At 71.2% G+C, this 230686-nt stretch carries 202 protein-coding genes and 7 pseudogenes (1 of these 209 running past the window's edge); 94 read left to right on the top strand and 115 right to left on the bottom strand.

Annotated elements, in window-relative coordinates; genetic code table 11:
* The 3 genes from ACWZEH_RS22920 to ACWZEH_RS22910 form a co-directional block, all read left to right on the top strand.
* On the top strand, positions 1-851 hold the 3' portion of the coding sequence (locus tag ACWZEH_RS22920; RefSeq protein WP_456192990.1) for a transglutaminase family protein. 13 nt of this gene lie to the left of the window's left edge; the window shows 851 of its 864 coding nt (coding positions 14-864); its start codon lies off the left edge, out of view; its stop codon occupies positions 849-851.
* A 91-nt stretch (positions 852-942) separates the two neighbouring features.
* Entirely contained in the window at positions 943-1416 is a 474-nt protein-coding gene (locus ACWZEH_RS22915; RefSeq protein WP_456192989.1) for a MarR family winged helix-turn-helix transcriptional regulator, read from the top strand.
* Positions 1417-1717: 301 nt separating this feature from the next.
* Entirely contained in the window at positions 1718-3352 is a 1635-nt protein-coding gene (locus tag ACWZEH_RS22910) for an MFS transporter (RefSeq protein ID WP_456192988.1), read from the top strand.
* Positions 3353-3626: 274 nt separating this feature from the next.
* Here the strand turns inward: ACWZEH_RS22910 and ACWZEH_RS22905 are convergent, their stop codons facing one another.
* The 3 genes from ACWZEH_RS22905 to mshB form a co-directional block, all read right to left on the bottom strand.
* The gene (locus tag ACWZEH_RS22905; RefSeq protein ID WP_456192987.1) at positions 3627-5960 is read right to left on the bottom strand and encodes a peptidoglycan binding domain-containing protein; all 2334 of its coding nucleotides are present in this window, start codon (positions 5958-5960) and stop codon (positions 3627-3629) included.
* 196 nt (positions 5961-6156) lie between these two features.
* Positions 6157-6585 (bottom strand): DUF6113 family protein, encoded by a 429-nt coding sequence (locus tag ACWZEH_RS22900; protein WP_456192986.1) that lies wholly within the window; start codon positions 6583-6585, stop codon positions 6157-6159.
* On the bottom strand, positions 6582-7484 hold the full coding sequence (gene mshB, locus ACWZEH_RS22895) for an N-acetyl-1-D-myo-inositol-2-amino-2-deoxy-alpha-D-glucopyranoside deacetylase (RefSeq protein WP_456192985.1): 903 nt from the start codon (positions 7482-7484) through the stop codon (positions 6582-6584). Before mshB ends, ACWZEH_RS22900 begins: the two co-directional genes overlap by 4 nt.
* Positions 7485-7876: 392 nt before the next feature.
* Between mshB and ACWZEH_RS22890 the strand changes: the two genes are divergently transcribed.
* Positions 7877-8014, top strand: coding sequence for a hypothetical protein (locus ACWZEH_RS22890; RefSeq protein WP_456192984.1), 138 nt, complete (start codon positions 7877-7879; stop codon positions 8012-8014).
* Positions 8015-8138: 124 nt separating this feature from the next.
* Here the strand turns inward: ACWZEH_RS22890 and ACWZEH_RS22885 are convergent, their stop codons facing one another.
* Entirely contained in the window at positions 8139-9341 is a 1203-nt protein-coding gene (locus ACWZEH_RS22885) for a VanZ family protein (RefSeq protein ID WP_456192983.1), read from the bottom strand.
* A gap of 236 nt (positions 9342-9577) precedes the next feature.
* Positions 9578-10020 (bottom strand): annotated as a pseudogene (locus ACWZEH_RS22880) (transposase); the annotation flags it as partial.
* A gap of 504 nt (positions 10021-10524) precedes the next feature.
* On the opposite strand from ACWZEH_RS22880, the gene ACWZEH_RS22875 reads away from it, so the two are divergent.
* Positions 10525-11703: a Cmx/CmrA family chloramphenicol efflux MFS transporter gene (locus ACWZEH_RS22875; RefSeq protein WP_456192982.1), complete on the top strand. Its 1179-nt coding sequence runs from the start codon at positions 10525-10527 to the stop codon at positions 11701-11703.
* 680 nt (positions 11704-12383) lie between these two features.
* Here the strand turns inward: ACWZEH_RS22875 and ACWZEH_RS22870 are convergent.
* Positions 12384-12860: an ATP-binding protein gene (locus tag ACWZEH_RS22870; RefSeq protein ID WP_384055778.1), complete on the bottom strand. Its 477-nt coding sequence runs from the start codon at positions 12858-12860 to the stop codon at positions 12384-12386.
* 155 nt (positions 12861-13015) lie between these two features.
* On the opposite strand from ACWZEH_RS22870, the gene ACWZEH_RS22865 reads away from it, so the two are divergent.
* The 3 genes from ACWZEH_RS22865 (at position 13016) to ACWZEH_RS22855 (ending at position 15369) form a co-directional block, all read left to right on the top strand.
* Positions 13016-13900, top strand: a complete 885-nt coding sequence (locus ACWZEH_RS22865) for a helix-turn-helix domain-containing protein (RefSeq protein ID WP_456192981.1) — start codon at positions 13016-13018, stop codon at positions 13898-13900.
* Entirely contained in the window at positions 13897-14106 is a 210-nt protein-coding gene (locus tag ACWZEH_RS22860) for a DUF397 domain-containing protein (RefSeq protein ID WP_456192980.1), read from the top strand. Before ACWZEH_RS22865 ends, ACWZEH_RS22860 begins: the two co-directional genes overlap by 4 nt.
* A 282-nt stretch (positions 14107-14388) precedes the next feature.
* Entirely contained in the window at positions 14389-15369 is a 981-nt protein-coding gene (locus ACWZEH_RS22855) for a zinc-binding dehydrogenase (RefSeq protein WP_456192979.1), read from the top strand.
* A 169-nt stretch (positions 15370-15538) separates the two neighbouring features.
* On the opposite strand, the gene ACWZEH_RS22850 is transcribed toward ACWZEH_RS22855, so the two are convergent.
* The 3 genes from ACWZEH_RS22850 to ACWZEH_RS22840 form a co-directional block, all read right to left on the bottom strand.
* Complete coding sequence (locus tag ACWZEH_RS22850) at positions 15539-16954, bottom strand: amidase (RefSeq protein ID WP_456192978.1); 1416 nt, start codon at positions 16952-16954, stop codon at positions 15539-15541.
* Positions 16955-17001: 47 nt separating this feature from the next.
* The gene (locus ACWZEH_RS22845) at positions 17002-17493 is read right to left on the bottom strand and encodes a hypothetical protein (protein WP_456192977.1); all 492 of its coding nucleotides are present in this window, start codon (positions 17491-17493) and stop codon (positions 17002-17004) included.
* An 86-nt stretch (positions 17494-17579) separates the two neighbouring features.
* Positions 17580-17774 carry a hypothetical protein gene (locus ACWZEH_RS22840; RefSeq protein ID WP_042172665.1) on the bottom strand — a complete coding sequence of 65 codons (195 nt, stop codon included), beginning with the start codon at positions 17772-17774 and terminating at the stop codon, positions 17580-17582.
* Between the two features lie 178 nt (positions 17775-17952).
* Between ACWZEH_RS22840 and ACWZEH_RS22835 the strand changes: the two genes are divergently transcribed.
* From ACWZEH_RS22835 to ACWZEH_RS22825, 3 genes are all read left to right on the top strand, one after another.
* Entirely contained in the window at positions 17953-20106 is a 2154-nt protein-coding gene (locus ACWZEH_RS22835; RefSeq protein ID WP_456192976.1) for a S9 family peptidase, read from the top strand.
* Between the two features lie 453 nt (positions 20107-20559).
* On the top strand, positions 20560-21531 hold the full coding sequence (locus ACWZEH_RS22830) for an ATP-binding cassette domain-containing protein (RefSeq protein ID WP_456192975.1): 972 nt from the start codon (positions 20560-20562) through the stop codon (positions 21529-21531).
* Positions 21528-22319, top strand: coding sequence for an ABC transporter permease (locus ACWZEH_RS22825; RefSeq protein ID WP_456192974.1), 792 nt, complete (start codon positions 21528-21530; stop codon positions 22317-22319). Before ACWZEH_RS22830 ends, ACWZEH_RS22825 begins: the two co-directional genes overlap by 4 nt.
* Here the strand turns inward: ACWZEH_RS22825 and ACWZEH_RS22820 are convergent.
* A complete protein-coding gene (locus tag ACWZEH_RS22820; RefSeq protein ID WP_456192973.1) occupies positions 22300-25485 on the bottom strand; it encodes an ATP-binding protein in 3186 nt (1061 codons plus the stop codon). The two genes, ACWZEH_RS22825 and ACWZEH_RS22820, sit on opposite strands and share 20 nt — an antisense overlap.
* A gap of 579 nt (positions 25486-26064) precedes the next feature.
* Between ACWZEH_RS22820 and ACWZEH_RS22815 the strand changes: the two genes are divergently transcribed.
* Positions 26065-27729, top strand: a complete 1665-nt coding sequence (locus ACWZEH_RS22815) for an ABC-F family ATP-binding cassette domain-containing protein (protein WP_456192972.1) — start codon at positions 26065-26067, stop codon at positions 27727-27729.
* A gap of 137 nt (positions 27730-27866) precedes the next feature.
* Here ACWZEH_RS22815 and ACWZEH_RS22810 read toward each other — a convergent pair whose 3' ends face one another.
* From ACWZEH_RS22810 to ACWZEH_RS22755, 12 genes are all read right to left on the bottom strand, one after another.
* Positions 27867-28922 carry an ABC transporter ATP-binding protein gene (locus ACWZEH_RS22810; RefSeq protein WP_456192971.1) on the bottom strand — a complete coding sequence of 352 codons (1056 nt, stop codon included), beginning with the start codon at positions 28920-28922 and terminating at the stop codon, positions 27867-27869.
* Positions 28915-29889: an ABC transporter ATP-binding protein gene (locus tag ACWZEH_RS22805; protein ID WP_456192970.1), complete on the bottom strand. Its 975-nt coding sequence runs from the start codon at positions 29887-29889 to the stop codon at positions 28915-28917. The genes ACWZEH_RS22810 and ACWZEH_RS22805 overlap by 8 nt, the downstream gene beginning before the upstream one ends.
* A gap of 9 nt (positions 29890-29898) precedes the next feature.
* Complete coding sequence (locus tag ACWZEH_RS22800) at positions 29899-30879, bottom strand: ABC transporter permease (protein ID WP_456192969.1); 981 nt, start codon at positions 30877-30879, stop codon at positions 29899-29901.
* On the bottom strand, positions 30872-31795 hold the full coding sequence (locus ACWZEH_RS22795; protein WP_456192968.1) for an ABC transporter permease: 924 nt from the start codon (positions 31793-31795) through the stop codon (positions 30872-30874). Before ACWZEH_RS22795 ends, ACWZEH_RS22800 begins: the two co-directional genes overlap by 8 nt.
* Positions 31796-31801: 6 nt before the next feature.
* Positions 31802-33436 carry a peptide ABC transporter substrate-binding protein gene (locus ACWZEH_RS22790; RefSeq protein WP_456192967.1) on the bottom strand — a complete coding sequence of 545 codons (1635 nt, stop codon included), beginning with the start codon at positions 33434-33436 and terminating at the stop codon, positions 31802-31804.
* 276 nt (positions 33437-33712) lie between these two features.
* Positions 33713-34861 carry an ABC transporter ATP-binding protein gene (locus ACWZEH_RS22785; RefSeq protein ID WP_456192966.1) on the bottom strand — a complete coding sequence of 383 codons (1149 nt, stop codon included), beginning with the start codon at positions 34859-34861 and terminating at the stop codon, positions 33713-33715.
* Between the two features lie 27 nt (positions 34862-34888).
* Entirely contained in the window at positions 34889-35950 is a 1062-nt protein-coding gene (locus ACWZEH_RS22780; protein WP_456192965.1) for an ABC transporter ATP-binding protein, read from the bottom strand.
* 10 nt (positions 35951-35960) lie between these two features.
* A complete protein-coding gene (locus tag ACWZEH_RS22775) occupies positions 35961-36938 on the bottom strand; it encodes an ABC transporter permease (RefSeq protein ID WP_456192964.1) in 978 nt (325 codons plus the stop codon).
* A gap of 116 nt (positions 36939-37054) precedes the next feature.
* Positions 37055-38857: an ABC transporter substrate-binding protein gene (locus ACWZEH_RS22770; RefSeq protein WP_456192963.1), complete on the bottom strand. Its 1803-nt coding sequence runs from the start codon at positions 38855-38857 to the stop codon at positions 37055-37057.
* Between the two features lie 109 nt (positions 38858-38966).
* On the bottom strand, positions 38967-39998 hold the full coding sequence (locus tag ACWZEH_RS22765) for an ABC transporter permease (RefSeq protein ID WP_456192962.1): 1032 nt from the start codon (positions 39996-39998) through the stop codon (positions 38967-38969).
* A 1002-nt stretch (positions 39999-41000) separates the two neighbouring features.
* The gene (typA, locus tag ACWZEH_RS22760) at positions 41001-42908 is read right to left on the bottom strand and encodes a translational GTPase TypA (RefSeq protein WP_456192961.1); all 1908 of its coding nucleotides are present in this window, start codon (positions 42906-42908) and stop codon (positions 41001-41003) included.
* Between the two features lie 177 nt (positions 42909-43085).
* Positions 43086-45494, bottom strand: coding sequence for an ABC transporter family substrate-binding protein (locus tag ACWZEH_RS22755; RefSeq protein ID WP_456192960.1), 2409 nt, complete (start codon positions 45492-45494; stop codon positions 43086-43088).
* 300 nt (positions 45495-45794) lie between these two features.
* Here ACWZEH_RS22755 and ACWZEH_RS22750 point away from each other — a divergent pair, with 300 nt between their 5' ends.
* From ACWZEH_RS22750 to ACWZEH_RS22735, 4 genes are all read left to right on the top strand, one after another.
* A complete protein-coding gene (locus tag ACWZEH_RS22750; RefSeq protein ID WP_456192959.1) occupies positions 45795-46088 on the top strand; it encodes a hypothetical protein in 294 nt (97 codons plus the stop codon).
* 69 nt (positions 46089-46157) lie between these two features.
* Complete coding sequence (locus ACWZEH_RS22745; protein WP_456192958.1) at positions 46158-46994, top strand: hypothetical protein; 837 nt, start codon at positions 46158-46160, stop codon at positions 46992-46994.
* 20 nt (positions 46995-47014) lie between these two features.
* A complete protein-coding gene (locus tag ACWZEH_RS22740) occupies positions 47015-48955 on the top strand; it encodes a fumarate reductase/succinate dehydrogenase flavoprotein subunit (protein ID WP_456192957.1) in 1941 nt (646 codons plus the stop codon).
* Positions 48952-49728, top strand: coding sequence for a succinate dehydrogenase/fumarate reductase iron-sulfur subunit (locus ACWZEH_RS22735; RefSeq protein ID WP_456192956.1), 777 nt, complete (start codon positions 48952-48954; stop codon positions 49726-49728). Before ACWZEH_RS22740 ends, ACWZEH_RS22735 begins: the two co-directional genes overlap by 4 nt.
* Before the next feature lie 147 nt (positions 49729-49875).
* Here ACWZEH_RS22735 and ACWZEH_RS22730 read toward each other — a convergent pair whose 3' ends face one another.
* From ACWZEH_RS22730 to ACWZEH_RS22650, 17 genes are all read right to left on the bottom strand, one after another.
* Positions 49876-50790, bottom strand: coding sequence for a class I SAM-dependent methyltransferase (locus ACWZEH_RS22730; protein ID WP_456192955.1), 915 nt, complete (start codon positions 50788-50790; stop codon positions 49876-49878).
* A 116-nt stretch (positions 50791-50906) separates the two neighbouring features.
* Positions 50907-52028 (bottom strand): glycoside hydrolase family 18 protein, encoded by a 1122-nt coding sequence (locus ACWZEH_RS22725; RefSeq protein ID WP_456192954.1) that lies wholly within the window; start codon positions 52026-52028, stop codon positions 50907-50909.
* Positions 52029-52114: 86 nt separating this feature from the next.
* Entirely contained in the window at positions 52115-52699 is a 585-nt protein-coding gene (locus ACWZEH_RS22720; protein ID WP_456192953.1) for a GNAT family N-acetyltransferase, read from the bottom strand.
* A gap of 37 nt (positions 52700-52736) precedes the next feature.
* Entirely contained in the window at positions 52737-55451 is a 2715-nt protein-coding gene (locus ACWZEH_RS22715; protein WP_456192952.1) for a SpoIIE family protein phosphatase, read from the bottom strand.
* Between the two features lie 290 nt (positions 55452-55741).
* Complete coding sequence (locus ACWZEH_RS22710; protein WP_456192951.1) at positions 55742-56164, bottom strand: ATP-binding protein; 423 nt, start codon at positions 56162-56164, stop codon at positions 55742-55744.
* A 195-nt stretch (positions 56165-56359) separates the two neighbouring features.
* Positions 56360-56776, bottom strand: coding sequence for a (deoxy)nucleoside triphosphate pyrophosphohydrolase (locus ACWZEH_RS22705; protein ID WP_456192950.1), 417 nt, complete (start codon positions 56774-56776; stop codon positions 56360-56362).
* 96 nt (positions 56777-56872) lie between these two features.
* A complete protein-coding gene (locus ACWZEH_RS22700) occupies positions 56873-57061 on the bottom strand; it encodes an SPOR domain-containing protein (protein ID WP_456192949.1) in 189 nt (62 codons plus the stop codon).
* Between the two features lie 378 nt (positions 57062-57439).
* The gene (locus tag ACWZEH_RS22695; protein ID WP_456192948.1) at positions 57440-58192 is read right to left on the bottom strand and encodes a GntR family transcriptional regulator; all 753 of its coding nucleotides are present in this window, start codon (positions 58190-58192) and stop codon (positions 57440-57442) included.
* A gap of 147 nt (positions 58193-58339) precedes the next feature.
* Positions 58340-59545, bottom strand: coding sequence for a DUF4190 domain-containing protein (locus tag ACWZEH_RS22690; protein ID WP_456192947.1), 1206 nt, complete (start codon positions 59543-59545; stop codon positions 58340-58342).
* Positions 59546-59833: 288 nt separating this feature from the next.
* Positions 59834-61414, bottom strand: a complete 1581-nt coding sequence (locus ACWZEH_RS22685) for a S8 family peptidase (protein ID WP_456192946.1) — start codon at positions 61412-61414, stop codon at positions 59834-59836.
* A gap of 330 nt (positions 61415-61744) precedes the next feature.
* Positions 61745-62140 (bottom strand): MBL fold metallo-hydrolase, encoded by a 396-nt coding sequence (locus ACWZEH_RS22680; RefSeq protein WP_456192945.1) that lies wholly within the window; start codon positions 62138-62140, stop codon positions 61745-61747.
* 256 nt (positions 62141-62396) lie between these two features.
* On the bottom strand, positions 62397-63440 hold the full coding sequence (locus ACWZEH_RS22675) for an SPFH domain-containing protein (RefSeq protein WP_456192944.1): 1044 nt from the start codon (positions 63438-63440) through the stop codon (positions 62397-62399).
* Positions 63441-63444: 4 nt separating this feature from the next.
* On the bottom strand, positions 63445-63876 hold the full coding sequence (locus tag ACWZEH_RS22670; protein ID WP_456192943.1) for an NfeD family protein: 432 nt from the start codon (positions 63874-63876) through the stop codon (positions 63445-63447).
* Positions 63877-64154: 278 nt separating this feature from the next.
* Positions 64155-65135, bottom strand: a complete 981-nt coding sequence (locus ACWZEH_RS22665; RefSeq protein WP_456192942.1) for a TIGR03557 family F420-dependent LLM class oxidoreductase — start codon at positions 65133-65135, stop codon at positions 64155-64157.
* Positions 65136-65288: 153 nt separating this feature from the next.
* Positions 65289-65648: a hypothetical protein gene (locus tag ACWZEH_RS22660; protein ID WP_456192941.1), complete on the bottom strand. Its 360-nt coding sequence runs from the start codon at positions 65646-65648 to the stop codon at positions 65289-65291.
* A gap of 200 nt (positions 65649-65848) precedes the next feature.
* A complete protein-coding gene (locus tag ACWZEH_RS22655) occupies positions 65849-66547 on the bottom strand; it encodes a potassium channel family protein (RefSeq protein ID WP_456192940.1) in 699 nt (232 codons plus the stop codon).
* Positions 66548-67178: 631 nt separating this feature from the next.
* A complete protein-coding gene (locus ACWZEH_RS22650; RefSeq protein ID WP_456192939.1) occupies positions 67179-68906 on the bottom strand; it encodes a PP2C family protein-serine/threonine phosphatase in 1728 nt (575 codons plus the stop codon).
* Positions 68907-69510: 604 nt separating this feature from the next.
* On the opposite strand from ACWZEH_RS22650, the gene ACWZEH_RS22645 reads away from it, so the two are divergent.
* Positions 69511-69762: a hypothetical protein gene (locus ACWZEH_RS22645; protein ID WP_073946283.1), complete on the top strand. Its 252-nt coding sequence runs from the start codon at positions 69511-69513 to the stop codon at positions 69760-69762.
* Entirely contained in the window at positions 69762-70154 is a 393-nt protein-coding gene (locus ACWZEH_RS22640; protein WP_384016235.1) for a PIN domain-containing protein, read from the top strand. The genes ACWZEH_RS22645 and ACWZEH_RS22640 overlap by 1 nt, the downstream gene beginning before the upstream one ends.
* Positions 70155-70393: 239 nt before the next feature.
* Here the strand turns inward: ACWZEH_RS22640 and ACWZEH_RS22635 are convergent.
* Positions 70394-70818 (bottom strand): annotated as a pseudogene (locus ACWZEH_RS22635) (C-terminal helicase domain-containing protein); the annotation flags it as partial.
* Positions 70819-71301: 483 nt separating this feature from the next.
* Between ACWZEH_RS22635 and ACWZEH_RS22630 the strand changes: the two are divergent.
* The 5 genes from ACWZEH_RS22630 to ACWZEH_RS22610 all read left to right on the top strand — a co-directional run bounded on the left by ACWZEH_RS22630 (position 71302) and on the right by ACWZEH_RS22610 (position 73597).
* Positions 71302-71571, top strand: coding sequence for a type II toxin-antitoxin system Phd/YefM family antitoxin (locus tag ACWZEH_RS22630; protein ID WP_456192938.1), 270 nt, complete (start codon positions 71302-71304; stop codon positions 71569-71571).
* Positions 71564-71827 (top strand): type II toxin-antitoxin system RelE family toxin, encoded by a 264-nt coding sequence (locus ACWZEH_RS22625; protein WP_456192937.1) that lies wholly within the window; start codon positions 71564-71566, stop codon positions 71825-71827. The genes ACWZEH_RS22630 and ACWZEH_RS22625 overlap by 8 nt, the downstream gene beginning before the upstream one ends.
* A gap of 290 nt (positions 71828-72117) precedes the next feature.
* Positions 72118-72483 carry a CPCC family cysteine-rich protein gene (locus ACWZEH_RS22620; RefSeq protein ID WP_456192936.1) on the top strand — a complete coding sequence of 122 codons (366 nt, stop codon included), beginning with the start codon at positions 72118-72120 and terminating at the stop codon, positions 72481-72483.
* 230 nt (positions 72484-72713) lie between these two features.
* Positions 72714-72899, top strand: a complete 186-nt coding sequence (locus ACWZEH_RS22615; protein WP_456192935.1) for a hypothetical protein — start codon at positions 72714-72716, stop codon at positions 72897-72899.
* Positions 72900-73015: 116 nt separating this feature from the next.
* Positions 73016-73597 carry a Uma2 family endonuclease gene (locus ACWZEH_RS22610; protein WP_277328134.1) on the top strand — a complete coding sequence of 194 codons (582 nt, stop codon included), beginning with the start codon at positions 73016-73018 and terminating at the stop codon, positions 73595-73597.
* Positions 73598-73704: 107 nt separating this feature from the next.
* Here the strand turns inward: ACWZEH_RS22610 and ychF are convergent, their stop codons facing one another.
* A complete protein-coding gene (ychF, locus tag ACWZEH_RS22605; RefSeq protein WP_456192934.1) occupies positions 73705-74793 on the bottom strand; it encodes a redox-regulated ATPase YchF in 1089 nt (362 codons plus the stop codon).
* A 181-nt stretch (positions 74794-74974) separates the two neighbouring features.
* On the opposite strand from ychF, the gene ACWZEH_RS22600 reads away from it, so the two are divergent.
* Positions 74975-75592, top strand: a complete 618-nt coding sequence (locus ACWZEH_RS22600) for a DUF6542 domain-containing protein (protein WP_456192933.1) — start codon at positions 74975-74977, stop codon at positions 75590-75592.
* A 69-nt stretch (positions 75593-75661) separates the two neighbouring features.
* On the opposite strand, the gene ppgK is transcribed toward ACWZEH_RS22600, so the two are convergent.
* Together ppgK and ACWZEH_RS22590 are read right to left on the bottom strand one after the other, a co-directional pair.
* Positions 75662-76408 carry a polyphosphate--glucose phosphotransferase gene (gene ppgK / locus ACWZEH_RS22595; protein WP_456192932.1) on the bottom strand — a complete coding sequence of 249 codons (747 nt, stop codon included), beginning with the start codon at positions 76406-76408 and terminating at the stop codon, positions 75662-75664.
* 156 nt (positions 76409-76564) lie between these two features.
* Positions 76565-77587 carry a 4-hydroxy-3-methylbut-2-enyl diphosphate reductase gene (locus ACWZEH_RS22590; protein WP_456192931.1) on the bottom strand — a complete coding sequence of 341 codons (1023 nt, stop codon included), beginning with the start codon at positions 77585-77587 and terminating at the stop codon, positions 76565-76567.
* A 213-nt stretch (positions 77588-77800) separates the two neighbouring features.
* Here ACWZEH_RS22590 and xseA point away from each other — a divergent pair, with 213 nt between their 5' ends.
* Positions 77801-79009 carry an exodeoxyribonuclease VII large subunit gene (gene xseA / locus ACWZEH_RS22585; protein WP_456192930.1) on the top strand — a complete coding sequence of 403 codons (1209 nt, stop codon included), beginning with the start codon at positions 77801-77803 and terminating at the stop codon, positions 79007-79009.
* A 9-nt stretch (positions 79010-79018) separates the two neighbouring features.
* A complete protein-coding gene (locus ACWZEH_RS22580) occupies positions 79019-79321 on the top strand; it encodes an exodeoxyribonuclease VII small subunit (protein ID WP_456192929.1) in 303 nt (100 codons plus the stop codon).
* A gap of 44 nt (positions 79322-79365) precedes the next feature.
* Here the strand turns inward: ACWZEH_RS22580 and ACWZEH_RS22575 are convergent, their stop codons facing one another.
* Positions 79366-79578 carry a DUF4287 domain-containing protein gene (locus tag ACWZEH_RS22575; RefSeq protein ID WP_456192928.1) on the bottom strand — a complete coding sequence of 71 codons (213 nt, stop codon included), beginning with the start codon at positions 79576-79578 and terminating at the stop codon, positions 79366-79368.
* A 253-nt stretch (positions 79579-79831) separates the two neighbouring features.
* Between ACWZEH_RS22575 and ACWZEH_RS22570 the strand changes: the two genes are divergently transcribed.
* Positions 79832-80422 carry a malonic semialdehyde reductase gene (locus ACWZEH_RS22570; protein WP_456192927.1) on the top strand — a complete coding sequence of 197 codons (591 nt, stop codon included), beginning with the start codon at positions 79832-79834 and terminating at the stop codon, positions 80420-80422.
* Positions 80423-80506: 84 nt separating this feature from the next.
* Here ACWZEH_RS22570 and ACWZEH_RS22565 read toward each other — a convergent pair whose 3' ends face one another.
* A complete protein-coding gene (locus tag ACWZEH_RS22565) occupies positions 80507-81034 on the bottom strand; it encodes a DUF4245 domain-containing protein (protein ID WP_456192926.1) in 528 nt (175 codons plus the stop codon).
* A 125-nt stretch (positions 81035-81159) separates the two neighbouring features.
* On the opposite strand from ACWZEH_RS22565, the gene glpX reads away from it, so the two are divergent.
* Positions 81160-82194 (top strand): class II fructose-bisphosphatase, encoded by a 1035-nt coding sequence (gene glpX, locus ACWZEH_RS22560; protein ID WP_456192925.1) that lies wholly within the window; start codon positions 81160-81162, stop codon positions 82192-82194.
* 374 nt (positions 82195-82568) lie between these two features.
* On the opposite strand, the gene ACWZEH_RS22555 is transcribed toward glpX, so the two are convergent.
* Together ACWZEH_RS22555 and ACWZEH_RS22550 are read right to left on the bottom strand one after the other, a co-directional pair.
* A complete protein-coding gene (locus tag ACWZEH_RS22555; RefSeq protein WP_456192924.1) occupies positions 82569-82946 on the bottom strand; it encodes a WhiB family transcriptional regulator in 378 nt (125 codons plus the stop codon).
* Positions 82947-83111: 165 nt separating this feature from the next.
* Complete coding sequence (locus ACWZEH_RS22550) at positions 83112-83816, bottom strand: DUF1707 SHOCT-like domain-containing protein (RefSeq protein ID WP_456192923.1); 705 nt, start codon at positions 83814-83816, stop codon at positions 83112-83114.
* Positions 83817-84066: 250 nt separating this feature from the next.
* Here ACWZEH_RS22550 and ACWZEH_RS22545 point away from each other — a divergent pair, with 250 nt between their 5' ends.
* From ACWZEH_RS22545 to ACWZEH_RS22525, 5 genes are all read left to right on the top strand, one after another.
* A complete protein-coding gene (locus tag ACWZEH_RS22545) occupies positions 84067-85734 on the top strand; it encodes a fumarate hydratase (protein WP_456192922.1) in 1668 nt (555 codons plus the stop codon).
* Positions 85735-86122: 388 nt separating this feature from the next.
* Positions 86123-87091, top strand: coding sequence for a M28 family metallopeptidase (locus ACWZEH_RS22540; protein WP_456192921.1), 969 nt, complete (start codon positions 86123-86125; stop codon positions 87089-87091).
* Between the two features lie 281 nt (positions 87092-87372).
* Positions 87373-88776 (top strand): class II fumarate hydratase, encoded by a 1404-nt coding sequence (locus ACWZEH_RS22535; RefSeq protein ID WP_456192920.1) that lies wholly within the window; start codon positions 87373-87375, stop codon positions 88774-88776.
* A 194-nt stretch (positions 88777-88970) separates the two neighbouring features.
* Positions 88971-89648 (top strand): cytidylyl-2-hydroxypropylphosphonate hydrolase, encoded by a 678-nt coding sequence (gene fomD / locus ACWZEH_RS22530; RefSeq protein ID WP_456192919.1) that lies wholly within the window; start codon positions 88971-88973, stop codon positions 89646-89648.
* Positions 89649-89978: 330 nt separating this feature from the next.
* Positions 89979-92144 carry a SpoIIE family protein phosphatase gene (locus ACWZEH_RS22525; RefSeq protein WP_456192918.1) on the top strand — a complete coding sequence of 722 codons (2166 nt, stop codon included), beginning with the start codon at positions 89979-89981 and terminating at the stop codon, positions 92142-92144.
* Between the two features lie 100 nt (positions 92145-92244).
* Here ACWZEH_RS22525 and ACWZEH_RS22520 read toward each other — a convergent pair whose 3' ends face one another.
* Positions 92245-94536 (bottom strand): transglycosylase domain-containing protein, encoded by a 2292-nt coding sequence (locus ACWZEH_RS22520; protein WP_456192917.1) that lies wholly within the window; start codon positions 94534-94536, stop codon positions 92245-92247.
* Between the two features lie 291 nt (positions 94537-94827).
* On the opposite strand from ACWZEH_RS22520, the gene ACWZEH_RS22515 reads away from it, so the two are divergent.
* The 6 genes from ACWZEH_RS22515 to ACWZEH_RS22490 all read left to right on the top strand — a co-directional run bounded on the left by ACWZEH_RS22515 (position 94828) and on the right by ACWZEH_RS22490 (position 100882).
* Positions 94828-95784 carry an SPFH domain-containing protein gene (locus ACWZEH_RS22515; RefSeq protein ID WP_456192916.1) on the top strand — a complete coding sequence of 319 codons (957 nt, stop codon included), beginning with the start codon at positions 94828-94830 and terminating at the stop codon, positions 95782-95784.
* A complete protein-coding gene (locus ACWZEH_RS22510) occupies positions 95781-96089 on the top strand; it encodes a type II toxin-antitoxin system antitoxin (protein ID WP_456192915.1) in 309 nt (102 codons plus the stop codon). The genes ACWZEH_RS22515 and ACWZEH_RS22510 overlap by 4 nt, the downstream gene beginning before the upstream one ends.
* Before the next feature lie 463 nt (positions 96090-96552).
* Complete coding sequence (locus ACWZEH_RS22505) at positions 96553-97077, top strand: PadR family transcriptional regulator (RefSeq protein ID WP_384015689.1); 525 nt, start codon at positions 96553-96555, stop codon at positions 97075-97077.
* Positions 97074-97763 (top strand): ABC transporter ATP-binding protein, encoded by a 690-nt coding sequence (locus ACWZEH_RS22500; RefSeq protein WP_456192914.1) that lies wholly within the window; start codon positions 97074-97076, stop codon positions 97761-97763. The genes ACWZEH_RS22505 and ACWZEH_RS22500 overlap by 4 nt, the downstream gene beginning before the upstream one ends.
* 98 nt (positions 97764-97861) lie before the next feature.
* The gene (locus ACWZEH_RS22495) at positions 97862-100180 is read left to right on the top strand and encodes an ABC transporter permease (protein WP_456199781.1); all 2319 of its coding nucleotides are present in this window, start codon (positions 97862-97864) and stop codon (positions 100178-100180) included.
* Between the two features lie 105 nt (positions 100181-100285).
* Positions 100286-100882, top strand: a complete 597-nt coding sequence (locus ACWZEH_RS22490) for an alkyl hydroperoxide reductase (RefSeq protein WP_456192913.1) — start codon at positions 100286-100288, stop codon at positions 100880-100882.
* A 46-nt stretch (positions 100883-100928) separates the two neighbouring features.
* Here the strand turns inward: ACWZEH_RS22490 and ACWZEH_RS22485 are convergent, their stop codons facing one another.
* The 4 genes from ACWZEH_RS22485 to ACWZEH_RS22470 all read right to left on the bottom strand — a co-directional run bounded on the left by ACWZEH_RS22485 (position 100929) and on the right by ACWZEH_RS22470 (position 106136).
* The gene (locus tag ACWZEH_RS22485; RefSeq protein WP_456192912.1) at positions 100929-102395 is read right to left on the bottom strand and encodes an AI-2E family transporter; all 1467 of its coding nucleotides are present in this window, start codon (positions 102393-102395) and stop codon (positions 100929-100931) included.
* A gap of 141 nt (positions 102396-102536) precedes the next feature.
* Positions 102537-103253: an aggregation-promoting factor C-terminal-like domain-containing protein gene (locus ACWZEH_RS22480; RefSeq protein ID WP_456192911.1), complete on the bottom strand. Its 717-nt coding sequence runs from the start codon at positions 103251-103253 to the stop codon at positions 102537-102539.
* A 440-nt stretch (positions 103254-103693) separates the two neighbouring features.
* Positions 103694-105019 carry a PhoH family protein gene (locus tag ACWZEH_RS22475; protein WP_456192910.1) on the bottom strand — a complete coding sequence of 442 codons (1326 nt, stop codon included), beginning with the start codon at positions 105017-105019 and terminating at the stop codon, positions 103694-103696.
* Positions 105020-105362: 343 nt separating this feature from the next.
* Positions 105363-106136, bottom strand: a complete 774-nt coding sequence (locus ACWZEH_RS22470; protein ID WP_456192909.1) for an isoprenyl transferase — start codon at positions 106134-106136, stop codon at positions 105363-105365.
* A 349-nt stretch (positions 106137-106485) separates the two neighbouring features.
* On the opposite strand from ACWZEH_RS22470, the gene ACWZEH_RS22465 reads away from it, so the two are divergent.
* Entirely contained in the window at positions 106486-106644 is a 159-nt protein-coding gene (locus ACWZEH_RS22465) for a hypothetical protein (protein WP_456192908.1), read from the top strand.
* A gap of 265 nt (positions 106645-106909) precedes the next feature.
* On the opposite strand, the gene ACWZEH_RS22460 is transcribed toward ACWZEH_RS22465, so the two are convergent.
* From ACWZEH_RS22460 to ACWZEH_RS22425, 8 genes are all read right to left on the bottom strand, one after another.
* Positions 106910-107692 (bottom strand): class I SAM-dependent methyltransferase, encoded by a 783-nt coding sequence (locus ACWZEH_RS22460; protein ID WP_456192907.1) that lies wholly within the window; start codon positions 107690-107692, stop codon positions 106910-106912.
* Between the two features lie 203 nt (positions 107693-107895).
* On the bottom strand, positions 107896-108783 hold the full coding sequence (locus ACWZEH_RS22455; RefSeq protein WP_456192906.1) for an LLM class flavin-dependent oxidoreductase: 888 nt from the start codon (positions 108781-108783) through the stop codon (positions 107896-107898).
* Between the two features lie 10 nt (positions 108784-108793).
* Positions 108794-109453, bottom strand: a complete 660-nt coding sequence (locus ACWZEH_RS22450) for a hypothetical protein (RefSeq protein WP_456199779.1) — start codon at positions 109451-109453, stop codon at positions 108794-108796.
* Between the two features lie 2 nt (positions 109454-109455).
* Positions 109456-110097: a hypothetical protein gene (locus ACWZEH_RS22445; RefSeq protein WP_456192905.1), complete on the bottom strand. Its 642-nt coding sequence runs from the start codon at positions 110095-110097 to the stop codon at positions 109456-109458.
* A gap of 95 nt (positions 110098-110192) precedes the next feature.
* On the bottom strand, positions 110193-111551 hold the full coding sequence (locus ACWZEH_RS22440; protein ID WP_456192904.1) for a hypothetical protein: 1359 nt from the start codon (positions 111549-111551) through the stop codon (positions 110193-110195).
* Positions 111548-111865 carry a hypothetical protein gene (locus ACWZEH_RS22435; protein ID WP_456192903.1) on the bottom strand — a complete coding sequence of 106 codons (318 nt, stop codon included), beginning with the start codon at positions 111863-111865 and terminating at the stop codon, positions 111548-111550. The genes ACWZEH_RS22440 and ACWZEH_RS22435 overlap by 4 nt, the downstream gene beginning before the upstream one ends.
* 106 nt (positions 111866-111971) lie before the next feature.
* Positions 111972-112967, bottom strand: a complete 996-nt coding sequence (locus ACWZEH_RS22430; protein WP_456199778.1) for a hypothetical protein — start codon at positions 112965-112967, stop codon at positions 111972-111974.
* A 26-nt stretch (positions 112968-112993) separates the two neighbouring features.
* Positions 112994-113704 carry a hypothetical protein gene (locus tag ACWZEH_RS22425; RefSeq protein ID WP_456192902.1) on the bottom strand — a complete coding sequence of 237 codons (711 nt, stop codon included), beginning with the start codon at positions 113702-113704 and terminating at the stop codon, positions 112994-112996.
* Positions 113705-113966: 262 nt separating this feature from the next.
* Here ACWZEH_RS22425 and ACWZEH_RS22420 point away from each other — a divergent pair, with 262 nt between their 5' ends.
* Together ACWZEH_RS22420 and ACWZEH_RS22415 are read left to right on the top strand one after the other, a co-directional pair.
* Entirely contained in the window at positions 113967-115511 is a 1545-nt protein-coding gene (locus ACWZEH_RS22420; RefSeq protein WP_456192901.1) for an alpha-1,2-mannosidase, read from the top strand.
* Positions 115512-115576: 65 nt separating this feature from the next.
* Entirely contained in the window at positions 115577-115993 is a 417-nt protein-coding gene (locus ACWZEH_RS22415; protein ID WP_456192900.1) for a DUF192 domain-containing protein, read from the top strand.
* 51 nt (positions 115994-116044) lie between these two features.
* Here ACWZEH_RS22415 and ACWZEH_RS22410 read toward each other — a convergent pair whose 3' ends face one another.
* On the bottom strand, positions 116045-116566 hold the full coding sequence (locus ACWZEH_RS22410; RefSeq protein WP_456192899.1) for an ATP-binding protein: 522 nt from the start codon (positions 116564-116566) through the stop codon (positions 116045-116047).
* Between the two features lie 290 nt (positions 116567-116856).
* Here ACWZEH_RS22410 and ACWZEH_RS22405 point away from each other — a divergent pair, with 290 nt between their 5' ends.
* Together ACWZEH_RS22405 and ACWZEH_RS22400 are read left to right on the top strand one after the other, a co-directional pair.
* The gene (locus ACWZEH_RS22405) at positions 116857-117708 is read left to right on the top strand and encodes a helix-turn-helix domain-containing protein (RefSeq protein WP_456192898.1); all 852 of its coding nucleotides are present in this window, start codon (positions 116857-116859) and stop codon (positions 117706-117708) included.
* Between the two features lie 12 nt (positions 117709-117720).
* Positions 117721-117912, top strand: a complete 192-nt coding sequence (locus tag ACWZEH_RS22400) for a hypothetical protein (RefSeq protein ID WP_456192897.1) — start codon at positions 117721-117723, stop codon at positions 117910-117912.
* Between the two features lie 174 nt (positions 117913-118086).
* Here ACWZEH_RS22400 and ACWZEH_RS22395 read toward each other — a convergent pair whose 3' ends face one another.
* The 7 genes and pseudogenes from ACWZEH_RS22395 to ACWZEH_RS22365 all read right to left on the bottom strand — a co-directional run bounded on the left by ACWZEH_RS22395 (position 118087) and on the right by ACWZEH_RS22365 (position 124556).
* The gene (locus ACWZEH_RS22395) at positions 118087-119022 is read right to left on the bottom strand and encodes a hypothetical protein (RefSeq protein WP_456199776.1); all 936 of its coding nucleotides are present in this window, start codon (positions 119020-119022) and stop codon (positions 118087-118089) included.
* A 92-nt stretch (positions 119023-119114) separates the two neighbouring features.
* Positions 119115-119786, bottom strand: coding sequence for a hypothetical protein (locus ACWZEH_RS22390; protein ID WP_456199774.1), 672 nt, complete (start codon positions 119784-119786; stop codon positions 119115-119117).
* 884 nt (positions 119787-120670) lie between these two features.
* Positions 120671-121180: a hypothetical protein gene (locus tag ACWZEH_RS22385; RefSeq protein ID WP_456192896.1), complete on the bottom strand. Its 510-nt coding sequence runs from the start codon at positions 121178-121180 to the stop codon at positions 120671-120673.
* A gap of 152 nt (positions 121181-121332) precedes the next feature.
* On the bottom strand, positions 121333-122070 hold the full coding sequence (locus ACWZEH_RS22380; RefSeq protein ID WP_456192895.1) for a hypothetical protein: 738 nt from the start codon (positions 122068-122070) through the stop codon (positions 121333-121335).
* A gap of 48 nt (positions 122071-122118) precedes the next feature.
* A pseudogene (locus tag ACWZEH_RS22375) lies at positions 122119-122772 on the bottom strand (RHS repeat-associated core domain-containing protein); the annotation flags it as partial.
* 35 nt (positions 122773-122807) lie between these two features.
* Positions 122808-122975, bottom strand: a pseudogene (locus tag ACWZEH_RS22370) (DUF6531 domain-containing protein); the annotation flags it as partial.
* Between the two features lie 405 nt (positions 122976-123380).
* Positions 123381-124556 carry an amidinotransferase gene (locus ACWZEH_RS22365; protein ID WP_456199772.1) on the bottom strand — a complete coding sequence of 392 codons (1176 nt, stop codon included), beginning with the start codon at positions 124554-124556 and terminating at the stop codon, positions 123381-123383.
* A 652-nt stretch (positions 124557-125208) separates the two neighbouring features.
* Here ACWZEH_RS22365 and ACWZEH_RS22360 point away from each other — a divergent pair.
* Positions 125209-125802, top strand: coding sequence for a hypothetical protein (locus ACWZEH_RS22360; protein ID WP_456192894.1), 594 nt, complete (start codon positions 125209-125211; stop codon positions 125800-125802).
* 321 nt (positions 125803-126123) lie between these two features.
* Here the strand turns inward: ACWZEH_RS22360 and ACWZEH_RS22355 are convergent, their stop codons facing one another.
* The 14 genes from ACWZEH_RS22355 to ACWZEH_RS22290 all read right to left on the bottom strand — a co-directional run bounded on the left by ACWZEH_RS22355 (position 126124) and on the right by ACWZEH_RS22290 (position 137985).
* Positions 126124-126771 (bottom strand): OmpA family protein, encoded by a 648-nt coding sequence (locus tag ACWZEH_RS22355; RefSeq protein ID WP_456192893.1) that lies wholly within the window; start codon positions 126769-126771, stop codon positions 126124-126126.
* 8 nt (positions 126772-126779) lie between these two features.
* Entirely contained in the window at positions 126780-127361 is a 582-nt protein-coding gene (locus tag ACWZEH_RS22350) for a hypothetical protein (RefSeq protein ID WP_456192892.1), read from the bottom strand.
* Positions 127362-127395: 34 nt separating this feature from the next.
* Positions 127396-128004 (bottom strand): pilus assembly protein TadG-related protein, encoded by a 609-nt coding sequence (locus ACWZEH_RS22345; RefSeq protein WP_456192891.1) that lies wholly within the window; start codon positions 128002-128004, stop codon positions 127396-127398.
* Positions 128001-128198 (bottom strand): Flp family type IVb pilin, encoded by a 198-nt coding sequence (locus ACWZEH_RS22340; RefSeq protein ID WP_055596557.1) that lies wholly within the window; start codon positions 128196-128198, stop codon positions 128001-128003. Before ACWZEH_RS22340 ends, ACWZEH_RS22345 begins: the two co-directional genes overlap by 4 nt.
* 160 nt (positions 128199-128358) lie before the next feature.
* Entirely contained in the window at positions 128359-129288 is a 930-nt protein-coding gene (locus ACWZEH_RS22335; RefSeq protein ID WP_456192890.1) for a response regulator, read from the bottom strand.
* Positions 129285-130766, bottom strand: coding sequence for a sensor histidine kinase (locus tag ACWZEH_RS22330; RefSeq protein ID WP_456199770.1), 1482 nt, complete (start codon positions 130764-130766; stop codon positions 129285-129287). Before ACWZEH_RS22330 ends, ACWZEH_RS22335 begins: the two co-directional genes overlap by 4 nt.
* 33 nt (positions 130767-130799) lie before the next feature.
* On the bottom strand, positions 130800-131687 hold the full coding sequence (locus tag ACWZEH_RS22325) for a DUF5936 domain-containing protein (RefSeq protein ID WP_456192889.1): 888 nt from the start codon (positions 131685-131687) through the stop codon (positions 130800-130802).
* A gap of 19 nt (positions 131688-131706) precedes the next feature.
* Positions 131707-132651 carry a type II secretion system F family protein gene (locus ACWZEH_RS22320; protein WP_456192888.1) on the bottom strand — a complete coding sequence of 315 codons (945 nt, stop codon included), beginning with the start codon at positions 132649-132651 and terminating at the stop codon, positions 131707-131709.
* A 10-nt stretch (positions 132652-132661) separates the two neighbouring features.
* The gene (locus tag ACWZEH_RS22315) at positions 132662-133999 is read right to left on the bottom strand and encodes a TadA family conjugal transfer-associated ATPase (protein WP_456192887.1); all 1338 of its coding nucleotides are present in this window, start codon (positions 133997-133999) and stop codon (positions 132662-132664) included.
* A 109-nt stretch (positions 134000-134108) separates the two neighbouring features.
* Positions 134109-134429, bottom strand: coding sequence for a TadE/TadG family type IV pilus assembly protein (locus ACWZEH_RS22310; RefSeq protein WP_456192886.1), 321 nt, complete (start codon positions 134427-134429; stop codon positions 134109-134111).
* 90 nt (positions 134430-134519) lie between these two features.
* Positions 134520-134852 carry a pilus assembly protein gene (locus ACWZEH_RS22305; protein ID WP_456199769.1) on the bottom strand — a complete coding sequence of 111 codons (333 nt, stop codon included), beginning with the start codon at positions 134850-134852 and terminating at the stop codon, positions 134520-134522.
* Positions 134853-134980: 128 nt separating this feature from the next.
* Complete coding sequence (locus ACWZEH_RS22300; protein ID WP_456192885.1) at positions 134981-136249, bottom strand: CpaE/TadZ family protein; 1269 nt, start codon at positions 136247-136249, stop codon at positions 134981-134983.
* A gap of 9 nt (positions 136250-136258) precedes the next feature.
* Entirely contained in the window at positions 136259-136966 is a 708-nt protein-coding gene (gene cpaB, locus ACWZEH_RS22295; RefSeq protein ID WP_456192884.1) for a Flp pilus assembly protein CpaB, read from the bottom strand.
* Positions 136967-137091: 125 nt separating this feature from the next.
* Complete coding sequence (locus tag ACWZEH_RS22290; protein WP_456192883.1) at positions 137092-137985, bottom strand: hypothetical protein; 894 nt, start codon at positions 137983-137985, stop codon at positions 137092-137094.
* A gap of 470 nt (positions 137986-138455) precedes the next feature.
* Here ACWZEH_RS22290 and ACWZEH_RS22285 point away from each other — a divergent pair, with 470 nt between their 5' ends.
* A complete protein-coding gene (locus ACWZEH_RS22285) occupies positions 138456-140228 on the top strand; it encodes a chitinase (protein WP_456192882.1) in 1773 nt (590 codons plus the stop codon).
* Positions 140229-140328: 100 nt separating this feature from the next.
* Here ACWZEH_RS22285 and ACWZEH_RS22280 read toward each other — a convergent pair whose 3' ends face one another.
* The 3 genes from ACWZEH_RS22280 to ACWZEH_RS22270 all read right to left on the bottom strand — a co-directional run bounded on the left by ACWZEH_RS22280 (position 140329) and on the right by ACWZEH_RS22270 (position 142273).
* On the bottom strand, positions 140329-141111 hold the full coding sequence (locus ACWZEH_RS22280) for a DUF899 family protein (RefSeq protein WP_456192881.1): 783 nt from the start codon (positions 141109-141111) through the stop codon (positions 140329-140331).
* A gap of 86 nt (positions 141112-141197) precedes the next feature.
* Positions 141198-141371, bottom strand: a complete 174-nt coding sequence (locus ACWZEH_RS22275) for a hypothetical protein (RefSeq protein WP_456192880.1) — start codon at positions 141369-141371, stop codon at positions 141198-141200.
* The gene (locus ACWZEH_RS22270) at positions 141371-142273 is read right to left on the bottom strand and encodes a helix-turn-helix transcriptional regulator (protein ID WP_456192879.1); all 903 of its coding nucleotides are present in this window, start codon (positions 142271-142273) and stop codon (positions 141371-141373) included. The genes ACWZEH_RS22275 and ACWZEH_RS22270 overlap by 1 nt, the downstream gene beginning before the upstream one ends.
* Before the next feature lie 78 nt (positions 142274-142351).
* On the opposite strand from ACWZEH_RS22270, the gene ACWZEH_RS22265 reads away from it, so the two are divergent.
* The gene (locus ACWZEH_RS22265) at positions 142352-143116 is read left to right on the top strand and encodes an SDR family oxidoreductase (protein ID WP_456192878.1); all 765 of its coding nucleotides are present in this window, start codon (positions 142352-142354) and stop codon (positions 143114-143116) included.
* A gap of 122 nt (positions 143117-143238) precedes the next feature.
* The gene (locus ACWZEH_RS22260) at positions 143239-143448 is read left to right on the top strand and encodes a tautomerase family protein (protein WP_456192877.1); all 210 of its coding nucleotides are present in this window, start codon (positions 143239-143241) and stop codon (positions 143446-143448) included.
* Positions 143449-143483: 35 nt separating this feature from the next.
* On the opposite strand, the gene ACWZEH_RS22255 is transcribed toward ACWZEH_RS22260, so the two are convergent.
* On the bottom strand, positions 143484-144812 hold the full coding sequence (locus ACWZEH_RS22255; protein ID WP_456199767.1) for an Nramp family divalent metal transporter: 1329 nt from the start codon (positions 144810-144812) through the stop codon (positions 143484-143486).
* 189 nt (positions 144813-145001) lie between these two features.
* Between ACWZEH_RS22255 and ACWZEH_RS22250 the strand changes: the two genes are divergently transcribed.
* A complete protein-coding gene (locus tag ACWZEH_RS22250) occupies positions 145002-146339 on the top strand; it encodes a M14 family metallopeptidase (RefSeq protein WP_456192876.1) in 1338 nt (445 codons plus the stop codon).
* Positions 146340-146363: 24 nt separating this feature from the next.
* Here the strand turns inward: ACWZEH_RS22250 and ACWZEH_RS22245 are convergent, their stop codons facing one another.
* The 5 genes from ACWZEH_RS22245 to ACWZEH_RS22225 form a co-directional block, all read right to left on the bottom strand.
* Positions 146364-147101 (bottom strand): hypothetical protein, encoded by a 738-nt coding sequence (locus ACWZEH_RS22245; RefSeq protein WP_456192875.1) that lies wholly within the window; start codon positions 147099-147101, stop codon positions 146364-146366.
* Positions 147102-147235: 134 nt separating this feature from the next.
* Positions 147236-148723: a GntP family permease gene (locus ACWZEH_RS22240; RefSeq protein WP_456192873.1), complete on the bottom strand. Its 1488-nt coding sequence runs from the start codon at positions 148721-148723 to the stop codon at positions 147236-147238.
* Positions 148724-148890: 167 nt separating this feature from the next.
* A complete protein-coding gene (locus ACWZEH_RS22235; RefSeq protein ID WP_456192872.1) occupies positions 148891-149310 on the bottom strand; it encodes a RidA family protein in 420 nt (139 codons plus the stop codon).
* 31 nt (positions 149311-149341) lie between these two features.
* Complete coding sequence (locus ACWZEH_RS22230; protein ID WP_456192871.1) at positions 149342-150100, bottom strand: IclR family transcriptional regulator; 759 nt, start codon at positions 150098-150100, stop codon at positions 149342-149344.
* A complete protein-coding gene (locus ACWZEH_RS22225; RefSeq protein ID WP_456199765.1) occupies positions 150097-151215 on the bottom strand; it encodes a sugar kinase in 1119 nt (372 codons plus the stop codon). Before ACWZEH_RS22225 ends, ACWZEH_RS22230 begins: the two co-directional genes overlap by 4 nt.
* A gap of 315 nt (positions 151216-151530) precedes the next feature.
* Here ACWZEH_RS22225 and ACWZEH_RS22220 point away from each other — a divergent pair, with 315 nt between their 5' ends.
* The 10 genes and pseudogenes from ACWZEH_RS22220 (at position 151531) to ACWZEH_RS22175 (ending at position 161970) form a co-directional block, all read left to right on the top strand.
* On the top strand, positions 151531-152808 hold the full coding sequence (locus ACWZEH_RS22220) for an amino acid deaminase (RefSeq protein ID WP_456192870.1): 1278 nt from the start codon (positions 151531-151533) through the stop codon (positions 152806-152808).
* 11 nt (positions 152809-152819) lie between these two features.
* Positions 152820-154430, top strand: a complete 1611-nt coding sequence (locus ACWZEH_RS22215) for an N-acyl-D-amino-acid deacylase family protein (protein ID WP_456192869.1) — start codon at positions 152820-152822, stop codon at positions 154428-154430.
* Positions 154431-154764: 334 nt separating this feature from the next.
* Positions 154765-155976, top strand: a complete 1212-nt coding sequence (locus ACWZEH_RS22210) for a pyridoxal phosphate-dependent aminotransferase (protein WP_456192868.1) — start codon at positions 154765-154767, stop codon at positions 155974-155976.
* Between the two features lie 95 nt (positions 155977-156071).
* Complete coding sequence (locus ACWZEH_RS22205) at positions 156072-156494, top strand: SCO4983 family protein (protein WP_456192867.1); 423 nt, start codon at positions 156072-156074, stop codon at positions 156492-156494.
* A 139-nt stretch (positions 156495-156633) separates the two neighbouring features.
* A pseudogene (locus ACWZEH_RS22200) lies at positions 156634-156891 on the top strand (type II toxin-antitoxin system RelE/ParE family toxin); the annotation flags it as partial.
* 136 nt (positions 156892-157027) lie between these two features.
* The gene (locus ACWZEH_RS22195) at positions 157028-157369 is read left to right on the top strand and encodes a helix-turn-helix domain-containing protein (RefSeq protein WP_456192866.1); all 342 of its coding nucleotides are present in this window, start codon (positions 157028-157030) and stop codon (positions 157367-157369) included.
* A gap of 153 nt (positions 157370-157522) precedes the next feature.
* On the top strand, positions 157523-158617 hold the full coding sequence (locus ACWZEH_RS22190) for a hypothetical protein (protein WP_456192865.1): 1095 nt from the start codon (positions 157523-157525) through the stop codon (positions 158615-158617).
* Positions 158614-159789, top strand: coding sequence for a toxic anion resistance protein (locus tag ACWZEH_RS22185; protein WP_456192864.1), 1176 nt, complete (start codon positions 158614-158616; stop codon positions 159787-159789). The genes ACWZEH_RS22190 and ACWZEH_RS22185 overlap by 4 nt, the downstream gene beginning before the upstream one ends.
* Positions 159786-161381 carry a vWA domain-containing protein gene (locus tag ACWZEH_RS22180; protein WP_456192863.1) on the top strand — a complete coding sequence of 532 codons (1596 nt, stop codon included), beginning with the start codon at positions 159786-159788 and terminating at the stop codon, positions 161379-161381. The genes ACWZEH_RS22185 and ACWZEH_RS22180 overlap by 4 nt, the downstream gene beginning before the upstream one ends.
* Positions 161382-161385: 4 nt before the next feature.
* Positions 161386-161970, top strand: a complete 585-nt coding sequence (locus ACWZEH_RS22175; RefSeq protein ID WP_456199763.1) for a hypothetical protein — start codon at positions 161386-161388, stop codon at positions 161968-161970.
* Positions 161971-162219: 249 nt separating this feature from the next.
* On the opposite strand, the gene ACWZEH_RS22170 is transcribed toward ACWZEH_RS22175, so the two are convergent.
* The gene (locus ACWZEH_RS22170; RefSeq protein WP_456192862.1) at positions 162220-164040 is read right to left on the bottom strand and encodes a phosphoenolpyruvate carboxykinase (GTP); all 1821 of its coding nucleotides are present in this window, start codon (positions 164038-164040) and stop codon (positions 162220-162222) included.
* 364 nt (positions 164041-164404) lie between these two features.
* On the opposite strand from ACWZEH_RS22170, the gene trhA reads away from it, so the two are divergent.
* Both trhA and ACWZEH_RS22160 read left to right on the top strand, forming a co-directional pair.
* Entirely contained in the window at positions 164405-165163 is a 759-nt protein-coding gene (gene trhA, locus ACWZEH_RS22165) for a PAQR family membrane homeostasis protein TrhA (RefSeq protein WP_456192861.1), read from the top strand.
* 81 nt (positions 165164-165244) lie between these two features.
* Positions 165245-165976, top strand: a complete 732-nt coding sequence (locus ACWZEH_RS22160; protein ID WP_456192860.1) for a Mut7-C RNAse domain-containing protein — start codon at positions 165245-165247, stop codon at positions 165974-165976.
* Positions 165977-165995: 19 nt separating this feature from the next.
* On the opposite strand, the gene ACWZEH_RS22155 is transcribed toward ACWZEH_RS22160, so the two are convergent.
* Complete coding sequence (locus tag ACWZEH_RS22155; RefSeq protein WP_456192859.1) at positions 165996-168038, bottom strand: thioredoxin domain-containing protein; 2043 nt, start codon at positions 168036-168038, stop codon at positions 165996-165998.
* Between the two features lie 282 nt (positions 168039-168320).
* Here ACWZEH_RS22155 and ACWZEH_RS22150 point away from each other — a divergent pair, with 282 nt between their 5' ends.
* The gene (locus ACWZEH_RS22150; protein WP_456192858.1) at positions 168321-171539 is read left to right on the top strand and encodes a tetratricopeptide repeat protein; all 3219 of its coding nucleotides are present in this window, start codon (positions 168321-168323) and stop codon (positions 171537-171539) included.
* A 358-nt stretch (positions 171540-171897) separates the two neighbouring features.
* Here the strand turns inward: ACWZEH_RS22150 and ACWZEH_RS22145 are convergent, their stop codons facing one another.
* Positions 171898-172155, bottom strand: coding sequence for a hypothetical protein (locus ACWZEH_RS22145; RefSeq protein WP_456192857.1), 258 nt, complete (start codon positions 172153-172155; stop codon positions 171898-171900).
* The gene (gene mca, locus ACWZEH_RS22140; RefSeq protein WP_456192856.1) at positions 172148-173029 is read right to left on the bottom strand and encodes a mycothiol conjugate amidase Mca; all 882 of its coding nucleotides are present in this window, start codon (positions 173027-173029) and stop codon (positions 172148-172150) included. The genes ACWZEH_RS22145 and mca overlap by 8 nt, the downstream gene beginning before the upstream one ends.
* Before the next feature lie 227 nt (positions 173030-173256).
* Here mca and ACWZEH_RS22135 point away from each other — a divergent pair, with 227 nt between their 5' ends.
* Both ACWZEH_RS22135 and greA read left to right on the top strand, forming a co-directional pair.
* The gene (locus tag ACWZEH_RS22135; RefSeq protein WP_456192855.1) at positions 173257-173655 is read left to right on the top strand and encodes a DUF4307 domain-containing protein; all 399 of its coding nucleotides are present in this window, start codon (positions 173257-173259) and stop codon (positions 173653-173655) included.
* A gap of 182 nt (positions 173656-173837) precedes the next feature.
* Positions 173838-174335, top strand: coding sequence for a transcription elongation factor GreA (gene greA / locus ACWZEH_RS22130; RefSeq protein WP_456192854.1), 498 nt, complete (start codon positions 173838-173840; stop codon positions 174333-174335).
* A 163-nt stretch (positions 174336-174498) separates the two neighbouring features.
* Here greA and ilvA read toward each other — a convergent pair whose 3' ends face one another.
* Complete coding sequence (gene ilvA / locus ACWZEH_RS22125; RefSeq protein ID WP_456192853.1) at positions 174499-175728, bottom strand: threonine ammonia-lyase; 1230 nt, start codon at positions 175726-175728, stop codon at positions 174499-174501.
* Positions 175729-175889: 161 nt separating this feature from the next.
* Between ilvA and ACWZEH_RS22120 the strand changes: the two genes are divergently transcribed.
* Entirely contained in the window at positions 175890-176396 is a 507-nt protein-coding gene (locus ACWZEH_RS22120) for a MarR family winged helix-turn-helix transcriptional regulator (RefSeq protein ID WP_456199761.1), read from the top strand.
* A 399-nt stretch (positions 176397-176795) separates the two neighbouring features.
* Here the strand turns inward: ACWZEH_RS22120 and ACWZEH_RS22115 are convergent, their stop codons facing one another.
* Positions 176796-177953, bottom strand: coding sequence for a cystathionine gamma-synthase (locus ACWZEH_RS22115; RefSeq protein WP_456192852.1), 1158 nt, complete (start codon positions 177951-177953; stop codon positions 176796-176798).
* Between the two features lie 106 nt (positions 177954-178059).
* On the opposite strand from ACWZEH_RS22115, the gene ACWZEH_RS22110 reads away from it, so the two are divergent.
* Positions 178060-179181, top strand: coding sequence for a hypothetical protein (locus ACWZEH_RS22110; RefSeq protein ID WP_456192851.1), 1122 nt, complete (start codon positions 178060-178062; stop codon positions 179179-179181).
* Between the two features lie 105 nt (positions 179182-179286).
* Here the strand turns inward: ACWZEH_RS22110 and ACWZEH_RS22105 are convergent, their stop codons facing one another.
* Positions 179287-180327, bottom strand: a complete 1041-nt coding sequence (locus ACWZEH_RS22105; RefSeq protein WP_456192850.1) for an NAD(P)-dependent alcohol dehydrogenase — start codon at positions 180325-180327, stop codon at positions 179287-179289.
* 173 nt (positions 180328-180500) lie between these two features.
* Here ACWZEH_RS22105 and ACWZEH_RS22100 point away from each other — a divergent pair, with 173 nt between their 5' ends.
* Positions 180501-181445: a helix-turn-helix domain-containing protein gene (locus ACWZEH_RS22100; RefSeq protein ID WP_456192849.1), complete on the top strand. Its 945-nt coding sequence runs from the start codon at positions 180501-180503 to the stop codon at positions 181443-181445.
* Positions 181446-181568: 123 nt separating this feature from the next.
* On the opposite strand, the gene ACWZEH_RS22095 is transcribed toward ACWZEH_RS22100, so the two are convergent.
* Positions 181569-184865, bottom strand: coding sequence for a S8 family peptidase (locus tag ACWZEH_RS22095; protein WP_456199759.1), 3297 nt, complete (start codon positions 184863-184865; stop codon positions 181569-181571).
* Positions 184866-185345: 480 nt separating this feature from the next.
* Between ACWZEH_RS22095 and ACWZEH_RS22090 the strand changes: the two genes are divergently transcribed.
* The 5 genes from ACWZEH_RS22090 to ACWZEH_RS22070 all read left to right on the top strand — a co-directional run bounded on the left by ACWZEH_RS22090 (position 185346) and on the right by ACWZEH_RS22070 (position 192844).
* On the top strand, positions 185346-185849 hold the full coding sequence (locus ACWZEH_RS22090; RefSeq protein WP_456192848.1) for a hypothetical protein: 504 nt from the start codon (positions 185346-185348) through the stop codon (positions 185847-185849).
* Positions 185819-187243, top strand: a complete 1425-nt coding sequence (locus ACWZEH_RS22085; protein ID WP_456192847.1) for a hypothetical protein — start codon at positions 185819-185821, stop codon at positions 187241-187243. The genes ACWZEH_RS22090 and ACWZEH_RS22085 overlap by 31 nt, the downstream gene beginning before the upstream one ends.
* Positions 187240-188688, top strand: a complete 1449-nt coding sequence (locus tag ACWZEH_RS22080; protein WP_456192846.1) for a vWA domain-containing protein — start codon at positions 187240-187242, stop codon at positions 188686-188688. The genes ACWZEH_RS22085 and ACWZEH_RS22080 overlap by 4 nt, the downstream gene beginning before the upstream one ends.
* Positions 188689-188753: 65 nt before the next feature.
* On the top strand, positions 188754-189875 hold the full coding sequence (locus ACWZEH_RS22075; RefSeq protein WP_456192845.1) for an ATP-binding protein: 1122 nt from the start codon (positions 188754-188756) through the stop codon (positions 189873-189875).
* The gene (locus ACWZEH_RS22070; RefSeq protein WP_456192844.1) at positions 189872-192844 is read left to right on the top strand and encodes a hypothetical protein; all 2973 of its coding nucleotides are present in this window, start codon (positions 189872-189874) and stop codon (positions 192842-192844) included. Before ACWZEH_RS22075 ends, ACWZEH_RS22070 begins: the two co-directional genes overlap by 4 nt.
* A 236-nt stretch (positions 192845-193080) precedes the next feature.
* Here ACWZEH_RS22070 and ACWZEH_RS22065 read toward each other — a convergent pair whose 3' ends face one another.
* The 4 genes from ACWZEH_RS22065 to ACWZEH_RS22050 all read right to left on the bottom strand — a co-directional run bounded on the left by ACWZEH_RS22065 (position 193081) and on the right by ACWZEH_RS22050 (position 197562).
* The gene (locus ACWZEH_RS22065) at positions 193081-193764 is read right to left on the bottom strand and encodes an ABC transporter ATP-binding protein (protein ID WP_456192843.1); all 684 of its coding nucleotides are present in this window, start codon (positions 193762-193764) and stop codon (positions 193081-193083) included.
* A gap of 118 nt (positions 193765-193882) precedes the next feature.
* A complete protein-coding gene (locus ACWZEH_RS22060) occupies positions 193883-195364 on the bottom strand; it encodes an ABC transporter permease (RefSeq protein ID WP_456192842.1) in 1482 nt (493 codons plus the stop codon).
* Positions 195365-195536: 172 nt separating this feature from the next.
* Complete coding sequence (locus ACWZEH_RS22055; RefSeq protein ID WP_456192841.1) at positions 195537-196793, bottom strand: L,D-transpeptidase; 1257 nt, start codon at positions 196791-196793, stop codon at positions 195537-195539.
* Between the two features lie 355 nt (positions 196794-197148).
* Positions 197149-197562, bottom strand: a complete 414-nt coding sequence (locus tag ACWZEH_RS22050) for a hypothetical protein (protein WP_456192840.1) — start codon at positions 197560-197562, stop codon at positions 197149-197151.
* 108 nt (positions 197563-197670) lie between these two features.
* Here ACWZEH_RS22050 and ACWZEH_RS22045 point away from each other — a divergent pair, with 108 nt between their 5' ends.
* On the top strand, positions 197671-198009 hold the full coding sequence (locus ACWZEH_RS22045; protein WP_456192839.1) for an LAETG motif-containing sortase-dependent surface protein: 339 nt from the start codon (positions 197671-197673) through the stop codon (positions 198007-198009).
* Positions 198010-198069: 60 nt separating this feature from the next.
* Here the strand turns inward: ACWZEH_RS22045 and hutH are convergent, their stop codons facing one another.
* The 3 genes from hutH to ACWZEH_RS22030 form a co-directional block, all read right to left on the bottom strand.
* Positions 198070-199725 (bottom strand): histidine ammonia-lyase, encoded by a 1656-nt coding sequence (hutH, locus tag ACWZEH_RS22040; RefSeq protein WP_456192838.1) that lies wholly within the window; start codon positions 199723-199725, stop codon positions 198070-198072.
* Positions 199726-199817: 92 nt separating this feature from the next.
* A complete protein-coding gene (locus ACWZEH_RS22035) occupies positions 199818-200969 on the bottom strand; it encodes a GGDEF domain-containing protein (RefSeq protein WP_456192837.1) in 1152 nt (383 codons plus the stop codon).
* Between the two features lie 90 nt (positions 200970-201059).
* Positions 201060-201860, bottom strand: coding sequence for an enoyl-CoA hydratase/isomerase family protein (locus ACWZEH_RS22030; RefSeq protein WP_456192836.1), 801 nt, complete (start codon positions 201858-201860; stop codon positions 201060-201062).
* 212 nt (positions 201861-202072) lie between these two features.
* On the opposite strand from ACWZEH_RS22030, the gene ACWZEH_RS22025 reads away from it, so the two are divergent.
* The gene (locus ACWZEH_RS22025; RefSeq protein WP_456192835.1) at positions 202073-202825 is read left to right on the top strand and encodes a hypothetical protein; all 753 of its coding nucleotides are present in this window, start codon (positions 202073-202075) and stop codon (positions 202823-202825) included.
* 56 nt (positions 202826-202881) lie between these two features.
* Here the strand turns inward: ACWZEH_RS22025 and ACWZEH_RS22020 are convergent, their stop codons facing one another.
* On the bottom strand, positions 202882-204051 hold the full coding sequence (locus tag ACWZEH_RS22020) for an adenylate/guanylate cyclase domain-containing protein (protein ID WP_456192834.1): 1170 nt from the start codon (positions 204049-204051) through the stop codon (positions 202882-202884).
* 357 nt (positions 204052-204408) lie between these two features.
* Positions 204409-205317, bottom strand: coding sequence for a biotin--[acetyl-CoA-carboxylase] ligase (locus ACWZEH_RS22015; RefSeq protein ID WP_456192833.1), 909 nt, complete (start codon positions 205315-205317; stop codon positions 204409-204411).
* 264 nt (positions 205318-205581) lie between these two features.
* Here ACWZEH_RS22015 and ACWZEH_RS22010 point away from each other — a divergent pair, with 264 nt between their 5' ends.
* The 4 genes from ACWZEH_RS22010 to ACWZEH_RS21995 all read left to right on the top strand — a co-directional run bounded on the left by ACWZEH_RS22010 (position 205582) and on the right by ACWZEH_RS21995 (position 208384).
* On the top strand, positions 205582-207186 hold the full coding sequence (locus tag ACWZEH_RS22010) for an acyl-CoA carboxylase subunit beta (RefSeq protein ID WP_456192832.1): 1605 nt from the start codon (positions 205582-205584) through the stop codon (positions 207184-207186).
* 16 nt (positions 207187-207202) lie between these two features.
* Positions 207203-207412: an acyl-CoA carboxylase epsilon subunit gene (locus ACWZEH_RS22005; protein WP_456192831.1), complete on the top strand. Its 210-nt coding sequence runs from the start codon at positions 207203-207205 to the stop codon at positions 207410-207412.
* Between the two features lie 138 nt (positions 207413-207550).
* Complete coding sequence (gene mmpB, locus ACWZEH_RS22000) at positions 207551-207679, top strand: morphogenic membrane protein MmpB (protein ID WP_456192830.1); 129 nt, start codon at positions 207551-207553, stop codon at positions 207677-207679.
* A gap of 78 nt (positions 207680-207757) precedes the next feature.
* On the top strand, positions 207758-208384 hold the full coding sequence (locus ACWZEH_RS21995) for a Maf family protein (RefSeq protein WP_456192829.1): 627 nt from the start codon (positions 207758-207760) through the stop codon (positions 208382-208384).
* Here the strand turns inward: ACWZEH_RS21995 and ACWZEH_RS21990 are convergent.
* Positions 208353-208788: pseudogene (locus ACWZEH_RS21990) on the bottom strand (hypothetical protein). The gene ACWZEH_RS21995 and the pseudogene ACWZEH_RS21990 sit on opposite strands and share 32 nt — an antisense overlap.
* A 364-nt stretch (positions 208789-209152) precedes the next feature.
* Here ACWZEH_RS21990 and ACWZEH_RS21985 point away from each other — a divergent pair.
* Positions 209153-210925, top strand: a complete 1773-nt coding sequence (locus ACWZEH_RS21985; protein WP_456192828.1) for an acetyl/propionyl/methylcrotonyl-CoA carboxylase subunit alpha — start codon at positions 209153-209155, stop codon at positions 210923-210925.
* 74 nt (positions 210926-210999) lie between these two features.
* Here the strand turns inward: ACWZEH_RS21985 and ACWZEH_RS21980 are convergent, their stop codons facing one another.
* Together ACWZEH_RS21980 and ACWZEH_RS21975 are read right to left on the bottom strand one after the other, a co-directional pair.
* A complete protein-coding gene (locus ACWZEH_RS21980) occupies positions 211000-211962 on the bottom strand; it encodes a DeoR/GlpR family DNA-binding transcription regulator (protein WP_456192827.1) in 963 nt (320 codons plus the stop codon).
* A gap of 230 nt (positions 211963-212192) precedes the next feature.
* The gene (locus tag ACWZEH_RS21975) at positions 212193-213641 is read right to left on the bottom strand and encodes an NAD(P)H-quinone dehydrogenase (RefSeq protein ID WP_456192826.1); all 1449 of its coding nucleotides are present in this window, start codon (positions 213639-213641) and stop codon (positions 212193-212195) included.
* 110 nt (positions 213642-213751) lie between these two features.
* Between ACWZEH_RS21975 and ACWZEH_RS21970 the strand changes: the two genes are divergently transcribed.
* The 3 genes from ACWZEH_RS21970 to ACWZEH_RS21960 all read left to right on the top strand — a co-directional run bounded on the left by ACWZEH_RS21970 (position 213752) and on the right by ACWZEH_RS21960 (position 217005).
* The gene (locus ACWZEH_RS21970) at positions 213752-214240 is read left to right on the top strand and encodes a gamma-glutamylcyclotransferase family protein (RefSeq protein WP_456192825.1); all 489 of its coding nucleotides are present in this window, start codon (positions 213752-213754) and stop codon (positions 214238-214240) included.
* 169 nt (positions 214241-214409) lie between these two features.
* Positions 214410-215234, top strand: coding sequence for a purine-nucleoside phosphorylase (locus tag ACWZEH_RS21965; RefSeq protein WP_456192824.1), 825 nt, complete (start codon positions 214410-214412; stop codon positions 215232-215234).
* A 112-nt stretch (positions 215235-215346) separates the two neighbouring features.
* Entirely contained in the window at positions 215347-217005 is a 1659-nt protein-coding gene (locus ACWZEH_RS21960; protein WP_456192823.1) for a phospho-sugar mutase, read from the top strand.
* Positions 217006-217396: 391 nt separating this feature from the next.
* On the opposite strand, the gene ACWZEH_RS21955 is transcribed toward ACWZEH_RS21960, so the two are convergent.
* Positions 217397-218191: a PH domain-containing protein gene (locus tag ACWZEH_RS21955; RefSeq protein ID WP_456192822.1), complete on the bottom strand. Its 795-nt coding sequence runs from the start codon at positions 218189-218191 to the stop codon at positions 217397-217399.
* Positions 218192-218336: 145 nt separating this feature from the next.
* Here ACWZEH_RS21955 and deoC point away from each other — a divergent pair, with 145 nt between their 5' ends.
* From deoC to ACWZEH_RS21925, 6 genes and pseudogenes are all read left to right on the top strand, one after another.
* Entirely contained in the window at positions 218337-219335 is a 999-nt protein-coding gene (gene deoC, locus ACWZEH_RS21950; protein WP_456192821.1) for a deoxyribose-phosphate aldolase, read from the top strand.
* A 5-nt stretch (positions 219336-219340) separates the two neighbouring features.
* On the top strand, positions 219341-220888 hold the full coding sequence (locus tag ACWZEH_RS21945) for an aldehyde dehydrogenase family protein (protein WP_456192820.1): 1548 nt from the start codon (positions 219341-219343) through the stop codon (positions 220886-220888).
* Positions 220878-221825: an aldehyde dehydrogenase family protein gene (locus ACWZEH_RS21940; RefSeq protein ID WP_456192819.1), complete on the top strand. Its 948-nt coding sequence runs from the start codon at positions 220878-220880 to the stop codon at positions 221823-221825. The genes ACWZEH_RS21945 and ACWZEH_RS21940 overlap by 11 nt, the downstream gene beginning before the upstream one ends.
* A 550-nt stretch (positions 221826-222375) precedes the next feature.
* The gene (locus ACWZEH_RS21935) at positions 222376-222555 is read left to right on the top strand and encodes a hypothetical protein (protein ID WP_456192818.1); all 180 of its coding nucleotides are present in this window, start codon (positions 222376-222378) and stop codon (positions 222553-222555) included.
* 61 nt (positions 222556-222616) lie between these two features.
* Entirely contained in the window at positions 222617-223153 is a 537-nt protein-coding gene (locus tag ACWZEH_RS21930) for a DUF6879 family protein (protein ID WP_456192817.1), read from the top strand.
* Positions 223150-223479, top strand: a pseudogene (locus tag ACWZEH_RS21925) (helix-turn-helix domain-containing protein); the annotation flags it as partial. The gene ACWZEH_RS21930 and the pseudogene ACWZEH_RS21925, both read left to right, overlap by 4 nt.
* Before the next feature lie 136 nt (positions 223480-223615).
* Here ACWZEH_RS21925 and ACWZEH_RS21920 read toward each other — a convergent pair.
* Positions 223616-224014: a hypothetical protein gene (locus ACWZEH_RS21920; protein WP_456192816.1), complete on the bottom strand. Its 399-nt coding sequence runs from the start codon at positions 224012-224014 to the stop codon at positions 223616-223618.
* Between the two features lie 142 nt (positions 224015-224156).
* On the opposite strand from ACWZEH_RS21920, the gene ACWZEH_RS21915 reads away from it, so the two are divergent.
* Complete coding sequence (locus ACWZEH_RS21915; protein ID WP_456192815.1) at positions 224157-224831, top strand: uridine kinase; 675 nt, start codon at positions 224157-224159, stop codon at positions 224829-224831.
* A gap of 222 nt (positions 224832-225053) precedes the next feature.
* On the opposite strand, the gene ACWZEH_RS21910 is transcribed toward ACWZEH_RS21915, so the two are convergent.
* Positions 225054-225806: a SigE family RNA polymerase sigma factor gene (locus tag ACWZEH_RS21910; protein WP_456192814.1), complete on the bottom strand. Its 753-nt coding sequence runs from the start codon at positions 225804-225806 to the stop codon at positions 225054-225056.
* A gap of 271 nt (positions 225807-226077) precedes the next feature.
* Here ACWZEH_RS21910 and afsQ1 point away from each other — a divergent pair, with 271 nt between their 5' ends.
* The 5 genes from afsQ1 (at position 226078) to ACWZEH_RS21885 (ending at position 230168) form a co-directional block, all read left to right on the top strand.
* Positions 226078-226755 carry a two-component system response regulator AfsQ1 gene (afsQ1, locus tag ACWZEH_RS21905; RefSeq protein WP_042165460.1) on the top strand — a complete coding sequence of 226 codons (678 nt, stop codon included), beginning with the start codon at positions 226078-226080 and terminating at the stop codon, positions 226753-226755.
* Positions 226752-228503, top strand: coding sequence for an ATP-binding protein (locus ACWZEH_RS21900; protein ID WP_456192813.1), 1752 nt, complete (start codon positions 226752-226754; stop codon positions 228501-228503). The genes afsQ1 and ACWZEH_RS21900 overlap by 4 nt, the downstream gene beginning before the upstream one ends.
* A gap of 29 nt (positions 228504-228532) precedes the next feature.
* Positions 228533-229147 carry a hypothetical protein gene (locus ACWZEH_RS21895; RefSeq protein WP_456199758.1) on the top strand — a complete coding sequence of 205 codons (615 nt, stop codon included), beginning with the start codon at positions 228533-228535 and terminating at the stop codon, positions 229145-229147.
* A 183-nt stretch (positions 229148-229330) separates the two neighbouring features.
* Positions 229331-229912: a VanZ family protein gene (locus ACWZEH_RS21890; protein ID WP_456192812.1), complete on the top strand. Its 582-nt coding sequence runs from the start codon at positions 229331-229333 to the stop codon at positions 229910-229912.
* Between the two features lie 52 nt (positions 229913-229964).
* Positions 229965-230168 carry a PspC domain-containing protein gene (locus ACWZEH_RS21885; protein ID WP_456192810.1) on the top strand — a complete coding sequence of 68 codons (204 nt, stop codon included), beginning with the start codon at positions 229965-229967 and terminating at the stop codon, positions 230166-230168.
* A 120-nt stretch (positions 230169-230288) separates the two neighbouring features.
* On the opposite strand, the gene ACWZEH_RS21880 is transcribed toward ACWZEH_RS21885, so the two are convergent.
* The gene (locus ACWZEH_RS21880) at positions 230289-230621 is read right to left on the bottom strand and encodes an ATP-binding protein (RefSeq protein WP_456192809.1); all 333 of its coding nucleotides are present in this window, start codon (positions 230619-230621) and stop codon (positions 230289-230291) included.
* Positions 230622-230686 lie beyond the last annotated feature (65 nt).

Genomic DNA, 230686 nt, shown 5'->3' with positions numbered 1-230686 from the left:
ATCCCCCGCCCCCGGAACGCTCCGCCGAACTGCGGCGGCGGTTCACCGAGGAGGCCCGGTCCGAGCGGCCGGATCTCGCCACGCTGTGCCTGCTGGTCGGCGCGGAGGCGGACGGCACGCTGGACGAGGCGGGCATCGACGCCGCCCAGATCGAGCTGGACGCGCTGGCGGGCCGTCTCCCCCACCGGCCCGGCGCCCCGCGCGCGTGGGCGTCGGCGCTGCGGGAGCTGCTGGGCGAGCGGTGCGGCTTCCACGGCACCCCGGGCGACTACCAGCGTCTGGAGTCGTCGCTGCTGCACGAGGTGCTGCGGCGCCGGCGCGGGCTGCCGATCCTGCTGTCGGTGGTGTGGCTGGAGGTCGCCCGGCGGGCGGGGGCACCGGTGTACGGGGTCGGCCTGCCCGGCCACTTCGTGGTCGGCCTTGGGGAGGGTGGCGCGAAGGCGGAGCAGCAGGTGTTCGTCGATCCCTTCGAGGGCGGCCGGGTGCTGACCGGGGCGGACACGGAGCTGCTGGTCGCCGGGGCGACGGGGGCGCGGCTGGACCCGTCGATGCTGACGCCGGCCGATCCGCTGGAGGTCGTGCTGCGCGTCCTGAACAACATCCGGGCGTGGGCCGAGGCCCGCCCGGAGCGGTCGGACGTGTCGCTGTGGGCGCTGGACCTGTCCCTGCTGCTCCCCTCACGGCCGGCGGAGCTGCGCTACGAACGGGCCCGGTTGCTGGTGCGGCGCGGCGATCTCCTCGCCGGCGCGGAGGAGCTGGAGACGTACGCCGACGTGGTGGCCGCGATGGACGAGCCGACGGCGGACCGGATCCGCGGCGAGGCCCGAGCGGCACGGGCGCTGCTCAACTGAGGCCCGCCCCGTGAGCCCCGTGAGCCGTGCCCAAAGGACCCGCCTCACACCTCGCTTGACATAGATATGACCGGATACCTAATATCCACGGGTGTCCACCGGCCATGCCTCCGAACAGCGCGTCGCGCACGTGAGCTCCGAGCTCGCGGCGTGCCTCCCCGTGCTGCACCGGGCCCTGGACCGGCGGGTGGCCGGCGAGTACCCGCACCCGAAGCCGCCCGAGGGGCAGCTCGCGCTGCTGCGCTTCGTCGCGCAGAACGAGGGCACCACGGTCCGCGAGGCGGCCGAGGCCCTGCTGATGAAGCCGAACAACGTCAGCGCGCTGGTCTCCCAGCTCACCGAGCGGGGCGACCTGGAGCGCCGGCAGGACGACGTCGACAGGCGGATCGCCCACCTCCACCTCACGGACGTCTCGCGGCAGCGGATCGCCGAGGTCGCCGCTCTCGAGGAGAGCCACCTCGGCCGGGCGATGCTGTCCCTCACCGACGGTGAACTGGACGCGCTCGGTTCCGCCCTCGGCGCGCTGAAGGCGCTGGCCCGGCAGCTCCACTCCGCGGCCCTCTGACGACGGCGTCACCGCCTCGCGCGGCGCACGCGTTCGCGCGCGTCCCGCGATGAAGCGGTGAGGCGCCCGTCCGTCCTCCGGCGCGTCCGCCCGCCCCCTCGCCGCCCCTCCCCCTTTTCCGAAGCAGTCCTCCCCGGACAGCCCTGTGTACGGCCCCGTGCGCCCCGCCCCGCCCTGCCCTGTCCTGTCCTGCCCTGTCCTGGGCCGGCCGACCGGCCGGGCGCTCCGGTCCTGCTCTCGAACCGCGGCCCTTCGCCGTGCGGTTCGTTCGTCCCCCTTCGAGAAAGAAACGGCTCTCCTCATGGCGTCCACTCCCGTGGATCACTCCGCCCCCGACACGGCCGCCCGGTCGAGGCTCGAGCGGCTTCGGGCCAATCCCTGGCTCGCGCTGTTCGCCGTGTCGTTCGGTCTGCTCATGGTGCAGCTCGACGGCTCCGTCGTCGCCATCGCCAACCCGGCGATCGGCAGGGACCTCGAGGCCGACACGGCCGAGCTGCAGTGGGTCACCAACTCCTACCTGATCGCGCTCGCCGCCTCGATGATCCTCGGCGGCAAGCTCGGCGACCGGTTCGGCCGGCGTTTCCACTACCTCGTCGGCATCGGCGGGTTCGTCGTCACCTCGGTCGCCATCGGCCTGGCCGGCAGCATCGAGGGCGTCATCGTCTTCCGTGCCCTGCAGGGTCTGGCGGGCGGCATCCTGATGCCCAACACCCTGGGCATCCTGCGCGCCGTCTTCCCGCCGAGGAAGTTCACCCTCGCGGTGGGTGTCTGGGGCATGGTCTCGGCCGTGTCGACCTCGCTGGGCCCGATCGTCGGCGGTCTGCTCGTCGAGCACGTCGGCTGGGAGTCGGTCTTCTACCTGAACGTGCCGATCGGCGTCATCGCGCTGCTGTTCAGCGCGGCCGTCCTCGCCGAGTCGAAGAACCCCACCGGTCACCAGCGCTTCGACCTCCCCGGCGTCGTCCTGCTGGCCGCGGGTCTGGTCGCGCTCGTCTTCGGCATCGTGAAGGGCGAGACGTGGGGCTGGACCTCGGCCGGGACCCTCGGCTCCATCGTCCTGGGCCTGGCGCTGCTGGTCGTCTTCGGCTGGTACGAGACCCGGCAGGAACACCCGCTGCTGCCGATGCGCCTGTTCCGCGACCGGTCGCTGACCACCAGCTCGGTCATGACCCTGCTGAACTTCTTCGTGCTGCTCGGCGGCATCTTCTTCATCATGCTGTACCTGCAGAACGTGCGCGGGTACACGCCGGTCGAGGCCGGTGTCAGCACGCTGCCGCTGTCGCTCGCCTCACTGTTCGCCTCTCCGGTCGGCTCCCAGCTGACCACCCGCTTCGGCCCTCGCGTCACGATTCCGCTGGGCCTGGTCCTCTCGGGCGCCGCCATGTTCGGCATGCTCTCCTGGAGCCTCGACTCGTCCTACGCCACGATGTGGCCGCCGTTCGTCGCACTGGGTCTCGGCGTCGGCATCGTGCTGCCCGCCACCGCCGCAGCGATCATCGGCAACGCGCCCGTCCAGGACGGCGGTGTGGCCTCCGGCCTGCAGTCCACCATGCTGCAGATCGGTGGTGCGCTCGGCACGTCGGTGCTGGTCACCGTCATCGCGGGCAAGGTCGGTTCCTCGCTGTTCGGTGAGCTGACCGCCGCGGGGGTCCCGACGGGCCTGGCGCGCGGTCTGGAGCAGGCCGAGGACGCCGTCACGATGGGCATCGCCCCGGTCTCCGGCGACATGCCGGCACAGATCAGGGCCGCGGTCGTCGAGGGCAGCGGCCAGGCGTTCGTCAACGGCCTGCACTCCGCCGTCACCGTCACCGGCGTCCTGTGCCTCGTCGGTGCCGTGGTCGCCGTCATCGGCATCAAGGGCCGCGCCGAGGAGATGAGGGACATGCGTGCCCGGTCGGCGAACGACGAGGAGCCCGTGGCGGCCGTCGCCCACTGAGCGCACCACGGCCCCGTCGTTGCCCGCCCTCGCGCGGGCAACGACGGGGCTGCCAGGACCCGGTCCGGCCCCGACGGCGCCGTTCTCGCAGGGCCGCGCGCACCCCGGGCAGGTACCGCCGGGCCGCGCGGGCTTCGCGTTCCGCCTCACGGCCCGGGGCCGGATCCGCCTGCTCCCGGCGGTGCGGAAACACCTGAGCCCCGCACGACGGGTGTCGTACGGGGCTCGGCCGGCGGATCGGGGCCGGTCCGGCTTCAGCCGGACCGGCCCGGCCTCAGCTGGGATCGGTCTCGATCACGGCGACGCGGTCGCTGGTGCTCTGGAGCGCCGGGCGCAGGGCGCCGATCACGTCCTCGACGGTGACGGGGGTCTTCTCCCCGTTGCCGCGGGTGATGAGCACGCCGTCGAAGACGTCCCCGTAGAGCTCCTGGAGCGCCTTCCGGTCGTAGAACTCGACCAGTTTGCCGTCCTGCGCCTTGACGCCGAGGAACTTCCACAGCGAGTTCTCCGGGCTGAAGGCGATGCTCTGCCCGGTGTCGGTCTGGACCGTGACCAGGCCGGACATCGCGGGCTCGGCGAACTCCTTCATCATCCGGTCGACCTCGGCCTTGGACACCGTGGGTTCCCGGGTGGTCGTCGGCACCGTCACCGCGGACGAGGAGCCGGTCTCGACCTGGGTCCGGTACGCCTCCTCGACCGCCGCGGCCGACTTGTCGGCGTCGATCCCCGCACCGGGCTTGCCGTAGACGGCGACGGCCCTGCCGGACTCGAACCTGATCGTGCCGTCGTTGCCGGAGCCGCCCGCCGACTCCAGGGCGGCCTGCAGCTTCTCCTCGTCGACGGGGATGACGGGGTCGACGACACGGCTGTTGCCGAAGAGCGAGCCGATGACGGAGACCGGGTTGTAGTCGCTCCGGGCCGCCGCGCCGACGGTCTCGGCGGTGTCGAACTGCAGTCCGGCGTTGTCCGGCTCGAGTTCGACGGTCCTGTCCCCGACGGTCAGCTCGAGCGGCTTGTCCAGCCGGTCGGCGAGGGCCTGGTCGAGCGTCTTCACGGCCTCGTCGTGGGTGCCGCCGCCGATGTCCACGCCGAGCACGGTGGTGCCCTTGGGCACGGCGGAGTGGTTCATCAGCAGGCCGGCGCCGTAGGCGACACCGGTGAGCAGGAGCACGCCGCCGACGAGCAGGGGGAGCTTGCGGCGGCCCTTCTTCTTCGGCGCCTTCGAGGAGGTCGCCGGGGGCGGGGTGACCGGGTCGGGCAGCCTGGGCGGCGTGTGCGTGCCGGGGCCGCCGAAGGGGTCGTGCGCGTCGAAGGAGGCGCTCGCCGGGACGACCGGGACACCGCTGGCGGCGGTCTGCCCGGAGACGTTGTCGAGGCGGGCTCCGTAGCCCGGGGTGCCCTGTTCGGGGGCGGGGAGCTGCGGGGTGAGGCTCGCGGTGTCGTCGCTCAGCCCACCACCGGGGTGGGGGCCGCCATGGGCACCGCGCGGACCACCCGGACCGGCAGCACCACCCGGACCGGCAGGACCACCCGGACCGGCAGGACCACCCGGACCGGCAGGACCAGCGGGACCGTCCTGACCGCCGTACGGCGACTGACCGGGGTGACCGGGCCCGCCCGCCTGGCCGGGCTGCCCCGCCTGGCCGTTCCGCGCTCCGAGGTCGTCGTCCGTGAAGAACGGCGTGCCGTCGAGGCGCGGCTCGCCGCCACCGTTCCCGCCCGCGTCCGGGCGCTGGTCGCCCGGACGCGTACCGCCGTTGCCGAGCGGGTTGCCGGCCAGCGCCTCGGTCACGTCGAAGGAACCGGTGCCGCCGCCGTGCCCGGGGGCGACCGGCCCACCGGTCGCGCCGGAGAGCCCGGAGCCGTTGCCGCCCGCGGGTGCGGAACCGTTCGTGCCGCCGGGACCACCGGGACCACCCGGGCCGCCGGGCCGGGAGTTGCCGCCCGTCACGCTCATGCCGCCGCCCACACCGGGCGGACGTCCGCCCGGACGCGCACCGCCGCCGGGAGCACCGGGCGGGCCCGAAGGCCCCGCGCCGAGCGCCCTCGGGCCGCCCGCGGGACCCGAACCGCCCGCCGGGCCCGCCCCGTTGCCGGAGCCGCCGCCCGCGGCACCCTTGCCCGGACCGGACCTGCGGGGCGCGAACCACTCGCTGGTCGGCTTGTCCGGCGGGGCCGCCTGCTGAGGCACGGACGGCTGCGGCGCGGCCCGCGGGCCGCCCGGAGCGGGAGACTCGGCGGCCCCGGGGCCGGTTCCGTTGCCGGCGCCCGGCGCCCGGGGGGAACCCGGCGCCGGTGCCTGGGCGTTGGCCCCGCCACGGTCCCGGTCCGCACCCTGGGTGTCGGTGCCGTCCGTGCCTTCGCCGTCCGTGACGGTCTTGCGCACGACGACCGGCGGAATGGGCCGGGAACCGGGGATGTTGATCCGGATTCTGGTCGTCAGCGTGGTCTCGGTCTTGCGGTCGTCCGGACGCTGCTCGGCAGGCCGGCCCGCGGCCGCCGCCTCACCCGGAACCGCCGGAATCCCGTAGGGCGGGGTGCCCGACGGATATGCGGCTCCGCCGCGCCCGTTGGGCCCGTTGGACGGAGTGTCAGTTTCACGACTCAAGGCAGGTTCTCCTGGTTGGCTCCGCCGCCCGTCACGATCTCACGGTGGGGGTCTCCCCCAACCCGGCCGGAGCCGGGAGTTCGGGGAGGCTCAACGGCGCGCGCACCACCATACTGGCCACATCCGGCCGGTATCTCCGGACCGTGGCGGAAATCCGCACCGGACCCCCGCGCGCGCACCGCTGCGAAGGGGTGCGTCACTTCCCAAGTCGGGCGGGAGCGCCGTCCGGTTGCCGCCCCGGGGCGAGGGTGGCACACATCACAGCGACGGCGATGCCGCCGAGCAGGAAGAGGTAGGAACCGGCTCCCGCGGCGAACAGGAAGTCGCCTTCCGGCCGGCTGACGGTGAGCAGGAGGGCCGCGAGCACCCAGCCGCCGGCGGCCGACGCGGCTCCGGCCCGGCTGCGCAGCGCGAGCGCTCCGCCCAGGCAGAGTCCGGCCTCAGCGGCGAGGGCGAGCAGCAGCCCGCCCGGGAACCACGCGGGCTGCACCAGCGCCCCGGCCACCCCGACCACGGCACCGAGCAGGAACAGCCCCACGCAGACCGCGATTCGCCCGAAGGAGGGCAGCCGCAGCGGCTGGGCCAGCGCCGACACCGGCGTGTCCCCGTTCGTCCGGCCGCTCACGAGGCCTCCCCCGTCCCAAAGGCCGTACCGCCCCCTGTGCTGTCCCCGACCCCGGCGAACAGGTCGCTCTCCCGGCCGAGGGCCCGCGCACCGCGCACCAACTCGTAGTACTCGGTGGTGAACAGCGGCTGGGCGAGTTCGTTGGAGAGCACGAAGTAGGGCGCGTACGGCTCGGCCACGGTGATCTGGGTGGCGTGGGCGCGCATCGCGGCGGCCTTGGCGGCGGCGTACGCGGTGCCGTCGATCTCGGTGGTGACCAGTTCGTCGTCGACGACTCCGGGGACGTCACCGACCTCGCCCGCCTTGTCGAACGGCAGCCCGGGCAGTGCGTCGTCCAGCCGCGCGAAGGCGGCCTCGGCGACGGAGCGTGGCACCCGGTTCCAGTAGACCTTGGGGATGTCCCAGCCGTCCCGGGCGGCGAGTTCGACCGCGCGCATGGCGACGCGGTGCGCCTGGATGTGGTCGGGGTGCCCGTAGCCGCCGTTCTCGTCGTACGTGACGAGCACCTGGGGCCGGACCTCGAGGACGACCTCGGCGAGGAGGCCGGCGGCCTGGTCGACGTCGGCCTGCCAGAAGCAGCCGGGGTCGTCGTTGTCGGGCAGGCCCGTCATCCCGGAGTCGCTGTAGCGCCCGGCGCCGCCGAGCAGCCGGAAGTCCTCGACACCGAGGGCGCGCATCGCCCCGGTCAGCTCCCCCATCCGGTGCTGCCCGAGAGCGGCACCGGACAGGTGGGCCAGCTCGGGCGGGATGACCTCGCCCCGCTCACCGAGCGTGCAGGTGACCAGCGTCACCCGCGCGCCCTCGGCGGCGTAGCGGGCCATGGTGGCCCCGTTGTTGATCGACTCGTCGTCCGGGTGGGCGTGCACCAGCAGCAGCCGCCGAGCGGGCAGTTCCGTCATGGGACCAGCCTACGAGGCGCCCGGCCGGGGCGGGGGCACGGCGTTGTCCCACCCCGCCTTTAGGTTGCGTTCCATGACTTCGAACAGCTCCGGCGCGGCGTCCCGGCTCGACCCGTACCGGGCGCTCCTGGACCGGGGGAACGCCTCACCGGCCCGCGCCCGCAGGGCCGTCCGGGACCTCCTCCTGTTCCCGGAGGGCGGGGAGGCGCTGGGGCTGGCCGCCCGGTTCGCGCGGACGGCGGAGTACGACTCACAGGCCCTGCTGCGGTTGTGGCCGACGGCCGCCGATCCGGACGGCTTCTGCGCACACCTGCCCGCCCCCGCCGCCCCCCGCCGCCGCCGTCTGCAAGGACCTGGTCGGCCGCCGCATCCTCACCGACCAGGGCGCCGCGGTGGGCACCTTCCAGGACATCGACACCGACACCGACACCGGAGCGGTCCTGACCGTGCACGGCGTCAACGACCACCACCCCGGTGCCGCGCTGACCGGCATCGGCTCCTACGCCCTCGTCATCACCACGAGGTCCTGACTCGCCACCAATCCCGAAGCGCCGGGCCTACGGGCGCTGCCCGGACAGAGCCGGGCTCCCTCGTCTTCTGGATGTCCGCTGGGAGGCGCGCCCTGCTTCCGACGGCCAGCGGCCGGAGCGGCGGTCAGTGATCGGCGTCGGGAACGCGGAGATCGGAAGAGCGCGCCCCTGCGGCCTCTCGCGGGGGCGGGACTGGGGATTGACGGGGGTTGCGGAGGGCTGTGTTGACGGTGGAGGTCCACCGTTCGTACCAGGTTCCCTGGTCCCGACGCAGCAGGACTGTCAGTCCTGGGCCGCCCCAAATGAGGACAGCTGCGAGCAGGGTGAGGTGCGGAAGCAGTCGACCGGCGAGTTCGGGGAGCTCGAGCGACGCGGTGTGGTGGGTCAGGGCGGTCCAGGCCAGGGCGAGGGGGCAGTACACGATCCAGGCGCGCAGGGTGAGGCGCAGCGGACCTGCTCGGGTGCCGTCGGGCTGGGTGAGGTGCAGGAGCACGGCCCGTTTGCCGGGGGTGGTCGCGAAGACGGCCGGCAGCAGCCAGAACCAGACCAGCCCGAGGACGGCGCCGATCGGCAGCGCGTAGTGCCGACCGGTATGCCAGGAGGTGGCGACGGCGAGCAGACCGGTGGCCAGTGTCCAGACGATGAGCCAGCCGGCCAGGTCGGTGAGGAAGGCGAAGAGCCGTCGGGTGAGGGTGACGCGCCCTGCGTAGCGGTGGCGTTCACGGTCGGGGTCGTTGACGGGCAGCAGGCGGATGAGAGGGCCGGCGGCGATCCACCCCAGGGCCGCGCCGGCGGTGTTGAGGATGAGGTCGTCCACATTGAACTGCCGGTAGGGGCAGGCGTAGACGAACCACAGACCGGTGTACTGGGTGGTTTCGAAGAACAGGGAGGTGACGAAAGCCGCGGACGCCGCACGGATCAGCCGCTGCCGCAGGTAGTAACGGAGATAGATGCCCAGCGGCAGGAGCAGCACGGCGTTGAGCAGCGTGGTCCAGATAGGGGTGAGATGTACCAGCGCGCCGGGTGACCAGTTGCCGCCACCCGCAGAGGAGATCGTGGCGTGGAAGGCGAAGGGCTCCAACTGCGGTTCTGCGGCGTAGTGGACGGAGGTGCAGTGTTCGTCTGCGCGGGCGGGCAGCGGCATCACCGTCTGCAGCAGCGCGGCGAGCAGGTAGAAAACGAAGCTGTAGAACACGAGAACCGGCCAGCCCCCTGCCCGGCCGCGCCTGCGGTACCCGCGGACTGCGGCCGGCCCCAGGATCACCGCGGCGACGAGCGGGAACAAGGTGATCGCGGCCTCGACGGGCAACAGGTAGGTGCGGAACACGGCATGCGCTTTCTGCGGCTGACGGACGACCGGCTCCGCCGCGGACTGCGGGAAGCAGGTGGCACGGCGAAACGGCCGGCCCGAACGGGCAGGCCAGGCCCGGAGGACTCGATGTGCGTGCCGGATGCCAGAGTAGGGCCCGCGCAGACCGTCGACACGCACAACCACAGGAACGTATGCGCCGGATGACCCGTCCCGACCATGCGCGGAAGCAGTGTGGCGTCGAAGCCCAGGACCAGGCCGGGCACTTCGCGCCCACCGGTTTTCGCCGCCGGTACGCCGCAGCGGGTCCCGGATGCCTGCAGCCGAGCCACTTCCCGTGCCTGAGCCCGGGCTGAGCGCAGGCGGTCCGGTACGCGTTCGCCGACGACGGCCGGCAGCCGCCGGGCCGTCGGCGTCGAGGCGACCGGGCCGAAGACGGCCGGCTCGGCCCGCAGCATCGCCACGTCCGCGAGGCAGTCCCCGCCCAGTGCGACCGCCAGGACGACGTCCAGGAGGACCTCGCCGGGACCGTGGGCAGCCCGCTGCTTACGCCACGGGGCGAGCGCGGCGGATACTGCCTGATCAGGGCCGGTCTTGCGGACCGTCTCCACCAGCAGTACGGACCCGGCCGGGAGACCACCCCGCGGCCGCCGCCCTCGACACGGACATGCGGATACGGCCCGATACGCTTCTTCACCTGGGAAGTGCTTCTTTCCTCGCAGCCAACAGGACCCTCGGCAAGTCCTGTCGTTGCAGGTCAGGAGTACTTCTCATGTTCCTGACCAAGCCTCGAACAGCCCGCTTCGTGAAAGCGCAAGGTCAAGGAGGCGGAGACGCCGGTTCCTCGCGCACTCCTCTTCCGTCTCGCTTGCCGGGCCCGCACCAGCCGGCAGTACTGGCGCGTCCCGGCTTCGTCAGGGCTGCCTCCCCCTCCCCGGCACCTCCCGGATCAGGTTGATGACACAGCCCGGTGCCGGTGAAACGAGGTGCTTCGGCGAGCGTCGGTCAGGTAGCGTGCGAGCCATGTCGAGTCCTGAGTCGGACGAGGTGGGGGCTTTCGGTCACGCCGTCAGCCCCCTGAACCACTGAGCTCGTAGCTCTGCCGTCGCGCCGCATTCCGTGGTGGGACGGCTGTGCCCTTGGGGCTGGCCGCGGTGACGAGATGACCTTCTCGTGCCTCTCCTCACCTCGGAGCCACTCGATGCCTCTCCCGCTGTACCTGCTTGCCATGGCGGTCTTCGCCATGGGCACCTCGGAGTTCATGCTCGCCGGTCTCCTGCCGGACATCGCCTCGGACCTCGACGTCACCGTCGGGACAGCAGGCATGCTCACCCCGGCCTTCGCGATCGGCATGGTCGTCGGCGCCCCTCTCGTGGCCGTGCTTGCCCGCGACTGGCCCAGGCGCTCCAGCCTTCTCGGCTTCATCCTCGCTTTCGCGTCAGCCCACGCCGTGGGCGCCCTCACCACGAGCTTCCCGGTCCTGTTCGCCACCCGGATCGTCGCCGCGCTCGCGAACGCAGGGTTCCTTGCGGTCGCTCTGACGGCTGCCGCCACGCTGGTCTCTCCCGACAGGAAGGGACGCGCGCTGGCCGTGCTGCTGTCAGGTACCACGGTGGCCGTGATCGCCGGTGTCCCCGGCGGGTCGGTACTCGGCACACTGCTCGGCTGGCGGTCCACGTTCTGGGCCGTCGCCGCACTCTGCCTGCCCGCGGCTCTCGGCGTCCTGAAGGGGATCCCCACGGGACGTGGGCGGGAAGAGATGGCCGGCGGGCCGGTCCTGCGAGCGGAGCTCGCCCAGCTCACAAGGCCGCCGTTGATTCTGGTGATGCTGCTCGGCGCGCTGGTGAACGCGGCGACCTTCGCAAGCTTCACCTTCCTCGCCCCCGTCGTGACCGACACCGCCGGACTGGGCGAGCTGTGGATCCCTGTCGTTCTGGTGCTCTTCGGTGCCGGTTCCTTCGCCGGGGTCACCGTCGCCGGCCGGCTGTCCGACCGGCGTCCCGGTGTGGTCATCGCAGTCGGTGGTCCACTGCTGCTCATCGGCTGGCCGGCCCTGGCGGTGCTGGCCGACGAGCCGGTCGCCCTGCTCATCCTCGTGTTCGTGCAGGGTGCGCTGTCGTTCGCGCTGGGCAGCACGCTGATCACGCGGGTCCTCTACGAGGCCGCGGGAGCTCCCACCATGGCCGGCTCGTATGCGACGGCGGCACTCAACGTCGGCGCCGTCGTCGGGCCCCTCGTCGCCGCGACCACCCTCAGCACCACGGCCGGGAACCTCGGGCCGCTGTGGGCAAGCGGACTGCTCGTCGCGATCACACTGCTCACCGCGCTCCGCTTCCGCGCCGTGGTCGCGGTCAGCCGAACCGCCGAGGTGGTCCGATGACGCACTCGAACGTCCCCTTGACCATCGAGGGACACCGAAGACTCAAGGCCGGACGCATCCCCGACGGCGACGGACGGCGAGCCCACGGACGTGACTTCGAACGGGCCAGGGCCGCCCAGCGCGCGAAGACCGCCGGCACCAAGGGCGGGTACGTCCACCCGCACTCCGCCGTCGACGGGTTCTCCCGCCTGGCCCCTACCGAGTTGCTTTCCCGACGAGAAGGCCGCCACCACCGTGGCGTTCTTCAGCCGTGCCCGCGCGTTCCTCGCCGCCCACGGCATCCACCGGATCGTGCGCATGGCCACCGACAACGGCGCCACCTACCGCACCCCGGTCTTCATGAGCTCTCCGGCCCCGTGGGCCTCCCGCCGCCCACGTCATGGCCGCAACACAACTAGGCGGCTTCCCCGCACTCGGTTCGGCAGTCCCGGCAGCGGTCGGGGCCCGGGACGGGGGCGCGGAAGCCTCGGTCGCAGCCGTCGCAGTTGCGGACCTCGGTCTCCGCCGGCGCGGGGTCGACCGGTGCGCGGAAGTGTGGGTCCTGCGTTGGGCCGAGCCTCGGGCCTGGCGGGCCCCGAAATCCAGCCGGACCGGGGATGTTCACCCTCCCGAGTGAGCGCGGGCCACGGGCGGGAGGGGTGGGGTTCGGTGGGGGTTCTTTCCCCCACGTTCTTTGTCCTTCAGTCGTCAGCGCCACCGGAACCGGCGGGGCCGTGTTCCGGTGGCGCAAGGCTCAACTCCGCCCACACGGTTTTCCGCGGGAACCTCCCCTCCACCACCCCCCAGCGGTCGGCCAGCGCCTCCACGAGCAGCAGCCCACGGCCCGACTCGTCCCCCGCGGCGGGCTCCTGCCGCGCGGGCAGCCGGTCGGCCCGCGTGTCGGTGACCTCGATGCGGAGCGTGGAGCCGACGACGTACAGCGTGAGGCGGAAGCTGCGGCCGGGCAGCCGGCCGTGCGTGGCGGCGTTGGCCGCCAGCTCCGCCACCACATGGCTCGCCGCCTCGTGGGGCAGGCCCCAGCTCCGGAGCGCGTCCACCGCGAGCAGACGGCCCAGCCGGGCCCCGCGCGGGGTGGACGACAACAGCATGGTGGTGTGGCGGACTTCGTGGCCGGGTCGGGTGTCCGTCCCGGTGATCTCCCGAGTTTTCTGATTCACGTCACTCAGCGTGGCCGACCGGACGTACCGTGGAGAGTAATCGCGCTGCTGCGTACGGTGACCGTCCAGGGCTTGTCCGGCCCTGTCCGAAGTGTCGAAACGGCCCCCGCCGGCACCGCGTGACGGTACGGCGCGACACAGCGGAGGAGCACGACATGTCGGTGGACGGCGAGGCGGTACGGGTCACGACCGAGGCGGACCGGACGGACGAACCGGGGTGGGAGGTCGACCCCGACGACGACTGGGCGCTCGCGGCAGTCGCCACCGTGGGTCGGCAGTTGAGGCTCCGCCGGGAGGCGGCGGGCATGCGGGTCGGCGAGTTCGCGGTGGCGGTGGGTTACGGCGCCGATCTGGTCTACAAGATCGAGAGCGGCAAGCGCATCCCCCGGCCCGAGTACCTGGACACGGCGGACGAGGTGTTCAACGCCGGTGGCCTCATCGCGGCGATGAAGGAGGACGTGAGGAAGGTCCGGTATCCGAAGAAGGTGCGGGATCTGGCGCAGTTGGAGGCGCGAGCGGTTGAGCTTCAGCTGTACGACCCGCTTCACATCCACGGTCTGTTGCAGACCCCGGAGTGCGCGCGTGCGCTTCTGTCGATGCGGCGTCCGGCTTACGCAGCCGACCAGGTGGAGCAGTTCATTGCAGCACGCGTGGCCCGCAAGGAAATCTTCGAACGGGACCCGGCACCTGAACTCAGCTTCGTGTTGGAGGAGTGGACACTTCGACGGCCGCTGGGGGGAAGAACCGTCCTGCGCAACCAGCTTGAGTACCTGCTTGAGGCGGGGCAGTTGCGTAACGTTGAGCTGCAAGTGATGCCGATGGACCGCGATGAGCACGCCAGTGTGGATGGCGGCATCGAGGTGCTCAAGTTCGAGGACGGTTCAGCGATCGGCCGCTCCCCAGCGGTGGCCAACGGACGGCCTGTTTCCGAGCTGAGGCAGCTCCGTATCCTGGAACTGCGGTATGGCATCATCCGGGCTCAGGCGCTCACACCACGTGAGTCGACGGTCTTCATCGAAGAACTGCTGGGGGAGACATGATCCGCAAGCCCTCGTCCGGGGACACCTCGGGCCTGGCGTGGTTCAAGAGCAGCTACAGCAGCGGCAGTGAGGGCGACTCATGCGTAGAGATCGCCATCCAGCCCGGCACCCTCCACGTCCGTGACTCCAAGGACGTGGAGGGCGGCCGACTGACCTTCTCCCCCGCCGCGTGGGCCGACTTCGTGCCGTACGCGGTCGAGGGCTGACGGGCCGTTCCTACTCGCTTGTCGCGGGCGATCAGGTCCTCGTAGCCGAACTTCTTGAACGGCCCGTTCCCGTCCTCGGGCTCGACGCGGGACGACAAGGGCTCGCCCAGCCGGCAGGCCGCCACGAAGTCGTCCAGGTGAACCGCCGCTGCTCGATGACGCTCCCGCCGCCGCGTGGAGAGCATCACCGCTGGGAGGCGCCCGTCGCGAAAGGCTTGACCTCAAGTGAAGTAGAGGTCGCAGAGTGGGGGTTCTTCTGCAGATCTACCGGAAGGAACGGTCATGCGCGCCGTCGTGCTGCACGAGTTCGGACCCGCTGAGAACCTCCGTTACGAGACCGTGCCCGATCCCGTACCGGGGCCGGGCGAGGTCCGCGTCTCGGTGAGGGCCGCGGGAGTCCACCAGATCGAGACGGCGATGCGCGAAGGGCTGGAGATCGGTCCGCCGCTTCCCGGACTTCCGGCGATCCTCGGGGGAGAGGTGGCCGGCGTCGTCGAGTCGGTCGGGCCGGATGTGGACGAGGCCTGGACCGGCGCCAAGGTGGTGACCGCACACGGCAGGCCGGGGGGCTACGCCGAGCTCGCCGTCGCCGGCGTCTCGTCCCTGCACCGGATTCCGGCCGGACTGGGGTACGAGGCCGCCGCCACCATGGTCGTCACCGGCACGACCACCATCGGCCTGCTCGACATCGCGGAACTCACCTCCGGCGACGTGGTCCTGGTCACCTCCGCGGCCGGCGGCATCGGCCGGCTGGTCGTCCAGTTCGCCCACCGCCTCGGCGCCACGGTCATCGGCGCGGCGGGCGGACCGGCCAAGACGGCGGCCGTGCGGGAGCTGGGAGCGGACATCGCCGTCGACTACAACCTGCCGGACTGGGCGGGCACCGTCCGCGACGCCTTGGGCGGGCGCGGCGTCACGGCCGTTCTGGACGGTGTCGAGGGCGACAAGGGACGGGCCGCCTTCGGGCTGCTGGCCGAGGGAGGGCGCTACATCACCATCGGCGCGGCCTCGCGGGAGGAGTTCCGCCCCGACGAGGCGGAACTGAAGGAGCGCGGCGTGCACTTCACCGACGCACTGGCCCTGCTGCTGGAGGGCCAGGACGCGCCCGCCGACGAGGCCCGCGCGCTCACGGCGGCCGCCGAGGGGAGTCTGGTGCCCGCCTTCCAGACCTTCCCCCTGTCACAGGCCGCCGCGGCGCACGCCGCCCTGCGGACGCGGGCGACGACAGGCAAGGTCGTCCTCGTCCCCGACGCCCACTGGTGAGAGACGGCCGGCGTCGGTCCAGCCGAAACAGTGGTCTCACGAAAACACCGGGCAACGTCGCCCGCCGGCCATGTCGTCAGGACCTGCCAACGGCGGTTCCACCACCCGCACACGGGCGGCCCCTCGCCGCTCCCGGCCGTTCACGTCCCCCACCTGCCCGGCGAGCCCGTCAGAGGTCCTGGACCCGCCGGAACGGCTGGTCGGCCTCCAGCTCGAAGGCGAGCTCCAGCAGCGTCCGTTCGGCGCCGGGGCGGCCGGAGAACATGACGCCGACGGGGAGGCCGTCCGGCGTCGTGCTCGTGGCCGGGACCGAGATCGACGGCGTTCCGACGACGTTGTTGACCGGGGTGAACGCCACGTACGCGACGATGCGGTCGATCAGGGTCGCGTAGGGGACCGTCGGGGCGAGGTGGCCGAGCGGGGGCGTGGTGTGGGCCAGGACCGGGGAGAGGACGAGGTCGAGTCCGCGGAACGCCGCCGCGTACGGCTCCCGCGTGCGCTTCAGCCTCCGCACCACGCCCGGCGTGCGCTGCCAGTTCCGCACGTACGTCTCGCGCAGGCCCCGGCTGAGGCCGTCCATGCGGCGCCGGTCGAAGTCCGGGCCGAGCGTCCTGCCGGTGACGCCGATCAGGAACGACAGCAGGCCCCAGTAGGTGAGGAAGTCCTCCGTGAAGCGCGGGTCGATCGACAACTGGACCGGCTGCACGGTGTGGCCGAGCCGCTCCAGCCGCTGTGCCGTCTGTGTGACGGCCGCCCGGGTCGCGGCGTCGGAGGGGACCCCGCTCGGCGAGTCCACCACGAGGCCGACGCGCAGCCGGCGCTCCGAGGGGCCCTCGACCAGGCCGACGGGCGGCAGCTTCGGGTTGCGCCAGTGCTGCTCGGCGGCGGCGAGGAACGCGGCGCTGTCCCGTACCGAGCGGCTCACGACGCCGTCGGTGACGACGTCGATCGGCAGTTGGCGGCCCTGCGTGTTCGGGATCATCCGGCCCCGGGTGGGCTTCAGTCCGACGAGTCCGCAGCAGGCGGCGGGGATCCGGATCGAGCCGCCGCCGTCGTTGGCGTGCGCGATCGGCACCGCCCCGGCGGCGACGAGCGCCGCGCTGCCGCCGGACGAGCCGCCCGCCGAGTGGCCCGTGTGCCACGGGTTGCGCACGGGCGCGGCGTCCTCGTACTCCGTGGTCGGACTGAACCCGAACTCGGGCAGCCTGGTCTTGCCGAGCACCGTGACGCCGGTGCTGACGAACTGCCGGGCGAACGGGGCGTGCCGACGCGCTTCCTTCGGCGCGAACGCGGCGCTGCCGTGTCCGGTGGGCAGCCCCCGGTAGTCGGTGTTGTCCTTGACGAAGGCCGGCACCCCGGTGAGGGCGCCGGCCGGCCCGGAGCCGTGGTCCGGGACGTCGACGTGCACCTGGACGGCGTGGAGCCGGGCGTCCACGGCCCTGACCCGCGCCGCGGCGTCGCGGGCGGCCTCGGCCGCGCTCACCTCTCCCCGCCGGATCGCCTCGGCGAGCCCGACGGCGTCGTGGTCGCCGAGGGCGTCGTCCCGGAAGGCGTGGACCCTGGTCCGTTCCTCGGAAGTCGTCATCGCCGGCTCCGCCCCTGAACGCGTGGATGCTGGCCCGCCATCATCTCTTACCGACGGGTAACGAGCGAGGGGCCGGCACGCACGAGTCGCTCCGCCGCCGTCCGCGACGCGCCACCACGGGTGAGACGCGCGATGCCGAACCACAGCAGCACGGCGGTGGCGAGCAGCACGAAGGCGGCGCAGTTCACCACGGTCGGGTTGACCCATCCCGGCACCAGGTCGTACTCCGCGTTGCACTTGTTGTGCAACGGGAACAGCCTCTGGGACTCATCGGGATGGGCCGAACGGTAGGCACTGTCGTACGTCTGGTGGTGGGCGTACGCGCACGTTTCGCCGATGTCGAGGCCGCCACTGAGCGCTCCCCGGAGCCAGGCCGCGGAGCCGACGAGCAGCGCGAGGGACCACAGGCGCGCCCACCACAGCGGGCGCTGCCACGATCCGTCGCGCAGGCCGACGGGGATGCGGTAGAGATTCCAGAGACTCCACAGCAGCCACACCACGAGGAGCCCGGTGACAGCGAGCAGCCCGGCTTCCTTCACACGCCCGTCCCAGGGTCCGTCCGGGCCCGCCTGGTGCGCCGACAGCCCGGCAAGAGCCCGGAGCCGGGCCGGGCGGGGCCGGCCGGTCAGAAGTTGATGCTGCCGATCATCCCCGCGATGTTGGTCGTCAGCTCGCTGATCGTGGGCGCGATCGTCGACGACGCCATGTAGAAGCCGAGGAGCATGCAGACGACCGCATGCCCCGCCTTGAGGCCCGACTTCTTGATCAGCAGGAAGACGATGATCGCCAGCAGCACTACCGCCGAAATCGAGAGTGCCACGGCGGCTCACCTCCAAGGATCCCAGGACGACAGGGGGGTAGGAATATGGGGGCAGATAAATCCGTACAGCAGCCAGCAGGTTCATACCCACTATGCGCCAACGATCATAACTATCCGTACGTGCGCATCGGTCGGCGCACGGCCGCACAAGGGGGCGCATGGCCAATATGGTCATGGCATGACCAAAGACGCTGACTCCTTCCCCCGACGGCACGCCCGCACCCAGCGCTTCACGCTCGGCGCGCCGCGTTCGTTCACCGTGTCACCCGACGGTTCCCGGGTGGTGTTCCTGCGCTCGGGTTCCGGTACGGACCGGGCGAATTCGCTGTGGGTGCTCGACCCCCGGGACGGCGGGGAACGCGTGGCGGCCGACCCGCACGCCCTGTTGGGCGGTGCCGCGGAGAACCTGTCGGCCCAGGAGCGGGCGCGGCGCGAACGCAGCCGCGAGGGAGGCGCCGGCATCGTCGGCTACGCCACCGACGCGCAGGTCGAGTTGGCCTCTTTCTCCTTGTCAGGGCGGCTTTTCGCGGCCGAGCTGCGGGCCGGGACGGCGCGTGAACTGCCCACTTCCACACCGGTGATCGACCCCCGGCCGTCACCCGACGGGCGTCACGTCGCGTACGTCGCGCAGGGCGCGCTGCGGGTCGTGGGCGCCGAGGGGACGGACGACCGCGCGCTGGCCGTCCCCGAGACGGAGAACGTCACCTACGGTCTGGCGGAGTTCGTCGCGGCCGAGGAGATGGGACGTTCACGGGGCTTCTGGTGGGCGCCCGACTCGGACCGGCTGCTGGTGGCGCGCGCGGACGACACGCCGGTGAGGCGGTGGTGGATCTCTGATCCGGCGCACCCGGGACGGGAACCGCAGCGGGTGGCGTACCCGGCGGCGGGCACCGCGAACGCGGAGGTGCGGCTGTTCGTGATCGGGCTGGACGGGACGCGCACGGAGGTCGTGTGGGACCGGGCGCGGTACCCGTACATGGCGCATGCGCACTGGTCAGCGGCGGGTGCGCCCCTGCTGCTCGTACAGGCGCGCGACCAGCGCAGTCAGCTGTTCCTGGCGGTGGACCCGGACACCGGGACGACCCGGATGGTGCACGCCGACGAAGATCCAATTTGGCTGGATCTTTTCGCGGGAGTGCCGTGCTGGAGTCCTTCGGGACAGCTGGTCCGGATCACGGACGAGGGGGGTGCACGACGACTCGCCGTCGGCGAACGCCCACTGACCGGACCGCAGTTGCACATCCGCGCGGTACTGGACGTGTCGGACGGCGACGTGCTGGTGTCGGCGTCGGCGGGAGCTGAGCCGGGTTCGAGGCCGGGGGCGGCGGACGGCGGCCCGGAGATCGGCGAGGTGCACGTCTACCGGGTGAACGAACTGGGCGTGGAGCGCGTCTCCCAGGAGCCCGGCGTGCACTCCGCGGTACGCGCCGGGGGCGTGACCGTACTCGTGTCCGCGACACCGGACCGGCCGGGGACGCGGGCGCGGGTTCTGCGTGACGGGAAACCGACGGCGACTGTCCGCTCGTACGCCGAAGACCCCGGTATGTCTCCCCGGGTGACGCTCATCCAGGGGGGCGCACGCAAAATTCCGTGCGCCGTGCTTATGCCAACGGACTACCACGGCGACACTCCCCTCCCCGTCCTCATGGACCCCTACGGCGGCCCGCACGGCCAGCGCGTGGTGGCCGCGCACAACCCCCATCTGACCTCGCAGTGGTTCGCCGACCAGGGCTTCGCGGTGATCGTCGCCGACGGCCGCGGCACCCCCGGCCACTCCCCCGCCTGGGAGAAGGCCGTCAAGGACGACATCGCCGCGATCACCCTCCAGGACCAGGTGGACGCGCTCCAGGCCCTCGCCTCCGACTTCCCGCTCGACCTGGACCGCGTCGCCGTCCGGGGCTGGTCCTTCGGCGGCTACCTGGCCGCCCTCGCGGCGCTGCGCCGGCCGGACGTCTTCCACGCGGCGGTGGTGGGCGCCCCGGTCACCGACCTGCGCCTGTACGACACCCACTACCAGGAGCGCTACCTCGGCCACCCGGACGAGCAGCCGGAGGTCTACCGCCGCAACTCGGTGATCGACGACGCGGGCCTGGTCGACGCCACCGCACCGCACCGCCCCATGATGATCATCCACGGGCTGGCGGACGACAACGTCGTGGTCGCCCACTCGCTGCGCCTGTCCTCGGCCCTCCTCGCGGCCGGCCGGCCCCACGAGGTGCTGCCCCTGTCCGGCGTCACGCACATGACCCCGCAGGAAGAGGTCGCCGAGAACCTGCTCCGCCTCCAACTGGACTTCCTCAGGCGCTCGCTGGGTCTGACGACGCACGGCTGACCACCACCACGGCCCGACCGTCACCACGGCCCGGGGCCGCCGGCGGAGCCCGACCGCCGGCGGCCCCGGGCCGTGGGACCACGGAGCAGCGCCCCCGCCGAGGAGGCCTTCCCGCCGTCGCAGCCGCGTCGAGGCCGCGAGGCCGCGAGGCCGCGTCCCGCGAGATGGTGTGAGCGGTCATGCGCCTCGCCCCCGGTACCCGGCTCGCGAGGATCTCCCCCGTCGGCGCGGCACACGAAGTGGCCCGCTCGGGCCCCAGGAGTGCCCCAGCCGGCCGAAGTCCCCGGCGTGACCTGCGGGTCCCGGTCCGTCGACCGGCTGCACCACCCGGCGGGACGCCATCGGCCGCAACCGGGGAGGCGGTAAAGCGGCCATACCCTCCGCCGCCCGGTTTCAGGGCGCTGAAAGCATCCTGAAACCGCGTTGAACGCGCCCTGCCGCAACCTCTGCGGCATGACGACAACAACATCGCACTCTCCCGCCATCGCGGCCAAGGGGCTGCGCAAGGCCTACGGGGACAGGACGGTCCTCGACGGCATCGACCTGGCGGTGCCGGCCGGGTCCGTGTTCGCGCTGCTCGGCCCGAACGGCGCCGGCAAGACCACCGCCGTGAAGATCCTCTCCACCCTCGTCACCGCGGACGCCGGCGAGCTGCGCGTCGGCGGCCACGACCTGGCCGCCGACCCGCAGGCCGTGCGTGCCGCGATCGGGGTGACCGGCCAGTTCTCCGCCGTCGACGGGCTGATCACCGGTGAGGAGAACATGCTCCTGATGGCGGACCTGCACCACCTGCCCAAACGCGAGGGACGGCGCATCGCAGCCGAACTGCTGGAGCGATTCGACCTGGTGGAGGCCGCGAGGAAGCCCGCCTCCACCTACTCCGGCGGCATGAAGCGCCGCCTCGACCTCGCCATGACCCTGGTCGGCGGCCCGCGCATCATCTTCCTCGACGAACCGACCACCGGCCTCGACCCGCGCTCCCGCCACAACATGTGGCAGATCATCCGCGAGTTGGTCTCCGACGGCGTCACCGTCCTCCTCACCACCCAGTACCTGGAGGAGGCCGACGAACTCGCCGACCGCATCGCGGTGCTGAACGACGGCAGGATCGCCGCCGAGGGCAGCGCCGACGAGCTGAAGCGGATCGTCCCCGGCGGCCACGTCCGGCTGCGCTTCACCGACCCGGACGCATACCGGTCCGCCGCCGTCGCGCTGCGCGGGACCGCACGGGACGACGAGTCGCTGTCCCTGCAGATCCCCAGCGACGGCAGCCAGCGCGAACTGCGCTCCGTCCTCGACCGGCTGGACGCGGCCGGCATCGAGGCGGACGAACTGACCGTGCACACCCCCGACCTCGACGACGTGTTCTTCGCCCTGACCGGCCCGGCCGACGTCACCGACCAGCCCGAGGAGAACGTCCGATGAGCACCCTCTCCCCCGCCGTCCGCGACTCGAACACGATGCTGCGCCGCAACCTGCTGCACGCGTGGCGCTACCCGTCCGCAACCCTGAACCTGCTGCTCACGCCGATCATGCTGCTGCTGCTCTTCGTCTACATCTTCGGCGACGTGATGAGCGCGGGCATCGGTGGCGGCGGCGCCGACCGCTCGGAGTACATCGCCTACATCGTCCCGGGCATTCTGATGATGACCATCGGCAGCACCGTGATCGGGGCCGCGGTGTACATCTCCATGGACATGAACGAGGGCCTCATCGCCCGCTTCCGCACGATGGCGGTCTACCGCGGCTCCGTGATCGTCGGGCACGTCGCCGGCAGCGTGCTGCAGTGCATCGCCAGCGTGGTCCTCGTCGGTGCCGTCGGCGTGGCCATCGGCTTCCGGTCCACCGACGCCACGGCCCTGGAGTGGCTGGCGGCGTTCGGACTGCTCACCATGTTCGCCCTGGCGCTCACCTGGATCGCGGTCGGCATGGGCATGGCCAGCCCGAACCCCGAGGCGGCCGGCAACAGCGCGATGCCGCTGATCCTCCTCCCGCTCGTCTCCAGCGCCTTCATCCCGGCCGACACGATGCCGGGCTGGTTCCGGCCCATCGCCGAGTACCAGCCCTTCACCCCGGCCATCGAGACCCTGCGGGGACTGCTGCTCGGCACCGGGATCGGCAACAACGGCTGGATCGCGATCGCCTGGTGCGTCGGCCTGTCCGCCCTCGGCCACCGCTGGACGACGGCGCTGTTCAACCGCGACCCGAAGTAACCGCCATGACGACGCGGGCCGCCTCCCGCAGCTCGTCCCGCTCCAGGGCGGCGAACTCCGACACCGCGTCGGCGTACGCCGCCCCGGCGGCCTTCCCGGCGGCCCCGACCGCCTTGCGGGCGCGGTCCGCCGACATCGTCGGCTGGTAGTCGCGCAGCACCCGCAGCCGTTCGGCCAGCGCCATCATCCGTACGGCCGAGGTGTCGCCGGAGGCGAGCCCCGCCATGCCGAGGGCGTGCAGCACCGTCCCGAACACAGGGAGATCCATGAGCGAGCCGGCCGGGCCGGAGAGCATGGCCCGCAGCCCCTGCCGCAGCCGGTCGACCGACTCCGCGACCAGCTCGAGACGGCCGGCATGCGCGTGTGCCGTCACCGCCACCGCCTGGACCTTCAGCGCCCACCGGTCGAGGAAGGGATCGCCGCTGTGCGCCGGGCCGGCCTCGGTCACCCCCTCCACGGCGCCGCGCCACAGGCCGAGCCCGACCTCCGTCAGTCCGCGGGCGAGAGCGATCTCGGCGCGGCCGCCGGGGTCGGCGCTGCCGGGGTCGCCCTTCTGCTGGATGCCGACCTCCTCCGCCTGCCGCAGCCAGTACTCGGCCTCGTCGGGGTCGCCGCGCTGCAGACAGGCGAGGACGAGGCCCCAGCGGACGCCGATGGTGTCGTGCTCGTCGCCGAGCCGCGGCAACACCTCGAGCGCCGCCTCGAGATGCTCGTACGCGGCCTCGCCCTGCTCCGTCTGCAAGCACAGCCGGCTCAGCCGGGTGTGACCCATGACCCGCAGGAACGGGTTGTCGACCGGTGCCAGCGCGCAGAGGGTCCGGCGGGCCGAGGCGAGCGCGCGGTCGATGTCGTGCTCCGACTCCCAGACGTAGGTGGCGACGTACTCGGCGACACCGGCGAGCAGCGGCTGTCCGCTGTCGCAGAGCTCCTGCAGCACGTCGTAGTCGGGAGGCAGCATCTCGGGTACCGCGCTCAGCACTGCCGCGACGGCGCGCAGCAGGGTGTCCGGCGGGGCCGGGGGGAGCCGCCGGAGGGTGACGAGCTGGCGTACGACGTGCGGGCCGTAGCCCATGAACAGGCTCACCGTGCACAACACCGCTGCGGCGCGGGCGACTTCGACGTATTCGGGCTCGGGGTGGTAGTGCGACAGCGGCGGGCCGGTGTCCTCCGCGAGGGCGACGAGGCGAAGGTAGTTGGAGTCCGTGGACCACAGGGCGGCGAGGGCGGCGGTGAGAGCGGCGATGGTGGGGCCGTCCGTGCGGACGAGGGCGTGCCGCAGGGCCTGCACGAGATTGTCCTGCTCGGCCCTGACCCGCTCCCTGGTGGCAACGAGGTCTCCGCCGTCCGGGCGAAGCCGGGAACCCGGGGAAGGCTGCGAGCCGAAGAGCCAGTCGTGGTGCGCGACCCCGAAGTCCCGCGCCCAGGCGAGGAAACGGCCGACGGCCTCCTCGTCCTCGCCCGCCTCCGCGCGCCGGGCCGCGCTGAACTCCCGTACGGTCTCCAGCATCCGGAACCGTACGCCGACCGGGGTGTCGACGACGGTCAGCAGCGACTGACCGGCCAGCTGCTCCAGCAGCGTCAGCGCGTCCTCGCCCAACACCCGCTCCGCCGTCTCGCCCAGGAAGCCTCCGGGGAAGACGGACAGAGTGCGCAGCGCGGCCCTGGCGTCCTCCGCGAGCAGGTTCCAGCTCCACTCCACGACCGCGTGCAGCGTGCGGTGGCGCTCCGGTGCGTCCCGCGCCCCGCCGCGAAGGAGTGCGAACCGGTCGCCGAGGCGCCGGGCGATCTCCGGCACCGAAAGGACCCGCACCCGCGCCGCGGCCAGCTCCACGGCGAGCGGCAGCCCGTCGAGGTGGCGGCACAGCCCGGCCACCGCGTCCGGCAGCAGCTCCACGCCGGGCCGGGCGGCCCGGGCCCGCTGCGTGAACAGCTCGGCCGAGGTCTCGGGCCCGAGCTCCGGCAGCGCGTACACCGCCTCCGAGGTGAGGCCGAGCGGAGCCCGGCTGGTGGCGAGCACCCTCAGGTCCTTCGAGGACGCGACCAGGGCCCGGACGAGGTCGGCGGCGCCCCGGACGACCTGCTCGCAGTTGTCGAGGACCAGCAGAGCGGGCCCGGAGCCGAGCGCGCCGAGGATGCCGGACACCAGGTCGGCCGGGGTGTGGCCGCTCATGGCGCCGGACCGTCCCTCGCCCGCGCCGAGCGCGGAGGCCACCTCCACGGCCACGTCCGCGTCCGCGGTGACGCCGGCGAGCGGCACGAAGTACACCACGCGCTGCTCGGCCCGGCGGCTGACGGCGTACGCGAGCCGGGTCTTGCCGAGGCCGCCGGGGCCGACGACGGTGACGGCGCGGAAGGCGCCCAGCAGCCGCTGCACCGCCGCGATGTCCTCGTCCCGTCCCAGCAGCGGGTTCGGTTCGTGCGGCACGCCGTGCCTGACCACGGGCGCCTCGCCGCGCAACAGCTCCTGCTGTACGGCCTTGAGTCCGGCGCCCGGATCCGTGCCGAGCGCCTCGCGCAGCTCCCGGCGGTACGCCTCGTACCGCGTCAGCGCGGCGGACGGGCCCGCCGTCGCCGCCTGGCCGCGCAGCAGCTCGGCGAGCACCTCCTCGTCGCGCGGATGCTCCGCGGCGGCCACGGCCAGCGGCCCGGCCGCCTCCGCGTGCCTCCCGAGCCGGGCGAGCGCGAGCGCCTTCGCCCGAACGAGCGTGCCGCGTACGGGGGCGCGCTCGGTGCGCAGCGCGGTTACGGGGTCGTCGGTGTCACCGGTCCCGTCAGGGGCGCCCTCCCACAGCGCGAGCCCGGCCTCGGCCGCGGCCAGCGATCCCGCGTGGTCCCCGGCCCTGGCCCGGTCCGCGCTCGCGGCGGCGTGCAGCAGCAGGGCGGAGCTGTCGACCCGGTCCTCGGCGAGGGTGAGCCGGTATCCGGTCGGCGTGCTCGCGAGGACGTCGGAGCCCAGCTGCGCCCGCGCCCTGGACACGAGGACCTGCACCGCCTTTCCCGGCCGCTCCGGCAGCTCCTCCGGCCACAGCCCTGCCACGAGCCGCTCGGTGCTGCAGCCCGTGCGCAGGTCGCCCGCGAGCAGTGCGAGGAGGCCGCGGAGCCGGGGCGCGGTGACCTCCTGCCCGCGATAGGCGACACTCGGCAGCAGGGTCAGGTCGATGGTCACCCGTGCAGATTAGCCAAGGCGGCGACCGCCGGAACTCCCACCGGGGCCTGACTCCCGCCGCGCGGACGGCCCTTGCGCGACGCGCGTCCACGGACGACCGTGGAATCCAGCCGCCGGCGGCACGGGTACCGACTCCCCCGAAGCCTCGTCCGCATCCGCCGCTCCGGAGGCTGGGTTCCGTTAACACGGAGGCAACTCCGGTGAATCGGTACCGATATACGGACACGCGAGGCTGCTGCGCGTACGGCCGTGCGGGTGCCGTGAACGGGCCGGGGCGCACCATGTCGCTCCGGCCCGTTGCCCTGCCCGGCCGCCCCGGCTGTACAGCCGCCCCGGTTGTCCCGGCCGCCCGGAAAACCGGAGGAACGGTGGCGGCGCCGCTGTTACCGTGGACGACATGGCACGAGGTATCTGGTCGCAGAAGGTTCGACTCCGCCGCTGACGGCGGCGCCTTCTCCCTGTTGACACAGCGCTCGCCGTTCCGGTTCCTGCCGGGCGGCCGCCTTCTGCTGTCCCCCGGCTCCCCTGCGAGCTGCGGAGCATCCGTTGAACCTCACCCCTGCGACCACCCCTGAAACCATGTTTCCGCCCGCCGCGGCGGGCGGCAGCGCGCACCTCCGTGCCGAGGGCGTCACCCTCACCCGCGGGTCGCGGCGTGTCCTGAACGACGTCACGGTCACCGTCTCCGCCCGGTCGCGGGTCGCCGTCGTCGGCGAGAACGGCCGGGGCAAGACGACCCTGCTGCACGTCCTGGCCGGGCTGCTCTCCCCCGACGAGGGCACCGTGCACCGGGCCGGCACCGTCGGCCTGGCCCGCCAGGAGCTGTCCGCGCGGGACGGCGAGACCGTCGGCACCCTGACCTCCGAGGCGCTGGCCCCGTCCCTCGCCGCCCTCCGCGCGCTGGACGGGGCGGCCCTCGCCATGGCCGAGGGCGACGACCCCGCCGCCGACGACCGCTACGCCGCCGCGCTCGACGCCGCCACCCGGCTCGACGCGTGGGACGCGGAGCGCCGCGTCGACGTCGCCCTCGAAGCCCTCGGCGCCTGCACCGACCGCGGCCGTCCGCTGGCGGCGCTGTCGGTCGGGCAGCGCTACCGGGTCCGGCTGGCCTGCCTGCTCGGCGCGCTCCACGACATCCTGCTGCTCGACGAGCCGACCAACCACCTCGACGCGAAAGGCCTGGACTTCCTGACCCGGCGCCTGCGCGAGCACTCCGGCGCCCTCGCCGTCGTCAGCCACGACCGGGCGCTGCTGCGGGACGTCGCGGACCGCTTCCTCGACCTCGACCCGGCCCGCGACGGGAAGCCGCGCCCGTACGCCGGCGGCTACGACGCATGGCAGGACGCCCGGCGCCGTGAGCGCGAACGCTGGGAGCAGGAGTACGAGGAGCAGCAGGCCGAGCACCGGAGGCTGAGGGACGCCGTGTCCAGGGCGCGCGACCGGCTCTCCACGGGTTGGCGCCCGGACAAGGGCACCGGCAAGCACCAGCGGCAGTCCCGCGCGCCGGGCGTGGTGCAGGCCCTGAACCGGCAGCAGGACGCCCTGGACGCGCACCGCGTCGACGTGCCGGAGCCGCCGTCCGCGCTGCGCTGGCCGGACCCGGGGGTGCGGCCGGGCGCGCCCCTGCTGCGGGCGCACGGCGTCGCGGTCGACGGACGGCTGGCCGGTCCTGTCGACCTCACCCTCGACGGCGGTGACCGGCTGCTCGTCACCGGACCGAACGGTGCCGGGAAGTCCACGCTGCTCGCCGTACTGGCCGGCGCGCTCGAGCCCACGCGGGGGTACGTGCGGGCGGCGAAGGGGGCGCGGGTCGTCCGCGTCACCCAGGAGACCGCCGCGCAGGACCCCGCGCTCACCGCCCGCGAGGTGCACGCCCGCCATGTCGGACGGCTGGTGGCGCGCGGCGCGCTCCGCGGCGCCGACGCCGTCCCGCTCGGGGCCCTCGGGCTGCTGGACTCCGAGGCGCTGCGCACGCCGGTCGGGCGGATGTCCCAGGGGCAGCAGCGGCGGCTCGACCTGGCGCTGGCGCTGGCCGGGCGGCCCGGCCTGGTCCTGCTCGACGAGCCGACCAACCACCTGTCGTCGGCACTCGTCGACGAGCTGACCGACGCGCTCCGCGCCACGAGCGCCGCCGTCGTCGTCGCGACCCACGACCGGCAACTGCTGCGCGACCTCGCAAACTGGCCACGACTGGAGGTGACCGCACTCCAGCACCGGAAGGAGGGGGAGGACGGGGAGGACTAGGCCTGTCCGGCGGATCAAGTCGGAGGCAACCGACGACAACGCCGCAGGCGAGCGTGCCGGACCCCGGGTCTTCGGCATGATCCGCCGGACAGGCCCCAGGGACCGGCTGACGGGGACGGCCGCGCCGGCCGTCCCCGTCAGCCGCCCGTCGGCGGCTCCCCCGGGGCCCCCGACGGCACCACCTGCTTCTCCTCCGCGAAGTGGCACGCCGAGTCGTGCGCCGCGGGACCGCCGGCCTGGCGGAAGACCTCGGGGACCGCCAGCAGCGGGACCTCCTGCGCGCAGAGCGCCCGGGCCTTCCAGCAGCGGGTGCGGAAGCGGCAGCCGGAGGGGATGTCGGTGGGGGAGGGGACGTCGCCGGTGAGGATGATCCGTTCGCGGTGCTCCCGTGCCTGTGGGTCCGGTACGGGGACGGCGGACAGGAGTGCCTGCGTGTACGGGTGGGTCGGGTGGTCGTAGATCTGGGTGTCGGTGCCGATCTCGACGATCCGGCCCAGGTACATCACGCCGACCCGGTCGGAGATGTGCCGGACGATCGACAGGTCGTGCGCGATGAAGACGAACGCCAGGTCGAACTCGCTCTGCAACCGGTCCATCAGGTTGATCACCTGGGCCTGGACGGACACGTCCAGCGCGGAGACCGGTTCGTCGGCGACGATCACCTCGGGGTTCAGTGCCAGGCCGCGCGCGATGCCGATGCGCTGGCGCTGCCCGCCGGAGAACTGGTGCGGATACCGGTTGATGTACTCCGGGTTGAGCCCGACCACGTCCAGCAGGTGCCGCACCCGCCCCCGCCGGTCGCCCTTCGGCGCCACCTCGGGGTGGATGTCGAAGGGCTCCCCGATGATGTCGCCCACCGTCATCCGGGGGTTGAGGGAGGTGTACGGGTCCTGGAACACCATCTGGATGTTGCGGCGGACGGCCTTCAGCGCCTTCCCCGACAGCCTGGTGATGTCCTCGCCCTTGTAGCGGATCGCGCCGGCCGTCGGTTTCTCCAGGTGGACCAGCATCTTCGCGACCGTGGACTTGCCGCACCCCGACTCGCCCACGATGCCCAGGGTTTCGCCCCGGCCGAGCGTGAAGTCGACCCCGTCGACGGCCTTCACGGCGCCGACCTGCTTGCGGATCAGGACGCCCCGGGTCAGCGGGTAGTGCTTGACCAGCCCGGAGACCTCCAGGATCGGCTCAGCCATCGAGGCACTCCCTCCAGAAGTGGCAGGCACTCCCCCGCGTTCCCGAGACCTCGTACAGCGGCGGCTCGTCGGTGCGGCAGACGCCTTGGGCCATCGGGCAGCGGGGGTGGAAGGCGCAGCCGGGCGGGATGTCCATGAGGTTGGGCGGCAGTCCCTTGATGGCGTAGAGCTCCCGGCCCTTCTGGTCGAGGCGCGGGATGGAGTCCAGCAGGCCCCGGGTGTACGGGTGGGCGGGGGCCTTGTAGATGTCGTGCACGGGGGCCGACTCGACGATCCGGCCCGCGTACATGACGGCGATCCGGTCGGCGACGTCGGCGACCACGCCGAGGTCGTGGGTGATGAGGATGAGCCCCATGCGGTACTCCCGCTGGAGTTCCGCGAGGAGTTCCATGACCTGGGCCTGGACGGTGACGTCGAGGGCGGTGGTCGGTTCGTCGGCGATGATCAGGGCCGGTTCCAGGGCCAGCGCCATGGCGATCATGATGCGCTGGCGCATGCCGCCGGAGAACTGGTGCGGGTACTGCCGCACCCGCTCCCGGGCGGCGGGGATGCGTACCCGGTCCATCAGTTCGACGGCCCTGGCCCGCGCGTCCTTCCTGGACATGCCCCGGTGGACGACGAACATCTCGCCGAGCTGGTCGCCCACGGAGATCACCGGGTTGAGCGAGGACAGCGCGTCCTGGAAGATCATCGCCATCTCGGCGCCCCGGACCCTGCGGCGCTGCTCCTCCTTGAGGCCGAGGAGGTCGCGGCCCCGGAAGACGACCTCGCCGCCGGTGATCCGGCCGGGCGGCATGTCGAGGATGCCCATGATCGCCTGTGCGGTCACCGACTTGCCCGAGCCGGACTCGCCGAGCACCGCGAGCGTCTCCCCCGCGTCGACGCCGTAGCTGACGCCGTTGACGGCCTTGGCGACGCCGTCCCGGGTGTGGAACTCCACGTGCAGGTCACGCACTTCGAGCAGCATGACGGCGGCTCACCTCAGCTTCGGGTCGAGGGCGTCGCGCACCGCGTCGCCGAGCATGATGAACGCCAGGACGGTGATCGCGAGGGCGCCGGAGGGCCACAGCAGCGCGTGCGGGGCGTTGCGGATGTAGGGCGAGGCCGCGGAGATGTCGATGCCCCAGGACACGCTGGGCGGCTTCAGGCCGACGCCGAGGTAGGACAGGGTCGCCTCCAGCGAGATGTACGTACCGAGCGCGATGGTCGCCACGACGATGACCGGGGCGACGGCGTTGGGGGCGATGTGCCGGAGCATCAGGCGGGAGTTGGAGGCGCCGAGGGCACGCGCGGCCTGGACGTAGTCGTTCTGCTTGGCGGTGATGACCGAGCCGCGGGCGATCCGGGACAGCTGCGGCCAGCCCAGCAGCACGATGAAGCCGATCACGGGCCAGACGGTGGTGCTGGTGATGACGGACAGCAGCACCAGGCCGCCGAGGACGACCGGGATGGCGAAGAAGACGTCGGTGATCCGGGACAGGACCGAGTCCCACAACCCGCCGAAGAAGCCGGCCAGCGTACCCAGGACGCTGCCGAGGACCGCGACGCCGAGCGTGGCGCAGACGCCGACGGTGACGGACGTACGGGCGCCGTAGACGGTACGGGTGTAGACGTCGCAGCCCTGCCCGTTGAAGCCGAAGGGGTGACCTGCCTGGGAGCCCTCCTGGGACTTGGCGAGGTCGCACTTGAGCGGGCTGCCGGAGGCGATCAGCGAGGGCCACAGGGAGATGACGACCAGGAAGAGGATCACCAGGGAGGAGACGATGAAGACGGGGTTGCGGCGCAGGTCGCGCCAGGCGTCGGACCACAGGGAGCGCGGTCTGCCCTGCGGGCCGGTGCCGTCGGGGCCGGCCGGGGCCCTCTCCAGGGTCTCGGCCTCGTCGACGCCCAGGTCCATGGTGCCGCCCATACCGGTCCCCGCGACGGCGCGGTCGGGGTCGAAGTGTGGCTCAGGCATAGCGGATCCTCGGGTCGAGAACAGCGTACAGAAGATCGACGACGAGGTTGGCGACCAGGAAGACCAGCACGAGGACGGTCACGAAGCCGACGACGGTCTGGGTGTTCTGCCGCAGGATGCCCTGGTAGATCTGGTACCCGACGCCGTGGATGTTGAAGATCCGCTCGGTGACGATCGCGCCGCCCATGAGGAAGCCGATGTCCGCGCCGATGAAGGTGACCACCGGGATGAGGGAGTTGCGCAGCAGGTGGCGGGTGATCACCCGGCGCCGGGGCAGCCCCTTGGCGATGGCGGTGCGGACGTAGTCGGAGCGCCGGTTCTCGGCGATGGAGGTGCGGGTCAGCCGGGTGACGTAGGCGAGGGAGACGGAGGCCAGCACCAGACCGGGCAGGAGCAGTTCGTCGAACGGGGCCTCGGAGGACACCGACGGCCTGATCCACCCCCACTTCACCCCCAGCAGCAGCTGCAGCAGCAGACCGGTGACGAAGGTGGGGACGGAGATCACGACGAGGGTGAGCAGCAGGACGCCGGTGTCGACGGGCCGCCCCCGGCGCAGTCCGGTGACCACGCCGAGGGCGATGCCGACGACGATCTCGAAGAGGATCGCGATGAGGGTGAGCCGGATGGTGACGGGGAACGCGGTCGCCATCAGCTCGGTGACCTCCTGGCCGTTGAACGCCGTGCCGAAGTCGCCGGTGAACAGGTTCCCCATGTAGGTCAGGTACTGCTGCCAGACGGGCTTGTCGAGGCCGAACTCCCTCTCCAGCTGGGCGGCCGTCGACGGGTCGCAGCGCCGCTCGCCGCAGAGCCCGGCGATGGGGTCGCCCATCACGTTCACCATCAGGAAGATCAGCAGCGTGGCCCCGATGAACACCGGGATCATCTGGAGCAGCCGCCGGACGACGTAGCGTCCCACGGCGGGTCAGCTCACCTTGATCTGGTCGTACACGGGGACGCTGAAGGGGTTGAGCTTCACGTCGGACAGCCGCTCGGACCAGCCCGCGCTGCCGTTCTGGTACCACAGCGGGATGGCGGCCATGTTGTCGCGGACGACCTCCTCGGCCTGCTGGAACAGGTCGATGGCCTTGGCGGTGTCGGTCTCCTGGTTGGCCTGGTCGACGAACTCGTCGAAGTCGTTGTTGGACCACTTGCCGTCGTTGGAGGAGGCGTTGGTGTAGTAGAGCGGCTGGAGGAAGTTCTGGATGAGCGGGTAGTCCATCTGCCAGCCGGCGCGGAAGGGGCCGCTCATCTTCTGCTGGGTGATCTGGTTGCGGAAGTCGGCGAAGGTGCCGACCGGGTTGCCGGTGCAGGCGCGCTCGTCGTCCAGCGCGTTGTTGACGGAGTTGCAGACGGCGTCGACCCAGTCCTTGTGGGAGCCGGTGTCGGCGTTGTAGGTGATGGTGACCCTGCCGCCGGGCAGGCCGCCGCCCTCCTCGATGAGCTGCTTCGCCTCGTCGGGTTTGTACTCGCACCCCTCACCGCACAGGCCCTCCTGGAAGCCGCCGTCCTCGCCGAGGACCGGGGAGGTCCAGTCGGTGGCGGGGGTGCGGGTCTTCGCGAAGATGGTGTCGGTGATCTGGTCGCGGTCGATCGCCATGGACAGGCCCTTGCGGACCTTCTCCGAGCCGGACCTGTTCCAGTTCTCGTCGTAGTGCGGGAAGGCCAGGGTCTGGATGATGCCGGCGGGGGTGTTGAGGTAGCGGTCGCCCAGGTCGCTCTCGACGTTCCTCAGCTGGGAGGCGGGGACGTCGTCGACGAGGTCGAGGTTGCCGGCGATGAGGTCGGTGTAGGCGGTGTTGTTGTCGGTGTAGACCTTGAGGTCGACACCGCCGTTCTGCGCCGCGTCGTCGCCGGGGTAGTCCCCCCACTTCCGCAGGGACATCTGCGAGCCCTTGGTGTACGCGTCCACGGCGTACGGACCGTTGCCGACCGGCTTGGCGACCCAGGCGTCGTGGTCGTCGAAGAAGGCCCGGGGCAGCGGGGCGAAGGCGGCGTAGCCGAGGGTGTCGGGGAAGGTCGAGAACTTCTGGGTGAGCTTGACGGTGAAGGTCAGTTCGTCGACGACCTCGAGCCCGGAGAGCGTGTCGGCGCTCTGCTCGCCGCCGTCCTCGGGGTGGGTCCGGTCGTAGCCCTCGATGTAGCCGAAGAAGTAGGCGTTGCGCTGGTTGTTCCGCAGGCTCGCGCCGTAGTTCCAGGCGTCCACGAAGGACTCGGCGGTGACCTTCTCGCCGTTGCTGAAGGTCCAGCCGTCCTTGACCTTGACGGTGAAGTTCTGCGAGTCCGTGGTCTCGATGGACTCGGCGAGCATGTCCTGGGCCTCGCCGGTCTCCGGGTGGTAGCGCTTGAGCCCCCGGAAGATCATGTCGAGGACCTTGCCGCCCTGCACCTCGTTGGTGTTGGCCGGCTCCAACGGGTTCTGCGGGTCCCCCCAGGAGGCGCTCAGCACCGCGCCGGCGTCCCCGCTGCCGCCCCCGCCGTTCCCGCCCCCGCAGGCCGTCGCCGTGAGGGCGGCCGCCACCGCGCAGACGATCCATTTGGCGTGCGTCGCTCCGCGCATGGAGTGCCTCCTCGTACGTGCGCCGTGGTGCGCCGATGCTTTACGCCAATATCGGCGTAAAGGGTGTGTCACGCACACGCGCGGCGCCCGTACGGGCACGACTCCGGTCGTATGCACCCGTCCGGCGGTGCACACGGGAGGAGAGATGACGGGGGATGACACGAGGCGGTGTCAGAAGGCGCGAGGCGGCGGGAGAAGACCGGCACCCGGCACCCTGTACGGGGTGCCGGGTGCTGTCGGCGGGTCGGGTCGCCACCCGTGGCGGCGGCCCGGACGTCAGGCCTTCTCGACGGCGGAGTCGGTGGAGTGGATGTCCTCCTCCAGGGCCGCGAGCGCCGGGTCCATGACGATGTCCTCGTCGCGGCCCACGATGGTGGGCTCCTCCGGGAAGTGGCAGGCGGTCAGGTGCCCCGGCCTGCTGCCGGAGATCTGGACCAGCGGCGGCTCCTCGGTCGCGCACTTGTCCTGCGCCTTCCAGCACCTCGTACGGAACCGGCAGCCGGAGGGCGGCGAGATCGGCGAGGGCACGTCGCCCTGCAGGCGGATGCGCTCCCGCTTGACCGCGTCGATGTCCACCTCGGGCACGGCCGACAGCAGCGCGTGCGTGTAGGGGTGCCGGGGCCGGTTGTAGAGCGAGTCGCGGTCCGCGACCTCCACGATCTTGCCCAGGTACATCACCGCGACGCGCTGCGAGAAGTGCCGCACGATCGCCAGGTCGTGGGCGATGAAGACGAACGCGATCCCCATCTCCCGCTGCACCTTCTGCAGCAGGTTGATCACCTGGGCCTGGATCGACACGTCGAGGGCCGAGACCGGCTCGTCGGCGACGATCAGCTTCGGCTCCAGGGCGACGGCCCGCGCGACACCGATGCGCTGGCGCTGGCCGCCGGAGAACTCGTGCGGGAAGCGGTTGTAGTGCTCCGGGTTGAGGCCGACGATCTCCAGGAGCTCCCGGACCCGCTTCTCGCGGCCGCCGGGCGGGTTGATGCCGTTGATCTCCATCGGGCCCGCGATGATCGTGCCCACGGTCTGGCGCGGGTTCAGCGCCGTGTACGGGTCCTGGAAGATCATCTGGATCTCGGACCTGATCGGCGCCAGCTTGGCCCGGCTCGCGTGGCTGATGTCCTGGCCCTTGTACGTGATGGTGCCCTCGGTGGGCTCGTACAGACGGGTCAGCAGCCGGCCGGTGGTCGACTTGCCGCAGCCGGACTCGCCGACGAGGCCGAGGCTCTCCCCGGGGAAGACCTCGAAGTCGACGCCGTCGACGGCCTTGACCGCGCCGACGGTACGCCGGATCGGGAAGCCGCCCTTGATCGGGAAGTGCTTCTTCAGGCCCTTGGCCTGAAGAAGCGGTGCGGTGTCGCCGTCCCGCTGCTGCGGGACCTCGTCGGCGACCGCCGTGGTCGTCTTGGTCGTGTCGCTCATGGTGATGCCCCAGTCGCCGGTTTCAGCTCAGCCCAGCCGGGGCTGAATCTTGTCGATGAACACCTGCTGCCGCTGTTCCACCGTCAGGTGGCAGGCTGCCGCGCGCCCCGGAGCGAGCTCAGGACGCTCGCCGGAGCAACGGCTGCCGGAAACCAGGTCGGTGAAGCCGCATCGCGGGTGGAACGCGCACCCCGTGGGCGGGTTGAGCAGCGACGGCGGCGATCCGGGAATCGGCATCAGCGGCTCGTCCACGTCGGAGGTGAGCCGCGGCATCGACCCCAGCAGACCCCAGGTGTACGGGTGCTGGGGATTCTTGAGCACCTCGCGCACCGTGCCGCGCTCGACGGCACGGCCGGCGTACATCACCAGGATGTCGTCGGCCATGTTGCCGACCACGCCCAGGTCGTGGGTGATCATGATGATCGCGGAGCCGAACTCCTGCTGGAGGTCCTTGAGCAGGTCGAGGATCTGCGCCTGCACCGTCACGTCGAGCGCCGTGGTCGGCTCGTCGGCGATGAGCAGGTCGGGGTCGCAGGAGAGCGACATGGCGATCATGGCGCGCTGGCGCATACCGCCGGAGAACTGGTGCGGGTAGTCGTCGACCCGCTGCTTCGGGTGCGGAATGCCGACCTTCTCCAGCAGGTCGACGGCGCGCTCCCGGGCGTCCTTCTTGGAGGCGCCGGTGTGCTTCATGAACGGCTCGGCGATCTGGCGGCCGACCGTGTAGTACGGCGACAGCGCGGTGAGCGCGTCCTGGAAGATCATCGCCATCTTCTTGCCGCGCAGCGTCTCCAGCTGCTTCTCACTGGCGTCGGTCAGCTCCTGACCGTCCAGCTTGATCGACCCCTCGATGGCGGTCTTCCTGCGGTTGTGCAGGCCCAGGACGGCCAGGTTGGTCACCGACTTGCCGGAGCCGGACTCGCCCACGATGCCGAGGGTGCTGCCGCGCTCCAGGCCGAAGGAGAGGCCGTCCACCGCCTTGACGATGCCGTCGTCGGTGGAGAAGTGGACCTTGAGGTCACGCACCGAGAGGAAGGCTTCCCCCGCGGCGGGGGCCGCGGCCTCGTCGGGCTTGGTCAGAGTGGTCACGGTGGTTCTCCTAGGACAGACGCACGCGCGGGTCGATGACGGCGTACAGGGCGTCCACGATCAGGTTGAAGAGGATGATGAGGGCCGCGCTGACCAGCATCACACCCATCAGCATCGGCAGGTCCTTGTTGATGACGGAGTCCAGTGCGAGCCGGCCGAGACCGGCCAGACCGAAGGTCTTCTCCGTCACCATGCCGCCCGCCAGGAGTGACGCCAGGTCGATGCCGAGGATGGTGATGATGGGGATGAGGGAGCCGCGCCAGGCGTAGCGCATGAAGACGTAGTTGCCCGACATGCCCTTGGCGCGGGCCGCCTTCACATGCTCTTCCTGGAGCTGCTCGATCATCGAGGAGCGGCTCATACGCGTGTAGTTGGCGGTGAAGATGGTCGCCATGACGACCCAGGGGATCAGCAGACCCATGAACCAGCCGCCGAGGTCCTCGGAGAACGGCACGTACTTCGGCTTGTCGAGCCAGCCGGTGCTGTAGACGAAGGCGAGCAGCACGAGCGGACCGAGGAAGTAGATCTGCAGCGAGCTGAGGACCAGCGAACCGCTGCTGAAGGTCTTGTCCAGCCAGGTGCCGCGGAACTTGGCGGCCAGCATGCCGGCGCCGAGACCGAGGATGAGGAAGACCACCAGGCCGCCGACGGTCAGCGAGAGGGTGAGCGGGAAACGATCCATGATCGTGTCCCAGACGTTCTGGTTGTTGGCGAAGGAGACGCCGAAGCAGGGGGCGTCGCAGTGGCCGACGGCGAAGTCCCGACCGGTGAAGATGCCGGTGAGGAAGATCCAGTACTGGACGGTGACCGGCTTGTCGAGGCCCAGGTTCTTGTGGATGATCTCCAGCGCGTCCGGGGTGCAGTTCTTGCCACAGGCCAGCAGGGCCGGGTCCTGCGGGATCGCGAAGAACATGAAGAACGTGAACGCACTGATCAACAGCAGAATCAGCGCCGCGCCGAATGTCCGGCGAATGAGGAATTGAAGCATGGCAGAAGGCTGCTCTCAGGACGGCGGCAATCGGATGGGCGGTCGGGACGAGATCCGGGCCCCGGTGGTGGGCGCTCCGCCGCGCGCCCACCACCGGTTTCCCTACGAGCCGGCTACTACTTCTTCAGGAAGATCCGGGTGACGTCCACGTAGCTCGAGTCCGAGCTGTAGCGGATGCCGCCGATGTTCGAGCCGAAGATCTGGAAGACCTTGGTGTAGTACATCGGGGCGGCCGGGTTGACCTCGTCCGAGATGTACTCGTTCAGCTCGGCCCAGGCCTTGGTGGCCTCTTCGGTGTCGGTGATCTTCTGGATGCGCGCGATCTCGGAGTTGACGTGGTCGTCGTTGATGTGCGCGTAGTTCGACGCACCGTCCTGGATCTGCGTGCCGTCGTACAGCGGCGGGAAGACGGTGTTCGCGGACGGCCAGTCCTGACCCCAACCGGTCATGTACAGGTCGAGACCGTTGTCGACCTTGCCGATCTGCTCGTACCAGGTGGCGGCGTCGATCTCCTTCTTCTGGATGTCGAGACCGATCTTCTCCAGCGCGTCGGCGATCAGCACGGACTGCTGCTGACGGACCGGGCTGTTGGCGTAGGCGTAGACGAGCTTCTTGCCCGCGAAGCCGCCTTCGTCGATCAGCTTCTTGGCGGCCGCGATGTCACCGTTGGGCTTCTTGGCACGGTTGAACGGGTCGTAGGACTCGTCGTAGCCCGGGGTGGTGGGCGACATCAGCGAGTTGGCGACCTCACCGCCGTAGGCGCCACCGTCGGCCTTGAAGACCGAGGAGGAGGGGATCGCCAGGGTGATCGCGTCACGGAGCTTCTTGTCCTTGACACGGTCCATGTTGAAGTTGAGCTGCCACACGTAGGGCGCGTAGCCCTGGATCGTGCGGTTGTCCATGACCTCCTTGTCGCCCACGACCTTCTGCAGCTGCGTGGTGGCGACCTGGCCCGTGAACATCATCGCGTTCTTGGCCTCGCCCTGGTCGGCGAGCAGGGTCTTGGTCTGGTCCTCGTCATCGTGGTTCATCGAGATGTCGAAGCCGTCGACGTACTGGTGACGCACCGAGTCGGACTTCGGGTCCCACTGGTCGTTCTTGACCAGCTTCATGGACTTGCCCGGCTTGAACTCGGCGATCTTGTACGGGCCCATGGAGACCGGGGCGGTGTCGTACTTCTCCTTGGTGTCCGACTCCTCCGACACAGTCGCGTAACCGGGCATGGTCAGCAGCTGCGGAAGGTCGGGCTGCGCGTCCTTGAAGTGGAAGACGACCGTCTTGTCGTCCGGCGTCTCCAGGACGTCGTCGGGCAGGTGCTTGCCGTCGAACGGACCCTTGTAGGCGTCGCGGTAGGTGGTACCGGCGCCGGACAGCCACTGCTGCAGGTAGGTCGGGCCGTCGGTGATGAAGGAGGAGTACAGACGCTCGATCGAGTGGCGGATGTCCGCCGAGTTGATCGGGTCGCCGTTCTCGTCCTTGAGGTCGTCCTTGAGGGTGTAGGTCCAGGTCTTGCCGTCGTCGGAGACCTTGCCCGCGTCGGTGGCGAGGTCGCCCACGACGGTCAGGTTGCCCTTGTCGTCCTCGGAGTACTGGGTCAGGCCGCGGTAGATCAGGCGGCTGAGCAGCTTGCCGTCCGAGACGTAGATCTGGCCCGGGTCCAGGTGCGAGAAGTCCGACTCCTGGTAGACGACCGCGGTGCCGCCGGGCTTGGCGCCGGGGACCTCGGGGGCCGGACCGGTCGACGCCTCGGCGTCACCGATCTGCACCGGCTTCGACTGGGCGGCGGCGTCCTCCTTCTGCTTGCTGGTGTCCTTGGACGAGCTGCCGCCGTCGCCCCCGCCGCACGCGGTGAGGGTCAGGGCGCCGGCCGCCACCGCGACAATCGCGGCCGTAGCGGTGCGGTTTCGGAAGATGCTCATGGAGTCGAATCCACCTGCCTGTGAGTAGTGAGCGTGGTTGTTGCTGGCCGGAAGCGGGCCGGATGGCACCGAAGCCGACCGGGGCAAGGGTGAGGAGTCCTCCCTGGACTCAGCGGCCCGTCTTGGGATCGAACGCGTCCCGCACCGAGTCACCGAGGAGGTTGAAGGCCACAATGAAGATCACCATGGCCACTCCGGGGAAGAGCATGTAGTACGGGTCCTGTTCGACGATGTCGGCCCCGATGGCGAACATGCGGCCCCAGTCCGGCGTGGGTTCGACGTATCCGACGCCCACGAAGGAGAGGAAGGCGATGCTGAGGATGAGGGACGGCAGTGCGAGGGTCGCCTGGACCAGCACCGGTGTGACGATGTTGGGCAGCAGTTCCTTGCGGATGATCCGCCAGGGCGAGGCCCCGGAGATGCGCGCCGCCTCGATGAACTCCCGGTCGCGCAGCGACAGCGTGGCCGCGCGGACGATCCGGGCCATGCTCATCCAGCCCAGGAACGAGAGCACGATGATGATCGCGCTGGCCCGCACGTAGGTGGGCGTCTCCTCGTCAGGAGCGACGAACACCGTGGTGATGACCGGCATCGCGGCGACGAAGAAGAGCTGGTTGGGCAGGGCCATGAAGAAGTCGGTCACCCGGCCGAGCCAGTAGTCGACCTTGCCGCCGAAATAGCCTCCGACGAGACCGATCAGCACACCGATGAGGGTGACCAGCAGCGCCGCGGTCAGCGCCGTGAACAGCGAGGTGCGAATGCCGTACAGCAGCTGCGTGAACACGTCGCGGCCCAGGCCCGGCTCGATGCCGAACCAGAACTCGCCGGTGATACCGCCGAAGGGCGCCGCCGGCATGGTGAACATGTCCAGGAGGTCCGGGTTCTCCTGCCCGTAGAGCGTGTACGGGTCCTTGCCGTACACCTTCGAGATCAGCGGCGCCGCTGCCGCGATCGCGAAGAAGAACAGGACGACGAAGGCGGAGACCACTCCGGTGCGGTCGCGCTTGAAGCGCGCCCACATCAGCTGCCCGGGGCTGCGGCCCTCGAGCTTCTTCGGCTCCTGGGCGTCGCCCTGCGGCCCGCTCTCTTTGTCCAAGACGGGAGGGGCCACAGCCCCCTCGATCTCGGTTGGACTCGTCATGATTCGTCCGTTTCACAGGTGTTGGAGGTCGTCGGCGGTACACAAGCGGTCCGACGGCCTTCGCACGGCGTACGTCATTGAAGCGCGCGACTGGATCAGCGACTGGAGGTGAACCCCACCGCCGGGGAACCCTGGTCCGCGGCCGGCTCCGGCCGGTCACGGACCGGACGGTCAAGGAAGTTCGCGACGCCGGATCGTTGCCTCGGCCGCGCAAGCGGGAACAGCACTGAACGTACCCACGGGGCCTACACCTGTCATCGGGGACGACGCGACCCATATGGCGCTTGTGGCACCTCGCATGGGTTCCTCCTCATGAATCCACTGGTTCACCGCAAAGGGGAGCACTCGACACGTCTTCGTCCACCGCCCGTCGCCGGTGTCGGAGATCATCAGGTGCCCCCTGGCTCGCGAGCCCGCGCCCTCGACGCGTGACCCGTTCGGCCGAGCTCTACGCGCCTAACTATCTGCCATGCGACAGAGCCGAACCACACCCACGAGGTCTCGGTTCGATCACAGCTGGGCCCTACATCTTCCAAAATCCGGACAAAGGGTTTCGGAAGAGATCCCTGCGAAACGGACTTGTTACACATCTATCGGGGCCAACCGTCCGCATAGCGGACAGCCGCTGGGGGAAAAGCCGTTGCGGGAGGCGCGATCGCCGTGCAGGATCCCTCACGGAGCTGACGCGCACTCAGCACGCCGGGCCGGCAGAGCCGTTGGCATCGGCCCCGGACCGTGACACTCCGGACGTGAACCGCGCCACGTCGGCCGCGACCGCGGTCCGCTTCGGGAGAAGGGTAGTGGGCATCGCCCGTTTCAGGAGCATCTCCCGGCCGGATCGAGGGTTATCCCTACCCTCCTCTTTTGCTCCACTTCGCCATGACATCGCGCGGTGACCTCGCACTGCGCGGGTGTATACGGCACCGGGCACCCCTGAGAGCAGGGGTGCCCGGTGTCGTACGGGCCCGCGCACGTGCGCGGGGCGGGGTGCCGGCCGGCGTGTCAGCCGTGCTTGGCGCGGCTCGCGGCGCGGGCGCGCTCGCGGCCGTCCAGGTTCACCTTGCGGATACGGACCGACTCCGGGGTCACCTCGACGCACTCGTCGTCGCGGCAGAACTCCAGGGACTGCTCCAGCGACAGCTTGCGCGGCGGGACGATCGCCTCGAACGAATCCGCCGAGGACGACCGCATGTTGGTGAGCTTCTTCTCCTTGGTGATGTTGACGTCCATGTCGTCGGCGCGGGAGTTCTCGCCGACGATCATGCCCTCGTACACCTCGGTGCCGGGGTCGACGAACAGCACGCCGCGCTCCTGCAGGTTGGTCATCGCGAACGCGGTGACCGCGCCGGAGCGGTCGGCGACCAGGGAGCCGTTGTTCCGGGTCTGCAGCGGCCCGAACCAGGGCTCGTGGCCCTCGTGGATGGAGTGCGCGATACCGGTGCCGCGGGTCTGCGTGAGGAACTCGGTACGGAAACCGATCAGACCGCGCGAGGGCACCACGAACTCCAGACGCACCCAGCCGGAGCCGTGGTTCGACATGTTGTCCATCCGGCCCTTGCGGACGCCCATCACCTGCGTGACCGCGCCCATGTGCTCCTCGGGCACGTCGATCGTCATGCGCTCGACGGGCTCGTGCACCTTGCCGTCGATCTCGCGGGTGACGACCTGCGGCTTGCCGACGGTCAGCTCGTAGCCCTCCCGGCGCATCTGCTCGACCAGGATCGCCAGTGCCAGCTCGCCGCGGCCCTGCACCTCCCAGGCGTCGGGACGGCCGGTCTCCAGGACGCGCAGCGACACGTTGCCGATGAGCTCGCGGTCCAGGCGGTCCTTGACCTGACGGGCGGTGACCTTGCGGTCCTTCACCGCCGCCTTCGCGTCGGCGCCCTTGCCGGTGCCGCCGCGGCCGACCAGCGGCGAGGTGTTGGTGCCGATGGTCATGGAGATCGCGGGCTCGTCCACCGTGATCAGCGGCAGCGGAACCGGGGTCTCCGGGTCGGCCAGGGTCTCGCCGATCATGATCTCCGGGATGCCGGCGACCGCGCAGATGTCACCGGGGCCGGCCTTCTCGGCGGGCTTGCGGGTGAGCGCCTCGGTCATCATCAGCTCGGAGATGCGCACGTTGGAGACGGTCCCGTCGCGCTTCATCCACGCGACGGTCTGCCCCTTCTTCAGCTCACCCTGGTGCACGCGCAGCAGCGCGATCCGGCCGAGGAAGTTGTCGGCGTCCAGGTTGGTGACGTGGGCCTGGAGCGGGGCACCCTCGTCGTAGGTGGGGGCCGGGATGTGCGACAGGATGGTGGAGAAGAACGGCTCGAGCGAGTCCGAGTCGGCCGGGACCGTGCCGTCCTCCGGCTTGGTCAGCGAGGCGACTCCGTCACGGCCGCAGGCGTAGACGATCGGGAACTCGATCTGCTCCTCGTCGGCGTCCAGGTCGAGGAAGAGGTCGTAGGTCTCGTTGACCACCTCGTCGATACGGGCGTCCGGACGGTCCGTCTTGTTGATGCAGAGGATGATCGGCAGCCGCTGCTGGAGCGCCTTGCGCAGCACGAAGCGGGTCTGCGGCAGCGGGCCCTCGGAGGCGTCGACGAGCAGCACGACACCGTCGACCATCGACAGACCGCGCTCGACCTCGCCACCGAAGTCGGCGTGGCCGGGGGTGTCGATGATGTTGATCGTGATCAGGTCCCCGCCGTCCTTGGGGTGGTACTTCACCGCCGTGTTCTTGGCGAGGATCGTGATGCCCTTCTCACGCTCCAGGTCGTTCGAGTCCATCATGCGGTCGTCGACCGAGTCGAGCTGGTGCGCGGCGAAGGCGCCGGCCTGCTTCAGCATGCCGTCGACGATGGTGGTCTTGCCGTGGTCGACGTGGGCGACGATGGCGACGTTGCGGATGTCGTGGCGCGTGGCCATAAAAGGCGTACTCCCGGAATGGTGAGGAATGCCCTGCGCAGACGGCTGCGGTGCGCGGGCCCTGCCGGGCTGGACACGCCGCGGCCACCCCCCATGGTACGGGCCTCCGGCACCGGGGGCTCGCCCTCCTCGTCCGGACCGGCCCCACGGACCGTTACGTGGGGTGATCAGGACTGATCAGGAATCCGGCTCCGACTCCGATTCCGGGTTCGAGTCCGGCTCCGGTTCCGACTCCGGATTCGGGTCCCGCTCCGAGGCGGAACCGGAGGCGAAGGGCTCGGGGGCCTTCCCCCACGGTGTCCCGGCCTGGCCTCGCGCTCCCTTCTTCAGGTACCCCATGTCCTCGTAGACCGGGGTGCGGAAACCGAACGCGCCGGCGTTGGCCAGGTCCTTGCGGGCGGCGGTGAGCTGGGGGCGCTGGTAGAGGGGGATCGAGCCGGCCGCCGCCCAGATACGGGCGTCCGCCTTGCGGAGCAGCTCGGCGCGCTTCGCGTCGTCGAGCGTCGCGAGGGCCTGGTCGAAGAGCTGGTCGACGTGGTCGGTGCCGACGCGGGTGTAGTTCTGCCCGACGTTCAGCGAACCGTCGGCGGCCGGGACCGGCTTGGCGTAGACGGGGCGGGCGTCGGTGGCGGGGTAGGCGGTCGCGGGCCAGGAGTAGAGGGCGAGGTCGTACTCACCGGAGGCGATGTGGTCCGTGAAATAGCTCTCGTCGTCGACCTTGGTGATCTCCGTGCGGATGCCGACCCGCTCCAGCATCTTGGCGATCCGGTCCGCCACGGTGCCGAGGACCTCCGAGCCGGGGCCGGAGGGGAGCACGAAGTCGAGCGTGAGCGCCTTGCCGTCCTTGGCGAGCGGGGCGTCCTCCGCCTGGGCGGGGGCGGCGGTGCCCAGGGGGGCGTAGGCGCCGGGGGCGCTGCCCCGCTTCAGCCGCGTGTTCCGGGTGCCGTCCTTGGCGAGGTGGTCGTCGTCGCCGTTGTTTCCGTCGTCCCCGGCGTCGCCCTCGTCGCCCTCGGCCTCCCCTTCGTCGTCCTCGCCGACGATGTACGTGCCGTCGTCAGTGCCGTTCGCGGAGTCCTTGTCCGTGTCCTTGCCCTTGTCCGTGTCCTCGTCCTCGTCCTTGCCGGAAGCCCCGTCGGACGATTCCGCCTTCCTGCCCTCCCCGCCGGCGGCCTGCTCGTCCTTCTTCTCCCCCTTCCTCACCGGACCGCCCGGTACCCAGCCGGCGTCCGCGAGCAGGGCCCGCGCCTCCTTGGCGTTCTGGTCGCCGAGGGCGCCGCTGCCGTCGGCGTAGGCGGCCTGCCCGGAGAGCGCGAGGTGGCTCCCGACGGGCTCGGCGGGCAGGCCGAGCGGCTTCAGAACCGCTTCCGCCAGGTCCCGCCGGTCCAGGGCACGGGCCACGGCGCGGCGGACCCGGTCGTCGGCGAGGGGACCCTCGGCTCCGTTGAGGGCGAGCTGGGTGTAGACGGGCTCCAGCGACTTGCGCACCTCGAAACCGCTGAGGGCCCGCTTCTCGCGCGCGAGCTCCGCGGCGGCCTCGCGCTGCTCCTCGCGGGCGGAGACCTCCTCGTCGGCCCGGGAGCGCGGGGCCCCGGCCACGGAGCGCCCGGCTCCGAACCCGGCGGCCTGGGGGCCCATCGGGGGTGTACCGCCCGCGGCCCCACTGTCCCGCGCGCTCGTACCCGCACTCCCGCTCGTGTCCTGCGGGCCGGCGGCGACGGAGATGCGGCGGGCGGCCGGGGCGTCGATCTCCGCCAGGTCCAGGGTTCCGTCGGTGAGCGCGGCGATCCGTTCGTCGCGGGGCACCTCGCGCAGCACGATCGTGGAGAGCCGGGCCGGCTCGCCCCACCAGCGGGCGTTGCGGGTGAGGGTGACCTCGTCGGCCTTGCGGTCGACCTTCTTCACCACGAACGGGCCGGCGGTGACCTTCAGCTTCGTGCGGGCCCCGTCGTTGAAGGAGTCCGGGGTGCCCATGACGTCCTTCGGGTACAGCGGCGCGAACAGCGACTTCCAGTCGGCGTAGGGGCGGCTGAAGGTGACCTTGACCTCCAGGTCGTCCTTGCCGCGCTGGATCTTCTCGATGCGGTCGTAGCCGGCGTTGCGGGCGGTCCAGTAGGCGGAGTCCTTGCCGGACAGGGCGCGCCACTGGGCGGCGAAGTCGGCGGCGCCGATCTCCCGGCCGTCGCTCCAGACGGCCTGCTGGTTGAGCTTGTAGAGGACGACCTGCTTGGGCTCGGTCTCGACGACCTCGGCGGACTCCAGGTAGTCGGGGTTGCGTGCCGGACGCCCCCGGCTGTCCATCCGGTACATCGACGGCAGCACGGCCTGGGCGACCCGGGTGGTGGCGGCGTCGGCGTCCGACTGGAAGGCGTTCAGGGTCTCCGGGACGGAGTCCACGCCCCAGCGCAGGGTGCCGCCGTCGGCGATCCGCGCGCGGTCCGCGCGGGCGATGTCCCCTCCGGCGAGGGGCCGGCCGGCCGGGTCGTCGCCGGAGCTGCATCCGGCCAGCACGGGCACCGCGAGCGCGCCCGCGGTGAGGAGGGCGACCGGGCGCGTGACCGCGCGCGGGCCGACGCCGTCGTGGGACATCTCTGGTTACCTCCGTGAAGCCGCGGGCATTATGATCACTTTTGGTGGTATTTGGATCTCATCTGATGTATGCGGCCACTGAAGAGGAAAGGGTTCGGCAACCAAGAGCGACACGGCGGCCACGGATCGGAAGGTCACCCGCACGGCGTACGACACCGCGCGGTGCACCCACGCGCCTCGGCCAATCGATGCACATCCCTTCACAGCGCAAGGTGTGACGCGCAACACTCTCAGGCGCACGAACGTCGCCGCCTTGGGCCTGAAGGACCCTGAAGGACCCGCGGGAAGTGAGGGCAAGTCATGTCCGTGCACGACGAACTGGCATCCGTCCAGCGCAGTCTCGACGACCTGATCCGGTCGGTGGGGCGCCTGGAGAAGCAGCTCGGCAGCGGCGGTCTGGAGATGCGCCGCGTCCGAGCCGACACCAACCACCTGCGCGAGAGCGTCGCGCTGCTCCGGGAGACGGCCGTCACCACGGCCGGCGTGCCGAAGCGGCCCGATCTCGTCACCATCTCCGACGCGCCGTACGACCCGTCCCTGTGGGTGGACACGGACGACGAGGGGCTCGGCGCGCGCGACCGCCGCGCTCCCTGATTCCCGTTCGCTTCCCCCGTCCACCTCGCAGGACCCGCCGCGCCCCCTGACCCCGACCGGAGCGGACAAGTGGCCACTGGTACGGAACCTCCCGCCACAGACCCCCAACCCCGACGTACCGGTGTGAGAACCGGTACCCGCGCCGCAATCGCCGCTCCGCACCTGCGGACCGACCGCTGGTGGCTGGCCCCGGCCGCCACCGCGGCCGGCCTGCTCGCCTTCGTCGTCTACTCGACCTGGCGGGCCCTGTCGAACGCGGACTACTACGCGGCGCCGTACGTCTCGCCGTTCTACTCCCCGTGCCTGGCCGAGAACTGCGAGCCGATGCGCGGCGGACCCAACTGGGAGCTCGTCGGCGGCTGGTGGGGCCTCTCACCGGCGATCATCATCCTGATCTTCCCGCTCGGCTTCCGCCTGACCTGCTACTACTACCGCAAGGCCTACTACCGGGGCTTCTGGGCGTCCCCGCCGGCCTGCGCGGTCGCCGAGCCGCACAAGAAGTACACCGGGGAGACCCGCTTCCCGCTGATCCTGCAGAACATCCACCGGTACTTCTTCTACGCGGCGCTCCTGGTCGCCCTGGTGCTGACCTACGACACCGTCCTCGCCTTCCGCGACGAGGACTACGCGTGGGGCCACATGGGGCTCGGCACCCTCGTCCTCCTGGTCAACATCGTGCTGATCTGGGCGTACACCCTCTCCTGCCACTCCTGCCGGCACATCGTCGGCGGCAAGCTCAAGCACTTCTCCCGGCATCCCGTGCGCTACCGGATGTGGCAGTGGGTGGGCCGGCTGAACGCCCGGCACATGCAGCTCGCCTGGGCGTCGCTGGTGAGCGTGGCGGTCGCCGACCTCTACGTCTACCTCGTCGCGTCCGGCGTCTTCGACGATCCGCGTTTCTTCTAGCTGAGTGGGGACTGCCTGATATGCCCGTGGTCGACCGGCAGGAATGGGACGTCGTCGTGGTCGGTGCGGGCGGCGCCGGGCTGCGCGCCGCCATCGAGGCACGCGAGCGGGGTGCCCGTACGGCGGTGATCTGCAAGTCGCTGTTCGGCAAGGCCCACACCGTGATGGCCGAGGGCGGGATCGCCGCCGCCATGGCCAACGTCAACACCGGCGACAACTGGAAGGTCCACTTCCGCGACACCCTGCGCGGCGGGAAGTTCCTCAACCAGTGGCGGATGGCCGAGCTGCACGCCCAGGAGGCGCCGCAGCGGGTGTGGGAACTGGAGACCTGGGGCGCGCTGTTCGACCGGACGGAGGACGGCCGGATCTCGCAGCGCAACTTCGGCGGCCACGAGTACCCGCGCCTCGCGCACGTCGGCGACCGCACCGGCCTGGAACTGATCCGCACCCTCCAGCAGAAGATCGTCGCCCTCCAGCAGGAGGACTTCCGGGAGACCGGGGACCACGAGTCCCGGCTGAAGGTCTTCCAGGAGTGCACGGTCACCCGCGTGCTCAAGGACGGCCGTCACGTCTGTGGCGTCTTCGGCTACGAGCGGGAGTCCGGGCGCTTCTTCGTCCTTCAGGCCCCCGCCGTGGTCCTCTCCACGGGCGGCATCGGCAAGTCCTTCAAGGTGACGTCGAACTCGTGGGAGTACACCGGCGACGGCCACGCGCTGGCGCTGCTGGCCGGGGCCCCGCTGCTCAACATGGAGTTCGTGCAGTTCCACCCCACGGGCATGGTCTGGCCGCCGTCGGTGAAGGGCATCCTGGTCACCGAGTCGGTGCGCGGCGACGGCGGGGTGCTGCGCAACTCCGACGGCAAGCGGTTCATGTTCGACTACGTGCCGGACGTCTTCAAGGAGAAGTACGCCGAGTCCGAGGAGGAGGGCGACCGCTGGTACGACGACCCGGACCACAACCGCCGTCCCCCCGAACTGCTCCCCCGCGACGAGGTCGCCCGCGCGATCAACGCCGAGGTGAAGGCGGGCCGAGGCTCCCCGCACGGCGGGGTCTTCCTGGACGTGTCCACCCGGATGCCGGCCGAGGTCATCAAGCGCCGGCTGCCGTCGATGCACCACCAGTTCAAGGAGCTGGCGGACGTCGACATCACGGCGGAGGCGATGGAGGTCGGGCCCACCTGCCACTACGTGATGGGCGGCATCGCCGTCGACTCGGACACGGCGGCGGCGCGCGGGGTGCCGGGGCTGTTCGCGGCCGGCGAGGTGGCCGGCGGCATGCACGGCTCCAACCGGCTGGGCGGCAACTCCCTCTCCGACCTGCTGGTGTTCGGGCGCCGGGCGGGCCTGCACGCGGCCGAGCACGCGGCGGCACAGGGGCGGGGGCAGGAGCGGCCCCGGGTGGACGACGTCCAGGTGGACGCCGCCGCCGCGGAGGCACTGCGGCCGTTCTCGGCGGAGAGCGAGGGACCGGACGAGGGTCCGCCGGAGAACCCGTACACCCTGCACCAGGAGCTCCAGCAGACGATGAACGACCTGGTGGGCATCATCCGCCGCGAGCACGAGATGGAGCAGGCCCTGGAGAAGCTCGCCGCGCTGCGGGTACGGGCCCGCCGGGCCGGGGTCGAGGGGCACCGGCAGTTCAACCCGGGCTGGCACCTCGCCCTGGACCTCAGGAACATGCTGCTGGTCAGCGAGTGCGTGGCCCGGGCGGCGCTGGAGCGCACCGAGTCGCGCGGCGGCCACACCCGTGAGGACCACGCGGCGATGGAGCGCGCCTGGCGCAACGTCAACCTGCTGTGCGCGCTCACCGACCCCACGGGCGGTCTCGCGGCCACCGACAGCGTGCGCGGCCAGATCACCCTGACCCGTGAGACCACCGAACCCATCCGCCCCGACCTGCTCGCCCTCTTCGAGAAGGAGGAGCTGGTCAAGTACCTCACCGAAGAGGAGCTGTACGAGTGAGCAGCTACGAGGCCCGCTTCAAGGTGTGGCGGGGGAACGTGCGGGGCGGCGGCCTGGAGGACTTCCGGGTGGAGGTGCACGACGGCGAGGTGGTCCTCGACATCGTCCACCGGCTGCAGGCCACCCAGGCCCCCGACCTCGCCGTCCGCTGGAACTGCAAGGCGGGCAAGTGCGGTTCGTGCTCGGCGGAGATCAACGGCCGCCCGCGGCTGCTGTGCATGACCCGGATGTCGGTGTTCGACCGGGAGGAGACGATCACCGTGACCCCGCTGCGCGCCTTCCCGGTGATCCGCGACCTGGTGACGGACGTCGGCTTCAACTACACGAAGGCCCGCGAGGTGCCCGCCTTCGTGCCGCCCGAGGGGCTCGGGCCCGGCGAGTACCGGATGACGCAGGAGGACGTGGACCGGTCGCAGGAGTTCCGCAAGTGCATCGAGTGCTTCCTGTGCCAGGACACCTGCCATGTCGTCCGCGACCACGAGGAGAACAAGCAGGCCTTCGCCGGACCGCGGTTCCTGATGCGGGTGGCGGAGCTGGACATGCATCCGCTGGACGCGGCCGACGCCTCGGGCCTGGACCGGGGGCGCGCGGCGCAGGACGAGCACGGGCTCGGCTACTGCAACATCACCAAGTGCTGCACAGAGGTGTGCCCCGAGGGCATCAAAATCACGGACAACGCGCTGATCCCGCTGAAGGAACGGGCGGTGGACCGCAAGTACGACCCGCTCGTCTGGCTCGGGAACAGGATCCGGCGCCGGTCGGCGCCGTCCTGACGCCGGGGGCTCCCGGCGCCCCCGGCACCCCGGGCGGGACCCGGGAGTCCGGGACCCGGGAGCCCGGAGGCCGGAGGGTCTGAGGCCCGGGAACCAGGAGGCCGGGGCCTCGGACTCTCGGGGACTCAGAGGCCCGGGGGCTCGGGGTCACGCCGCCCGCAGATAGCCGGAATGCGCCACCTGGCCGAGGAAGGCCAGCCGGGTGTCGGTGGCCATGTGCTTCTCGTATGCCTCCTTGATCCCCGGCCACTTCGGGTGCCCGAAGTCGTCCAGGACGACGATGCCGCCGGGCGCCACGATCCGCTCGGCCCACTCCAGGTCCGCGGCGACACCGGCGGCCGAGTGGTCGCCGTCGACGATGATCACACCGTAGGAGCGGTCGGAGACCAGGGCCCGTACCTCGGGGTCCTCGGAGAAGCCCTGCTGGATCCGGGCCGCCGCACCGGCGGCGCCCATCATGGCCAGGTTGGCGCGCACGGCCGCCTCACGCACCGGGGTGCCGGAGGCGTCGTCCGTCATGGAGGCACCGGGCTGGAGCTGCGTCCCCGCGAGCGGGTCGACGATGGTCAGCCTCGGATCGCGTCCGGCGCGCTCCATCATCCGGATCAGGCCCGCGCCGAACATGCCGTACAACGTGCCGATCTCGAGGATCTCGTCGTTCGGCGGATCGAGCAGGGGTACGGCGGCCAGCTTGCCGCAGATGTTCATGGTGCCGCCGGCGATCCGGCCGACGCCGAGTGCCTCCAGGGCGATGAGCAGCCGGAAGGCCTGGGCCACGTTGCGTTCCGCGCCCTCGCGGTCCCCGGTGACCAGGGTCAGCTCCTTGATGCTCCGTTCCAGGTGGGAGGCGGAGGGAAGCCGGGACGCGCCGCGCCCCGTCCCGTCGAAGAAGAGCTCCAGGGGACGCTGGCGGTTGCGCAGCGTTCTGAGCTCCTGCCGCAACGGTTCGCCCGCGGTGTCCGCGAGGGCCCGTCTGATCTGCCGCTGGACGCGCTGGTCGATCAGTTCGACGATCGGACGCAGGCCGCGCCGGGCGACCTTGCTGGTGAGGAGAGCTCGCATGGGTCGGTGATCCTCGCAAGGGTGGGAGGTGCCACCGACCGTAGGGGGCCGACCGGCCGCTCGCCTAGAACCCCGTCAGCGTGCCGCGAAGATCTCTCGACGGCGACGCCCCGCCGTCATGGAGTGTTCACCCAGCCTTCCCGGTACGCGGCCCAGTCGGCCTCCGTCGCCGCGAAGTCCACGTACAGGGCGACGCCGAAGTCCGGGCGGTCGGCGTCGGTGCGGGACAGCCCGAGCCGCACGCCGCGCACGGCCGCGGGGACGGTCTCGGCGTGGGCCCAGTGGCCGAACCGGTTCTCCTTGAAGAAGGGCAGGCCCATGAGGAGGTCCGTGCCGGGCGGGGTGACCTCCAGCGCGAGCGCGGTCTGCTGGGCGACGTATCCGCCGTAGGTGCCCTCCAGCGGCTGCATGGTGTCGTACGACATGACGGCGATCTGGTCGACGCGGCGCGCGACCTGCCCGAAGAACTCCTGCGACCACCATTTGGGGTGGCCGGTGACCGCGCCCCAGAAGGTGTGGAAGCCGGGGAGCGGGTCGATCTGGTGGGCGGCGACGGACAGCGGGACGCCGCGGGAGCCGGTCTCCTCGTGCAGGGCGTCGAGCAGCGTGAGGTAGTCGCCGTCTCCGGAATGCAGGGGCTCCAGGTCGAAGTGGACGCCGTCGTAGCCGGTGTCCAGGATCTCCCGGGTGGACCGGAGGATCGCGGCGCGGGACTCGGCGCGCTCCAGGTGCAGCGCCTCGGGGTGTTCGGGGGCGAGGATGTCGCCGAGCCAGGCCTGGACCCGGACGCCGGGTATCTCCCGGTGCACCGACTCGATCAGCCGGCGGGCGCGCGGGTACGCCGACTCCGGCAGGCTTCCGTCGTGCTCGAGCGGGCCCGAGTGGACGTACAGGTCGCGTATCCCGGTGCCGTCGAGCCGCTCGGCGAGGGCGGTGACGTCGGCGTCCTTCTTCCGCCCGTCGACCCAGGCGTGCCCGAGCCAGATGGCGTCACGGCCGCGGGTGTACGTCCCGTCGGCCGGGTCACCGGTGAAGTTGACCCGCAGCGCCGTCCCGGCGGCCGACAACGGCAGCAGCACCACGAGCACGACCGCGAGCGCTGCCCACGTGAGCCGGCGTCTCCGACGCCGGGGCGGCTTCCCCTGCCCCTGCCCGTGCCGGGTGATCTCCGCGTCGCCGGGTCCGGGCTCGACGGGCTCGTCCGGCCCGGTGGGCTCCGTACGCTCCGTGCGTGACATCGTGTGTCCCCTCCGCCGCCGGTCCCGTCCGGGCCCGCGGCTGATCCTGGGGAGGAGGACGAGGGCGGGGAAGCCTGTGGTTGCGGTCAGGCGGCGGTGGGCGCGTGGCGTACGTGCACGTGCCCGTCCCGGGGGAAGGCGGGCGGTGCGGCGGGGAGCACGGTGGTGAGCGTGGAACCGGCCTTCCCGGCGACGCGGCAGGAAGCCTCGTTGTCGACCTGGTGCAGCAGCTCCAGGCGGGTCAGGCCCTCGTGGGCGAAGGCCGTGGACGCCCAGCCGGTCAGCACCGCCAGAGCGCGGGGAGCCACGCCGCGGCCCCGCGCGGGCGCCCCGGTCCAGTAGCCCACCTCGGCGGAGCCCGACCCCCTGGCCGCGTACTTGAGGACGACGTTGCCGACGAGTCTCGCGGGGGTGCCGCGTGCTCCCGGCCCCGCCGGCGTCTCCTCCACGGCGAACGCGAGCCGGTCGCCCGCCTCCCAGCCACGCTGCTGCGCCGACACCCAGCGCGCCGCGCTCGCCCCGTCGCGCACGGCGTCACCCGTCCAGCGGCGCAACGCCTCGTCCCGGTACAGCTCGGCCAGGCCGGCCGAGTCCTTTGGGCTCCAGGGCCTCAGGGTCAGGGGACCCGCTGTCGGGCGTACCGGAGTGACCGGGGCCGAAGTCGGGTGCATACGGCGAGGGTACGCGAGGGCGTTCGGCGACCGGGTGTCAGAAGAGGCTCAGGAGGGCCTCTGCGGGGTCGGCGAGGGTGGTGTCGGCACCGGGGAGGGGGAGTTCGAACCAGACGGTCTTGCCGCGGGGGGTGCGGCGGGAGCCCCAGGCGGCGCTGAGCAGGCCGACCAGCTGGAGGCCGCGGCCGCCCTCGTCGGTGTCGCGGGCGCGACGGCGGCGCGGCTGGACCAGACCGGCGTCCCAGACCTCGCAGACCAGGGTGCGGTCGAGCAGGAGACGGAGCCTGATCTCGCCCTCGCCGTACCGCAGGGCGTTGGTGACCAGCTCGCTGACCAGGAGTTCCGTGGTGTCGACGAGGGGTTCCAGGTCCCAGGCGAGCAGCTGTGTACGAGCGTACTCGCGGGCGCGGCCCACGCTGCGGGGTTCGCGCGGCAGCGCCCAGTCGCCCACGGAGTCGGCGGGCAGTCCCTGGACACGTGCCATCAGCAGCGCGATGTCGTCCTCGCCGTGGTGGGTGTCGAGGGTGTTGAGGACGTGGTCGCAGACGTCCTCCAGGTTCCGGGTGTCGGCGCGCGGCGGCGCCGAGCCGTCGTGGTGGTCGTCGCCCGAGGGCCGGACGGGGTCGGTGAGCGCGCCCACGAAGGCCTGGAGCCCTTCGTCGAGGGGGTGGTCGCGGCTCTCGACCAGACCGTCCGTGTAGAGCGCGAGCAGGGCGCCCTCGGGCAGTTCGACCTCGACCTCCTCGAAGGGTTCCCCTCCGACGCCGAGCGGCAGGCCCGGCGGCACGTCCAGCATCAGCGCGGGCTCGCCGGGTTCGACCAGGACGGGCGGCAGGTGGCCCGCGTTGGCGAAGGTGCACCTCCTGGTCACCGAGTCGTACACGGCGTAGACGCACGTCGCCAGGTAGACCTCGGAAAGGTCGGCCTCCTGGGGGCGGCGGGCGGCCCGGGTGGCCTGCTGGACGCCTCCGGGGGCGCCGAGGCCACGGGCGATCTCGTCCAACTGGGAGAGGACCTCGGCGGGTTCGAGGTCGAGCTGGGCCAGGGTGCGGACCGCGGTGCGCAGTTCGCCCATCGCCACCGCGGCGCGCAGGCCCCTTCCCATCACGTCCCCGACGACCAGCGCGGTGCGGTGGCCGGGCAGTTCGATGACGTCGAACCAGTCGCCGCCGACCTCGCTGGGGCGGCTGGTGGCCGGGCTGCCGGGCAGGTACCGGCAGGCGATGTCGAGGCCGGACGCTTCCGGGTCGCCGGGCGGGAGCAGGGACCGCTGCAGTATCAGGGCGCGTTCGTGCTCGCGCCGGTAGAGGCGGGCGTTGTCGATGCAGACGGCGGCGCGCGCGGCCAGTTCCACGGCGAGGTCCCGGTCGCGGTCCCCGAAGGGCTCGCTGCCCTTGGTCCGGGCGAACTGTGCGAGACCGACCACCGTGTCGTGGGCGACCATCGGCACGGCGAGCGTGGACCGCACCAGCCCGCCGTCCTCGCCCGGCAGGGTCCGCGGGCGGGCGGTGCGCAGGGCGTCCGCGCACGGCGAGTTGAACGCGTAGTGGTGGACGGCGCCGAGTTCGACGGGCTCGCCGGTGACACTGAACGGCGCGTCGGAGACGGCGCTGGCGAAGGCGACGCGGCGCACCTCCGCGCTGCCGTCGGCGAGGCCCGGCGGGGTCTCGTCGCCGACCAGCAGCCCCTGGTAGAGGTCGACGGTGGCCAGGTCGCAGAAGCCGGGGACGGCGACGTCGAGGAGTTCGCGGGCCGTGGTCTCCAGGTCGAGGGAGTTGCCGATCCGGGCGCCCGCCTCGTTGAGCAGGGCGAGATTGCGCCGCGCGTTGGCGGCCTCGCGGGCGGCGGCGCGGCGGGCGGTGATGTCCGTTCCCAGCCATGCGATGCCGATGGGGCGGCCGCTGCCGCTGCGTACGCGGTACAGGTTGATGGACCAGTGACGGCGTCCGGTGGAGCCCGGTACGAAGCCCGTGACGTGCATGTCCGTGATGGACTGGCCGGTGTCCAGCACCCTGCGCATGGTCGCGTCGACCCGCTCGGCCTCACCGCGCGGCAGATAGCTGTGGACGTCCCTGCCCCGGTGGTCGTCGGGCGTGCCTCCGAAGGTGGACGCGAACCGCTCGTTGGCGCGGCGAACCCGCAGGTCGGGGTCGATCAGCAGAAACCCGAAAGGAGATTGGCCGAAAATGGCCTGCGAAGCGGCGAGATCGGTCTCGATGCTGCGCAGGGTGCGCACGTCGACGACGATGCAGACGGCCGCCCTCTCGCCCTCCTCGGTACGCGTCGGCATGACATAGACCTCGGCGAGGGCCTCACCGCCGGGCTCGCCGCCCTCCCCCGTGTCGGGGAGGCGGAAGGGCACGACCCCGGTCCACTCCCGGCCGTCGAGGATCTCGGCCATCTTGCGCTGACCCTGCTCGCGCCGGTCCGGGTCGATGAAGACCTCGACGGGGTCCATCCCGACCGCCCGCCGTGCCGGGATGCCGAAGATCTGCTCGGCGCGCAGGCTCCACTGGTCGACCAGTCCGTCGGGGCCGATGGAGAAGGACGCGACCTTGATGTACTCGTACATGGAGCCGGGAGGACTGACCTGCCATGTCCCGCCCACCGACGAGACGTCACCGGCGGGCAGGAGATCTCCGAGAGGAGCGGCGGCGGAGGCATCGCCGGAGGAGAGGCCGTCGTTGGCCTCGGCCCTTGCGCCGCCCGACGGGTCCTTGGACTCCGTGGCCTTCGCTGGTATCTCGCTCACGCGAACCGTCCCCTCCAGCTCACCGCGTCCGGCACCGGTCACCGGGGGCGGCTGCCCGCAGTATCCAGCACTACGGTGCCGCACAACACGGTGTTCACGATCACAGCACCGCTCCGATGCTTTTCGGTCCGGTCTGTGAGAACACTCCCAGTCTTCTAACCAGCGGACACGTCATCGAACCTCCTTCTTCGACAACCATCCGGGGCCTGAACCGGTCGCTCGACAGGAGGGGCCCGTACGTACACCGGCGAGGAGCGGTACGGCGCCTCTTTTCAGCCGGGGGCGAACGCTCATCCCGGCACGGTGAGTTCGAACCACACGGTCTTGCCGATGCCGTCGGGCCGGGTGCCCCAGCGGCGGGCGGTACGGGCGAGGAGCCACAGCCCGCGCCCGCCCTCGTCCTCGGGCCGGGCGTCCCGCTCGTGCGGAAGGTCCGGCAGCGGGTCGGAGACCTCCACCCGCAGGACCCCGTCGAGGCCAAGGGGACGCAGCAGGCGGACGTCGATGGGGCCGGTGGCGTGCCGGAGGGCATTGGTGACCAGTTCACTGACCAGCAGGGCCGCTTGGTCATCGAGGCAGTCGAGGCCCCAGCCGTGCAACTGGGCCCGGACCGTGGAGCGCGCGGCGCCCACGGCGCCCGGATCCGCGGGGAAGGTCCACGTGACGTGGTCGCCCCCGGTGTCGCCCTCGGTGTCGCCCTCGGTGTCGCCCACCGGATCACCTCCGTCCCTCACCGGCGGCCGGTCCACCGCCCGTGCTCCGCTCCACGGACCCCCGACCTCATGGGACCAATGGGCCCATACCCGGCATTGATGGTCGAATACCGTCCACGACACCACGTCATGACATGCGGGACGGCGATGCGCAGTGCGGTGCGGTGCGCTCCCCCGTCCACCGCGGTGCGCACGTCACACACCCCGCGCGGTGAGGTCCAGATGGGCGAGCATGTCGCGGACGGCCGGCACGTCGTGGTCGAGCCAGTCGACGTCCCAGATCCGCGCGGGGGTCAGCCAGCGCAGCCGGTCATGGTCCTCGAGGGGCTCGGGAGCGGCGGATCCGGGGCGCAGGCGGGCGGTCCACACCCGCATCACATACGGCGCCCTCAGCACCCACTCGCCCGGGACGCGCTCTTCGGCCTCGGCGTCCACGCCGAGTTCCTCACGCAACTCCCGCACGACGGCCGCGTCTTCCGCCTCGCCCGGCTCGACCTTGCCGCCCGGCAGTTCCCAACGCCCGGCCAGGTCGGCGGGGGCGCTGCGGCGGGCGGCGAGCAGCCTGCCCCCGTGCCACAGGGCCGCACCGACCACCACGATCCGCTCACTCATGCGCCGGAGCCTACGGGAGGCCCGGGAGCCTGCCCCGAACATGACGTGACAGGACGGGCCACGACGTGGTGGGACCCGTGGGAGTCGGGGGAGAGATCAGTCGGAGGGCGTCGCGGTGCGCCCCATGCGCTCGACCCAGTACAGCTGCTTGTGCCCGCGGCCGTCGAGACTGTCCGCGATCTCCTGCGCCTCGGCGCGGGTCGCGTACCGGCCCACGCGATAGCGATTGCCGTTGTCGTCCTGTCGCACCACGAGCCAGGGAAGCGTGGCCGTGCCGTCGTTCATCGCGCCCCTCCGCTTCCCGTCCGCGGCACGCGCCGCGCCCCGCCCGGTAAGGAATCCCCAGTCCGCATATGCCGGAGCCTACGCCTTACCTTCACGCAGCGAACATGGGTTTGCACAAAGAGATACGCAACCGGCCAGTGCACAGGGGGCGCATCACGACGAATGCGCCGTGGGCGAGCTCGATGCATCCGGTCAGGGGCATGCCGCCCCCGCGCCCGCCACTGAGTGGTCACCTGCGAGAACGGCCAGATTCGTACGACGCCCGAACGGGCACGCCGCCGCCCGTCGGGGCGTGCGCGTGCCCGCACGGGGCGCAGAGGGAGTGTTCCGGGGTCGACGACGGCTCGGGGTCGCGGTCCGTGACGGCCGCCGGTCCGGCTACCTCACCGGGAGGCGGTACGCGACCCGGTACCGGTCGGCGGGGATCACCACGTCGGCCGTCTCGACCGGGCGGCCCGAGGCGTAGTACGTGCGCCGGACGACCAGGACGACATGGCCGGGGACGCCGCCGAGCAGTGCCAGCTCCTCGGCGAGGCCGGGGCGGGCGCCGACCTCCTCGGTCACGTTGTCCACGACCACGTCGATGGCGCGCATGCGCTCGACCACGCCCATGCCGCCGAGGGGGCCCTCCTCGGGCAGCATCACGGGCGTCCGGCCGGTCAGGGCGAGCGGCTCCCAGGAGGTGGAGAGCATCATCGGCTCGCCGGCCTCCCGGAAGAGGTACCGGGTGCGCATCACCCTGTCCCCCGGCTCGATCCCGAGCCGCTCTGCGACGTCCCCGCAGGCCTCGGCCTGCTCGCTGCTCGACTCCCAGGTGCCGCGCACGTCCCCGTCCGCCTGCTCCTGCCGGAACGGGGTGGCGCCGCGCTCCGGGCGGAACCCGGAACGGGCCACGCGCCGGGGCACGGGCCGCTCGCGGACGTACGTCCCCGAACCGGAGCGGCCCTCGACGAGGCCCTCCGCCATGAGCACCTTGCGCGCCTCCAGCGCGACCGTGTCGGAGACGCCGTACTCCTCACGGATCCGCGCCTGGGACGGAAGGCGGGTGTGCGGGGGCAGCCGACCGTCGACGATCTTCTTACGGAGATCACCCGCGACGCGCAGATACGCCGGCTGCTCACCGAATGTCACTGGCCGCTCCCATCAGCTTGTACAGAAAGCGACAGCGTGGCAACCGTATGTTGCACCAGGCAAGCGAAGGCCAGAGAATCACTCGATGTGATGACACACCCCCGTGGGGGTCTTCACGCAGACACTTCCTCCCCGCTATGGCGGCCCTCACACCTCGATGCGGTCCTCGTCGTCCCCGCCGCCCCCGGTCCCGTCCTCGCTGCCGCCCTCGCCGGCGTCCTCGTCGAACGTGGGCGGAGTGGTGGCCAGGTCCAGGGCTTCGCGTGCGGGGACCGACCGCTCGGGATCGATGAGCTCCCAGCCCTTGCCGTAGTGCTCGTAGAAGGTGTCCACGTCGTCGGCCTCGGCGGCCTTCGCCCATGCGGTCTCGGCCTTCTCGAGGACACCGACGAGATCCGTCACGGGCTCCTCGGCGGCGGCCGGCCACTCGTGCTCCCGCAGCATCCCGCTCTGCCCGGCGAGCGCCTCGGAGATCTCCCGTGCCCATTCCCGGTGGCCGGGCAGGTCGTCCTCGACGAACTCCGACTCGGGGGCCTGATCCAGCGCCGCGTTGATGACGTGCGTGCTCTTCAGGTAGACCACCTGGTCCGCGTCGAGCGTGCTCTCGTCCCTGCGCAGCGAACCGGTGAGGGTGCCGTTCTCGTCCTGGTTGCCGAACACGCAGATGATGACGCGGTCGCCGTGGTCCCAGCTGTCCCTGGACGGGGTGAGGTGGTACACGTCCACGTCGGACGGCAGGGCCCAGCCGTCCATGGCGTAGGCGTCCTCGAGGCCGTGGCACCGTTCGTCGGCGGTGTCGAAGAGGCTGTCGTCGCCCGGGTAGGGGCCGTCGGGCAGACGGACGGTGCCGAAGACCTCCCCGTCGTGCTCCCCCTCGCACGGCACCCGGTCGGCCTCGGTCGCCCGGCCCACCAGCCCTCCGGGCGAGTCGAAGCAGTCGCCGTCGGCGAGGGCGTGGACCCCGGTGTCTCCCGTCACGGAGACCTCGTCGAGCTCGTCCCAAAAGACGGCGAGGAGCACGGCGAGCAGGACCCACGCCACCAGCGACACGGAGGACATCACGATCCCGCCGATCGCCATGCCCCGGCCCTGCTCCCCCCGCCGCCGGATCTGCCCCAGCGCGACGATCCCCAGCACGAGCCCGACGACCGGCACGAACCACAGCAGACCGAGGACGAGCGAGGCGATGGCGAGCCCGTTGAAGCGGGGCGGAGGCCGGAGCCCGTACGGGCCCTGGGGGAACGGCGGTGGCGCGTACGGCCCCTGGGGCCGGGGAGTCGGGTACTGACCCCGCGGGTGCTGCCCTGGGGCGCCCTCGGGCTGCTGGGGCCCGGAGGGCGGGGGTATGGACACGAGTGCCGTGCTCCTGGTTCTGCCGTGCTGCTGCGGAGAAGTGGTGCATGCGCCGGCGCGGACCGCCGCCCGGGCACATGGCTCCGCGCATCGTAAGCGTGCCCTCCGACAGGGGCCGTTGAGGGCACCCCTGTCCGAGCCGCCCGCACCGGGCACGGCACCCTCTCCCCCGTCCACACGCCTCGCCCCCGCGGCGGACGGCCGGATCGGCGATCCGGAGCCCGCTCACGGGGACGAGGGCGAGGGGACGGCGTCCCGGGCGCCTGCCCGGGGATCCGGTCCCGTCGGTCAGAACTGCAGGGCCCAGCCGTTCAGCCGGCCCGTGTCGTACGTGTAGTTGTCACTGACGCGCAGCTTCCAGGTGCCGTTGGCGGTCTCCGAGGAGGCGTTGACCGTGTACGTGGTGTCGATGTTGTCCGCGCTGCCGCCGGTGCCGTACGCCTTCAGCGTGTAGGCCGTGCCGTCGGGGGCGATCAGCTGGACCCGGAGGTCGCCGATGTAGGTGTGGGTGATGTCCACCTCGACGGCCAGGCCGGAGGGCGCGTTGCCCGGGACGCCGGAGACGGTCACCGAGGTCTCGACGGTGGAGTTGTCGGCGATGTCGACGCCCTGGGTGCTCTCGAAGCGGTCACCGGGGGGCGGCGGCGGGGTGGTACCGCCGTCCCCGACCCTCAGCAGGCGGTTGGGCGAACCGCTGCCCGGGTTGCCGACGACACCGCTGGTGGCGGCGGAGGTCAGCGCGGAGGAGACCTGGGCGGGGGTGGCCGAGGGGTTGGCGGCCAGGTGGAGGGCGGCCGCTCCGGCGACGTGCGGGCTCGCCATGGACGTACCGGAGATGGTGTTGGTGGCCGAGTCGCCGGTGTGCCAGCTGGAGGTGATGGAGGAGCCCGGGGCGAAGATGTCCAGGACCGAGCCGTAGTTGGAGTAGCTGGCGCGGGCGTCGGTGGAGGTGGTGGCGCCGACGGTGATCGCCTCGGTCACCCGGGCCGGGGACTTGGTGGAGGCGTTGGTGGACTCGTTGCCCGCCGCGACGACGAAGGTGATGCCGGCGTTGATCGCGTTGCGCACGGCCGCGTCGAGGGCGCTGTCGGCGCCGCCGCCGAGGGACATGTTGGCGACGGCCGGCTTGACCGCGTTCCGCGCCACCCAGTCGATGCCGGCGACGACCCCGGCGGTGGTGCCGGAGCCCGCGTTGTTCAGCACGCGGACGCCGACGATGTCGGCCTTCTTGGCCACACCGTAGGCGTTGCCCGCGACGGTGCCCGCGACGTGGGTGCCGTGGCCGTTGCCGTCCTGGGCGACGTTGTCGTTGTCGACGGCGTCGTATCCGTTACGGGCGCGGCCGCCGAAGTCGCTGTGCGAGATGCGGACACCGGTGTCGATGATGTACGCCGTCACCCCGTCGCCGGCCGAGTCCGGGTAGGTGTACGAGTTGTTCAGCGGCAGGTTCGCCTGGTCGATGCGGTCCAGTCCCCAGGAGGGCGGGTTGGTCTGGGTGCCGGTGGTGTGGAACGTGCGGTTCTGGACCACCGAGGCGACGGCCGGGTCGGCGGCGAGACGTTTCGCCTCGGCCTCGGAGGCCTCGACCTCGTAGCCGTTGAGCGCCTTGGTGTAGGTCCGCTCGATCTCGGCGCCGTACTTCTCGGCCACCGCACGGCCCTCGGCGGAGCCGGACTTCGCCTCGTCCGCCTTCAGGGTCACGATGAAGCTGTCGCTGACGGCGTTCGCAGCGCCCTCGTACTGGATGTGGCCTTCGGCTGCCGGGGCCGCGCCGGCGGGGAGCGCGGAGACGAGGCCCGCCATGAGCGCCGCGCTGGTCGCGACGCCGAGAGTGGCCAGTCTTCGGTGGGGGTGACGCATCAACGCCATGTGAGGGTTCCTCCTCAGTCGGGGTGCGTTGCTGTGGGGGTTGGTGCCGGTGACGCACGTGCCGCGGGTGGGGCGTAGCCGGTCATTAGTGGCGTGACCATGTCAATGATCACTGCCGGAGCAACTGCGGGCGTCAGCCGAAAGATTGAGGGTTCCACAGGAATTGCACAAGAGGGCCCGCACGAACGAAACACCATCGCCATGCGGCCGACATGTTCAGCGACCCGCCGGCCCGGGCGGCCCGGACGGCCCCGGACCGCGCCGCCGGGAGAGGTACGACGACGCGGCCGCCGGGGGCACGAGGTCCCCCGGCGGCGCGGTGACGGCGCGTCAGGGGCTGCTGCGCCGGTCTGCTTCGTGGCCACGGGCGGGGCCCTGCCCGGCGGCGTCCGCCTCCGTGACCGTCGTGAACGGCGGCACGAGCCGGGAGGGGTGGACGCCGCCGCCCAGCGAGATGCCCTCCCCGCCCCTGACGAGCAGGGTGGGCTCCGTCTCGCCGGAGATGACGGCGTTCGCGGCCGCCGTCACCCTCGCCTCGCCCGCCGGGTCCCCCGGGTACCGGCCCCGGCGGGCGGGGCGTCCGTCCACGTGGGCCCGCCGCGAGCGGAGCATCGGTGCGTCGGCCTCGTGGATCACCACCTGTGCGCGCCGGCCGGCGCGCTCCCACAGGACGTGCGCCCCGCCGACGTGGTCGACGCGACCGCGGGTCGGCGGGATCCGGCGCACGGGCCCTCCCGCGCGGGCCCTTCGGAGATCACCGAGGCCGGGCCCCGTCCTGCGCAGGGGGCCGAACGCGGCGGGCGCGCTCATCGTCCTCCGACGGCCTCAAGGACACGGACGGGCCCGGCTCCCCGAGCCGGGCCCGTCCGGCGGACAGGTCTCGGACGCGGGGCCGCGCATACCGGGCCCTCTCACCTTCGAGCGGACGGACCCCGCCGGCCATCTTCGAGGCGGCGGCCAGGCAGTTGTCGTCACCGGCCGCTCACTGCCGGGGAGGCGGATCGGACGGAAGGGCGGCAGGGGCGGCGCCGTCGGCCTTGGCGGCGTCGGCGACGGCCTCGGCGGCCGCTTCCGCCGCCTGCGCCGTGTCGTTGGCGGCCTGGGCGGCCATGTCGTCGACCGGCCTCTCACGGGTGGCCGGCGACTTGGGCAGCTCCTCGCTGAAGGCCCGGGACACGCCTTGGAGCGCGGAGGTGATCTCGCTGGGGATGACCCAGAAGTTGTTGCCCGAGCCCTGGGCCAGTTGCGGCAGCGCCTGGAGGTACTGGTAGGCGAGCAGCTTGGGGTCGGGATCGTTGCGGTGCACGGCCTGGAACACCTCGTCGATGGCCCGGGACTGGCCCTCCGCCTGGAGGATCGCAGCGGTACGGTTGCCCTCCGCCCGCAGGACCGCGGCCTGCTTGTCGCCCTCGGCGGTGAGGATCTGCGACTGGCGCTGTCCCTCGGCCCCGAGGATCGCGGCCCGCTTGTCCCGCTCGGCCCGCATCTGCTTCTGCATCGCGTCCTTGATGGTCTGCGGCGGGTCGATGGCCTTGATCTCCACCCGGTTGACCCGCAGCCCCCACTTGCCGGTGGCCTCGTCCAGCACGCCACGGAGCTGGCTGTTGATGGTGTCCCGTGAGGTGAGCGTCTTCTCCAGATCCATGGAGCCCACGACGTTGCGCAAGGTGGTGACGGTCAGCTGCTCGACGGCCTGGAGGAAACTCGCGATCTCGTAGAAGGCCGCCCGCGGGTCGGTGACCTGGAAATACAGGACGGTGTCGATCTCGACGACCAGGTTGTCCTCGGTGATGACCGGCTGCGGTTTGAAGGAGACGACCTGCTCCCGCAGATCGATCACCGGGTGGACGCGGTCGATGTAGGGAATGACGAGATTGAGGCCGGGATTCAGGGTGCGGTGGTAACGGCCGAGCCGCTCGACATTACGAGCGCGCGCCTGAGGAACGATACGCACCGTCCGCACCACGGTGAAGATCGCGAAAAGCGCGATGATCAGGCCGGCGATGAGAAACGCTGAGATTTCCATGGTTTCAGTCCCGGGGGTAGACGTACGCGGTGGCACCATTGATCTCGATGACGTCGACGGTCGCTCCGGGAGGAATCACCAGAGTCTCGTCGTACGCACGGGCCGTCCACTCCTCACCCTCGATGCGCACCCTGCCGCCCAGGCCCGTCACCTCCGTGACGGCCGAGGCGGCCTTGCCCACCAGCGCGTCCACACCGAATCGCGCCACTTGCGGCCGGCGCACGCGGCGCAGCGCGACGGGGCGCACGAAAACCACGGTGGCGACGGCGACGACGGAGAACACCAGGAACTGGAAAGGCACCGGCAGCCCGATCGCGGCGGACCCCGCCGTGACCAGCGCGGCGGCACTCAGCATTCCGAGCGCGGCGGTGAGGGTGAAGATCTCCGCCACCGCCAGCGCGGTTGCGACGATCAGCCAAATCAGCCATGGATCCATTGCGCACCTCTTCCGAACGGCGCGGGCGCGGGGGGCCGGACCCCTATTGGAACCCAATAGGGGGCGCCCCCGACACCCCCTGGGCTCTGCCGAACGCGGCGAATTCACGAGCAACGCCTGTCGCGAGCAGAATTCCCAGGATTTACTACCACTTTACCCGTTCATGGGGAGAAGATGCGGCCGTGCATCGGTCATGTGACCGGCCGGCCGATGGCCCGCGTGCGGTGTGCCGCCCGCCACGTGCCGCCCGCCACGTGCCGTTCGGCTCACGACGCGGTTCAGGTTTGTGTGCCGTTCGGCTTCAGCTGCCGGATGCGCCCGTCGAGTTCGCTCTGGTAGAAGTCGATGAAGCCGTCGGGATCGGGGCCGGCGTTCTGCATGACCAGCCTGTCGAAACCCGCGTCGACGAACGGCTGCGCCACCTCGATGTACCGGGCGGGGTCCGCGCCGCAGGCGAACTTCTCCAGGACGTCCTCCTCGCGCACGGTGGTCGTCGCCGCGTCGAAGTTGACCGGGTTGGGCAGCTCGCTCATGACCTTCCACCCGGTCAGGGCCCATCGCGAGGTCTCCAGGGCGGCTTTCGCCGCGGTGTGCGCGTCGGGCGCCCAGGCCATGGGAACCTCCGCGTAGCGCGGGCCGGCGCCGCCGGCGTCACGGTAGTGCCGGACGATCTCCGGTTTGTCCTCGGTGGCGAACAGCCCGTCGCCCAGTTCGGCGGCGATACGCGTCGACACCTGGCCGCTGGCGGCCACCGCGATCAGGGGGAGTTCCTCGGGGAGGTCGAAGACCCGGGCGTCCTCCAGCCGCAGGTGCTTCCCTTCGTAGGACCGGTAGCCCCCGCTCCACAGCAGCCGGATGATCTCCAGGGCCTCCCTGAGCATCTCGTGCCGGGTGCGGACCGCGTCGGGGAAGCCGCGGCCGACGACGTGCTCGTTGAGCCGCTCGCCCGAGCCGACACCGAGGACGAAACGGCCCTCCGAGAGGAGGGCGAGGGTCGCCGCGGCCTGAGCGATGATCGCGGGGTGGTAGCGCACGGTGGGGCACGTCACGCCGGTCGCCAGCTCGATCCGTGAGGTCCTGGCCGCGATGCTTCCGAGGACGGTCCAGGCGAACGGCGAATGCCCCTGGTTGTCCAGCCAGGGATGGTAATGGTCGCTGATCTCGACGAAGTCGAAGCCCGCCTTCTCCGCCAGAACCGCTTGCCGTACCAGCTCCGCCGGGCCGAACGCCTCGGCGGCCAGCTTGTAACCCACCTTCATGTGCTTCTCGCTTCCCGATGCGTCGTGGGCGTTTTGTCCGCACAGAGGTACCCGCCCGGCGTCAGGCGTAACGCCTGGCCGGCCACCGGCCGGGGCGGGGCCGGCCGAAACCTCCCTTGATCGTGGACACCCGCACGTATCCCCTTGGGAGGATTACGGCCGCAGTACCCCTGCTTGTGGATCGAAGCAGACGAGCCCCATCGATGCCGCGAGGTCCGCAGCGTATGCCGAGGCCTCCTCGGCCATGCCGTAGCGCATCGAGAAGTAGAGGAACGGGCCGGCCGCCTCGTCGATCAGCGGCCCGGTGGACCAGGCAGAGGTGTCCTCCTCCTCGTCCTCCGTGAGGTCCGCCCACCGCGCCAGAAGTCCCGCGACGTATTCGGCGATACGCGATGACGGTGGAAACTCTTCGTCCGTGTCGATGTGACGGTCGTACAACTGGGTGAAGATCTCCCCCGCTCTCACGTCGTCAGCGGGCTTGGCCCCTTCCCACACCGCCAGGTCGTAGCTCATGACCGCACCATGCCACGCACCGCCGACAGCACCCCTTCGGCTTCACGCCGACGCGTGCCTGCCGACGCGCGCCGCCACAGTTCCGGGCGGACTGAATACAGTTGCGGCCCCGGCCGCGAAAGGGATCGGGTGGACGGCGCCGACGTGCCTGGCGACCGGCCCGAGCACCAGGGGTACACCAGGGCATCCGTCACGCCCGGTCACGCCCGCGCGAGCGAGCATCCGTGATCACGTGCGTAAGCGGCGAAGACGTCCATGAAGGTCCCCTCCGACTCTGTGAACTGGCTGCTGAGGAGCGACGCGAGTTCCTCCAGAGCGGCGGTCAGTATGGCGGCGCTCATCCGGAGGTCGGCACACTGTGACGCCTGTCCCAGCAGAGCGAGGTCTCCCGCATAACCGATCATGGCAGCCAGGGAGCGGTCGTCGTCGCCATCGTGGAAGTAGTACGTCTCCGAGTTCTGGGTGAGGTCGACGGTGACGTGGTTCACCTCATCGGCCAGACTCACCAGCAACGTGGCGCCGAAGGCCGCGTCGGGCGGCCCCGTGACCCGCGCCGCCTTGCGCAGGGACGCCAGCCGCAACGCCAGGGCACGTCGGCGGGCGAGAGCAGGGTGGATCTGCCCGATCCAGGAGGTGGCGGCTGTCAGCAGGACGAACCCCATCAGACCCTGCAGAGGAGTGACCAGACGGAACCAGCCTGCGGTGGGGACTATGTCGCCGAAACCGAGCGTGCCGACCGTCACCAGGGACAGGTACAAAGCGTCCAGGGCATCGGAGCGCTGCGCCGGTTCGAGCCCCGGAGCGAAGGAGAAACCCCCCGGCATGTGCGGCCAGTAGACCAGAGCCCAGCCCACAACGATGATCGACGTCCACATCAGCACGACCACCGCCATCGCCATGGGCCCCGCCACGGAGATGAACCGCGCCCGGGTGCGGGGACCTCGGCCTAGGCGCCATGCCCCGGCTGTCACCAGCGTGCTGAGACTGCCGCGACCCGACGGACGCCACAGGGTGTGAAACACGTCGTGCAACGCGGCCGCAATCACTACCCCTCCGACCGCGGTGATGAGCCACCCCAAGTTTCCTTCTCCAGTTCTGTGAGTCTCGGCATCGTCCTCGGAGCCCCGCGACGCCGGTCGGCCGTCTCGGGCGGAGCCGGGCACACGGGCTTCCGGCTGTCCACCGCCGTGTGCCCCGGCTCCGCCACCGCGGTGTCGGCCGAAGGACCGGTGGCCGGCTCAGGAGTCGCCCGATCACCGCACGGAGGGCGATCACGCCGCCACGTGCGGCCGGTCCGTCACCATGCGACCGCCCTGCGTTCGTTTTCCTCGAGTCCGGCCCGTTCCTGCCCGGATCGGCTCCGGCAGTACTTCCATCGACAAGGGCATGCCGACGCTGGTACCCGCGCCGACGGCACAGACACCCCCCGGTACCGGCGTACGGAGGACTCTCCCCGGTCACGTACGGGCGAACGGCCGAAGCGGCACACCGGCGTGCCGGCTCCCGCACGGGCTGATCATGGCCGCCGGTCTACGCACGAATGGGCGTGCGCAGCGCGAGCATGGCGACGTCGTCGTCGTTGTCGCCGGGACGGACCCGCTCCAGCAGCAGGTCGCAGAACGACTCCAGAGGGCGGTGGGCAAGAGAGGCCGCGTGCCGGCGCAACCGGTCCAGTCCATGGTCGATGGAGTGGTGCGGGGACTCGACCAGGCCGTCGGTGTAGAGCAGGAGGGTGGTGCGGGGCGGCAGGACGGTGACGGTGTCGGGACGGGGCCGGATCAGTCCGGTCCCGAGCAGAATGCCGTGGGCGTCGGTGAGGTAGCGGGCCCGGCCGTCGTGGCTGACCAGCAGCGGAGGAGGGTGGCCGGCGTTCGTCCAGGACAGTCGCCACAGCTCGTCGTCGCCGAGAGCGAGCGTGGCCAGGATCATGGTCGCCATGGGGACCTCGGCTATGTGCTTCACGGCGTCGTCGAGCTGGGTGACGACGGCGCTGGGCGTGGCCTGGGGCTGGGACCAGGCGAAGGCCCGCAGCATGTTGCGGACCTGCGCCATGCCGGCTGCGGCGTCGAGGTCGTGCCCGACGACGTCGCCGACGGCCAGGGCGTGGGAGCTGTCGGTCAGGGCGAAGGCGTCGTACCAGTCGCCGCCGACGTAGGAGGCGTGCGGAGCGGGTACGTACCGCGCCGTCATCTCCACCCCGGGCACGGTGGGGAGCTGGGGCAGCAGGTGACGCTGCATGGTTTCGGCGACCTTGCGCTGGCGTTGGTACAGACGCGCGTTGTCCAACGCCAGGCCCGCCCGGCGGGTGATGTCCTCCAGCAGTGGCAGATCGGCGGCGGTGAAGGCGCCAGGACGTTTCGAGCGTCCCAGGGTCAGGGCTCCGAGCACGTCGCGCAGTCCCCGGATGGGTGCGATGACAGCGGAGTGCATGCCCGTCTCGGCGAACAGGCGGCCCTGCTCGACCGCGATTCCGGAATCGGGCGGGCCCTGATAGGTGGCAGGGTCCACAAGGGAGGACGCGGCACCGCGCAGAGCCCGCGACAGGGGCATCGGGGACTCCTCCGGCACCGGGGGCATGGGCCCTTGCAGGTCCTCCCGCTCGACCAGGATCCCGTCCTTGTGCTCCGTCACCAAGGCGCGCCGGACCTCGTCCCGTTCGGTGAGCAGGTCGATCACCGCCCAGTCCGCGAGCCGGGGCACCGTCAGGGCCGACAGCCGGCGCAGTGCCTCGTCGACATCCAAGGTGGACGTCAGCTGCGTGGTCGTCTCCGCCAGCAGGGCCAGGCGGTCCAGCTCCGTCAGCGGCGCCGGGACCCCATTGTCGCCTTCGTTCGATACGACCTGATCCGATCCGTACAACAGCACCAGCGCGCCCTGTTCCGCCGATCCGGAGGAGCAGGGTGCGACGAGCCAGGACAACCGGACAAGCGTGCCGTCCCCGCGGGCGAACCACTCCGGGTCACCGTGCTCGGTCCTCCCCGAGAGAAGCGCGTCCCTCAACTGACAGCGCGTACGGGGCGGGGCGTGCCCGTGGCTGTCGCGGTGCAGCAGGTCGTGGGAGTCCTGCCCGACGAGTTCCTCGAAGCTGCGGCCCAGCACGCTTTGGGCCGCGCCGTTGGCCGAGACGATGAGTCCGTCGTCGTCGACGACGACGACAGCCGTGCGCACGTCCTCCAGCGTTGCACCGAGCAGGGCACCGGACCATGCCTGGGGACCGGACACGGGGGAATCTCCCGTGCCGGTGCCGGTTACGTCCATGACCCTCCTCGGCGAACGCAGACCTACCCGAGTTCCCCAGGAAAGGTACCCGCATGCGTCGACCACTGCGGAAAAAGATCAACCGCCGGGCATCTCCATGCGCTCACGCCGGCACGAGCGATACCGTGCTCGGCCCGGATACGCGCCCGGGAACCACTCGTCGGACTCCCCTGCGATCGGGCCTTGATCCACCGCGGAACCCCCGGGCCCCGCCCCTGACCTGCTTTCTCGCAGGTCAGGCCGTTTCGCAGTCCAATCACACGTTGAAGCGGAATGTCTGCGACCCGATCCTGACCTGCGGCGGAGCCACATCCAGGGCTCTGAACAGCCATTTATCCGTTGGCGTGCGTTGGCTCCCGATGGCTGTTTGCGGGTGCCCTGCGGACTGGCTGCGGACTGGCCCACGAGGGTCTCGACGGAGCCGAGGTGCCTGCGCAGCTCTGTCGCGATCCCTTCGTCGCCACCCCCGGCCGGAAGTGGCCAGGGGTCCCGCTCGCCGTTCGCCACAACAAGGCTGTTCGCGAACCAGACGCGCCGAGCCGCCTCCGGCGCCGCCATGACTGTTCACACCCACAGAGTTACGACCGCCGGTAGGATCGGCACCATGAGCAGTAGCAGAAAGTACTCCATCAGCCTGCCCGAGGACCTTGCCGAGGCCGTACGCGCCCATGTCGGCCCCGGCGGCTTCTCCGCCTACGTCGCCGAAGCCCTCGAACAACGGGTCGCCATGGACAAGCTTCGGGAGATCGTCGCCGACTTCGAGACCGACAATGACGAGCTCACCCGCGAGGAGGTCGAGGCCGCGCGCGCGCTGCTGCGCCATGACCACCGACAGGTAGGCGGTGCCGCCGCCTGATGCCCGGCACCCTGCTGCTCGACAGCGAAGGACTCTCCAAGCTCTACCGCAAGGACCGCACCGTCGTGGCTCTGGTCCAGGCGGCCTCGGAGGAGGGCATCCGCGTGATCACCAGCGCCATGACCACTCTGGAGGCCGATTACGAGCGGATCCACCCGGCCCGCATCAAGTGGGTCCTCTCCCGCGTCGACGTTCACGATGTCACCAGAGAGGTCACCGACGAAGCCGCCGCCCTCCTTCGCGCCCATCATCTCCACGGCCACAAGTACGCCATCGACGCCGCCTTCGCCGTCATCGCCCGCAACGCGCCCCAGCCGGCCACGATCCTTACTTCCGACCCCGAGGACCTGACGCTTCTGTGCGGCCCCTCCGTGGAGGTCGTCAAGGTCTGAAGCGTCGGCCACAACCACTCCAACCAGGTCGACCCTCAGCCACAACACCTCGCAGACGAGGACTTCCCGCGGACAGACGTCTACCCGACCCACCAACAAGCGGGCCGGGCACCATATTCGATGAGACGTCAGACGTTGAAGCGGAATGTCTGCGGCTCGATCCTGACCTGCGGCGGAGGCACCTATAACGCCCTGACCAGGCATTTCTCCGTTGGGGTGCGTTGGGTCCCGACGGTCGCTTACGGGTGTCCTGCGGACTCCTTGCGGACCGCTCCCAGCCGTGCCTGCTCCTCCTCGACGATCTGGCGGGCATCGCCGTGTCCGAAACGCCGACCGCGTCCGGCGTCGACCCGGCGACCGCGCTGCGACGTGCGTACGCGTCGAACAGGCGGGTCTTATTCTTCAGTCCCCGCCATCCGCTCGTCCACCCATGGGTGGACGAGCGGATGGCGGACCCGGACCGAACGCACCTGTCCCATGCGATGGGTCAGCGCCACCGCCTGGTGTTCGATGGTCGGTTTGGTCTGAGGCTCACAGATGATCACGACGGACACAGCCTGCATGTCGAGCCCTACCCCGCCGCCTCGATCTGCGCCACCAGCACCGCATGACCCGGCACGGCGGCAAACTCGTCCACCAGCTGCTGACGGCGCGCGGGCGGCACCACGTCGATGTGGACGGCGATGGTCTCCCGAACGGCATCGGATACCTGACGCGCCGCCGCGATGACCTGGTCGGCGGTCCGCTGCCCCACGCCAGGAATCTGTCGCAACCGGTAGGACCCGGCATCAAGTACCTGCCGGACCGACGAGAGCCCACCCCTCTCGACCTCCCCGAGCATCAGCCGCCCTTCGATGACCTCCTTCGGTCGAGCCACCGGGATGGCGTCCAGCGCCTGTTCAGCCGCCGTGTCGCAGATCGGCTTCAGCGCCCCCCGAACCGCCTCGACAGCCCGCCCGTGATCACCGGCCACCGCCTGCGCCACCTCGCACAGCCGCTCTCCCCCGGCAACCGCGTCCCGCTCACTGCACCCCATCCCGCCCCGACTCCCTCTAGCCATGTCCCCGCAGACTGCTACCGCTGACCTCGAGCGCCGACCGGGATCCGCAGAGTTGTGTACACATGGCACACTCGGTACCTTTGAAGCATGACTCAGCCGCTACCCATAGAGTCCATCCGCGACGTACGCTCCCACCTGGCCGAAGTCGTCGAGCGGGCCGACCGCGACGACGTGCCCACGGTCATCACCCGTCGTGGCAAGCAGGTCGCCGCAGTGGTCTCGATCGAGGTGCTGCGCAAGTACCAGGAGTGGGAAGAGCGCGAGATCAACCGCGTCATCGACGAGCGCATGGCGAGCCCGGCCGCCGGCGTCCCGATCGAGGACGTGATGAGGGAGACGCTGGCACGCGGTGAGTGACTATCGCACGGTGTTCCGGCCCGAGGCCCAGGCCGAGTTGCGCAAGATCCCGCGCGACATGGCGCTTCGTATCCTGGCCAAACTGACAGAGCTTGAAAGCGACCCCTTCGGCTTCAACACCACCGCCCTCGTATCCCAGCCTGAGCGCCGCCGCCTACGGGTCGGCGACTACCGTGTCGTCTACACGGTCGACAACGGGGAGCTGGTGGTGTGGGTCGTACACGTCGGACACCGCTCCACGGTCTACGACACGTAGCTGCTCCCGGTTCTGCGGACTGTTGCGGACAGCAGAAGGGCCTGACCTGCATCCTCGCAGTTCAGGCCCTTCTGAATACGCGATCACACGTTGAAGCGGAATGCCTGCGTTCTGATCCTGACCTGCGGCGGAGCCCTCTCCAGGCCCCTGAGCTGGGATTTCCTCGTTGGCATGCGTGGGCTCCCGACGGCCGTTTACGGGTGTCCTGCGGACTGGCTGCGGACTGGCCGGGGGCTCCGAGGCGGAGAAATCCACGGCGCACCGGCCGGACCTGCAACGAGACTGCGCGGGTGAGCGACCGCTCCCCCTGCCCCTGCTGCGGGCACCGCGTGCTCGACGCCATGCCCGGCTCGTACGAGATCTGCTCCGTCTGCTTCCGGGAGGACGACGGGGTCCAGTTCCGCTGGCCGACCATGGCCAGCGGGGCGAACAAGGTCTCCCTGATCGAGGCCCAGCGCAACGTCCAGGACTTCGGCGCCTGCGACCAGCAGGGCCGCCGGTACGTCCGCCAGTCCGCGGCATCAAGCTCCAACTCGACGGCAAGTCGGACCACCCGACCGCGACCGGCGAACTGGTCCGCACCGCCGCCGTCTCCGACGCGAAGGTGTGGACCCCCGTCGGCGTTGAAGCCGAGACCGACCCGGCCAAACATCTGAGCAGATGTACGGGCGCAAGGCTCGGACCAGGTGGCTTCGCTGCCCCCTCCTAGCCCTCCGCCTTTGCCGCCGCCGGCCCACGATTCTCGCGCGGGGAAGCGACGCGGCCCCTCAGCCATGACACCAGGTTGTCCACGCCCTGGTCCACCAGAGCTCGCGTGTACTCGTTTCGCTCCCCAACGCCCAACGAGACTGACCCCGTACCACTGGTCGCGGATGAGCTGCCTCACGTGTCGCTCGTCACGCGCCAGGAGACCTGGCTCCTGGAGGAGCTCGCCGGCCGGAAGCGCGGCATCACCTCGGTGGGGGTTTCCGCGCGGGGCACGAAGCGCCACCCCGGCCAGCCCGCCCACGTGCCGGTCGACTACTCGCCCGACTCGCCGCTCCCGATGTTCTCGGACGAGGTGAGTCCCTGATGAGCATGCAGCGCAGGCGCGGGCAGACGGCCCGCGCTTGGGTGACGAGGGCGGTCCTCGTTTCGGCCGTCGCCGGCCTCGTGGCCCGGACCTCGCTGAGTCGCTACGGTTGAGCCATGACCGCACTGCCCGACTGGATGCGCCCGCCCCGCGCGGAAGGCTGGTTCGCGGAGGACCTGGACCGCCTCCCGGAAGCACCGCGCCACACCGAGTTGATCGACGGAGCCCTCGTATTCATGATGTCCCCGCAGCGGTGGTGGCACGGTCATCTCGTCACGATGCTCACCGTGGCTCTCATGGAGCAGGCGCCGGCCGACGTAAGGGTCGGACGGGAGATGACCATCAAACTCGATCAACGCAATCGGCCCGAGCCGGATCTGCTGGTGACGACGGCCGACTTCGACGGTGACCGCACCTGGTTCGCACCGGATGAAGTACGACTCGCCGTCGAGGTGGTCTCCCCCGAGTCCGCACACCGGGACCGCACGGTAAAGCTCCACAAATACGCAGAGGCCGGCATCCCGCACTACTGGCGCATCGAGGACGAGGACGGAGCACCCATCGTCCACGTCTACGAGCTTGACGAGCCAACCGCCACCTATGTACCCGTTGGCATCTTCAGGGGCTCGCTCAACCGTCCGGTGCCCTTCGAGATCAACCTCGACCTGGAGAAGCTCGCTCCGCCCCGCCGCGGCTAAGTCGGCACCAAGTCAGCACGGAAATGCGGTAGGGGCCGGACTCACCCAAGTCCGGCCCCTCTGACCAGCATTCTTGACGAAGTCGGCAGCCTGAAGTAACCGACCCGCTACACGTTGAAGCGGAACTCCACCACGTCGCCGTCGCGCATGACGTAGTCCTTGCCTTCCATGCGGGCCTTGCCCTTGGCCCGGGCCTCGGCGACCGAGCCGGTTTCGACGAGGTCGTCGAAGGAGATGACCTCGGCCTTGATGAAGCCCTTCTGGAAGTCGGTGTGGATGACTCCGGCGGCCTCGGGGGCGGTGGCGCCGCGCTTGATGGTCCAGGCGCGGGACTCCTTCGGGCCCGCGGTCAGGTACGTCTGCAGGCCGAGGGTGTTGAAGCCGACGCGGGCGAGGGTGGCGAGGCCGGGCTCCTCGGCGCCGACCGACTCCAGCAGTTCCATGGCGTCCTCCTCGTCCAGCTCGGCGAGGTCCGCCTCCAGCTTGGCGTTGAGGAAGATCGCCTCGGCGGGGGCGACCAGGGCGCGCTGCTCGTTCTTGAAGTCCTCGTCGGTCAGCTCGTCCTCGTCGACGTTGAAGACGTAGAGGAAGGGCTTGGTGGTGAGCAGGTGCAGGTCGTGCAGGAGTTCGTCGCGCTCGCCGCCCTGGACGATGCCGTGCGTGAAGAGCGTGTCGCCCTTCTCCAGGATCTCCTTGGCCTCCTCGACCGCCTTGACCTTGGGCGCGGTGTCCTTCTTGATCCGCGACTCCTTCTGCAGGCGCGGCAGGACCTTCTCGATGGTCTGCAGGTCGGCGAGGATCAGCTCGGTGTTGATCGTCTCGATGTCGTCCTTCGGCGAGACCTTGCCGTCGACATGGACGACGTTCTCGTCCTGGAAGGCGCGGATGACCTGGCAGATCGCGTCGGACTCCCGGATGTTCGCCAGGAACTTGTTGCCGAGGCCCTCACCCTCGCTGGCGCCGCGCACGATGCCCGCGATGTCGACGAAGTCGACCGTGGCCGGGAGGATCCGCTGGGAGCCGAAGATCTCCGCGAGCTTCGCCAGCCGGGGGTCGGGGACGCCGACGACGCCGACGTTCGGCTCGATGGTGGCGAACGGGTAGTTGGCCGCCAGCACGTCGTTCTTGGTCAGGGCGTTGAACAGGGTCGACTTGCCGACATTCGGCAGACCGACGATTCCGATCGTGAGCGACACGTTGCGACTTCCCGTACGTGAGGATGGGGGGCGAGGGCCGGCCGACTGGGCGCGTGGGCCGATCCACCAGTCTACGGCGTCCCCGCCCACGCCCCGCCTACGAATCGAACACCTGGACAACCCCCGCTTCTCGGCGTGTCCGACAGCCTGTTCGGCACATAAACAGACCTAGGTTGGTCCAGTGGAGCAACACAGCACGCGACCTGCTCAGTACGGACCGCGACGCGACCGGCCTGGCCGGCCGGGCCGGCCGGCCAAGCCGCCGCTGCCTCCGCAGGCGGGGCGGGCCCCCGGGGGCGGTGTCGCGCGGTCCGCCCGGCCCGCCCGCCCGGCACAGCGCGGGCCCGCGCCGGTCCACCGGCCCGCTCCCCCCGCCGCGGTCCAGCGGCTGCCGAACCCCCGGCTCACCGGCCTCGGCGGCGGCCTCTTCTGCGGGCTCGTGATGCTGACGCTCGGGTTCCTCGTCGCACTGCTGTTCGGGGCGTCCCAGGTCGTGTACGGCGTGCTGTTCCTGCCGGCGTGCGTGCTGACCGCTCTGTGGGTGCGCGAGGGGGACCTGCTCACCGCACCCGTCATCGTCCCGATCGCCTTCGCCCTGGGCCTGGTCCCGGTCGCCGACGAGGGCGACGGAGGAATCGGCGGCCGGCTCATGGGCATGGTGACCGGCCTGGCCACCCAGGCCGGCTGGCTGTACGGGGGGACCCTGGTCGCCGGTGTGATCGTGCTCGGCCGGCGGATGCGCACGATCCGTACGATCAACCGGCGGACCGCCGCCGCCCGGGGCCGGGCCCAGACCTGATGTCCGGGTGTCCGGGTGTCCGGGTGTCCGGGTGTCCGGGTGCACGGACACCCGGATGCGCCCGGTGCCCTACATGCCCGTGGCCGCCCGCATCGCCGCTCCCACGATGCCCGCGTTGTTCTGCAGCTGCGCCGGAACGATCTCGGCCTTGATGCCCTCGATATGGGGCAGGAACTTCTCGGACTTGCGGCTGGCACCGCCACCGATCACGAACAGCTCCGGCGAGAACAGCATCTCCACGTGAGCCAGGTACTTCTGCACCCGGTGCGCCCAGTGCTCCCACGTCAGCTCGTGGTCCTCCCTGGCCTTGCTGGACGCCCGCTTCTCCGCCTCGTGACCGTCCAGCTCCAGGTGGCCGAGCTCCGTGTTGGGGACCAGGACGCCGTCCACGAACACGGCGCTGCCGATGCCCGTGCCGAACGTCAGCATGATGACCGTGCCCCGACGGCCCTTGCCGGCTCCGAAGTGCATCTCGGCGATGCCCGCCGCGTCCGCGTCGTTCACGACGGTCACGGGCAGGCCGCCGAGGCGGTCACCGAGCAGGACGCGCGCGTCGGTGTGGATCCAGTTCTTGTCCATGTTGGCCGCCGAACGGATCGTGGTGCCGTCGGTGACCACGCCCGGGAAGGTGGCCCCGACCGGGCCGGTCCAGCCGAAGTGGTCGATGACCTGCTTGACCCCGTCCGCCACCGCGTCCGGCGTGGACGGGTGCGGGGTGAGGACCTTGCAGCGCTCCTGCGCCAGGTCCCCCTTGTCCAGGTCTACCGGGGCACCCTTGATCCCGGACCCGCCGATGTCCACACCGAAGATCTGCATGGAACCACGTTAAGCCGGACGGTGAACGGTCACCGAATCGAACCCCGTCACCGATCGGACACGGGGTGAGGAATGGGGACGTGACGACGTCGCGCCGTCACGTCCCCGGGTGCTCCCGCCCGTCGGCGCAGCGCAGACCGCACTACGCCGACCGCACTACGCCGAGGCCCGGCCCGTCCCCGTGCCGCCGCGCTCCGCCACCAGCGTCGCCGCCTCCTCGCGCAGGTCGCGGCGCAGTTCCTTCGGCAGCGAGAAGATGATGGACTCCTCCGCGGCCTTGACGATCTCGACGTCCTCGAAGCCGCGCCGCGCGAGCCATTCCAGGACCTGCTCGACCAGTATCTCCGGCACCGAGGCGCCCGAGGTGACGCCGACCGTGGAGACGCCCTCCAGCCAGGACTCGTCGATCTCGTCGGCGAAGTCCACCAGGTGGGCGTCGCGGGCGCCCGCGATCTTGGCGACCTCGACGAGACGCTTGGAGTTCGAGGAGTTCCGCGAGCCGACCACGATCACCAGGTCCGCCTCGGCGCCCATCTGCTTGACCGCGAGCTGGCGGTTCTGCGTGGCGTAGCAGATGTCGTCGCTGGGCGGGGAGATCAGCTGGGGGAACTTGTCCTTGAGGGCGTCCACCGTCTCCATGGTCTCGTCCACCGAGAGGGTGGTCTGGGAGAGCCAGACGACCTTCGACGGGTCACGGACCTCGACCTTGGCGACGTCCCCGGGGCCGTCGACGAGCTGGATGTGGTCGGGGGCCTCGCCGGAGGTGCCGATGACCTCCTCGTGGCCCTCGTGCCCGATCAGGAGGATGTCGTAGTCCTCGTTCGCGAACCGGACCGCTTCCTTGTGCACCTTGGTGACCAGCGGGCAGGTCGCGTCGATGGTGGCGAGCCGGCCGCGCTCGGCCTCCTCGTGGACGACGGGGGCCACGCCGTGCGCGGAGAACATGACGATGTTGCCCGGCGGCACCTCCTCCGTCCGTTCGACGAAGACGGCGCCCTTCTTCTCCAGGGTCTGCACGACGTACTTGTTGTGCACGATCTCGTGCCGGACGTAGACGGGGGCCCCGTACTGCTCCAGGGCCTTCTCGACGGCGATCACGGCGCGGTCCACGCCCGCGCAGTAGCCCCGGGGGGCGGCGAGCAGGACACGGCGGCCAGGCGAAGCGGTCATGCGTCCCATCGTAAGGGCCGTGTCCGGTCGTCCGGTGATCGCGTCCGGCGGGAGGTGCCGGACCGGCCCGGGTTCCGGGTGCACGGGGGCGGTGAGCAGGGCGCATGGGCGCGCCGGGCGCATGGGGGAGCGGTGTGCGGGCATGGGCGGGCGGTGTACGGCACAGGGGCGGCGCCCGGTGGCGGCCTGTGTGATGTCGGTGGCCCGCACTACTCTCACGGCATGGCTGTCAACACGTCTGCGGAAGCGCCCATCCCGGTCGGTGAGGTGTCGCGGCTCATCGGGGGGTGGATCGACCGGCTCGGCGCGGTGTGGGTCGAGGGGCAGATCACCCAGCTGTCGCGGCGGCCGGGGGCCGGCGTGGTGTTCATGACGCTGCGGGACGCCTCGTACGACATCTCCGTCGGCGTGACCTGCTACCGGCAGGTGTTCGACGCCGTCGCCGACGCCGTCGGCGAGGGCGCGCGGGTCGTGGTGCACTGCAAGCCCGAGTGGTACGCCCCGCGCGGGCAGCTGTCGCTGCGGGCCGCCGAGATCAGACCGGTCGGGGTCGGGGAACTGCTCGCGCGGCTGGAGCAGCTGAAGAAGTCCCTCGCGCGGGAGGGGCTTTTCGCGCCGGAGCGGAAGAAGACGCTGCCGTTCCTGCCGCGGCTGATCGGGCTGGTCTGCGGACGTGCCTCGGCCGCCGAGCGGGACGTGCTGGAGAACGCCCGGCGCCGCTGGCCCGCCGTCCGCTTCGAGGTGCGCAATGTCGCCGTGCAGGGCGTGCACGCGGTGCCGCAGGTCGTCCAGGCCGTGAAGGAGCTGGACGCGGTCGACGAGGTGGACGTGATCGTCGTGGCGCGGGGCGGGGGCAGCGTGGAGGACCTGCTGCCGTTCTCCGACGAGCAGCTGGTGCGGGCGGTGGCGGCCTGCCGTACGCCGGTCGTCTCCGCGATCGGGCACGAGCCGGACAACCCGCTCCTGGACCACGTCGCCGACGTACGGGCCTCCACTCCGACGGACGCCGCCAAGAAGGTGGTCCCGGACGTGGGCGAGGAGTACGAGCGGGTGCGGTTGCTGCGCGACCGTGCGCGGCGCTGTGTCCAGGCCTTCGTCGACCGGGAGGAGCGGGGGCTGGCCCATGCGCTGGCCCGGCCCTCCATGGAGGAACCGCACCGGATGGTCGACGGGCGGGCCGAGGAGGTCACCGCGCTGCTCGACCGGGCCCGGCGCTCCCTGCGGCACCAGCTGGACCGGACCGACTCCGAGCTGACGCACACGCACGCACGCGTGGTGGCCCTGTCCCCCGCCGCGACGCTGAAGCGCGGGTACGCCGTGCTGCAGCGGGCCGACGGGCACGCGGTGCGTGATCCGGGCGAGGTGGAGGCCGGTGAGGTGTTGCGGGCACGGGTGTCCGAGGGTGAGTTCAGTGTCCGAGTCGATGCGTAGGGTGGGCGGATGACCAGCAAGACGGAGCAGACCGGGCAGACCGGGCAGGCGGAGCGGGTGGCGGGGGCCGCCGGGCAGGCGGAGGCCGAGGCCGAGGCGCTCGGGTACGAGCAGGCGCGGGACGAGCTGATCGAGGTCGTACGCCGTCTGGAGACGGGCGGTACGACGCTGGAGGAGTCGCTCGCGCTCTGGGAGCGGGGCGAGGAGCTGGCCAAGGTGTGCCGGAGCCGGCTGGACGGGGCACGGGCCCGGCTGGACGCGGCGCTCGCGGAGGAGACCGCCGGCGCAAAGGACGGGGCCGGGGACCTGTAGGCCGCGCGCCCGCCGCCCCGCCTGACCGACCCGGCGGGCGGGTGCTACTTGGCGTTGTCCTCGGCCAGGGTGTGGGCGACGAGGGCGTTCGCATGGCCGTGGCCCAGGCCGTGCTCGGCCTTGAGCCAGGCGACCAGCTCCATGTGCCTGACGAGTGGCGAGGAGCGGATCAGCTCCTTCCACTCCGCGATCGGACGGCCGTACCTCTTCTCGATCGACGGGAAGTAGCCGGCCGGTCCCCTGGCGGTGGCGGTCATGTCGGATCGGTCCCCTCTGCTTCGGGTGATGGCGTACTGCTGGTTAGGACTGCGGGCGCGCGAGGAAGCAATCGGGTAATCGACGTGACTCACGTCACCCGGCGAGCGGAAGGGTGGCACGTGTCACCACGCCCCGCTTCGACCGGACCCCACTTTGATTGAACCTTGAACTTCTCTGGCGTAACGTTTTTTCCGTCAAGGTCTTCGCGCCGACCGCGCGGAGCCGACGCCCCCTCTCCCAGAAAGATCACGCATGTCTCTCGTTCTTGACTCCGCCGCCCAGGACCTGCTCTTCCGTGAGGCGCGCACCGCCAACACGTTCACCGACGAGCCGGTGACCGACGAGCAGGTGCAGGCCGTCTACGACCTGGTCAAGTACGGCCCGACCTCCATGAACCAGTCGCCGCTGCGCGTCACCCTGGTCCGCTCCGCCGAGGCCCGCGAGCGTCTCGTCCAGCACATGGCCGAGGGCAACAAGTCCAAGACGGCCGCCGCCCCGCTGGTCGCGATCCTCTCCGCGGACAACGAGTTCCACGAGGAGCTGCCGCAGCTCTTCCCGCACTTCCCGCAGGCCAGGGACATGTTCGCCGCCGACCGCCCGGGGCGGGAGAACCACGCCGCGCTGAACGCCGCTCTCCAGGCCGCGTACTTCATCGTCGGGGTGCGCGCCGCGGGTCTGGCCGCCGGCCCGATGACCGGCTGCGACTTCGAGGGCATCCGCAAGGAGTTCCTCGACGACGACCACACCCCGCTGATGGTCGTCAACCTCGGCCGCCCCGGCCCGGACGCCTGGTTCCCGCGCAGCCCCCGCCTGGAGTACGACCAGGTCGTCACCACCGTCTGACCGCCGCCCGCGCCGCGGCGCACACGGCGCGCGCGTACGGCAGGACCCCCCGACACGCCGTCGGGGGGTCCTGCCGTACGCCGGTCAGTCGGATTCGGTGCGCAGGGCCCCGGCCATCTCCGTCAGCCGGGCGAAGGACGCCGTGCCCGTCACCACCGTGGTCGAGTCGTCGTCCTCGAGCACCAGCGCGTCGTACTGATCGCCCTCGTACCGGGTCCAGGTCCTGCCTGCGATCTGCTGTGTCTTCCCGGTCTTCTCCGCGCCCTGGGTCTCCTCCTCGATGAAGACCACCGGCTTTCGGGTCGACTGCTCGACCGCCACGTACTCCCCGTCGGGGGCCCGGTAGCCGAGGTGCCAGGCGTCGAACTCCTCGCCCCGGAAACGGACGGAGGTGGGCTTCCACGCCTCGGGCAGGCCCTCGGGCGCGGCCACCGCGTAGGCGGCGGCACGGCGCGCGGTGAGCAGGTCGACGCGGTAGTCCACCCGCTTGAGGTCGGGCTCACTGTCGTCGTGCGGGATGAACAGCCAGATCACTCCCGCGGCGAGCAAGATGAGGCCCAGGGAAAGGATCATGTCCCGGGCCGACTTCTGCGTGCTGTTCGTTCCTGCCACGCCCCTATCGTCGCAGGTGCCCGGTCCGCTCATCCGTGGGGTCCCCTGCTCATTCTGTCCGCCCGGCGCTAGAGTCGGGCTCAACACCCTCATCCGGCCGTCGTCGTACAGAAAGGTGCGCTCCGATGACCGAGAATCATCAGTTGCCGTCCGAACTCGATGTGCCCTCCGAAGCTCCCGACCGCAACCTCGCCATGGAACTCGTCCGGGTCACCGAGGCCGCCGCGATGGCCGCCGGGCGCTGGGTCGGGCGCGGCGACAAGAACGGCGCCGACGGCGCCGCGGTACGGGCCATGCGCACCCTCGTCTCCACCGTCTCGATGAACGGCGTCGTCGTCATCGGCGAGGGGGAGAAGGACGAGGCCCCCATGCTCTTCAACGGGGAGCGCGTGGGCGACGGGACCGGGCCCGAGTGCGACATCGCCGTCGACCCGATCGACGGCACCACGCTGACCGCCAAGGGCATGACCAACGCGATCGCCGTACTGGCCGCCGCCGAACGTGGCTCGATGTTCGACCCGTCTGCCGTGTTCTACATGGACAAGCTGGTCACCGGGCCCGAGGCCGCCGACTTCGTCGACATCGACGCGCCCGTGTCCGTGAACATCCGCCGGGTCGCCAAGGCCAAGCGGGCCACCCCCGAGGACGTCACGGTGGTGATCCTCGACCGGCCCCGGCACGAGGGCATCATCCAGGAGATCAGGGAGACCGGGGCGCGCATAAAGCTGATCTCCGACGGTGACGTGGCCGGCTCGATCCTCGCCCTGCGCGAGGGCACCGGCATCGATCTGCTGCTCGGCATCGGCGGCACCCCCGAGGGCATCATCTCGGCCTGCGCCGTGAAGTGCCTCGGCGGCACCCTCCAGGGCAAGCTGTGGCCGCAGGACGACGCGGAGCGGCAGCGTGCGCTCGACGCGGGGCACGACCTCGACCGGGTGCTGACCGACGCGGACCTCGTCACCAGCGACAACGTGTTCTTCGTGGCCACCGGCATCACCGACGGCGAACTGCTGCGCGGGGTGCGGTACCGGTCCGAGACCGCCACGACCGACTCCATCGTGATGCGGTCCAAGTCGGGGACGGTGCGGCGGATCGACTCCGAGCACCGGCTGAGCAAGCTGCGTGCGTACAGTGCGGTGGATTTCGACCGGGCGAAGTAGCTCCGCGGGGTTCGCCGGAGGTTGTGCGGGTGGCCCACGGGTGTGCGGTCCGCGGGTCCCCCGCCTCGCGCCGTCCGGCGTCTCGTCGAACGGTGCGGGTCCGCTGTGGCCGGGCGCGCGGTTTTCCGCGCCCCCTTTTGGGCCACCGGTGCCGGAAGGGCGCCCCCGTGCAGTGGGCGTCGCGCGGTTCCCCGCGCCCCTGGCAGGTCACCCGGCACGGGAATCGCCCCCCGTGCACCTCATGTCGCGCAGTCCCCCGCGCCCCCCGGTGGAACGCCCCGCGCCGGGAAGGCATCCCTCGTGCAGCGCGGGGTGCTCGGTTTTCCGCGGTCCTGGGCGGGCCGAGTGCGCGGGGTCCGAGAGCCGGGGGCTGGTCAGCCTGCCGCTGCTATGGGGCCGCCGGTGCGGGCGGCCTTCTGGAGTTCCAGGTCCCGGCGGCGGCGTCGGGCCAGGACCACGCGGCGCTCGGCGGCGGTCAGACCGCCCCAGACCCCGTAGGGCTCGGGCTGGAGCAGGGCGTGCTCCCGGCACTCCACCATCACCGGACAGCGGGCGCAGACCCGCTTCGCGGCCTCCTCGCGGGAGAGCCTGGCGGCCGTGGGCTCCTTCGACGGGGCGAAGAACAGTCCTGCCTCGTCGCGCCGGCACACCGCCTCGGTGTGCCAGGGCGCGTCCCGGTCCCTGTCTCGCGTCGGCACCCGCTGGGCCGGAACGGCAGCTACCTGCAGGGGCGAATGCGGCGGTTGCGGCACGGGTCTACTCCTGACGACGGCTTCGCGAGCGAGAGACGATGCAGCAAGGCCTACCCGCTGTGCGCACGCCTATGCACTGAGTCCCGAACCGCCGCTTCCGGAAGCGGAATCCGGCCCACGCCGCCACCGCACCGCTGCCTCACCACGCGGCGGGGCGCCTCCGCTTCACCGGCGCCAACGGTCCTGGTGCCACCGCATACTCTTGTCCACCGAGCGCTGCACCCGGTCGAGGATGTCCGCCACCAGCTTGCCCCGCTCGGGCCGTGCCTCGACGTTGCCCAGCACCGCCCAGCCGTCCACGTAGACCACCGGCGCCTCGGGGTCCTCCGCGTCCAGCGAGACCACCTCGAAGTTGCCGAGGACACCCCCGCCCATGCCGCGCAGCGACACGTTCTCCGGGACGCTGACCTCGACGTTGCCGAAGACCGAGAAGGCCTTGATCACGACCTGCTGGTGGTCGAAGATCGCCTCACTGAGGTCTATCTCGACGCTGCCGAAGATCGCGTACACGTGGATGCGGCGGCCCGCCCGCCGGCGGCCCTTGCGGGTGGCGGCGCTGAAGACCGCGACCACGTTGTCGTCGGGGTCCATCGGGACGGCGCCCGCGGTGGGCCGGCTGGGCGCCGCGGCGGGAACCGCGCGCCGCTGGTGGGCGCCCGGCAGGTCCCGCACGAACACCTCGAGCTCCCCGGCGGTCTTGGCGGCCAGCACGCCCTCGACGCGCTCGGAGTGCTCCTCGGGGGTCAGCCTGCCTTCGGCGAGGGCGTCGTGCAGAAGGTCGGCGACACGGTCGCGGTCGGCGTCCGAGACGCGCAGCTCGGCGGCCCGCGGTGCGCTGTCCTGCGGCTGGGCGTGCTTCTGAAGGTCCACGGCAGCAGCGTACCCAAACGCGATAGATCGCGACTACCCCCTGTCGCGAAATACTCGTGAACGCCACGGGGACCACCGGGCGGGAAGCGCGAGAGCCTGCAGCCGAGTCCGTGGCCGAGCCCGTGGCCGAGCCCGTGGCCGACGGCAACTGAGGACAACCTCACAAGCTCCCCCGCCGCGGCAGGTCCTACGCTGGTGGCCGCTCGCCGGCGTCGGCGGGCGGCCACCTGTCGAGTGAGGAATGGGCGAGATGCCTGAGTTCGAGTACGCCGATCTGCTCCCCATGGGAGAGGACACCACCCCCTACCGGCTGGTGACCTCCGAGGGTGTCTCCACCTTCGAGGCCGACGGACGGACCTTCCTCAAGGTGGAGCCGGAGGCGCTGCGCAGGCTCGCCGAAGAGGCCATCCGCGACATCCAGCACTACCTCCGCCCCGCCCACCTCACCCAGCTGCGCCGCATCATCGACGACCCCGAGGCCTCGCCCAACGACAAGTTCGTCGCCCTGGACCTGCTGAAGAACGCCAACATCGCGGCGGCCGGCGTGCTCCCCATGTGCCAGGACACCGGCACCGCGATCGTCATGGGCAAGCGCGGCCAGAACGTCCTCACCGAGGGCGGCGACGAGGAGGCCCTCTCCCGGGGCGTCTACGACGCCTACCACAACCTCAACCTGCGCTACTCCCAGATGGCGCCCCTGACCATGTGGGAGGAGAAGAACACCGGCTCCAACCTCCCCGCCCAGATCGAGCTGTACGCGACCGACGGCGGCGCCTACAAGTTCCTGTTCATGGCCAAGGGCGGCGGCTCCGCCAACAAGAGCTTCCTCTACCAGGAGACCAAGGCCGTCCTGAACGAGTCCTCCATGATGAAGTTCCTGGAGGAGAAGATCCGTTCGCTCGGCACGGCCGCCTGTCCGCCGTACCACCTGGCGATCGTCGTCGGCGGCACGTCCGCCGAGTACGCGCTGAAGACCGCGAAGTACGCCTCCGCGCACTACCTCGACGAGATCCCCTCCGAGGGCTCCCCGCTCGGCCACGGCTTCCGCGACAAAGAGCTGGAGGAGAAGGTCTTCGAACTGACCCAGAGGATCGGCATCGGCGCGCAGTTCGGCGGGAAGTACTTCTGCCACGACGTCCGCGTGGTCCGGCTGCCGCGGCACGGCGCGTCCTGCCCGGTCGCGATCGCCGTCTCCTGCTCCGCCGACCGTCAGGCCGTCGCGAAGATCACCGCCGAGGGAGTCTTCCTCGAGCAGCTGGAGCGGGACCCCGCGCGGTTCCTCCCGGAGACGACGGACGAGCAGCTGGAGGCCGAGGGCGACGTCGTCAGGATCGACCTGAACCAGCCGATGGACGACATCCTCGCGGAGCTCACCAAGTACCCGGTGAAGACCCGCCTCTCCCTCACCGGCCCGCTGGTCGTCGCCCGCGACATCGCGCACGCCAAGATCAAGGAGCGGCTGGACGCGGGCGAGGGGATGCCGCAGTACCTCAAGGACCACCCGGTGTACTACGCCGGTCCGGCCAAGACCCCCGAGGGCTACGCCTCCGGCTCCTTCGGCCCGACCACGGCCGGGCGCATGGACTCCTACGTCGAGCAGTTCCAGGCGGCGGGCGGTTCCAAGGTGATGCTCGCCAAGGGCAACCGCAGCAAGCAGGTCACCGACGCGTGCGACGCGCACGGCGGCTTCTACCTCGGCTCGATCGGCGGGCCGGCCGCCCGGCTCGCCCAGGACTGCATCAGGAAGGTCGAGGTCCTGGAGTACGAGGAGCTCGGCATGGAGGCGGTCTGGAAGATCGAGGTCGAGGACTTCCCGGCGTTCGTCGTCGTCGACGACAAGGGCAACGACTTCTTCCAGGATCCGGCGCCGGCTCCCACGTTCACGTCGATTCCGGTGCGGGGGCCGGGACTGGCGTAGTGCCCCCGGGGGCAGCGGTTGAGGGTTTCAACCCCCGCCGCCCCTTCTCCTCCCGTTCCCGGGGCCGCGCCCCGGGTTCCCTTCGGCCCCGAACGGGCCTCGTCCTCGAACGCCGGACGGACGGGCCCCACCCCGCAGTTCGTCCTCGACCGGCCGGGGGCCGGCTCGGCACCGGCGCGCCCTCACGACGGGCCCCGGAGACGCACGCGGGATCCCGCGTGCCCGGATAGCGGACACCGTGTTCTTTTTTTGGACAACCTGTCCGCACGGGCCCCGTTTCCGTTGACTCCCCCGGCCTTCACTGTGAGCCTTCTCGCCACCTTGACATGCGCACGCTATGTCGGGCTCCCTGTGGCCCACCCCACGGCCACCTCCCGAAGGAGACAGTGTGAGACGACGATTCGCCGTGGCGAGCTTCTCCCTCGCCGTCGTGCTCGGCTGCGGGACACTCCCCGCCGCGGCCGCCGCTCCCGCGGACACGGGCCGGTCCGTCACCGCCGTGAACGCGCTCGCCGCGCCCGACGTCGACGTGACGAAGGTGCGGGCCCACCTGAGCGAGCTCAGCGCCATCGCCGGCCGCAACGGCGGCAACCGCCGCTCCACCACCCAGGGGTACCGCGACTCGGTCGCCTACGTGAAGGGCAGGCTGCAGGCGGCCGGGTACACCGTCACCGAGCAGCCCTGCACCTCCGGCTGCACCCGCGGAGCGGGTCCCAACCTGATCGCCGAGTGGCCGCAGGGCGACGCGAACAACGTGTACATGTTCGGCGCCCACCTCGACGGCGTCTCCGCGGGCCCCGGCATGAACGACAACGGCTCCGGCTCGGCCGCACTCCTGGAGAACGCCCTGACCCTGGCCCAGCAGAACCCGGCCATGCGCGACCGGGTCCGCTTCGCCTGGTGGACCGACGAGGAGCAGGGCCTCAACGGCTCCGAGTTCTACGTCCGTTCGCTGTCCTCCACCCAGCGCTCCAGGATCCGGGCGTACTACAACTTCGACATGATCGCCTCGACCAACGGCGGCTACTTCATCAACCGCATCACCACGTCGGCCGCCGCGCCGATGAAGGCGTACTGGGACTCGCTGGGCCTGCGGCCCGAGGAGAACACCGAGGGCGCCGGGCGCAGCGACGACTACCCCTTCCAGCAGGCCGGCATCCCCACCTCCGGCTACGCGATGGGCGCCGGCGCCCGCAAGACGTCCGCACAGGCCGCCAAGTGGGGCGGCACGGCCGGTTCCGCCTACGACCCCTGCTACCACCGGTCCTGCGACACCCTCGCCAACATCAACACCACCGGCCTGAACCGCGCGGCCGACGGCATCGCCCACACCCTCTGGCAGCAGGCCGTCTCCTGACACCGGGAAGCCGCCGGTTCCCGGCCCGGCGGCGTACGCGGGCCGCCGGGTGGCCGTCTCCCCGGGGCCCGTGAGAGCGCGTCCCCGCGGGCGGGCCTCCCGGCCGACGGCGCGTGCCTCCGGGGCGCCCGGCCGGCGCCGGTCGCCACGTGGCACTCCGCCCCGCCGCTCCCTCGCGGCGGGGCGGAGTGCGTTCCGGGTACCCGCGTGGAACGCCGGCAAGGTGCCGGCAGGAATACACCCGGCCCGCACCACTGCTGTGGACCTTCGGAGGTACGACGATGACGACCACGGACGACAACCGGCACTACCGCATCGAGCACGATTCCATGGGGGAGGTGAAGGTACCCGCCGACGCCAAGTGGCGGGCTCAGACGCAGCGGGCCGTGGAGAACTTCCCGGTCTCGGGGCAGCGCATCGAACGCGCCCACATCGAGGCCCTCGCCCGGATCAAGGGCGCCGCGGCGAAGGTGAACGCGCGTCTCGGTGTGCTGGACGAGGACATCGCCGAGGCGATCGGTGAGGCGGCCGGGGAGGTCGCCGGGGGGAAGTGGGACGAGCACTTCCCCGTCGACGTGTTCCAGACGGGTTCGGGCACCTCGTCCAACATGAACACCAACGAGGTCATCGCCACCCTGGCGGCCGAACGGCTCGGGCGCCCCGTGCATCCCAACGACCACGTCAACGCCTCCCAGTCGTCCAACGACGTCTTCCCGTCCTCGATCCACATCGCCGCCACCGCCGCCGTCACCCGGGACCTCGTGCCGGCTCTCGAGCACCTCGCGGCCTCGCTGGAGCGCAAGGCCGAGGAGTTCGCCGACGTGGTGAAGTCGGGGCGTACGCACCTGATGGACGCCACGCCCGTCACCCTCGGGCAGGAGTTCGGCGGGTACGCGGCCCAGGTGCGCTACGGGGTCGAGCGGCTGCACGCCTCCCTCCCCCGGCTGGCCGAGCTGCCCCTCGGCGGGACCGCCGTCGGCACCGGCATCAACACCCCGCCCGGGTTCCCGGCCGCCGTCATCGAGGAGGTCGCCCGGGTCACCGGGCTGCCGCTGACCGAGGCCCGTGACCACTTCGAGGCGCAGGGCGCGCGGGACGGCATCGTGGAGACCAGCGGCCAGCTGCGGACGATCGCGGTCGGCCTGACGAAGATCGCCAACGATCTTCGGTGGATGGCCTCGGGCCCCCGCACCGGCCTCGCCGAGATCACCCTGCCCGACCTCCAGCCCGGCTCCTCGATCATGCCCGGCAAGGTCAACCCGGTCGTCCCGGAGGCCGTGCTCATGGTGAGCGCGCAGGTCGTCGGCAACGACGCGACCGTCGCCACCGCGGGCGCCGCCGGCAACTTCGAGCTCAACGTGATGCTGCCCGTCATCGCGAAGAACGTCCTGGAGTCGATCAGGCTGCTCGCGAACGCCTCCCGGCTGCTCGCCGACCGTACGGTCGACGGAATCGTCGCCGACCGCGAGCGGGCCCGGGAGTACGCCGAGTCCTCTCCGTCCGTGGTCACCCCGCTCAACAGGTACATCGGCTACGAGGAGGCCGCGAAGGTCGCCAAGAAGGCGCTGGCACAGCGGAAGACCATCCGTCAGGTGGTCCTGGAGAGCGGGTACGTCGAGCGCGGCGACCTCACCGTGGAGCAGCTCGACGAGGCGCTGGACGTCCTGCGGATGACGCACCCGTGAGGCGGTGCGGCTGAGGCGTGTCCCCCCGCCGCGTCTCAGCCGCACCCCACCCGCGTCCCCGCCGTGCCCGTACCGCACCCCCGCCCCGCCTCCGCCGTGTCCACGCCGTGCTCCGCCGTGTCTCCGGTGTTCCGCACGGGTGAAGCGTGACGGGGACCGCAGCGATCTGTGCCTGCGGCACCTAATATCTGCCCATGGCAGAGGGCGGAGCGGCAGGACGCGGGGACGGCCACTGGGCACCGGGGACGCAGGTCCTGTGGCGCTACCGGGAGAACGGCGGCGCGCGCTTGCACATCGCGCGCCCCGTCACGGTCGTACGCGACGATCCCGACCTGCTCGCCGTGTGGATGGCGCCCGGCACCGAGTGCGTGAAGCCGGTGCTCGCCGACGGCACCCCCGTGCACCAGGAGCCCCTCCGCACCCGGTACACCAAGCCCCGCACGGTCCAGCGCGGCCGCTGGACCGGGACCGGTGTGCTGAAGCTGGCCCGGCCCGGTGAGCCCTGGTCGGTGTGGCTGTTCTGGGACCAGGGCTGGCGGTTCAAGAACTGGTACGTGAACCTGGAGGAGCCGCTGGCCCGTTGGGCCGGCGGGGTGGACTCCGAGGATCATTTTCTGGACATCTCCGTGCACCCGGACCGCAGTTGGCACTGGCGGGACGAGGACGAGTTCGCGCAGGCCCAGCGGGACGGACTGGTGGACGCCGCGCTGGCCGGCCGGGTGCGGGAGGCGGGCCGGGACGCGGTGGCCGTGATCTCCCGGTGGGGAACCCCCTTCTCGGACGGCTGGCAGAACTGGCGCCCGGATCCGTCGTGGGCGGTACCTTCACTGCCATCGGACTGGGATCGCACGCCTGTGCATCTGACGTCATGAGACTCTTGATGCACCCCGGGTCAGGAAACGTAGGATCGTCCTCCGCAAGGCACCGGGCGGCGGCAACTTCCGGAACACGCGCTGGGCTTGACCGAACGTCACCGAGGGGCGGCAGGACGTGAGCGAGGGGTACGGCACCACCGGTGCGGGCCGGGGACGGCCGGCAGGCGGCACAGAAGCAGGCGCCCACCACACGGGAACCCCGTTCCTGGGGCAGGCGTTTCGGGTATCGGAGTCTCGGCGGGACGTACGGTGTGCACGGCGTGCGTCCCCGGCCTCACGTTCACGGGGCGGGCGCGAAGGTGAGGAACGGGCCGTGGCCCCGGACGGATGGACTCGACGCGCGTGACGGAGCAGCCGACCTCCTACGAGCGCCCGGAACCGGGCGTCACCCCCGCGGATGCCCACGGGGCGGTCCTGCCTGCCTCGGCACCGGCACACGGACCCGGCCCGACATCGTCGTCATCGCCGCCTCCGGTGGCGTCGGGTACCGCCGGGCCCGGCGCCGAGCACTCCCAGCCGCACGCCGGGCAGGAATCCGGACCCGACACCCACCGACCTCGGCCCGCGCCCGAGGGCATCCCGCTCCAGCCGGCCGGAGGACAGAAACCCGACGTGCACGACCACCCGGCATCGGACCACGTGACAGCGGATCCCCCGGCAGCGGGCCCTTCGGCACCCGGCGGCGCGTCCCAGGAGGAGGCGTCCCAGGACCACTCTGTGCCCGCCCCCGACGGTCCCGAGCGGCGCACCGGTCAGGTGACCCAGCCCGGGAAGCCCACGCCGATGCGGCGGGACGGGGACCGGCTGAGGTTCGTCGGCGCCGCGACCCGGCGGATCGCCCGCGGCATCGATCTCGAAGAGATCGTGATGGGTCTGTGCCGGGCCACCGTGCCCACCTTCGCCGACACCATCCTGGTCTACCTGCGCGAGCCGCTGCCGGTCGGTGACGAGCGGCCCACCGGTCCACTGGTGCTGCGGCTGCGGCGCAGCGACCGGATCCCGGCCGAGCGCGACACCGAGGGCGGATTCGTGCCGGCCGCCGCGCCCACGCCGTCCGAGCTGGACTCCATCGGCTCGGAGCGGTGCACGGTGCGGCCCGGCAGCGCGCTCGCCGAAGTGCTGCGCGGGGTAAGGCCGGTGTTCACGGACGCGCCCGCCGCGCGCGCCGCGCTGCCCGAACTCCTGGGCGAGGGAGCCGAATCGGCCGTCCCCGACGGCCAGCGGGCGATCCTCGCGCCGCTGCGCGGCCGGCGCCGGGTGATCGGTGCGGCCCTGTTCCTGCGCGGCCCTGGGCGCCCGGCGTTCGAGGCCGACGACCTGCTGGTCGCCGCCCAGCTCGCCACGCACAGCGCCCTCGGCATCGACAAGGCGGTGCTGTACGGGCGGGAGGCGTACATCGCGGACGAGCTGCAGCGGACCATGCTGCCGGAGAACCTGCCGCGCTGCACCGGCGTGCGGCTGGCCTCCCGCTATCTGCCGGCCGCCGAGACCGCGCGCGTGGGCGGTGACTGGTACGACGCCATCCCGTTGCCCGGCAGCAGGGTCGCGCTGGTCGTCGGCGACGTCATGGGACACTCCATGACCTCCGCCGCGATCATGGGCCAGTTGCGCACCACCGCCCAGACCCTGGCCGGCCTCGACCTGCCGCCGCAGGAGGTGCTGCACCACCTCGACGAGCAGGCGCAGCGGCTCGGCGCGGACCGCATGGCGACCTGCCTGTACGCGGTGTACGACCCGGTCGCGCACCGCATCACCATCGCCAACGCCGGTCATCCGCCGCCCATTCTGCTGCCCCTCGGCGGGCGGGCCGAGGTGCTGCGGGTGCCCGCGGGCGCCCCGATCGGCGTCGGCGGCGTGGACTTCGAGGCGGTCGAGCTGGACGCGCCGGCCGGGGCGACGCTGCTGCTCTACACGGACGGCCTGGTCGAGTCCCGGCTGCGGGACGTGTGGACCGGCATCGACCAGCTGCGCGACAAGCTCACCGCGACCGCGCAGCTGACCGGCCCGGACCATCCGCCGCCGCTGGAGGCGCTGTGCGACGAGGTGCTCGACATGCTCGGTCCGGGTGACCGGGACGACGACATCGCGCTGCTCGCCGCCCGCTTCGACGGGATCGCGCCGAACGACGTGGCGTACTGGTTCCTCGAGCCGGAGGACGCCGCTCCCGGCCGGGCCCGCCGGCTGGCCCGCCGGGCGCTGTCCCGGTGGGGCATGGAGGACCTGAGCGACTCGGTGGAGCTGCTGGTCAGCGAGGTGGTCACCAACGCGGTCCGGTACGCCTCCCGTCCGGTCACCCTGCGGCTGCTGCGTACGGACGTCCTGCGCTGCGAGGTCGGTGACGACGTGCCCCAGCTCCCGCGGCTGCGGCAGGCACGCGCCACGGACGAGGGCGGCCGCGGCCTCTACCTGGTCAACCGCCTGGCCCGCCGCTGGGGCGCGACCCGGCTGAGCACCGGCAAGGTGGTGTGGTTCGAACTGAACCACAACGGCTGAACCACAACGGCTGAAGCACGGCAGGCACGCCGAACCGCACGAACGAGGTGGGGGCACCCGGTGACAACACCGGATGCCCCCACCTCGTGGGTCTCCCCGCCTACTGCTGCTCCTCGCCGTCCGGCGTCTCGTCCGGGTCGGGCGGGATCTCGTCGGTGGGCGGGGTGAAGGACGGCGACGTCGGCGGTGTGGTCGTCGGCTCTTCGGTCGGGGGCTCCGTCGTCGGTTCCTCGGTGGGTTCCTCGGTGGTCGGAGCCTGTGTGGTCGGTTCCTCGGTCGTCGGTTCCTCGGTGGGCGAGGCCGGCGGCGACGCGGGCGCCGATGACGACGGGGGCGGTGCGACGGCGGCGCCCTGGTCGGTCTCCAGGTCGAACCTGCTGGTCTTCTCCATCACGCCGAAGGTGTACGCGGCCCAGATCTGTGCCGGGAAGCCGCCTCCGTTGACCCGGTCCTGGCCGCCCGCGCCGTACATCTCGACCTGCGGGTGCGGGGCCTTGTCGTCCTCGCCGAACAGGCCGACCGTGGTGACCAGGTCGGGGGTGTAGCCGGCGAACCAGGCCGACTTGTTGTTGTCGGAGGTGCCCGTCTTGCCGGCGACCTGCTGGCCGTCGCGCAGGGGGTTGTCCCGGACCGAGGCCTGCGCGGTGCCGTCGTCGACCACGCCGGTCAGGACCGAGGTCACCGTGTCGGCGGCCTCGCGGCTGATGACCTGCTCGCCGACGGCGTCCGGGACGGTGACGGTGCGGTTGAGGTGCTCCGCCGACTTGATGAGCGTCGGGGTGGTCCGCTTGCCGTGGTTGTCGAGGGTGGCGTAGACGGCGGCCATGTCCAGCGGGCTCGCGCCCATGGAGCCCAGGGTCTGGGCGGGCACCGCCTCCAGGTCCTCGACGTCCATGCCGAGCCTGCCCGCGGTATCCATCACCTTCTCCATGCCGACGTCGACGCCCATCTGCGCGAAGACGGAGTTGACGGACTTGTTCATGGCCGTCTGGACGGTGATGTCGCCGTAGTCCCGGTCGTCCTCGTTCTCCGGGGCGAAGCCGACCTTCGTGCCGTTCTCCTCGACGGGGCGCTTGCTGGTGCCGTCGTAGACCGTGTTGGCCGCGATCGGCCGGCCGTCCTGCGTCTTTGCCTGTTCCTCGACGGCGGCGGCCAGGATGACCGGCTTGAAGGTGGAGGCGGGCTGGTAGTCGGGGCGGGTGGCGTTGTTCGTGAAGTGCTTGAGGTAGTCCTCGCCGCCGTACATCGCCACGACCGCGCCGGTCTTCGGGTCCACGGAGACGGCGCCGGCCTGGACGTCGGCGTCGACCTCGCGCTCCTCGGCGTCCAGCTTGCCGGTGAGCTGGGTCCTGACCGCCTCCTCCAGCTCCTTCTGCTTCTTCTTGTCGATGTTGAGGGTGACGGTCCAGCCACCGAGGTCGACCAGGGCGTCGGCCTCCTTGGCGTCCGTGGCGGTGCCCTCGTCGACCAGCCGGCGCTTCAGCGCGGCGTTGGCCTCGTTCACCAGGTAGCCGACCTGACCGGCCTGGCCCGGATTGCCCTTGGGGTCCTTGGGCACCGGGAACTCCAGGCCGGACCGCTCGGCGGCGTCCAGCCACTTCTCCTCGACCATGTTGTCCAGGACGTAGTTCCAGCGGTTCTTGACGAGCTTCTTGCCGGCGTCCGAGGCCACCGCCCAGTCGTACTGGCTCGGTGCCTGGAGCAGCGCGGCGAGGTAGGCGCCCTGCTCGACCGTCAGGTCCTCGGCGTCGACCTGGTAGTAGGCCTGGGCGGCGGCCTGGACCCCGTAGGCGCCGCGGCCGTAGTAGCTGGTGTTCATGTAGCCGGCGAGGATGTAGTCCTTGGACTTCTCCCGGTCCAGCTTCAGGGAGATGACGACTTCCTGGAGCTTGCGCGAGACCGTCTGTTCCTGGGTCAGGTAGTAGTTCTTCACGTACTGCTGGGTGATCGTCGAACCACCCTGCGCGCCCTTGCCGGACACGGTGTTGAGCAGACCGCGCGCGGTGCCCTTGAGGTCGACACCGGCGTCCTGGTAGAACGTCTTGTTCTCGGCGGCGACGAACGCCCGCTGGACCGGCTTGGGGACCTGCGACAGGTCGACGACCTCACGGTTGACCTCGCCGTCGCGGGCCATGACCGAGCCGTCGCTGTACTTGTAGACGTTGCTCTGCTGCTGGGCGTCGGCGTTCCCCTCGGGGATGTCGATCACCATGTACAGCACGATGAAGGCGCCCATGCCGAGCAGGCAGAGGCCGAAGGCCGTGCCGAGGATCTTCTTCCAGGTGAAGAGGCGGCGTATCCGGCCCGGGCCGTTCCCGCCCGACGCATGGCCCCCGGATGCCGCACGGTGCCCACCGCGCTGTCGTGCGCGTCGTTCTTCCGCTCGTCCCATGGGTCCGCCCTGCTCCGCTTCGTTCGTGTGTGCTGACGAGGCACACGGGTTCGCCGCTCAGGTCAACTCCGCAAGCTAACACCGGAAGCTATGACAAACATCGACCGATCCGGCCTTTACGGGCGTGACAATCAGCACCCTCCCCACCGGAACCTCCACCCGTCTCACCAGAACCGACGTGCGAGACCTGTTCACGGTTGCCGTGAAGCGCTAAAGTGATATCACTTAGATAGACAGGCGCTAGCGGCGTCCAGCTCATGCCGCGGCGCCCCGAGATGCGGGGGATCACCCATGTCCACACACGACACCCAGGCAGCGGCACAGGCCGCACCGGCCTCGGCCGACCTCCCCGAGATGCCGGCCCCGCGCGTGCGGGAGACGGCGGCGCACAGCATCGGCGGCGGGCTCGCCCTGACACTCGGCCTGGTCGGACTGCTGCTCGGCATCGGGATGGTCGTCAGCGCCACGGCGGTCACCGCGACCGCCGGAAAGGCCCTGCTGATCGTCTTCGGCATCCTGATCGCCCTCGCCGCGTTCCTCGCCATGTGCGGGCTGAACATGGTGGCGCCGGGCGAGGCCCGGGTGGTCCAGCTCTTCGGGCGCTACCGGGGCACGATCCGCCAGGACGGCCTGCGCTGGGTGAACCCCTTCACCTCGCGCGTCAAGATCTCGACCCGGGTCCGCAACCACGAGACCGCGGTCCTCAAGGTGAACGACGCCTACGGCAACCCGATCGAGCTGGCCTCGGTCGTGGTGTGGCGGGTGGCGGACACCGCGCAGGCCACCTTCGAGGTGGACGACTACATCGAGTTCGTCTCCACCCAGACCGAGGCCGCCGTCCGGCACATCGCCATCGAGTACCCGTACGACGCCCACGAGGAGGACGGCCTCTCGCTGCGCGGCAACGCCGAGGAGATCACCGAGAAGCTCGCGGTCGAACTGCGCGCACGCGTGGAGGCGGCCGGCGTCGAGATCATCGAGTCCCGCTTCACCCACCTCGCCTACGCCCCCGAGATCGCCTCGGCGATGCTCCAGCGGCAGCAGGCGGGCGCGGTCGTCGCGGCCCGGCAGCTGATCGTGGAGGGCGCCGTGGGCATGGTGGAGACGGCACTGGCCCGGATCGCCGAGCAGGACATCGTCGAACTGGACTCCGAGCGCAAGGCCGCGATGGTGTCCAACCTGATGGTGGTCCTGTGCGGTGACCGCGCGGCCCAGCCGGTCCTCAACACCGGGACTCTCTACCAGTGACCGCCCCCTTTGACTCCCCCGGGGGCCAGACCCCCCGGCGCAGGCCGCAGCAGCAGCGCAAGCAGGTGCTGCTGCGGCTGGACCCGCTGGTGTACGAGGCACTGGCGCGATGGGCGAACGACGAGCTGCGCTCGGCGAACGCGCAGATCGAGTTCCTGCTGCGGCGGGTACTCGCGGAGGCGGGCCGGCTGCCCGGCGAGGCAGGCCCCCTGCCCCGCCGGGGGCGCCCGCCCGCACAGCCGCCGTCCACGCCCCCGCAGCCGCCGTCCGGGCAGCAGCCCGAGGACCCCTCCGAACCCCGCTGACCCGAACCCCGCCGACCCGGCGATCCACCCCGGGCACCGACGATCCCCTCCGGCCCGCCTTCTCCGAACCCTCACGCCTCCCTGCCTCACCACCCCGGCAGCCACGGCCCACACCATCACCCCCCCCCCCGGGGTACGCCCAACTTCCGCCGACCCGAACCCCCAGGACCCGGCCGCTCACCCCGGGCACCGACGCTCCCCCGGCCCGCTCCTCCGGCTCCCGGGCCTCGCTGCCTCCGGCCTTCCCCCTCCCCCGGCTCCCACCCGGGGCTCCCCGGCTCCTCACTCTCCCGGTGCCGCCATCCGGTACCCCGGACCCTTGACGCCCCTCGGCCCGAGCCCTCTCCCACCCCAGTGACAGAACCGTGACAACCGGCCCCCACCTGGGCGTCCACACTCCTGCCCTCGATCTGCGCACTCAGCGTATACACGGCGCGTATACACACTGTGTAGAGTGCTCGCCATGTCCATCGGTCACACACTCCTCGGACTCCTGGAGTCCGGCCCGCGCCATGGTTACGACCTGAAGCGGGCCTTCGACGCGAAGTTCGGTCACGACCGGCCCCTGCACTACGGCCAGGTCTACTCGACGATGTCCCGCCTGCTGAAGAACGGACTCGTGGAAGTCGACGGCATCGAGGCCGGCGACGGCCCCGAGCGCAAGCGGTACGCGATCACCGAGGCCGGCGTCACCGACGTCGCCCGCTGGCTCGCCACACCGGAGAAGCCGGAGCCGTACCTCCAGTCGACGCTCTACACCAAGGTCGTCCTCGCGCTGCTCACCAGCCGCGACGCCGCCGACATCCTCGACACCCAGCGCTCCGAGCACCTGCGCGGCATGCGCGCCCTCACCGAGCGCAAGCGCCAGGGCGACCTGGCCGACCAGCTCATCTGCGACCACGCCCTGTTCCATCTCGAGGCCGACCTGCGCTGGCTGGAACTCACCGCCGCGCGCCTCGACAAACTCCGTGAGGCGGTCTCCCGATGACGATCCCCGCCGGATCCCTGCTCGTCGCCCAGGACCTGCGCAAGGTGTACGGGCCGACCCCCGCGCTCGACGGGGCCGCGTTCTCCATCCACCCCGGCGAGATCGTCGCCGTGATGGGCCCCTCCGGGTCGGGCAAGTCGACCCTGCTGCACTGCCTCGCCGGGATCGTCACGCCCGACTCCGGCTCGATCACGTACGGCGGGCGCGAACTGACCGCGATGAACGACTCCGAGCGCTCCAGGCTCAGGCGCTCGGAGTTCGGCTTCGTGTTCCAGTTCGGGCAGCTCGTACCGGAGCTGACCTGCGTGGAGAACGTCGCGCTGCCGATGCGGCTGAACGGCACGCCCCGCAAGGAGGCCGAGCGGGCCGCCCTGGCCTGGCTCGAGCGGCTGGAGGTCGACGACGTCCGCGCGAAGCGGCCCGGCGAGGTCTCCGGCGGCCAGGGGCAGCGGGTCGCCGTGGCCCGGTCGCTGGTCACCGGCCCGCGGGTGCTGTTCGCCGACGAGCCGACCGGCGCCCTGGACTCGCTCAACGGCGAGCGCGTGATGGAACTGCTCACCGAGGCCGCCCGGTCCACCAACGCCGCCGTCGTCCTCGTCACGCACGAGGCGCGGGTGGCCGCGTACTCCGACCGCGAGATCGTCGTACGCGACGGGAAGTCCCGGGACATGGAGCACGCCGTATGAACGGGACCCGGGAACGCGTCCCCGCCGCCCCCGCCGCCTCTGCCGCCTCCGTCTCCCGTGCGGAGCCGAAGGCGCGGACGGTGGTCCGGGACCTGGGCATGGGCATCCGGTTCGCCCTGGCCGGCGGGCGCGAGGGATGGATCAGGGCGCTGCTCACCGGCGTCGGTGTCGGTCTCGGCGTGGCGCTGCTGCTGCTCTGCGCCGCGCTGCCCGGTGTGCTGACGGAGCGGGACCGGCGGGAGGAGGCGCGCCTGGACTGGCCCTTCAGCGCGGAGGTCGTCCCGAAGGCCGACGACACCCTGGTCGTCGCGCGTACCGACACCGAGTTCCGGGACGAGCACATCCGCGGCCGGCTGACGGAGCCGGAGGGCCCGAAGGCCCCGCTGCCGCCGGGTGTGAGCGAGTTCCCGGCGGCCGGCGAGATGCTGGTCTCCCCCGCTTTGAAGGACCTGCTCGCGTCGGACGGCACCGGGCTGCTGCGCGAGCGGCTGCCGTACGACATCGTGGGGACGATCGGTGAGCCGGGCCTCGTCGGCTCGCAGGAGCTCGCTTATTACGCGGGAGCCAAGGGCCTCGCCGACAAGATCAACGACTCGCGGGCGGTACGCCTCGACGGGTTCGGCACACCTGAGGGGTACGCGTCCGAGGAAGAGACCGACCCGGTGATCATGCTGCTGATCCTGGTCGTCTTCGTGGTGCTGCTGACGCCGGTCGCCGTGTTCATCGCCACGGCCGTACGGTTCGGCGGCGAGCGGCGCGACCGCCGGCTGGCGGCGCTGCGGCTGGTCGGCTCCGACGCGGCGAGCACCCGGCGGATCGCGGGGGGCGAGGCACTCGCCGGAGCACTGCTCGGCCTGGTCCTCGGCACGGGGTTCTTCCTGATCGGCCGTCAGCTGGCCGCCTCCGTCGAGATCTTCGGAATCAGCGTCTTCCCGAGTTACCTGAACCCCTCACCGCTGCTGGCCCTGCTGGTCGCGACAGCGGTCCCGGCGGCCGCGGTGCTGGTGACGCTGCTCGCGCTGCGCGGGGTCGTCATCGAGCCGCTGGGCGTGGTCCGTACGGTGCGTCCGCCCCGGCGACGGCTGTGGTGGCGGCTGCTGCTGCCGCTGGCCGGCGTCGCGATGCTCTACCCGATGGTCGGACAGGGCCGCGAGAACGGGGAATTCAACGAGTACCTGGTCGCCGGCGGTGTCCTGTCCCTGCTCATCGGGATCACCGCACTGCTGCCGTGGATCGTGGAGACGGTCGTCTCCCGGCTCGGCAAGGGCAGCTTGTCGTGGCAACTGGCGGTTCGCCGACTTCAGTTGAGCAGTGGCGCGGCGGCCCGGATGGTCAACGGGATCGCCGTGGCGGTGGCCGGCGCGATCGCGCTCCAGATGCTGTTCGCCGGCGTCGAGGGCGACTACACCAAGGACACCGGGTTCGACGTGTCGCTGGCCCAGGCGCAGGTGAAGTTGCCGGAAGGCCGAGAACTCGCCCCCGCCGCCGAGAGGCTGGCGGACACCAAGGGCGTGAGCAAGGTCTACGCTCTGTCCCACGGCTACCTCGCCGACAGGTCCTGGCAGCAGGAACCGGAGAGCACCGCCGCACTGACCGTCGCCGACTGCGCGACCCTGCGCACGGTGGCGAAGCTCCCTTCGTGCCGGGACGGCGACGTGTTCGCGGTGTCCGGCGCCGAGTACGACACCGGCACCCCGACGCTGAACAAGCCGGGCCGGGAGCTCCACCTCGAGGTGCCCGATCCCTCAGCCCCCTCCGGCTACGGCGAGGGCGCCACCTGGACGGTTCCCGCGGAGGTCAGGCAGGCCCGGTCGATTCCGGACCCGGTCGACGATGAGCGCGGCGGCTTCCTGCTGACCCCGGGCGCGGTGACGGCGGAGATGACCGACGGGCTCTTTGGCGAGCTCTACCTCGAGGTCGACGACTCGGTGCCGTACGCCATGGAGCACGTGCGGAACACGGCCGCCGCGATCCATCCGCTGACGGACGCGATCAGGTGGAACGCCACCGAGCGTTCCGGGACCTACGACTCGATCCGTACCGGCCTGTTCGTCGGCGCGGCCTGTGTCCTGATGCTGATCGGGGCGAGTCTGCTGGTCTCCCAGCTGGAGCAGCTGCGCGAACGCCGCAAGCTGCTGTCGGCCCTGGTCGCCTTCGGCACCCGCAAGCGCACACTGAGCCTGTCCGTGCTGTGGCAGACGGCCGTGCCGATCGGTCTGGGGCTGGCACTGGCCTCGGCGGTGGGCGTCACACTGGGCGCCGTCCTGCTGCGGATGACGTCGACGCCGGTACGGGTCGACTGGCCGGGCCTGTTGCAGATGACCGGCGTCGGTGCGGCCGTCGTCCTGGCGGTGACGCTGCTGAGCCTGCCGCCCCTCCTGCGCATGATGCGGCCGGACGGCCTGCGCACGGAGTGAGCGGGGAGGCGGCGGCCGGTCCCGGGTGGCACGGGGCCCCCGGGACCGGCCGCCGCCCCTGGCAGCATGGACCGCGTCCGGCCCCCGGCTACAGGAGCGTTCCCCATGTCGTTCGAGTCCGTCGAGTCCCTCAAGTCCCGCCTCCCCGACTACGCCCGGGACCTGAGGCTCAACCTGGACTCGGCCATCGGCGCCTCGGACCTGCCGGCCCAGCGGCTGTGGGGGACGGTGCTGTCGACGGCGATCGCCTCGCGCTCGGCCGTCGTGCTGCGCGAGCTGGCGCCGGAGGCGAAGGCGGTCCTGTCGCCCGAGGCGTACCGGGCGGCGAAGACCACCGCTTCGGTGATGGCCCTCAACAACGTCTTCTTCCGGACCCGCCACCTGCTGTCGGACGAGGAGTACGACAACCTGCGCGCGGGCCTGCGGATGAACGTCCTCGGCAACCCGGGCGTCGACCGGACCGACTTCGAGTTCTGGGCGTTCGCCGTCTCCGCGGTCAACGGCTGCGGACTGTGCCTCGACGCGCACGAGTCGGTTCTGCGCAGGGCCGGTGTCGAACGCGAGGTCGTCCAGGAGGCCTTCAAGATCGCCGCGGTGATCCAGGCCGTCGCCACCACCCTGGAGGCGGAGGCGGCCCTCGCCGACATCCAGGGCCTCGGGAACCACGGGGGCCTCGGGAACCACGGGGGCCTCGGGGAGTGACTCCGCGCGCACCGGCCCCACCGGCAGCCGAGGACGGAGCGGCTGTCTACTCCCGTCCGTCCTCCGCTCGCGTGCCCCTGTCGTCCTCCGCCGGCTCCGGCCCGGCGGGTGAGTCCGCCGGGGCCGGCGGCACGGGGTGGGTCATGGCCGCCGACGCCGCCGTGGCACCCCGGGGCTTCGGGGCGAAACGCTCGGCCGGCTCCTGGGCGTACGCGCGGAGGTAGACCACGACGGTGTTGGTCACCGCGACCAGCGGTACGGCGACCACCGCACCGCCGATCCCCGCCACCATGCCTCCGGTGGCGACCGCCAGTACCACCGCGAGCGGGTGGACGCGGACCGCGCGGCCGAGGATGAACGGCTGGAGGATGTGGCCCTCGATCTGCTGTACCGCCAGGACCACCACCAGCGTCATGACGGCCGTGAACACGCCCTGTGTGACCAGGCCGACGACGACCGCCAGCGCGCCCGAGACCACCGCGCCGACGAGCGGGATGAAGGCGAACAGGAAGATGAAGACGGCGAGCGGCACCGCCATCGGCACGTCCAGGAAGTAGATGCCGAGGCCGATGAAGATCGCGTCGATCAGTGCCACTATCACCGTGCCGCGCACATAAGCCGTCAGCGTCCGCCACGCGGCCGGTCCGGCGCCGGCGACCCCCGGACGGGCGGCGGCGGGCACCAGCTTCAGCGCCCACTCCCAGATGCGCTTGCCGTCGTAGAGCAGGAACAGGGTCGAGAAGACCGCGAGCAGGAGGCCGGTGAGCGCCTCGACGACGACCGTCACACCCTCCAGGCCCGCCGAGGTGATCTGCTCGGTGTTGGCCCCGACCGCCTCACGCAGGTTCTTGGCGATCTCGTTGATCTGGTGGTCGGTGACGTGGAAGGGGCTGTTGAGCAGCCAGTTGCGCAGCTCGTCGATGCCGTCCTGGATCTGGTCGGAGAGGGTGTCGATGTTCTCCATGACCTGCCAGGTCACGAACCACCCTATGAGGCCGATGACGACGAACCCGAACAGCGCGGTCAGCGCCGTGGCCGGTCCGCGCGGCAGCCCGATCTTCCGCAGCCGGGCCACCGTCGGCTGGAGCAGTGCCGTGATCAGCAGCGCGGCGGCGAAGGCCAGCACCACGAGCTGGACGGCGCCGATGATCCGCATGAGGACCCAGACCGTCCCCGCGAGCACCAGCAGGCGCCAGCCGGCCTCGGCGGCGACCCGTACGCCCCAGGGCACGGCGTGCGCGGGATCGGGACGGGAGGGGAGGACGAGGGTGGGAGCCGCCGCGGGACCGTGGTCACCCGGTGCCCCGGGCACCCGGTCGGCGGGTTCGGCGGAGGTGGTGGAGGTTTCGGAAACGGCGGGCGCCCGGGAGGGGGCGGCCGATCCGGGCGTGGCGTCGGGCCCGGGACGCGCCCGGTCCTCCCACTCCATCTCGGCGCGGCGTTCCTCCAACCGCCTGCTCACCTCGGTCAGTCCGGCTCCGATCCGGCCGAGCCATCCTGGCATGCGCGACATGATGCGTCCTCTTCCCCCGGTTCTCCCCATCACTCCCCATTGCCCCCTGGGTCGCCGATCAGACCGTACATGGCGAAAGCCCCCCACCGTAGGACGGTGCGGGGCTCTGCCGGGGTTGAGCGGGGCTGGTACCGGGCGGGGCTAGTACCAGTTGTTGGCCTGCCAGAACGACCAGGCGCCACAGGGGCTCCCGTAGCGGTCGTTCATGTAGTTGAGGCCCCACTTGATCTGGGTCGCCGGGTTGGTCTGCCAGTCGGCGCCGGCGGAGGCCATCTTGGTTCCCGGCAGCGCCTGGACGAGACCGTAGGCGCCGGAGGAGGGGTTGACGGCCTTGTAGTTCCAGGTGGACTCGTGGTCCACGATGTTGCTGAAGCACTGGAACTGGTCGGCCGGAATCATCTGCCGGGCCATCGCCTGGACCTGGGCGACGCTGTACGAGCTCTGGACCGCGAAGTCGGCGGCGGACGCGGAGGCCGTCTTGGAACGGCTGGCGGCCTTCTCGGCCTCCGCGCGCTCCTTGGCTTCCTGCTCCGCCTTGGCCGCCTTCTCGGCGGCTTCCTGCTTCTTGGCGATCGCGGTCTCGGCGGCTGCCTTGCGGGCCGCTTCCTCCGCGTCCTTCTTGGCGCTCGTGTCCGCGGCGATGGCCATGGTTTCGGCCTGCTGCGTCAGGGACGCGGTCTGCACCTCGACCTGCTGGCCCGCGGGGATGTCCGCGAGCAGCGTGGTGCCGGCCGCCGTCGCCTCGGCGTCATTATTGGTCTGCGCCACACTGCCCGACGCAACGCCGACGACACTTCCGACAGCGGTGACCGCGGTGGCCGAAGCCACTGCGAATCCCCGGACCGAAATCCGGCTCACACGGTTTCCTTCCAGCATCGACCGCTTCGGTGACCCTCGCGGACGCAATCGTGCCCCTGTGCACTGGCCTCCCCAACTCGGGTCACGGGAGGCACGGGCCCGGTGGGCAACTCCCGAACGGGAGCGCCGCGTGGTGCTCGGGCGGCATACGACGACGCTATGGAGTTGATGCTGGTGCTCATGTGGCGCCCTACCGCTGGGGGCAGGGCTGTGTCGTATGCGGGGCCTGACAGGAATGAGACTCTGCCGTAATACGGAGGCGGGAGGCAATTCCATCGCGAGTGTGAAAGCTCACATCCCGTTTGGTCCAGGTGATTAACGGAAAGCCGCACGCACGCCGACGCCGCCCGGCTAGGCTCTTCGCCTTTCCGGACGGCGTCAACTCACAGACGGGGCGGACGGTTCAGATTGCCCGGGACCGCCCGGACCCGCCAGACCACTCAGACATGCCCGTCCTCCAGCATTTCGGTCACAAGGGCGGCGATCTGGGACCTCTCGGACCGGTTCAGGGTCACGTGGGCGAAGAGCGGATGGCCCTTCAGTTTCTCGACGACGGCGACCACACCGTCGTACCGGCCCACCCTGAGGTTGTCCCGCTGGGCGACGTCGTGGGTCAGGACGACCCGCGAATTGGCGCCGATCCGGGACAGAACGGTCAGCAGTACGTTCCGTTCCAGCGACTGGGCCTCGTCCACGATCACGAACGCGTCGTGCAGCGAGCGGCCCCGGATGTGCGTGAGCGGCAGGACCTCCAGCATGCCGCGCGCGGTGACCTCCTCGATGACCTCGCGGCTCGTGACCGCCGACAGCGTGTCGAAGACGGCCTGCGCCCAGGGGCTCATCTTCTCGGCCTCGCTGCCGGGAAGATAGCCGAGCTCCTGCCCGCCCACCGCGTACAACGGGCGGAAGACCATCACCTTCCGGTGCTGACGGCGCTCGAGCACCGCCTCCAGACCCGCGCACAGCGCCAGCGCCGACTTTCCGGTGCCGGCCCGGCCACCGAGGGACAGGATCCCCACGTCGGGGTCGAGCAGCAGGTCGAGCGCGATCCGCTGCTCGGCACTGCGGCCCTTGATGCCGAACGCCTCCCGGTCACCGCGCACCAGCCGGACGTTGCCCTCGGGGGTGACCCGGCCGAGGGCCTTGCCGCGCTCCGACTGGATGGTCAGCCCCGTGTGCACGGGCAGGTCGGCCGCCTCGGGCACGTGGACATGCCCCTCCTCGAAGAGGATGTCCACCTGCTCGCCGGGCAGGACCAGTTCGGACATTCCGGTCCAGCCGGAGGCGTCCGTGACGGCGAGCTCGGCGCGGTACTCCTCGGCGAGGAGTCCCACGGAGGACGCCTTGATCCTGAGCGGGAGGTCCTTCGACACGACCGTGACGTCGAACCCCTCGGCCTGCAGATTGCGGGCGACCGCGAGGATGCGGGTGTCGTTGTCCCCCAGTCGGTAGCCGCTGGGCAGCAGACCGGGGTCCGAGTGGTTGAGCTCGACACGCAGGGTTCCGCCGAGGTCCCCGATAGGGAGGGGAGCATCGAGGCGGCCGTACCGCACCCGGAAGTCGTCGAGCAGGCGCAGGGCCTGCCGGGCGAAGTAGCCGAGTTCGGGATGGTGCCGCTTGGCCTCCAGTTCCGTCACCACGACGACGGGGAGCACGACCTCGTGCTCGTCGAAGCGGCTCAGGGCGTTGGGATCGGCCAGCAGGACGCTGGTGTCGATGACATAGGTGCGCCGGTCGGGCTTGTGGCGCTTTGTGCTGGTCACCACGGAAGGACGTACCCCCTCGGAAGAGGTCGGGGAGCGACGGAGCGGAGTTGGACCGGTTGACGGCGCCGATGCACGGGCCGAGAACCGGCCCTCCGCTGCTTCGTCCGTGCCGTGACCGCACGGTCGGGCTGGTGCAAAGGGCCTCCCGGGCGGACGGCCCCGGGCCGCCCGCTGAGATCCGACACCCGTGGTTCGGGTGTCGACCTGTCTGAGTTATGCCCTCGAACCATCGCCGCCATGCCGGATCGCCGGGCGGCACCCCGATGAACTCCCCGTTACATCCCTTCCCCACCGCCCCCTCCGTCCCGAAGTGGCGGTGACGGGGCCGGCGGGAGCCGGTGCCTCAGCCGCCGAAACGCCGGTGGCGGGCCGCGTAGTCGCGCATCGCGCGCAGGAAGTCGACCTTGCGGAAGGCCGGCCAGAAAACCTCGCAGAAGTAGTACTCCGAATGGGCGGTCTGCCACAGCATGAATCCGGACAACCGCTGCTCGCCACTCGTACGGATGACCAGGTCCGGGTCGGGCTGGGCCCGGGTGTAGAGATGACGTCCGATCATGTCGACGTCGACGTCCTCGGCGAGCGCCTCCATCGAGGTGCCCTTCTCGTGGGCGTCGAGGATCATGGAGCGCACCGCGTCGGCGATCTCCTGGCGACCGCCGTAACCGATGGCCACGTTGACCACTATTCCGTCGACCTGCGCGGTGGCCGACTCGGCCTCCTTGAGGCTGGTCTGCATCCCGGCGGGCAGCAGGTCGGGGTTGCCGACGTGGTGCACCCGCCAGCGGCCGTCGGCCGCGAGGCTGCGGACGACGTCCTCGATGATGCCGAGCAGCGGGACGAGCTCCTCCTCGGGCCGGTCGAAGTTGTCCGTCGACAGCAACCAGAGGGTGACGACCTCGACGTCCGTCTCGGTACACCAGCCGAGGAACTCACCGATCTTGTCCGCGCCGGCCCGGTGGCCGTGGACGGTGCTGGAACCCGAGGCCTTCGCCCAACGGCGGTTGCCATCCATGATGACGCCGATGTGCTTCGGCACCTGATCGTGGTCCAGGTGGCCTTCCACCCGGCGTGCGTACAGCCTGACCAGCAGGCCGCGCAGCTTGTCACGCAGGTTCACGCGATCGTCAGCCCCTCCGTACGGATCGGACAGGGGCGGCACCCGCCGCGGTCCGCGGCATGCGGCCCGGTACTCGGCCGCGGGCGGACTCCGTCTCCCTATGGCAGCCCCCGGGGGCGAAGCCTACCCCCGCGGAGGCGGGGGGCCTCAACGCCGGGGTTCTCAACGCCGGGGTTCTCAGCAGCGGGGTTCTCAGCAGCGGGAGCGGGCCCGGGAACCTGCCCGAGGACCGACCGGGGCGGAGATGGCCCGCAGCCGGGCCGCCGGACGCGGGCAAAGAAAAACGGGCCGGTCCGTGGGGGGGATACGGACCGGCCCGAGGGGGGGTTTCCACCATAACCCTTTGTGAGTGATGCTGCGTGCATCGGCGTGCCAAAACTACTCTCCGGAATCACCCGGCAACGCCCCGATGAGCCTGGAAGTGCACATTCCGGGCGTCTCGGTGGCCGAAATGAAGGAGTTCATCCCGGAGGAAACCGGTGATAGCGGGTCATCCGGCCCGGCGTGACGCGACGCACCCTCAGCGGAACCCCGCCACGACCACTCTTCCGGCCGCCCCTCCGACGGGTGACCCCGTGAGGGACGCCCGCTTGACCCGCCGGCGAGGCGGCGGGGGCGACGGCACGACGGCCCCTCGGCATCGTGCGGCCCTCCCTCCACTGCGCGGGCCGGGCGCGACACGGGCGGACGTACGGGCCGCGCTGTGGAGAGGGCCCGCGCGCGTAAGCCGGCCCGGTGGGCCTCCGGCGGACCTCGGTGGGTTTCTGCGGATCTCAGGGCTTGCGTACGTCGAAGAGATGACGGCTGCTGTGGGCGACGAACGCACCCTCGGCCAGGATTCGTTCGTGCAGGGCACGCAGCTGGGGCAGATACGCCTCGACGGTGAAGTCGGGAACCATCCAGATCACCTTGCGCAGGAAGTGCACGACGGCGGCGACGTCGTAGAACTCCATGCGCAGGCGCTCGGCCCGCAGGTCGACGATCTCCAGCCCGGCGGCCTCGGCCTCCCGGCGTTCGCGTTCGGGATGGCGGGCGTTGCGCTGCTCGTCCGGCTGTGGCCCGAGGAAGTGCTCGACGAGTTCGTAGGCGCTGCTGGGCCCGACGTGCTGGGCGAGGTAGCTGCCACCGGGCCGCAGCACGCGCGCGATCTCACGCCAGTGGGCTTCGACGGGATGCCGGCTGACGACGAGATCGAAGACCCCGTCGGCGAAGGGGAACGCCGTAGGGCCGGACGCGTCCTCGGGGACGGCGACGACGAAGCCACCTCGCGGCCGGAGCAGCCCGGCGGCTTTGACGACGTTGGGCGCCCACCCTTCGGTGGCGACGACGAGCGCGGGCCGACGGCTGTCGGGGGCGGCGCGTCGGGCTTCGTCGAGGGCGAGGCTCAGCACCTCTCCTCCCCCGGTCTGCACGTCAAGCACGGTCCTGTCCGCCGCCGCACCCGGCTCCGGCTCCGCTCCCAACCGCGCGGCCAGTACACGCGCGTACCCCCAGGAGGGCCGAGCCTCGGTGGCCCGCCCCTCGAACCAGGAGAAGTCCCACCCCTCGGTGGACACGGCCGCGCCTTCGGCAAGCAGTTCGTCAAAGGACCAGGAGCCCAAGGAGGTAGGGGAGGAAGAGGGGGAAGAGGAGGAAGCGAGAGGGGGGAAGGAAGAGGACTGACCGGAGCGACGTCCGTAAGACATCCCGCGATCCTCACAGAACGCCACGAAATCCGCTCACGGTTTTCCCGGGGCGGTCCCCCCGGACCGCCGACGACTCACGACACGGCCGCTCCCACCCGCCGGGCCACTTCCTCCGCGGCGAACCGCACGAACCCCTCCGGATCCGGCTCGTCCCCCGTCGGCTGGAGGATCACGGAGTCGGCCCCGGCGTCGGCCAGCCGCTGGACCGCCCCGGCGACGGCAGCGGCATCCCCGGCCACTCCGAGACCGGACTCGGAACCGACGCCCTCGGCGATCAGCTCGGCGCGGAGCCGCTCGTCGGCGCCGGGCCCGGTGGCGGTGAGGAGGTAGACGACGACCCTGTGCGCCGCGGCCTCACGTCCGGCCGCCGCGCGCCCCTCGTCGATGAGGCTCCGGGCACGCCGGACGCCTTCGGGCGAAGTGGACGCCGTGAGAACGGTGCCGTCGGCGACCTCGCCGGTGAGCCGCAGGGTACGCGGCCCGGTGGCCCCGGCGAGCACCTCGACCTCGCCCTCGGGCGGCCAGTCGAGGGCGACGTCGTCGAGTGTGACGTACCGCCCGTCGACGGTGAGCCGTTCCCCGCGCAACAGGGCACGCAACGCGACGAGATGCTCCCGCAACAGCGTCACCGGCGACTCGACCCGGGCCCCTACCTGCCCCATCCAGTCCTGCACCCCGTGCCCGACACCGAGGACGGCCCGGCCGGGGAACATCCGGTGCAGGGTGGCGGCCTCCATGGCCGTGACGGCGACGTTCCGCAACGGCACGGGGAGCAGCCCGACCCCGATCCGTACCCGCTCCGTCCAGGCCAGCGCGGCGGCCGCCGTGGAGATCCCGCCCTCCCGGAAACAGTCCTCCCACAACCACAGCTCGTCCAGCCCCGCGTCCTCCGCACCGCGGGCAACGGCACGAAGACGCTCGGGAGCAAGCTGCGGCCGGAACACGGCACCAAGTGTGGTCATGGCGAAGTACCTACCCGGGGCTCTCGAAGCTGACGCTTTCGGCGATCGCCCGCAGGATCGCCCGGTACTCCTCACGCCGAGCCGGAGCCGTGGTGGTGAGCGTGAGGACAGCGAGCCGCCGGCAGTCCGGATGGGGAAGGTGGGCGTGCACCTGCAGAAGCGGCCGCTGCGGCAGCCCGCTCCCGCTGCCGGGGGTGGAGGTCGACTCGCTGAGCGTGGCGGGCCCAGCGGCCAGCTCGACGAACTCGGCACACCGCTGACCGCCACCGGCCGTCACGGCACGGGCAGCGGTGACACCCCGGGGCGCAGGCGCGAACTCCCGCCAGGAAACCGTGAACAACGAAAACAACAGCCCTCCGGCCCCATGCCCCTCCACCCCACCCACATCATCCCGATGCAACCCGACGGAACAGTGCACGGTGCCTGCTTCACGGAGGGCGGAGAGGAGTTGCTGGCCGGCGGCAAAAGCTGCGATGAACTGCTGGCGGGCCACCTCGTCGGGCGCGGCATCGAGAAGCGGCGCGGCCACGGCCCGCAAGCTGTCCCCTGCCGGGGAGTTCGGGTCGGGAAGCAGTGCGTCCAAGGGCAGCGGGAGAAAACCCGCCGGCTCGACGAACCACAACTCGGCGAGGGGATCCGTGGTAGAGGCATCGAGGATGATCGTGGGCACGCTCAAGACTCAGCCCCTTCACTGCCCCTGACACCGGACGCGGCAGTGGACGGGGCATCAACAAACCGCGCTCCGGCCCGACGGGCACGCTCGAGGTCGGCCGGCTCCACACCCTCCCAACTTCTGCGCGGAGCACGCCCGTCGAAGGCGGACGGCTGATAGAGGAAGTGCAGGCGCCTCGGAGCCTTGCCGTTCCGGGAGGACACGGCCACAACGCCAAGGAACCGTGGATCACCCGCAAACCACAGCGGCTCCAACTGCGCCTTGAGCGCAGGCTTCGTACGCGGCCCCCCAATACGCCGCAACCACCAGAACGCCCGGTGATGCTTCACGAACGCCAGGGGGATCCCTGCGTCCGAACTGCCTGCGGGGTCGGGGAGCTCGATCCAGATCCCAGGAGCTTCGGCGTCTGGGTGATCATCAATGCCTCGCGCCGCGTTGTAGTAGATCTGCCAGGGGTATTCACGAAGAACTCTAAGCACACTCAAAGCAACTGGAAATCCATAGAACTGAACCACCAGCCGATAGAGCCCATAGACGAAATAGGGCATAAATAGCCACACGAGCCAACTTGGGCCATTCACGGATACTCCCAGCAGAATCACCCAGCCACCAGCCCATGCAGCCACCCCGATGACACTCATGGCAAGACCTCTTGACCACACCCAGCGGGTGTGCCGTGAATTCCAAGCAGTCGGCTGGTTGGCAGGTCGCATTCGCTTCCTTTCCTCAGAAGGCGTCAGAAGAGATGACGAGCAAGACCATAGATCGCACCAGAGTCCAACAGCAGACGTAAACCATCAATACCGGCTACTGCGCTGTCCTTTACACCGTCGTCGTCCGCGTCCACCAGCTTGCTGTGAAGGCCGAGTCCAGAAGTCCCAATGCCGACGACGCCTGCCGTCCCCTCCATAACCTTGGCCGAAGCTTCAGGGTTACTCGTGCCGCGTACAGCCCGAGCCACCAGCGAATTTCCGAGGCCGGCCACAGCCTTCGCTTCATCCATGGTCCTCGTTCCGGCCACCGCCACCCGATCGCCGAGGGTGACACCTGCCGCGCTACTCAGCGCAGCACGAATACCTGCGTATCCCCCTTTACCAACCGCTCCGATCCCTGGCAAAGATCCCACGAAATCAGCACCAACTGACACCGAATTACTCCAGAAGTCGGCGTCTAGCTCACCATTCCGAATCCCATCCCACAGAGACATCTGCACTTCAGGGCTAGAAAGCCGCAGCGCGAAGGCAGTCAGGCTCACCGCCGAAGACGTAAGCATGAGTACCGCCACAGTCGCCAAGCTCCACCCCAGCGGGCCGGAAAGGAGCAGGGCTGCGACGACAATCAGCCCCGCTGTGAAGCTGAGGATGTCCGGCAGGTTGTCCGTCAGCCAGTCGAGGGCCTTGTCGAACATGCCCGGCTCATGCGGCGCCAGCTTCTTCGTCGCGTCGCGGATCTTCGTCGCCCGATGCCTGGCCTGGCGCTCATGCTCCTCGGCCAGCTTCTTCGCCTTGCCGATTAACTTGTCGAGCTCCGCCTGCGCCTCTTCGACATCGGCGTTGGCGCGGGTCAGCGCCCGCTGCGCCGGGCTGTCCCCGTTTCCCTTCTCCTCCTCCAGACCGGGATGATCCTCCGCCCGGGCAGCACGCCCCTTCGCCCGGTCCACCGCAGCCTGCGCAGCTTCGGCGTCACTCTCCAGCCGTTTCGCGCGCCGCTGGAAGTCGTCCAACTCGTTTTCCCAGCAGCCCAATTGCTTGGCCGCCTTACGGATGGACCGCGCGGCGTTCTTCAGGTTCAGGGGCAGCGGGCCGCCGTCGAGCTGTTCGCGGAAGGCGACGGCGGCATCACCCTTCCAGTAACTGCCGTCCAGCAGCTTGGTGACCAGCTCATGGGTGTCCTCGAGCACCTTCGCGCACCCGCTCAGCTTCTTGTGCAGTCCGCGGATGGTCTCCGTGTCACCCGGAACGGGGTTGAACCCCAGGTGCGGATAGTCGGGGTACGGGATACGGGGCGCCGACTTGAGCCCTTGCGGTTTGCCGAGGTCCGCCCTCGACTTCGGATCGAGCGCCGCACCGGTGTCGTCGACGTGGGTGACGGTCACGCGCGGCCGCCCCTGCCGCTGCGAGCCTTCTCCAACGCGGCTTCCAGCGCCTTGTCGACTTCGAGGTAGCTGTCCTTGCTCTTGCCGATGATCTCGGCGAGGTCCTCGGTCTGCTTGCCGATCTCCTCGGCCCCGTACTTCCAGTCGCCCTGGAAGTGCTCACAGGCACGGTCCAGATCGTCCGTGCCGAGTCCGGTGACGGTCCCGTCGGCGAGCGCCTGCCGTACGCCCCGGAGCGAGCTCGCCGACTTGCGCAGCGACTTCATGAACCGCCCGAGCTCGTCCCCGTCGACAGCCAACCGCGGCTCGGCCATACGCGCACCCCTCTCCCGATCCACCTGCACCCATGGAAGGAACGAGAGGTTCCGCATTTCGTGGCGCATCCTGAGCAGAGGGCCCTCTATAGGGGGAGCGCACGGTTCAGCGGTTGATGGCCTGGATCTCCTGGACGACGACGTCCTGGGTGGCGCCGAAGCTGCCGTCGGGAAGGTCACCGCCCGCACCACCGGTGCCGGTCCACTCGATCTCCCAGGTGACCGTGGCCGTGAGCTCGTACGAGCCATCTCCCGAGGAGCGCAGATACGTCACACCGCACGGCGGAGTCTCGTCTGCCTTGCCCTTGGCATACGGCTCACCGATCCGGCCGTTCCGGATCTCGCAGACACCGGACGCCGGATGGGTTTCGGTATCCGGCGTGCCTGGTTCGATCTGCACGGACACCGGTTCGGCAGTGGTCGTCGCCTCGATGCCCAGCAACGGAACCGAGGCCGTGACGGAGACCGGCTTGAACTGTGCTGCGTCCAACCATGCCCAGGTGGGGAGGTTCACCTTGGTCGTACCCTCCGGCGCCAGAGCCACTTCCGTCGAGGGAACACGGACCTCGGCATAGGCGAGCTGGGCGAGAACCTCCGGGGTGACCGCCTGCGGGATGTCGGCCGGCGGGTCGTCGTTCTCATCCACCCAGAAAATGGGCTCGTCACAGTCGGTAGCACCTGGATCGCCTTCACGACCGGGTGTTACATACGAGTCCCACCAGTGGCCCTCGCCGGCCTTGTCCTTGTTGAAGTCCGTGTAGGGCTCGCCCTTGACGTAGCGATCGCGCTGCCGTGCGTCCCACTCGTAGCCCGTCGACTCGGCTTCCCAGATCGGTTCCAGGTGCTTCTGCAACTGGTCCGGGGTGTACTTGGGAGCGTAGTAGCAGGCCGGCGGCGTCCAATTTCCGGCAGACGTCACCGGACCGGCTGCCTCGCCCGTGCCGTTGCGAGAGCGTTCGAAGACCACCGCCCCCGCGGTCGCGGAGATGTTCTCGCCGTTTCGGTCGCCTTCGACCTGGGTCTCGGAACCCGTGCCCTCCCCACCAGGAACGACGTCCGCTTGGGCTGGCGCGACGGTGACCGCCGTGACGAGGCCGGCCAGAACAAGCCCTCCCAACGACAGACGTGTTACGGCTGGCACTGGGCGGCTCCCCTCGACGAGATGATCTGGGACGTCTGCCACACGCCCTCGGCACTCTTGTCGAGCTTGGTGTTGTAGAGCACGTAGCTGTTCTTGGTCACGGGCGTCTCGTGGACCTTGTTGGTCTTCTTGTCCTTGCTGAAGCCCTTGCTCTCGTCCGCGCAGAAAACGAGTACCGCCGTCTCCTCATCCTTGAGAGTCACCTTGCGGTCGTAGTAACGGACTTCCCCCGTCATCGTGGCTCCAGCCTTTTCGAACTGGTCGACCCAGGACAGAGCTGCTTCCAAAGCCTTGCCCGTGTTGTAGAACGCCAGAGCCTCGCCGTCGGTGTCTGTGCCTGCGATGGCTGCGTCCACTGCCCTCATGCGCTCTGCGTTGTCCGCCAGGACGGCGTCCTTGACCTGATCACCCGTCTTCCCGCCTTCGAAAACCAGCGTGACATCGGACGGCAGTTCGATCTTCGGACGCCCTTCGGCAGCCGGCGCCGACGATTCGCTCGGCGGAGCCGACTTCTCGCCCCCCGTGTCCGCGCCCGCGATCTTGTCGCTGTCCTTGTCGGAGCTCTCCTCGTCGCTGCTGCCGCACGCGGACAGCGTCAGGGCTGCAGTGGCGGTCAGCGCGAGCGCTGCGAGCAGGGTAGGGCGGCGGTTCACGGTGTCGGCTCCCGGTGGGGCGAGGCTTCTCTCGAGCGAACCCACGCTATCCAGCGATGCGTAACGACACCAGGGAGATGAGTGACGACTTGCCGGGCGTATCCGACCAAATCCTTCGCCGCTCCCCTCCCTTGGGACGGAGCCGTTACGCAAGCCGGCACCGTCCATGTTCCAGGCCTCGGCGTCGACCGGAGGCGTTGTCACAGGGGGGCGCTAGGTTCACTGCTCGTGGGGCCGGTCATGGCGGTTGGAGTCGTCATTCCGCCTTGCTCCAGACATTATTGACGTCCTATCAGGAGCTGTTGCCATGAGCATGGAAGCCACCTACGCGGACTTCTCCGTCAGCCCGGCCCGGCTGGCCAACGCCGATGTCCGGCATGAGGACGGCCGGTTCGCCGGGTCCCATCTGGCGCTCGGCGCGGGTGGGTCCGTGACCATGGAGTTCGAGGTGGAGGACCCGGAGGACATCCCCCAGGCGACGCTCACCGTCACCGCCCTCGTCTCCAAGCTCGGCCCCGAGCCCGGGTACGCGCCCGTCGACGTCCTGCTCCAAGGCGAGGCGCTGGCCGAGGGCCTCACCGTGCCCGGTGGCGGCGACCTCCCGCAGGACAACGTCTTCGCGGTGCCCGGACATCTGCTCAAGGCCGGGACCAACACCCTGGAGATACGCTCCTCCGCCAAGGCCCGCAGCATGTTCTGGCTCTACCGGATCACCCTGGACCCCGTCGCCCAGCGGGGCCGCTCCGAGCGCGCGCGGAACGCGGAGGCCGCCCGGGACTCGGTCTTCACGTACCGGACCGAACGCCGTTCCGCTCACGCCTCCCCGTCCCGCTCCTGGCAGGCGGCCCCGCGGCTGCTGTTCCACATCGACCGGGACGAGCACTCGCTGCCCGCGCAGCTCAGCTGGAAGGGGGAGGACGGTACCGAGACGGCCATCAGCTTCCAGTCCAACATGTCGGACTTCCACGGCGTCCACCGCGCCGCCGACGGCACGGCGTACGAATACCGGGGCCGTCTCACCGGCAGGTGGCCGTACGCGGAGGGCATGCCGAACGCCCCGGTCTCCGGTTCGCACCGTCTGCACCGCTTCCACACCGAGGAGGGCTGGGGCGGCGGCTGGCACCGTTCCCACGAACTGCGGCTCCTGGTGGACGACGGCGGCCCCTCCCTCGTGGAGCGGGTGACCTGGCGCGACCAGCGCGGGAACTCCGGCGTGGCCGTGCTGCACACCCTGTCGAACGAGGTCGAGGCCACTGAGGTCGAGGCGAGCGACGAGTTCGAGGAGGCCGGCGAGGTCGCGGAGAACCTCATCGAGGACTCCCGCGACAAGTGGCTGAGCGGTGACGACGTCGCCCTGCTCGACTTCACCCTGGCCCGTCCCGCCGCCGTCACCTCGTACACCCTCACCTCCGCGAACGACTTCGCCGAGCGCGACCCCCGCGACTGGACTCTCCTGGGCTCCCACGACGGCGATGCCTGGACACCCCTGGACGTGCGCATCGGGGAGAGGTTCACCGACCGCTTCGAGACGCGGGAGTTCTTCCTGCGCCCCCGCGCCGACATGCCCGCCTTCCGCCACTACCGCCTCGACATCACCCGCAACTCCGGCGGGACCGAGACCCAGCTCACCGGGATCCGCTTCATCGAGGCCCCCTCCGGCAAGGGGTTCACCGGCTACTACCAGCGCTACAACGAGGGTCCGATCGGCTACCGGGGTACGCCGGTTCCCTCCGCGCCCGCCGCCGCCCTCCAGGCGCCCCGCCTCGCTTCGGACCTGGACGCCGCCGTGGAGAGCCTGACCGAGACCGCCCAGACCCTGGCCGCCCTTGCGGCCCGCCTCCGCGGCAACTGACCATGGAGGGAAGAGAAGAAACGTAGGAGATCGAAAAACCGAAGAGACGGAAGAGGGGGGTGGTGATGGCGACCTGGCGGGACGGGCATGGGGAGTTGATCGTGCCGGGTGACGAGGGGCGGCCGGACGTGCGAGTGTCCCTGGAGATCGCCGCCTCCTACCGTGCCCGCACCAGAGGGCTGTTGGGGCGGGACTCGCTCGACGGCGCGCTGCTCCTCTCCCCCGCCAACAGCATCCACACCTTCCGTATGCGCATGCCCATCGACGTCGCCTATCTGGACCGGCGTCTGCGCGTCATCGCCGTACGCACCATGGCTCCGGGGCGGCTCGGGCTGCCGAGAGTGCGGGCGCGGCATGTCGTCGAGTCCGAGGCCGGGGCGATGGCGGGATGGGGGCTGCGGCGAGGGGTGCGGGTGACAGTGGTGACGAGCTCTCCCGGCCCCGACACCGTGGAGGCGACGCCCGCCACGCCGCGCGCCTAGGGTCTTTCGTCTGAATCGGGTCGGATCAGGCCTGGTCGCGGCAGCCGACCGTCACTTCACCGGCGGGAGCCTCCAGGGCTCCCCGGCCGCGTACGCACGGGCGCCGTCCCTGGGGAGAACCGCCCACATCCGGGTGCCTCCACCCGGTTCCCGCGCGTCCCCGAAGCCCCAGCCCCCCGCACAGGCCTTGACCACGCAGGCCAGAACACGGAGCGCCGCCCGGCGACGGGCGTCGCAAGCCGCGGCCAGCCGGGGGTGCGTGTGGCGAGGGTGGGCGTCGTAGAGGACCACGCGGAGGGCGTCGTCCCGGTAGCGGAGGGAGACGTACACCTCGGCGGCGGGCGCCAACCGGCAGGAACAAGCGGCCAGTTCACCCACCACCTGCACCGCAGCGTCCATCACGTCGTCCAGACCGTGGACCCGCAGGATCGCCCTCGTCGCCGAGCGGGCGATCGCGGGACTCTGCGGGGCGGCGGGGAGCGTGAGGCTGTAGGCGAGGGTGTCGAGGGCGGGCGGGGCGGGCGGTGGGCCGAGGGGCGCGGCGACCGGGCAGAGGGACGAGGGCTCAGGCATGGCAACTCCCGTTGACTGACAACTGATTGCTGACTGGTACTTGCTGGTCTGTGGTGTGGTCCGGCCGGTGGCCTGTCTCCCTGACGCGGACACACCCCTCCCAGGGCAGGAGGGTGCGGGTGAGCTCGCGTGATGCACTTCCGGACGATACGAAGCGTTTCCTACTCGTCACTGAATGTAGGAGAGCGAGGGGTACTGTGTCCATTGTTTCGGATAATTACCCCCATTCGGTTGGACCTAGGGCATCACTCGACGGCAGACTGGGGCCGGCACGTGGGGAGAGGGGCAGCATGGCGACCAGGAGTACGCCGACGGAGCGTCAGAAGCGGCTTGGTTCCGAGTTGCGCAAGATGCGGATGGCTGCGGGCGTCACGACCGAGTACGCGGCAGGACTGCTCGGTATCGACCGGACCCGTCTGTCCAACATGGAATCGGGCATCCGGCCCTTCGCCGCCGACCGTATCGGCACGCTTGCCTGCAACTACTCCTGCGATGACGAGGAGTACATCGCCGCGCTCGTCGCCATGAGCGAACAGCGCAAGCGCGGCTGGTGGGAGCACTATCGGGGCCAGCTTCCGCAAGGGATGTTGGATGTTGCCGAGTTGGAGTGGTTCGCCACACGACTACGCACCCTGCAGACCGTTCACGTACCAGGGCTCCTGCAGCAGAGCGGGTACGCCCGTGCCATCTTCGACTCCGCCCTGCCTCCACTGCCCAGGTCGGAGGTCGAGTTGCGGGTCGCGTTGCGCATGCAGCGGCAAAAGGTCCTGGAGCAGGAGCCTTGGGTCGACTACGTGGCCTACGTGCACGAGCTCGCTCTACGCATGCAGTTCGGCGGCCGACGGATCATGCGGGAGCAACTGGAGCACCTGTGCGAGATGACGGAGCGCAGCAATGTCGACGTACGTGTGCTCCCCGTCGAGGCCGGCGCATTCCCAGGAGCAGGGCACGCGGTTCTGTACGCCCACGGGGCGGTGCCACAACTGGACACCGTGCAGTTGGACTCCGCTCATGGAGGCGAGTTCACCCACGCCGACGCCCAACTCACGAAGTACCGTGCCCACATGGACTGGTGGCACGACAGATCACTTGATACCCGAGCTTCCCAGGACCTCGTACACTCCATCGCCCGCCAACTCTGAGGAGCCGTCATCTTGGCCGACGTCAGCTGGGAAGAACCGTACTGTGCCGAGGGAAACAACTGCTTCCGCATAGGCACCGACCCTGACGGCAACGCCTACATCGCCGTCGCCGGCCAGGAGGACCACCCTCTCACCGACACCCGAGAAGCCCTCCGCGCCCTCATCCTCGAGATCAAGGCCGGCAAAGCCGACCACTTGCTGTAGGCCGGTCGGACGGCGGAGCCGATGGACCGACGGATTCCCCTCGTCGTCGCCCGGCCTCGTACGCCGAAGACGTAGATGTCAGGCATCGGGGCAATCCGGAATCCGACGATGAGGCGTTCGACCTGTCTCAGGAGATCCCCTCGGAAGAACCCCTCTGGATTCTCAGCGCACGGTTCAGCGGTTGATGGCCTGGATCTCCTGGACGACGACGTCCTGGGTGGCGCCGAAGCTGCCGTTCGGAAGGTCACCGCCCGCACCACCGGTGCCGGTCCACTCGATCTCCCAGGTGACCGTGGCCTGCAGCGGGAAGGCGCCCTCACCCGAGGACCGCAGGTACTCCACGCCGCAGGGCGGATCCTGGTCCGCCCTGCCCCTGGCATACGGCTCCCCGATCCGGCCGCCGTCGATCGCACAGACACCGGACGCCGGAAACGTCCGGGCGTCGGGCGTGCCCGGCTCGATCTCCAGCGACACCGGCACCGCCGTGGCCGTCGCCTCAATACCGATCACCGGCACGGACGCGGTGACCGACACCGGCCTGAACTGCGCCCCGTCCAGCCACGCCCACGTCGGAAGATTCACCTTCGCCGCCTCGGCCGGCGCCAGCGCCACCTCCGTACCCGGGACACGGATCTCCGCATAGGCAAGCTCCGCGAGAACCTCCGGAGTCACCGCGTTCTCGATACCGGCCGGCGGGGAATCACCCTGCTCCACCCAGAAGTAGTCCTCGTCACAGGAATCCCAGCCCGGGGGAAAACCGTCATTGACGTAGGAACCCCACCAGTACCCCTCACCGGCCCGGTCCTTGTTGAAATCCTTCTCCGGCTCATCCGGATTCAGATACTTCCTCCGCTGCGTGGCATCCCACTCATGCCCCGTCGACCCGGCCTCCCAGATCGGCTCCAAATACTCCTGCAACTGCTCCGGCGAATACTTCGGCGCATACCAACAAGGCGGCGGCGACCACGACGCAGACGCCCTCAACGCACCCGCCGAACCACCACCCCCATTCCTCGAACGATCAAACACCACACCACCCACCGCAACCGAAACAGTACCGTCACCACCGACCTCGGCCTGCTGCGCCGCCCCCTGCGACTCCTCACCCAGTTCGTCGTCGGCGTGGGCCACATCTGGCAGAGCGAGAAGAGGAATCACCACGCCGAAGGCGGCAATAACGCCGACCCTCCGACGGACGCCCGTCACGACTGACACTTGACGCTCCCCCGTTCCGACACGATCTTGTGGATCACCCACACTCCTTCGTCGTTCTTCTTGAGGGAGGTGTGGTAGATCACGTAACTCTTCTCCGTGACCTCGGTTTTCTTGACCTTGCCGGTCTCGAGGTACTTCACATACGCCTTGCCCTGATCCTCGCAATAGCTGAGGGATCCGGTGCCGTCCTTGCCTACAGCGACAACAGGGGCGTAGAAGCGGTAGGAGCCCGTGAGACCAGCCTTGTGATCCACGTAGTTCTGAATGAACTTCTGTGTCGCCGCCGCCCCCTCCCCTTCGTAGTAGTAGAGATATCCCTTGTCCAACGCATCCTGGTTGGTGATCGCCAAGTCCACTGCCTTGATGGACTGTTCACCGTCGGCCAGAATCGCGTCCTTCTCCTTGTCGCCGGTCTTGGGCCAGTCAAAGGTGTAGGAGAGGTCGGACGGCAGTTCGATCTTCGGACGCCCTTCGGCGGCCGGCGCCGACGATTCGCTCGGCGGAGCCGACTTCTCGCCCCCCGTGTCCGCGCCCGCGATCTTGTCGCTGTCCTTGTCCTTGGCGGAGCTCTCCTCGTCACTGCCGCCGCACGCGGACAGCGTCAGCGCCGTGACGGCGGTCAGCGCGAGCGCTGCGAGCAGGGTGGGGCGGCGGTTCACGGTTTCGGCTCCCGGTGGGGCGAGGCTTCTCTCGAGCGAACCCACGCTATCCAGCGATGCGTAACGACACCAGAGAGATCAGTGACGACTTGCCGGGCATATCTGACCAAAATCATTGCCTTTCAACTCACTTGGAACGGTCTCGTTACGCAACCCGACACCGCCGACGCTCGGGCCGTCCTCCGGCTCGGACTGGCCGACCTACGCATCAGTCAGGTCCGAAGCTTTCCGGGGGGGCAGGTACTCAACCGGTGTTCTGTTCGCGGCCGTGATCGTTTAGCGAGCGCCAGAGAACCTGCAACGCACCCACCTCTCCCGGGAGACTCAGGCCAGGCAGATTTTGTGTGAGCGGGGTATGACGAACACTGATTCCTCTGCTCGTCTCCCGTCACCGTACGGACTGGGTTCCGCCGCGATGATGTGCTGCACCTGCCAGCGGCCTTCCTCCCAACGGGCGCTGTGGGTGACAAGCCGATTGTCAGCCCGCCGGGGACCCGCTTCACACACCAACGTCCCACCTCCCGTCTCCCGTCTGTAACTCGCGGGCAACTGTCAAGCAAGGGAACACTGAGGCACACAGCGCACGTCAGATCCCCCATGCATCGGGGTGCAGCACGACTTGTAGGGCCTCGGACCAGAGCAGTCGCGCCTTAATCTCATTACCTGCCAGGCCTATGAGCCGCTCAGCTGCCCGACCGTTCCACTGGACGGCACAGGGAAACTGGGGCGGGCGAAACGCCGACAGTTGCGTCGCTCGGAACGGAACACCGCATCTGGAGGACCAGCACGGGAGCGTTCCTGTTGACGAGGTCCACCAAGGCGGAGGCGGCACCCAGGACCCCGGCACACCGGTGGCGGCCTCACCAGCGGCCTGGCGGCCAAGATCACAGCCAGTCGTCTGCCGCTTCGTCGGCCTCCCCTGGCTCGCGGAGGACGACCACGAGTTGGACCGGGGTGTCGGTGTCGTCCTGCTTCACACCCACCAGGAGTTCCTTTCCCATGACCCTCCATGCGTGGTGCTCGATGTAGGAGTCGACATCCGCGACCTCGCCCTCCGGCTCCTCCAGTCGCTCTCCCAGACTTCCGGACCGCAGTTGCGACACGACTTCCGGAATCTTCGCGGCGGCGACGTCGTAGAGATCCTCCAGATAGGTGTCGGAGCTCAGCCGGTCGTCGTCGACCTTCTGGAACCACAGCGTAAATTCCACCTCGACCGGGCCTTCACCCTGGACCCACGCACGGGCGCCGTCACGCCTCCATGTGGTGGCCCAGGGTTTCGACGGGTTTCTTCGCTCGCCCGACCACCCCGACGCCGAAAGCGCCGATTCCACAGCAGGGCCGCCGAGTTCTTCGAGATCTGCCAACCCGGCCAATTCCGTGCTCACATCAGTCATTTATTCATCCCCTCATTCCATTTTCCGACACATGGAAGGGCAGGGACTTCGCAGGGGACCCCGGAGTGGCAGCGTCTTGAATGTGGACCGAACGTTTTATCCAGATACAATGTCCGGAGACTGCCTCAGCACCGCCGCTGCATGTTCGGCGTTCACACCTGGAGACTCCTGTCGGTGAACTCTAGGATTTCATCCAGGCTCATCCTGCGGCGCCCCGTTTCACCGGACACCATCCAGCCGCTGTCTCCGCCCCACTCCACGCGCCAGATCTCACCGACCCGATTCTCGTACTCCACGAAACCGCCAAAAACACCCTCGAGTTGCGAAATCTCCTGGCGCAGGATTCGCGGGTACGTCAGCGCCCGTCCGGGATTGGTGCTGCCACCGCCCGTGCGGGGATTATCGAACCGCATCTTGAGGAACGGCACCGGCTCCCGTCCGATTTCAGCGGGTCGAAGCATCTTCTGGTAGCGGGCCTCCGCCTCGGCCAGGGACTCCCGCCCCGAAACCTCACTCGCATACGCCGGGAACACGATGTGGGTGACCTCGGTGAGGCCGGGGTTCTGAGCCCTGTGATGACCGTGGACCTCGGGGGCCGTGGCGGCAACGGCATCGAACTCGTAACCAGGCGCGACGAAGTCACCCACTGCGGCGATCAGCCGCCCCTCGCCGATCAGTTCCGTCTCGTGCCGACGGGCAAAGCCCAGCACCGCTCGGGCTAGATCGTCATCGTGCTTGCCCCGCTGATTGGTCTGCAACAAGCGGGTCCCGCCCTCGGTCAGGGCTCCCGCGAAATGCAGCACCGGATTTAGAGTCCACTTCCATGCCCCGTCCAGGCCCTCGAGCGGAGCAACATTCGGGAAGTTGGCAATCGTGGCCTGCAGATCCATGATTCCTTCCAGGGATGGTTTCGGATTAACGGTAAGTCCAAGGTGATATCAGGTGCAGGAGTAGTTCGGTCCCGTCTCCTGACTGTAGCGGGCCTCCATCATGGCTCCCCCGCTGGAGTTCCTGCTCTTCTCCATGGCCTCCATGCTGTCGACATGATTGTAGAAATCGTTTCGGGCGGCGCGGTCGGTAAACCTTCCTTCTTGGTTCCAGTGATCCACGACAGCTTCCTTGTGTTCGTACGTCACCGTCTCACTGAACGGTTTGGAACCTGGTTTCTGCGGGTCCCAGATGATGTCACCATTGGAGTCGAACCAAGTCAGTTGCTCTCTGGGGATCTTGTTACCGCTCGCGTCGACTGGTCGTTGTCCCTGTTGGGCCCTTTCTAGGGTCCAGTTCTTACTCATCTCGTCATGTGTCGTCTCGCGGTATCTGGACGGGTACTCGCTCTTGCGATTGTGCCTCGTCTCAGGTGCATTCGGATCCCTCGCGTACTCACCGCTGCCGGGATCGCGGTACAGCCCGAGCGGATCGACCCAGCGGTACGGGTTGGGGACATAGGCCGTGTCATTGGGAGCAGGGCCGAGACCTAACGGGTCAGGGGTCGCGTAGTGACCGGTTCCGGGGTCATAGTAGCGATGGTGGTTGTAATGCCAGCCAGTCTCCGCGTCCGCATACTGGCCCGGGAAGCGCAATGGACAGTCCACCTGCGTGCCGGATTGGACAGGCAGCGCGGAAGCAGGATGGGGCCGCCGATGATCAGGGCGACGATGCCGACGACCGCGACGACGACCTTGCAGACGGTGACGATGGTGTCCCAGTTGTCGGTGAACCAGTCACCGACCTCCTCCCACACCGACCGGTTCTGGATGCCGGCGTCGGAAGCCTCGTCGATCTTCGACTTCGCGTGGAAGAGGGCGCTCCCGGTAACTCAGTCACTCATCTGATGCGAGGGTCGACGTGGGGGTGCGCAAACTGCGGCGGAGCCGCGAACGGCTTGCGAAGCAGGGAGGCCACCGAACGAGTGAGAAAGGATCTTGAGCACTGCGGCCGGCAAGCTCTTCACCTGGGTGGACATCGACTCTCAGCTGGCGGCGGCAGCTGTTGAGGCTCAGTGGCCGCAGTGGCCGCCGGAGGTAGACGCCTGGTAAGACACCCTGGAGCCGACGGTTCACCCGGGTAGGCGGAGTTCCGATGTCCGAAGCCGACAGGACGGCTGGTTCGGCCAGGGCAGCACTTTCTCAGTCATGGGCACCTTCCGTACGCCGTCCAGTGCGCGCCGCTCGGAGAAACCTCAGCGACCGGTGGGCCGTCAATCGGCATACGACTCGAGTGTGCCGCGGCGCCGGATGTCGAGGGTCGCGCAGTGGAACGAGCCGCCGAACGGTGCGTAGTGCAGCAGGTCGCACGGGATCGGCTCGAACCCCCATTTCTCCAGCGCGCGCAGCATGTCGGTGTGGTGGCGCTCCGCGATGACCCGTTTCTCGTCGATCATGAGAACGTTCATGCTCAGCCACTTGCCGCACATCGAAGTGATTTTGAGCAGACGCTCGTCGATCGGACGGGGCTCCGGGGCGATCAGGACGTCCCACGAGCTCAGGACGTCGGGCAGGTGGTCGACGTCGATGTATTCGGGGTTGACCAGTACCTTGCCGGGCGCGAGGAGGACGAACGTCGTGTCGATGTGCATGGGCGTTCGGCAGCGGCTCTTGATCTCGTGGATGCGGTAACCGGGCCCGAGATGGCGGCGCAGCCAGTCGATGCCCATCCGGTTGGTGACGTTGCTCCGTGTGACGAACAGGTCGCGTCCCGCGCGCATGAAGTCCGCCGCGTCGAACACCGGCTCGAACTCGGTGAGGATGTAGCGCATGGGCTCGCCGGCCTCGGGGATACGGAAATCCGCCTCGAAGAGTTCGTCGGTGAGCTGCGGCTTGGGAGCCGCCGTCCAGCGCGCACCGCCCCGGAAGTACTCCTTGAGGATCGTGCGATAGGAGTGGGTCTCGAAATACCGGCACGGCCATGCCATCGGGGTCTCGACGATCTCGTCGCCGATCACCAGCATGCTGTCACGCGGGCACGTGTTGCAGAAGCCGCGTGACGACCAGTCGGGGGTGCTGAAGCGCCGTCGGTGGTCCATCTCGTCCGGGCGTCTGACGGTGACGTCGAGGGACTCCAGGAGGGCGATGAACTGATCGAGTTCCTGCTGCGCCCGCTCGACCAGCAGGCGCGGGTACCTGAACCCGGCGGCAAGCCCCTGCATCCGCGCCGCCCATGGCGGGATGTTGCAGGTCACGACCGGATGGTCGGAGGGAATCGTCGCGCCGTCGAGACGCCCGACGACGATCTCCTCCAGCGGGTCCCACTCGTTGTGCGAATTGACCGGCGAGACGAGAGGCTCCGAGGCGCTGTCGGTCGTGGCCGATCGCACCGGACGCGAATCCTTGTCTACCGCTGCTGTCAACCTACCGGGCCTTGGCGTCACCGCCATGATCAACCGCTTTCGATCGCAATAGCCAGTAGCTCACCCTATCCAACATATTGCGCGAAGCGGAGGTGCAGAACTGCTCCGTGTCCGTGTGTAGAAATCGACCGTGATGTTCACCCGTCCGGCCCCCTCCTGTCCGATCAAGCATGATCATCGATTCGCAGTCGGTGAAAGCAGGTGCGCAGGTGCCGACCGCTCCACGAAGCCGTCGGTGACCTTCGTGTCATCCTCGCCGAACATGGCGCCCCGGCTCTTCCTCGATGCCACGGAGTTCACGCCTGAGCAGCAGAAACCCACCGCTCAGGTCCGGAAGAACCACAGCTACTGGACCAGCGCACGCTCCGGAGCGCTTGGCAGTACAAGGGGTGGGCGGACCGTCCGAATATTTCGGTCTTTACTCTCTGGATCGCTCCAGGTCCGCTACGCTCGTGCGATTCACAAAAGTCCGCGATGCGATGATCTGTTGCGGTCACCACGCATCTGCTCACCAGCCGGGGGGACCGTGTCCGAACGAGACGGCGTCAGTTCGAATGGCAGTGCATCAGGGGGAACGGCGCCGGACAGCACCGGCCCCGGAGGTCCGCCCGGCCCCACGGACGGAGAGCTTGGTGGTGGTGCTCCGCGTCGCCGCTCCGAACAGGTCCGGGCCGCCGTATTGACCGCGACAGCCACGGTGGTTGCGGCGGCGATCCCAGCAGGCGTCGCCATCCTGACCGACACCGTTACCGTGGGCGTGGGTCCGCCCGAGCCCACGCCCACGGTAACGGTCACCGAAACCGAGCAGGCGGGATCATCGTCCACACCCACAACGGACCCAACGACAGACGACCTCGTCGATGACGATGCGCCCGCCCAGGACTCCGTCCTGCGCTCCGGTGAGGGCATACAGATGATCGCTGACACCAGTCTCGACCTCGATTCGGACACCCCCAACTGGGATGCCAGGATCTTCAGTTACAAGGGAGCGGATCTCTATCTGGACCCCAACAGGTTCATCGGAGGGTTGGATGCCCCCCAACTGACCGTGACGACCGGCAAGGAGCGCTCCCTGTCGACCTGCAAGGCCCAGACGGCGCTGGAGGCGACAATCGAATGGGAGGACCTGCGGTCAGGTACCACGGCCTGTGTGGTGACGTCGGAGCGGCGCTGGGCCTGGGTTGAGGTACAGAAGTATTCCCCCGACCCTCTGAAGCTCACGGTGGACGTGGTCGTCTGGAATGCCGTGGTCTCCAGTCCCGATGGGACATGACCCGAGAACATCCGCGTGATGGATGGCGGGCAGCCACCGTGAAACCCCATCGGACGCCGATGCCCTGACGTCTGACGGCCCGAGGGCCCGACGGCCGCCACGACGAGGTGAAGCAGGCCGATCGCCTGCGGGGTGATCAGCAGCCGAGGGGCCTCCGGTGAAATCCGTCATTCCCGGCCGACGACTCGGCTGACGCGCCGGATGTGCGCCGACCGCACGGCCCGCCTCTCTCACCGAGAGGCATCGGAACGCCCGACGAGCACCGATCCGGACTCGGTTGGCCGAAATCGGGGTCGCGGAAGCCAGCCTGGTTTCAGGGCCTCAGTCGTTCGTACGGGGGAAGGTGATCTCGACCCTGCGGTTCTTCTTGCGGCCGGCTTCCGTCGAGTTGTCGGAGATCGGGTACTGCTCGCCGTAGCCGCGTACCTCGTACGTGACGTTCGGGTCGTTCAGCTCTTGGTCCAGGACGGTGTGGACGGCGTTCGCGCGCCGGCGGGACAGGTCGTCGCCGTGGGCCGAGGAGCCCAGGTTGTCCGTGAAGCCGAAGACTCGGATCCTCGCCGCGTTCTGTTTCTTGATCTCCTCGGCGATCGTGCCGATACGGGCCTTCGCCTGCGCGCTGAGCTTCGCGCTGTCCTTGCCGAACAGCACCTCCGCCTGCAGCGCGAACGTCACCTCCGTGTTGGTGTCCTCGCGGCGCTCGTCACCACTCTGCTCCTCGACGACCTGCTTGATGTCCAGGACCTTCGGCTCGGCGAGGGTGGCTCCGTCCGGGAGCTTCAGGTCCGGGTCGTTGGGGTCGAGTTCGACGGGGGCGGAGGCGGAGGCCTCGGAGCCTGGGGGGGTGCTGGGGTCGTCGGCGGCGGCGGTGCCGGTGGCGCCGTAGAGGGTGGTGGCTACCAGGACGGTTGCGGTGATCGCTACGGCTGCGAGGCGTGGGGCCTCCAGTCGGGTGCGCAAGCGGGTCATTGGCGGCCTCATCCAGAAATCGTGATGTCGCCAGTGGCGAACATCGGCAACTGGAAGGTCACTTCGGTCGTCTCGTTCGGAGGCGACGGGAACTGCATGAAGACAGGCACGGTCTCGCCGGACTTGACCCGGCTGATTCCCGTTGTGGTGAGGGGACGCCCCTCTGTGTCACGCAGAACGTAGTAACGCTTCTTGCTCTTGGAATCGACCAGTGTCGCTCCGCCGAGGGACTGACCGTTCCTGATCACCTCGGTCTCATTGCCACTCAGTTGTGCAGGCAGGGTGAGTGTCTTGTCACTCTCATTCTTCAGGATGCCATTGACGGTGACAAAGCCTCCCGCATCTCGATCTGCGGAGGTGACTTGAAGCAATAGGCCGTCGGGCCCCTTCAATTCGACCTGAACCTCGTCCGTCGGCCCCTCCTGAGCACTCGGGTTTGACCCGTCGCCCTTGGAAGCGGACGCCGACTTCTCCGGGCTCTTGTCGTCGTCTCCGCCCCCACCGCAGCCAGCTGCCCCGAGGGCCAGTCCGGCCGCAACGGTCAGCGCGACCATCCCCCTCTGGGCCTTCGTCGTGAACCGAATGCTCATGCCTCTGCTTCCTTAGTCACTCGTGGTTCGTCGGTCAGTCGGCCAGGTGGACATCGAAAAGGTCCTCGGGCCGCGGAAGGAGTTCCACCGGACCTTCCGGATCCAGTTCCCACTCTGTGCCCTTGCAGGTGAGCAGAGGCAGTGTGTCCTCAGGCGCGTCCTCGGCCAGGGGATCGAAGGCACAGCGAGGATCGATCACAGCGGTGGCTGTCTCCCGCGACTTCATGCTCTCGGTGCCGGGCACGATGGAGTCCCCCACGGTGTCGGTGGTCTCGACCTCGACCGTGTAGCCCAGCAGTCCGTCCTGCTCGCATCCCGACCCCATGACAGCCGCGTCGTTCTGTGCGGCGAGTTGCTGTGCGCGCCAGCACGAGTCGTCGAGTCCTTCCGCACTGCCGTCGAAGATCTCCTGCCACTTGGTCGGATCCAGGAGTTCCTCGACCCACGCACCCGCGAGTTGGTCACGTCTGTCCTGCGCTGCAGCCAGTGCTGCCGCGTCTGCAGCGGTCTGAGCACCATTCCTGTTGGCCGCGGCCTGCCCGACCGCCAGGTACGCGAACGCGAGAAAGAGCAGGCCCCCCACCACCGTCAGATAGATGGGAAAGGCCTGCCCTGCGTCGCCGAACCTGCGGAACCGCCTCAACCGCCGGTTACCTCGGTGATCTTGTCCGTGATCGCGTTGAAGATCGTCTGCCCGATACTCGTCCCCGTGATGGCCAACACGATCGCCACCACCACCGCGATGATCCCCAGGTACTCCACCGCTGTCTGCCCCCTGTCGTTGCGGGCGGTGCGGGACTGGAGGTATGTGACCGTGGTGTTGATCCAGTTGCTCATGGTGTTCCCCTCCGGCTGACGCGGTTGCGGCTTCCTTCAGGGTGCCGCATTCGATATCAGCAACGTACGGCGAATTTCGCAGTCCGCCAGAGGGCCCCAGGACCCAATCCCGGGCCCAGTTGCCGGGCCGCCGCTTCGTCCCCCCTGACGTCACCACAGGTCACCCCAGTCCTCGTGCGGAATCCGGGGCCGTGCCGAGCCACTTGGCGGCGGCTTCGGAACGGCTGGTGCTGTGCAGCTTGGCGAAGATGCGGTTGATGTGGTTCTTGACCGTCTTCTCGCTGATGAAACAAGTGACGGCGATCTGCTGGTTGTTCATCCCGGATGCGATGTGATCCATGATCTCCGCCTCCCTGCCGCTCAGTTGGAACCTCGACCTGTCGGGAACAGCCGGACTGCGACCGCTTGTCCACCCTGACGACGACTGTCCCATATCTGGTTGCAGTTGCGAAAGGTTTTGTGAAGAAATGGACGGGAGGGTAGACCCCAGCGCACCTGACCCGCCTGGTGAGAATGCTTGTTGAGGGTTCATATGCCGCGTCTTCTTCTTGGAAAGTTCGTATGCAGTCGCATCCGTCCGGGCTCCCAGACCTTCCGGCAAGGCTGGGATCGAGGGGGTCCTGCGGAGTTGGGTCAGCAGCGCTTCTGCCGCCGTGGGGGTGAAGTGGGGGCGGCCGTGGCTGATGTCCCGTACCGCCACGACCAGTTCGTCCGCCGTGAACTCGCCGTGCACCAGGTAACCGCCCGCTCCCCTGCGCAGCGCCTCCTCGACGATCTCCGACTCCCCGCTGTACGTGAGCATCACCACCGGGGCGATCCCCACCAGGTACGGAAGTGCCGAGATACCGTCCATGCGCGGCATCCGGACGTCGAGGAGGATGACGTCCGGGTGGTGGTCGCGGGCCGCCTCGCAGGCCTCCCGGCCGTCTTCCGCCTCCGCCACCACCTTTATCCCTTCTCGGCCGGAGAGCAGGGCCGTCAGGCCTGCGCGGACCACCGGGTTGTCGTCGGCGACGAGGACCCGCAGGGCCGCAGTGGGCGAGGGTTCCCGGTTCGTCGTCATCCGTGTCGTTCGCGTCGCCTGTGTCATCGGGCCGCCTCCGCTGTCGCGCGGGTGCTGGGTCGTGGTCCCGCGGGCGCCATCGGGAGTTCCAGGCGGACCTCCGTGCCCCGCGGGTGGGCGCCTCGGCCGATGCGGATGCGGGCGCCGATCGCCGCCGCGCGCTCGACCATGCCGACCAGGCCGAAGTGGCCGTCCCTGCGGAGTTCCTCGAGGCTCGTGCCGGGCGGGAGGCCGCGGCCGTCGTCGTGGACGGTGATGCGGAGCAGGCCGCCGTGGACGCCCGCCCCCACGGCGATTCGTGTCGGGTGCGCGTGGCGGTGGGCGTTCTCCATCGCCTCCGAGACGATGACGAGCAGCTGGCGGACCACCGTGTGGGGGACGGGTACGGGGTGGGGCGGCGTCCCGGCCGCATCGTCATCGCCTGTCCGGCGGAAGGTCGCCGGAAGGCCCGTGCGGGTGCTGAAGCTGCGTGTACGGGCTGCCAGCTCGGTCACGATCTCCTTGCCGCCCTGCCACGCGCCCGCGTCCCCGGGCGTCCCTCCCCGCAGGTCCGCCAGGAGTTCGCGGGACTCGGCGGCGGCGCGGCGGGCCGAGCGGGCGACCAGTTCCGCCTGTTGCCGTACCAGTGCCGCGTTCACGTGCCCGGCGCTCGCCGAGCCGGCGAGGCCGTCGGCGGCCAGGGCGACGCCGTACAGGGTCTTCGCCACCGAGTCGTGCATCTCGCGGGCCAGGCGGGCGCGTTCCTCGCTGACCGCCTCCGTGGCGGCCAGGCGGGCCTGGGCCTCCGTCAGGGCCCGGGTGGCCGTGCCGAAGCGGAGCATGAGGTTGCGGAGGCTGGAGCCGACCGCGCCCGTGATGACGCAGAGTCCCGGCAGGAACAGTGTCTCCGTGAGGCCCGCGGGCGCATCCGCGTCCGCCAGGGTCACGTGGACCAGGAACAGGATCAGGCCCTGGAGGGAGGCGAACGCCGCCGCCCCCCGCCAGCCGTAGACCAGACCCGCGAGGAGCGGGGTGCAGACGCCGGCGTACGCGAGGAGGCTGTCGGGGCCGGCGGAGATGAGGAGCATGGCGCCGAAGAGGGTGTCCACGGCGAGGAGACCGGGGTGGCGCAGGAGGAGGGGGCCGAAGCGTTCCCAGTCCCGGACGAGGGCGTAGGACGCCATGAAGGTGACCACGACCGCGATGCCGACCAGGCGCACGCCCCAGCCCGGCCCCGCGTCGAGGAGGGCGGCGGGGGCGGCCAGCGCGATCACCGCCAGCCGGAAACCGAACACCTGCCGGCACAGAGCCTGGAGTGCGTTGATCTGGAGGTCGACGGCCGGGGACTCGAATGCCGGTGCGGGTTCCGGTGTGGGCGGGGGTGGGGGTGGGGATGTGGGAGCCTGCGGGGCGGCCCGGTCCGCCGAGGGCACGCCGGTCCCGGGCCGCCGGCTACGGCACCGGCGCAGCAAGCCCTTGCGGCCCCTACGTCCTGAGCGCGGCCCGCGCTCCCCTGTCATCGCCATCCTGCTGTTCACCGTCCCTCGCCCCTCGTCCCGCTACTCGCCCGTGATCGAGCCGAAGTCGGTGCCGGAGCCCAGGATCAGGCCCGCGCCGAGGAGGATCATCGTGGCCGGGACCATGAACGTGGTGATCATCATGGTGGCCTTGGGGACCGCGCGGGCCGCCTTGCGGCGGGCGTTCTGCGCGTCCGTGCGGCGCATGTCCTTCGCGAGGGCGACCAGCGTCTCCACGATGGGGGCGCCGAGTTCCTCGCCCTGCTGCAACGCGGTGACGAACATGGCGACCTGCTCGGAGTCGTTGCGCCGGCGCAGTTCCGCGAAGGCCTGGCGGCGGCTCATGCCGAGGTCCATCTGGCGGAGCGTGATGCGCAGTTCGTCCGCCCACGGGCCCTCGTACCTGGTGGCGACCCGGTCCAGGGCCTGCCGGAAGCCGAGGCCCGCGCTGACGACGACGGCGAGGACGTCCAGGAAGTCCGGCAGGGTCCGCTCGATCACGTCCCGGCGGATCCGGATCGCCGACCAGATGCCGACCTCCGTCCAGAACGCGCCGAAGGCGAGCAGCAGCAGGGCGACGAAGAACTGCCCGCGCATGAGGAAGACCAGGAAGCCGAGGCCGCCGAGGAAACCGTAGACCGCGCGGCGGGCGGCGTAACGGTCGATGGTGAGGCCGCCCGGGTTGCCCGCGAGGTCGATCCTGCGGCGGTACCCGGCGACCCGCTGGGGCCCCATGAGGCGCAGGACGGCGGGGGCGTAACGCATGCCCATGCGGTCGACGAGCGAGTCCACCGCGCCGGTGCGGGTGGCGCCGACCTCCAGGGCGAGGGCCAGGTCGGCGGGGAGTTTCGCGTCGGCGCGGTACATGCGTACGCCGGCGAAGACGCCCCCTACGGCTACGGCCGTCACCAGCGCCAGCAGAAGTCCCATGTCACTCACTCCTCCCTCCTCATACGTCGATGCGGGACAGGCGGCGGATCAGGACGAAGCCGACCGCGTACAGGCCGAAGGCGACGATCACGGCGCCCTGGCCGACCGGGGAGCCGGTCATGCGTTCCAGGGCGCCGTCCTTCACCCCGTTCATCAGGAACAACGAGCCGACCCCCAGAACGGGGACGGCGTACGACGTCATGCTGACCTGGGAGAGCTGGGTACGGACCTCGCGCCGGGTCTCCTTGCGTTCCTCCAGGGTGTCGGTGAGGTTCCGCAGGGCGCTGACGACCTGGCCGCCCGCCCGGTTGGAGAGCACCAACGTGGTGACCAGGACGACGAGTTCGCGGGAGGGAAGGCGTTCGGCCAGCTCGCCCAGCGCGTCGTCCATCGAGGCTCCGAGGGCCAGCTGGTTGTCGACCTTGGCCAGTTCCTCGCCCGCCGGCGCCTCCAGCTCCTCCGCCGCCATGCCGATCGCCGTCCGCAGGGCGAGGCCGGCCTGGGTGGCGTTGGCCAGGATGCGGGCCAGTTCGGGAAGTTGGTTGATGAACTTCTCGATGCGTTTCTGGCGTTGCCAGTCGAGGAACTGGAACGCCAGCCAGATGCCCAGGATGCCGGCCAGCGGGCCGAAGAACGGGGCGAGGACGGCCTGGCCGGCGAGGAAGAGGCCCAGGGCGAGGGCGACCATGCAGGCGACGAACTCGCCCGGGGTGATGTCCAGACCGGTCGCCACCAGGCGCAGTTCCAGTTTCCTGCCGGACGCGGTGCGGCGCAGCCTGCGGTCCAGGGTGGGGAAGTGGCGCCGGCGCCCGCCGACCGTGACCTGTCCGGTGTACGTCAGCCGCTCCACCAGTTCCTGCCGCTGAGCCCTGCCCGCGGCGTACGTGTGCACGCCGACGACCGCGAGGACACAGGTCAGCAGGGCGATGCCGGTGGTCAGCGTGATCAGGTCCTGCAGATCCATGGCGGCGGTCCTACCTGGCTTCTCGGGTGGTGAGCTGGTCGAGGGAGCGGGCGATGCCGAAGGCCTGCGGGACGGGCTGACTCGCCATGTAGAGGCGTTCGGCGGTGCGGCGCGGGAGCGGGTGGTGCTCGTACGAGCCGTAGACGCGGCCGTCGCCCGCCATCGGCTGCGCGTTGAACCGGGCGACCGTGGCCAGCCGGTACGGTTCGCCGCCGTGGCTCTCCAGCAGGGCGATCTCGGTGATGCGGCGGGCGCCGTCGGCGAAGCGGGTGAGCTGGACGACGACGTCGACGGCGCTGTTGATCTGGTCGTGCAGCGCGACGAAGGGGATCTCCACCTCCGACATGGAGGCGAGGGTCTGCAGGCGCATCAGGGCGTCCTCCGCGCTGTTGGCGTGGACGGTGGCGAGCGAGCCGTCGTGGCCCGTGGACATCGCCTGGAGCATGTCCAGGGACTCGCCGCCGCGGACCTCGCCGACGACGATCCGGTCGGGTCGCATGCGCAGCGAGTTGCGCACCAGGTCGCGGATGGTGATGCGGCCCTTGCCCTCGACGTTCGGCGGGCGCGCCTCCAGACGGATCACGTGCGGCTGCTGGAGCTGGAGCTCGGCGGAGTCCTCGATGGTGATGATGCGCTCGCCCTCGGGGATCAGGCCGGAGAGCGCGTTGAGGAGGGTCGTCTTGCCGGTGCCGGTCGCGCCCGACACGATCACGTTGAAGCGTGCCTGCACCAGACCCGCCAGCAGGTACAGCATGTGCTCGTCGAGCGAGCCGAGGCCGATCAGCTCGTGGAGGGTGAAGGAGCGCGGGAACCGGCGGATGGTGAGGGTGGCGCCGGTCAGGGACAGCGGCGGGATGATGACGTTGACGCGCTCGCCGGAGGGCAGGCGTGCGTCCACCATAGGATTCGACTCGTCGACCCGGCGGTTGACCGTCGAGACGATGCGTTCGATGGTCTGCATCAGCTGGTCGTGGGAGGCGAAGCGCATCGGAAGCTGCTCGACGCGTCCGCCGCGTTCGACGAAGATCGCGTCGGGTCCGTTGACCATGATCTCCGTGATGGAGGCGTCCTCCAGGAGCGGTTCCAGGATGCCGAGGCCGAGTGCCTCGTCGACGACCCTGCGGATCAGCTGCGAGCGCTCCACGGTCGACAGGACCGGGCCCTCGCGGCTGATGATGTGCCCGAGCACCCGCTCCAGTCTCGCCCGGCGCTCGGCGGCGGCCAGCGAACTCATCTCCGCGAGGTCGATCTCCTCGAGGAGCTTGGCGCGGTAGGAGGCGACCAGCTGGCCGTCCTCGCCCCGGCTGCCCTTCTCCTCGGGGGAGTTGATACGTGACCGCAGACTCATGAGTCCGGCGCTCCTCGTTCCTGGTTACGTGGTGGATGCCTGGGGGTGGGTGGTCGGCGGTTGGGCGGGTGGATGAGTGGTCGGTCAGGTCAGGTCCGGCCCGGCCCGGTCAGTGGTCGACGGGCATCGTGGCGGTCTTCGTGGCCTGGCCGAAGTCCCATCCCGGCACGATCGACGGGATGTCGATCGTGGCGGTGACGGTGACCTCGTCGCCGCCACCGGACGCCCCGCAGTCGGTGCGCCCGGCCAGCCAGCCGCTGACCGCCACCGCGCAGGCCGGCCCGGCCGCCCCGTCGAGCGAGGCGTTGCGGGCCCCCGCGCGGGCGGCGGTACCGGCCTGCTGGGCGGTGTACGCGATCAGACCCAGCTGTACGGCGGCCATGGCGACGATGATCAGGACCGGCAGGAAGCCCAGGTACTCGATCGCCACCTGCCCGCGGTCCCCCCGCCTCCCGGGTCCGCCCCGCCGCTGCCTGGGCCTGGGCCTGTGCCTATGCCCGTGCCTGTGCCCGTACGTCATCTAGTCCCCCACCTCCTCCTCCACCGCGCCCGCACGGCCCTTCACCTCGAAGGGGAAGTCGGCGGTGCCCGGGAAGAGGACGGGGACGCCCAGTGTCACGTCGGCGGTGACATAGCCGCCCCCGGTCGCGCACGTCACCGTCGCCGCTCCCTCCCAGGCACTGGGCAGCTTGTCCAGTCCTGCCGCCTCGCAGGCACCCTGGCGCGCGCCGGGGTCCGCGGCGGTGGCCGCCCGTACCGCTTCGTCCGCAGCATTCCCCGCGAGGGTGAACGTGTATCCCAGCAGCACGAGTTGCCACAGCACCACGAGTGTCACGAGGATCGTCGGGATCATGCCGAGGAACTCGATGGTGACCTGGCCCCGGTCCCGGTCCCGGTCCCGGTCCCGGATCCGGTCCCGGTCACCGTCGCCGGCGCCGTCACGGTCCGGGCGGGAGCACCGCTCCTCCTCCTTCATCACCGTCACCCCCCTCCGTCCTTGCGCCGCCGGAGGCTCACCGCTCCCCGGTCGCCGCGCGGCCGGTCTCCCCGCAGCCGGCCGGACTTCTGGGCGCCCTCGGGGGCCTTGACCAGTCCCAGCTCTCCGGCCAGGGCCCACAGTGCCTGCTTCACCGCGCTCTTGTTCTCCAGCTCGTGGACCCGGCCCGCGTCCACGACCGACTGGAGTTCCTTGAAGTTGGCGGGGATCACGGTGGCCGCGACCGCGGTGCCGGTGATCTTCTGGATGAGGGGCGGCTGGATCTCCGTAGCCCGGGTGTGGCGGTTGACGACGACCGTGGTCTCCTCCGCCTTGCGGATCTGGAGCCGGTCCCACATCCGTACCGTCCGCTTGGCGCCCCGGACGGAGACGACGTCCGGGGTGGTGACCAGGAGGGCGGTGTCGGCGGTCTCGACGGCGGCCGCGCCGGCCCCGACGAGCTGGGCGCCGGTGTCGACGACCACGACCTCGTACCGGGAGCGCAGGGCGCCGACGATGTGGCGGGCGGCGCGGTCGGTGACGTCCTCGCCGCGTTCGCCCTCGGCGGGGGCGAGGAGCAGGGTGAGGCCGGTGTCGTGGCGGAAGACGGCGTCGGCCAGGACGCGCGGGGAGATGTCGGTGATCGTCGCGAGGTCCACGACGGACCGCCGGAACTGGACGTCCAGGAAGGAGGCGACGTCCCCGCTCTGGAGGTCCAGGTCGACCAGGGCGGTGCTGCGGCCGGACGCCTGGGCGGCTAGGGCGAGTTGAATGGCGGTCAGGGTCACGCCCACGCCGCCCTTGGCTCCGCTGACGGTGACGACCGTGCCGCCGACACCGGTGAACACGTCGCTGCCGGCTCCGAGATGGCGGCGTACGCCGGAGGACCACTGGGCGACGGCCTGGACCCGGGTGGCGAGTTCCTCGTAGCTGAGCGGCAGGGCGACCAGGCCGCGGGCGCCGTAGTCCATCGCGGCCTGGAAGAGGCCGGGGCCGGCGTCGGAGGTGACGAGGATGACGCCGACGGCGGGGAAGCGCAGGGCCACTTCGCGGATCAGTTCCAGCGCGGGGACCGGGCCGATCCGCTCGTGCACGACCACGACCTCGGGCAGCTCGTCGATCGACTCGGCGGCCAGGCGCGCGAGGGTGTCGACGAGCTGGGTGGAGTCGACCACCGGAGCCACCGGCTCGGCGTCCGGGAGCTGGCTGAGCAGCGTGGTGATGGACCGGACGGCGTCCGCGTCACCGACTGCCGGGAGGATCCTGGTGGGCATGCGGGCCTCTCACTTGTCCTTCGCGAGTTCGTACGTACGGTCCTGCTCGGGAACCGTGGTGTCGCCGCCGGGGGCGACGAGCGCGAGCCTGACCCGCTGGGCGAAGGACTCGGCGTAGGTGATGCGCTGGGCGTCGATGGCGGACAGCGCGAAGGTGATGGGGACGGCGTCCGTGGGCTGCCGTCCGCGGTCGTTCTCGTCGGGCTCCAGGGCGGTGATCCGGCCGACGTCGAGGACCCTGGCGTTGGTCACGATGATCTTCGACTGGGCCGGGGTGCCCTCGCGCTCCCCCTCGAAGGTGGCGTAGACGTTGACCGACGAGCCCGGCGTGATCTTTCCGGCGACCCCGGTGGCCGCGTCGATCATGATGGCGACCTCCTGCTGCCCCGGCTGCAGGGCGGGCTGGTTCACGATCATGTCGCTCTGCAGCAGGGAGCCCTCGCGCAGCGTGGTGACGGCGATCTTGCCCCGGATGTCGCCGAGATCGGTGACCGCGTTCGCCGACAGCCAGCGCTCGGGCATCTCGATCTTCTCGAACTGGCCCGTTCTGAGCGGCGTGTAGGGCGCCACATCGGATTTCAGCCGGTACGCGCCGACCTCGGGACCGACCTTGGACTCCACGTCGTTGATGACGGAGAGCACGCCGGCGAACGCGGCGAGGGCGCACAGGATCGACAGGAGCAGGAGTATCACGCCGCGGCGCTGACGGGAGTTCATAGACCGTGCAACCTCATTGGGGGATATGGGCCGAGCGGGACGATGGGAGACCGCGTTTCGTGTGTGGTCGGGACGGTGCGGGGCCGGACGGTGCGGGACGGGACGGTGCGGGGCGGCGTACCGGTTCAGCTGCCGCGGACGAGGGCTCTGCTGCCGGTGCCGCGGCCGCTGTCGATGCCGCGGGGGCTGTCCTGGGCGGGTACGGACGGTGGCGTGGCCGAGCAGAAGACGCACCGGTCGCCGATGACATCGATGCCGCACCAGTGGCAGCTGCCGCGCCGCACGCTCGTGACCAGCTGGTAGAGGACGGAGAGGTCGGGAAGATAGGTGCAGAACTCGATGACCTTGCCGGTCCCCCACCAGCTCGGGGACTCGGCGGGGAGCGGCGCCTCGCGCAGTCCCTGCACCTTCCAGGACGGTGCCAGGGTGCCGGTGACCCAGTCGGACTGGAGCTGTCCCTTGGCGACGAGCATCCAGGTGCCGAACTCCGGTCCGTCCAGCGCGGCTTTTGGGCCGAGGCGGACGAGTTGCGGTTGCGGGTGGGCGAGGACGGCGAACTGGCTGCCGGGCACCCACGACCTGGCGTGCTGTTTCAGGTTCACGGGGATCCGGTCGAGCCGGGCGACGGAACCGAGCAGGGCCCCGGAGTGGATGTAGTGGACCAGCAGCCGGCCGGCCGAGGCGAGCACGCCGGGGCTGAGGTCGCAGGAGGCGAGCTGCCTCAACTGGCGGGCGAGTGCGGCGAGTCCGAGCGGAGGCAGATCGGGGCTGAAGAGGGCGATCCGGTCGCTCTCCAGCAGGGAGCGCAGGGTGTGCAGCCGCCGCAGGACGGCGACGGGCGTCGCCTTGGAACAGACCACGATGACGTACCCGTGCTGCTCGATGAGCGCCTGGAGTTCGGTCAGCGCCTGTTCGAGCGGCAGGGTGGCGATGTCCCGCAGGACCACGGCGGGCAGGGTCCGTTCGTCCTGCGGTGGCAGTGCCAGGTCGGCACTGGTCACGGCAATGGCAGTTGGCACGCGCGGCTCCCCGTTCTCCCCATGCCCCTCGGTCCACCGGAAGTCACTCCCGTGCACCCTGATGACTTCGCTGCGTGACTATGCGAGCACTGTAACCACGGCCTTGTGGCTGGAGAACAGCGTTTGTGTAGCTCGTAAGCAACTGGCGTTGCACAAGTTGCTCCAAAACGGGGCACGTTGAGCATCTCGCCGGTCTCGACATGACCCGCGGGGTGGAGATTCCGCACATCGCCTTGACGTCGGAGCCCCGGCGCGGAAGTGACCGGCGGCCGGGAACGCCGGGCGGGTGAAGGCGATCCGGAGCCCTGCGATTGGTCTGGACCCATTGACAACCCGATTGGTCTGGACCACCTTGTTGGTCCAACGACGACCACCGTCGCGCTCATGCCCCTCTCCCTTCTCGCTCCAACCCCCCATAGCTCTGTACCCCCTTACCCGGCCCCCTTCCCCCACTCCCACAGGAGGCTTCAGTGAACCGCGCGTCAGCCACGACCGAACCCAGAGACAGAGACAGAGACAGAGACAGAGACGCAGGCAGAAAGCCGACCGGCGGCAGGGGCCGCCTCTGGGCGGGTGCCCTCGTCTCGGCCCTCGCGCTCACCCTCCCCCTCGCGGGCGCGGGCCAGGCGTCCGCGGCGGACGTGAACAACGCCAGGAACGCCGGTTTCGAGTCGGGCCTGAGCAACTGGACCTGCTCGGCGGACAGCGGCACGACCGTCTCGTCCCCCGTGCACGGCGGCACGGCCGCGCTCAGGGCCACCCCGGCCGGCCAGGACAACGCCCGCTGCACGCAGACCGTCGCGGTGCGGCCCGACTCCACCTACTCCCTGAGCACCTGGGTGCAGGGCGGGTACGCCTACCTGGGCGTGACCGGCACCGGCACGACGGACGTCTCCACCTGGACCCCGGACACCAGCACCTGGAAGCAGCTGACGACGAGCTTCCGCACCGGCTCCGCGACCACGTCCGTGACGGTCTACACCCATGGCTGGTACGGACAGCAGCCCTACTACGCGGACGACCTGTCGGTCTTCGGCCCCGACGGAGGCGGAGGCGACGGCGGCGACCCGGACCCCACCGTCCCCGGCACCCCGAGCGGTCTGAGCGTCTCGGGCACGACGGCGTCGACGGCGTCCCTGACCTGGAACTCCGTATCGGGGGCGACGGGTTACACCCTCTACCGGAACGGTACGAAGATCACGGCGGTGACGGGCACGTCGGCGACCGTGACCGGGCTCGCGGCCTCCACCTCGTACTCCTTCCAGGTCGCGGCGACCAACGCGGCGGGCGAATCACCCAAGTCGACGGCGGTGACGGCCCGGACGACGGAGGGCGGCGGCGGTGGCGGCGGTGGTGACCTGCCCAGGCACGCGGTGACCGGCTACTGGCAGAACTTCGACAACGGCGCGGCGGTGCAGCGCATCTCGGACGTCCCGGCCCAGTACGACATCATCGCGGTCGCCTTCGCCGACGCGACGGGCACGCCGGGCGCGGTCACCTTCAACCTGGACTCGGCGGGCCTGAACGGCTACACCGTCGACCAGTTCAAGGCGGACGTGCGGGCGAAGCAGGCGGCCGGCAAGAAGGTCGTCATCTCGGTGGGCGGCGAACTGGGCACCGTGTCGGTGAACGACCCCGCCTCCGCGACGAACTTCGCGAACTCGGTGTACGCCGTGATGCAGGAGTACGGCTTCGACGGCGTCGACATCGACCTGGAGAACGGCCTCAACGCGACCTACATGACGCAGGCGCTGCGGTCGCTGTCCGCGAAGGCGGGCCCGGACATGATCCTGACGATGGCTCCGCAGACCATCGACATGCAGTCCACGTCCAACTCCTACTTCCAGACCGCGCTGAACGTGAAGGACATCCTCACGGTCGTCAACATGCAGTACTACAACAGCGGTTCGATGCTGGGCTGCGACGGCAGGGTCTACAGCCAGGGCTCGGTGGACTTCCTGACCGCGCTGGCCTGCATCCAGCTGGAAGGCGGCCTCGACCCGTCACAGGTGGGCCTCGGCCTCCCGGCCTCCACCCGCGGCGCGGGCAGCGGCTACGTCTCCCCGACCGTGGTGAACAACGCCCTGGACTGCCTGACCAGGGCCACGAACTGCGGTTCCTTCAAGCCGTCGAAGACCTACCCGGCCCTGCGCGGCGCCATGACCTGGTCCACCAACTGGGACGCCACCGCCGGCAACGCCTGGTCCAACGCGGTGGGACCGCACGTCCACGCCCTGCCGTAACCGGACTCCTCCCCTCCCGAGCGCGCCGCTCCGCCCACAGTGGTGTGGGCGGAGCGGCGCGCTCGGGCCCCGGATCCTGCGCGCGCAGCGGACAAACGCGTCAGTGGTGGTGGCCGTGCCGGCCGAGGGTCTCCACGGGGGCCGCGCCGGGGCGGGTCCATTGCGGCACGGGGCGGCTGGTCGGGCCCCAGGTCGCGTTCCCGTCCGCGTCCGTGCGCCAGTACCAGCACGGTTGGCGTCCTTCGGGCCGGCCCTCGGGGTTGTCCTCCCACGCCTCCCCACGGCCGTAGGGCGTCCTGTCGAGCAGGCCGAAGGAACCGTTGACCGGCTCGTTGCCGCGGCCCGTCGTGGAGTAGGTGAGGAACGCGCGGTCGCCGTCGCGCAGGAAGCAGGTGAGGTAACCCATGCTGCCGCCGACCGGCTCCTCCACGTCGCGCACCGAGTACCAGGGCTGGGTGTAGCCCATGAACTCGACGAAGGAAGCCACCTCCTCCCACCGGCCCGTGGTCAGGACGGCGAACGAGACGCCGCGGGCGTCGAGGTAGACGGTGTCCCTCAGGTGCCAGGCCATGTTGGTGCAGCCCTCGCACTGCCCCTGGTGCGGCGCGCCGTCGTACCACATGTGCTTGTAGACCACGAGTTCGTCGCGGCCCTGGAACAGGTTCAGGAACGGTACCGGGCCGTCGGGTCCGACGACCTCGACCGCCTGGTCGAGCTCCACCATCGGCAGTCGGCGACGGGCCGCGGCGAGGGCGTCGCCCTCGCGGGTGTGGGCCTTCTCGCGGACCAGAAGCTCGTCACGGGCGGTCTGCCAGGTCGCCGGGTCGACGACGGGCGGACGGCCGGGCCGCGCGGCGGCCGGGTCACTCGGTGTGGTCGTCATGGTGCCCTCCGTGGTTTTCCGTGCCGGGCGGCGCCGCACGAACTCCTACGACGCTCACCAGGACAGACCCGTGTCCCGGCCGGAACTCATCGCGGCAGGGGGCGGCCGTATGTCCTCGCGCCCGCACTGGGCAGCGTCGCCCACATGCGGGTGCCGCCGCCCGGTTCGCGCGCCTCGCAGAAGCCCCGGGTGCCGTCACAGGCGCGGCAGACGCAGGACAGGAGGCGCAGGGCCGCGCGGCGGTGCGTGATCCTCGACATCAAGGCGGGGAAGGCCGGCCACCTCCTGTGAAGCCGGTGCCCGCCGGGTCGGCGACGGCCTGGGTGCCGATGACCGCGAGCAGGTCGAGAAGGCCGGCGCTGCCGGTGCCGACCGCCGGGGTGAACCAGAGCAGCCGCTGCCGGCCGTCCTCGCTGAAGAGGTGCAGGCAGTTGACCTCGATGGGGCCGAGGACGGGGTGGACGAGGCGTTTGCGGTCGTCCCGCCGGAAGGCGACGTCGTGGTCGGCCCACAGGGCGGCGAACTCGGGGGACGCGTCGAGCAGCGCACCGATCAGCGAGCCGGCCACGGCGTCCTTCGCGTCCCGCCTGGCGGCGGCCGCCCGCAGGTCGGCGACGAAGGAGCGGGACTGGCGGCCGTGATCGGCCTTTGGGTAGAGGTTCCGGGCGGCGGGGTCGGTGAACCACCGGTACAGGAAGCTGGCCCGCTGTCCCCGGAAGCCCGACTGGTCCCCGAGCAGTGCCACGGCGAGGGGGTTCTGTACGAGGGTGACGTGCAGGTCGGTGATCACCTGGGCCGGTGTCGTCATCCGGCCGAGCAGGTCGAGCATGCCGGGGTGGACGTGCGAGGCGGGGCCGTCCCGCACAGGCACCGGGCGGTCCGCCAGGTGGTAGAGGTAGTCGCGCTCGTCGGCGGTCAGGCGCAGTGCCCGCGCCAGCGCGGCGAGCATCTGCTCGGACGGCTGGGAGCCGGCTCCGCGTTCGAGCTCGTTGTAGTAGTCCACCGAGGCTCCGGCGAGCTGGGCGACCTCGTCACGGCGCAGCCCCGGCACCCGGCGCCGGGGTCCGGAGGGGAGCCCGACGTCGCCGGGGCGGATGCGTTCGCGCCGGGAGCGCAGGAAAGTCCCCAGTTCGGCGTACTTCACGGAGCCCATGCCGTCCATTGTGCGCCCGGCCCGGTCACCGGCCCAGGGGATGGGATCCCCTGGTTCCGCCGGCCGGCTCCGCGCATCGTGGAGGACATGGCTACGAACAATCCCCCTGCTTTCGCACCGGCGGCCGACCGGGTCGCCGTCGTGACCGGCGGATCGCGCGGCATCGGCCGGGCGGTCTCCCTGAAGCTCGCCCGGGACGGTCTGGCCGTCGTGGTGAACTACGCCGGCGACACGGCCGCCGCCGAGGAGACGGTCAAGACGGTCACCGCGGCCGGCGGGCGGGCGGTCTCCGTCCGGGCGGACGTGGCGGACGAGCACGCGGTCGCCGCCCTGTTCGACCGGGCGGAGGGCGAGTTCGGCGGCGTGGACGTCGTCGTGAACGCCGCCGGCCGGCTCGCGCTCTCCCCCATCGCCGACCTCGACCTGGCGGTGCTCGACGCCCTGCACCGCACCAACATCCGCGGCGCCTTCGTGGTCGCCCAGCAGGCCGCGCGGCGGCTGCGCGCGGGCGGCTCGTTCGTGGGGTTCTCGACCTCCGTGGTCGGCACGCAGCTCCCCGCCTACGGCGCGTACACGGCGAGCAAGGGCGCCGTCGAGGCGCTCACGCTGACCCTCGCCCGCGAGCTGCGCGGGCGGGACGTCACCGTGAACACGGTCGCCCCCGGGCCCACGGCCACCGATCTGTTCCTCACGGGCAAGACTCCCGAGCAGATCGACGCGCTCGCCAGGGCCCCGGCGCTGGAGCGGCTCGGCACCCCGGAGGACATCGCCCGGGTGGTCGCCTTCCTCGCCGGCCCGGAGGGCCGCTGGGTGAACGGCCAGATCCTGCGGGCCAACGGCGGCCTGGTGTGACGCTGCCGCAGGGCTGAGGCGGCCGTCGCCGTCACCTTCGCACCGCAGGCCTGCCGCCCCACCCCGCAGACCGCAGACCGCAGACCGCAGACCCACCGATGACGATCCCAAGGAGAAGACCCGTGCCTTTCGCCCACTTCAAGGTGCCCGCCGGCACCCTCACCGCCGAGGACAAGCAGAAGATCGTGGAGCGCACCACCGGCCTGTACGCGGAGATCTACGGCGAGCGCGCCCGCCCCACCACCGTCGTCCTCGTCGACGAGGTCGCCGACGGCGGCTGGGGCGTCGCCGGCGACGTCCTCACCGCCGCCGTGCTGAACGGCAACGCCTGACCCGGGCTGCGACGCCCGGGGCCGGGCCCCGGGCGTCAGAAGAACTCCGACCACGGCTGGTCCCAGACCTGCTTGACGCACAGGACCAGGAAGAGGAGGCCCGCGGTGACGAGCATGCCGTTGCTGAGGGGGCCGTTGCGCCATTCGCGCGGGGTGCGGCTGGAGTTGAGGAGCCGGAGCAGGGTCAGGGCGAGGAAGGGCATGAACGCGGCGCCGAGGACTCCGTAGATGATGATCAGGCGGAAGGGCTGGCCTTCGAACAGGAGGATCATGGGCGGGAAGGTCAGCCACAGCAGGTAGGCGCGGAACGGCCAGGACTTCTCCGGCCGGCCGGACGCGATGGCCTCGCCCGTCGACTCCTTCGCCTTCTTCCGGCCGCGCGTCACGAAGTCGGCGAACATCAGGCTCACCCCGTGCCACACGCCGATCAGTGACGTGAACGACGTGGCGAAGAAGCCGATCAGGAAGAACTTCGCCGTCGCGGTGCCGTACCTGTCCTCCAGGATGTCGCCCAGCTGCACCAGTCCCTTGTCGCCCTTCTCCAGCGCGAGGCCCGCCGAGTGCAGGAGCTCGGCGCCGACGAGGAGCATCGCGACGACGAAGAGGCCGGTGGTGATGTACGCGACGCGGTTGTCCAGGCGCATCACCTTCATCCAGCCGGTGTCGGTCCAGCCCTTGGCGTTGACCCAGTAGCCGTACGCGGCCAGCGTGATCGTGCCGCCGACGCCGCCGATCAGGCCCAGGGTGTAGAGGACCGAGTCGTCCGCGTCGGGCAGCACCGGGAGCAGTCCGGCGAAGGCGTCCCCGAGGTTCGGCGCCACCCTGACGGCCAGGTAGACGGTCACCACGAACATGACGCCCACCAGGACCGTCATGACCTTCTCGAAGACCGCGTACCGGTTGAACCAGACGAAGACCAGACCCACCAGGGCGCAGGCGATGCCCCACCATTCGAGGTCCATCACGTCCGGGAAGAGAGCCTGCAGGGGCAGCGCGCTCGACGACATCGCCGCCGCGCCGTAGACGAAGCCCCAGAGGACGACGTAGACGCCGAAGAAGTACGTCGTCCAGCGGCCCAGGCTCGCCCAGCCGTCGAACAGGGTGCGTCCGGTGGCCAGATGCCAGCGGCCCGCCGCCTCGGCGAGGGAGATCTTCACCAGGCAGCCGACGACCGCCGCCCAGAGCAGGGTGTAGCCGAAGTTGCTGCCCGCGATGAGGGTGGCGACCAGGTCGCCCGCGCCCACGCCGGTCGCGGCGACGACGATTCCGGGGCCGATGTAGCGCCAACTGGACTTGCGGGGCCGGGGGCCGGGTGTCTGGGGTGGTGCTCCGGTGTCCTGGGTGTTTCCCGTGGTGTCCGCCATGGAGGCAAGAAAGCTCATGAACACGCCGTGGACAAGGGGGCGTGCGGGGATCTTCACCGGATACACCTGGTCGAGTGGCCGACCGACCGACGGTCTTGACCTGATCATGTCACACGCGCAGGATTGCGGCACCGCACACCGCACAGGTACGTCGCCATGGACAACCCCCACCTCCCACAAGGAGATTTCATGCGACTTCGCACACGCGGCAGACGCTCCGCCGTGCTCGCCGCACTCCTCGCCCTCACCCTCGCCGCGCCCGTGTCGATGTCGGCCACGGAGGCCGACGCCGACAGCGCGAAGCGGCCGGCGCCCTCGGCGGACGACGTCCGCCAGTACGAGATCCACCAGCACACGACTCCCGTGACCCGTACGGCGATCCAGCAGGCCGGGGTCACCGTGGACGAGGCCGACGAGGAGACGGTGGTCGTCTCCGGCCGTGCGGACCAGATCCGCACCCTGCGCCGACAGGGGTACGAGCTCACGCCGTTGGGTGCCGCTCCCGACCGCTCGTCCGCCGCCGACGGGCTGCGGCTGTTCGACTTCCCCTCGGCCGACTCCCGGTATCACAACTACGCCGAGATGAACGCGGAGATCGACCAGCGGCTGTCGGCGTACCCGAACATCATGAGCAAGCGGGTGATCGGCCGGTCCTACCAGGGCCGGGACATCGTCGCCATCAAGATCAGCGACAACGTGAGGACGGACGAGAACGAGCCCGAGGTCCTGTTCACCCACCACCAGCACGCGCGTGAGCACCTCACGGTGGAGATGGCGCTCTACCTGCTGCGCGAACTCGGCGCGGGATACGGCAGCGACTCCCGGATCACCAACATGGTCGACGGCCGCGAGATCTGGATCATCCCGGACCTCAACCCGGACGGCGGCGAGTACGACATCGCCACCGGCTCCTACCGTTCATGGCGCAAGAACCGCCAGCCCAACTCCGGTTCGTCGTACGTCGGCACCGACCTGAACCGCAACTGGGACTACCGCTGGGGCTGCTGCGGCGGTTCCTCCGGCTCCAAGTCATCCGACACCTACCGGGGTTCGGCTCCCGAGTCCGCACCCGAGGTGAAGGTCGTCGCCGACTTCGTGCGCAGCCGGGTCGTGGGCGGGGTGCAGCAGATCAAGGCCGGCATCGACTTCCACACGTACAGCGAGCTGGTGCTGTGGCCGTTCGGCTACACCTACTCCGACACCACGACCGGGATGACGGCCGACGACCACGCCGCCTTCCGGACGGTCGGTCAGAAGATGGCCGCGAGCAACGGCTACACGGCCCAGCAGTCCAGCGATCTGTACATCACGGACGGGTCGATCGACGACTACCTGTGGGGCACGCACAAGATCTTCGGCTACACCTACGAGATGTACCCGAGGTCGTCGTCCGGCGGCGGCTTCTACCCGCCCGACGAGGTCATCGAGCGGGAGACGTCCCGGAACCGGGACGCGGTCCTGCAACTCCTGGAGAACGCCGACTGCATGTACCGCTCCATCGGCAAGGCGGCGCAGTACTGCGGTTAGCGGCACCAGGAGTCGTCGGGGCTCCTAGACCACGGGATCGGCGTCCGGCTTGGACTTGTCCGCGTCCGCGTCCGTGTCCGTGTCCGTGTCCGTCTCGGCATCCGGCTCGGGCCTGTCGGACGAGTCCGCGTCGGACTCCTCGGGTCCGGCCGCCCCGTCGTCGAAGTAGGCGTCGAGGACCGCGTCCAGTTCCGCGTCCCATACGGCGAAGCGGCTGCGGGACGTGGCCTCGATCTCGATCGGGTACCAACGGCCTTCCGTGGTGTGGACGGTGACCGTGTAGCGCTTGTCGAAGCGCCCGGTCTCCGTCTCCACCGCGCCGATCTCGTCCCAGCGGAACTCGCACGCCTGGTCGTCCAGCCGGAGCCGTACGCCTTCGTGATCGGCGACGATCCCGGCGCGGCGGTCGGACGCCTCGAAGACGGGGCCGTCGGTGACGGGCTCCGCCCCAAAGGACCCGGACGTCCCGGAGGCCGAGGAGACCTCGGCGGCCGCAGAGGCCTCCGCGGCTTTTGAAGCCGCGGGCTTCTCCAGGGAGGTCGCCGCCTTGGACTCCGTCGCCGGTTCCCCGGCCGTGTCGGCCTCCGCCTCCGGCGCCGCCTTCTCGTCCTTCGGCTCCTCCTCGCCCTTCACGTCCTTCGCGTCCGCCTTGCGGCCGGACGCGCCGGGCGCGGGTGCGGTGAGCCCGGGGATGAAGGCCGGGTCGAATCCGGCGCCTTCCAGGGGCTGGGGCTGGCTGTTCGAACCTATGCGCTGCTCCACACCGGATGAGTATGGTCGAGAATCCTGTGTGGGACACATCCAGCCCCTACTTCGTTATCAGACGCCTACATGCGACCCACCGTTCGCACCAATCGGATGATGATCGGCCGATTCGCACGGTGATCCGCCGGAGGTCACACGACCAGGCTGAGCGCCGCCGCGACCACGAAGCCCGCCACCGACAGGACGCTCTCCAGCACCGTCCACGTCTTCAGCGTGTCCCGCTCGCTGATGCCGAAGTACTTGGCGACCATCCAGAAGCCGCCGTCGTTCACGTGCGAGGCGAAGATGGAGCCCGCGGAGATGGCCATGATGACCAGCGCCACGAACGCCTGCGAATGGTCCCCCTCCGACAGCAGCGGGGCGACGATGCCCGCCGTCGTGACGATCGCCACCGTCGCCGAGCCCTGGGCGACCCTGAGCACCACGGAGATCAGGTACGACAGGACGATCACCGGCAGGCCGACGCCGTTGAACGTGTCGGACAGCGCCTGGGCGACCCCGCTCCCCTTGAGGACCGCGCCGAAGACACCGCCGGCGCCGACGACCAGCAGGATGTTGCCGACCGGCTTCAGCGAGGACGTCGAGACGGTCTCCAGGGACTTGCGGGACCAGCCGCGCCGGATGCCGAGCAGGTAGTACGCCAGGAACAGGGCGATGGTGAGCGCGACGAACGGGTGGCCGAAGAACTCGACGACCGAGCGCGGCGTGGACTCGTCCAGGGCGATCGAGGAGAACGTCGCGGCGAGGATCAGGATGAGCGGCGTGCCGATGATGCCGAGGACGGTGCCGAGCGGCACGGGCGCCTCGCGCGGCTCGACGCCGGCGGCGCGCTGTTCGTCGAGGACGGCCTGACGGGACTCCTCGGCGGCCTCGACCATGTCCTGCGGTACGGCGACGAAGATCCGCTTGCCGATCCAGGCGGAGTAGACCCACGCGGCGACGACGGCCGGGAGGCCGGTGACGACGCCCATGAGGATGACCCAGCCGAGGTCGACACTGAGCAGTCCGGCGGCGGCGACGGGACCGGGGTGCGGGGGCAGGAAGGCGTGGGTGACGGACAGGCCCGCGAGCAGTGGCAGGCAGTAGAGCAGGATCGACTTGCCGGAGCGCTTGGCGGCGGCGTACACGATCGGCGCGAGGACGAAGATGCCGACGTCGAAGAAGACCGGGATGCCGAAGATCAGGCCGGTGAGGCCCATGGCGAGCGGGGCCCGCTTCTCGCCGAACAGGCCGAGCAGCCGCGTGGCCAGTACCGCGGCGCCGCCGCTGACCTCGAGGATCGCGCCGAGCATGGTGCCCAGGCCGATGATGATCGCGACATGGCCGAGGATGCCGCCCATGCCGGACTCGATGGTGGACACCGCGTCCGAGCGCTGGACCGTGCCGAAGAGTTCGGTGACCGACAGGCCGGCCATCAGGCCGACGGCTATGGAGACGGCGAGCAGGGCGACGAACGGCTGGAGTCTGACCTTGATGATCAGGAAGAGGAGCAGTGCGATACCGAGGGCGGCGACGGTCAGCAGACCCGCGGTGCCGTCGATGAGCAGGAGCAGCCCGCCGGTGTGCGGGGGCGTCTCGGCCGCCGTGCCGGCGGCGAGCGAAAGGAACGGGTGGGGCATTCGGGGGTCCTCTGGTCAAGCGCGTAGATCGGAGGTCTGGGGGCCGCCCCCGGAGGGTGCGGCCGGGCATGGGGGATCGCGGCACGGCGTCACAGGGGTGGCGGACGCCGTGCCGTGGCATACGGGGTGCGGGGTGGTGACCGGGAGGGGGAAGGGGTGAGTGCGCGTCAGCCCAGTACGGCCAGTGCGTCGATCTCGATGAGGAGTCCCGCGGGCAGACCGACGTAGACGGTCGTGCGCGCGGCGGGCGGCTGGGTGAGGCCCTGCTCCTCGAAGTAGGCGTTGTAGATGCCGTTCATCTCGGCGAAGTGGTCCACGTCGGTGAGGTAGACGCGGATCATCATCACGTCGTCCCAGGTCGCGCCGCCCTCTTCGAGGATCGCCTTGACGTTGGCGAGGGTCTGGAGGGTCTGCTCGCGCAGGGTGGGGCCGGCGGGCGTGGGCGGCCTGCCCTCCTCGGCGGGGAGGAACCCGACCTGCCCGGCGACCTGGAGCAGGTTGCCCTTGCGCACGCCGTGGGAGAACTTCGCGGGCGGGGTGGTGTGCGTGTTCGGGGTGAGGGCGACTTTCTCGGCTTTCTCGGTCATGCGGGGCGGTCCTTCGCTGGGGTCACTGGGGTCACTGGGGTTCTGCGGGAGTCCGGCCGGAGTACTCGCCGCTGATCGCGGCCGCGGTGCGGCGGACCAGCGGGAGCAGGGTGAGGAGTTCGTCGGCGGTGACGACGACGTTCGGCGCGGAGACCGACATCGCGGCGACCACCCGGCCGTCGGCGCCGCGGATCGGCGCGGCGACGCAGTTGATGGACTCCTCGTGGCCACCGAGGTCGGTGGCCCAGCCCTGTTCGCGCACCTTCTCCAGCTCGCGCAGGAACGCGGCCGGGCCCGGTGTCGAACGGGACGTGTACATGGGGTAGTCGAGCGCGTCCGCGAGGGCGCGGCGCTCGTGCTCGGGCAGGTCGGCGAGGAGCAGCTTGGCCACGGCGGCGACCGTGATGGCGACGGGCTTGCCGATCCGCGAGTACATGCGGACCGGGTAGCGGCTCTCCACCTTGTCGATGTAGAGCACCTCGTTCTCCTCGTGGACGGCGAGGTGCACGGTGTGCCCGCACTGCTCGTTGAGGCGGACGAGGTGGGCGTGGGCGATCTCGCGGACGTCGAGGTTCTCCATCGCCTCCTGCGCGAGGGCGAAGAGGCGGGCGCCGAGCCGGTAGCGCTGGTCGGACTGGCGGTAGACGAGCCCGTGTTCGTGCAGGGTGCGCAGCAGCCGCAGGGCGGTGGACTTGTGCACGCCGAGGCGGTCGGCGACCTGCCCGAGGTCGGCGGGTCCTTCGGCGAGCAGCGGCAGGATGCTCAGTGCGCGGTCGACGGTCTGGCTCATGGGGTACGTACCTCCTCCTCGGCCCGGTCCGCACCCGCGTCCGCGTCTGGATACGCGTCCGCGTCCGCGGTGTCGGTCTCTGTCCAACCGGGGCCGAGGCGCAGTCTCCCCCACGCGGCCTCGTCCAGGGCCGCCAGCCGGTCGGCCAGGTCCCGGGCGGGGGGCACGGCGAGGTCGCCCGGGACGGCGAGGGCGGCGGCGGCCGTGAGGTGGCCGTGCCGGAGCCGGTCCCGTACGGGCAGGGCGCGCAGGGTGGCGGAGAGGAACCCGGCGGCGAAGGCGTCCCCGGCTCCGATCGTCGCCACGACGTCGACGGCGAGGGCGGGGACGAAGGTGGCCGGTGCCGGGGCCGGTCGGGGGCGGGCCGCGCGATCCGGCGCCGGCGGGGCGCCTCCCCCGGAGGGGGTGTCACCAGCGGTACGACTGCCCGCGGATGTGCGGCAAAAGGCCGTGGCTCCCCGCGCGCCCTGTTTGACGACCAGGACCTCCGGCTCGGGCAGCGCCTCACGGATCGGCGACGGGCCGCCCTTGATGCCCCAGGCGGACTCGGCCTCGTCGTCGCCGACGAAGACGATGTCGGCCCTGCGGGCCAGCTCCAGGAGCACCTCGGGGCCGTGGGCGTCGCGCCACAGGCCCGGCCGGTGGTTGACGTCGAAGGAGACGAGCGGGCGGCCGGGGCGGGGGGCGGTGAGCTCCCGCATCAGTTCCAGGCAGCCGGGGGAGAGCGCGGCCGTGATGCCGGACAGGTGCAGGACGCGTCCGGCGCGCACCGCCTCCAGGTCGACGTCGGCGGCGGTCATCGCGGAGGCCGCGGAGCCCGCCCGGTAGTAGGCGACCTCGTGGGCGTCGGTGGCGCGGTCGCCGGCGGTGCGGAAGTAGACGCCGGTGGGACGGTGCGGATCGCGCCGGACGTACGACACGTCGACGCCGTACTCCCCGATCGTCCGTACGAGGTGGTCGCCGAAGCCGTCCCGGCCGACCGCGCTGATCCAGCGCGCCGAGTGGCCGGCCGCCGCGAGGACGCAGACGGTGTTGGACTCCGCGCCGCCGATGGCCCGCTCGAAGGAGGGCACGTCGGCGAGGCGGCCCGGCCGGGAGGGCAGGAACGTCACCATGGACTCGCCCAGCGCGACGACGTCGACGGTCTCCACGGCGTCGGCGTCGGGGTCGGTGCGGTGTCCGGTGGCGGTCACGGTGGGGTGGCTCCTCGGGTGGGCGGGGTCGGGCGGGGTCGCTCGCGGGTCGGGCGGGGTCCGGGCGGCCCGCGTCCGGATCGTCGTCGTCGGCGTCCGGCGTTCGCCCGCATCGTGTCCGTCGGCCGCGGGGGCCCGTTTCCGTTGACCCCGCGTGGCCGAGATGTTAGACAGCGGTAAGCGACATACGCAATGACTGTTGCAGAGATTGCAACAGGCCAGATCAGGGAGGCTCTGATGGCCATGGACCCCGGCTCCGACGCCTACGCGCTCCTCGCGGAGGAACGCGTCGACCACCGTTTCAAGGGCCTCCCGCCGGACGCCGACGGGCTGACCGTCGGCGAGCTGGCCGCCCAGCGCCGGAACCTGTTCACCGGCGGTTTCACCACCCCGGTGCTCGCGCTGTCCGCCGAGCGCCTGGAGCACAACCTGAAGCTGATGGAGACGTACGCGACCCGGCACGGCCTCGCCTTCGCCCCGCACGGCAAGACGTCCATGGCCCCGCAGCTCTTCCGGCGCCAGATCGAGCACGGTGCCTGGGGCATCACGCTCGCCGTGCCGCATCAGGTGCGGGTGGCGCGGGCGTTCGGCGTGCGGCGGGTGTTCCTCGCCAACGAGCTGGTGGACCCGGCGGCCCTGCGGTGGGTCTCCGGTGAGCTGGACGCCGACCCCGGCTTCCGGTTCGTCTGCTACGTCGACTCCGTGCGCGGTGTCGAGCTGATGGACGCGGCCCTCGCCGGGTCCGCCCGACCGGTGGACGTCGTGGTCGAGCTGGCCGGGGGCGAGGGTGCGCGGACCGGGGTGCGGACGGAGGCGGAGTGCGCCGCCGTCGCCGACGCGGTGGCGGGCGCGCGCGGGCTGCGGCTGGTCGGGGTCGCCGGGTACGAGGGCGAGGTGCCGGGCGCCGACCCGGAGCGGGTGGCGGCGTGGCTGCGGCGCCTGGTGGCCCTGGCGGTGGACTTCGACAGGGCGGGGCGGTTCGCGGGCCTGGACGAGGTCGTGGTGAGCGCGGGCGGCAGCGCCTGGTTCGACGCGGTCGCCGACGTCTTCGCCGGGATCCCGGAACTCTCCCTCCCCGTGCTGAAGCTGCTGCGCTCGGGTGCGTACGTCTCGCACGACGACGGGCACTACCGCAAGCTGACGCCGTTCAACCGGGTGCCGGAGGAAGGCGCGTTGGAGCCGGCGTTCCGGCTGTGGACGCAGATCGTGTCCCGGCCGTCCGCCGGCCAGGCCTTCGCCAACGCGGGCAAGCGGGACGCGGCCCACGACCTCGACCTGCCGTTCGCCCAGGTGGTCCGCCGGGACGGCGCGGAACGCCCGGCGGCCGGGATCTCGGTCGTCTCCCTCTCCGACCAGCACGCCTGGCTGAGCACCGCTCCAGAGGCCGACCTGGAGGTCGGCGACTGGCTGGGCGTCGGGCTCTCCCACCCGTGCACCTCCTTCGACAAGTGGGTACTCATCCCCCTGGCGGAGGCGGACGGCACGGTGGTCGACTACATCCGTACGTTCTTCTAGGAGGCCGTGCCGTGGAAGAACTCGTCATCCGGGACGCCGACGTCGTGGACGGCTCCGGCGACAGCGCGTACCGCGCGGACGTGGTGGTCGACGGCGGCCGTGTCGTCTCGATCGTGAAGGAGGCGGCGGCAGCGGGCTGTCAGCGCCCGAAGGCCCGCCGCGAACTGGACGCCGAGGGGCTGGTCCTGGCCCCCGGCTTCATCGACATGCACGCCCACAGCGATCTGGCGCTGCTGCGCGACCCCGACCACAGCGCCAAGGCCGCGCAGGGCGTCACCCTCGAGGTGCTGGGCCAGGACGGCCTGTCGTACGCGCCGGTCGACGACCGCACCCTCGGCGAGGTCCGCCGCGCGATCGCCGGGTGGAACGGCGGCGGGGACGACGTCGACTTCGACTGGCGGTCGGTCGGCGAGTACCTGGACCGGCTCGACGGGGGCATCGCCGTCAACGCCGCCTATCTGATCCCGCAGGGCACGGTCCGCGCCCTCGTCGTCGGCTGGGAGGACCGGGAGGCCACTCCCGCGGAGCTGGACCGGATGCGGCGACTCGTGGCCGAGGGCATGGAGCAGGGCGCGGTCGGCATGTCGTCGGGGCTGACGTACACGCCCGGCATGTACGCCAAGGACGCCGAACTCACCGAACTGTGCCGGGTGGTGGCCCGCCACGGCGGCTACTACTGCCCGCACCACCGCTCCTACGGCGCGGGCGCGCTCGAGGCGTACGAGGAGATGGTGACGCTCGCCCGGCAGGCGGGCTGCCCGCTGCACCTGGCGCACGCGACGATGAACTTCGGCGTGAACAGGGGCAGGGCACCCGAGCTGCTGGCACTCCTCGACGACGCGCTCGCCGCCGGGGCCGACATCAGCCTCGACACGTACCCGTACACGCCGGGCGCCACCACGCTGGTCGCCGTGCTGCCGAGCTGGGCGGGCGAGGGCGGCCCCGGGGAGATCCTCCGGCGGCTCGCGGACGACGCGACGGCCGAGCGGATCCGGCACCACCTGGAGGTCACCGGCTCGGACGGCTGCCACGGCGTGCCGATCGAGTGGGACACCATCGAGATCTCCGGGGTGGGCGACCCCGCGCTGACGGATTACGTGGGCCGCACGGTCCAGGAGTCGGCCGCGCTGCGCGGCGAGAGTCCGTGGGCCGTCGCCCGTGAGCTGCTGCTCGAGGACAGGCTGGCCCCGTCGATCCTCCAGCACGTCGGCCACGAGGAGAACGTGCGGGAGATCATGCGGCACCGGGTGCACACCGGCGGCTCGGACGGCATCCTCCAGGGTGCCAAGCCGCACCCGCGCGCGTACGGCACCTTCCCGCAGTACCTCGGGCGGTACGTGCGGGAGCTGGGTGTGCTGTCGCTGGAGGAGTGCGTCGCGCATCTGACGTCCCGGCCGGCCGCGCGGCTGCGGCTCGCGGACCGCGGACTGGTCCGCGAGGGCCACAAGGCGGACCTGGTGCTGTTCGACCCGGGGACGGTGGCCGCCGGCTCCACCTTCGAGCGGCCCCGGACACTGCCGACGGGTATCCCGTACGTGCTGGTCGACGGGCGGTTCGTGATCGAGGACGGGCGGCGCACCGACGTACTGGCGGGGCGGGCGGTCCGCAGGTCGCCCCGCTGAACCGCCCGCCCGCGACGGGCCCGTCAGGGCTTGGGCAGGGTGCAGGCGCTCGCCGGCCTCCGGGCTTTTGGACCCTCGGACTCCCCGGCCCTTTGGCCGGCGGGCTCCGCCGCCCGGATCACCCTCCCCCACGCGGGCGGCAAAGGAGGCGCCCGCGCGGGGGAGGCCCGGCGTGGAGGCGATGGAGCGGCCTCCACGACGGCCTCAACGATCACGGCCGGGACCGCTCCCCTCGCGCTCCGTCACAAACGATCGGACATTCCACGCCAAGCGACACGTCTCACGTGGCGGATAACACGCCGCAAACGGCATTACCGGGCCGTAAGCTCCCACCATGCAGGTGATCCAGTCGACCAAGCTCGCCAACGTCTGTTACGAGATCCGGGGCCCGGTGCTCGAGGAGGCGATGCGACTGGAGGCAGCAGGGCACCGCATCGTCAAGCTCAACACCGGCAACCCGGCCGCGTTCGGGTTCGAGTGCCCGCCCGAGATCCTGGAGGACGTCCTCCGCAACGTGTCGTCGGCACACGGCTACGGCGACGCGAAGGGGCTGCTGGCCGCGCGCCGGGCGGTCGTGATGCACAACCAGACCCTCGGCATAGAGACCGACGTCGAGCACGTCTTCATCGGCAACGGCGTCTCCGAGCTGATCGTGATGGCGATGCAGGCCCTGCTCGACGACGGGGACGAGGTGCTCGTCCCGTCGCCGGACTACCCGCTGTGGACGGCGGCCGTCTCCCTGTCCGGCGGTACGGCGGTGCACTACCGGTGCGACGAGCAGTCCGACTGGATGCCGGACCTCGCCGACCTGGAGCGCAAGGTCACCGACCGCACCAAGGCGATCGTCATCATCAACCCGAACAACCCGACCGGCGCGGTCTACGACGAGGCGATGGTCAAGGGCCTGACCGACATCGCCCGCCGGCACAACCTGCTGGTCTGCTCGGACGAGATCTACGACAAGATCCTCTACGACGACGCCACGCACACCCCCACCGCCTCGATCGCCCCCGACCTGCTCACCCTCACCTTCAACGGCATGTCGAAGGCGTACCGGGTGGCCGGATACCGGGTCGGCTGGATGGCGATCTCCGGGCCCCGCGCACACGCCGACTCCTACATCGAGGGCCTGACGATCCTGGCGAACATGCGCCTGTGCGCGAACATGCCGGGCCAGCACGGCGTGGTCGCCGCGCTCAGCGGACGCCAGACGATCAACGACCTGGTGCTGCCGGGCGGCCGGCTGCGCGAGCAGCGGGACACGGCCTACGAGCTGCTGACCCAGATCCCGGGCGTGACCTGCGTGAAACCGAAGGGGGCGCTCTACCTCTTCCCGCGGCTCGACCCCGCGGTCTTCAAGGTCAAGGACGACCGGCAGATGGTCCTCGACCTGCTGCGCAGCGAGAAGATCATGGTCGTGCACGGCACGGGCTTCAACTGGACGGAGCCCGACCACTTCCGGGTGGTGACCCTGCCGTCGGCCGACGACCTGCGGGACGCGATGGGCCGGATCGCCCGCTTCCTGGACGGTTACTGCCAGGTCTGACTCTGCGTGCCCCCTTCGTCCGGTTCTGTCAACGGCTCAACTTTAGACGAATTCCAAGCTAGGATGGTTTCCTGATAGCACTCAGGAGGCCATCCATGTACGAACCGATCCGCACCAAGTCGGTCCACCGCACGATGGCCGGCGCTCCTCACGACTTCCCCGGCCGCTCCCGCGAGGAAGAGCTGGACATCCAGCTCGCGGGCCATCTCGAGGCACTGCTCGCCGTCACCGACGAGCTGCGCGCCGTGGCACCCTCGGCCGATCTGGACACGGCGGCCGAGCGGCTCGTCGAGCAGGTGACCCGCCTGCGGGGAGGAAGTGAGCCGGCCCGCGCGTCGGCGACCACGAGCGGGAGCGCGCCCCGCGTCACCGCCCTGCACCGACAGGCGCACGCCCTCGCGGGCCGCGCCCTGGTCGTCGCCGCCTCCCGCGCCGACACGGTGGCCGCCATCCTGGCCGCCGAGCGGATGGACGCGCACACCGCGGCCCTCGCGCCGCGCGAGCTCGCGTCCCACTGAGCCCCACCCTGGGCTCTCCCCCTACGGCCCCGGTCCGCGTGCACCCACAGCGACGCGCGGACCGGGCGCCACGCAGGCGCCGAGGAGCGGGGTGCCGAACGAAGCCGCGTGGGACCACCTCGAACATGTCGTAAACGACATGTGGCTTTGTGGCGTGGACGCGCTCTTCGCCATCGAGCTCGAACCCGAGGTGCGGGACTGGCTGGAATGTCTGCCGGTCGAACACTTCCTCAAGACCGACGAATACGTCGGCCTGCTCGCGGAACACGCCGGCACCCTTGGCGAGCCCTGTGCCCGCCGTCTCGGCGACGGAGTCCGGGAGCTGCGCCCGGCCCTCGACGGTGCTGCCATACGCCTGACGTACCGGCCGGCCCCGAACCGCACCGCGGTCCTGCCGACCGTCTTCCGCGATACGAGAACGCGCGAGGACACCGAGGCCGCCCGGGCCGAACCCGCACAGAAGACCTGCGAGGCGGAGCACGGACCAGCACACGAGGAGTTCATCCGCGTCATCGGGAAAGGAGAGGCGAGCGATGAGCCACAGTCGCTGGAAGACGCTGCGCGAACGGAAGCCCGAAGAGGGTCCGACCGAACCGGAGGACGTGGCCGAGGCGCGCCGCGAGATCCGCCTCTCCATGGCCCTGGCGAAAGCCGTGTACGACCGGCGCGCCGAACTCGGGCTCACCCGGACCGAGCTGGCCGACCGCGCGGGTCTCACCCAGGCGAAGATCTCCCGGATCGAAGGCTTTGACACCGTCCCCACACTGCCGCTCCTCGCCAGGCCGGCCAAGGCCCTGGACGCGGCACTGAACATCGCCCTCGACGGCAGCGACACCCGGGTGGCCTTCACCGCGCACCGCCCCGACGCGGCCTGAGCCGTCGAAGGGAGCAGACGGCCGTGGCGGCAGGAGGGCTCCCGGCCCCCTGGTCCGGAGTGGCCGGTTCCTGTTGCATACCGGTATCGCAAGGACACTCCCCGTTCACCCCGGCCACCCGGGAACGACGGGTTCCGGCGGCACGCTCCGGGTGTGAGACGTATCGCGGGAATCGTCCTCGCGGTCCTGCTGATCGGTGGCGTGGTGGCCGCCGTCGTAGCGGGCCGGGAGAGTGACGGGACGGGCACGGCAACGAAGACCGTGCGCATGGTCGTCGGGTCGGAGAAGGCCGAGTTCTTCGCCGATCCCGACGTGGTGAGGGCCCTCGCCGCCAAGGGCTACACCGTCGAGGCCGAGACCTCCGGGTCCTGGGCCATGGAAGGGCTGGACCTGGCGGGGTACGACCTCGCCTTCCCGTCCAGCCGGGCGCCGGCCGTCGAGATCGCGGCCAAGCACAAGGTGCGGGGCACGCTGCCCCGTCCGTTCTACTCGCCGCTCGTCGTCGTGGCCCACAGCGGGGCCGCCGGAGTGCTCGCCGGGAACGGGCTGGCCACACTGGACGGACAGAGCCGGGGCACCCTGGAGATGGGCGCCTATCTGGAGGCCGCCGAGGCCGACCGTACCTGGCAGGAGATGAGGGGCGCGGACGAGTACGGGGAGCTGACCGGCACCCTGTACATCTCCAGCACCGACCCAGAGACCTCCAACTCGGGCGCCCTCTACCTGGCCGCCGCCTCCTACGTGGCCAACGGCGGCAAGGTCGTCGCGAGCGACGCCGAGGTGGGGCGCGCGGCACCCCTGATGCGCAAGCTGGTCAGCGTGCAGGGTGCGCAACAGGCAAGCTCCGACGCCGTCTTCCGGGACTTCGTCAGCGGCGCGGGCAACCCGCTCGTCCTCGTCTACGAGTCCCAGGTGGCCGCCCTCCTCGGTGAGCAGCGAAATCCCGACGACCTGGTCGTCCTGTACCCGGACACCACGGTCAACAGCGACCACACCGTCGTCCCGCTCACCGACGACGGCAAGGGCCTGGCCGAACTCCTCGGCACCGACCCGGCACTGCGCGAGCTGGCGGTGCGGCACGGGTTCCGGCCGCAGGGCGACCTCTCCGAGTTCGAGGCGGCCACCGCGCAGCGCACCACGTATCTCAAACAGGAACTGACCGGCGTCCGTCAGGCCCCCGTGCCCACCTCCGCGGTGCTGCGCGAACTGGCGCGACGGGCGCACGGACAAGGGGGAACGAGCACGTGACGAACACCGGAGGGGACTTCACCCTCACACCGCCCGAGGCCGTCACCGCCGTGCCGCGGGAGAAGGCCGGCGGGCTCGTCCCGGTCGAGGACGGCGTCCGCGAGGAGATGGCGGCCAAGGCCGCCGCGTACGTCGAGGGCCTCGCGGCCCTGGACGCCCGCTCGCCCGGGTTCGCCGGCAAGGTCGGCGAGATCACCGCGCTGGGCGCCGACGAGATGCGCACCGCCACCGCGCAGTCCAACCGCATGCTGGAGCGCACCGTCCGCAGCCTGCCCGACAAGGGCGGGGACGCCCGGTCCAAGGTGGCGGGCTCGCTCGTCGAACTGCGGCGCGTGGTCGAGGACCTGGACCCGCGGGACCTGCCGGCGGGCAGGGGACGCAGGTTCCTCTCCCGGCTGCCCGGCGGCAACAAACTGCGCGACCACGTCGCCAGGTACGCCTCCTCGCAGTCCACCCTGAACAGGATCGTGGGCTCGCTGCGCGGCGGACAGGACGAGCTGCGCCGCGACAACGCCTCGTTGCAGACCGAGCGGGTCCGCCTCTGGGAGAGCATGGGCAAGCTCCAGGAGTACGTCGTCCTGACCGAGGCCCTGGACGCGGCCGTCGAGGAACACATCGCGGGAGTGGAGGCGGGCGACCCCGCGCAGGCCGACGCGCTGCGCGCCGACGTCCTCTTCCCGGTCCGGCAGAAGCACCAGGACCTGCTGACCCAGCTCGCGGTCTGTGCGCAGGGCTACCTCGCCATGGACGTCGTACGCCGCAACAACGACGAGCTGATCAAGGGTGTGGACCGGGCGGCCACCACGACCGTGTCGGCGCTGCGGATCTCCGTGATGCTGGCGTCGGCGCTCGAGAACCAGAAGAAGGTCGTCGAGCAGGTCAACGCCCTGCGCGGGACCACCGAGGAACTGATCCGGTCCAACGCGGAGATGCTGGCGACGCAGAGCGGGGAGATCCAGCGCATCGCGGCCGACCCGGCGGTCGGCGTCGAGACGCTGCGGGCCGCGTTCCAGCAGATCTACCGCACCCTCGACGACATCGACACCTACAAGGTGCGGGCGTCGGAGGTGATGGCGGTGACGGTGGAGAGCCTGACCTCCGAACTCCAGAGCGCGAGCACCTACCTGGAGCGCAGCCGGTCGCAGAACTCCCTGGAAGGCGGCATCGGATGAACCACCGGCCGGACGCGACGAGACGTTCGCCGGCCGTGCGGCGCCGCCGCCCGCCGGCCCCCCTGCTCGCCGCCGGGCTCGCGGCCCTCACCCTGCTGACCGCGTGCACGTCCTCCTCCGGCGACGGGGAGCCGGAGGGCAACGAGCCCCGGCCCGGCACCCTGCGGGTCCTCTCGTCCAGCGAACTCAGCGACATGACGCCGGTGTTCGAACAGGTCGAGAAGGACACCGGGGTCACGCTGCGGCCCACCTACATGGGCACCCTGGACGCCGTGGACCTGCTGGCCGAGGGAGAGGCGGACGACCGGTACGACGCCGTGTGGCTGTCCTCCAACGACTATCTGCGGCTGAACCCGGCCGCGGCGAAGAAGGTCGTCTCCCAGACCCCGGTCATGTCCAGTCCGGTCGCGATCGGGGTCAAGGACTCCGTGGTCGAGGAGCTCGGCTGGAAGCCCGCCGAGGTCACCTGGTCCGACATCGACGAGGCGGTCCGAGGCGGGAGGCTCACCTACGGGATGACCGACCCCACCCGCTCCAACTCCGGTTTCTCCACGCTGATATCGGTTGCCTCGGCGCTCTCCGGGGCCCAGTCCGCGCTCACCGACGCGGACGTGGCGAAGGCCCGCCCGAAGCTGAAGGAGTTCTTCCGGGGGCAGCAGCTGACATCGGGTTCGTCGGGCTGGCTGGCGAGCGCGTACGCACGCCGCGGCGACGTCGACGCGCTGCTCAACTACGAGTCCGTCCTCAAGGGGATCGAGGGTCTGACCGTGATCCGTCCGAAGGACGGTGTGGTCACCGCCGACTACCCGTTCTCCTCACTGGCCGCCACCGGCGCCGCCACCCGCGAGGACGTGCGACGGGTGACCGGGGCACTGCGCACGGAATCCGTCCAGCGGCTGATCACCGACCGCACGCTGCGCCGCCCGGTGGTCCCCGGGGTGGAGCCGGCGGCCGGCCTCGACGATGGCCGGCGGCGCGAACTGCCGTTCCCCGGCAGCCTCTCCGTCGCCGAGGGCCTGCTCGACTCGTACCAGAACGAGCTGCGCCGCCCCTCGCGGACGGTGTACGTCCTCGACACCTCCGGCTCGATGGAGGGCGACCGCCTCGACCGGCTGAAGAAGGCCCTCACCGGCCTCACCGGCGACTTCCGTGAGCGGGAGGAGGTCACGCTGATGCCGTTCGGCACGGAGGTGAAGAGCGTGCGCACCCACGTCGTCGGCCCGGACGACCCGGAGAGGGGCCTCGCCGCGATCCGCCGGGACACCGGGCAGCTGTCCGCCTCGGGCGACACCGCGATCTACTCGTCGCTGGAGCAGGCCTACGCCCGTCTCGGCGGCGGCGAGGACACGTTCACGTCCATCGTGCTGATGACGGACGGCGAGAACACCGCGGGCCCCGGCGCCGGGGCGTTCGAGGACTTCTACGCCGGGCTGCCGGACGCGCAGGCCGACATCCCCGTCTTCCCCATCCTCTTCGGCGACTCCGACCGCACCGAACTGGAGGACATCGCCGAACTGACCGGCGGCCGCCTCTTCGACGCCCGGAAGGGCTCGCTGGACGGCGCCTTCGAGGAGATCCGTGGCTACCAGTAGGGCGATGGCGTACCTGGAGTCCCGCAAGAACCTCGTCGGCAGCTCGGGCGGGCTCGTCGGGCTGGTGCTGACGTTCACGGGCGTGGCCGGTGCGTACTGGCCGGTCGTGGTGGCCGGTCTGTACGGTGCGGGCGCGCTGATCGCCCCGCCGGAGCGGCCGGGCCCGCCGGACTTCCCGGACCCGTCCGCGCAGCTCGACGAGGTGCGGGCCGACTTCGAGCGGCTCGAGGCGTATCTCGCCGGCGTCGGCCTGCCGGACGCGGCGGCCGGCCGGCTCGGTGAACTGACCGGGCTGCTGTCCGCGCTGCTCGACCCCGACTGGGCGCCCGAGATCCTCGCCCGGGACCCGGAGGCCGTCCACGCCCTGTCCCGGGCGGTGCGGCAGGACATCCCGGAAGCCGTCGACGCGTTCGTACGGACGCGCTGGTGGACGCGGCTCACACCGGGCCAGGAGCCTGTGGAGCGGCATCTCGAGCACCAGCTCGGCCTGCTCCACGTGGAGGCACGGCGACTGGTCGAGAGCGTGGGCGAGGAGGAGCGGCAACGCCAGCGGACGCTCTCGCAGTACCTGGAGGACCGGTCGAAGTAGTCGGCTTCGGCCCGATGGGTGGTCGGCGGTGATCCGGTCCCCAGGGCGAAGGCCCGTCGCCGCCCGTTCCCGTCGGGGCGGACGGGTGGGTGACGACAGGCCCAGGGCCCCCCACGCCGTTGTGCGGGGCCTCGCCGGTCTGTGGTGCGTTCACCGCGGCCGGCCGTGACGATGGTGCTGGTCAGGGCGCGATCGGAGCCTGCCACGGCGTCTTGGGGGTCCTGCGCGCTGGGAGGACCGGTGGTGGGGTCAGCCCAGGCGCCGCACCAGGGCGTGGTACTGGTCCCACAGCTCCTTGGGCGTGTGGTCGCCGAAGGTGTTGAGGTGCTCGGGGACCAGCGCGGCCTCCTCGCGCCACACGTCCTTGTCGACGGTGAGGAGGAAGTCCAGGTCGGACTCGGACAGTCCGAGGCCGTCGGTGTCCAGCGCGCCCTTGGCCGGCAGGACGCCGATCGGGGTCTCGACGCCGTCCGCCGTGCCCGCCAGGCGCTCCACGATCCATTTCAGGACGCGGCTGTTCTCGCCGAAGCCGGGCCAGACGAACGCGCCCTCGTCGTTCTTGCGGAACCAGTTGACGTAGTAGATCTTCGGCAGCCTGGACTGGTCCTTGTCCTTCGCCACGTCGATCCAGTGGCCCATGTAGTCGCCCATGTTGTAGCCGCAGAACGGCAGCATGGCGAACGGGTCGCGGCGCAGTTCGCCGACCTTGCCCTCTGCGGCGGCGGTCTTCTCGGAGGCCACGTTGGCGCCGAGGAAGACGCCGTGGTTCCAGTCGAAGGACTCCGTCACCAGGGGGACGGCGGTGGCGCGGCGCCCGCCGAAGAGGATCGCGGAGATCGGCACACCCCTGGGGTCCTCCCACTCGGGCGCGATGATCGGGCACTGGGCGGCGGGCGTGGTGAAGCGGGCGTTGGGATGGGCGGCCGGGGTGCCCGACTCGGGCGTCCAGTCGTTGCCCCGCCAGTCGGTCAGGTGGGCCGGGGTCTCCTCGGTCATGCCCTCCCACCACACGTCGCCGTCGTCGGTGAGGGCGACGTTGGTGAAGACGGAGTTGCCCCACAGGGTCTTCATCGCGTTCGCGTTGGTGTGCTCGCCGGTGCCGGGCGCGACGCCGAAGAAGCCGGCCTCGGGGTTGATCGCGTAGAGGCGGCCGTCCTCGCCGAACCGCATCCAGGCGATGTCGTCACCGATCGTCTCGACGGTCCAGCCGGAGATCGTGGGCTCCAGCATGGCGAGGTTGGTCTTGCCACAGGCGCTCGGGAAGGCCGCGGCGACGTACCTGGCCTCCCCCTGCGGCGGGGTGAGCTTGAGGATCAGCATGTGCTCGGCGAGCCAGCCCTCGTCGCGGGCCATGACGGAGGCGATGCGCAGGGCGTAGCACTTCTTGCCGAGCAGGGCGTTGCCGCCGTAGCCGGAGCCGTAGGACCAGATCTCGCGGTCCTCGGGGAAGTGCGAGATGTACTTGGTCCGGTTGCAGGGCCAGGGCACGTCCTTCCGGCCGGGCTCCAGGGGGGCGCCGACGGAGTGCACGGCCCTGACGAAGAAGCCGTCGTCGCCGAGCTCGTCCAGGACGTCCTGGCCCATGCGGGTCATGGTGCGCATGGAGACGGCGACGTACGCGGAGTCGGTGATCTCGACACCGATCGCGGACAGCGGCGAGCCGAGGGGGCCCATGCAGAAGGGCACGACGTACATCGTGCGGCCCTTCATGGAGCCGCGGAAGACGCCCTTCTCACCGGTGAGGATCTCCCGCATCTCGCCGGGGGCCTTCCAGTGGTTGGTGGGCCCGGCGTCCTCCTCCTTCTCCGAGCAGATGAAGGTGCGGTCCTCGACCCGGGCGACGTCGCCCGGGTCGGAGGCCGCGTAGTAGGAGTTGGGGCGCTTGACCGGGTCGAGTTTGCGGAACGTGCCCTTGTCGACCAGTTCCTCGCTCAGCCGCTGGTACTCGGCCTCGGAACCGTCGCACCAGACCACGTGGTCCGGCTGGGTGAGCTCGGCGATCTCGTTGACCCAGGAGATGAGTCCCTGGTGGGTGGTGGGGACGCCGGGAGCCGCGATGTCGCGCGCCACGATTGCTCCTAAGTGAGGGTTCTTGGTCTGGAGGGCCCCGTGGGGGCTGCGGCCCGGATGCTTCACGGTGGGATCTTGGGCGCTCATCCGGTGCCGACCGCACTCATTTGATCCTCCGATGCGAGTGCCCATCTGTCCAGGGGGTCTCACATGTGAGCAGAGTGACGATGGCCACGGTTTCCAGGGGGGCCCGCGCGCACGCTGGGTCTCTTTACGTGCACGTTGCGTTCACCGGGTCATCTTTTTACCGGTACGCGCCGCGGGGTGTACCGGCGAGTAGGCCGCGTGAGATTATGGCCACTTCACAGCGGCCGGTCCCCTGGACCGATTCGTAACTTACGGTTCCGTAGGTACGATTGCAGTCATGACAGCGTTCGTCCCCGACGCCTCCGACGCCTCCGACGCCTCCGGCTCACCCAGCTCGTCCGACGCGTCCGCGGGCCGGCCGGCCGAAGGCCGCGGCCCGGTCCCGACCTCCCTCCCGCACCCGGTCAAACCCAAGCTCCGCGGCTGGCTGCACCTGGGCATGTTCCCCGCCGCCCTGGTCGCCGGGCTGGCGCTCGTCGCCTTCGCCGACTCGACCCGGGCCCGCGTCGCCTGCGCGGTCTTCGCGCTGACGGCCTGCCTGCTGTTCGGCGTGAGCGCCCTGTACCACCGGGGCGACTGGAGCCCCCGCATGGACGGCGTGCTCCGCCGCCTCGACCACGCCAACATCTTCCTGATCATCGCCGGCACCTACACGCCGCTCACCATGCTGCTCCTGCCGGAGGCGAAGGGCCGGTGGCTGCTGTGGGGCATCTGGGCGGCGGCCCTCGCCGGGATCGCCTTCCGGGTCTTCTGGGTGGGCGCCCCGCGCTGGCTCTACACCCCGTGCTACATCGCGATGGGCTGGGCCGCCGTCTTCTACCTCCCCGACTTCATGCGCAGCGGCGGCGTCGCCGTCCTGGTCCTGGTGATCGCGGGCGGCGTGCTCTACAGCGCGGGCGGGGTGATCTACGGCCTCAAGAAGCCCAACCCGTCACCGCGCTGGTTCGGCTTCCACGAGGTCTTCCACTCCCTCACCCTGGCCGCCTTCATCGCCCACTACGTGGGCATCTCCCTGGTGGCCTACCAGCACGGATGAGCCGGGGGTGCCCGGGATCCCCGGCCGGGGGCGGCGGGGAAATCCCGGGGCCGCGGGCCGCGCACATGACATCCTGACCCGGTGAACGGTCCCGAGATCCATGTCGAGTTCGCCCCCGACCTGCTCGTCTTCGTCCCCCGGGCACGCACCACCGGCGCCGTGAAGGCCCCGGCCGACGGCGTCTCCACCCTCGGCCACCTCGTCGAGTCCCTCGGCGTCCCGCTGACGGAGGTCGGCGCGCTGCTCGTGGACGGCCGCGAGGTGCCCGTCTCGCACCTCCCGGCCGCGGGCGAGTCGGTCGCCGTCCGCCCCGTCGCCCACCCCCAGCGCGTACCCGGCTCCCCGCTCCGCTTCCTCCTCGACGTCCACCTCGGCACACTGGCCCGCCGGCTGCGGCTGCTGGGCGTGGACACGGCGTACGAGTCGACGGACATCGGGGACCCGGCCCTGGCCGCCCGGTCCGCGGCCGAGAAGCGGGTGATGCTCAGCCGCGACCGCGGGCTGCTGCGCCGCCGGGAACTGTGGGCCGGCGCGTTCGTCTACAGCACCGGACCCGACGAGCAGCTGCCGTACGTCCTGGACCGGTTCCGGCCCGAGCTGCGCCCCTGGACCCGCTGCACAGCCTGCAACGGGCTGCTCCGCGCCGCCACCAAGGACGAGGTCGCCGACCAGCTGAAGAGCGGCACGCACCGCTCGTACGACGTGTTCGCCCAGTGCGGCGACTGCGGCCGCGCCTACTGGCGGGGCGCGCACCACGACCGGCTGGAGGCGATCGTGGAACGCGCGCTGAGCCGGGCCGCCCGGGGGAACTGAGCGGCCCGGTTCCGCTGCTTCAGCCGCCCAGGGCCGCGCTCAGCCGGTCGGGATCGGTCGTCGGCGCGTCGCAGGTGAAGTTGCGGCAGACGTACGCGGTCGGTTCACCGCCCACCAGGGGCCGGTCGGCCAGCAGCGGGAACTCGTCGCTCTCCGGCGTCCCGAGGGCGACCACCGCACCCGGGGCGGTGCCCAGAAGTGCCGTACGGTGCAGGGACGCCGTGGCCGGGTCGTCGAGCGCGGGGCCGACCACCGCGACCTCCCGCGGCCCGTCCAGCGCCGCCTCGGCGACCGCGAGCCCCCAGCCGACGAACCGCGGCACCCGCGGACCGAGCGTCCTCACCACGCCCAACGCCCTTTCCGCGGCGGTTCGGTGCGGCTCGGAGCCGGTCTGCGCCGCGTACCCGAGCAGCGCGCCCGCGGCGGCCGTCCAGCCGGACGGGACGGCGTTGTCGGTCGGGTCCTGCGGACGCCGGATGAGCCGCTCGGCGTCGGACGCCGTGTCGTACAGGGTGCCCGACCCGGGGTCGGCGAAGCGGGCCAGCACATGGTCGAGCAGCAGCCCGGCGAATTCCAGCCACACCCCCTCCCCGGTCACCGAGGCCAGCGCGAGGAAGCCCTCGGCGACATCGGCGTAGTCCTCCAGGACGCCCGCGTTGCCGCCGACACGGCCGTCCTTGCTGGTCCGGGCGATCCGGGCGTGGTCGTCGAGGTGCACGCGGACCAGCAGGTCGGCGGCGGCGACCGCGGCCTCGGTCAGGTCCGGCCGGCCGAAGTAGGCGCCGGTCTCGGCGAGCGCGGCGATCGCCAGTCCGTTCCAGGCGGCGACGACCTTGTCGTCCCTGCCGGGAGCGGGGCGTGCGCCGCGCGCCGCGAGCAGCCGCGCCCTGATCCCGTCGGGGCCGGCGATCCGGCCGGCGTCGAACACCTCGTCCTGCTGGGGCAGTCGGAGTACGGAGGCGCCCTCCTCGAAGGTGCCCTCCTCGGTCACCCCGAAGTACCGCGCGGCGAGCTCGGCGTCCTGCGCTCCGAGCACCTCACGCAGTTGCGCGGGCGTCCAGACGTAGTACGCCCCCTCGACGTGCCGCCCCGTCCCGTCGTCACTGTCGGCATCCAGCGCGGACGCGAACCCGCCCTCGGGCGTGCGCAGTTCGCGCACCATGAAGTCGGCGGTCTCCAGCGCGACCCGGCGCGCGAGCTCCGACCCGGTGGACCGCCAGAGATGGGCGTAGACGCGGCACAGCAGCGCGTTGTCGTAGAGCATCTTCTCGAAGTGCGGCACCACCCAGTCCCGGTCGACGGAGTAGCGGGCGAAGCCGCCGCCGAGCTGGTCGTAGATGCCGCCGCGGGCCATCCGCTCGGCCGTGTCCCCCGCCATCTGGAGGGCGCCCTCGGCGCCGGTGCGGGCGTGGTGCCTGAGCAGGAACTCGATCACCATGGACGGCGGGAACTTCGGCGCCCCGCCGAATCCGCCGCGCTGCGGGTCGTACTCCCTGGTCAGGCCGAGCAGCGCCTGCGCCTGCTGCTCCTCGCCGGGCAGCCGCGCGTCGCCGTAGGAGATCTCCCGCCCCGCCAGGTCCCGCACGATCTTCCCGGCGACCTCGGCGACCTCGTCCCGGCGCTCGTCCCAGGCCTGGTGCACGCCCTGGAGCAGCTGCCGGAAGGACGGCATGCCCTGGCGGGGCTCGGGCGGGAAGTAGGTGCCGAAGTAGAACGGCTCGGCGTCCGGGGTGAGGAACACGGTCATCGGCCAGCCGCCCTGCCCGGTCGCCGCCTGCACGGCCTCCATGTAGACCGCGTCCACGTCGGGGCGCTCCTCCCGGTCCACCTTGACGCTCACGAAGTGCGCGTTCAGGTAGTCGGCGGTCGCCCGGTCCTCGAACGACTCGTGCGCCATGACGTGGCACCAGTGGCAGCTCGCGTACCCGACGCTCAGCAGGACGGGCACGTCGCGCTCGCGCGCCTCGGCGAAGGCTTCGTCCGACCAGGGCCACCAGTCGACGGGGTTGTCGGCGTGCTGGAGGAGGTAGGGGGACGTCTCGTGGGCCAGTCGGTTCGGCATGGTTCCATCCTGCCCCAGTACCGGCACGACACCGCTGTACCCATGCGCCCCGCCGCCGTCCGTGACGCGGATGCCGGCTACGCGGGTGCCCCTCGCACGGACGTCCGTCGCCCGGACGCCCGTCGCCCGGACGTCGCCCCGTCCCCCCTCTCCCCGGGATACGGCGTGCACAGGGCACTCGGGCCACGCATAACCGGCAGGGGTCTCGGGGAGGGGACGGGAGGGACCCGAGGACAGCCGGGCACACCGGGTGCGGACGAGGCCGCCGGAGGGGGACGTGACATGCGGGACAGTCATCGTGCGGACGCCGAGCGGTTGTTGGCACGGGCTGTGGAGGAAGAGGTGCGCCGCTCGGGCGGGCGCACCGACGGAAAGGTGCTGCTGGCCCGGGCACGCGGCGCCCTGGACGCGATGGCGCGGACGGCTGCCGAGGAGTACGAGGCGTACACCCGTGCCCTGGACGAGGCGGCGGCCGGGCAGCTCACTTTCGGCCAGCGGTACGCCCGTGAGGGCGCCGGGACGCCACTGCTCGTGGCCGGGGTGGCCGGGGCGGCGGCCGTGATCGCCGACCTCCTCCTCGGCACCGGGACCGGGACGGCGCTCGGCGCGGGTGTGGCCGTCGGGGTGGCCGGGGCGGCGGCGACCGTGGTGAAGGTCGCGGGCGTGCATGTGCCCGCCGCCCACCACCGGGCCGGCGCGGTGAGCCAGCCGGGCGGGCCCGAGCAGCTGCGGCTGCAGTGGCTGACGGCGCTGGAGGTGCGCGGTGTCCGTCCGTTCCTGGACCAGCAGCGGATGCTGGCCGCGTCCACGGGCCCCCGGCAGAAGGGGCCCCGGCTGCGCGGCGCGGACAAGAGCGCGGCGGCCCGCGGGCGCAACGTGCTCGAGCAGTCGTTCGGGCAACTGCCCGAGCCGGTCGGGGCGTTCGCGGGGCGGCGGCGGGAGATGGCGCAGATCCGGCAGTGGGTGCAGGCCGCGCGCGCGACCACCGAGACCCTGCCGACGGTGGTGGTGCTGTACGGGGCGCCCGGCAGCGGCCGGACCACGCTCGCGGTGCGCGCCACGCACGACCTGAAGGACCACTTCCGCGGCGCCTGTGTGGTCGATCTGCGCGCCGACAGCCCCGGCGAGGCGCCGCTGTCGACCCGGGACGCCCTGCTGCATCTGCTGAACCGGCTGGGGGCGCCACGCGAGCAGCTGCTGTTCCGTGAGAGGACCTCGCCCGACCAGCAGGTCAGGCGGCTGAGCGAGCTGTACCACCAGCATGTGACGGGCATGCCGGTGACGGTCGTCCTCGACGACGCCGCGGACCCGCAGCAGGTCCGCACCCTGCTGCCGGAGCGTTCCGACAGCCTGGTCCTGGTGACCTCCCGCGCGCCGCTCGGCCTGCCCGACGACCTGCCGGCCCGGGTGTACCAGCTGCCGGTGGAGGCGCTGGACCCCGCGGGTTCGGAAGAGCTGCTGTCGTCCGCGGCCCAGGACTCCTGCGAACCGTACGACGCCGAGTCGGCCGACCTCGTCCGGGAGCTGTGCGGCGGGCTGCCGCTGGCGCTGCGGATCGCCGGTTCGTCGCTGGGCGCGCGCTCGCCGCGTGCGCTGGCCTCGGACCTGAGCGGGTACGGCCCGGTCGACCCGGTCGAGCGTGCCCTGTGGCTGCGCTACACCGACCAGCCGGACACGCTGCGGCGGCTGCTGCGCCGGCTGGCGCTGGTGGGCCGGGTCTCGCTGGGCGCCGCCGCGGCGGCCGCGGTGCTCGGCACCGACGAGGCCGAGGCGCGGCGGCACCTGGAGGCGTTGTCCCGGACCGGTCTGATCACCCCGGTGCGGCCGGGCCGCTACCAGCTGCACGACCTCGTGCGCGCCTTCGCGCTGGCCCGTCTCCTGGACGAGGAGGACCCGGCCGAGCGGACGGCGGCGCAGGAGCGGCTGATCGTGAACTACGCCGAGCTGGCCGACTCGGTGCTGCGCCTGGTCGACGGGAACATGTCGACCCGCTCGGACCGCTTCGGCCCGTACGGCTTCACGTCGCTGGACGAGGCGCTGCGCTGGCTGGACGACGAGTCGAGCTTCATCACGGCGGCGCTGCGGCACGCGGAGGGCGTGGACCAAAGGGCGGTGCTGAACCTCCTCGGCGCGCTGTGCGACTACTGCCTGTTGCGCGGCGACCTGTACCGGCTCGGGGAGATCAGCGAGCTGGCGCAGGCCGTGGACGAGGGGCTGCTGGTGCGTTCGGTGCAGTGGCGCACCGGTATCGCGGCACGTCAGCTGGGTGAGCTGGACACGGCGCGGACGACCCTGACCTCGGTGGTCGACCTGTACCGGGAGGCGCATCACGACGCGGGCGTCGCGCGGGCGCTGACCTCGCTGGGCATCACGCTGCACCACCAGGGCAACCTGACGGAGGCGTCGGCGCGGCTGCGGGAGGCGATGGACCTGCAGTCCGCGCCCCGGCTGGCCACCGACCGGGCGTGGACGATGCACGCGCTGGCCGCGGTGGAGCGCGACCGGTCCCGGCTGGCCGAGGCCCTGGACCTGCTCACCGAGTCGCTGGTGCTGCACCGGGCGGGCGAGTCCGTGCACGGCCAGGCGTGGGCGCACTTCCAGCTCGGGCAGCTGCACCTGCGGACGGGCGACGTCCCGCACGCCGAGACGGAACTGCGCACCGCGCTCGAGCTGTACGGCCGTACCCGCGACGCCCGCGGGGAGGCGTGGGCGCTGACCCAGCTGGCGCGGGCCCGGCTGGTCGCCGGGGACGCCTCACCGGCGGTGGAGGACCTGCGGCGGGCCGCCGCCCGGCACCGGGACAACGAGGATGCGCGCGGGGAGGCGTGGACGCTGTACTACCTGGGCCAGGCGCTGGAGGAGACCGGGGACCTGGACCGGGCGGTGCGCGAGCTGGAGCGGTCCCGCACCATGTTCTCCCGGATGCGGGACGTGTACGGGCTGGCCTGTGCCCGGCACCACTCGGCCCGGGTGACCCGCGACCAGCGGGCCGCGCAGACCGGCTCGCTGCGCAACTCCGGCTTCGCCCGTCAGCTGCTGGTCGACGCCCGCGCGGACTTCCAGCGCATCGGGGTGGCCCACGGCGAGGCGTGGACCTGCCTGGAACTGGCGGTCGTCGACGCGGGCAACGCCCGTACGCAGCAGGCGCTGGCCCTGTGCGACGAGGCGGCGGCGCTGTTCGCGTCCTACGGGGACCGGCGCGGGGAGGACTGGGCCCGGTTCCTTCGCTGCACCCTGCTCCCGTACGCGGCCCCCGGCGGTACGGAGGTCGGTACGGCGGTGGCCCAGGAGGAGCTGGCCCAGCTCGGCCGGACCGCGCACGCCGCCCGCGACGACAAGCTGGGCGAGTACGTGGACGCCTACCAGCTGCTGCTGGAGCGGGGGGCGAGCCTGGAGGCGGGCTGGCAGGCCTGGCGCCTGGGCATGGTCCCCAGCCGCCACTCGCGCGAGGTGACGGGGGTGGCCGTGGGGTCGCGGACACAGGGCGGCCCGGTGGGGTGACGCGGAGACCTCTGCGGGCCTGCCGGGCGCCGGCCCGCGGCGGGCGGTGCGCTCCAGAACCTCACGACCGCGTGCGCGCACCGTGCGCGACCGGCACCGGCGGTACCGCCGGTGCCGGTCGCCGGGCGCCTGCCGGGTGTGCGGGGCGAGCCTCGGCGGACGACGCCCTGGAACGATCGCCCGGAGCGGGCCGGCGGGATCCCGGCCAGGGGCCGCGTCGGCCGACGGGGCGGGACGGCCGGCCGGCGGGGCGGGCGCCCGTGTGACACGGGCCACCGTGTGACACGCGCGACCCCGCGGGGCGTCGCCGCCCCGCGTGCCGCCGCGTGGCCCTCCGGATGCCGGAGGGTCACGCGGATCAGTCCTGCTTCTCGCCTGCCGTGTCGGCGGTCGGCTGTCCGGTGTTCCCGGGTTCCGCCGCCCGGGGCCCCGCCTCGGCGAAGTCGACCCGGTTCATGTGCCGGTTCATCGACTTCATCAGACCCCAGACCGCCAGGGCCATCACCGCGAACACGACGAAGCCGAGGACACCGGGGGTGACCTTGTCCTCGTCGAGCTCGGCGAGGGTGACGAGGTGGCTCATTGCCAGGTGTGCGCTTGCGCTCATGTCAGACATTGTCGCGGATGCCCGCGAAGAGGTCGTCCTCGGGGAGGGAGGTATCGACGAGGGACTTCGCCAGCTCGTACTCCTCGGTGGGCCAGACCTCCTTCTGGATGTCCATCGGGATCCGGAACCAGCCGCCGTCGGGGTCGATCTGTGTGGCGTGCGCGATCAGGGCCTTGTCGCGGATCTCGAAGAAGTCCGCGCACGGAACGTACGTGGTGAGGGTGCGCTCCTTGCGCTCGAACTCCGACCAGCGCTTGAGCCAGTCCCCGTACGGCGACTCCAGACCCCGGTCCAGCAGCGCCTGGTGCAGCGTCTCGGTGCGGGGGCGGTTGAAACCCTGGTTGTAGTAGACCTTCAGCGGCTGGAAGGCCGGGCCGAACTCGTCCTCCGGGTAAGCCCCGGTGTCCGCCGCGCCCTCGAAGGCCACCATCGTGACCTTGTGGGTCATGATGTGGTCGGGGTGCGGGTAGCCGCCGTTCTCGTCGTAGGTGGTGATCACCTGGGGACGGAACGCGCGGATCTTCCGCACCAGCTCCCCGGCCGCCGTGTCCACGTCCTGGAGGGCGAAGCAGCCCTCGGGCAGCGGGGGCAGCGGGTCGCCCTCGGGCAGACCGGAGTCGACGAAGCCGAGCCATTCCTGCTTCACCCCGAGGATCTCCCGGGCCTCGTCCATCTCCTTCCTGCGCACCTCGTGGATGTTCTCCTCGATGTACGGATCGCCCTGCAGTCTGGGGTTGAGGATGGAGCCGCGCTCCCCGCCCGTGCAGGTCACGACCAGCACGTCCACCCCCTCGGACACGTACTTCGCCATGGTGGCCGCGCCCTTGCTCGACTCGTCGTCGGGGTGGGCGTGCACGGCCATCAGTCGCAACTGGTCAGTCAAGACTCATTCCTCAAGTCGGCAGGTCGTCAGGCGCCCCGCACACCCGGCACGCGGCCCCGTCGGCGGCCGTCCCGTGGGAGGTGTGTTCCCCGGACGTCCCGGAGGGGTGGCGGTCGGGCGGTGGGCGGAGGGCTTCTATAGTGACCGAAGCCAGGGACGAATAATTCCGGAGTCCGCCTCCGAGCCCTGCCGGAAGTACACGTCCCGTTCCTGCCGAGGAGACGACCATGAGCACGGCGAGCACGCGACCGCCCGAGGGCCGTTACGGCCGCTCCTCGGACGAACGTGCGGACCGCACCCTCAGGATCGTCGGCGCGGGTCTGGCCGCGGTCATGCTCGCCCTGCTGGGCTGGTTCGGTTACCACCACGTCGTTCAGAACGGGATCAGCGGTGAGCTGATCTCGTTCGACGCCTCAAAGACCGGGGTGCGGGTGCGTCTGGAGGTCCACAAGGACGCCGGCGTCGAGGGCTACTGCACGGTGCGGTCCCAGGCCGAGGACGGTGCCGAGGTGGGTCGCGCCGACTTCCGCTTCGGCGGGGGCGACACCCGCGTCGACAAGGTCGTCACGCTGCGCACGACGTCCCCGGGCACCTCGGCCGAGCTCCTCGGCTGCCACGCCGACTGAATCCGGCCGGACCGGTGTTGCGAGCAATACTAAGCCACTGACCTGCTAGAACAGGATTTTGGTGGCTTATGTCCTCCCTCTTCCACCGCTGAATTGTTAGGCTCGTGGTTTCGCCCATCCGTGGAGGAACATCCTTCAAGGAGGGCGAGCTTTGCATTCCCACGTACCTACGAGGAGCACCAGTGACCCAGACCAGCGAGAACGTCACCTGGCTGACCCAGGAGGCGTACAACAAGCTCAAGGACGAGCTTGAGTACCTTACTGGTCCCGCGCGTACGGAGATCTCCGCCAAGATCGCCGCCGCGCGCGAGGAGGGCGACCTGCGGGAGAACGGCGGGTACCACGCGGCCAAGGAGGAGCAGGGCAAGCAGGAGCTCCGCGTGCGGCAGCTCACCCAGCTCCTCGAAAGCGCCAAGGTCGGTGAGGCGCCGGCGGCCGACGGTTCGGTGGCGCCCGGCATGGTCGTCACGATCGCCTTCGACGGCGACGAGGACGACACGCTGACCTTCCTCCTCGCCTCGCGTGAATACGCGAGCGGGGACATCGAGACGTACTCACCGCAGTCCCCGCTGGGCGCCGGGGTCAACGGCCACAAGGTCGGCGAGAACGCGGAGTACGAGCTGCCGAACGGCAGGAAGGCCTCGGTGAAGATCCTCAGGGCCGAGCCGTACGACGGCTGACTCCAGCCGGCTCCAGCCGGCGCGTCCGCACGACCGGGACCCCGCACGCCGGAGCCCCGTATACCGGGACTTTGCACGCGGCGCGTTTCCGACCGGCCCCCGGCAGTCCTCCCCGACGGGGAGGACTGCCGGGGGCCTTGTCGTGCCGTCGGGCGGGCCGAGGTCAGCCGATGACCGTGTAGCCCGCGTCGCGCAGGATCCGGTCGACCTCGGTGCGGTGCGCCGGGCCCTTCGTCTCGAGGTGCACTTCGACCTCCACCTCCGTGAGCCCCAGCCGGGGGTCGGTCCGTACATGGCTCACGTCGAGGACGTTGGCGTCGGCCACCGACAAGGCGCCGAGAAGCGTCGCGAGGGCGCCCGGCCGGTCCGGCAGACGCAGCCGTACGGCCAGGTAGCGGCCCTGCGCGGCCATGCCGTGCCGCAGCACCCGCTCCATCAGCACCGGGTCGACGTTGCCGCCGGACAGCACGGCGACGACCGGCCCTTCGAAGGCGTCGGGACGGCTCAGCAGCGCCGCGACCGGGCTCGCCCCGGCCGGCTCCACGACCAGCTTGGCCCGCTCCAGGCACAGCAGCAGCGCGGCCGACAGCTCGCCCTCAGTGACGGTGCGGACCTCGTCCACCAGCTCGCCGACGATCCCGAACGGCACGTCGCCGGGCCGCCCCACCTTGATGCCGTCGGCCATCGTCGCCGGGTCGCGCACCGACACCGGGTGCCCGGCCGCCAGCGAGGGCGGATACGCGGCCGCGCCCTCCGCCTGCACCCCGATGATCCGTACGTCCGGCCGCAGCGCCTTCACCGCGACCGCGATCCCGGCGGCCAGCCCGCCGCCGCCCATGCCGACGACGATCGTGCGCACCTCCGGACACTGCTCCAGGATCTCCAGGCCCACGGTGCCCTGGCCGGCGATGATGTCGGGGTGGTCGAAGGGATGGATGAGCACGGCACCCGTCTCGGCCGCGTACTCCTCGGCGGCGGCCAGCGCCTCGTCGACCACCTGGCCGTGCAGGCGCACCTCGGCTCCGTACTCCCGGGTGGCGCTGATCTTCGGCAGCGGGGCGCCCTTCGGCATGAACACCGTCGAACCCACCCCGAGCAGGGAGGACGCGAGCGCGACGCCCTGCGCGTGGTTTCCGGCACTCGCGGCGACGACACCGGCGGCGCGCTGCTCCGGCAGCAGTCCGGCGATCCGGACGTACGCGCCGCGCAGCTTGAACGACCCCGTCCGCTGGAGGTTCTCGCACTTCAGGTGCACCGGGGTGCCCACCGCGCGGGACAGGTACCTGCTGCCCTCCATCGCGGTCGTCCGCGCGACGCCCTGGAGCATCTTCCGGGCACCGCGTACGTCGTCGAGGGTGACGGTGCGCAAGGAGTCAGCCGTGCCGTAGCTCATGACTCCAGCATCGCAGTTCACGGGAGACGGGCGACGCGGTGACCAACGGGTGGACCCGGCTTTGCGAAGCGTCGGTACGGCCTGCCCCCGGCCGCGTACCCTGTCCCCCAATTAGCAGCCCTTCACGAAGTGAGCCTCCGGCCATGCCCACAACACCTGACATGTCGATGGACATGACGACCGTCGGTGACCCCGGCCTCCTCGAAAAGCTGCAGCACGAGGTGGCGCTGTTCGCCCGCCGCGCCGAACAGACCCGGCTCGGCGGTGTCGGCCAGGTGCGCAACTCCATGGACCGTGCCGCCTATCTGCTGCTCAACCGCCTGGACAACGAGGGCCCGATGGGGGTCAAGGCGCTCGCCGCGAGCATGGGCATCGACTCGTCGACGGTCACCCGTCAGGTGGCCCCGCTGGTGGACACCGGCCTGGTGAAACGCACCTCGCACCCCGAGGACGGCCGGGCGGTGGTGCTCCAGCTTTCTCCGCGCGGGCAGTCGCGTCTGGAGGAAGTCCGTTCCTCGCGGCGTCAGTTGATGGCCGAACTGACGGAGGACTGGGAGCAGGAGGAGCGCGAGGCGTTCTGCGCGCTCCTCACGCGCTTCAACAGCGCGCTGTCCGCCCGGATGGCGGCACCGGCCCTGCCGGGGCAGGACGAACAGCCGGCCTCCTGAGCTCCCGAGCCGCGTCGTACGGCCCGCCGGGCCCCGTACTCGGCGGGCGCGGGGAGCGCCGCGCGGCATGCGCGGGGGAGGTCTTCGGGGCGGAGCCGCCGTCGGGGGCGGCCCCGCCCGTCGACACGGGCTCCGACGGCGCCCTCGGTGCCTGTCCGGGCCTGTCCGGCGGGGGCGTGCCAAAGACCCGTGCCGGGGTGCGGCACGCACTCCCCCAAGCTCTTCGAGCAGGGGCGCCCCGGCGGCGGCGTCGGTCGCCGATTCCCACGCCCGGCTGCTCTCCCGCGGCAGGCTTCGCCCGATCGGGGCCCCATGCGCGAAAGGGGCCCCGTCGCGCCGACGTCCTCCGCGCCTCGCAGCCGCGCGCATCAGCCACCGCTCGGCCCAGCCGGGCAGGCCTCAGCGGCCGAGCGCCTGCTGGAGGTCCTCGAGCAGGTCGTCGATGTTCTCGATGCCGACGGAGAGGCGGACCAGGTCGGCGGGGACCTCGAGGGCGGAGCCCGCGACGGACGCGTGCGTCATCCGTCCGGGGTGCTCGATCAGCGACTCGACGCCGCCCAGGGACTCGCCGAGCGTGAACACCTCGGCCCGGTTGCAGACCTCGACGGCCGCCTCCTCGCCGCCCTCCACACGGAAGGAGACCATGCCGCCGAAGGACCGCATCTGCTTGGCGGCGACCTCGTGGCCGGGGTGCTCGGGCAGCCCCGGGTAGAGGACGCTCGTCACGCGCGCGTGCCTGCTGAGCATGTCGGCGACCCTGGTGGCGTTCTCGCTGTGCCGGTCCATGCGCACGGAGAGCGTCTTGGCGCCACGCAGCACCAGCCAGGAGTCGAACGGCCCGGCGACCGCGCCCATCGCGTTCTGGTGGTAGGCCAGCTCCTCGCCGAGCTCCGCGTCACCCGTGACCAGGGCACCGCCGACGACGTCCGAGTGGCCGCCCATGTACTTGGTCAGGGAGTGCACGACGACGTCCGCGCCGAGCGCGAGCGGCTGCTGGAGATATGGGGTGGCGAAGGTGTTGTCGACGACGAGGCGGGCGCCCGCGTCCCGGGCGACCTGGGCGACGGCGGCGATGTCGGTGATGCCGAGCAGCGGGTTGGAGGGGGTCTCCACCCATACCGCCCTGGTCTTCGGGGTGAGGGCGGCCCGGACGGCGGCCGGGTCGCTGGTGTCGGCCACCGACCACTCCACGCCCCAGCGGGCGACGACCTTGGCGAACAGGCGGAACGTGCCGCCGTACGCGTCGTTCGGGATCACCACGTGGTCGCCGGGGGTGAGCAGCGTACGCAGCAGGCAGTCCTCGGCCGCCAGCCCGGACGCGAACGCGAGGCCGCGGCGGCCGCCCTCCAGGGCCGCGAGGTTCTCCTCCAGCGCGGTCCTGGTCGGGTTGGCGCTGCGGCTGTACTCGTAGCCGCCGCGCAGACCGCCGACACCGTCCTGCTTGTACGTGGACACCTGGTAGATCGGCGGGACGACCGCGCCCGTCAGGGCGTCGGCCGTGTTGCCCGCGTGGATCGCGAGCGTCTCGAAGTGCTGGCTGATGTGCGTGTCGCTCATGTGCACCGAGGGTAGTCCGCCCGCGCCCCCGATGCCGGAAGTCCGGTTGTCCACAGGTCCGGCACCACGTTGGCCAAGTGACGGCGCGATCTGGTTCGCTTGAGTCATGGAGATTCTCTTGGTCCTGCTCGCGGTGGTCATGATCGGCTTCGTGGTGCTGCCGTTCCTCAGGCGCCGGCGCGGCGGGATCACGCAGGTACCGGCCGGACACCCCGACGCGGCGGACCCCGCCGGGTACGGCTTCGCCCTCGAGGAGGAGCTGGACGTCCGCATGCCCGGCCCCGACCAGGACCTGCTGGACGTCCTGGACCTGGTGCAGCGCACCCAGGACTACCGCGGGGCCCAGCAGTTGCTGGCCGGCACCGAGGCGACGAGCGAGCTGCGCTGGCAGCGCGTGCAGGCCTTCGCGGGCGCCGCCTCCCTGGAGCTCGCCGCGCGGCCCGGCGGGGCGGCCGGTGAGTCCCCGGGCGGGCAGTGGCTGCGGGTGTGGCGCGCGGAGGCGCCCAAGGACGCGGGCGGTGCGGCGGTGCACGCCGAGTTCCTGGTGCAGCAGGCGTGGCGTACGGCGGCGCCCGGGACGGACGAGTTCCGGATCATCATGGAGGAGGCGAAGGCGGCGTGTGGCGAGGCGGCGCTGCTGGCCCCCGGTGACCCGGTCCCGTACATCGTGGAGTTGTCGGTGGCCCGCGGACTGGCTTACGAGCGGGCGGACTTCGAGCAGGTCTGGCTGAGGATCCTGGACCGCGCGCCGGCCCACATGGGCGCGCACCTGGCCGCGCTGCACTACTGGTGCGAGAAGTGGCACGGCTCGCGGGAGCTGGCGAACTCGTTCGCGGAGGCCGCGGCGGCACGGGCGCCGCAGGGGTCGCTGCTGGCCGCGATGCCGCTGTTCGCGGTGTTCGAGCACCTGCCGGAGGTGAACCTGGTCAGCGGTTTCTACCAGAGCCAGGTGGTGACGAAGGCGGTCCACGGCGCGCTGCACGCGGTGCACGCGGCCCGCCCGGACGACCCGATGGCGGCCCATGTCCGGCATCTGCTGGTCTTCTTCCTGGTCCGCGGTGAGCGCTGGGCGGAGGCCATGGACCAGCTGATACACATCGACGGCCATGTCGGCGCGCTCCCCTGGACCCTGTCCTCCGATCCCGCCGCGGAGTTCGCGGTCTACCGGGCCCTGGCGGTCGCGGGGTACGAGGCCAACGGTGGCAGCCCGGCGACCCTGCCGCAGTGAGGACGGCGGACGCCGACCGTCCCGGGCCCCGGCGCGCCGCGGCGCGCCGGGGCCCGGATCCCGGCTTCGTCCGCCGGGCCGTACCGGCCCGCGTCGGGCCGCGTGTCAGATCGTCGCCGTGTCGATCACGAAGCGGTAGCGGACGTCGCTGTTCAGCACCCGCTCGTAGGCCTCGTTGATCTCGGTCGCACCGATCAGCTCGATCTCCGCGCCGATGCCGTGCTCGGCGCAGAAGTCCAGCATCTCCTGGGTCTCCCGGATACCGCCGATACTCGAACCCGCGAGGGTCTTGCGTCCGGCGATCACCGAGAAGAGGTTGAGCGAGACGGGCTGCTCGGGGGCTCCCACGTTCACCAGCGCGCCGTCCGTCCGCAGCAGCGACAGGTACGCGTCGAGGTCGAGCGGCGCGGACACCGTGGAGACGATCAGGTCGAAGGTCCCGCGCAGCGTCTCGAACGTGGCCGGGTCCGCGGTGGCGTAGTAGTGGTCGGCGCCCATCCTCAGGCCGTCGTCCTTCTTGCGCAGGGACTGCGACAGCACCGTCACCTCGGCACCGAGCGCGTGCGCGATCTTGACGCCCATGTGGCCGAGGCCGCCGAGTCCGACGATCGCCACCTTCTTGCCCGGCCCGGCGTTCCAGTGCCTGAGCGGGGAGTACGTGGTGATGCCGGCGCACAGCAGCGGAGCGGCCACGTCGAGGGCGAGCCCGTCGGGAACACGGACGACGTAGTTCTCGTCGACGACGATCTTCTGCGCGTAGCCGCCCTGGGTCGGCTCGCCGTCCCTGCCGATGCCGTTGTACGTCATCACGGAGCCGTTCGCGCAGTACTGCTCCAGACCGGCCCTGCAGTTGTCGCACTCACGGCAGGAGTCGACCATGCAGCCGACGCCCACCCGGTCGCCGGCCTTGAACCGGGTGACGCCGGGGCCGGTCTGCGACACCACTCCGGCGATCTCGTGGCCGGGGACCATCGGGAAGATCGCCTCGCCCCAGCCCTCGCGGGCCTGGTGGATGTCCGAGTGGCAGATGCCGGCGAACTCGATGTCGATCAGGACGTCGTACTCGCCCACCTCGCGCCGCTCGATGGTGGTGCGCTCCAGCGGAGCCTTGGCGGCGGGTGCGGCGTACGCGGCAACAGTGGTCATGCCGGGGTTCTCCTAGGAAGGTGGGGCCGTGCCCGGCTGCCTTCTTCGGCCGGGCACGGCCCCAGCCTGCCCCCGCGGCCGGGGTTTACCCAGGCCACCGCCTTGCCTAGGTTGGCTGTGCGTACTACTGGTGGGGACAGGCCGGCAGGCGTACGACCGGCAATACTGGACGTATGGACGAGCAGACCGACCCCGTGCCCGCGTCCGCCCCCGCGACCGGCCCCTCGACCGGCCGGGGCGGCGGTCTGGACCCGCGGACGGAACTGAGCGAGTTCCTGCGTACCCGGCGGGCCCGGCTGAAGCCCGAGGACGTGGGGCTGCCGGACCTCGGGCGGCACCGGCGGGTGCCCGGGCTTCGCCGGGAGGAGCTGGCGCAGCTCGCCGGGGTGTCCGTGGCGTACTACACGCGCCTGGAGCAGGGCAACGGGCGGAACGTTTCCGCGGAGGTGCTCGACTCGATCGCGCGTGCCCTGCGTCTCACCGGTGCCGAACACTCCCACCTCGTGCATCTGGCGAAGCCGAAGCAGCAGAGGAGGAAACAGCAGCCGCGCACCCAGCAGACGCGGGCGACGCTGCGACAGCTGCTGGACACGATGGACGCGGTCCCCGCCTACGTCGCGGGTCGCCGTTCGGACATCCTGGCCTGGAACCGGATGGCCGCCGCGGTCTTCGGCGACTGGGGCGCCCTGCCGCCGCAGGAGCGGAACTGGGCGAGGCTCGTGTTCCTCGACCCCGGGTACCGCGAGCTGTTCGTGGAGTGGGACCAGAAGACGTCCGACATGGTCGGCTTTCTGCGGTGGGACGCGGGCTGCCATCCGGACGATCCCCGGCTGGCCGCGCTGGTCGGGGAGCTCTCCGTGAAGAGCGAGGAGTTCCGGCGGCTGTGGGCCGCGCACGACGTCAAGGAGAAGAGTCACGGCGTCAAGCGCGTCCGGCATCCGCTCGTCGGTGAACTGACCCTGTCCTTCGAGACGTTCCGGCTGGTGGACGACAGCGAGCAGCAGCTGGTCACCTATCACGCCGAGCCGGGTTCGCCGTCGGCCGAGGCGCTGCGGCTGCTGGGGAGCTGGGGAGCGGACGCGAGGCGGGCGGCGGACGTCTCGCCCCGGTCGCACTGAGAGTCCGCGGCCGGGTGTCACCCCGAGAACGCGGAGGGCCCGCCGGAAGCCGTGCTTCCGGCGGGCCCCGCCCGGTGCTCAGCGATGGGCCGGCGGGCGGCTCACCCGCTGCTCACCCGGCTCTCACTTGCCGTAGTAGGCGTTGTAGACCGAGAGCGTCGACTTGTTGCCCTTCTTGTCGGCGATCTTGGCGCGGAAGGAGATCGCCTTCCCCTTCGCGGGGTTCTTGACGGTGATCTTCCCCTTCTTGACGTCGGTCTTCTTCCAGGTCTTCCCGTAGTCGTAGGAGACCCACACCGCGAGCGACTTGAGGTTCTTGCCCTTGGCCGCTCCCTCGACGGTGACCGGGAAGGTGGCCTTCTTGCCCGCCGTGACCTTGCTGTCCAGCCCGGTGACCGCCTGGAAGCGGGCCGTGGAGGCCGGCAGTTGCCTCAGGTCGGAGGTCTTCTTGGAGCGGAAGGTCCAGCTCGCGTCGATGCGGGTGGACGCGGCGGCGACCTTGGCGCTGCGCTTGACCGAGGTCGTCAGCCGGTAGGAGGCGTCGGCGGAGGGCGCCTTGAAGCTCTTCTCCCCGAACAGCGGGTCGTCGTGGGAGCCGACCTTGGTGCCGTTGCGGTACAGGCTGGTGGTGACCGAGGTGAACTGCGAGGAACCGGGATTGCCCTTGCCGTCGGCGAACAGCGGGAGGAACCCGTAGATGTCGTTGCCCTCGCGGAAGAGACCGTAGTCCGAGGTGACACGCGGTCCGAAGACGGCCGTGTTCACGGTCCTGGAGTACTTCTTGCCGGCCTTGAAGGTGAAGGCGTCGCCGAGGACGTGACCGGAGTCGGTGATCGGCCAGCCCTCGGCGTCGACGCCGCCCTGCTGCTCGAAGTCGAGACCCCACTGCACGCCGCCCTTGGTGGACAGGTACAGGGTGCGGGTGCCGGGCAGGGCCTGCGGGAGGCCTACCGAGGAGGCGGAGTAGCTGCCCGGCAGCCAGCCCGTGGCGCTGAGCGCGCCCTTCTTGCCCTTCGCGGCGGCGCCCATGGCGACCTTCACCGTGGCCAGTTCGGCCGCCTTGTAGGCGCGGGTGTAGCCGGTGGCGAGCTTCTTGACCTTGCCGCCGGCGACGGTGCTGTACTGCGCCTTGGAGCCCTTGCTCCAGTGGGCGTCCCACTGCTGGCTCAGCGAGCCGTCGGTGATCTGCGGGCCGAGGTGGGCGGAACGGAAGTTGTCGTACGACTCCAGCCACCAGGCGAAGCCGTGGACGGAGTTCCTCGTCTCCACCGAGTAGTCGGCCGAGGCGAACTCCGGCCTGGCCGCCTTGTCCGGCACGCTGATCTTCACCGGCTTGGCCTTGCGGGCGTCCAGCATGACCGTGGTCTTCTTGGTGACGCTCAGCTTCGGCTGGGCGAGCCAGTCGGCGCCCTCGAACTTCTCCGGGTCGGAACCGGCGAACACCGCGGTGTCCACGACGTAGTCGCCCTTGGGAACCCGGAGGGTGACGGTGCCGTCGGCGTCGTAGGGCATGAACCACTCGCCGGCCGCCGCACCGGTGAGGCCGTCCAGGCTGGCGGAGTAGTCGGCGGTCGCCCTGCCGTCGCGGCCGAGGACCTTGAGCGTCACGTCGTAGGACTCGGCCTCCCGCTCCACGCCCGCGGCCGTGCGGACGCTCTGGCCGCCACCGGTGGCGACCACGTGGGCCGAGTACGCGCCGTCGGTGGTACCACCGAGCCTGGTGTCGACGGTGAGGTCGACGGAGGCCTTGCCGCCCGCGGGGACCGTCACCGTGGTGGCGCCCAGGGTGAAGAAACCGGCCGGTGCCGCCTTGCCCTTGGGGTTGGTGGCGGTGGACGTCAGCTTCAGGGTGACGTCCTTGGTACCGAGGTTGCGGTAGGTCAGCGGCTTGGTGACCGGCTTGTCGTCGGTGTGCGGCCACTGCTGGAGACCGAAGCTGACCGAGACCGGCTCGGCGATCACCGTCTGCTGGACGGCCTTGTCGACCTGGACCCGCCCGGAGCCCTGCTCGAACGCCGTGTACGCGCCGCCCTTGGTGGACCCGGTGAGCGCGCCCTTCAGCTCCGTGTGGGTCCAGTCGGGGTGCTGCTGCTTCAGGAGCGCGGCAGCGCCCGCGACATGGGGGGTCGCCATCGACGTGCCCGAGATGGACATGTAGCCGGCCGGCTTCTCGCCGACCTCCTTGGCGATGTCGTTCCCCTTCGCCGAGGCGGCCGTGATGTCGACGCCGGGCGCGGTGACGTCCGGCTTGACGGCGCCGTCGCCGACGCGGGGGCCGGTGGAGGAGAAGTCGGCGAGCTTGTCCCTGTCGTCGACGGCGCCCACGGTGAGGGCGGCGTCGGCGCTGCCGGGCGAGCCGATCGACTCGGGGCCCTCGTTCCCGGCCGCGATGGCGAACAGGACGCCCTTCTCGGCGGAGAGCTTGTTGACCGCCGCCTCCAGCGGGTCGATCTCGGCCGTGTCCCGGCCGCCCAGGCTCATGTTGACGACGTCGGCGCCCTGCGCGGCCGCCCACTCCATGCCGGCCAGGATGCCGGAGTCGTCACCGAAACCGGAGTCGTCGAGGACCTTGCCGTTGAGGACCTCGGCACCGGGTGCGACGCCCTTGTACTTGGCTCCGCCCTTGGCACCCGTACCGGCCGCGATCGCCGCGACGTGGGTGCCGTGGCCGACCTTGTCGCCGGTGTTCGACGAGCCGGTGAAGTTCTTGGACGCGGTCACCTGGCCCTTCAGGTCCGGATGGGTCGCGTCGACGCCGGTGTCCAGGACGGCGATCCTGACGCCCTTGCCGTCGTAGCCGGCGGCCCACGCCTTGGGGGTGCCGATCTGCGCGACCGACTTGTCGAGGGACGCCTTGCGGACGCCGTCGAGCCAGACGTGGGCGATGCCGGACGCCGTCCTGTCGCCGTCGGTGACCGCCTTCCACAGGTCGGGCGTGTCCTCGTGCGGGGTCTGCACGGCGTCGGCGTTCAGGACGCCGAGGGTCCGACGGAGCGTGCCCGCGTCGCGGACGTCGGACTTCGCGGCGGCGGCGCGGCCCTGGTAGCCGACGATGACCTTCAGGCCGCGCTGCTGGGAGCGGCGGGTGGAGGCCTTGCCGAGTTCGGTGATGTCGAAGAGCCGCCGGTCGAGCCGGCCGCTCGCGATCAGCCGGGCGGCGTCCGCCGGGAGTACGTGGGTGTGGCCGCCGGACCTGCGGATCTGGACGGGTATGTGTTCCCGCCCCTTGGCCCGCTCCAGGCCGACGACGCGGCCCTTGGCGTCCACGGCGACCCGGTCTCCGGTGATGAGGGTGATGCGGTGCTTGGTCTTCGGCGAGGACGGCGCCCGGGCGGCGGTGCCGGTCGCGGTACCGGCTGCTCCGTTCTCGGCCGGACTCGCCTCCGTCCGTTCGCCGTTCGCCGACGCCGGGCCGGTCATGCCCGCCACGAGCGCCACGGCTGCTGCCGTGGCGACCGTGGCCGCACCCGTCACGCGCGTTCTTTTGACGTGTCTGCGCAAGGTTCCCCCTAGCGGATGTTCCGGGAGTTTTCCCCATCACCCGGCCGGGGGTGGTCTCGTACGCGTGTGCGCAGCCCCCCGGGTCACGCAGTATGCCGAGGGGTGATCGATCGGCTCAAGGGGTTACGGAGGGGATCGCGGAGTTGACGGGTAGTCGTGGGGTGGCTGTGACGTCACCGCCGTAACTCCGTTACCGGACCGATGGGTTGGCGGGACGGCGACGGAGCGCGGGCGAGTGCCGGGGCGGGCGTGCACGCGAGGGCGCGGGAGCCGTTTCCGGGCGGCCCCGCCCCGGGCCCCGCCGCTCGCCACCTCGTTGTCAGTGGCCGGGGATAGCTTCGGTCGTGTCGCGCCGACGTGGCGTTGACGTCCGCTTTCGCATGCAGGGGAGATGGTGCGTTGTCCGTCTGGGAGAAGTCGAGCACGGCGCGGGTGGTGGCGCCCGCGAGGCCGCGGAAGCTGTCCAAGGTGCCGTTCGTCGAGCTGGCGGACGGCCGGCTGCAGGGGGTGGTCTCCAGCGGGTCGGACATCGGGCGTGTGTACGTGTCGTCCGTCGCCGCCGGTACGTACACGTTCGCGTGCAGCACCAACAACAACCGCCCCTGCGGCGGCGCGCACGGCATGTTCTGCAACCACATACGGGCACTGGTCGACGAGGCCGTGCTGCAGTACGGCGCCGAGCGCGTGGCCCGCTACCTGAAGGTCGAGGTGGAGGGCGGTGAGCCGGACGCGCACTCGGTGACCTCCGCCATGGTCGTCGCGCGGCCCGCGCAGGGCGACACCTCGGCCGCGGCACCCGTGTTCAGCCGGTTCCTGCGACACCTGGCGTATCTCGAACTCGCTCCGACCACCGCGCCGTTGCCCGAGATGCAGTGGTTCCCGACGACGAGGGCGGTGGCGTGATGCGTGCCGATCTGCTGTCCGACGCCGTCGACGGCCTGGACGAGGCCCTCGCGGCCGTGGACGCCTTCGACGCGGCGCTCGTCGCCGGTCTGCTCCGGCCGCAGCCCGAACAGGCCGCCGGTGTGGTGGGGCTGGCCGACGCCGTCGCCGGGACGCCACTCGCCGCGCGCGTCGCCGAGGCGGCCGACAAGGCGGTGGCCGGCACCGCGGGCGAGGACCACTTCGTCGCCCTCGCCGCCGCCCGGGCCGCCCTGCTCGGTTCGGTGCACGACGCGCTGACCGCCCGCGTCACGGAGGTCGTCGGCCGGCCCGTCGCCGAGGAGGCCGCCCCGGCCGGGGCAGGCGGCGCGGACCGTGCCGCGAACCTCCTCACCGCCGCCCGCAGCTGGTTGAGCGACCTCGCGCGCACCGGCTGGCAGGGCATCGACCACGAACTGGTCGGCGGTGCCGCGCCCGTCGTCTCCGCGATGCTGCCGGACCCGGCGCTGCGCCGGCAGGCCACGCTGCTGGACGGATTCGCCGCCGAACTCGCCGCGTCCTGTCCGGGGGCCACCCTGGAGCGGATTCCGGTGCGCCGGTGGGCGGACCTCTGGTCGCGGGCCCTGCTCCTGACGCTGCCGGGTGCGACCGGCGCCCCCGCGGCGGACACGGCCACCGGCCGCCTGCTGCCGCTCGGGATCGACGTGCAGGAGCACGCGACCGCCGTGCAGGCCCAGGTCCACGCGGTGTTCGAGCCCGCCGACGGCACCGCGCCCCGGCTGGTGCGGGCCGCCGCGTCCGCCCCGAAGCCCGACACCGTCGTCGGGGCGGGCCTGTGGCAGTTGCTGCGCCCGCACCTGTCCCTGCTGGCCGCGGCCGGCGAGGGCCGCTCGATGGACCTCGACGCGATGCCCGTCACCGCCGAGGGCGACCTGATCTGGGACGACGCGCACGCCCGGACGGGCGAACCGGCCGACGCCTTCGTCACCGCGCGCGTGGCGCTGCCGACGGCCGCCGCGCCAATCACAGCGCCCCTGGACCGGCATCCGGCCCGGATCGCCGTCCCCGTCCTGCTGGAGGGGTACGAGGCGGAGCAGGACGACGACGGGACGGTGTTCCTGATCGCCGGGCACCGCCTGGCGATCGACACCGACCGGATGCCGGCCGCCGGACCGCTCACCGCCGAGGCCGTCGCCGCGTCCGGCGCGTGCGTCGGGCTGCTCCGGTGGGACGCCGGGGAGTTCCACGTCCAGCCGCTGGCCGTGGAGAGGACGGTGCGCAAGAAGGCCGTCGCCGTGCACGCCGGGGCGTGGGCCGGGGGCACCGCCGACAAGGCCGGTGTCCGTGCGGAGAAGGCCGCCACCGGCGCCGTCGACGCGCTGCGTGAACGAGCCGGAAGGCTGCTGCGGAAATGACCGACCTCACTCCCGTACCGGCCGCCGGTCCCCGCACACCGGCCGGGCCCCGCGAGGCCGCCGTGCCCGACCCGCACGACAACCGCCGCCAGGTGCTCTACTGGCGGCTGCTGGCCCGGCTGTTCGACCCCGAGGAGCAGGCGTCGCTGGAGTCGGCGAGCCTGGCCGTGGTGGAGGACGTCGGGCTGCCGTCAGCGCTGCTCGACCCGGGCGCCTCCGTGGACTCCGTGGTGCAGCGGCACCCGGAGCTGGCCGCCGAGTTCGACGGTCTGATGACCCCCGGGCCCGAGGAGGAGGACGCCCGCGACCGGGCCGCCGAAGTGCGGCGCGCGGCCCTCGTCTCCAAGGTCCTGCTGAACGTCTTCTCCACCGGCTCCGGCGCCGTCACCGCCGAGCAGCTGGCCCGCTGGCAGTCCGACGCGGGCCGGCTGGAGCGGGCACTCGGCTGCCGGCCCGGCGACCTGCGGGGCGGCCGCGCCGGCGCGGGCGGCCGGGGGGCCGCCCCCATCGGTACCGGCGGGGGCGGGCGCACTCCCGACCTCAGCCGGCTGATCCCGGTCATCGGCCCGGAACTCGGCTCCATCGAGGCCGGTCTGGTCAAGCGGATGCGGCTGCGCGAGGTGCTGGCCGACCCGCGGCTGGCCGCGCGGCTGACCCCGAGCATGTCCCTGATCGAGCAACTGCTGCGGGACAAGGACAACCTCTCCGGCGTGGCCCTGGCGAACGCCAAGTCGCTGATCCGCCGCTACGTCGACGAGGTCTCCCAGGTCCTGCGCACCCAGGTGGAGAAGTCCACGGTCGGCGACATCGACCGGTCCGTCCCGCCGAAACGGGTCTTCCGCAACCTCGACATCGACCGCACCATCTGGAAGAACCTCACCAACTGGAGCCCGGAGGAGGAGCGGCTCTACGTCGACCGCCTCTACTACCGGCACACCAGCCGCAGGACGACCCCGCAACGGCTGATCGTCGTCGTGGACCAGTCGGGCTCCATGGTCGACTCGATGGTCAACTGCACCATCCTGGCCTCCATCTTCGCCGGTCTGCCGAAGGTGGACGTCCACCTGATCGCCTACGACACCCAGGCACTGGACCTCACCCCCTGGGCGCACGACCCGTTCGAGACCCTGCTGCGCACCAAGCTCGGCGGCGGCACGGACGGCACCGCGGCCATGGCGCTCGCCCAGCCGAAGATCGCCGAGCCGCGCAACACCGTCGTGGTGTGGATCTCCGACTTCTACGAATGGCGCACCGACGAGCTGTTCGAGAGCATGTCCGCCATCCACCGCTCGGGCGCCAGGTTCATCCCGGTCGGTTCGGTGACCAGCGCCGGGCGCGGCAGCGTCAACCCGTGGTTCCGGGAGCGCTTCAAGGACCTCGGCACGCCGGTGATCTCCGGCCACATCAAGAAGCTCGTGCACGAGCTCAAGACGTTCCTCACCTGATTCCGCCTGATCCCCCGCACCCGAACCTCTCTTTCTCGAGCCCCGAACGGAAAGGCCCCCACCCGATGTCCGACCTGCTGCGCGCGCCCGCCGAGATCAAGTACGCCGAGGAACTGGACTGGCTGGAGTCGGTCGACGACGGCCCCAAGCCGTTCTCGTGGCGGCTGTCGCCGAAGATGGTCCGGCTGTTCGTCCTGGGCTCCGAGCGCTCCGACGGCCTGGACCGGGAGATCTCCCAGAAGTGGTTCGGCGACCGGAGTTTCGTCGAGCGTTCCATCGTCACCCTCGCCTCCGACCGCGGCCTGCTCCTGATCGGCGACCCCGGCACCGGCAAGAGCTGGCTGGCCGAACTGCTGTCCGCCGCGATCAGCCGCAACTCCACGCTCGTGGTGCAGGGCACGGCCGGCACCACCGAGGACCACATCAAGTACTCCTGGAACGTGTCCATGGTCATCGCCAAGGGCCAGTCCAGGGAGTCGATGATCCCGTCGCCCATCATGACCGCGATGGAGACCGGGTCGATCGGCCGCTTCGAGGAACTGACCCGCTCCACCAGCGACGTCCAGGACGCGCTGATCTCCATCCTGTCCGAGAAGTACATCTCGGTGCCGGAGCTGGAGAGCGGAGGCAGCGACAACATCGTCTTCGCCAAGCCCGGCTTCTCGATCATCGCCACCGCCAACAGCCGCGACCGCGGGGTCAACGACCTCTCGTCCGCGCTCAAGCGCCGCTTCAACTTCGTCCGCATCCCGGTGATGACGAACAAGAAGAGCGAGACGGAGATCGTCCGCTTCCGCACCGAGGAGCTGCTGCGCCGTCATTCGATAGAGCTGGAGGTGCCGCCGACCCTGCTCGACGTGCTGCTGCAGAGCTTCGCCGACCTGCGCGCCTCCGCCGCCGCGGCCGGCAGCGACGACGAGAAGCTGGAGTCCGCGCTGTCGACGGCCGAGCAGATCGGTGTGCTGGAGGACGCCGTCCTGCACAGCAACTTCTTCGGCGAGCGCGCGCTGACCGCCCGTTCCCTCGCCTCCTCGCTCGTCGGCTCCCTCGCCCGCCGCGAGCCGGAGGACCTGGCCATCCTCAACAAGTACCTGCACGGTGTCGTCGAGCCGCGCAGCAAGGAGCAGGGCGGCTCGTGGCCCGAGTTCCTGGAGGGCGGCCGGGACGCGATCGCGACGCTGTCATGAGTGCCGCGCCCGAGAGCGCGCCCGCGAGCGCGCCCGTCGTGGGGGAAAGCACGTTCGCGGGGCTCCGCGGCCAGCTCCACGAGGCCGCGACCACGTTCGCCGGCGGGCCGGACGCCCTGGAGGGCATCCTCCTCGGCATGGTCGACGACGTGGACCGCGCGGTGCGCGAGCCGCTGGAGATCTTCCCCGTCTGCCACCACTCGCCCGCCTCGGCTCTCGCGATGGCCCGCCGGCTGCGCGAGAAGCAGCCCAGGGTGGTGTACCTGGAGCTGTGCGAGGACATGGCGCCGCTCCTCACCGAGCTGCGCAACTGCCGCCTGCCGGTGGCCGTCCAGGCGTTCGCGAACGAGGTGGACGGCTTCCCGCCCGAGTGGGCGCCGCTGTCGGTGGTCGCGCCGATCACCGAGGCGTCCGCCGAGTACCAGGCGATCGCGTACGCGCTGGACACGCCGGGTGTGGAGCTGGTCCTCGTCGACCGGTCCTCCGACCACGTCTTCCAGTGGGACAGCCGCGGCCGGCCCGCCGCGGAGGCGGAGGCCGCCGCCGACGCGGACGCGGCGGACCCCGACGACGCCACCCTGGCGGCGCTGCACGGCGAGGCCGTCGGCGTGGAGATCGGCGACCTGCGGCCGCGCTTCGCCGAACTGGAGGAGCACCTGCTGCGGCACGGCAGGGTGCGGCACTGGTCGGAGTGGTGGCACCAGTACGTCGAGCTGCCGCTCGGCGACGGCGACCACGACACCTACCGCCAGGTGATGCTCCTCATCGGCAGCCTGTTCCGGCGGCTCGCCCCCGGCGACCCGTCGCGGGTGCGGACCGACGAGGACCGCGAGCGGTACATGTGGACCCGGATGCGGGAGCACCTGGCCGCGACCGGCACCGACCCCGAGGACTGCCTGTACGTCTGCGGCGCGTTCCACGCGGCCAGCAGGGTGGAGGAGTTCGGGGTGGCCGGTTCCGGCACGTACGAGATCTCGCCGCGCTCCGCCACCGTCTGGCAGCACGGGCTGATCCCGTCCAGTCACGCGGCGATCGAGGCGCAGTTCGCTCTCGCCGCCGGCTCGGTGTCCATCGCGGCGGCCGAGTGGGCGAAGAGCCTCAGGCGCACCCGGGTCCGGCCGTACCGGCTGGCGGGCCAGGCCGGTACGAGGAAGTCCCGGGCGAAGCAGACCGCCGTACCGGCGGCGGGGACGTCGCGGCCGGCCTCGACGGACAGGCTGTCCGGCTTCCTGGGCCGGGCACCGGTCCTGGACCCGCTGGACGAGGCCGAACTGCTCGGCTGGTGCGTGGACATCGTGAGTGCGGCCAGGCGAAGCGGCTATCTCGCCTCCACGGCCGACGCGATCGCCGTCTTCGAGACGTCGATCCTGCTCGCCGGGATGCGGGGCCGGGCCAGGCCCACGCCGTACGACTTCCAGGACGCGGCGGTCACCTGCATCGAGAAGGACGCGGTGCCGGGGCGGCGGGACGTGCGGCGGCTCGTCGAGATCATGATGGGCGGCGACCGGATCGGCCAGGTCGGCTACGACTCGCTGCCGCCGCTGGCCCGCGACGTGCACGACCGGCTGGAACCACTGGGACTGAAGCTCCAGCAGCGGGGCGTGCGGCGGGCCCTGCTGGACATGGCGTCCCAGCCGGAGCTGCGGGCCTGTTCCGACGTGCTGTGGATGCTGCGCCGGCTGCTGCCGCAGGGCGCGGCCCGGCCCATCATGGGCGAACGCGCGCTCGGCGAGCGGTCGATCCAGGAGTCGTGGGACCTGGCGCTCGGCACCCACCAGCGGGCCCTCATCGAGCTGGGCTACGAGGGTGTCGGCATCGAGCAGGTGCTGGAGCAGCGCCTGCGCCGCGCCGCGTACGCGCCGCGGGCGACGGCGGCGACGGTCCTGGAGGCCGTCGAGGACGCGGCGCTGTACCTGGGCGGCCGGCGCCTGGCCGACGAGCTGGGCACGCGCGCGCTGGAGGTCCTGGCGTCCGAGCGCAGTGTCGACGGCGCGCCGGAGGTGCTGCGCCGGGTGCGCAGGCTGCTCGCGTACTACCGGACGAGCGAGCCGGTGCTGCCGCCGTGGATCGAGTCCTTCGTCAAGGCCGGTTACGCGCACTACTGCACACTGCTGCCGACCGCGTTCGCCGACGAGGACGCGACGGTGGGTCAGGTCGCGGCGATGCTGGGCTTCCTGTTCGGCATGGAGAGCCTGGCGCTGTCGCTGGGCTGCGACAGGGCGCAGCTGGAGCTGGCGGTCGCGCAGTCCCACCCGGAGGACCCGTCGAAGACGGCCCTGCTGTGGGCGGCGCAGGTGCAGCTCGGCACCCTCTCCCGCGAGCGGTTGCGGGCGCAGTGCGACGAGCTGCTGGCCAACCCGCTGGTGGTGCCCGCCTATCCGCGCTACCTGAGCGGCTTCGTGCACGCGCTGGAGCCGGTGCCGGGCCTGGCGGACGTGGTCGTCGAGGCGGTGTCGAACGCGTTCGGGCGGCTGCCCGACGCGGTGCTGCTGCCGTGGCTCCCGACGTTGATCAGCACCCTGCGGTCGGGTGCGGCGGACCTCGCTCCGCTGCTGATCCGCGAGGCCGGGCGGATCTTCCCGAGCCGGCTCGCGGCGCTGGACGCGTGGATCCCGCCGTGGCGGGCACCGGCACCAGTCCCCGTACGCCGCGCGGCACGGGCGGGGCAGGGGGCGGCCGACGTCCGCCGGGGCGCCGCGCTGGCACCGGCGCATCCCGCCACGTTCGACGCGCTGGCGGCGCTGCTGGGCTGCACGGAGGGCTGGGCCCCGGCCGCCGCCCCGACCGCACCGCCGGGGATGGCACTGTTGACGGCACACCCGGCGACCTGCGACGCGGTGGCGGACCTGCTGGGCTGCGCCGAGGGCTGGGCCCCGGCCACCGCCCCGCCGTCTTCGGCAGGCGCGGCCCTCCCGGCCCGTCACCCGGACTCGGCAGCAGCACTCGAGTCCCTCCTCGCCGGTACCTGAACGACGGGGCGGCGCCACTGCCCGAGGGCCCCGCCCCGGCCAGGGGCACGCCCCCGGTCGCGAAGCCACAGAGCCGCACGACGGGCCGGGGGGCCGGCCCACCGTCCCGGCGACCTCGCCGGACCCGACGACAGCGTCGAAGCCCCACTCCACCGCTGCCCGGCCGGCGACGGCGGGAACGGCGCGCCCCCGGTCACGGGCAGGACCCGTGGCCGGGGGCGCGTCGTTCCCGTGGGTCAGGCGCCCACGTTCTCCTTGACCGTGACACGGCCCTTGCGGATGGTCGCCACGCGCGGGGCCTGCTTCGCCAGGGTCGAGTCGTGGGTGACCATGACGAAGGTGAGCCCGAGCTCCTTCCACATCCGGATCAGTACGTCCATGATCTCGTCGCGCATCGACTCGTCGAGGTTTCCGGTGGGTTCGTCGGCGAGCAGCACCTTCGGTTCCTTCACCAGCGCCCGGGCGATGGCCACCCGCTGCTGCTGACCGCCGGACATCTCCGCGGGCAGGTGCCCGAGCCGCTCGCCGAGCCCGACCGCGGCCAGTGCCTCGGCGGCCTTCTCGCGGCGCTCCCTCGTCCTCACCCCGAGCGGGACGAGCGCGGTCTCGACGTTCTCCTGCGCGGTGAGGGTGGGGATCAGGTTGAAGGACTGGAAGACGAAGCCGATGCTCTCGCCGCGCACCCGGGTGAGCCGGGCCTCCGGCAGCTTGGCCAGGTCGGTGCCGTCGAGGAGGATCTCGCCGGAGCTGGGGCGGTCGAGTCCGCCGAGCATCTGCAGCAGTGTGGACTTGCCGCCGCCGGTGGGACCCTGGATGACGAGCCGGTCGCCGTCGGGGATCGTCAGGTCGATGCCGTCGAGGGCGTGGACGGTGTCCTTGCCCCGGGTGTAGCGCCGGGTGACGCCTTTGAGTTCGTACATGGGTCAACTCCTGGAGTGCGGTGCGAGGGTGAGGGCCCGTCGGCAACGGGGCCGGGCCCCGCGATGCCGTCGGTGGCGCCGGCGCCGGCGCCGCTGCCGGTCCCGGCGCCGGGCGGCGCTACGCGACGCGGCGCAGCGCGTCCGCCGGCCGGAGGCGGGAGGCGCGCCAGCCGCCGAAGGCACCGGCGACGAGTCCGCCGGCCACCGCGAGGCCGACCGCGAGGGCGACGGTCGTGAGACCGACCGGCGCGGTGAGAGCGACCTCGAGGGTCTTGGCAGCCGCTTCCTGGCCGGGACCGCCACCGCCCGGGCCGCCCATGCCGCCGCGACCGCCCGCACCGGCTCCGCCGCCGGCGAGCTCGGCCTGCAGGGTGGGGCTGAGCGCGGTGACGGCGTACGCACCCGCCAGGCCGAGCGCGATACCGAGCGCGCCGCCGATCAGGCCGTGCACGACCGCCTCACCGACCACCTGCCCGGTCACCCGCCCCGACTTCCAGCCCAGCGCCTTCAGCGTGCCGAACTCGCGCACCCGGCGGGAGACCGCCGAGGAGGTGAGCAGCCCGGCGACGAGGAACGCGGCCACGAGCACCGCGACCGACAGCCACTTGCCGACGCCGGTGGCCAGGGAGGACGCGGTGGACAGCGAGCCGGAGACGGTGTCCGCGAGGTCGGCGGAGGTGGTGACCGTCGTTCCCGGAACGTTCTTCGTGATCGCGGACTTGACGCCGTCGAGCTGCTGCGAGTCGGTGGCCCGGACGTAGATCGTGGTGACCTTGCCCTCGGCGTCGGCGAGGGTCTGGGCCTGCTTCAGCGGGACGTAGAGGTCGGCGGCGGCGTCTCCGCTCTCGGCGGTGGCGATACCGATGATCTTGAACTTGGTGCTCCTGACGGTGACGGTGTCACCGGTCTCGAGCTCCTTCTCCTTGGCGTGGGCGGAGTCGACGACAGCCACCTCCGCGTCGGTCTCGCTCGCCTCGAAGGTCCGGCCGTCGGTGATTTCGGAGGAGGTCAGCGGGCCGAGCTCCGACTCGGTGACGTCGGTGCCGTAGACGGAGTAGCTGTTGACGTCGAAGTCGGCGCCGCCGCCCTGCACTCCGCCACCGCCCTCCGACGGCGCGGCCCCGCCGGAACCGCCCTGCCGGCCGCTCTCGCCGCTCTCGCCGTCCTGCTGGACCTGGCCGCGGGTGAACTCGCCGCTGACCTTGACGACCTGGAGGCTCAGCCCGCCCACGGCGTCGGCGACACCGCTCTGCCTGCCGACCTCGTCCACGGTGGAGCCGGCGAGGCTCTGGAAGCCCTGCACCATGACGCGGTCGGTGCTCTGCTCCTCGCCGGAGTCCTCGTCCTGGGCGTCGAAGCTGAAGCTCGGCCGCTCCGCGCGCTCCGCGCCCTCTTCGGGCGCCTCCACGGCCTTGGTGACCGTCATGTCCGTGCCCAGTCCGTACAGCGACTGCAGGACCTTCTCCTGGGCCTTGCCCATCCCGGAGGACACGGAGCTGACGACGATGACCAGCGCGATACCGAGCGCGAGGCCGGAGGCGACGACGAGGGCCGCTTTCCCGCGGCGGCGCAGTTCGCGCCTCAGGTAGGTGAAGAACATGGGGGCAAGCTAGGGAACGCTTCTGATGAAGTGTTGAGCCCGGAATAAGAGCCGCATGAGAAGAGAGCCGAGCCGCACGAACGGACGGATGCCGCCGCCCGCCCGGGAGGGCGGACGGCGGCATCGGTCGAGCGGGTCGGGCAGTGGGTGCCGGGTGGTGCCGGCGGCCGGGTCAGACCGCCGAGCCCGCCTTCCACTCGGCCCAGTCCATGTTCCAGCCGTTGAGGCCGTTGTCCGGGGCGATGGTCTTGTCGCCGGTGTTCTGCACGACGACGACGTCACCGACGATCGAGTTGTCGTAGAACCAGGAGCCCGGCGTGTTCGGGTCGTCGGCACCCTTGGCGTCGGCCAGGCCGACGCAGCCGTGGCTGGTGTTGACGCTGCCGAAGATGGACTTGGCGCCCCAGTAGTTGCCGTGGATGAAGGTGCCGGAGGTGCTCAGGCGCATGGCGTGCGGCACGTCCTTGATGTCGTACTCGCCCTCGCCGTCGTCGTCGGTGAAGCCGACGGTCGCGCCGTTCATCCGGGTCTCCTTGAACTTCTCGGAGATCACCATCTTGCCTTCGTACGTCTTGTTCTCGGGCGACCCGGCGGAGATCGGGATCGTCCGGACGGTCTTGCCGTTCTGCGTGACCTTCATCTGCTTGGTGTCGGCGTCGACGATCGAGACCTGGTTGCGGCCGATCTTGAAGTTGACCGTCTTCTGCTGGACGCCGTAGACACCCTCGGCACCCTCGACACCGTCGAGCGCCAGCTTCAGGGTGACGGTGGAGTTCTCCTGCCAGTAGTCCTCGGGGCGGCAGTCCATGCGGTTGGCGTTGAACCAGTGGCAGGCGACCTCCTGACCGCTGGTGGTGGAGACGGTGATGCCCTTCTGGACCTCGGCCTTGTTGGCGATCGCCTTGTCGAAGTTGATCGACACCGGCATGCCGACGCCCACGGTCGAGCCGTCGTCCGGGGTGAAGGTGCCGATGAAGCTGTTGGTCGGCGAGACCGTGGTGAAGGACGCGTTCTCGTGGGCGGCGCGGCCCTCGGAGTCCTCTGCGGTGGCGGCCAGCTTGTAGGTGGTGGCGCGCTCCAGCTGGCCGCTGGGCTTCCAGCTCTTCTTGTCCGCGGATATCTCGCCCTCGACGGCGGTGCCGTCGGTGGTCGTCATCTTGACCTCGGTGAGCGTGCCCTTGGTCACGGCGACCGCGGCGGAGTTGTTGATGGAGGCGTTGTTGGAGCCGTCCTTCGGCGTGATCTCGATCTGGGCCTCGGAGGTCTTCTTGGCCGCAGCCTCGTCGACCTGGGCCTGCGACGTGCCCTTGTCGCCGTCCCCACCGGAGCTCGTGTCCTCACCGCCGCCGGAACACGCCGAGAGCACCATCACTCCGCCGAGCAGAGCGGACGCAGCCGTCAGACCCCTGCGCCGCTTACCGTCCGTCATCACACGCTTCTCCATCGTCGCCGCTTGCCCGAACCCCACGGGCCCCGCACCCGAAGCCGAGAGTCCCCGTCAAACACTTCAACGCTACGACCGGCAGGTCCCGTTCCATATGGGCCGCGAATGTGGGGCTCACCACGTCCGTCACGGCCGGGCGGGGACGATCGGCCCGTGCGTCACCAGAGACGCCGGTCCCCGGGCAGCGGTTGCCGCCCGGGGTCACGATTTCCCCAAACCGGGCCGGCCAGTCACACCAGCCCGTCGCAATTCACCTTGCTCCCAACCCAATTGCCTTTTTCATGGCATATGCAATGCTTTGTCGGTTTCGACATCCTTCACAGGCAATGCCCGCATTAAGCTATTTGTCGCGTTCGGCTGAGGCGTCACCCACCGCGCCGTCGCCTGATGTCTCGTCGATTCCGTCGCCGCCGAACCCGTCGTCACCGAACCCGTCGCCGTCGAACCCGTCCCCGTCGAGGTCCCACTCGGGCGAGTCCGGGTCGTAGTCGATCTCCTCACTGCTCCACGAGGCCTGCTGGAGTTCCACGCCCGGCACGTCACCGACCAGACCGAACGGGTCGACGAGATGCGCGAGCGCCTCGGCCGTGTCCCCGGTCACCGCGCCCCGGGCCGGCTCCCGCTCCCCGGCCGTCAGGCCGTCGTCCTCCGCGATCCTGGCCAGCGCCGCCCTGGCCACGGCATCCTCGTCGCCGACCTCGAGGACAAGGTCGACCCGAAGCCGTACAAACCGTGATGTCTCTGGAGTGCTCATGCCCGGAGCGTACGGCTCCGGCTCCCGTGACTTTCCTGTGACCCGAGACTTTCACTACCATCAGCCCACACGGCCAATTCGCCAGCGCCACAAGGGGATCGATATTCCGTGTCATCCGCGCTCCGTCCGTTGCTGACCGCCACCGCCGCGGGTACCCTGCTGGGCGCCCTGTGGTTCGTCCCGTCCGCCAACGCGACCTCCGACGCCCCGGCGGAAGGAACCGCCCCGGCAAGCCCGTCCTCGCAGGTCACAGAGCAGGCGAGGGTCGCTTCCAGCACCTTGGCCGACACCTCGACCGTGTCGTACGACGGCACCGTCGGGGAGGTCAGGCTCGCCGACACCGGCAGCTTCAACAGCACGCCGTACATCGTCGGCGGCACCGCCTGCCTCACCCTCGGCGCGGGCTTCGTCGTCTACTCGGTCCGCCGGGAACGGCTCGACTTTTAACGCGCTTGACCTTCCCTTGGGATGACTTTGACCGCGGCCTTCCCTGTGCCGCGGTTCCCGTCACCGCAGCGGGCCGGTGACCTGTTCCACAGTCGCCAGCAGCCGCCCGTCGCGGACGAACGCCTCCGCCGCGGCGAGGTCGGGCGCGAGATGGCGGTCCGGGCCGGGACCGCCCACACCGGCCTGTCGCGCGGCCTCGATCACGGCCCGGGTCGCGGGCGCGGGAGTGAGCCCCTCGCGCAACTCCACCGCACGCGCGGCGGCGTACAGCTCGACGGCGATGACCCTGGTGAGGTTGTCGACCGAGGTGCGCAGCTTGCGCGCGGCCGACCATCCCATCGAGACGTGGTCCTCCTGCATCGCGGAGGACGGGATCGAGTCCGCCGACGCCGGGACGGCCAGCCGCTTCAGCTCGCTCACGAGTGCGGCCTGCGTGTACTGAGCGATCATCAGACCGGAGTCGACGCCCGCGTCGTCGGCGAGGAACGGCGGCAGCCCGTGGCTGCGGTTCTTGTCCAGCAGCCGGTCGGTGCGACGCTCGGCGATGGAGCCGAGGTCGGCGACGGCGATGGCGAGGAAGTCCAGCACATAGGCCACCGGGGCGCCGTGGAAGTTGCCGTTGGACTCCACCCGCCCGCCACCGGACCCGAACGCCCCCAAACCCGTACCGCCGTGACCGGTCCCGCCGGGGCCGGCCTCGCCGGGCAGCACCACCGGATTGTCGATGGCGGCGGCGAGTTCGCGCTCGGCGACCAGCCGGGCGTGCGTGATCGTGTCCCGTCCGGCGCCCGCGACCTGCGGGGCGCAGCGCACCGAGTAGGCGTCCTGGACACGCGGGGCGTCGTCCTGGTGATGTCCCGTCAGGCCCGAACCGGCCAGCACGGCCAGCATGTTGGCGGCGCTGGCGGCCTGGCCCGGGTGCGGGCGGACGGCATGCAGTTCGGGGGCGAGGACCTTGTCGGTGCCGAGCAGCGCCTCCAGGCTCATCGCGGCCGTGACGTCGGCGGACCGGTACAGGACGTCGAGGTCGGCGAGGGCCATGACCAGCATGCCGAGCATGCCGTCGGTGCCGTTGAGGAGGGCGAGCCCTTCCTTCTCGCGCAGTTCGACGGGCCGGATCCCGTGCTCGGCGAGCAGGTCGCCGGCGGGGCGAAGGGTCCCGTCGGGCCCTTCGGCCTCCCCTTCACCCATCAGGGCCAGGGCACAGTGGGACAGCGGGGCCAGGTCGCCCGAGCAGCCGAGGGAACCGTACTCGTGCACCACGGGGGTGATCCCTGCGTTCAGCACGTCGGCGATCGTCTGCGCGATCTCGGGGCGTACGCCGGTGTGCCCTGAGCAGAGGGTCTTCAGCCGCAGGAACATCAGGGCGCGGACGACCTCGCGCTCGACGCGGGGCCCCATGCCGGCGGCGTGCGAGCGGACGATGTTGCGCTGCAGCCGGTCACGCAGCTCGGGACCGATGTGCCGGGTCGCCAGGGCGCCGAAGCCGGTGCTCACCCCGTACACGGGGTCCGGCCCGGCGGCCAGGGCGTCCACGATCTCGCGGGAGGCGGCGAGGGCCGCCAGCGCCTCGCCGGAGAGCTCGACGCGGGCACCGTCGCGCGCGACGGCGAGCACGTCGGACGCGGTCACGCCGGACGCCCGCCCGTCACCCACCACCACCCTTCCAAGACCTCGCTTCACGCCTTCCCCGTTCACCACGGTGTGCATATCCATATTCAGGAGCGTACGCAGTGAATTCATTGATGTCACCACCGGGACCGACGGTCACCCCTTACCGTTGCCCCCGCCCCCGCCCCCGCCCCGCCCTACGGCGAGTGCCGCCCACGGAACCGGCGCCGCTCGCCGTCCGGTTCCCGCACCGGCTCGTCCGCCAGGCGTACGACCGGGTCGCCCGGGCCCTCGCGCCCGGCGACGACGGGCCTGCGCGCCCGCTCCGCCTTCGCGCGGTACTGCGCCGCGTCGGCCAGCCGGAAGAGCCGCCGGGCGGAGTGCACAGGACCGATGGCGTCCCCCGTGGAGGCCACCCCGCAGGCCACACCGTCCCCGATCCCCAGCTCCACGGCGCGGCGGCACACCTCATCGGCCACCTTGACCGCTTCGTCGGCGGGCGGCCCCACCGCCAGCAGGCAGAACTCGTCCCCGCCGAGCCGCGCCGCGAGGGCGCCGGGAAGCATGGCCCCGCACAGGGACAGCACGGTTCCGAACCGCTCGAGCAGCCGGTCGCCGACGGCATGCCCCAGGGTGTCGTTGACCTGCTTGAGCCCGTTCAGATCGCACACGACGAGGCTGACGACGGCGCCGTCCCTGCGGTGCCGCTCGACCGCCTCGTCGAGCCGCACATCCACGGCCCGGCGGTTGGCCAGTCCGGTGAGCGCGTCCGTGTACGCCAGCCGCCGCGCCTCCTCCAGCCTCTCGGTCTGCGCGATCCCGGCGGCGACGACGGCGGCCAGCACCGTCGCGAAGTCGGCGTCGCCCCGCCCGAAGACGGGCGCGCCGACCGGCCGGGACGCGTACAGCTCGCCCCACGCCCGCCCGTGCAGCACGATCGGAGCGACCACGCAGCAGCCACGCCCGCGCCGGCGCAGGGCCGCCACCCGCTGGTGGGTGTAGCCGGGCCGCCCCTCCGTCGGTCCCTGAGCGGTCTCCACCCAGGCGTCCGGCTCACCGCCGCCGGCCGCCCACCGCTCGTGCAGGAACTCGGTGATCTCGGCGAACTGGTGCACGGGATAGGCCTCGTCGTCCGGGAACTCCTCCTCACCCTCGGCCAGCTCGCCGACGTTGACCAGGACCCGCAGCCGCCCCAGCTCGCGCTCCCACACCGACAGCGCGGCGAAAGTCCCGCCGAGCGCCCGGCGGGCCCCGTGGGCCGCGGCCCGCCAGACCTCCCGCGAGCTGTGCGCGGCGGCCATGCCCTGCGCCAGCTCCACCACCGCCGCCAGCCGGCTGTCCTCACCCATCCATCCAGGCTAAGGACGATCGGGACGAACAGGCATGTTCAGGGAGCGAACGGGGAGCGCGGCCATGCTCCCCGGGCGGCCGGCGCCGCGCTACTCCCCCGGCCAGTCCGGCGTGCGCTTCTCGTTGAAGGCGGCCACGCCCTCCGCACGGTCGCCCGAGAACGCCACCGACCGCCAGGCGGCGTCCTCCACCTCGAGGCCGGCCGGCAGGTCCAGCCCCTGCCCGAGCCGCAGCGCCCGCTTGGCCGCGCGCAGCCCCACCGGCGAGTTGGCGGCGATCCCGGCGGCCAGTGCCAGCGCCTCCTCCCGGTCCCGGCCCGCCTCCACGAGTACGTCGACGAGCCCCAGCTCCCGCGCCTCGGCGGCCTCCACCCGGCGCGCCGTGAAGATCAGCTCGGCGGCCCGCGCGGCGCCCACCCGCCGGGGCAGCAACTGCGTACCGCCGCCGCCCGGAATCACCCCGACGGACACCTCGGGCAACCCCACCACGGCCGTACCGTCGGCGACGATCACATCGCAGGACAGGGCCAGTTCGAATCCGCCGCCCAGCGCGAACCCGTGCACCGCCGCCACCGTCGGCACCGGCAGCTCCAGCACACCGGTGTACGCGCCGCGCGCCACCGGCCGCTGGCGCATCAGGTCGGCGTCACTGAAGGAATTGCGCTCCTTCAGGTCGGCCCCGACACAGAAGGCCCGCTCGTGCGACGAGGTCAGCACCACCACCCGTACGGCCGGGTCCTTCCCCAGCGCCGCGCAGGCCCCGGCGAGGGACCGGGCCATCTCGGTCGAGACGGCGTTCATGGCCTTGGGCCGGTCGAGGACGAGCTCCGCGACATGCCCCTGCTCGTGCCGCCGCACCAGCACGAACTCCCCGAACCGTTCCTCGCTCATGACACCCTCCGGTTAACGCGGGTTAACATCCGTCGGCCCGATCATCCCAGTCGGCCCCCTCCGGCAAAAGGGCGTGCGTCCAGTTCCTTCATCACCCCCCGTCCACCCGTTCGAGTGACATCCCGCCCGCTCCGGCCCCGCTCCGTACGGGAAGGCCTAGCGTGCGAGGCACCGCGACGCGTGGGGGCGCGTACGCGGGGGGAGGAATCATCATGCCGACGAACACGCCGACCAGAGCGACCGGAGCGCCCGGATCAACTGTCCCGACCGGCCCGGCGGAGTCCCGGTCCACCGGGCCGGAGGCGGCCGAGGGAGCACCGGCGCACACCGGATTCGCCCTCTTCAGCGCACGTGTCCGGGGCCGCCACCGCAAACCCCGCTCCCAAAAGCTCCTGCCGGCCGCCGGCGGACTGGCGCTGACCGCGGGCGCCCTGAGTCTCGTACGCCTGGCGTCCGGCCCTGGCCCCACCGACATCGGCGCCGGGACCGGCCCCCGGCCGGTCGCCCCGGCCCCCTCGGCCGCGACGAGCCCCGGCGCGGACGGCACGGGCGGCACGGGCGACAGCGCTGCTCCGGTGTCCCCGGCCGCCCCGGGGGCCGGCCCCTCCTCGCCCACCGCCCTGGGCGGTCGGAGCGCGACGCTGCGCGTCCCCTTCGCCCCGGGCGGCACCGTCGCACCGACCGCCGTCACACCGCCCCTCACCGCCGCGAAGACCCCCAGCCCCCCACCGGACGCACCGGGCGCCCCGCAGCCGCCGGCCCCCACCGGGGCCCCGTCGGACGACCCCGCTCCCCCACCGGCCCCTGCGGACCGCACACCGCCGCAGCCGAAACCGCCGCCCCCGGACCGGCAGGCACCACCTCCGCCGCCGCACCGGCCGGGCGAACCGGACGACAACGCCCCCGTCCTCTGCGTACCGATCATCGGCCTGTGCGTGGGCGGCGGCCCTGGCCTCAAGGACTGAACCACCAGGGGCCGCCCCACAGGCCACCCGCCCAGGGCCGTCGGGCGAGCACCGCTTCAAGGCCTCTGGGGATCGTCCCGGCGCGTGAGCAGCCACGGCTCGACCACACCCAGGCCACGTACCGGCCGCTGCCACATCGGCTGCAGCCCGAAGCGGTACGTCGGCGGTTCCTCGCCCTCCTTCTCCGCCTCGGCCGCCTCCTCGGCCGCCGCCGCCTCGGAGGCGGGCGCGTCACCGGTGCGGATCAGTTCCTCGGCGAAGGCGGTGTCGACGAGCACGGCGTCCCGAGGGGCTATCGAGGTGAGCCGGGAGGCGAGGTTCACCGTCGTACCGAAGACATCGCCCATCCGGGTGGTGACGGTGCCGAACGCCATGCCGACCCGCAGCTCCGGCATCGTCTCGTCGTTCGCCATGGTCTCGATCAGCCGCAGGGCGATCTCCGCGGCCGTTCCCGCGTCGTCGGCGGCGTAGAGCACCTCGTCACCGAGGGTTTTGATGAGCCGCCCGCCGCGCGCGGCCACCAGGTCGGCGGCGGTCGTCTCGAAGGCCTCGACGAGTTCGCCGAGCTCCTCCTCCTCCATGCGCCGGGTCAGCCGCGTGAACCCGACGAGGTCGGCGAACGCGACGGCGAGCCGCCGGTCCACCATCTCCTCGTCGTCGGCGGCCTGGAGCACCCGCCCGGCCGAGGCGGCGAGCTGCCGCCGCCAGACGTAGACGAGGAACTCCTCCAGCTCGGGCAGGAGCAGCTCGATGATGGGGTACGTGACCTCGGTGCGCGTCATGCCCAGCTCGGGCGGCTCGGTCAGCCCTTCCAGGAAGGAGTCGATCTGCCACTCGGCCAGTCGCGCGGTGGTCTGTCCCGTGGACCGCGCCACCTGCACGGCCATGGCCTCGCTCAGCAGCCCCGCCTCGACCAGACCGGCCAGCCGGCGCAGCGCCAGGACGTCGGCCTCCGTGAACGCCTTGGCCTGCCCGACGTCGGCGAACCCCATGGCCCGCCAGAACCGTGTGGCCAGCTCCACCGTGACGCTGGCGCTGCGGGCCGCCTGGAAGGGGGTGTAACGGCGCTCGGCGCCCAGGATGAGCTGTTCGAGACGCAGAGCGAGCGGGTCCTCGCCGTTGTCGGCGGGGCGGGAGTCGTCCCCCCGCTCGCGCGAGGCCGAGGGTGGCGGAGGCTCCGCGCGGCCCTGCGCTTCCGTTCCGGAGCCCGAGTCGTCGACGGTCACGCGTTGCTGCCCTTCCGATCTGCCACGGCCATGTCTCGACCGGCCTCAACTCTACGGCAGGTGTGCGCCAGCTCACTCCGTTCGGTCGTGCCCGCAAGTGGCACGACCGGCACACCCGGCATCGGGGTACCCACCGTACGCATCCGCACCCGCACCCGCGTGCGCCCCTCACCCGCCCCGGGCCGGCGGGGCTCAGGGGTCCTTGCACCATGAGCGCCCGATGAGGCCGCGTGGTCCGGTGCCGTGCGTCGCAAGGCGCCACAGAGCCCTCGTAGCGGGACCACCAGGGCTTTTCGGCAACGCGGCGAGGTGCGGTGCCGGGCCGCGCGACCCGGGCGGGCACAGTGCAAGGACCCCTTACGGAACGACGGGGCGTACGTGCACGATGTCGCCCGCTCCCACCGGTTCCTGCATCCCCTCCTCCGTGGCCAGCACCAGGCGCCCGTCCCCGTCGACGGCGACCGCCTCGCCCAGCAGTACCCGGTCCCCCGGCAGTTCGGCGCGCACCACCCGCCCGAGGGTCGCGCACCCCGCCGCGTACGTCTCCTGCAGGCCGCTCGCGAACGGGTCGCCGCCCGCCGCCCGCCAGCGCCCGTACCACTCCTCCAGCGACCGCAGCACGCCCCGCAGCAGCGGGTCCCGGTCCGTGGTCACCGCGCCGGCCAGCGCCAGCGACCCGGCGGTGGGCACCGGCAGTTCGTCGGTGCGCAGGCTGACGTTGATCCCGACGCCGATCACCACCCCGTCGTCCCCGGCCCGCTCCGCGAGGATTCCGGCGGCCTTGCGCTCCTCTCCGCCGACGGTGACGAGAAGGTCGTTGGGCCACTTCAGGGCCGTGTCGACGCCCGCCGTCCGGGACAGTCCGGTGGCCACCGCGACGCCGGTGAGCAGCGGCAGCCAGCCCCAGTGGGCCACCGGCACCTCGGTGGGCCGGAGCAGTACGGAGAAGAAGAGACCGGAGCGGGCCGGCGCCGTCCACTGCCGGTCCAGGCGGCCCCGCGCGGCGGTCTGCTCCTCGGCGACGAGCACGGACCCCTCGTCGGCCGTCCCCTGGTCGGCGCGGGCCACGAGGTCGGAGTTGGTGGAGCCGGTGCGCTGCACCACGTCGACCTGCCGCCACAGCCCGCCGTCACGCACCAGGCCTCTGCGCAGGCCCGCGGCGTTCAACGGCGGGCGGTCGAGATCGGACCAGCGTCCCGACCCGCCTTTCGGCCCGGGCGGGAGGTCCGGGCCGGTCGCGCCTTCGTCATCCGGTGACTTCGTCATGCGGCCACCCTAGGTACGACGTCCCGCGCACCGCAGCGGGGACGGGCCGGAAGACCGGGTCACGAGACCGGGTGACCGGGGTGCGGCCGCGAGGCCGGCCCGGTGCGGACCACCGGACTGGATCAGGGCGGATCTCAGCCCGTTCCCCACTCTGTGAAGGGGAAAGCAGTGTGGGATAGACCGCACTGCCGATCCCGGAGGCCCCCACTACGCTACGGATGAGTAACCGTCCCCCCTTTTGAGCAGGCAGGGAGCCGTATCCCGATGTCCGAGCCGGAAGTGCAGCAGCCCGACATTCACACGACCGCGGGCAAGCTCGCGGATCTGAGGCGTCGCATTCACGAGGCGACGCACGCCGGTTCGGAACGTGCCGTGGAGAAGCAGCACGCCAAGGGCAAGCTGACGGCCCGGGAGCGGATCGGCCTGCTGCTCGACGAGGGGTCGTTCGTCGAACTGGACGAGTTCGCCCGGCACCGTTCCACCAACTTCGGGCTGGACGCCAACCGTCCCTACGGCGACGGTGTGGTGACCGGCTACGGCACCGTCGACGGCCGCCCGGTCGCCGTGTTCTCGCAGGACTTCACGGTCTTCGGCGGGGCGCTGGGCGAGGTGTACGGACAGAAGATCGTCAAGGTCATGGACTTTGCCCTGAGGACCGGCTGCCCGGTCGTCGGGATCAACGACTCCGGCGGCGCCCGGATCCAGGAGGGCGTGGCCTCGCTGGGCGCCTACGGCGAGATCTTCCGCCGCAACACCCATGCCTCCGGGGTGATCCCTCAGATCAGCCTGGTCGTCGGCCCGTGCGCGGGCGGCGCCGTCTACTCCCCGGCGATCACCGACTTCACGGTCATGGTCGACCGGACCTCGCACATGTTCATCACCGGCCCGGACGTCATCAAGACGGTCACCGGCGAGGACGTCGGCTTCGAGGAGCTGGGCGGCGCCCGCACCCACAACTCCACCTCGGGCGTGGCCCACCACATGGCCGGCGACGAGAAGGACGCCATCGAGTACGTCAAGCAGCTGCTGTCGTACCTGCCGTCCAACAACCTCTCCGAGCCCCCGGCGTACCCGGAAGAGGCGGACCTCGCCGTCACCGACGAGGACCGGGAGCTGGACACGATCGTCCCGGACAGCGCGAACCAGCCGTACGACATGCACACGGTGCTCGAGCACGTCCTGGACGACGGGGAGTTCTTCGAGACGCAGGCGCTGTTCGCGCCGAACATCGTCACCGGGTACGGGCGGGTGGAGGGCCGTCCGGTCGGCATCGTCGCCAACCAGCCGATGCAGTTCGCCGGGTGCCTGGACATCACCGCCTCCGAGAAGGCGGCCCGTTTCGTGCGCACCTGCGACGCCTTCAACGTGCCGGTCCTGACCTTCGTCGACGTGCCCGGCTTCCTGCCGGGGGTCGACCAGGAGCACGACGGCATCATCCGGCGCGGCGCCAAGCTGATCTTCGCGTACGCGGAGGCGACCGTCCCGCTGATCACCGTCATCACCCGCAAGGCCTTCGGCGGCGCCTACGACGTCATGGGCTCCAAGCACCTGGGAGCCGACCTCAACCTGGCGTGGCCCACCGCGCAGATCGCGGTGATGGGCGCGCAGGGCGCCGTCAACATCCTGCACCGCCGCACCATCGCCGAAGCGGAGTCCGCCGGGGAAGGAGAAGGGGCGGCCACCCGTGCCCGGCTGATGCAGGAGTACGAGGACGCGCTGCTCAACCCGTACGTGGCGGCCGAGCGCGGCTACATCGACGCGGTGATCATGCCGTCGGACACCCGTCGGCACATCGTCCGCGGGCTGCGTCAGCTGCGGACGAAGCGGGGCTCCCTGCCTCCGAAGAAGCACGGCAACATCCCTCTCTAGGCCTGTTGGAGCCACCATGACGATCAAGGTCGTACGGGGCAACCCGACCCCGGAGGAGCTGGCCGCCGCACTGGCGGTGGTCCGGGTGCGCGCCGCGGCGGCGTCCGCCGTGCCGTCCGGCGCGCCCGCTCCCCGCGACTCCTGGTCGGACCCGTCCCGCATCGCCGGCCACCGCCTGCCCCAGCCGGGGCCGGCGGCCTGGTCGCGCACATACTGGCCGGGCTGAGCCGCGGCCGACGCCAGGGGCGCGAGGCTGTCCCGATGTGCGGCTCCGCCGCGTGGGCGCACGGCACCGCGTCCCCGCGCCCCAACATGAGTACCCGTACTCAGGCGCCCTCCCCCGGCTCAGCCCCACGCTGGTGGAATGCTGTGGTCCGACCCCGAGAACGAGCCGCCGGAGGAACTGCGTGACACGCAGGAGATGCTGCGGCGGCTGGGCGTTCTCGTGGCGCTGGCCATGGTCCTCGCGATGATCGTGATCGGCGTGCGGTGAGACGCGCCGCAACCGGCCCCGGGTCTTCGCGGGGCGTTCGGACACGCCGGTGGGCGGACGCCCCGATACGCTGATCGCATGACAGATCAGCCTCGCCGTCGGCTCGTGCTCGCCTCCCAGTCCCCCGCCCGGCTCGGGCTGCTCCGCCAGGCCGGGCTCACCCCCGAGGTGATCGTCAGCGGAGTCGACGAGGACGCCGTCACCGCGCCCACCCCGGCCGAACTGGCCCTCGCCCTCGCCGAGGCGAAGGCCTCCGTCGTCGCGGCGAAGCCGGAGGTCCTCGGCGCCCTGGTGATCGGCTGCGACTCGGTGCTCGAGCTGGACGGCCGGGCCCTCGGCAAGCCCGCGGACGCCGAGGAGGCCACCGCCCGCTGGAAGGCGATGCGGGGCCGCGCGGGCGTCCTGCAGACCGGTCACTGCGTCTACGACACCGCCGGGGACGGCAGCCGGTACGCCTCCGCCACCGCGTCCACCGTCGTCCGCTTCGGAGACCCCTCGGACGAGGAGATCGCCGCCTACGTCGCCTCCGGCGAACCGCTCCATGTCGCGGGGGCCTTCACCCTGGACGGCCGCTCGGCCCCGTTCATCGAGGGCATCGACGGCGACCACGGGAACGTCATCGGCATCAGCCTGCCCCTGGTGCGGCGCCTGCTGGCCCGGCTGGACGTGGGCATCACTCAGCTGTGGGCGCCGCGGGAGGGGTGAGCGGGGAGCTGCCGGCGCCGTCGGGGTCGTACGTCATCAGCAGCAGCACGATGAGGGCGAGCACCACCATCGTGCAGAGGAACGCGGACGCGCCGACCAGCCCCCACGCGAAGGCGCCCAGCAGCGCGTGCATCACGGCGGCGCCGATCAGCAGGACCCGGCCCGGAGGGGACGCGGTCGCGCAGGGCGGCCAGCAGCGCGACGAGGCCGCACAGGGCGAGGTACAGCCCGAAGACGATGCCGCCGGCCTTCGAGGACACCGACATCGTGTGCGGGTCGAGGCCGGCCAGTGACATGTCCTGCCGGTCGACGACGGTCCCGAGGAGCCAGTTCAGGGCACCGATGCCGAGCCCCTCGGCGAAGAGCGCCAGTGCCACGATCCACGCCACCGGTCTGCGGGCCACCAGCCCCCACCCACTTTCGAGCACGACCGCGGTTACCCCGGGTACGTTCGAGACGGCGCGAACGTTACTGGCAAGTAAAGTCAGGAACAAGGGCCCCGCGACCGGCAAAGAATCATTGGGCCATTCGTAGGGACTCGACAAAAAAACGGAGTGGGCCGCAGCACGCTCTCACAGAGACCTTGACCACATGGGAGGGCTAGGGTTTCCCGGAGGAGTCTTGCGTACCAAGGTGCGACATGGGATTTCGCGGGTCGAGCGAGCCTCGGATCACGCTCCGTGTGGGCAAGCTCACCAGTGGGGACGGGTCGTAGTGCCGTGTCGGCAGTCCCTAAACTCGGCTTGTTTCAAGGAGGGAGCCTCAATCGTGCGCAAGGTGCTCATCGCCAACCGTGGCGAAATCGCTGTCCGCGTGGCCCGGGCCTGCCGGGATGCCGGTATCTCGAGCGTGGCCGTCTACGCGGACCCGGACCGGGACGCTCTGCATGTCCGCGCGGCGGATGAGGCGTTCGCCCTGGGCGGTGACACTCCCGCGACCAGCTACCTCGACATCGGCAAAGTCCTGAAGGCCGCCCGCGAGTCGGGGGCCGACGCCGTCCACCCCGGCTACGGCTTCCTCTCCGAGAACGCCGACTTCGCCCAGGCGGTCCTCGACTCCGGACTCGTCTGGATCGGCCCGCCGCCGCAGGCCATCCGCGACCTCGGCGACAAGGTCGCCGCCCGCCACATCGCCCAGCGAGCCGGCGCCCCCCTGGTGGCCGGTACGCCCGACCCGGTGTCCGGCGCCGACGAGGTCGTCGCCTTCGCCGAGGAGCACGGCCTGCCGATCGCGATCAAGGCCGCGTTCGGCGGTGGCGGCCGCGGTCTGAAGGTCGCCCGCACCCTCGAAGAGGTCCCGGAGCTGTACGAGTCCGCGGTCCGCGAGGCGGTGGCCGCCTTCGGCCGCGGCGAGTGCTTCGTCGAGCGCTACCTGGACAAGCCGCGGCACGTGGAGACCCAGTGCCTGGCCGACCGGCACGGCAACGTGGTCGTCGTCTCCACCCGTGACTGCTCGCTGCAGCGCCGCCACCAGAAGCTGGTCGAGGAGGCCCCGGCGCCGTTCCTGTCCGACGAGCAGGTCGCACAGCTGTACTCGTCCTCGAAGGCCATCCTGAAGGAGGCCGGTTACGTCGGCGCCGGCACGGTGGAGTTCCTGGTCGGCCTCGACGGCACGATCTCCTTCCTGGAGGTCAACACCCGTCTCCAGGTGGAGCACCCGGTCACCGAGGAGGTCGCCGGCATCGACCTGGTGCGCGAGATGTTCCGCATCGCCGACGGCGAGGTCCTCGGTTACGACGACCCGCCGCTGCGCGGCCACTCCTTCGAGTTCCGGATCAACGGCGAGGACCCGGGCCGCGGCTTCCTTCCCGCCCCCGGCACGGTCACCACGTTCGCCCCGCCGTCCGGTCCGGGCGTGCGCCTGGACGCGGGCGTCGAGTCCGGGTCGGTCATCGGCCCGGCCTGGGACTCCCTGCTGGCCAAGCTGATCGTCACCGGCCGCACCCGCGAGGAAGCGCTCCGGCGGGCCGCCCGCGCCCTGGACGAGTTCCAGGTCGAGGGCATGGCCACCGCCATCCCGTTCCACCGCGCCGTGGTCCGGGACCCCGCGTTCGCCCCCGAACTCACCGGGTCCGAGAACCCGTTCACGATCCACACCCGCTGGATCGAGACCGAGTTCGTCAACGAGACCAAGCCCTTCACCGCCGGCGCGGACGCCGAGTCCGAGGAGGAGGTCGACCGGGAGACCGTCGTCGTCGAGGTCGGCGGCAAACGTCTCGAGGTCTCCCTGCCCGCCTCGCTCGGCATGTCGCTGGCCCGCACGGGCCTCGCGGCCGGGGCCAGGCCCAAGCGCCGGGCGGCGAAGAAGTCCGGCCCCACGGCCTCGGGCGACACCCTCGCCTCCCCGATGCAGGGCACCATCGTGAAGATCGCGGTGGAGGAGGGCCAGGAGGTCAAGGAGGGCGACCTCGTCGTCGTCCTCGAGGCCATGAAGATGGAACAGCCCCTCAACGCCCACCGCTCCGGCACCGTCAAGGGCCTGAGCGCGGAGGTCGGCGCGTCCGTCACGTCCGGCGCGGTCATCTGCGAGATCAAGGACTGACCCGTACGACACATCGGGCGCCCGGCGGACCTGCCTGGTCCGCCGGGCGCCCTGTTGTCACGGGCTGCCCCCGCTCACCGCCTGCGCAGGTCCGCGACCCGTGCCCGCTCCGCGCTCTGGGCCTGCTCGGCCGCCCCCAGGCCCACCGCCGACCGCAGCCCCGGCCGCTGCCGGCGCGGCCCCGGCAGCGGCACGTCCCGGTGCTGCTGCTGCCGTGCCGGGGCCCCGTCACCCCCCGGGCCCGCGGCACCTCCCGGCGCTCCGGCCACGGCGATCTGGACGCCCTGGTCGGCGAGGGCCTGCAACTCGGTGCCCGCGCGGTCGTCGTGCGCGGGCGGCTCGTCCGTCACCAGGCGGGTGATGAGGTCCGTGGGCACGGTCTGGAACATGGTGTCCGTGCCGAGCTTGCCGTGGTCGGCGAGGACCACCACCTCCGCGGCGGCCTGCACCAGCGCCCGGTCGACGGAGGCCGACAGCATGTTGGACGTGGACAGCCCGCGCTCGGCGGTCAGCCCGCTCCCGGAGAGGAACGCCCTGGACACCCGCAGCCCCTGGAGGGACTGTTCGGCACCGCTGCCGACGAGGGCGTAGTTCGAACCGCGCAGCGTACCGCCGGTCATCACGACCTCGACCCGGTTGGCGTGCGCCAGCGCCTGGGCCACGAGCAGGGAGTTGGTGACGACGGTCAGCCCGGACACCCGGGCCAGCCGGCGCGCCAGCTCCTGCGTGGTGGTGCCCGCGCCGACCACGACGGCCTCGCCCTCCTCCACGAAACTCGCGGCGAGGTCGGCGATGGCGGTCTTCTCGGCGGTCGCGAGATGGGACTTCTGCGGGAAGCCGGACTCTCGCGTGAAACCACCCGGCAGTACCGCACCGCCATGCCGGCGGTCGAGGAGTCCTTCTGCCTCCAGCGCGCGCACGTCCCGCCGTACGGTCACTTCGGAGGTCTGGACGACGCGGGCGAGCTCACGGAGCGACACGGCCCCGTTCGCTCGCACCATTTCGAGGATCAATTGGCGACGTTCTGCAGCGAACACGAAACTGACAGTAACTCCAGCGACCGTCTGCTTTCAGCACTTTGCGCTGAATAGCAGAAGTTGTTCGCACACCCGACCGTCAAGTGGTATAAGCGCCAAGTGATGGCCTGGTCGCATCGCCCGCGCCGCACGCACACTCCCAACTCTCCGTGACGAAGAGGGAGTTGACGGATGCTGGTGGGGCATCGACGGGGTCCGTGGAGCGTCGGCCGGCAGCCGGGTCCGGTCCGTCAGGCCTCCCCGGTCACCTTCCGTGTGTGCAACTGCCGTGCCACCTCGGCGATCGATCCCGACAGCGAGGGGTACACGGTGAAGGCGTTCGCGATCTGCTCGACCGTCAGGTTGTTGTCGACCGCGAGCGAGATGGGGTGGATCAGTTCCGAGGCGCGCGGCGCGACCACGACGCCGCCCACCACGATCTCGGTGCCCGGCCGGCAGAAGATCTTGACGAATCCGTCGCGGATGCCCTGCATCTTCGCGCGGGGGTTGCGCAGCAGCGGCAGCTTCACGACCCGCGCGTCGATCTTGCCCGCGTCGACGTCGGCCTGGGTGTAGCCGACGGTGGCGATCTCGGGGTCGGTGAACACGTTCGACGAGACGGTCTTCAGGTTCAGCGGGGCGACCGCGTCGCCCAGGAAGTGGTACATGGCGATGCGCCCCTGCATCGCCGCCACCGACGCCAGCGCGAAGACCCCGGTGACGTCACCGGCCGCGTACACGCCGGGGGCGCTGGTGCGGGAGACCCGGTCGGTCCAGATGTGCCCCGACTCGCGCAGCCTGACTCCGGCCTCCTCGAGCCCCATGCCCGCGGAGTTCGGGACGGCGCCGACGGCCACCAGGCAGTGCGACCCGGTGATGACCCGCCCGTCCGCGAGGGTCACCTCCACCCGGTCCCCGACCCGCTTGGCGGACTGCGCGCGCGAGCGCGCCATGACGTTCATGCCGCGTCGGCGGAAGACGTCCTCCAGCACCACGGCGGCGTCCGGGTCCTCACCCGGCAGCACCCGGTCGCGCGACGACACGAGCGTCACCTTCGAGCCCAGCGCCTGGTACGCGCCGGCGAACTCGGCGCCGGTCACACCGGATCCGACCACGATGAGTTCCTCGGGGAGCTCGTTCAGGTCGTACACCTGGGTCCAGTTCAGGATGCGCTCGCCGTCCGGCAGCGCGTCGGCCAGCTCGCGCGGCTTGCCGCCGGTGGCGACGAGCACCGCGTCGGCGGCCAGCGTCTCCTCGCTCCCGTCGGCGGCCCGGACGACGACCTTGCGCGAGCCGTCCAGGGCCTGCATGCCCTCGAGCCGCCCGCGGCCGCGCAGCACCCGCGCACCGGCCCGCGTCACGGACGCCGTGATGTCGTGCGACTGGGCCAGGGCGAGCCGCTTCACCCGGCGGTTCACCTTCCCCAGGTCCACGCCCACGACCCGGGCGGCCTGCTCCTCGGGCGGGGTGTCGTCGGCGACGATGATGCCCAGCTCCTCGTAGGAGGAGTCGAAGGTGGTCATCACCTCTGCCGTGGCGATCAGGGTCTTCGACGGCACGCAGTCGGTGAGGACCGACGCGCCGCCCAGGCCGTCGCTGTCGACGACGGTCACCTCCGCGCCGAGCTGCGCGGCGGCCAGCGCCGCTTCGTATCCGCCGGGTCCGCCACCGATGATCACGATCCGAGTCACGTACTCCATTGTCCCGCACACCGCACCGGGCGACCGCCCCGGGGGTCCGGCCGTGGCCCCCCTGTTACCGGACCTGTTGCCCGAGTGGCCCGCGGTGCGGCTGCCGTACGCTCTCCAGCATGTCGCTCTACGCCGCCTACGCCGGCAACCTCGACGCGCGGCTGATGTCCCGCCGTGCCCCGCACTCGCCGCTGCGCGCCACCGGCTGGCTCAACGGGTGGCGCCTGACCTTCGGGGGCGAGAACCGGGGTCTGCCCCGGTCGGACGGTCCCGACGGCGGCCTCCCGGCCGAGGACGGGAGCGGGAACGGGGCCCTCGCGACCATCGTCGAGGACCACTTCGCACAGGTCTTCGTCGCGCTGTACGACATCACCCCCGTGGACGAGGAGTCCCTCGACCGCTGGGAGGGCACGGGCCTGGACATATACCGGCGCATCCGCGTCCGCGTGCACACCCTGGACGGCGAGGAACCGGCCTGGACGTACGTCCTGAACACCTACGAGGGCGGCCTGCCCTCGGCCCGCTACCTGAGCGAGGTCGCCGACGCGGCGGAATCCGCCGGCGCGCCCCACGACTACGTGATGGAACTGCGCAAGCGCCCCTGCTGACCCCGGCCGCGCACCCCTCGCGCCCCTCGCGCCCCTCGTGCGAACCCGCTCGTACGAGGCCGCGCGACGGAGTCGGTCACGTTCTCGCCGGAAACGACAAGGCAACGATCGCGAGCCCGTGGGCTTCGACATCTACGCGCGTAGGCGAACACCGGCTACTCTCATCCGCGTGAACGCTTCTCTTCTTCCGGACGACATCCAGGGCGACCCCCACGCCGCAGCCGACGCGGCAGCCGCGCGCCTGCGCGAACTCACGGGCGCCGAGACCCACGACGTCGCCCTCGTGATGGGCTCCGGCTGGGCCCCGGCCGTGGACGCCCTCGGCGCCCCCGACGCCGAGTTCCCGGTCACCGAGCTGCCCGGTTTCCCGCCGCCCGCGGTGGAGGGCCACGGAGGCACGGTCCGGTCCTACCGCCTCGGCACCAAGCGTGCCCTGGTCTTCCTGGGCCGCACCCACTACTACGAGGGCCGCGGCGTGGCCTCCGTCGCGCACGGCGTCCGCACCGCCGTCGCCGCCGGCGCCAAGACGGTCGTCCTGACCAACGGCTGCGGCGGCCTGCGCGAGGGCATGCGCCCCGGCCAGCCGGTCCTGATCAGCGACCACATCAACCTCACGGCCACGTCCCCCGTCGTCGGCGCCAACTTCGTCGACCTCACCGACCTGTACTCGCCGCGTCTGCGGGCGCTGTGCAAGGAGATCGACGCGAGCCTGGAGGAGGGCGTCTACGCCCAGTTCCCCGGCCCGCACTACGAGACCCCGGCGGAGATCCGCATGGCACGGGCGATCGGGGCGGACCTGGTGGGCATGTCGACGGTGCTCGAGGCCATCGCGGCGCGGGAGGCGGGCGCGGAGGTGCTCGGCATCTCCCTGGTCACCAACCTCGCCGCCGGCATGACCGGCGAGCCCCTCAACCACGAGGAGGTCCTCCAGGCGGGCCGCGACTCGGCCACCCGGATGGGCACCCTCCTCACCCAGGTCCTGGGCCGCCTGTAGGGGGAGAAGAACCCCTTCAGGGCCCCTCCACGGGACCTGTGGGCCCCGTCCCGGGCCCCCTCCGCGGGGCGGGGCGACGACGCAACCAATTCTTCGAGAGGCTGACCGACACGTGCACGACGACCTGACCACTCGCGCCCGCACCTGGCTCGCCGAGGACCCCGACCCCGAGACCCGCGCGGAACTCGCGGCGCTCCTCGACGCCGAGGACGTCGCCGAACTCACCGCCCGTTTCGACGGCACCCTCCAGTTCGGCACCGCGGGCCTCCGCGGCGAGCTGGGGGCCGGACCCCGGCGGATGAACCGCGCCGTCGTCATCCGCGCAGCCGCCGGCCTCGCCGCGTACCTGAAGCGGCACGGGCACACCGACGGCCTGGTCGTGATCGGCTACGACGCCCGTCACAAGTCGGCGGACTTCGCCCGCGACACCGCCGCCGTCATGACGGGCGCCGGCCTGCGGGCCGCCGTCCTGCCCCGGCCCCTGCCCACGCCGGTGCTCGCCTTCGCCATACGGCACCTCGGCGCGGTCGCCGGGGTCGAGGTCACCGCCAGCCACAACCCGCCCCGCGACAACGGCTACAAGGTGTACCTCGGCGACGGCTCCCAGATCGTCCCCCCGGCGGACGCGGAGATCGCCGCCGAGATCGCGGCCGTCGGATCCCTGGACGACGTGCCCCGCCCCGACGCCGGCTGGGAGACCCTGGACGACTCCGTCCTGGACGCCTACCTCGCCCGCACGGACGCGGTCCTGGCCAAGGGTTCCCCCCGGACCGCCCGCACGGTCTACACGGCGATGCACGGCGTCGGCAAGGACGTCCTGCTCGCCGCCTTCGCGCGCGCCGGTTTCCCCGAGCCGGTCCTGGTCGTCGAGCAGGCCGAGCCCGACCCGGACTTCCCCACCGTCGCGTTCCCCAACCCGGAGGAGCCCGGCGCGATGGACCTGGCCTTCGCGACGGCCCGCGCGGCCGAGCCCGACCTGGTCATCGCCAACGACCCGGACGCCGACCGCTGCGCCGCGGCCGTCAAGGACACCACCGCCGCCGGGGGCGTCGACGGGGACGGGAGCTGGCGCATGCTGCGCGGCGACGAGGTGGGGGCGCTGCTCGCCGCCCATCTGGTCCGCCGCGGGGTGAGCGGCACGTTCGCCGAGTCGATCGTCTCGTCGGCCCTCCTGGCCCGCATCGCGGAGCAGGCGGGTCTGCCGCACGAGGAGACGCTGACCGGCTTCAAGTGGATCGCCAGGGTCGAGGGCCTGCGCTACGGCTACGAGGAGGCGCTGGGCTACTGCGTCGATCCGGACGGCGTGCGCGACAAGGACGGCATCACGGCCGCCCTGCTCCTCGCCGAGCTGGCCTCCGGACTGAAGGAGGAGGGCCGCACCCTCCTGGACCTCCTCGACGACCTCGCCGTGGCCCACGGCCTGCACGCCACCGATCAGCTCTCCGTCCGCGTCGAGGACCTGTCCCTCATCGCGGACGCGATGCGCCGGCTGCGCGAGAACCCCCCGGCCGAACTGGCCGGCCTGCCGGTCACCGGGGCCGAGGACCTGACCCGGGGCACGGACACCCTGCCGCCCACCGACGGCCTGCGCTACACCCTCCGGGGCGCCCGCGTCATCGTCCGCCCGAGCGGTACGGAGCCCAAGCTGAAGTGCTACCTGGAGGTCGTCGTCCCGGTCGCCGGGCGGGGCGGCCTTCCCGCGGCCCGCACCGGGGCGGCGACCCTGCTGACCGCGATCAAGCGGGACCTGAAGGCGGCGGCCGGCATCTGAGCGGGAGCCTCCGGCCGGCCCCGGGAAGACACGCGGGAAAGCATCAGGAGGGGCCGCCGATACGGCGGCCCCTCCTGCGTGCCGCCCCGAGGCCTGCCCGGCGGAGCAGGCCGCGGGCGACCGCCGGTGTCCGGTCGGCCGGTGCGGCCGGCCGCGGGGTGGGACGAGTGACGGCGACGCAGCCCCGGTGCCTCCGCCCCGAAGAGCTCGCCGAAGGGCGGGCCGCCCCGGCGACGCCCGGCACGCACTCCCCCGAGCCCTGGGAGCAGGAGGAGGCCGGCCGCGTCGCCGGAGCGCCTTGCGACCGCACGCACCGGACGGCCGCGGGCCCGTCCTCCGGGCGGACGACGGCGGGAACCGCGTCAGCCGGGCCCCAGCCGCTCGGGGCCCCTCAGCCGAGCGCCAGCAGGACCGCCAGCAGCACGGCGCCGGCCAGCGACGGGGCGATGATCTCGTAGGCCCACCGCACGCTCGCCTCACCCTGGGCGTGCGCCTCGCCCGCGTTCCTCTCGTGCAGCTCACGCAGCTCGTCCATCGAGCCGTCGGTGCCCGTCCGCTCGCCTCCGCCCGGCCGGTCCGAGGCGGAGCCCACGCGCCGGGACCCGCCGTTCACGCCTCCGCCGCGGGAGGCCTCGGCACCCAGCGCGGCACCGTCCGAGGTCTGCGGGAACCGTCGTGCCGCCTTCTTGCGTGCCCGCAGCGACACGGGCAGGGCCCACAGCTGGTACTTGGTGCCGGCGTCGGAGAAGACCTCGTTGGTGTAGCCGGAGCGCAGCGAGGAGACCTGTCCCCAGGGCAGCACGATCGTGCGGAACGGGTTGCGGACGCGCAGCCTGTCCTCGTTGGCGTACACCGCGGGGACCAGGGTGTAGGCCGCCACCAGGGGCACGAGGAACAGCAGCGCGGCGAGCGCGAGCCACGGGGCGTCGCCCTCGCCGACGAGCAGGGCGTCGACGCCGAGCCAGCAGGCGAGGCCGAGGATCAGCACACCGCCGGCGAACCCCGAGGTCGACCGGTACACCCGGTCGGCGTACTTGGGCTCCGAGCCCGCCGAGGGCTCCGCGGGATCGGCGGCAGCGGCGGACCCGGCGGAGCCGGTGCCGTCCTTCGCCCCCTCGGCGGGCTCGGTGGACCGCGCGGGCTCGGCGGGCTCCCGGTCGGACGGCTGAGGCTCGGGGGTCGTCATGCCCCCGATTCTGCCCGACGCCCGTACCCGCACCGGCAGGCGGTGGGCGGGGGCGGGCGGAAGCCGGGCGGGGCCCGCCCCCGTCGTTGAACGGGCTGGAGGGCTGTACAGCCGCTACGCGCGTAGATATGCTCGGCTGGTGACCATGTCCTCCACTGCACCCTCCTCCCCCAAGCCCTCGCCGGCGCCCGAGCGGGGCGGTGCCCCCGCCGCGCTGAGCGACGTCACCGCGTCCGACAGCACGCTGCGCCGCTTCCTGCACGGGCTGCCCGGTGTCGACGCGGTCGGCCTGGAGGCGCGTGCCGCCTCGCTCGGCACCCGCTCGATCAAGACGACCGCGAAGGCGTACGCCATCGACCTCGCCATCTCGATGGTCGACCTGACGACGCTGGAAGGCGCGGACACCCCGGGCAAGGTCCGGGCGCTCGGCGCGAAGGCGGTCCGCCCCGACCCGTCCGACCGCACGGCCCCCGCCACGGCCGCGGTCTGCGTCTACCCCGACATGGTGGCCACGGCCAGAAAGGCCGTCGCCGGCTCCACGGTCAAGGTCGCCTCCGTCGCCACCGCCTTCCCGGCCGGCCGTGCCCCGCTCGCCGTCAAGCTGGCCGACGTCCGGGAGGCCGTCGCCGCCGGTGCCGACGAGATCGACATGGTCATCGACCGCGGCGCGTTCCTCGCGGGGAACTACCGGAAGGTGTTCGACGAGATCACCGCCGTGAAGGAGACCTGCGGGGCGAGCGCCCGGCTGAAGGTCATCTTCGAGACGGGTGAGCTGTCGACGTACGACAACATCCGCCGGGCGAGCTGGCTCGGCATGCTGGCCGGCGCGGACTTCATCAAGACCTCGACCGGCAAGGTGGCGGTGAACGCCACGCCCGCGAACACGCTCCTGATGCTGGAGGCGGTCCGCGACTTCCGCGCGCAGACCGGGGTCCAGGTCGGTGTGAAGCCGGCCGGCGGCATCCGCACCACGAAGGACGCGATCAAGTTCCTCGTCCTCGTCAACGAGACCGCCGGCGAGGACTGGCTGGACAACCACTGGTTCCGCTTCGGTGCCTCCTCGCTTCTGAACGACCTGCTGATGCAGCGCCAGAAGCTGGCCACCGGCCGCTACTCCGGCCCCGACTACGTGACGGTGGACTGATCACCATGAGCAAGAAGACCAAGAAGACCAGGACCGCGGTCGCGCAGGCCGCCGAGGCCGGCGGAACCACCCAGGCCACCGCCGCCCAGGCCACCGCCCAGGCCGCCCCCGCACGCTCCTCCGCGTTCGAGTACGCCCCGGCGCCGGAGTCCCGCGCGGTCGTCGACATCGCCCCGTCCTACGGCCTGTTCATCGACGGCGAGTTCACCGGGGCCGCCGACGGCCGGGTCTTCAAGACCGTCAGCCCCGCCACCGAGGAGGTCCTCTCCGAGGTCGCGCAGGCCGGTGAGGCGGATGTGGACCGCGCGGTGAAGGCGGCCGGGAAGGCCTTCGCGACCTGGTCGGCGCTGCCCGGCGCCGAGCGGGCGAAGTACCTGTTCCGCATCGCCCGGATCATCCAGGAGCGCAGCCGCGAGCTGGCCGTCCTGGAGACGCTGGACAACGGCAAGCCGATCAGGGAGACCCGGGACGCCGACCTGCCCCTGGTCGCCGCGCACTTCTTCTACTACGCGGGCTGGGCCGACAAGCTCGAGCACGCCGGCTACGGGGCGAACCCGCGCCCCCTGGGCGTGGCCGGCCAGGTCATCCCGTGGAACTTCCCCCTGCTCATGCTCGCGTGGAAGATCGCCCCGGCGCTCGCGACCGGCAACACGGTCGTGCTGAAGCCGGCCGAGACCACCCCCCTCTCCGCCCTGTTCTTCGCGGACGTCTGCCGCCAGGCGGGCCTGCCCCGGGGTGTCGTCAACATCCTTCCCGGATACGGTGACGCGGGCGCCGCGCTGGTCGCCCACCCGGACGTGCACAAGGTCGCCTTCACCGGCTCCACGGCGGTCGGCAAGCAGATCGCGCGGACCGTCGCCGGCAGCCGCAAGAAGCTCACGCTCGAACTCGGCGGCAAGGGCGCCAACATCGTCTTCGACGACGCCCCGGTCGACCAGGCCGTCGAGGGCATCGTGAACGGCATCTTCTTCAACCAGGGCCAGGTCTGCTGCGCGGGTTCCCGCCTGCTGGTCCAGGAGTCGATCCAGGACGAGCTGCTGGACGCCCTCAAGCGCAGGCTCTCCACGCTGCGGCTGGGCGACCCGCTGGACAAGAACACCGACATCGGCGCGATCAACTCCGCCGAGCAGCTCGCGCGGATCACCTCGCTCGTCGAGCAGGGCGAGGCCGAGGGCGCCGAGCGCTGGTCCCCTGCCTGCGAACTCCCCGAGAACGGCTACTGGTTCGCGCCGACACTGTTCACGGGCGTCACCCAGGCACACACGGTCGCGCGGGACGAGATCTTCGGCCCGGTGCTGTCCGTGCTCAGCTTCCGGACCCCGGACGAGGCCGTCGCCAAGGCCAACAACACGCCGTACGGCCTGTCGGCGGGCATCTGGACGGAGAAGGGCTCCCGCATCCTGGCCGTCGCGAACAGGCTCCGTGCGGGTGTCGTCTGGTCCAACACGTTCAACAAGTTCGACCCCACCTCGCCGTTCGGCGGCTACAAGGAGTCGGGATTCGGCCGCGAGGGCGGCCGCCACGGCCTGGAGGCGTACCTCGATGTCCGATAAGACCGACAAGACCGACAAGAACGTGAAGGCCGGCGGGGCCGGGACGGCCGGGCAGCCGCGGCTGAGCGTCCTCAAGACCTACAAGCTGTACGTCGGCGGGAAGTTCCCGCGTTCGGAGAGCGGCCGGGTGTACGAGGTGACGGACTCACAGGGCACATGGCTCGCCAACGCCCCGCTGTCGTCCCGCAAGGACGCCCGTGACGCGGTGGTCGCCGCCCGCAAGGCGTTCGGCGGCTGGTCGGGGGCGACGGCGTACAACCGCGGTCAGGTCCTCTACCGCGTCGCGGAGATGCTGGAGGGCCGCAGGGAGCAGTTCGTGTGGGAGGTCGCCGACGCGGAGGGCCTGTCGAAGGACCGGGCGGAGGCCCAGGTGGACGCGGCGGTGGACCGCTGGGTCTGGTACGCGGGCTGGACGGACAAGATCGCCCAGGTCTTCGGCGGCGGAAACCCGGTCGCGGGCCCGTTCTTCAACCTGTCGTCCCCCGAACCGACCGGCGTGGTCACGGTCCTGGCCCCTCAGGAGTCGTCCTTCCTGGGCCTGGTCTCGGTTCTCGCCCCGGTGATCGCGACCGGCAACACCGCGGTCGTCATCGCCTCGGAGAAGGCCCCGCTCCCGGCGCTCTCGCTCGGCGAGGTCCTGGCCACCTCCGACGTGCCCGGCGGCGTGGTCAACATCCTGTCCGGCCGTACGGCGGAGATCGCCGCGCCGCTGGCCTCGCACCAGGACGTCAACGCGATCGACCTCGCGGGCGCCGACGAGGCACTCGCGAAGGAACTGGAGATCGCCGCGGCCGACAACCTCAAGCGCGTCCTGCGTCCACAGCCTGTGGGCGACTGGTCGGCGACGCCGGGGACGGACCGCATGACGGCGTTCCTGGAGACCAAGACGGTCTGGCACCCGACGGGTTCCCTGGGCGCGTCGGGCTCCGCGTACTGACGCCCCTTCCCCATCACTCGACGCCAACCCCACAAACCAGGCCGCGGCCCCTCTCGTCCAGAGGAGCCGCGGCCTTGTTCGAAGAGTCTCCGGTCACTGCCCCAGGGCGGTCCGCGTCGCACCTCCATGCCGCGTGACCCGCGGTCGACGGCACACGCGCTGACAGCTCTGTCACGGAGCACTCTGGGACGTCCCACTGACAACGCGCACAAAACCCGTCACGCAGGGTACGGCGAGGGGGCCCGATACAGCCAAGACTCCGACGCGGCACCCGGGTTCGGCACCGCACACGGCGGCCCACGGGCCGTCCGACCTGCCTGCGCACCCGGCCGACCGCCACGCTCCGACAGGAGGCAAAGGGCCGGCCTCCTTCCAGCACCGGACAGCCCGGGGCGTCTCCGTCCCACGCCGCCCCGCACGCCCCGGCATGGCATCCGTTGCCGGCAATCAACACGTCCGGAGCCACTCGGTGCAATCTCCCGCAATTCACGAGCAGCCCCTCGCGATCCGCAGCATCCTGGACGTCCGACAGCCAGAACGGAGAACCCCCGTGACGCTCAGGTTCATCGGCACCACTTCAAAGAACGGCAACTGCCCCACTCTGTACGGGATCGTCGAGACCGGCGAGATCCTCGTACAGGCCGACCGCGAGACCGACCCCGAGCATCTGGCCCAGCTCCGGGACGTCAGGCCCTCGGAGACGTTCGTACGCATCCCCGCGAGTTGCTGACCCGTTTCGTGCCCGGTCCCGCCTCCCCGGCCGCCGCCGCGCCGACGAAGGAGTAGACCGCGTGCCAGGCCTGGTCACGTTCGACGAGATCACCCACCTCTTCACCGGCTTCCAGCACACCGCTTGGCGCCTTGAGACCCAGCGCGGCTATGCCACCGACAGGGACAGCCCGAACTGGCCCCGCTTCCAGAGAGGCGAGACCTTCGGTTACGACCCGGCCAACCCTTGGCAGGCAGCCGTCCACCGGCAGACGCAGACCGGGAAGCGGTACGAACGGGTGCGCCTCGTCGACGCCCCGCCCACCGAGGGCCAGCGATTCCTCCTCGCCACCGGGCTCGGAAACGTGGCCGCAGGTGAGGACATCCGCAATCTCTGGCGTACTGACGCAGTACGCCTTGGACTACCGGACTACGACTTCTGGCTGTTCGACTCCCGCACCCTGGTGAAGTTCGTCATCGACGACCACGGCGTCACCCTCGGCCTCCGGGTCCTGGAGGACGCCGAGAACGTCGTGCGTGCCTGCCAGGCTCGTGATGCCGCCTGGCATCACGCTGTGCCTACCGGCCAGTTCCAGGCACAGGTACCGTCGGGCAGGTGAGCGCCACCGACTACCAGTCCGGCCGTGAGGCCCTTGGCGCGCGGCTGCGTGAGCTGCGCGCCGAGGCCGGTCTCCAGGGCAAGGAACTGGCCGATCGGCTGGGCCGGCAGCGATCGAAAGTCTCCCGCCTCGAGAATGGGAAGCAGACCGCGACAGCCGCCGACCTCCATGCCTGGACGCAGGCCCTCGGCGTCCCCGCGGAGGAGGCCGACCTCCTGGGCCGGCTGCGTGGCCTGGAGTCCCGGCAACGTTCGTGGCGCCGCCGACTCGCCACCGGACACCGGGCCGTACAGGACCGCTACGTCGCCGCCCGTCCGAACACGTCGACGCGCACTCTGAACAGGGTGGTACGCACCTCCCGCGACAGGCGGACGACCCGCCGGACAGGGGACTGCGGCAGACATACGGAAAGCCGCGCCTTCTCGGGGCAGAGAAGGCGCGGCTCCCCGCATGCCCCGCCGATCAGGCGCCCAGCATCCCCGTCGCCTGGCCTGCGACCGGGATGCCGTCGACCGACTCCGCCTGGGCCACCGGGCCGGTCACCGCCCGCGAGTCCACCGGCTTGAAGTCGGCGACCTGGGTTTCGACGCCGTTGTCGAGCGGGTCGACGCCCGTACCGGCCAGCGGGTTGGGCTTCAGGCCGGAGACCGGACCCGCGACATGGCCGACCGTGCCGGTCAGGGACTGCGCACCGGCCTGCGGGTCGACGGCGCCGAGCGACGCGGGACGCGGCCCCTGGGGCGCCTGGGAGTCCACCGCCGCCGCCGTCGTCGCGCCCGCTCCCAGGGCCACTCCCGCGGTCGCCAGGGCGACCAGGGCGCGCCGGGCGGCCGGCTTCTTGGGTGCTGCGTGTCGGGCCATCGCTGCTGCCACCTCTTGCCTCCACCGGCCGCTCCCGCTGAGTGACCGGACCGACGCGCAGCGTAGTGGAGATGTGGTACGCGCCTCAAAGCGGAGCCGCGCGGTCGTACGGCACCCGGTGGATGCCGCACACTGGTGTCCCGTGAGTTCCCAGTCGCCCTTCTCCGCGCGTGTCGTGCTGCTCTGCGGCCCCTCCGGCTCCGGCAAGTCCCTCCTCTCGGCCCGCTCCGGCCTGCCGGTGCTGCGCCTCGACGACTTCTACAGGGAGGGCGACGACCCGTCGCTGCCCCTCGTGGCGGGCAGTTCCGACATCGACTGGGACCACCCCGGCTCCTGGGACGCGGACGCGGCCGTCGCCGCGATCGACCGGCTGTGCCGTACGGGCCGTACGGATGTGCCCGTCTACGACATCGGCCTGAGCGCCCGTACGGGCGTGTCGCACGTGGACTTCGGCGCGGCCCCGCTGTTCATCGCGGAGGGCATCTTCGCCGCGGAGATCGTCACGCGCTGCGGCGAACTGGGCCTCCTGGCCGACGCGTTGTGCCTGAGCCGGGGGCCGGTGAAGACCTTCCGCCGCCGTTTCCTGCGGGACCTCAGGGAGGGCCGCAAGTCCGTGCCGTTCCTGCTGCGCCGCGGCTGGCGGCTGATGCGGCTGGAGCGGTCGATCGTCAGCCGCCAGACCGCGCTCGGCGCCCACGCCTGCGACCGCGACGAGGCACTGACCCGCCTCGCGGCCGCGCGGGACGGCAGCGGCGGTGGCAGCGGGCGGGCGGGGGCCGATACGAGTGCGGCGCGTACGCCCGCACAGCCCGCGTAGCGCGTAGCCGGCGCGGGCCCCAACACGCACAGAAGCGGGACCGGAAGGCCCCCCGGCCCTCCAGTCCCGCTTCCTTGTGGCTCCCCCGCTCCGCGGTGACGTCCCCCGACGTCCCCGCGTCCCCCGTTACCTGCTCCCCCCGGTTTCCCTCGGCCCCCCTGAGATCCCCCGATCCCCTCGGTTCCCCGTTTTCCCCGTGCCCCCGTGCTTCCCCCCGTACCTTCAGGCGACCAGTTCGCCGAAGGCGTCCTCCTCGTCACGGCCGAAGCTCAGGACCTCGTCGTCGCGCAGCCGGCGGAGCGACCGCCAGATGCTCGACTTCACCGTGCCGACGCTGATGGCGAGGATGTCCGCGATCTCCGGGTCCGTGCGGCCCTCGTAGTAGCGCAGGACCAGCATGGTGCGCTGGAGCTCGGGCAGCCGCGCCAGCGCCTGCCAGAGGACCGCGCGCAGCTCGGTGCCGCGCATCGCGTCCGTGTCGCCCACCGTCTCCGGCAGTTCCTCGGTCGGGTACTCGTTCAGCTTGCGGCGGCGCCACGCGCTGATGTGCAGGTTGGTCATGGTGCGGCGGAGGTATCCGCCGACCGCGGCCTTGTCGCTGATCCGGTCCCACGCCCGGTAGGTCGAGAACAGGGCGCTCTGCAGCAGGTCCTCGGCCTCGAAGCGGTCGCCGGTCAGGTGGTAGGCGGTCGCGTACAGGGAGGCGCGTCGCTCCTGCACGTAGGCGGTGAACTCCGCCTCCGACGGTGAACGGCGCTCCCCCGTCTCCTCCCCGTACCCGCTTCCCCCGTGTGTTTCCCCCGTGTTCCCCGCTCCCCCCGCGGGCGCGTCGATCACCGTCATGAAGCCGGTGTGACGCCCGGTGCCGCGACCGCACCCCCGTTTGGCCGCGGCACCGGCCTTCTCGCCACCCCGGTGCACGTCGTGCAGACGCGTGACAACCGCGCTGTTGCTGATGCCGTGCAGCGTGTTCATCTCGCGCCCCCCGTCGTGGACTTCCGGTGTGTTCGCCTTGCCGTGTCGCCGTGTCGCTGTCCTGCTGATGACGAAAAGCTTGCCCGGGTGACTTCATCACCGTGTCCGCCGACTGTCACAGGCCTGTCACAGGGGTCGGTCGCGGCCCGGAGCCGTCCTCGCACACACCTTCTCCACAGGCGTCGGCGCACGTAGCCGCCTTTATGCGGTCCAGGCGGGCATCTGCCCCCACGGGTCGAACAGGGAGCCCTCCATGGGCCAGAATGAGCCTGTGCCTTCCCTGTTGCTGATCGAGGACGACGACGCCATCCGCACGGCCCTGGAGCTCTCACTGACGCGCCAGGGTCATCGCGTGGCGACCGCTGCCAGTGGTGAGGACGGTCTGAAGCTGCTGCGCGAGCAGCGGCCGGATCTGATCGTGCTGGACGTGAACCTGCCCGGCATCGACGGATTCGAGGTCTGCCGGCGTATCCGGCGCACCGACCAGCTGCCGATCATCCTGCTGACCGCGCGCAACGACGACATCGACGTCGTGGTCGGCCTGGAGTCCGGCGCCGACGACTACGTGGTCAAACCCGTGCAGGGCAGGGTGCTGGACGCCCGGATCCGGGCGGTGCTGCGTCGCGGCGAGCGGGAGTCCACCGACTCGGCGAGCTTCGGCAGCCTGGTCATCGACCGCGCGGCGATGACCGTGACGAAGAACGGTGAGGACCTCCAGCTGACGCCGACCGAGCTGCGCCTGCTGCTCGAGCTGAGCCGTCGTCCGGGCCAGGCGCTGTCCCGGCAGCAGTTGCTGCGGCTGGTGTGGGAACACGACTACCTGGGCGACTCGCGCCTCGTGGACGCCTGCGTCCAGCGGCTGCGCGCCAAGATCGAGGACGTGCCGTCGTCCCCGACGCTGATCCGTACGGTGCGGGGTGTCGGCTACCGGCTGGACCCGCCTCAGTGACACACGAGCACCAAGAGCACCAGGAACACCACGGCGGGCCCCGCGGCTGGTCCGCGGCGCGCAAGGGCATCTGGTCACGGCTGCGGTTCACCAGCCTGCGGCTGCGGCTCGTCGTCGTGTTCGGGCTGGTCGCGCTCACCGCCGCGGTGTCCGCGTCCGGCATCGCGTACTGGCTCAACCGCGAGGCGGTGCTCACCCGCGCCCAGGACGCGGTCCTCGGCGACTTCGAGCAGGAGATGCAGAACCGGGCGGGCGCGCTGCCCGGGCATCCGACGCAGGACGAACTGCAGCACACGGCGGGCCAGATGGCCAACAGCAGCCAGCGGTTCTCGGTGCTGCTGATCGCCGAGGACCCCCAGGGCCGTACCGTGTACGGCAGTTCGGGCGGACTGAGCGGCTTCTCGGTGCAGGACGTGCCTCTCTCGTTGCGCGAGGCGGTGGACGAGCGGCAGAAGATTACCTCGACCAACAAGTACGCGTACCACCTGTACTGGCAGCGGATCGTCCGGGGCGACACCCCCTACCTGGTGGCGGGCACCCGGACGATCGGCGGCGGGCCGACCGGTTACATGCTCAAGTCGCTCGAGCCGGAGGCCAAGGACCTCAACTCGCTCGCCTGGTCGCTGGGGATCGCCACCGGGCTCGCGCTGATCGGCTCCGCGCTGCTGGCGCAGGCCCTGGCGACGACCGTGCTGAAGCCGGTGCAGCGGCTCGGGACGGCCGCCCGGCGGCTCGGCGAGGGCAGGCTGGACACCCGGCTGCAGGTCTCGGGCACGGACGAACTCGCCGACCTGTCGAGAACGTTCAACAAGGCGGCCGAGGCACTGGAGAAGCGGGTGGCCGACATGGCCGCCCGGGACGACGCGTCCCGCCGGTTCGTCGCGGACATGAGCCACGAGCTGCGCACCCCGCTGACCGCGATCACGGCGGTGACGGAAGTCCTCGAGGAGGAGCTGGAGTTCGAGGGCGGTGGCATCGACCCGATGATCGAGCCCGCCGTACGGCTCGTGGTCAGTGAGACGCGGCGACTCAACGACCTGGTCGAGAACCTGATGGAGGTCACCCGCTTCGACGCGGGCACCGCCCGTCTCGTCCTCGACGACGTCGACATCGCCGACCAGATCACCGCCTGCATCGACGCCCGTGCCTGGCTGGACGCGGTCGAACTGGACGCGGAGCGCGGCATCCACGCCCGGATCGACCCGCGTCGGCTGGACGTGATCCTCGCCAACCTCGTCGGCAACGCCCTCAAGCACGGCGGCTCGCCGGTGCGGGTGTCGGTGCGCGAGGAGCGCGGGGACGGGAGCGGAGGCGGCCGCGCGGGCGGCGCGGGGGCAGGCGCGGTCGACAGCACGGGAACGGCCGACGAGCCTGGCTTCGCAAGCGGCTCCGAGGGCGCGGGCACGGTGGTCATCGAGGTGCGGGACCAGGGACCGGGCATTCCCGAGGACGTCCTGCCGCACGTCTTCGACCGCTTCTACAAGGCCAGCGCCTCCCGGCCGCGCTCCGAGGGCAGCGGGCTCGGGCTGTCCATCGCGATGGAGAACGCCCATGCCCACGGCGGTGGGATCACCGCCGCCAACGCCCCCGGGGGCGGCGCGGTGTTCACGCTGCGGCTGCCGCGCGACGTCTCCGCGCTGACGGAGCGGGACGCCGGGGCCGCGCGGGAGAGCGCGGGCGGCGCCTCCGGGAAGGCCGGTGGCGGCAAGGGCGGCACCCGGCGTGAGCGCGCCGAGGGGGACGCGTGATGACCGTACGTCCGACGAAGACGAGCCCGATGCGCGTACGCCGCTTCCCCGGGCTGCTCGCCGCCACCGCGCTCGGTGTGCTGCTCTCAGGGTGCGGGATCCGGGCCACCGAGGTACCGACCGACTTCGGTCCGGCGCCCTCCCGGGTGCGCTGTCCGCAGGCCGAGGCGGACGGGGCCCCGCCGCCCGCGCGGGGCCTGCCGGCGCAGGTGTTCCTGCTCTGCGGCTCGTCCCTGGTGGCCGTCGACCGGACGGTACGCGTGCCGGAGGGCGCGGCGGACTCCGGGCAGCGGCGCGCCCGGGTGGCGCAGGGGCTGCTGGACCAGCTCTCCGCGCCGCCGACGTCGGCCGAGAAGGAGGCCGGGTACACCACGAACGTACGGGGCGGGATGACCGTGAGCGGTCCGCGGTCCGGCGACCCGGGGGACACGCTGCGTCTGAGCGTCCCGCCGGGGAGCCTGACGTCCTACGCGCTCGCGCAGATCGTCTGCACGTTCTCCGACTCGGCGGCGGCCGAGGGCGACGGCTCGGTGATCCTGGGCGGCCAGGACGACGAGCGACCGCGCCGCTACCGGTGCACCGACGAGGTCCGGGCCCGGCCCGGCAACACGGAGCCCCCGTCCACGGCGGCCACCGGCGGGTGACGCCGAACCCGGACGGGTGAAGCGCCCCGAGCGCGTCGGGCTCCCTCCGGGGCGGCTCTGGGACAGGCGCGGGGCCCGGGCGGGCCGGTACGCGACCGGTGCACCGCGCCGTGGCGCATGCCTCACCCGACTGACGGGGTCCCGCGCGGAACCGATCCTGCCGGGGGCCGCGTCTAGGGGTTCGTGCAGCGTCAAGGCCCCGTCGGCGGCACCGCCGCGTTCCGTATCCGTGTGACAGGAGGTCTCCTCCTGGCCGGGTATCTCGTGTTCGTCGCCTGGTGCACGCTGCGCCCTCTGCAGGTCCCCTGGGTGATGCCCGCCAATCTGCGCCCCTTCGACGGCCTCCGGGCGGATTTCGCGCTGGGCTGGGCGACGGGGGTCCGCCGGGTCGCCGAGGGACTGGCGCTGTTCGCGCCGCTCGGTGTGCTGCTGCCGATGACGGGGGGCAGGCTGACCGTCTCACCGGTGGGTTCGCTGATCCGCACCATGACCGCCGCGGCACTGCTGTCGCTGGGCATCGAGATGCTGCAGACCGGGGTGCCGGGACGGGTCGTGGACGTCGACGCGCTGATGCTGAACACCCTGGGCGCGGCCCTCGCGCACGCCGCCCTGGTGCCGGCGGGGCGTGCCTGGCTGCGCCGCCGGGCCCTGCGCCGGGCCGGGACGGGGATTCGCCGGGAGGAGCCGGCTCAGGGTCGGACCCCGACGATTGCCAGGGTTGGGATCGCCCCGTGGAGTGACGCTTTGCCCCCTTCGTCTCCGTAACGTGGGGTACACGGAAAGAGTCACTCGACAGCACGACACGAAGGAGTCCACGATGTCCCGCCTCGCCCGCCCCACCGACAACCGCGTGATCGGCGGCGTGTGTGCCGCGCTGGCCCGCCGCTTCGGCACCTCCGCGACCACGATGCGGATCGTCTTCGTGGCCTCGTGCCTGCTCCCCGGCCCGCAGTTCCTGCTCTACATAGCGCTGTGGATCCTGTTCCCCTCGGAGAACAAGGTCCAGACGAGCGCCTGGTGAGGCCCGCGGCCCCGCGCCGCCCTCCCCATGAGCACACCGATGGGGCGCCCCGGGTCCGGGGGCGCCCCATCGGTCGCGGGTCCGCAGGGGAACGGCCCGGGCGGGATGCCCCTGTGGACGTCAGCCGACGGGGAAGCCGTTGACGGAGCCCTGCAGCGGCAGGCCGCCGAGCAGACCGGCGACCGGCTGCGTCGGACCGTCGGCGAGCCGCTGCTCGACGACCGGCCGGGCGGCCGTCATGCCCGCGCCTGCCGCCTGCAGACCGGTCTCCGCCGCCTGCTCCGTACTCGGCAGCGCGGAGAGGTTCTCGGCCGGGAGGGCCTGGGTGGCGGTGTCCAGCGCGGGGAGAGCGTCCGGGACGGCCGGGGCCGCGGTGGCGGCACCCGCACCGGCGACGGCGAAGGCGGCACCGAGCGCGGCGACACCGAGGGTCTTGGCAGCAGACTGCTTCATGAAGATGTGTCCTCGACGTGGGATACGGGGATGTGAGCGGTCCGGCGACCGTAATCAGACGGGAC

It is taken from the genome of Streptomyces yamdrokensis (assembly GCF_053890455.1).
Note: the sequence above shows the minus strand (reverse complement) of the source record. Positions and strands in the feature narration are given on the sequence as shown.

Excerpts from the sequence above, each read along its gene's own strand:
- ACWZEH_RS22910 (WP_456192988.1), top strand. The coding sequence starts at position 1,718 with ATGGCGTCCACTCCCGTGGATCACTCCGCCCCCGACACGGCCGCCCGG.
- mshB (WP_456192985.1), bottom strand. The coding sequence starts at position 7,484 with ATGACGGAACTGCCCGCTCGGCGGCTGCTGCTGGTGCACGCCCACCCG.
- ACWZEH_RS22875 (WP_456192982.1), top strand. The coding sequence starts at position 10,525 with ATGCCTCTCCCGCTGTACCTGCTTGCCATGGCGGTCTTCGCCATGGGC.
- ACWZEH_RS22865 (WP_456192981.1), top strand. The coding sequence starts at position 13,016 with ATGTCGGTGGACGGCGAGGCGGTACGGGTCACGACCGAGGCGGACCGG.
- ACWZEH_RS22860 (WP_456192980.1), top strand. The coding sequence starts at position 13,897 with ATGATCCGCAAGCCCTCGTCCGGGGACACCTCGGGCCTGGCGTGGTTC.
- ACWZEH_RS22855 (WP_456192979.1), top strand. The coding sequence starts at position 14,389 with ATGCGCGCCGTCGTGCTGCACGAGTTCGGACCCGCTGAGAACCTCCGT.
- ACWZEH_RS22850 (WP_456192978.1), bottom strand. The coding sequence starts at position 16,954 with ATGACGACTTCCGAGGAACGGACCAGGGTCCACGCCTTCCGGGACGAC.
- ACWZEH_RS22835 (WP_456192976.1), top strand. The coding sequence starts at position 17,953 with ATGACCAAAGACGCTGACTCCTTCCCCCGACGGCACGCCCGCACCCAG.
- ACWZEH_RS22830 (WP_456192975.1), top strand. The coding sequence starts at position 20,560 with ATGACGACAACAACATCGCACTCTCCCGCCATCGCGGCCAAGGGGCTG.
- ACWZEH_RS22825 (WP_456192974.1), top strand. The coding sequence starts at position 21,528 with ATGAGCACCCTCTCCCCCGCCGTCCGCGACTCGAACACGATGCTGCGC.
- ACWZEH_RS22815 (WP_456192972.1), top strand. The coding sequence starts at position 26,065 with ATGTTTCCGCCCGCCGCGGCGGGCGGCAGCGCGCACCTCCGTGCCGAG.
- ACWZEH_RS22810 (WP_456192971.1), bottom strand. The coding sequence starts at position 28,922 with ATGGCTGAGCCGATCCTGGAGGTCTCCGGGCTGGTCAAGCACTACCCG.
- ACWZEH_RS22805 (WP_456192970.1), bottom strand. The coding sequence starts at position 29,889 with ATGCTGCTCGAAGTGCGTGACCTGCACGTGGAGTTCCACACCCGGGAC.
- ACWZEH_RS22800 (WP_456192969.1), bottom strand. The coding sequence starts at position 30,879 with ATGCCTGAGCCACACTTCGACCCCGACCGCGCCGTCGCGGGGACCGGT.
- ACWZEH_RS22790 (WP_456192967.1), bottom strand. The coding sequence starts at position 33,436 with ATGCGCGGAGCGACGCACGCCAAATGGATCGTCTGCGCGGTGGCGGCC.
- ACWZEH_RS22785 (WP_456192966.1), bottom strand. The coding sequence starts at position 34,861 with ATGAGCGACACGACCAAGACGACCACGGCGGTCGCCGACGAGGTCCCG.
- ACWZEH_RS22775 (WP_456192964.1), bottom strand. The coding sequence starts at position 36,938 with ATGCTTCAATTCCTCATTCGCCGGACATTCGGCGCGGCGCTGATTCTG.
- ACWZEH_RS22770 (WP_456192963.1), bottom strand. The coding sequence starts at position 38,857 with ATGAGCATCTTCCGAAACCGCACCGCTACGGCCGCGATTGTCGCGGTG.
- ACWZEH_RS22765 (WP_456192962.1), bottom strand. The coding sequence starts at position 39,998 with ATGACGAGTCCAACCGAGATCGAGGGGGCTGTGGCCCCTCCCGTCTTG.
- typA (WP_456192961.1), bottom strand. The coding sequence starts at position 42,908 with ATGGCCACGCGCCACGACATCCGCAACGTCGCCATCGTCGCCCACGTC.
- ACWZEH_RS22755 (WP_456192960.1), bottom strand. The coding sequence starts at position 45,494 with ATGTCCCACGACGGCGTCGGCCCGCGCGCGGTCACGCGCCCGGTCGCC.
- ACWZEH_RS22750 (WP_456192959.1), top strand. The coding sequence starts at position 45,795 with ATGTCCGTGCACGACGAACTGGCATCCGTCCAGCGCAGTCTCGACGAC.
- ACWZEH_RS22740 (WP_456192957.1), top strand. The coding sequence starts at position 47,015 with ATGCCCGTGGTCGACCGGCAGGAATGGGACGTCGTCGTGGTCGGTGCG.
- ACWZEH_RS22730 (WP_456192955.1), bottom strand. The coding sequence starts at position 50,790 with ATGCGAGCTCTCCTCACCAGCAAGGTCGCCCGGCGCGGCCTGCGTCCG.
- ACWZEH_RS22725 (WP_456192954.1), bottom strand. The coding sequence starts at position 52,028 with ATGTCACGCACGGAGCGTACGGAGCCCACCGGGCCGGACGAGCCCGTC.
- ACWZEH_RS22720 (WP_456192953.1), bottom strand. The coding sequence starts at position 52,699 with ATGCACCCGACTTCGGCCCCGGTCACTCCGGTACGCCCGACAGCGGGT.
- ACWZEH_RS22705 (WP_456192950.1), bottom strand. The coding sequence starts at position 56,776 with ATGAGTGAGCGGATCGTGGTGGTCGGTGCGGCCCTGTGGCACGGGGGC.
- ACWZEH_RS22700 (WP_456192949.1), bottom strand. The coding sequence starts at position 57,061 with ATGAACGACGGCACGGCCACGCTTCCCTGGCTCGTGGTGCGACAGGAC.
- ACWZEH_RS22685 (WP_456192946.1), bottom strand. The coding sequence starts at position 61,414 with ATGGCGTTGATGCGTCACCCCCACCGAAGACTGGCCACTCTCGGCGTC.
- ACWZEH_RS22675 (WP_456192944.1), bottom strand. The coding sequence starts at position 63,440 with ATGGAAATCTCAGCGTTTCTCATCGCCGGCCTGATCATCGCGCTTTTC.
- ACWZEH_RS22670 (WP_456192943.1), bottom strand. The coding sequence starts at position 63,876 with ATGGATCCATGGCTGATTTGGCTGATCGTCGCAACCGCGCTGGCGGTG.
- ACWZEH_RS22665 (WP_456192942.1), bottom strand. The coding sequence starts at position 65,135 with ATGAAGGTGGGTTACAAGCTGGCCGCCGAGGCGTTCGGCCCGGCGGAG.
- ACWZEH_RS22660 (WP_456192941.1), bottom strand. The coding sequence starts at position 65,648 with ATGAGCTACGACCTGGCGGTGTGGGAAGGGGCCAAGCCCGCTGACGAC.
- ACWZEH_RS22655 (WP_456192940.1), bottom strand. The coding sequence starts at position 66,547 with ATGGCGATGGCGGTGGTCGTGCTGATGTGGACGTCGATCATCGTTGTG.
- ACWZEH_RS22650 (WP_456192939.1), bottom strand. The coding sequence starts at position 68,906 with ATGGACGTAACCGGCACCGGCACGGGAGATTCCCCCGTGTCCGGTCCC.
- ACWZEH_RS22645 (WP_073946283.1), top strand. The coding sequence starts at position 69,511 with ATGAGCAGTAGCAGAAAGTACTCCATCAGCCTGCCCGAGGACCTTGCC.
- ACWZEH_RS22640 (WP_384016235.1), top strand. The coding sequence starts at position 69,762 with ATGCCCGGCACCCTGCTGCTCGACAGCGAAGGACTCTCCAAGCTCTAC.
- ACWZEH_RS22630 (WP_456192938.1), top strand. The coding sequence starts at position 71,302 with ATGACTCAGCCGCTACCCATAGAGTCCATCCGCGACGTACGCTCCCAC.
- ACWZEH_RS22610 (WP_277328134.1), top strand. The coding sequence starts at position 73,016 with ATGACCGCACTGCCCGACTGGATGCGCCCGCCCCGCGCGGAAGGCTGG.
- ppgK (WP_456192932.1), bottom strand. The coding sequence starts at position 76,408 with ATGCAGATCTTCGGTGTGGACATCGGCGGGTCCGGGATCAAGGGTGCC.
- ACWZEH_RS22590 (WP_456192931.1), bottom strand. The coding sequence starts at position 77,587 with ATGGGACGCATGACCGCTTCGCCTGGCCGCCGTGTCCTGCTCGCCGCC.
- xseA (WP_456192930.1), top strand. The coding sequence starts at position 77,801 with ATGGCTGTCAACACGTCTGCGGAAGCGCCCATCCCGGTCGGTGAGGTG.
- ACWZEH_RS22580 (WP_456192929.1), top strand. The coding sequence starts at position 79,019 with ATGACCAGCAAGACGGAGCAGACCGGGCAGACCGGGCAGGCGGAGCGG.
- ACWZEH_RS22575 (WP_456192928.1), bottom strand. The coding sequence starts at position 79,578 with ATGACCGCCACCGCCAGGGGACCGGCCGGCTACTTCCCGTCGATCGAG.
- ACWZEH_RS22570 (WP_456192927.1), top strand. The coding sequence starts at position 79,832 with ATGTCTCTCGTTCTTGACTCCGCCGCCCAGGACCTGCTCTTCCGTGAG.
- glpX (WP_456192925.1), top strand. The coding sequence starts at position 81,160 with ATGACCGAGAATCATCAGTTGCCGTCCGAACTCGATGTGCCCTCCGAA.
- ACWZEH_RS22545 (WP_456192922.1), top strand. The coding sequence starts at position 84,067 with ATGCCTGAGTTCGAGTACGCCGATCTGCTCCCCATGGGAGAGGACACC.
- ACWZEH_RS22535 (WP_456192920.1), top strand. The coding sequence starts at position 87,373 with ATGACGACCACGGACGACAACCGGCACTACCGCATCGAGCACGATTCC.
- fomD (WP_456192919.1), top strand. The coding sequence starts at position 88,971 with ATGGCAGAGGGCGGAGCGGCAGGACGCGGGGACGGCCACTGGGCACCG.
- ACWZEH_RS22525 (WP_456192918.1), top strand. The coding sequence starts at position 89,979 with ATGGACTCGACGCGCGTGACGGAGCAGCCGACCTCCTACGAGCGCCCG.
- ACWZEH_RS22520 (WP_456192917.1), bottom strand. The coding sequence starts at position 94,536 with ATGGGACGAGCGGAAGAACGACGCGCACGACAGCGCGGTGGGCACCGT.
- ACWZEH_RS22515 (WP_456192916.1), top strand. The coding sequence starts at position 94,828 with ATGTCCACACACGACACCCAGGCAGCGGCACAGGCCGCACCGGCCTCG.
- ACWZEH_RS22505 (WP_384015689.1), top strand. The coding sequence starts at position 96,553 with ATGTCCATCGGTCACACACTCCTCGGACTCCTGGAGTCCGGCCCGCGC.
- ACWZEH_RS22500 (WP_456192914.1), top strand. The coding sequence starts at position 97,074 with ATGACGATCCCCGCCGGATCCCTGCTCGTCGCCCAGGACCTGCGCAAG.
- ACWZEH_RS22495 (WP_456199781.1), top strand. The coding sequence starts at position 97,862 with ATGGGCATCCGGTTCGCCCTGGCCGGCGGGCGCGAGGGATGGATCAGG.
- ACWZEH_RS22490 (WP_456192913.1), top strand. The coding sequence starts at position 100,286 with ATGTCGTTCGAGTCCGTCGAGTCCCTCAAGTCCCGCCTCCCCGACTAC.
- ACWZEH_RS22485 (WP_456192912.1), bottom strand. The coding sequence starts at position 102,395 with ATGTCGCGCATGCCAGGATGGCTCGGCCGGATCGGAGCCGGACTGACC.
- ACWZEH_RS22455 (WP_456192906.1), bottom strand. The coding sequence starts at position 108,783 with ATGACCACACTTGGTGCCGTGTTCCGGCCGCAGCTTGCTCCCGAGCGT.
- ACWZEH_RS22445 (WP_456192905.1), bottom strand. The coding sequence starts at position 110,097 with ATGAGTGTCATCGGGGTGGCTGCATGGGCTGGTGGCTGGGTGATTCTG.
- ACWZEH_RS22435 (WP_456192903.1), bottom strand. The coding sequence starts at position 111,865 with ATGGCCGAGCCGCGGTTGGCTGTCGACGGGGACGAGCTCGGGCGGTTC.
- ACWZEH_RS22420 (WP_456192901.1), top strand. The coding sequence starts at position 113,967 with ATGAGCATGGAAGCCACCTACGCGGACTTCTCCGTCAGCCCGGCCCGG.
- ACWZEH_RS22415 (WP_456192900.1), top strand. The coding sequence starts at position 115,577 with ATGGCGACCTGGCGGGACGGGCATGGGGAGTTGATCGTGCCGGGTGAC.
- ACWZEH_RS22410 (WP_456192899.1), bottom strand. The coding sequence starts at position 116,566 with ATGCCTGAGCCCTCGTCCCTCTGCCCGGTCGCCGCGCCCCTCGGCCCA.
- ACWZEH_RS22405 (WP_456192898.1), top strand. The coding sequence starts at position 116,857 with ATGGCGACCAGGAGTACGCCGACGGAGCGTCAGAAGCGGCTTGGTTCC.
- ACWZEH_RS22385 (WP_456192896.1), bottom strand. The coding sequence starts at position 121,180 with ATGACTGATGTGAGCACGGAATTGGCCGGGTTGGCAGATCTCGAAGAA.
- ACWZEH_RS22380 (WP_456192895.1), bottom strand. The coding sequence starts at position 122,070 with ATGGATCTGCAGGCCACGATTGCCAACTTCCCGAATGTTGCTCCGCTC.
- ACWZEH_RS22365 (WP_456199772.1), bottom strand. The coding sequence starts at position 124,556 with ATGGCGGTGACGCCAAGGCCCGGTAGGTTGACAGCAGCGGTAGACAAG.
- ACWZEH_RS22355 (WP_456192893.1), bottom strand. The coding sequence starts at position 126,771 with ATGACCCGCTTGCGCACCCGACTGGAGGCCCCACGCCTCGCAGCCGTA.
- ACWZEH_RS22350 (WP_456192892.1), bottom strand. The coding sequence starts at position 127,361 with ATGAGCATTCGGTTCACGACGAAGGCCCAGAGGGGGATGGTCGCGCTG.
- ACWZEH_RS22340 (WP_055596557.1), bottom strand. The coding sequence starts at position 128,198 with ATGAGCAACTGGATCAACACCACGGTCACATACCTCCAGTCCCGCACC.
- ACWZEH_RS22335 (WP_456192890.1), bottom strand. The coding sequence starts at position 129,288 with ATGACACAGGCGACGCGAACGACACGGATGACGACGAACCGGGAACCC.
- ACWZEH_RS22330 (WP_456199770.1), bottom strand. The coding sequence starts at position 130,766 with ATGGCGATGACAGGGGAGCGCGGGCCGCGCTCAGGACGTAGGGGCCGC.
- ACWZEH_RS22325 (WP_456192889.1), bottom strand. The coding sequence starts at position 131,687 with ATGGGACTTCTGCTGGCGCTGGTGACGGCCGTAGCCGTAGGGGGCGTC.
- ACWZEH_RS22320 (WP_456192888.1), bottom strand. The coding sequence starts at position 132,651 with ATGGATCTGCAGGACCTGATCACGCTGACCACCGGCATCGCCCTGCTG.
- ACWZEH_RS22315 (WP_456192887.1), bottom strand. The coding sequence starts at position 133,999 with ATGAGTCTGCGGTCACGTATCAACTCCCCCGAGGAGAAGGGCAGCCGG.
- ACWZEH_RS22305 (WP_456199769.1), bottom strand. The coding sequence starts at position 134,852 with ATGATCCCGACGATCCTCGTGACACTCGTGGTGCTGTGGCAACTCGTG.
- ACWZEH_RS22300 (WP_456192885.1), bottom strand. The coding sequence starts at position 136,249 with ATGCCCACCAGGATCCTCCCGGCAGTCGGTGACGCGGACGCCGTCCGG.
- cpaB (WP_456192884.1), bottom strand. The coding sequence starts at position 136,966 with ATGAACTCCCGTCAGCGCCGCGGCGTGATACTCCTGCTCCTGTCGATC.
- ACWZEH_RS22280 (WP_456192881.1), bottom strand. The coding sequence starts at position 141,111 with ATGACGACCACACCGAGTGACCCGGCCGCCGCGCGGCCCGGCCGTCCG.
- ACWZEH_RS22275 (WP_456192880.1), bottom strand. The coding sequence starts at position 141,371 with ATGTCGAGGATCACGCACCGCCGCGCGGCCCTGCGCCTCCTGTCCTGC.
- ACWZEH_RS22270 (WP_456192879.1), bottom strand. The coding sequence starts at position 142,273 with ATGGACGGCATGGGCTCCGTGAAGTACGCCGAACTGGGGACTTTCCTG.
- ACWZEH_RS22265 (WP_456192878.1), top strand. The coding sequence starts at position 142,352 with ATGGCTACGAACAATCCCCCTGCTTTCGCACCGGCGGCCGACCGGGTC.
- ACWZEH_RS22255 (WP_456199767.1), bottom strand. The coding sequence starts at position 144,812 with ATGGCGGACACCACGGGAAACACCCAGGACACCGGAGCACCACCCCAG.
- ACWZEH_RS22250 (WP_456192876.1), top strand. The coding sequence starts at position 145,002 with ATGCGACTTCGCACACGCGGCAGACGCTCCGCCGTGCTCGCCGCACTC.
- ACWZEH_RS22240 (WP_456192873.1), bottom strand. The coding sequence starts at position 148,723 with ATGCCCCACCCGTTCCTTTCGCTCGCCGCCGGCACGGCGGCCGAGACG.
- ACWZEH_RS22235 (WP_456192872.1), bottom strand. The coding sequence starts at position 149,310 with ATGACCGAGAAAGCCGAGAAAGTCGCCCTCACCCCGAACACGCACACC.
- ACWZEH_RS22230 (WP_456192871.1), bottom strand. The coding sequence starts at position 150,100 with ATGAGCCAGACCGTCGACCGCGCACTGAGCATCCTGCCGCTGCTCGCC.
- ACWZEH_RS22225 (WP_456199765.1), bottom strand. The coding sequence starts at position 151,215 with ATGGTGACGTTCCTGCCCTCCCGGCCGGGCCGCCTCGCCGACGTGCCC.
- ACWZEH_RS22220 (WP_456192870.1), top strand. The coding sequence starts at position 151,531 with ATGGCCATGGACCCCGGCTCCGACGCCTACGCGCTCCTCGCGGAGGAA.
- ACWZEH_RS22210 (WP_456192868.1), top strand. The coding sequence starts at position 154,765 with ATGCAGGTGATCCAGTCGACCAAGCTCGCCAACGTCTGTTACGAGATC.
- ACWZEH_RS22205 (WP_456192867.1), top strand. The coding sequence starts at position 156,072 with ATGTACGAACCGATCCGCACCAAGTCGGTCCACCGCACGATGGCCGGC.
- ACWZEH_RS22195 (WP_456192866.1), top strand. The coding sequence starts at position 157,028 with ATGAGCCACAGTCGCTGGAAGACGCTGCGCGAACGGAAGCCCGAAGAG.
- ACWZEH_RS22180 (WP_456192863.1), top strand. The coding sequence starts at position 159,786 with ATGAACCACCGGCCGGACGCGACGAGACGTTCGCCGGCCGTGCGGCGC.
- ACWZEH_RS22175 (WP_456199763.1), top strand. The coding sequence starts at position 161,386 with ATGGCGTACCTGGAGTCCCGCAAGAACCTCGTCGGCAGCTCGGGCGGG.
- trhA (WP_456192861.1), top strand. The coding sequence starts at position 164,405 with ATGACAGCGTTCGTCCCCGACGCCTCCGACGCCTCCGACGCCTCCGGC.
- ACWZEH_RS22155 (WP_456192859.1), bottom strand. The coding sequence starts at position 168,038 with ATGCCGAACCGACTGGCCCACGAGACGTCCCCCTACCTCCTCCAGCAC.
- ACWZEH_RS22150 (WP_456192858.1), top strand. The coding sequence starts at position 168,321 with ATGCGGGACAGTCATCGTGCGGACGCCGAGCGGTTGTTGGCACGGGCT.
- ACWZEH_RS22145 (WP_456192857.1), bottom strand. The coding sequence starts at position 172,155 with ATGTCTGACATGAGCGCAAGCGCACACCTGGCAATGAGCCACCTCGTC.
- ACWZEH_RS22135 (WP_456192855.1), top strand. The coding sequence starts at position 173,257 with ATGAGCACGGCGAGCACGCGACCGCCCGAGGGCCGTTACGGCCGCTCC.
- ilvA (WP_456192853.1), bottom strand. The coding sequence starts at position 175,728 with ATGAGCTACGGCACGGCTGACTCCTTGCGCACCGTCACCCTCGACGAC.
- ACWZEH_RS22120 (WP_456199761.1), top strand. The coding sequence starts at position 175,890 with ATGTCGATGGACATGACGACCGTCGGTGACCCCGGCCTCCTCGAAAAG.
- ACWZEH_RS22115 (WP_456192852.1), bottom strand. The coding sequence starts at position 177,953 with ATGAGCGACACGCACATCAGCCAGCACTTCGAGACGCTCGCGATCCAC.
- ACWZEH_RS22110 (WP_456192851.1), top strand. The coding sequence starts at position 178,060 with ATGGAGATTCTCTTGGTCCTGCTCGCGGTGGTCATGATCGGCTTCGTG.
- ACWZEH_RS22105 (WP_456192850.1), bottom strand. The coding sequence starts at position 180,327 with ATGACCACTGTTGCCGCGTACGCCGCACCCGCCGCCAAGGCTCCGCTG.
- ACWZEH_RS22100 (WP_456192849.1), top strand. The coding sequence starts at position 180,501 with ATGGACGAGCAGACCGACCCCGTGCCCGCGTCCGCCCCCGCGACCGGC.
- ACWZEH_RS22095 (WP_456199759.1), bottom strand. The coding sequence starts at position 184,865 with ATGACCGGCCCGGCGTCGGCGAACGGCGAACGGACGGAGGCGAGTCCG.
- ACWZEH_RS22080 (WP_456192846.1), top strand. The coding sequence starts at position 187,240 with ATGACCGACCTCACTCCCGTACCGGCCGCCGGTCCCCGCACACCGGCC.
- ACWZEH_RS22075 (WP_456192845.1), top strand. The coding sequence starts at position 188,754 with ATGTCCGACCTGCTGCGCGCGCCCGCCGAGATCAAGTACGCCGAGGAA.
- ACWZEH_RS22070 (WP_456192844.1), top strand. The coding sequence starts at position 189,872 with ATGAGTGCCGCGCCCGAGAGCGCGCCCGCGAGCGCGCCCGTCGTGGGG.
- ACWZEH_RS22065 (WP_456192843.1), bottom strand. The coding sequence starts at position 193,764 with ATGTACGAACTCAAAGGCGTCACCCGGCGCTACACCCGGGGCAAGGAC.
- ACWZEH_RS22060 (WP_456192842.1), bottom strand. The coding sequence starts at position 195,364 with ATGTTCTTCACCTACCTGAGGCGCGAACTGCGCCGCCGCGGGAAAGCG.
- ACWZEH_RS22055 (WP_456192841.1), bottom strand. The coding sequence starts at position 196,793 with ATGACGGACGGTAAGCGGCGCAGGGGTCTGACGGCTGCGTCCGCTCTG.
- ACWZEH_RS22050 (WP_456192840.1), bottom strand. The coding sequence starts at position 197,562 with ATGAGCACTCCAGAGACATCACGGTTTGTACGGCTTCGGGTCGACCTT.
- hutH (WP_456192838.1), bottom strand. The coding sequence starts at position 199,725 with ATGGATATGCACACCGTGGTGAACGGGGAAGGCGTGAAGCGAGGTCTT.
- ACWZEH_RS22035 (WP_456192837.1), bottom strand. The coding sequence starts at position 200,969 with ATGGGTGAGGACAGCCGGCTGGCGGCGGTGGTGGAGCTGGCGCAGGGC.
- ACWZEH_RS22030 (WP_456192836.1), bottom strand. The coding sequence starts at position 201,860 with ATGAGCGAGGAACGGTTCGGGGAGTTCGTGCTGGTGCGGCGGCACGAG.
- ACWZEH_RS22025 (WP_456192835.1), top strand. The coding sequence starts at position 202,073 with ATGCCGACGAACACGCCGACCAGAGCGACCGGAGCGCCCGGATCAACT.
- ACWZEH_RS22015 (WP_456192833.1), bottom strand. The coding sequence starts at position 205,317 with ATGACGAAGTCACCGGATGACGAAGGCGCGACCGGCCCGGACCTCCCG.
- ACWZEH_RS22010 (WP_456192832.1), top strand. The coding sequence starts at position 205,582 with ATGTCCGAGCCGGAAGTGCAGCAGCCCGACATTCACACGACCGCGGGC.
- ACWZEH_RS22005 (WP_456192831.1), top strand. The coding sequence starts at position 207,203 with ATGACGATCAAGGTCGTACGGGGCAACCCGACCCCGGAGGAGCTGGCC.
- mmpB (WP_456192830.1), top strand. The coding sequence starts at position 207,551 with ATGCTGTGGTCCGACCCCGAGAACGAGCCGCCGGAGGAACTGCGTGAC.
- ACWZEH_RS21995 (WP_456192829.1), top strand. The coding sequence starts at position 207,758 with ATGACAGATCAGCCTCGCCGTCGGCTCGTGCTCGCCTCCCAGTCCCCC.
- ACWZEH_RS21975 (WP_456192826.1), bottom strand. The coding sequence starts at position 213,641 with ATGGAGTACGTGACTCGGATCGTGATCATCGGTGGCGGACCCGGCGGA.
- ACWZEH_RS21970 (WP_456192825.1), top strand. The coding sequence starts at position 213,752 with ATGTCGCTCTACGCCGCCTACGCCGGCAACCTCGACGCGCGGCTGATG.
- ACWZEH_RS21955 (WP_456192822.1), bottom strand. The coding sequence starts at position 218,191 with ATGACGACCCCCGAGCCTCAGCCGTCCGACCGGGAGCCCGCCGAGCCC.
- deoC (WP_456192821.1), top strand. The coding sequence starts at position 218,337 with ATGTCCTCCACTGCACCCTCCTCCCCCAAGCCCTCGCCGGCGCCCGAG.
- ACWZEH_RS21945 (WP_456192820.1), top strand. The coding sequence starts at position 219,341 with ATGAGCAAGAAGACCAAGAAGACCAGGACCGCGGTCGCGCAGGCCGCC.
- ACWZEH_RS21940 (WP_456192819.1), top strand. The coding sequence starts at position 220,878 with ATGTCCGATAAGACCGACAAGACCGACAAGAACGTGAAGGCCGGCGGG.
- ACWZEH_RS21920 (WP_456192816.1), bottom strand. The coding sequence starts at position 224,014 with ATGGCCCGACACGCAGCACCCAAGAAGCCGGCCGCCCGGCGCGCCCTG.
- ACWZEH_RS21910 (WP_456192814.1), bottom strand. The coding sequence starts at position 225,806 with ATGAACACGCTGCACGGCATCAGCAACAGCGCGGTTGTCACGCGTCTG.
- ACWZEH_RS21895 (WP_456199758.1), top strand. The coding sequence starts at position 228,533 with ATGCGCGTACGCCGCTTCCCCGGGCTGCTCGCCGCCACCGCGCTCGGT.
- ACWZEH_RS21885 (WP_456192810.1), top strand. The coding sequence starts at position 229,965 with ATGTCCCGCCTCGCCCGCCCCACCGACAACCGCGTGATCGGCGGCGTG.
- ACWZEH_RS21880 (WP_456192809.1), bottom strand. The coding sequence starts at position 230,621 with ATGAAGCAGTCTGCTGCCAAGACCCTCGGTGTCGCCGCGCTCGGTGCC.